219 protein-coding genes, 9 tRNA genes, 6 rRNA genes, 7 pseudogenes and 1 riboswitch (2 of these 242 only partly in view) are annotated in these 230686 nt (G+C 39.5%); of the genes and pseudogenes, 102 read left to right on the plus strand and 139 right to left on the minus strand.

Annotation, left to right across the window (positions count from 1 at the left end; all coding sequences use genetic code 11):
* The 3 genes from CSB87_RS06270 to typA form a co-directional block, all read right to left on the minus strand.
* Window positions 1-233: the 5' portion of a gamma-glutamylcyclotransferase family protein gene (locus tag CSB87_RS06270; RefSeq protein ID WP_016804648.1), read on the minus strand. It extends 121 nt beyond the left edge of the window; only the first 233 of its 354 coding nucleotides appear in the window; its start codon is at window positions 231-233; its stop codon lies beyond the left edge, outside the window.
* Window positions 234-370: 137 nt separating this feature from the next.
* The gene (gene mscL / locus CSB87_RS06275; RefSeq protein WP_004885352.1) at window positions 371-802 is read right to left on the minus strand and encodes a large conductance mechanosensitive channel protein MscL; all 432 of its coding nucleotides are present in this window, start codon (window positions 800-802) and stop codon (window positions 371-373) included.
* A 256-nt stretch (window positions 803-1058) separates the two neighbouring features.
* A complete protein-coding gene (gene typA, locus CSB87_RS06280; RefSeq protein ID WP_004712053.1) occupies window positions 1059-2894 on the minus strand; it encodes a translational GTPase TypA in 1836 nt (611 codons plus the stop codon).
* A gap of 178 nt (window positions 2895-3072) precedes the next feature.
* Here typA and CSB87_RS06285 point away from each other — a divergent pair, with 178 nt between their 5' ends.
* The 5 genes from CSB87_RS06285 to CSB87_RS19870 all read left to right on the plus strand — a co-directional run bounded on the left by CSB87_RS06285 (window position 3073) and on the right by CSB87_RS19870 (window position 8637).
* Complete coding sequence (locus CSB87_RS06285; RefSeq protein ID WP_004712050.1) at window positions 3073-4431, plus strand: uracil-xanthine permease family protein; 1359 nt, start codon at window positions 3073-3075, stop codon at window positions 4429-4431.
* A 66-nt stretch (window positions 4432-4497) separates the two neighbouring features.
* The gene (locus CSB87_RS06290) at window positions 4498-5511 is read left to right on the plus strand and encodes a class I SAM-dependent methyltransferase (protein WP_031953299.1); all 1014 of its coding nucleotides are present in this window, start codon (window positions 4498-4500) and stop codon (window positions 5509-5511) included.
* Between the two features lie 21 nt (window positions 5512-5532).
* The gene (locus CSB87_RS06295; protein ID WP_002051328.1) at window positions 5533-6993 is read left to right on the plus strand and encodes an amino acid permease; all 1461 of its coding nucleotides are present in this window, start codon (window positions 5533-5535) and stop codon (window positions 6991-6993) included.
* Window positions 6994-7269: 276 nt separating this feature from the next.
* Window positions 7270-8475 (plus strand): RtcB family protein, encoded by a 1206-nt coding sequence (locus CSB87_RS06300; protein WP_031959234.1) that lies wholly within the window; start codon window positions 7270-7272, stop codon window positions 8473-8475.
* Window positions 8476-8478: 3 nt separating this feature from the next.
* Complete coding sequence (locus CSB87_RS19870; RefSeq protein WP_004712046.1) at window positions 8479-8637, plus strand: hypothetical protein; 159 nt, start codon at window positions 8479-8481, stop codon at window positions 8635-8637.
* A 124-nt stretch (window positions 8638-8761) separates the two neighbouring features.
* On the opposite strand, the gene omp38 is transcribed toward CSB87_RS19870, so the two are convergent.
* Entirely contained in the window at window positions 8762-9811 is a 1050-nt protein-coding gene (omp38, locus tag CSB87_RS06305; RefSeq protein WP_017394124.1) for an outer membrane protein Omp38, read from the minus strand.
* A gap of 379 nt (window positions 9812-10190) precedes the next feature.
* On the opposite strand from omp38, the gene CSB87_RS06310 reads away from it, so the two are divergent.
* From CSB87_RS06310 to CSB87_RS06320, 3 genes are all read left to right on the plus strand, one after another.
* Window positions 10191-10706, plus strand: a complete 516-nt coding sequence (locus tag CSB87_RS06310) for a GspH/FimT family pseudopilin (RefSeq protein ID WP_031959236.1) — start codon at window positions 10191-10193, stop codon at window positions 10704-10706.
* 108 nt (window positions 10707-10814) lie between these two features.
* The gene (locus tag CSB87_RS06315; protein ID WP_004712038.1) at window positions 10815-11990 is read left to right on the plus strand and encodes a thiolase family protein; all 1176 of its coding nucleotides are present in this window, start codon (window positions 10815-10817) and stop codon (window positions 11988-11990) included.
* A gap of 125 nt (window positions 11991-12115) precedes the next feature.
* A complete protein-coding gene (locus tag CSB87_RS06320; RefSeq protein ID WP_002051396.1) occupies window positions 12116-12559 on the plus strand; it encodes a VOC family protein in 444 nt (147 codons plus the stop codon).
* A gap of 52 nt (window positions 12560-12611) precedes the next feature.
* Here CSB87_RS06320 and CSB87_RS06325 read toward each other — a convergent pair whose 3' ends face one another.
* The 6 genes from CSB87_RS06325 to CSB87_RS06350 all read right to left on the minus strand — a co-directional run bounded on the left by CSB87_RS06325 (window position 12612) and on the right by CSB87_RS06350 (window position 20418).
* Complete coding sequence (locus CSB87_RS06325; protein WP_002051463.1) at window positions 12612-12965, minus strand: DMT family transporter; 354 nt, start codon at window positions 12963-12965, stop codon at window positions 12612-12614.
* A 78-nt stretch (window positions 12966-13043) separates the two neighbouring features.
* Complete coding sequence (locus tag CSB87_RS06330; protein WP_002051429.1) at window positions 13044-13529, minus strand: DUF934 domain-containing protein; 486 nt, start codon at window positions 13527-13529, stop codon at window positions 13044-13046.
* Window positions 13522-15165 carry a nitrite/sulfite reductase gene (locus tag CSB87_RS06335; RefSeq protein ID WP_031953304.1) on the minus strand — a complete coding sequence of 548 codons (1644 nt, stop codon included), beginning with the start codon at window positions 15163-15165 and terminating at the stop codon, window positions 13522-13524. The genes CSB87_RS06330 and CSB87_RS06335 overlap by 8 nt, the downstream gene beginning before the upstream one ends.
* A gap of 166 nt (window positions 15166-15331) precedes the next feature.
* The gene (locus tag CSB87_RS06340; RefSeq protein WP_002051504.1) at window positions 15332-17737 is read right to left on the minus strand and encodes a glucose/quinate/shikimate family membrane-bound PQQ-dependent dehydrogenase; all 2406 of its coding nucleotides are present in this window, start codon (window positions 17735-17737) and stop codon (window positions 15332-15334) included.
* A 174-nt stretch (window positions 17738-17911) separates the two neighbouring features.
* Window positions 17912-19144 carry a carbohydrate porin gene (locus CSB87_RS06345; protein ID WP_079377139.1) on the minus strand — a complete coding sequence of 411 codons (1233 nt, stop codon included), beginning with the start codon at window positions 19142-19144 and terminating at the stop codon, window positions 17912-17914.
* A gap of 155 nt (window positions 19145-19299) precedes the next feature.
* The gene (locus tag CSB87_RS06350; protein WP_031953305.1) at window positions 19300-20418 is read right to left on the minus strand and encodes a CaiB/BaiF CoA transferase family protein; all 1119 of its coding nucleotides are present in this window, start codon (window positions 20416-20418) and stop codon (window positions 19300-19302) included.
* A gap of 210 nt (window positions 20419-20628) precedes the next feature.
* Between CSB87_RS06350 and CSB87_RS06355 the strand changes: the two genes are divergently transcribed.
* From CSB87_RS06355 to CSB87_RS06375, 5 genes are all read left to right on the plus strand, one after another.
* Window positions 20629-21639, plus strand: coding sequence for an AraC family transcriptional regulator (locus CSB87_RS06355; RefSeq protein WP_002051267.1), 1011 nt, complete (start codon window positions 20629-20631; stop codon window positions 21637-21639).
* A gap of 170 nt (window positions 21640-21809) precedes the next feature.
* Complete coding sequence (locus CSB87_RS06360; RefSeq protein WP_031953308.1) at window positions 21810-23015, plus strand: acetyl-CoA C-acetyltransferase; 1206 nt, start codon at window positions 21810-21812, stop codon at window positions 23013-23015.
* A gap of 20 nt (window positions 23016-23035) precedes the next feature.
* The gene (locus CSB87_RS06365) at window positions 23036-25171 is read left to right on the plus strand and encodes a 3-hydroxyacyl-CoA dehydrogenase NAD-binding domain-containing protein (RefSeq protein ID WP_031953309.1); all 2136 of its coding nucleotides are present in this window, start codon (window positions 23036-23038) and stop codon (window positions 25169-25171) included.
* A gap of 164 nt (window positions 25172-25335) precedes the next feature.
* On the plus strand, window positions 25336-25590 hold the full coding sequence (locus CSB87_RS06370; protein ID WP_002051419.1) for a hypothetical protein: 255 nt from the start codon (window positions 25336-25338) through the stop codon (window positions 25588-25590).
* A gap of 15 nt (window positions 25591-25605) precedes the next feature.
* A complete protein-coding gene (locus CSB87_RS06375) occupies window positions 25606-26466 on the plus strand; it encodes a patatin-like phospholipase family protein (protein ID WP_031959238.1) in 861 nt (286 codons plus the stop codon).
* A 29-nt stretch (window positions 26467-26495) separates the two neighbouring features.
* On the opposite strand, the gene CSB87_RS06380 is transcribed toward CSB87_RS06375, so the two are convergent.
* Window positions 26496-26915 carry a GNAT family N-acetyltransferase gene (locus CSB87_RS06380; protein WP_017394133.1) on the minus strand — a complete coding sequence of 140 codons (420 nt, stop codon included), beginning with the start codon at window positions 26913-26915 and terminating at the stop codon, window positions 26496-26498.
* 12 nt (window positions 26916-26927) lie between these two features.
* Window positions 26928-28139 (minus strand): class I SAM-dependent methyltransferase, encoded by a 1212-nt coding sequence (locus CSB87_RS06385; protein WP_031953311.1) that lies wholly within the window; start codon window positions 28137-28139, stop codon window positions 26928-26930.
* A gap of 127 nt (window positions 28140-28266) precedes the next feature.
* On the opposite strand from CSB87_RS06385, the gene trhA reads away from it, so the two are divergent.
* Together trhA and CSB87_RS06395 are read left to right on the plus strand one after the other, a co-directional pair.
* Window positions 28267-28908, plus strand: a complete 642-nt coding sequence (trhA, locus tag CSB87_RS06390; protein WP_006580327.1) for a PAQR family membrane homeostasis protein TrhA — start codon at window positions 28267-28269, stop codon at window positions 28906-28908.
* Between the two features lie 134 nt (window positions 28909-29042).
* The gene (locus CSB87_RS06395; protein ID WP_004712018.1) at window positions 29043-30353 is read left to right on the plus strand and encodes an MFS transporter; all 1311 of its coding nucleotides are present in this window, start codon (window positions 29043-29045) and stop codon (window positions 30351-30353) included.
* Between the two features lie 67 nt (window positions 30354-30420).
* Here the strand turns inward: CSB87_RS06395 and CSB87_RS06400 are convergent, their stop codons facing one another.
* Both CSB87_RS06400 and secA read right to left on the minus strand, forming a co-directional pair.
* Window positions 30421-30864, minus strand: coding sequence for a hypothetical protein (locus tag CSB87_RS06400; protein WP_002051244.1), 444 nt, complete (start codon window positions 30862-30864; stop codon window positions 30421-30423).
* 130 nt (window positions 30865-30994) lie between these two features.
* Complete coding sequence (gene secA / locus CSB87_RS06405) at window positions 30995-33718, minus strand: preprotein translocase subunit SecA (RefSeq protein WP_031953312.1); 2724 nt, start codon at window positions 33716-33718, stop codon at window positions 30995-30997.
* A gap of 406 nt (window positions 33719-34124) precedes the next feature.
* On the opposite strand from secA, the gene CSB87_RS06410 reads away from it, so the two are divergent.
* From CSB87_RS06410 to CSB87_RS06420, 3 genes are all read left to right on the plus strand, one after another.
* Window positions 34125-34775 carry a peroxiredoxin gene (locus tag CSB87_RS06410; protein ID WP_031953313.1) on the plus strand — a complete coding sequence of 217 codons (651 nt, stop codon included), beginning with the start codon at window positions 34125-34127 and terminating at the stop codon, window positions 34773-34775.
* Between the two features lie 286 nt (window positions 34776-35061).
* On the plus strand, window positions 35062-35874 hold the full coding sequence (locus CSB87_RS06415) for an MBL fold metallo-hydrolase (protein WP_212752008.1): 813 nt from the start codon (window positions 35062-35064) through the stop codon (window positions 35872-35874).
* The gene (locus CSB87_RS06420) at window positions 35871-36449 is read left to right on the plus strand and encodes a dual specificity protein phosphatase family protein (protein ID WP_004885318.1); all 579 of its coding nucleotides are present in this window, start codon (window positions 35871-35873) and stop codon (window positions 36447-36449) included. The genes CSB87_RS06415 and CSB87_RS06420 overlap by 4 nt, the downstream gene beginning before the upstream one ends.
* Before the next feature lie 28 nt (window positions 36450-36477).
* Here the strand turns inward: CSB87_RS06420 and CSB87_RS06425 are convergent, their stop codons facing one another.
* The 5 genes from CSB87_RS06425 to CSB87_RS06445 all read right to left on the minus strand — a co-directional run bounded on the left by CSB87_RS06425 (window position 36478) and on the right by CSB87_RS06445 (window position 41803).
* Complete coding sequence (locus tag CSB87_RS06425; RefSeq protein WP_004712006.1) at window positions 36478-37539, minus strand: SPOR domain-containing protein; 1062 nt, start codon at window positions 37537-37539, stop codon at window positions 36478-36480.
* Window positions 37530-38816 (minus strand): bifunctional tetrahydrofolate synthase/dihydrofolate synthase, encoded by a 1287-nt coding sequence (gene folC, locus CSB87_RS06430; RefSeq protein WP_006580321.1) that lies wholly within the window; start codon window positions 38814-38816, stop codon window positions 37530-37532. Before folC ends, CSB87_RS06425 begins: the two co-directional genes overlap by 10 nt.
* Window positions 38813-39709: an acetyl-CoA carboxylase, carboxyltransferase subunit beta gene (gene accD, locus CSB87_RS06435; protein WP_002051365.1), complete on the minus strand. Its 897-nt coding sequence runs from the start codon at window positions 39707-39709 to the stop codon at window positions 38813-38815. The genes folC and accD overlap by 4 nt, the downstream gene beginning before the upstream one ends.
* The gene (gene trpA / locus CSB87_RS06440; protein WP_002051145.1) at window positions 39706-40509 is read right to left on the minus strand and encodes a tryptophan synthase subunit alpha; all 804 of its coding nucleotides are present in this window, start codon (window positions 40507-40509) and stop codon (window positions 39706-39708) included. Before trpA ends, accD begins: the two co-directional genes overlap by 4 nt.
* A 244-nt stretch (window positions 40510-40753) precedes the next feature.
* Complete coding sequence (locus CSB87_RS06445; RefSeq protein WP_031953316.1) at window positions 40754-41803, minus strand: AraC family transcriptional regulator; 1050 nt, start codon at window positions 41801-41803, stop codon at window positions 40754-40756.
* Between the two features lie 121 nt (window positions 41804-41924).
* Between CSB87_RS06445 and CSB87_RS06450 the strand changes: the two genes are divergently transcribed.
* Window positions 41925-42800, plus strand: coding sequence for a metal-dependent hydrolase (locus CSB87_RS06450; RefSeq protein ID WP_106105144.1), 876 nt, complete (start codon window positions 41925-41927; stop codon window positions 42798-42800).
* 8 nt (window positions 42801-42808) lie between these two features.
* Here the strand turns inward: CSB87_RS06450 and CSB87_RS06455 are convergent, their stop codons facing one another.
* The 5 genes from CSB87_RS06455 to CSB87_RS06475 form a co-directional block, all read right to left on the minus strand.
* Window positions 42809-43804 (minus strand): DUF2804 domain-containing protein, encoded by a 996-nt coding sequence (locus CSB87_RS06455; protein WP_031953318.1) that lies wholly within the window; start codon window positions 43802-43804, stop codon window positions 42809-42811.
* Between the two features lie 267 nt (window positions 43805-44071).
* Window positions 44072-44284: a hypothetical protein gene (locus tag CSB87_RS06460; RefSeq protein WP_002051387.1), complete on the minus strand. Its 213-nt coding sequence runs from the start codon at window positions 44282-44284 to the stop codon at window positions 44072-44074.
* Between the two features lie 152 nt (window positions 44285-44436).
* A complete protein-coding gene (locus tag CSB87_RS06465) occupies window positions 44437-44946 on the minus strand; it encodes a DUF1543 domain-containing protein (protein WP_002051570.1) in 510 nt (169 codons plus the stop codon).
* A gap of 9 nt (window positions 44947-44955) precedes the next feature.
* Window positions 44956-46185: a tryptophan synthase subunit beta gene (gene trpB, locus CSB87_RS06470; RefSeq protein WP_004711992.1), complete on the minus strand. Its 1230-nt coding sequence runs from the start codon at window positions 46183-46185 to the stop codon at window positions 44956-44958.
* Complete coding sequence (locus tag CSB87_RS06475; RefSeq protein ID WP_031953320.1) at window positions 46169-46828, minus strand: phosphoribosylanthranilate isomerase; 660 nt, start codon at window positions 46826-46828, stop codon at window positions 46169-46171. The genes trpB and CSB87_RS06475 overlap by 17 nt, the downstream gene beginning before the upstream one ends.
* Before the next feature lie 126 nt (window positions 46829-46954).
* Window positions 46955-47162, plus strand: a riboswitch (cobalamin riboswitch).
* Window positions 47163-47185: 23 nt separating this feature from the next.
* On the opposite strand from CSB87_RS06475, the gene CSB87_RS06480 reads away from it, so the two are divergent.
* From CSB87_RS06480 to CSB87_RS06490, 3 genes are all read left to right on the plus strand, one after another.
* Window positions 47186-49036 (plus strand): TonB-dependent receptor plug domain-containing protein, encoded by a 1851-nt coding sequence (locus tag CSB87_RS06480; RefSeq protein ID WP_017394145.1) that lies wholly within the window; start codon window positions 47186-47188, stop codon window positions 49034-49036.
* Between the two features lie 96 nt (window positions 49037-49132).
* Entirely contained in the window at window positions 49133-49711 is a 579-nt protein-coding gene (locus tag CSB87_RS06485) for a cob(I)yrinic acid a,c-diamide adenosyltransferase (RefSeq protein ID WP_004885306.1), read from the plus strand.
* Window positions 49712-49784: 73 nt separating this feature from the next.
* Window positions 49785-50498: a glycerophosphodiester phosphodiesterase gene (locus CSB87_RS06490; protein ID WP_017394147.1), complete on the plus strand. Its 714-nt coding sequence runs from the start codon at window positions 49785-49787 to the stop codon at window positions 50496-50498.
* 27 nt (window positions 50499-50525) lie between these two features.
* On the opposite strand, the gene CSB87_RS06495 is transcribed toward CSB87_RS06490, so the two are convergent.
* Window positions 50526-51056: an META domain-containing protein gene (locus tag CSB87_RS06495; protein WP_002051369.1), complete on the minus strand. Its 531-nt coding sequence runs from the start codon at window positions 51054-51056 to the stop codon at window positions 50526-50528.
* 208 nt (window positions 51057-51264) lie between these two features.
* Here CSB87_RS06495 and CSB87_RS06500 point away from each other — a divergent pair, with 208 nt between their 5' ends.
* Together CSB87_RS06500 and CSB87_RS06505 are read left to right on the plus strand one after the other, a co-directional pair.
* Window positions 51265-52437, plus strand: coding sequence for an acyl-CoA desaturase (locus CSB87_RS06500; protein WP_002051241.1), 1173 nt, complete (start codon window positions 51265-51267; stop codon window positions 52435-52437).
* Window positions 52438-52550: 113 nt separating this feature from the next.
* Entirely contained in the window at window positions 52551-53993 is a 1443-nt protein-coding gene (locus CSB87_RS06505; RefSeq protein ID WP_031953321.1) for a protein adenylyltransferase SelO, read from the plus strand.
* Between the two features lie 63 nt (window positions 53994-54056).
* Here the strand turns inward: CSB87_RS06505 and CSB87_RS06510 are convergent, their stop codons facing one another.
* Window positions 54057-54743, minus strand: coding sequence for a response regulator (locus CSB87_RS06510; RefSeq protein WP_002051374.1), 687 nt, complete (start codon window positions 54741-54743; stop codon window positions 54057-54059).
* Between the two features lie 19 nt (window positions 54744-54762).
* Complete coding sequence (gene baeS, locus CSB87_RS06515) at window positions 54763-56424, minus strand: sensor histidine kinase efflux regulator BaeS (protein ID WP_213065515.1); 1662 nt, start codon at window positions 56422-56424, stop codon at window positions 54763-54765.
* A 131-nt stretch (window positions 56425-56555) separates the two neighbouring features.
* Between baeS and CSB87_RS06520 the strand changes: the two genes are divergently transcribed.
* The 4 genes from CSB87_RS06520 (at window position 56556) to CSB87_RS06535 (ending at window position 61577) form a co-directional block, all read left to right on the plus strand.
* The gene (locus tag CSB87_RS06520; RefSeq protein WP_004711976.1) at window positions 56556-56933 is read left to right on the plus strand and encodes a hypothetical protein; all 378 of its coding nucleotides are present in this window, start codon (window positions 56556-56558) and stop codon (window positions 56931-56933) included.
* 291 nt (window positions 56934-57224) lie between these two features.
* Entirely contained in the window at window positions 57225-59027 is a 1803-nt protein-coding gene (locus CSB87_RS06525; RefSeq protein WP_004711974.1) for an acyl-CoA dehydrogenase C-terminal domain-containing protein, read from the plus strand.
* 167 nt (window positions 59028-59194) lie between these two features.
* Complete coding sequence (locus tag CSB87_RS06530) at window positions 59195-60976, plus strand: acyl-CoA dehydrogenase C-terminal domain-containing protein (protein WP_031953322.1); 1782 nt, start codon at window positions 59195-59197, stop codon at window positions 60974-60976.
* Window positions 60977-61094: 118 nt separating this feature from the next.
* Window positions 61095-61577, plus strand: a complete 483-nt coding sequence (locus tag CSB87_RS06535) for a phosphate-starvation-inducible protein PsiE (RefSeq protein WP_004885289.1) — start codon at window positions 61095-61097, stop codon at window positions 61575-61577.
* A 44-nt stretch (window positions 61578-61621) separates the two neighbouring features.
* On the opposite strand, the gene CSB87_RS06540 is transcribed toward CSB87_RS06535, so the two are convergent.
* Window positions 61622-61996 (minus strand): RcnB family protein, encoded by a 375-nt coding sequence (locus CSB87_RS06540; protein WP_002051261.1) that lies wholly within the window; start codon window positions 61994-61996, stop codon window positions 61622-61624.
* 163 nt (window positions 61997-62159) lie between these two features.
* Between CSB87_RS06540 and CSB87_RS06545 the strand changes: the two genes are divergently transcribed.
* Window positions 62160-62606 (plus strand): hypothetical protein, encoded by a 447-nt coding sequence (locus tag CSB87_RS06545; RefSeq protein ID WP_002051512.1) that lies wholly within the window; start codon window positions 62160-62162, stop codon window positions 62604-62606.
* Window positions 62607-62920: 314 nt separating this feature from the next.
* Here CSB87_RS06545 and CSB87_RS06550 read toward each other — a convergent pair whose 3' ends face one another.
* A complete protein-coding gene (locus tag CSB87_RS06550; protein WP_031953323.1) occupies window positions 62921-64384 on the minus strand; it encodes a phospholipase D family protein in 1464 nt (487 codons plus the stop codon).
* Window positions 64385-64458: 74 nt separating this feature from the next.
* On the minus strand, window positions 64459-66471 hold the full coding sequence (gene znuD / locus CSB87_RS06555; RefSeq protein WP_004885285.1) for a zinc piracy TonB-dependent receptor ZnuD: 2013 nt from the start codon (window positions 66469-66471) through the stop codon (window positions 64459-64461).
* Window positions 66472-66596: 125 nt separating this feature from the next.
* Here znuD and CSB87_RS06560 point away from each other — a divergent pair, with 125 nt between their 5' ends.
* Window positions 66597-67361: a DUF4184 family protein gene (locus tag CSB87_RS06560; protein ID WP_022575668.1), complete on the plus strand. Its 765-nt coding sequence runs from the start codon at window positions 66597-66599 to the stop codon at window positions 67359-67361.
* A gap of 169 nt (window positions 67362-67530) precedes the next feature.
* Window positions 67531-69315, plus strand: coding sequence for an aspartate--tRNA ligase (gene aspS / locus CSB87_RS06565; RefSeq protein ID WP_004711960.1), 1785 nt, complete (start codon window positions 67531-67533; stop codon window positions 69313-69315).
* A gap of 58 nt (window positions 69316-69373) precedes the next feature.
* On the opposite strand, the gene CSB87_RS06570 is transcribed toward aspS, so the two are convergent.
* The gene (locus CSB87_RS06570; protein WP_004711958.1) at window positions 69374-70402 is read right to left on the minus strand and encodes a stealth conserved region 3 domain-containing protein; all 1029 of its coding nucleotides are present in this window, start codon (window positions 70400-70402) and stop codon (window positions 69374-69376) included.
* A 203-nt stretch (window positions 70403-70605) separates the two neighbouring features.
* Between CSB87_RS06570 and CSB87_RS06575 the strand changes: the two genes are divergently transcribed.
* Together CSB87_RS06575 and CSB87_RS06580 are read left to right on the plus strand one after the other, a co-directional pair.
* On the plus strand, window positions 70606-70821 hold the full coding sequence (locus CSB87_RS06575) for a hypothetical protein (protein ID WP_006580305.1): 216 nt from the start codon (window positions 70606-70608) through the stop codon (window positions 70819-70821).
* Window positions 70822-70859: 38 nt separating this feature from the next.
* Window positions 70860-71606 (plus strand): hypothetical protein, encoded by a 747-nt coding sequence (locus CSB87_RS06580; protein ID WP_227555493.1) that lies wholly within the window; start codon window positions 70860-70862, stop codon window positions 71604-71606.
* Window positions 71607-71658: 52 nt separating this feature from the next.
* On the opposite strand, the gene CSB87_RS06585 is transcribed toward CSB87_RS06580, so the two are convergent.
* Together CSB87_RS06585 and CSB87_RS06590 are read right to left on the minus strand one after the other, a co-directional pair.
* Window positions 71659-72501, minus strand: a complete 843-nt coding sequence (locus tag CSB87_RS06585; RefSeq protein ID WP_031953326.1) for a glycosyltransferase family 2 protein — start codon at window positions 72499-72501, stop codon at window positions 71659-71661.
* Between the two features lie 82 nt (window positions 72502-72583).
* Entirely contained in the window at window positions 72584-73348 is a 765-nt protein-coding gene (locus tag CSB87_RS06590) for a glycosyltransferase family 25 protein (protein ID WP_022575665.1), read from the minus strand.
* A gap of 84 nt (window positions 73349-73432) precedes the next feature.
* Between CSB87_RS06590 and CSB87_RS06595 the strand changes: the two genes are divergently transcribed.
* Window positions 73433-74320: a hypothetical protein gene (locus tag CSB87_RS06595; protein WP_023188191.1), complete on the plus strand. Its 888-nt coding sequence runs from the start codon at window positions 73433-73435 to the stop codon at window positions 74318-74320.
* Here the strand turns inward: CSB87_RS06595 and CSB87_RS06600 are convergent.
* From CSB87_RS06600 to CSB87_RS06615, 4 genes are read right to left on the minus strand one after another with little or no spacing between them, the layout of a single operon-like run.
* A complete protein-coding gene (locus tag CSB87_RS06600; RefSeq protein ID WP_031953328.1) occupies window positions 74317-75330 on the minus strand; it encodes a glycosyltransferase in 1014 nt (337 codons plus the stop codon). The genes CSB87_RS06595 and CSB87_RS06600 overlap by 4 nt on opposite strands.
* 11 nt (window positions 75331-75341) lie before the next feature.
* On the minus strand, window positions 75342-76106 hold the full coding sequence (locus CSB87_RS06605) for a glycosyltransferase family 2 protein (RefSeq protein ID WP_004885272.1): 765 nt from the start codon (window positions 76104-76106) through the stop codon (window positions 75342-75344).
* Window positions 76103-76858 carry a polysaccharide deacetylase family protein gene (locus CSB87_RS06610; RefSeq protein ID WP_031953330.1) on the minus strand — a complete coding sequence of 252 codons (756 nt, stop codon included), beginning with the start codon at window positions 76856-76858 and terminating at the stop codon, window positions 76103-76105. Before CSB87_RS06610 ends, CSB87_RS06605 begins: the two co-directional genes overlap by 4 nt.
* Complete coding sequence (locus tag CSB87_RS06615; RefSeq protein WP_031953332.1) at window positions 76855-77883, minus strand: glycosyltransferase; 1029 nt, start codon at window positions 77881-77883, stop codon at window positions 76855-76857. Before CSB87_RS06615 ends, CSB87_RS06610 begins: the two co-directional genes overlap by 4 nt.
* 125 nt (window positions 77884-78008) lie before the next feature.
* Here CSB87_RS06615 and CSB87_RS06620 point away from each other — a divergent pair, with 125 nt between their 5' ends.
* Window positions 78009-79583, plus strand: coding sequence for a phosphoethanolamine transferase (locus tag CSB87_RS06620; RefSeq protein ID WP_228133838.1), 1575 nt, complete (start codon window positions 78009-78011; stop codon window positions 79581-79583).
* Here CSB87_RS06620 and CSB87_RS06625 read toward each other — a convergent pair.
* From CSB87_RS06625 to CSB87_RS06645, 5 genes are all read right to left on the minus strand, one after another.
* On the minus strand, window positions 79568-80452 hold the full coding sequence (locus CSB87_RS06625) for a mitochondrial fission ELM1 family protein (protein WP_031953335.1): 885 nt from the start codon (window positions 80450-80452) through the stop codon (window positions 79568-79570). The two genes, CSB87_RS06620 and CSB87_RS06625, sit on opposite strands and share 16 nt — an antisense overlap.
* A gap of 67 nt (window positions 80453-80519) precedes the next feature.
* Window positions 80520-81446: a branched-chain amino acid transaminase gene (locus CSB87_RS06630; protein ID WP_002051336.1), complete on the minus strand. Its 927-nt coding sequence runs from the start codon at window positions 81444-81446 to the stop codon at window positions 80520-80522.
* 24 nt (window positions 81447-81470) lie between these two features.
* Window positions 81471-84221 (minus strand): bifunctional [glutamate--ammonia ligase]-adenylyl-L-tyrosine phosphorylase/[glutamate--ammonia-ligase] adenylyltransferase, encoded by a 2751-nt coding sequence (gene glnE, locus CSB87_RS06635; RefSeq protein ID WP_031953338.1) that lies wholly within the window; start codon window positions 84219-84221, stop codon window positions 81471-81473.
* A 68-nt stretch (window positions 84222-84289) separates the two neighbouring features.
* The gene (locus CSB87_RS06640; protein WP_031953339.1) at window positions 84290-85558 is read right to left on the minus strand and encodes a sensor histidine kinase; all 1269 of its coding nucleotides are present in this window, start codon (window positions 85556-85558) and stop codon (window positions 84290-84292) included.
* Window positions 85559-86067: 509 nt separating this feature from the next.
* A tRNA-Leu gene (locus CSB87_RS06645) sits at window positions 86068-86154 on the minus strand.
* Between the two features lie 182 nt (window positions 86155-86336).
* Between CSB87_RS06645 and queA the strand changes: the two genes are divergently transcribed.
* From queA to secF, 7 genes are all read left to right on the plus strand, one after another.
* On the plus strand, window positions 86337-87374 hold the full coding sequence (gene queA, locus CSB87_RS06650; RefSeq protein WP_002051097.1) for a tRNA preQ1(34) S-adenosylmethionine ribosyltransferase-isomerase QueA: 1038 nt from the start codon (window positions 86337-86339) through the stop codon (window positions 87372-87374).
* A gap of 153 nt (window positions 87375-87527) precedes the next feature.
* The gene (locus CSB87_RS06655) at window positions 87528-88556 is read left to right on the plus strand and encodes a hypothetical protein (protein WP_031953340.1); all 1029 of its coding nucleotides are present in this window, start codon (window positions 87528-87530) and stop codon (window positions 88554-88556) included.
* Between the two features lie 84 nt (window positions 88557-88640).
* On the plus strand, window positions 88641-89210 hold the full coding sequence (locus CSB87_RS06660; RefSeq protein ID WP_031953341.1) for a LemA family protein: 570 nt from the start codon (window positions 88641-88643) through the stop codon (window positions 89208-89210).
* Between the two features lie 243 nt (window positions 89211-89453).
* Complete coding sequence (gene tgt, locus CSB87_RS06665; protein ID WP_031953342.1) at window positions 89454-90587, plus strand: tRNA guanosine(34) transglycosylase Tgt; 1134 nt, start codon at window positions 89454-89456, stop codon at window positions 90585-90587.
* Between the two features lie 98 nt (window positions 90588-90685).
* On the plus strand, window positions 90686-91015 hold the full coding sequence (gene yajC / locus CSB87_RS06670) for a preprotein translocase subunit YajC (protein WP_000051669.1): 330 nt from the start codon (window positions 90686-90688) through the stop codon (window positions 91013-91015).
* Between the two features lie 51 nt (window positions 91016-91066).
* On the plus strand, window positions 91067-92968 hold the full coding sequence (gene secD / locus CSB87_RS06675; protein WP_031953343.1) for a protein translocase subunit SecD: 1902 nt from the start codon (window positions 91067-91069) through the stop codon (window positions 92966-92968).
* 8 nt (window positions 92969-92976) lie between these two features.
* Entirely contained in the window at window positions 92977-93942 is a 966-nt protein-coding gene (gene secF / locus CSB87_RS06680; RefSeq protein WP_019457463.1) for a protein translocase subunit SecF, read from the plus strand.
* A 63-nt stretch (window positions 93943-94005) separates the two neighbouring features.
* Here secF and coaBC read toward each other — a convergent pair whose 3' ends face one another.
* A complete protein-coding gene (gene coaBC / locus CSB87_RS06685; protein ID WP_004711924.1) occupies window positions 94006-95259 on the minus strand; it encodes a bifunctional phosphopantothenoylcysteine decarboxylase/phosphopantothenate--cysteine ligase CoaBC in 1254 nt (417 codons plus the stop codon).
* Window positions 95260-95359: 100 nt separating this feature from the next.
* Here coaBC and radC point away from each other — a divergent pair, with 100 nt between their 5' ends.
* Both radC and CSB87_RS06695 read left to right on the plus strand, forming a co-directional pair.
* Window positions 95360-96079, plus strand: a complete 720-nt coding sequence (gene radC, locus CSB87_RS06690) for a RadC family protein (protein WP_079377806.1) — start codon at window positions 95360-95362, stop codon at window positions 96077-96079.
* Window positions 96080-96141: 62 nt separating this feature from the next.
* Entirely contained in the window at window positions 96142-97053 is a 912-nt protein-coding gene (locus tag CSB87_RS06695) for a bestrophin family protein (protein WP_004711921.1), read from the plus strand.
* A 7-nt stretch (window positions 97054-97060) separates the two neighbouring features.
* Here CSB87_RS06695 and CSB87_RS06700 read toward each other — a convergent pair whose 3' ends face one another.
* Window positions 97061-97912, minus strand: coding sequence for a PHP domain-containing protein (locus tag CSB87_RS06700; protein WP_031953346.1), 852 nt, complete (start codon window positions 97910-97912; stop codon window positions 97061-97063).
* Window positions 97913-97956: 44 nt separating this feature from the next.
* On the opposite strand from CSB87_RS06700, the gene CSB87_RS06705 reads away from it, so the two are divergent.
* From CSB87_RS06705 to mnmC, 4 genes are read left to right on the plus strand one after another with little or no spacing between them, the layout of a single operon-like run.
* Window positions 97957-98571 carry a septation protein IspZ gene (locus CSB87_RS06705; RefSeq protein WP_002051143.1) on the plus strand — a complete coding sequence of 205 codons (615 nt, stop codon included), beginning with the start codon at window positions 97957-97959 and terminating at the stop codon, window positions 98569-98571.
* 34 nt (window positions 98572-98605) lie between these two features.
* Complete coding sequence (locus CSB87_RS06710) at window positions 98606-98908, plus strand: YciI family protein (RefSeq protein WP_002051453.1); 303 nt, start codon at window positions 98606-98608, stop codon at window positions 98906-98908.
* Window positions 98909-98912: 4 nt separating this feature from the next.
* Complete coding sequence (locus CSB87_RS06715) at window positions 98913-99392, plus strand: hypothetical protein (protein WP_031953347.1); 480 nt, start codon at window positions 98913-98915, stop codon at window positions 99390-99392.
* Between the two features lie 23 nt (window positions 99393-99415).
* Window positions 99416-101287, plus strand: coding sequence for an FAD-dependent 5-carboxymethylaminomethyl-2-thiouridine(34) oxidoreductase MnmC (mnmC, locus tag CSB87_RS06720; RefSeq protein WP_031953348.1), 1872 nt, complete (start codon window positions 99416-99418; stop codon window positions 101285-101287).
* A gap of 51 nt (window positions 101288-101338) precedes the next feature.
* Here the strand turns inward: mnmC and CSB87_RS06725 are convergent, their stop codons facing one another.
* Window positions 101339-101653, minus strand: a complete 315-nt coding sequence (locus CSB87_RS06725; RefSeq protein ID WP_002051246.1) for a rhodanese-like domain-containing protein — start codon at window positions 101651-101653, stop codon at window positions 101339-101341.
* Window positions 101654-101744: 91 nt separating this feature from the next.
* Here CSB87_RS06725 and CSB87_RS06730 point away from each other — a divergent pair, with 91 nt between their 5' ends.
* From CSB87_RS06730 to CSB87_RS06740, 3 genes are all read left to right on the plus strand, one after another.
* A complete protein-coding gene (locus tag CSB87_RS06730; RefSeq protein ID WP_002051423.1) occupies window positions 101745-102233 on the plus strand; it encodes a YajQ family cyclic di-GMP-binding protein in 489 nt (162 codons plus the stop codon).
* Window positions 102234-102268: 35 nt separating this feature from the next.
* Window positions 102269-102763, plus strand: coding sequence for a DUF4442 domain-containing protein (locus CSB87_RS06735; RefSeq protein ID WP_002051154.1), 495 nt, complete (start codon window positions 102269-102271; stop codon window positions 102761-102763).
* A gap of 75 nt (window positions 102764-102838) precedes the next feature.
* Window positions 102839-103345 carry an ester cyclase gene (locus CSB87_RS06740; protein ID WP_002051498.1) on the plus strand — a complete coding sequence of 169 codons (507 nt, stop codon included), beginning with the start codon at window positions 102839-102841 and terminating at the stop codon, window positions 103343-103345.
* A gap of 66 nt (window positions 103346-103411) precedes the next feature.
* Here CSB87_RS06740 and CSB87_RS06745 read toward each other — a convergent pair whose 3' ends face one another.
* From CSB87_RS06745 to CSB87_RS06755, 3 genes are read right to left on the minus strand one after another with little or no spacing between them, the layout of a single operon-like run.
* Complete coding sequence (locus CSB87_RS06745) at window positions 103412-103828, minus strand: acyl-CoA thioesterase (RefSeq protein ID WP_002051216.1); 417 nt, start codon at window positions 103826-103828, stop codon at window positions 103412-103414.
* 1 nt (window position 103829) lies between these two features.
* Window positions 103830-104267: a thioredoxin TrxC gene (trxC, locus tag CSB87_RS06750; RefSeq protein ID WP_002051446.1), complete on the minus strand. Its 438-nt coding sequence runs from the start codon at window positions 104265-104267 to the stop codon at window positions 103830-103832.
* A complete protein-coding gene (locus tag CSB87_RS06755) occupies window positions 104268-105164 on the minus strand; it encodes an alpha/beta hydrolase (protein ID WP_004711915.1) in 897 nt (298 codons plus the stop codon).
* A gap of 192 nt (window positions 105165-105356) precedes the next feature.
* On the opposite strand from CSB87_RS06755, the gene CSB87_RS06760 reads away from it, so the two are divergent.
* A complete protein-coding gene (locus CSB87_RS06760) occupies window positions 105357-105692 on the plus strand; it encodes a TIGR01244 family sulfur transferase (RefSeq protein ID WP_002051574.1) in 336 nt (111 codons plus the stop codon).
* A gap of 289 nt (window positions 105693-105981) precedes the next feature.
* Here the strand turns inward: CSB87_RS06760 and CSB87_RS06765 are convergent, their stop codons facing one another.
* On the minus strand, window positions 105982-107463 hold the full coding sequence (locus CSB87_RS06765; protein WP_031953350.1) for an Ig-like domain-containing protein: 1482 nt from the start codon (window positions 107461-107463) through the stop codon (window positions 105982-105984).
* Between the two features lie 147 nt (window positions 107464-107610).
* Here CSB87_RS06765 and CSB87_RS06770 point away from each other — a divergent pair, with 147 nt between their 5' ends.
* Complete coding sequence (locus tag CSB87_RS06770) at window positions 107611-108984, plus strand: dihydrolipoyl dehydrogenase (protein WP_106105055.1); 1374 nt, start codon at window positions 107611-107613, stop codon at window positions 108982-108984.
* A 152-nt stretch (window positions 108985-109136) separates the two neighbouring features.
* Here the strand turns inward: CSB87_RS06770 and rrf (CSB87_RS06775) are convergent.
* The 5 genes from rrf (CSB87_RS06775) to CSB87_RS06795 form a co-directional block, all read right to left on the minus strand.
* Window positions 109137-109251 (minus strand): 5S ribosomal RNA (rrf, locus tag CSB87_RS06775).
* 179 nt (window positions 109252-109430) lie between these two features.
* Window positions 109431-112321 (minus strand): 23S ribosomal RNA (locus CSB87_RS06780).
* A gap of 348 nt (window positions 112322-112669) precedes the next feature.
* Window positions 112670-112745 (minus strand) — tRNA-Ala (locus CSB87_RS06785).
* Window positions 112746-112800: 55 nt separating this feature from the next.
* Window positions 112801-112877, minus strand: a tRNA-Ile gene (locus tag CSB87_RS06790).
* A gap of 59 nt (window positions 112878-112936) precedes the next feature.
* Window positions 112937-114474 (minus strand): 16S ribosomal RNA (locus CSB87_RS06795).
* The 16S, 23S and 5S rRNA genes sit together here with 2 tRNA genes alongside, the layout of an rRNA operon.
* 542 nt (window positions 114475-115016) lie before the next feature.
* Here CSB87_RS06795 and CSB87_RS06800 point away from each other — a divergent pair.
* Window positions 115017-115520: a YfiR family protein gene (locus CSB87_RS06800; RefSeq protein WP_004711910.1), complete on the plus strand. Its 504-nt coding sequence runs from the start codon at window positions 115017-115019 to the stop codon at window positions 115518-115520.
* A gap of 5 nt (window positions 115521-115525) precedes the next feature.
* A pseudogene (locus tag CSB87_RS06805) lies at window positions 115526-116170 on the plus strand (CHASE sensor domain-containing protein); the annotation flags it as partial.
* Window positions 116171-116232: 62 nt separating this feature from the next.
* Here the strand turns inward: CSB87_RS06805 and CSB87_RS06810 are convergent.
* Window positions 116233-117365 (minus strand): IS3 family transposase gene (locus tag CSB87_RS06810; RefSeq protein ID WP_223235881.1). Its coding sequence is split into 2 segments (ribosomal slippage): window positions 116233-117113 and window positions 117113-117365, totalling 1134 coding nucleotides; the frame shifts between segments, so codons are not numbered across the junction.
* A gap of 90 nt (window positions 117366-117455) precedes the next feature.
* On the opposite strand from CSB87_RS06810, the pseudogene CSB87_RS06815 reads away from it, so the two are divergent.
* Window positions 117456-118034 (plus strand): annotated as a pseudogene (locus CSB87_RS06815) (diguanylate cyclase domain-containing protein); the annotation flags it as partial.
* Window positions 118035-118048: 14 nt separating this feature from the next.
* Window positions 118049-118528, plus strand: coding sequence for an OmpA family protein (locus CSB87_RS06820; protein ID WP_031953731.1), 480 nt, complete (start codon window positions 118049-118051; stop codon window positions 118526-118528).
* 47 nt (window positions 118529-118575) lie between these two features.
* On the opposite strand, the gene CSB87_RS06825 is transcribed toward CSB87_RS06820, so the two are convergent.
* Window positions 118576-119586, minus strand: coding sequence for a metallophosphoesterase (locus CSB87_RS06825; protein WP_031953730.1), 1011 nt, complete (start codon window positions 119584-119586; stop codon window positions 118576-118578).
* Window positions 119587-119692: 106 nt separating this feature from the next.
* Between CSB87_RS06825 and CSB87_RS06830 the strand changes: the two genes are divergently transcribed.
* On the plus strand, window positions 119693-121318 hold the full coding sequence (locus CSB87_RS06830; RefSeq protein ID WP_016805434.1) for a phospholipase D family protein: 1626 nt from the start codon (window positions 119693-119695) through the stop codon (window positions 121316-121318).
* Here the strand turns inward: CSB87_RS06830 and CSB87_RS06835 are convergent, their stop codons facing one another.
* Complete coding sequence (locus CSB87_RS06835) at window positions 121319-122128, minus strand: lysophospholipid acyltransferase family protein (protein ID WP_002048714.1); 810 nt, start codon at window positions 122126-122128, stop codon at window positions 121319-121321.
* Between the two features lie 203 nt (window positions 122129-122331).
* Here CSB87_RS06835 and hflX point away from each other — a divergent pair, with 203 nt between their 5' ends.
* The 4 genes from hflX (at window position 122332) to CSB87_RS06855 (ending at window position 125291) form a co-directional block, all read left to right on the plus strand.
* Window positions 122332-123666 (plus strand): ribosome rescue GTPase HflX, encoded by a 1335-nt coding sequence (gene hflX / locus CSB87_RS06840; protein WP_002048698.1) that lies wholly within the window; start codon window positions 122332-122334, stop codon window positions 123664-123666.
* A 42-nt stretch (window positions 123667-123708) separates the two neighbouring features.
* On the plus strand, window positions 123709-124080 hold the full coding sequence (locus CSB87_RS06845) for a hypothetical protein (RefSeq protein ID WP_002048719.1): 372 nt from the start codon (window positions 123709-123711) through the stop codon (window positions 124078-124080).
* 10 nt (window positions 124081-124090) lie between these two features.
* Window positions 124091-124765, plus strand: coding sequence for an LrgB family protein (locus CSB87_RS06850; protein WP_002048722.1), 675 nt, complete (start codon window positions 124091-124093; stop codon window positions 124763-124765).
* 82 nt (window positions 124766-124847) lie between these two features.
* On the plus strand, window positions 124848-125291 hold the full coding sequence (locus CSB87_RS06855; RefSeq protein WP_002048729.1) for a DUF2147 domain-containing protein: 444 nt from the start codon (window positions 124848-124850) through the stop codon (window positions 125289-125291).
* 38 nt (window positions 125292-125329) lie between these two features.
* On the opposite strand, the gene CSB87_RS06860 is transcribed toward CSB87_RS06855, so the two are convergent.
* The 3 genes from CSB87_RS06860 to pdxA are packed head-to-tail and all read right to left on the minus strand — an operon-like array spanning window position 125330 to window position 127989.
* A complete protein-coding gene (locus CSB87_RS06860) occupies window positions 125330-126169 on the minus strand; it encodes a symmetrical bis(5'-nucleosyl)-tetraphosphatase (RefSeq protein WP_031953729.1) in 840 nt (279 codons plus the stop codon).
* Window positions 126170-126982, minus strand: coding sequence for a 16S rRNA (adenine(1518)-N(6)/adenine(1519)-N(6))-dimethyltransferase RsmA (gene rsmA, locus CSB87_RS06865; RefSeq protein WP_002048699.1), 813 nt, complete (start codon window positions 126980-126982; stop codon window positions 126170-126172).
* A 23-nt stretch (window positions 126983-127005) separates the two neighbouring features.
* On the minus strand, window positions 127006-127989 hold the full coding sequence (pdxA, locus tag CSB87_RS06870) for a 4-hydroxythreonine-4-phosphate dehydrogenase PdxA (protein ID WP_004711896.1): 984 nt from the start codon (window positions 127987-127989) through the stop codon (window positions 127006-127008).
* 173 nt (window positions 127990-128162) lie between these two features.
* On the opposite strand from pdxA, the gene rplM reads away from it, so the two are divergent.
* The 9 genes from rplM to CSB87_RS06915 all read left to right on the plus strand — a co-directional run bounded on the left by rplM (window position 128163) and on the right by CSB87_RS06915 (window position 133656).
* Entirely contained in the window at window positions 128163-128591 is a 429-nt protein-coding gene (gene rplM, locus CSB87_RS06875; protein ID WP_002048731.1) for a 50S ribosomal protein L13, read from the plus strand.
* 12 nt (window positions 128592-128603) lie between these two features.
* On the plus strand, window positions 128604-128990 hold the full coding sequence (rpsI, locus tag CSB87_RS06880; protein ID WP_002048725.1) for a 30S ribosomal protein S9: 387 nt from the start codon (window positions 128604-128606) through the stop codon (window positions 128988-128990).
* A 170-nt stretch (window positions 128991-129160) separates the two neighbouring features.
* Window positions 129161-129814, plus strand: a complete 654-nt coding sequence (locus CSB87_RS06885; RefSeq protein ID WP_002048702.1) for a glutathione S-transferase N-terminal domain-containing protein — start codon at window positions 129161-129163, stop codon at window positions 129812-129814.
* Between the two features lie 6 nt (window positions 129815-129820).
* Entirely contained in the window at window positions 129821-130249 is a 429-nt protein-coding gene (locus tag CSB87_RS06890; protein ID WP_004711892.1) for a ClpXP protease specificity-enhancing factor, read from the plus strand.
* Between the two features lie 17 nt (window positions 130250-130266).
* The gene (locus CSB87_RS06895) at window positions 130267-130923 is read left to right on the plus strand and encodes a hypothetical protein (RefSeq protein ID WP_031953728.1); all 657 of its coding nucleotides are present in this window, start codon (window positions 130267-130269) and stop codon (window positions 130921-130923) included.
* A gap of 341 nt (window positions 130924-131264) precedes the next feature.
* Window positions 131265-131624 carry a hypothetical protein gene (locus tag CSB87_RS06900; RefSeq protein ID WP_001096608.1) on the plus strand — a complete coding sequence of 120 codons (360 nt, stop codon included), beginning with the start codon at window positions 131265-131267 and terminating at the stop codon, window positions 131622-131624.
* A gap of 85 nt (window positions 131625-131709) precedes the next feature.
* Window positions 131710-132675, plus strand: coding sequence for a hypothetical protein (locus CSB87_RS06905; protein WP_000377059.1), 966 nt, complete (start codon window positions 131710-131712; stop codon window positions 132673-132675).
* A gap of 8 nt (window positions 132676-132683) precedes the next feature.
* On the plus strand, window positions 132684-133244 hold the full coding sequence (locus tag CSB87_RS06910) for a GTP-binding protein (RefSeq protein WP_006581620.1): 561 nt from the start codon (window positions 132684-132686) through the stop codon (window positions 133242-133244).
* Window positions 133237-133656, plus strand: coding sequence for a roadblock/LC7 domain-containing protein (locus CSB87_RS06915; RefSeq protein WP_000949092.1), 420 nt, complete (start codon window positions 133237-133239; stop codon window positions 133654-133656). Before CSB87_RS06910 ends, CSB87_RS06915 begins: the two co-directional genes overlap by 8 nt.
* A 49-nt stretch (window positions 133657-133705) precedes the next feature.
* Here CSB87_RS06915 and CSB87_RS06920 read toward each other — a convergent pair whose 3' ends face one another.
* From CSB87_RS06920 to CSB87_RS06945, 6 genes are read right to left on the minus strand one after another with little or no spacing between them, the layout of a single operon-like run.
* Window positions 133706-135646 (minus strand): acetyl/propionyl/methylcrotonyl-CoA carboxylase subunit alpha, encoded by a 1941-nt coding sequence (locus tag CSB87_RS06920; RefSeq protein ID WP_031953727.1) that lies wholly within the window; start codon window positions 135644-135646, stop codon window positions 133706-133708.
* Window positions 135647-135664: 18 nt separating this feature from the next.
* On the minus strand, window positions 135665-136501 hold the full coding sequence (locus CSB87_RS06925) for an enoyl-CoA hydratase/isomerase family protein (protein WP_031953726.1): 837 nt from the start codon (window positions 136499-136501) through the stop codon (window positions 135665-135667).
* Window positions 136502-136516: 15 nt separating this feature from the next.
* Window positions 136517-137674, minus strand: a complete 1158-nt coding sequence (locus CSB87_RS06930) for an acyl-CoA dehydrogenase family protein (RefSeq protein WP_031953725.1) — start codon at window positions 137672-137674, stop codon at window positions 136517-136519.
* 42 nt (window positions 137675-137716) lie between these two features.
* Entirely contained in the window at window positions 137717-139330 is a 1614-nt protein-coding gene (locus CSB87_RS06935) for an acyl-CoA carboxylase subunit beta (protein WP_031953722.1), read from the minus strand.
* 11 nt (window positions 139331-139341) lie between these two features.
* Window positions 139342-140253 (minus strand): SDR family oxidoreductase, encoded by a 912-nt coding sequence (locus tag CSB87_RS06940; RefSeq protein WP_002048713.1) that lies wholly within the window; start codon window positions 140251-140253, stop codon window positions 139342-139344.
* A 20-nt stretch (window positions 140254-140273) separates the two neighbouring features.
* Complete coding sequence (locus tag CSB87_RS06945; RefSeq protein ID WP_031953719.1) at window positions 140274-142079, minus strand: acyclic terpene utilization AtuA family protein; 1806 nt, start codon at window positions 142077-142079, stop codon at window positions 140274-140276.
* Window positions 142080-142264: 185 nt separating this feature from the next.
* Here CSB87_RS06945 and CSB87_RS06950 point away from each other — a divergent pair, with 185 nt between their 5' ends.
* Both CSB87_RS06950 and CSB87_RS06955 read left to right on the plus strand, forming a co-directional pair.
* The gene (locus tag CSB87_RS06950; RefSeq protein WP_031953718.1) at window positions 142265-142864 is read left to right on the plus strand and encodes a TetR/AcrR family transcriptional regulator; all 600 of its coding nucleotides are present in this window, start codon (window positions 142265-142267) and stop codon (window positions 142862-142864) included.
* Complete coding sequence (locus tag CSB87_RS06955; protein ID WP_031953716.1) at window positions 142861-143361, plus strand: GNAT family N-acetyltransferase; 501 nt, start codon at window positions 142861-142863, stop codon at window positions 143359-143361. The genes CSB87_RS06950 and CSB87_RS06955 overlap by 4 nt, the downstream gene beginning before the upstream one ends.
* Window positions 143362-143404: 43 nt before the next feature.
* Here CSB87_RS06955 and CSB87_RS06960 read toward each other — a convergent pair whose 3' ends face one another.
* The 11 genes and pseudogenes from CSB87_RS06960 to CSB87_RS07010 form a co-directional block, all read right to left on the minus strand.
* Window positions 143405-144568, minus strand: a complete 1164-nt coding sequence (locus CSB87_RS06960) for an acyl-CoA dehydrogenase family protein (RefSeq protein WP_004882876.1) — start codon at window positions 144566-144568, stop codon at window positions 143405-143407.
* Between the two features lie 136 nt (window positions 144569-144704).
* Window positions 144705-145268, minus strand: coding sequence for a DUF4256 domain-containing protein (locus CSB87_RS06965; protein ID WP_031953714.1), 564 nt, complete (start codon window positions 145266-145268; stop codon window positions 144705-144707).
* A 21-nt stretch (window positions 145269-145289) separates the two neighbouring features.
* Window positions 145290-145640, minus strand: a complete 351-nt coding sequence (locus CSB87_RS06970; protein WP_016805145.1) for a GFA family protein — start codon at window positions 145638-145640, stop codon at window positions 145290-145292.
* A gap of 223 nt (window positions 145641-145863) precedes the next feature.
* A 5S ribosomal RNA gene (rrf, locus tag CSB87_RS06975) occupies window positions 145864-145978 on the minus strand.
* Window positions 145979-146157: 179 nt separating this feature from the next.
* Window positions 146158-149048, minus strand: a 23S ribosomal RNA gene (locus CSB87_RS06980).
* A 348-nt stretch (window positions 149049-149396) separates the two neighbouring features.
* Window positions 149397-149472, minus strand: a tRNA-Ala gene (locus tag CSB87_RS06985).
* Between the two features lie 55 nt (window positions 149473-149527).
* Window positions 149528-149604 (minus strand) — tRNA-Ile (locus tag CSB87_RS06990).
* 59 nt (window positions 149605-149663) lie between these two features.
* A 16S ribosomal RNA gene (locus CSB87_RS06995) occupies window positions 149664-151201 on the minus strand.
* A 443-nt stretch (window positions 151202-151644) separates the two neighbouring features.
* Window positions 151645-152731: pseudogene (locus CSB87_RS07000) on the minus strand (DUF6670 family protein).
* A 17-nt stretch (window positions 152732-152748) separates the two neighbouring features.
* Entirely contained in the window at window positions 152749-153582 is an 834-nt protein-coding gene (pssA, locus tag CSB87_RS07005) for a CDP-diacylglycerol--serine O-phosphatidyltransferase (protein ID WP_002050746.1), read from the minus strand.
* Window positions 153583-153623: 41 nt separating this feature from the next.
* Window positions 153624-154481 (minus strand): 23S rRNA (adenine(2030)-N(6))-methyltransferase RlmJ, encoded by an 858-nt coding sequence (locus CSB87_RS07010; protein WP_004711861.1) that lies wholly within the window; start codon window positions 154479-154481, stop codon window positions 153624-153626.
* 117 nt (window positions 154482-154598) lie between these two features.
* Between CSB87_RS07010 and CSB87_RS07015 the strand changes: the two genes are divergently transcribed.
* Both CSB87_RS07015 and CSB87_RS07020 read left to right on the plus strand, forming a co-directional pair.
* Entirely contained in the window at window positions 154599-155204 is a 606-nt protein-coding gene (locus CSB87_RS07015) for a 2OG-Fe(II) oxygenase (RefSeq protein WP_031953353.1), read from the plus strand.
* Between the two features lie 68 nt (window positions 155205-155272).
* The gene (locus CSB87_RS07020; protein WP_031953356.1) at window positions 155273-155800 is read left to right on the plus strand and encodes a hypothetical protein; all 528 of its coding nucleotides are present in this window, start codon (window positions 155273-155275) and stop codon (window positions 155798-155800) included.
* 50 nt (window positions 155801-155850) lie between these two features.
* Here CSB87_RS07020 and CSB87_RS07025 read toward each other — a convergent pair whose 3' ends face one another.
* The 3 genes and pseudogenes from CSB87_RS07025 to CSB87_RS07035 form a co-directional block, all read right to left on the minus strand.
* Window positions 155851-156096, minus strand: coding sequence for a DUF2789 family protein (locus CSB87_RS07025; RefSeq protein WP_002050753.1), 246 nt, complete (start codon window positions 156094-156096; stop codon window positions 155851-155853).
* A 163-nt stretch (window positions 156097-156259) separates the two neighbouring features.
* Window positions 156260-157246, minus strand: coding sequence for a malate dehydrogenase (locus tag CSB87_RS07030; protein ID WP_002050778.1), 987 nt, complete (start codon window positions 157244-157246; stop codon window positions 156260-156262).
* 211 nt (window positions 157247-157457) lie between these two features.
* Window positions 157458-157730 (minus strand): annotated as a pseudogene (locus CSB87_RS07035) (ribonuclease I); the annotation flags it as partial.
* Between the two features lie 42 nt (window positions 157731-157772).
* Here CSB87_RS07035 and CSB87_RS07040 point away from each other — a divergent pair.
* A protein-coding gene (locus CSB87_RS07040) for an IS5-like element ISAba27 family transposase (RefSeq protein ID WP_076611894.1) occupies window positions 157773-158595 on the plus strand; the annotation gives its coding sequence in 2 pieces (ribosomal slippage) (window positions 157773-158153 and window positions 158155-158595; 822 coding nt in all).
* A gap of 18 nt (window positions 158596-158613) precedes the next feature.
* On the opposite strand, the pseudogene CSB87_RS07045 reads toward CSB87_RS07040, so the two are convergent.
* Both CSB87_RS07045 and CSB87_RS07050 read right to left on the minus strand, forming a co-directional pair.
* Window positions 158614-159006: pseudogene (locus CSB87_RS07045) on the minus strand (ribonuclease I); the annotation flags it as partial.
* Between the two features lie 57 nt (window positions 159007-159063).
* Window positions 159064-161007, minus strand: coding sequence for a lytic transglycosylase domain-containing protein (locus CSB87_RS07050; protein ID WP_031953357.1), 1944 nt, complete (start codon window positions 161005-161007; stop codon window positions 159064-159066).
* 287 nt (window positions 161008-161294) lie between these two features.
* On the opposite strand from CSB87_RS07050, the gene miaB reads away from it, so the two are divergent.
* Genes miaB through ybeY form a run of 3 tightly spaced genes read left to right on the plus strand, consistent with a single transcriptional unit; the run spans window position 161295 to window position 164358 of the window.
* A complete protein-coding gene (gene miaB / locus CSB87_RS07055) occupies window positions 161295-162746 on the plus strand; it encodes a tRNA (N6-isopentenyl adenosine(37)-C2)-methylthiotransferase MiaB (RefSeq protein WP_002050781.1) in 1452 nt (483 codons plus the stop codon).
* Window positions 162747-162783: 37 nt separating this feature from the next.
* Entirely contained in the window at window positions 162784-163872 is a 1089-nt protein-coding gene (locus tag CSB87_RS07060; protein WP_002050786.1) for a PhoH family protein, read from the plus strand.
* Window positions 163873-163881: 9 nt separating this feature from the next.
* Window positions 163882-164358 (plus strand): rRNA maturation RNase YbeY, encoded by a 477-nt coding sequence (ybeY, locus tag CSB87_RS07065; RefSeq protein WP_031953358.1) that lies wholly within the window; start codon window positions 163882-163884, stop codon window positions 164356-164358.
* 88 nt (window positions 164359-164446) lie between these two features.
* On the opposite strand, the gene CSB87_RS07070 is transcribed toward ybeY, so the two are convergent.
* Window positions 164447-165331: an energy transducer TonB gene (locus tag CSB87_RS07070; protein ID WP_031953360.1), complete on the minus strand. Its 885-nt coding sequence runs from the start codon at window positions 165329-165331 to the stop codon at window positions 164447-164449.
* A 233-nt stretch (window positions 165332-165564) separates the two neighbouring features.
* Between CSB87_RS07070 and CSB87_RS07075 the strand changes: the two genes are divergently transcribed.
* The 3 genes from CSB87_RS07075 to CSB87_RS07085 all read left to right on the plus strand — a co-directional run bounded on the left by CSB87_RS07075 (window position 165565) and on the right by CSB87_RS07085 (window position 167754).
* Window positions 165565-166236 (plus strand): hypothetical protein, encoded by a 672-nt coding sequence (locus CSB87_RS07075; RefSeq protein WP_022576134.1) that lies wholly within the window; start codon window positions 165565-165567, stop codon window positions 166234-166236.
* Window positions 166237-166393: 157 nt separating this feature from the next.
* A complete protein-coding gene (locus tag CSB87_RS07080; protein ID WP_002050776.1) occupies window positions 166394-167107 on the plus strand; it encodes a DUF3108 domain-containing protein in 714 nt (237 codons plus the stop codon).
* A 71-nt stretch (window positions 167108-167178) separates the two neighbouring features.
* Window positions 167179-167754, plus strand: a complete 576-nt coding sequence (locus CSB87_RS07085) for a xanthine phosphoribosyltransferase (protein WP_002050789.1) — start codon at window positions 167179-167181, stop codon at window positions 167752-167754.
* Window positions 167755-167807: 53 nt separating this feature from the next.
* Here the strand turns inward: CSB87_RS07085 and wrbA are convergent, their stop codons facing one another.
* The gene (gene wrbA / locus CSB87_RS07090; protein WP_209833828.1) at window positions 167808-168410 is read right to left on the minus strand and encodes an NAD(P)H:quinone oxidoreductase; all 603 of its coding nucleotides are present in this window, start codon (window positions 168408-168410) and stop codon (window positions 167808-167810) included.
* 280 nt (window positions 168411-168690) lie between these two features.
* Between wrbA and CSB87_RS07095 the strand changes: the two genes are divergently transcribed.
* Entirely contained in the window at window positions 168691-169938 is a 1248-nt protein-coding gene (locus CSB87_RS07095; protein WP_002050751.1) for a YihY family inner membrane protein, read from the plus strand.
* A gap of 20 nt (window positions 169939-169958) precedes the next feature.
* On the opposite strand, the gene CSB87_RS07100 is transcribed toward CSB87_RS07095, so the two are convergent.
* Window positions 169959-170873, minus strand: coding sequence for a DMT family transporter (locus CSB87_RS07100; RefSeq protein ID WP_006582613.1), 915 nt, complete (start codon window positions 170871-170873; stop codon window positions 169959-169961).
* A 105-nt stretch (window positions 170874-170978) separates the two neighbouring features.
* Here CSB87_RS07100 and CSB87_RS07105 point away from each other — a divergent pair, with 105 nt between their 5' ends.
* Complete coding sequence (locus tag CSB87_RS07105; protein WP_031953362.1) at window positions 170979-171773, plus strand: AraC family transcriptional regulator; 795 nt, start codon at window positions 170979-170981, stop codon at window positions 171771-171773.
* 75 nt (window positions 171774-171848) lie between these two features.
* Here CSB87_RS07105 and CSB87_RS07110 read toward each other — a convergent pair whose 3' ends face one another.
* Window positions 171849-172517, minus strand: a complete 669-nt coding sequence (locus CSB87_RS07110; protein WP_228131598.1) for a fumarylacetoacetate hydrolase family protein — start codon at window positions 172515-172517, stop codon at window positions 171849-171851.
* A gap of 12 nt (window positions 172518-172529) precedes the next feature.
* The gene (locus CSB87_RS07115) at window positions 172530-173027 is read right to left on the minus strand and encodes a YcxB family protein (protein WP_004711841.1); all 498 of its coding nucleotides are present in this window, start codon (window positions 173025-173027) and stop codon (window positions 172530-172532) included.
* Between the two features lie 223 nt (window positions 173028-173250).
* On the opposite strand from CSB87_RS07115, the gene CSB87_RS07120 reads away from it, so the two are divergent.
* On the plus strand, window positions 173251-173943 hold the full coding sequence (locus tag CSB87_RS07120) for a nitroreductase family protein (RefSeq protein WP_004711840.1): 693 nt from the start codon (window positions 173251-173253) through the stop codon (window positions 173941-173943).
* Between the two features lie 116 nt (window positions 173944-174059).
* Here the strand turns inward: CSB87_RS07120 and CSB87_RS07125 are convergent.
* Window positions 174060-174136: transfer RNA gene (locus tag CSB87_RS07125), tRNA-Arg, on the minus strand.
* Between the two features lie 592 nt (window positions 174137-174728).
* Between CSB87_RS07125 and CSB87_RS07130 the strand changes: the two genes are divergently transcribed.
* The gene (locus CSB87_RS07130; RefSeq protein WP_106105056.1) at window positions 174729-177338 is read left to right on the plus strand and encodes a beta strand repeat-containing protein; all 2610 of its coding nucleotides are present in this window, start codon (window positions 174729-174731) and stop codon (window positions 177336-177338) included.
* A gap of 69 nt (window positions 177339-177407) precedes the next feature.
* On the opposite strand, the gene CSB87_RS07135 is transcribed toward CSB87_RS07130, so the two are convergent.
* The 4 genes from CSB87_RS07135 to CSB87_RS07150 form a co-directional block, all read right to left on the minus strand.
* Window positions 177408-178001 (minus strand): HAD family hydrolase, encoded by a 594-nt coding sequence (locus CSB87_RS07135; RefSeq protein WP_031953369.1) that lies wholly within the window; start codon window positions 177999-178001, stop codon window positions 177408-177410.
* A 107-nt stretch (window positions 178002-178108) separates the two neighbouring features.
* Window positions 178109-178185 (minus strand) — tRNA-Arg (locus CSB87_RS07140).
* Between the two features lie 39 nt (window positions 178186-178224).
* Window positions 178225-178301 (minus strand) — tRNA-Arg (locus tag CSB87_RS07145).
* 10 nt (window positions 178302-178311) lie between these two features.
* Window positions 178312-178402, minus strand: a tRNA-Ser gene (locus CSB87_RS07150).
* Window positions 178403-178663: 261 nt separating this feature from the next.
* Here CSB87_RS07150 and rnr point away from each other — a divergent pair.
* From rnr to CSB87_RS07170, 4 genes are all read left to right on the plus strand, one after another.
* Window positions 178664-181084, plus strand: coding sequence for a ribonuclease R (gene rnr / locus CSB87_RS07155; RefSeq protein WP_002049749.1), 2421 nt, complete (start codon window positions 178664-178666; stop codon window positions 181082-181084).
* 133 nt (window positions 181085-181217) lie between these two features.
* Window positions 181218-183272, plus strand: a complete 2055-nt coding sequence (locus CSB87_RS07160; protein ID WP_031953371.1) for a M3 family metallopeptidase — start codon at window positions 181218-181220, stop codon at window positions 183270-183272.
* A gap of 40 nt (window positions 183273-183312) precedes the next feature.
* Entirely contained in the window at window positions 183313-183531 is a 219-nt protein-coding gene (locus CSB87_RS07165) for a YheV family putative zinc ribbon protein (protein WP_031953372.1), read from the plus strand.
* A gap of 2 nt (window positions 183532-183533) precedes the next feature.
* Window positions 183534-183965: a hypothetical protein gene (locus tag CSB87_RS07170; RefSeq protein WP_031953373.1), complete on the plus strand. Its 432-nt coding sequence runs from the start codon at window positions 183534-183536 to the stop codon at window positions 183963-183965.
* A gap of 148 nt (window positions 183966-184113) precedes the next feature.
* On the opposite strand, the gene CSB87_RS07175 is transcribed toward CSB87_RS07170, so the two are convergent.
* From CSB87_RS07175 to CSB87_RS07195, 5 genes are all read right to left on the minus strand, one after another.
* The gene (locus CSB87_RS07175; RefSeq protein WP_006580689.1) at window positions 184114-186309 is read right to left on the minus strand and encodes a TRAP transporter large permease subunit; all 2196 of its coding nucleotides are present in this window, start codon (window positions 186307-186309) and stop codon (window positions 184114-184116) included.
* A gap of 187 nt (window positions 186310-186496) precedes the next feature.
* Window positions 186497-187063 carry a rhombosortase gene (rrtA, locus tag CSB87_RS07180; protein ID WP_004711824.1) on the minus strand — a complete coding sequence of 189 codons (567 nt, stop codon included), beginning with the start codon at window positions 187061-187063 and terminating at the stop codon, window positions 186497-186499.
* Between the two features lie 83 nt (window positions 187064-187146).
* Entirely contained in the window at window positions 187147-188232 is a 1086-nt protein-coding gene (locus tag CSB87_RS07185; RefSeq protein WP_002049690.1) for a hypothetical protein, read from the minus strand.
* A gap of 767 nt (window positions 188233-188999) precedes the next feature.
* The gene (locus CSB87_RS07190) at window positions 189000-189389 is read right to left on the minus strand and encodes a hypothetical protein (protein ID WP_031953374.1); all 390 of its coding nucleotides are present in this window, start codon (window positions 189387-189389) and stop codon (window positions 189000-189002) included.
* A gap of 6 nt (window positions 189390-189395) precedes the next feature.
* The gene (locus CSB87_RS07195) at window positions 189396-189653 is read right to left on the minus strand and encodes a succinate dehydrogenase assembly factor 2 (RefSeq protein WP_002049719.1); all 258 of its coding nucleotides are present in this window, start codon (window positions 189651-189653) and stop codon (window positions 189396-189398) included.
* A gap of 189 nt (window positions 189654-189842) precedes the next feature.
* On the opposite strand from CSB87_RS07195, the gene CSB87_RS07200 reads away from it, so the two are divergent.
* Window positions 189843-191015, plus strand: coding sequence for an acyl-CoA dehydrogenase family protein (locus tag CSB87_RS07200; protein WP_031953375.1), 1173 nt, complete (start codon window positions 189843-189845; stop codon window positions 191013-191015).
* A 48-nt stretch (window positions 191016-191063) separates the two neighbouring features.
* Here CSB87_RS07200 and CSB87_RS07205 read toward each other — a convergent pair whose 3' ends face one another.
* The 30 genes and pseudogenes from CSB87_RS07205 to CSB87_RS07350 form a co-directional block, all read right to left on the minus strand.
* Entirely contained in the window at window positions 191064-192554 is a 1491-nt protein-coding gene (locus CSB87_RS07205) for a flavin-containing monooxygenase (protein WP_006580692.1), read from the minus strand.
* Between the two features lie 180 nt (window positions 192555-192734).
* Window positions 192735-193112 (minus strand): 50S ribosomal protein L17, encoded by a 378-nt coding sequence (gene rplQ, locus CSB87_RS07210; RefSeq protein WP_002049717.1) that lies wholly within the window; start codon window positions 193110-193112, stop codon window positions 192735-192737.
* 18 nt (window positions 193113-193130) lie between these two features.
* A complete protein-coding gene (locus CSB87_RS07215) occupies window positions 193131-194138 on the minus strand; it encodes a DNA-directed RNA polymerase subunit alpha (protein ID WP_002049752.1) in 1008 nt (335 codons plus the stop codon).
* Between the two features lie 17 nt (window positions 194139-194155).
* Complete coding sequence (rpsD, locus tag CSB87_RS07220; protein WP_002049716.1) at window positions 194156-194782, minus strand: 30S ribosomal protein S4; 627 nt, start codon at window positions 194780-194782, stop codon at window positions 194156-194158.
* 12 nt (window positions 194783-194794) lie between these two features.
* Window positions 194795-195181, minus strand: coding sequence for a 30S ribosomal protein S11 (rpsK, locus tag CSB87_RS07225; RefSeq protein WP_001040166.1), 387 nt, complete (start codon window positions 195179-195181; stop codon window positions 194795-194797).
* 19 nt (window positions 195182-195200) lie between these two features.
* Window positions 195201-195557 (minus strand): 30S ribosomal protein S13, encoded by a 357-nt coding sequence (rpsM, locus tag CSB87_RS07230; protein ID WP_000090816.1) that lies wholly within the window; start codon window positions 195555-195557, stop codon window positions 195201-195203.
* A gap of 107 nt (window positions 195558-195664) precedes the next feature.
* Entirely contained in the window at window positions 195665-195781 is a 117-nt protein-coding gene (gene rpmJ / locus CSB87_RS07235; protein ID WP_000867907.1) for a 50S ribosomal protein L36, read from the minus strand.
* A 20-nt stretch (window positions 195782-195801) separates the two neighbouring features.
* The gene (secY, locus tag CSB87_RS07240) at window positions 195802-197121 is read right to left on the minus strand and encodes a preprotein translocase subunit SecY (RefSeq protein WP_170318186.1); all 1320 of its coding nucleotides are present in this window, start codon (window positions 197119-197121) and stop codon (window positions 195802-195804) included.
* 45 nt (window positions 197122-197166) lie between these two features.
* Window positions 197167-197607, minus strand: a complete 441-nt coding sequence (gene rplO, locus CSB87_RS07245; RefSeq protein WP_002049750.1) for a 50S ribosomal protein L15 — start codon at window positions 197605-197607, stop codon at window positions 197167-197169.
* Between the two features lie 3 nt (window positions 197608-197610).
* Window positions 197611-197787, minus strand: coding sequence for a 50S ribosomal protein L30 (gene rpmD, locus CSB87_RS07250; protein ID WP_000849088.1), 177 nt, complete (start codon window positions 197785-197787; stop codon window positions 197611-197613).
* 6 nt (window positions 197788-197793) lie between these two features.
* On the minus strand, window positions 197794-198291 hold the full coding sequence (gene rpsE, locus CSB87_RS07255; RefSeq protein WP_001141025.1) for a 30S ribosomal protein S5: 498 nt from the start codon (window positions 198289-198291) through the stop codon (window positions 197794-197796).
* Between the two features lie 2 nt (window positions 198292-198293).
* Entirely contained in the window at window positions 198294-198644 is a 351-nt protein-coding gene (gene rplR / locus CSB87_RS07260; RefSeq protein ID WP_002049741.1) for a 50S ribosomal protein L18, read from the minus strand.
* A gap of 14 nt (window positions 198645-198658) precedes the next feature.
* Window positions 198659-199192 carry a 50S ribosomal protein L6 gene (rplF, locus tag CSB87_RS07265; RefSeq protein ID WP_002049709.1) on the minus strand — a complete coding sequence of 178 codons (534 nt, stop codon included), beginning with the start codon at window positions 199190-199192 and terminating at the stop codon, window positions 198659-198661.
* A gap of 13 nt (window positions 199193-199205) precedes the next feature.
* Window positions 199206-199601 (minus strand): 30S ribosomal protein S8, encoded by a 396-nt coding sequence (gene rpsH / locus CSB87_RS07270; RefSeq protein ID WP_002049732.1) that lies wholly within the window; start codon window positions 199599-199601, stop codon window positions 199206-199208.
* An 11-nt stretch (window positions 199602-199612) separates the two neighbouring features.
* Window positions 199613-199918 carry a 30S ribosomal protein S14 gene (gene rpsN, locus CSB87_RS07275; protein ID WP_002049689.1) on the minus strand — a complete coding sequence of 102 codons (306 nt, stop codon included), beginning with the start codon at window positions 199916-199918 and terminating at the stop codon, window positions 199613-199615.
* Between the two features lie 9 nt (window positions 199919-199927).
* Window positions 199928-200464 (minus strand): 50S ribosomal protein L5, encoded by a 537-nt coding sequence (rplE, locus tag CSB87_RS07280; RefSeq protein ID WP_002049698.1) that lies wholly within the window; start codon window positions 200462-200464, stop codon window positions 199928-199930.
* A gap of 15 nt (window positions 200465-200479) precedes the next feature.
* Entirely contained in the window at window positions 200480-200797 is a 318-nt protein-coding gene (gene rplX, locus CSB87_RS07285) for a 50S ribosomal protein L24 (RefSeq protein ID WP_002049703.1), read from the minus strand.
* Between the two features lie 9 nt (window positions 200798-200806).
* Window positions 200807-201175, minus strand: coding sequence for a 50S ribosomal protein L14 (gene rplN, locus CSB87_RS07290; RefSeq protein WP_001982634.1), 369 nt, complete (start codon window positions 201173-201175; stop codon window positions 200807-200809).
* Window positions 201176-201267: 92 nt separating this feature from the next.
* A complete protein-coding gene (gene rpsQ / locus CSB87_RS07295) occupies window positions 201268-201525 on the minus strand; it encodes a 30S ribosomal protein S17 (RefSeq protein ID WP_001291845.1) in 258 nt (85 codons plus the stop codon).
* The gene (gene rpmC / locus CSB87_RS07300; RefSeq protein ID WP_000849928.1) at window positions 201522-201719 is read right to left on the minus strand and encodes a 50S ribosomal protein L29; all 198 of its coding nucleotides are present in this window, start codon (window positions 201717-201719) and stop codon (window positions 201522-201524) included. The genes rpsQ and rpmC overlap by 4 nt, the downstream gene beginning before the upstream one ends.
* The gene (rplP, locus tag CSB87_RS07305; protein ID WP_002049688.1) at window positions 201719-202132 is read right to left on the minus strand and encodes a 50S ribosomal protein L16; all 414 of its coding nucleotides are present in this window, start codon (window positions 202130-202132) and stop codon (window positions 201719-201721) included. Before rplP ends, rpmC begins: the two co-directional genes overlap by 1 nt.
* Window positions 202072-202888, minus strand: a pseudogene (gene rpsC, locus CSB87_RS07310) (30S ribosomal protein S3). Before rpsC ends, rplP begins: the two are co-directional and overlap by 61 nt.
* Window position 202889: 1 nt before the next feature.
* A complete protein-coding gene (rplV, locus tag CSB87_RS07315; RefSeq protein WP_001982638.1) occupies window positions 202890-203219 on the minus strand; it encodes a 50S ribosomal protein L22 in 330 nt (109 codons plus the stop codon).
* 11 nt (window positions 203220-203230) lie between these two features.
* Window positions 203231-203506 carry a 30S ribosomal protein S19 gene (gene rpsS / locus CSB87_RS07320; RefSeq protein ID WP_001138119.1) on the minus strand — a complete coding sequence of 92 codons (276 nt, stop codon included), beginning with the start codon at window positions 203504-203506 and terminating at the stop codon, window positions 203231-203233.
* Window positions 203507-203519: 13 nt separating this feature from the next.
* Window positions 203520-204344, minus strand: coding sequence for a 50S ribosomal protein L2 (gene rplB, locus CSB87_RS07325; RefSeq protein WP_002049686.1), 825 nt, complete (start codon window positions 204342-204344; stop codon window positions 203520-203522).
* An 11-nt stretch (window positions 204345-204355) separates the two neighbouring features.
* Entirely contained in the window at window positions 204356-204676 is a 321-nt protein-coding gene (gene rplW / locus CSB87_RS07330) for a 50S ribosomal protein L23 (RefSeq protein WP_002049693.1), read from the minus strand.
* Entirely contained in the window at window positions 204673-205275 is a 603-nt protein-coding gene (rplD, locus tag CSB87_RS07335) for a 50S ribosomal protein L4 (protein WP_002049755.1), read from the minus strand. The genes rplW and rplD overlap by 4 nt, the downstream gene beginning before the upstream one ends.
* 11 nt (window positions 205276-205286) lie before the next feature.
* Window positions 205287-205925 (minus strand): 50S ribosomal protein L3, encoded by a 639-nt coding sequence (rplC, locus tag CSB87_RS07340; protein WP_002049740.1) that lies wholly within the window; start codon window positions 205923-205925, stop codon window positions 205287-205289.
* Window positions 205926-205982: 57 nt separating this feature from the next.
* Window positions 205983-206294 (minus strand): 30S ribosomal protein S10, encoded by a 312-nt coding sequence (gene rpsJ, locus CSB87_RS07345; RefSeq protein WP_000070912.1) that lies wholly within the window; start codon window positions 206292-206294, stop codon window positions 205983-205985.
* A gap of 252 nt (window positions 206295-206546) precedes the next feature.
* Complete coding sequence (locus tag CSB87_RS07350; protein WP_004711809.1) at window positions 206547-207275, minus strand: type 1 glutamine amidotransferase; 729 nt, start codon at window positions 207273-207275, stop codon at window positions 206547-206549.
* Between the two features lie 168 nt (window positions 207276-207443).
* Here CSB87_RS07350 and CSB87_RS07355 point away from each other — a divergent pair, with 168 nt between their 5' ends.
* The 7 genes and pseudogenes from CSB87_RS07355 to CSB87_RS07380 all read left to right on the plus strand — a co-directional run bounded on the left by CSB87_RS07355 (window position 207444) and on the right by CSB87_RS07380 (window position 213603).
* Entirely contained in the window at window positions 207444-208634 is a 1191-nt protein-coding gene (locus tag CSB87_RS07355; RefSeq protein WP_031953379.1) for a PLP-dependent transferase, read from the plus strand.
* A gap of 43 nt (window positions 208635-208677) precedes the next feature.
* Entirely contained in the window at window positions 208678-210213 is a 1536-nt protein-coding gene (locus CSB87_RS07360) for a helicase HerA-like domain-containing protein (protein WP_004711804.1), read from the plus strand.
* A 19-nt stretch (window positions 210214-210232) separates the two neighbouring features.
* Window positions 210233-210354: pseudogene (locus CSB87_RS20250) on the plus strand (hypothetical protein).
* A gap of 2 nt (window positions 210355-210356) precedes the next feature.
* The gene (locus CSB87_RS07365) at window positions 210357-211121 is read left to right on the plus strand and encodes a globin domain-containing protein (RefSeq protein ID WP_004711803.1); all 765 of its coding nucleotides are present in this window, start codon (window positions 210357-210359) and stop codon (window positions 211119-211121) included.
* A gap of 85 nt (window positions 211122-211206) precedes the next feature.
* A complete protein-coding gene (locus CSB87_RS07370) occupies window positions 211207-211644 on the plus strand; it encodes an RrF2 family transcriptional regulator (RefSeq protein WP_004884584.1) in 438 nt (145 codons plus the stop codon).
* Between the two features lie 108 nt (window positions 211645-211752).
* Window positions 211753-212529 carry a ribosome biogenesis GTP-binding protein YihA/YsxC gene (gene yihA / locus CSB87_RS07375; protein WP_004884586.1) on the plus strand — a complete coding sequence of 259 codons (777 nt, stop codon included), beginning with the start codon at window positions 211753-211755 and terminating at the stop codon, window positions 212527-212529.
* A gap of 123 nt (window positions 212530-212652) precedes the next feature.
* Window positions 212653-213603 (plus strand): metal-dependent hydrolase, encoded by a 951-nt coding sequence (locus CSB87_RS07380; RefSeq protein WP_079377808.1) that lies wholly within the window; start codon window positions 212653-212655, stop codon window positions 213601-213603.
* A gap of 43 nt (window positions 213604-213646) precedes the next feature.
* On the opposite strand, the gene CSB87_RS07385 is transcribed toward CSB87_RS07380, so the two are convergent.
* Window positions 213647-214912, minus strand: a complete 1266-nt coding sequence (locus tag CSB87_RS07385; RefSeq protein WP_031944200.1) for a dicarboxylate/amino acid:cation symporter — start codon at window positions 214910-214912, stop codon at window positions 213647-213649.
* Window positions 214913-215020: 108 nt separating this feature from the next.
* Window positions 215021-215893, minus strand: coding sequence for an acyl-CoA thioesterase (locus CSB87_RS07390; RefSeq protein WP_002049736.1), 873 nt, complete (start codon window positions 215891-215893; stop codon window positions 215021-215023).
* 275 nt (window positions 215894-216168) lie between these two features.
* On the opposite strand from CSB87_RS07390, the gene plsB reads away from it, so the two are divergent.
* Entirely contained in the window at window positions 216169-218742 is a 2574-nt protein-coding gene (gene plsB, locus CSB87_RS07395; protein ID WP_031953382.1) for a glycerol-3-phosphate 1-O-acyltransferase PlsB, read from the plus strand.
* A 43-nt stretch (window positions 218743-218785) separates the two neighbouring features.
* Here the strand turns inward: plsB and adeT2 are convergent, their stop codons facing one another.
* Both adeT2 and CSB87_RS07405 read right to left on the minus strand, forming a co-directional pair.
* Window positions 218786-219772 carry a putative multidrug efflux protein AdeT2 gene (adeT2, locus tag CSB87_RS07400; protein WP_004711792.1) on the minus strand — a complete coding sequence of 329 codons (987 nt, stop codon included), beginning with the start codon at window positions 219770-219772 and terminating at the stop codon, window positions 218786-218788.
* 79 nt (window positions 219773-219851) lie between these two features.
* Window positions 219852-220667, minus strand: coding sequence for an NAD(P)H-binding protein (locus CSB87_RS07405; protein ID WP_006580703.1), 816 nt, complete (start codon window positions 220665-220667; stop codon window positions 219852-219854).
* Between the two features lie 20 nt (window positions 220668-220687).
* Between CSB87_RS07405 and recG the strand changes: the two genes are divergently transcribed.
* Both recG and CSB87_RS07415 read left to right on the plus strand, forming a co-directional pair.
* A complete protein-coding gene (gene recG, locus CSB87_RS07410; protein ID WP_016804172.1) occupies window positions 220688-222733 on the plus strand; it encodes an ATP-dependent DNA helicase RecG in 2046 nt (681 codons plus the stop codon).
* Window positions 222726-223361 (plus strand): ComF family protein, encoded by a 636-nt coding sequence (locus CSB87_RS07415; RefSeq protein ID WP_031953383.1) that lies wholly within the window; start codon window positions 222726-222728, stop codon window positions 223359-223361. Before recG ends, CSB87_RS07415 begins: the two co-directional genes overlap by 8 nt.
* Before the next feature lie 2 nt (window positions 223362-223363).
* On the opposite strand, the gene CSB87_RS07420 is transcribed toward CSB87_RS07415, so the two are convergent.
* Together CSB87_RS07420 and CSB87_RS07425 are read right to left on the minus strand one after the other, a co-directional pair.
* The gene (locus tag CSB87_RS07420; RefSeq protein WP_017392641.1) at window positions 223364-223765 is read right to left on the minus strand and encodes an NUDIX hydrolase; all 402 of its coding nucleotides are present in this window, start codon (window positions 223763-223765) and stop codon (window positions 223364-223366) included.
* A gap of 14 nt (window positions 223766-223779) precedes the next feature.
* The gene (locus CSB87_RS07425) at window positions 223780-224361 is read right to left on the minus strand and encodes a TIGR00730 family Rossman fold protein (protein ID WP_002049746.1); all 582 of its coding nucleotides are present in this window, start codon (window positions 224359-224361) and stop codon (window positions 223780-223782) included.
* 157 nt (window positions 224362-224518) lie between these two features.
* On the opposite strand from CSB87_RS07425, the gene CSB87_RS07430 reads away from it, so the two are divergent.
* Window positions 224519-225532, plus strand: a complete 1014-nt coding sequence (locus CSB87_RS07430) for a CorA family divalent cation transporter (protein ID WP_002049699.1) — start codon at window positions 224519-224521, stop codon at window positions 225530-225532.
* A gap of 74 nt (window positions 225533-225606) precedes the next feature.
* Here the strand turns inward: CSB87_RS07430 and CSB87_RS07435 are convergent, their stop codons facing one another.
* From CSB87_RS07435 to CSB87_RS07460, 6 genes are all read right to left on the minus strand, one after another.
* A complete protein-coding gene (locus tag CSB87_RS07435; protein ID WP_031953384.1) occupies window positions 225607-225894 on the minus strand; it encodes an STAS domain-containing protein in 288 nt (95 codons plus the stop codon).
* Window positions 225895-225905: 11 nt separating this feature from the next.
* Entirely contained in the window at window positions 225906-226547 is a 642-nt protein-coding gene (locus CSB87_RS07440) for an MlaC/ttg2D family ABC transporter substrate-binding protein (RefSeq protein ID WP_002049753.1), read from the minus strand.
* Between the two features lie 26 nt (window positions 226548-226573).
* Window positions 226574-227257 carry an outer membrane lipid asymmetry maintenance protein MlaD gene (locus CSB87_RS07445; protein WP_002049738.1) on the minus strand — a complete coding sequence of 228 codons (684 nt, stop codon included), beginning with the start codon at window positions 227255-227257 and terminating at the stop codon, window positions 226574-226576.
* Entirely contained in the window at window positions 227257-228033 is a 777-nt protein-coding gene (gene mlaE, locus CSB87_RS07450; protein WP_001091949.1) for a lipid asymmetry maintenance ABC transporter permease subunit MlaE, read from the minus strand. The genes CSB87_RS07445 and mlaE overlap by 1 nt, the downstream gene beginning before the upstream one ends.
* The gene (locus CSB87_RS07455; RefSeq protein WP_004711782.1) at window positions 228030-228848 is read right to left on the minus strand and encodes an ABC transporter ATP-binding protein; all 819 of its coding nucleotides are present in this window, start codon (window positions 228846-228848) and stop codon (window positions 228030-228032) included. The genes mlaE and CSB87_RS07455 overlap by 4 nt, the downstream gene beginning before the upstream one ends.
* 403 nt (window positions 228849-229251) lie before the next feature.
* Window positions 229252-230686, minus strand: partial view of a DEAD/DEAH box helicase gene (locus CSB87_RS07460; RefSeq protein ID WP_016804170.1) — the 3' portion only. Its footprint extends 419 nt past the window's final position; 1435 of the gene's 1854 nt are visible here — the last part of the coding sequence; the start codon falls outside the window, past its right edge — the gene reads right to left on this strand; the stop codon is at window positions 229252-229254.

The following is a 230686-nucleotide window of genomic DNA, read 5'->3' on the forward strand; positions in this document are numbered from 1 at the left end:
TCATCTAACATTTGCCAGTTTTCTGCTAATTTTTCTGTGCTAAACACATAACCTTCTATCCAATCTGCTTGCGAATCTAACTCTAACGCTTTTAAACCTTTGTCTGGGCCCCAATCTAAAATATGAATTACCCCTCGTACACTAGCTTTCATCCAGCTTCCACCAATCTGCTCCAAAATATGAGCATTTGCTTTATTAGGACATAAGGTTCCATATACAAAAAGCTGATTCATTAATTTATGTTCCTTGTTCAATATGCTTAGCTAAACTTAACTGTGACCTTGCAATTTTATCAATATCTCTAATCCAGTATAAAATGCGATGTAATAAAAAACGGTACTCTAAGTACCGTTTTTTATTTGAAATCTGCTTAAGCTTTCTTTTTCAACTCATCACGAATTTCGCGCAATAATTGTACGTCTTCAGGAGTTGCAGCTGGAGCTTCTGGCTCATTCTTATCACGGCGAAGTCTGTTTAATAATTTAACCATTAAGAACACAACCCAAGCCAAAATCAGGAAGTTAATTAAAATGGTCAGGAAGTTACCGTAAGTTAATACATTGATACCTGCTTTTTGTAAGGCATCTAGAGATTGTAAGTTATTAGGGTTTGCACCTAATACGATAAATTTCTGCGAGAAATCAACACCACCACCTGTAATTACAGTGATAAGCGGCATGATGATATCTTTTACTAACGAGTCTACGATTTTGCCAAAAGCACCACCAATAATTACACCAATGGCTAAATCCATCATATTGCCTTTAATGGCAAATTCTTTAAATTCTTGAATAATACTCATCTAAACATCTCCAGATGTAGGGGGGAGGAACACATCATATTTTTCTTTTTTCACTGGCCTCTTATCCGTCTAGATAGTACTCGCCATGATATTGATAATTTAATATTTTTTTCAAAAAAAGAAAGCTATTTCACACTTTAACAACATATTTGCTTACAAGAAAAATATGATTTTAAGTTTACTTTCAGCTTTACCAGTAAGCAATAAAAAACCGCTAAACGAATTTAGCGGTTTGTCTTTTTTCATTTAAGAAAAATTATTTATCACGATTACGTTTACGTTCGTTTTCAGTCAAGTAACGCTTACGGATACGGATTGATTTTGGAGTAACTTCTACTAACTCGTCATCTTCAATGAATTCAAGCGCTTGTTCAAGCGTAAATTCAATTGCTGGTACTAAAGTTAAAGCATCATCTGTACCAGATGCACGAACGTTAGTTAATTGTTTCGCTTTAGTTGGGTTTACAACCATATCGTCTGAACGAGAGTTAATACCCACGATCATACCTTCGTAAACTTCTAACTGTGGTTTAGCGAACAAACGACCACGGTCTTGCAAGCTGAACAATGCATAGCCCAAGCAAGTACCTTGAACCATAGAAATCAACACACCGTTTTGACGTTTCGCAACAGTACCTTGTTTAACAGGGCCATAATGCGAGAAGCTTGAAGTCATGATCCCTGTACCAGAAGTCATAGTCAAGAATTCAGAACGGAAACCGATAAGACCACGTGAAGGAACAGTCGCTTCAATACGGATACGGCCTTTACCGTCAACTTCCATATTAGTCATTTCGCCTTTACGGTGACCCATTTGTTCCATTACAGCACCTTGATGCTGTTCTTCAACGTCAAACGTTACGTTTTCGTAAGGTTCTTGTCTTTCACCATCAATTTCTTTGATGATTACTTGTGGACGTGATACGCCCATTTCAAAACCTTCACGACGCATGTTTTCAATTAAAACTGAAAGGTGAAGTTCACCACGGCCAGATACTTTGAAACGGTCTGGACTGTCAGTATCTTCAACACGTAAAGCTACGTTGTGAATTAATTCGCGATCAAGACGTTCACGGATATTACGTGAAGTTACGAATTTACCTTCTTTACCAGCAAACGGAGAGTTGTTTACTTGGAAAGTCATAGATACTGTAGGTTCATCTACAGATAAAGCTGGTAATGCTTCAACATTTTTCGGATCACAAATCGTGTCAGAAATGTTAAGTGCATCAATACCAGTAATACATACGATGTCACCAGCAGATGCTGAGTCAACATCAATACGCTCTAAACCATGGTAACCCATGATTTTTAAAATACGACCGTTACGTGTATTGCCATCTTTGTCAATTACAGTAACAGGAGTGTTTAATTTTACTGAACCGCGTTGAATACGACCAACACCGATAACGCCTACGAAGCTGTTATAGTCAAGTGATGAAATCTGCATTTGGAATGGACCATCAACGTCAACCGCTGGTGGCTCAACGATGTCTACAATCGTTTCGAACAACGGAGTCATATCTTCTGCAAGTTCTTCAGGAGCAGGACCCGCTACACCACGTAAACCTGATGCATAAACGATTGGGAAATCAAGTTGCTCATCGGTTGCACCAAGGTTATCAAACAAATCAAACACTTGATCGATTACCCAGTCTGGACGCGCACTTGGTTTATCAACTTTGTTGATAATAACGATTGGTTTTAAACCACGAGCAAAGGCTTTTTGTGTCACAAAACGAGTTTGTGGCATTGGGCCTTCTTGAGAGTCAACAAGAAGTAATACGCAGTCAACCATCGACATAACACGTTCTACTTCACCACCGAAGTCGGCGTGTCCCGGGGTGTCCACGATGTTGATACGGTAAGTTGTATCAGTACGCTTATCCAACCAAGTAATAGAAGTGTTTTTCGCTAAGATGGTAATACCACGTTCACTTTCAAGCGCATTCGAGTCCATGACACGCTCAATCTCGCCTGCTCGGTCACCGAGAGCACCTGATTGCTGAAGTAGTTTATCGACAAGTGTGGTTTTCCCGTGGTCGACGTGCGCAATAATTGCGATATTACGGAGATTTTTGATATCTGACATGAAAATTAGAAACGCCTGAAATTTGAGGGCAAATTATACAGAAAAACACTACTCTTGAGTAGTGACAGTTTATTGACATTGACAAAAAAATTTCCCAATAGCTTGTATTTCGTTTTGTAAAGATAGGTATCTCGATTAGAATAGCGCCAATTTGCGAAATTGCGGCGTACTTACCCCCATGTCCAATCAACCATCACAAGACCATCTTGACCTCGTTTATGGACTAGATGACCGACCAAAACCCTTCGTGGCTTTTCTAGCAGCTTTTCAACATTTGCTTGCAATTATTGTCCCGATTGTTACACCTGGACTTCTCATTTGTTTAGCTTTGGGCGTTTCACGTACCGAAACTAACATGATTTTATCCATGTCTTTGGTCATTTCAGGAATTGCAACTTTCTTACAATGCAAAAAAGTTGGTCCTTTCGGTGCAGGTCTGCTCATTGTTCAAGGAACAAGCTTTAACTTTATTGGACCAATTATTGGTATCGGTAGTGCAATGGTTGCTGCAGGTACGCCAGTAAATCAAGTTATGGCTGCTATTTTTGGTGTGGTGATTGCTGGTTCATTTATTGAAATGGGTGTTTCACAAATTCTGCCATGGGTAAAAAGACTGATTACTCCGCTTGTGACAGGTATTGTTGTACTTCTGATTGGCTTGACACTTATTAAGGAAGGCTTGATTAGTATGGGTGGTGGTTATCAAGCCATGCAAGATCATACTTTTGCAAGTTCCGATAACCTTATAATGTCTTGTACAGTTCTTGCCATCATTATTATCTTAAACCGCATACGCATAGTGTGGATTAAAAGCTCAGCTATTTTGATTGCTTTAGTTATTGGCTACATTCTTGCCGGCTTCATGGGTTATTTAGATTTCTCTGGTCTAAAAGACGCCCCAGTCATTCAAATTCCAACACCAATGCACTTTGGCTTAAGCTTCTCATGGGGCTTATTTATTCCAATGGCATTCATTTATTTGGTGACTTCATTAGAAGCAATTGGTGATGTCACAGCAACCAGCAAACTTTCAAACCAACCTGTAGATGGCCCTCAGTGGATGCAACGCATTAAAGGTGGCGTGTTAGTAAATGGCGCAAACTCTTTACTTGCAGGATTATTTAATACTTTCCCTAGTTCTGTTTTTGCCCAAAATAATGGTGTTATTCAACTCACGGGTGTGGCTAGTCGTTACGTAGGGATCTGGATTGCAGCTTTACTCATTATATTAGGTCTATTCCCTGCTGTAGCGGGTGTAATACAAGCTGTACCACAGGCAGTATTAGGCGGAGCAGTTATGGTAATGTTTGGTGCAGTTGCTGCCTCAGGCATTAACATTCTTTCATCTATCCATCTCGATCGTCGCGCACTTTTAATTATTGCAATATCACTTGCACTCGGTTTAGGTGTTGCCCAAGTTCCACAAATTTTGGAGCACTTGCCAGAGTTATTTAAAAATATTTTTAGTTCTGGTGTAGCAACAGGTGGTATTGCAGCACTAATTTTAAATATTGTTCTACCTGAAACCCACAAATAACCTATTTTTTAATTTTTTGATTACTGCCCAGTTTCCACTGGGCATTCTTCTTCATGAGAGATGTACATGGATCCTAGAAGTGAAGTGGTTTTAAGACAGCAAGACTATTTAAAAGGTAGACTCTTGTTGATTAATGCACCCAATGATGCCTTAGTCAGTCAATTACCTACTACGGTTGATGCCTCAGTCTGGACATGGAATTATGCTGACTACCAAGGTTTCATTAATACAGGTACCCCAGCACATTTCTCAGTTGAGTTTCCATCACAAGAATTTGATCAGGCTTTAATTTTTGTGCCTAAATCAAAAGAGCTTTTAAACTATATATTGCATGTAGTGATGAGCCATTTAAAAGCTGATCAATCAGTTTTTCTAGTAGGCGAGAAAAAAGGCGGTGTTGAAAGAGCAGCTAAACAATTACAAAGTTTTGGCCAGATACTTAAACTCGATAGTGCACGCCATTGTCAATTATGGCATTTAAAAATTGAAAAAACTGAAAAAATCAAGCCTCTTGAAAGCTGGTTAAAAACCTATACTGTTCAAGCAAATGAACAAGAACTTACCATTTGCGCGCTACCTGGCGTTTTTAGTCAAAATCATCTAGATGTCGGAACTGCTGTTTTACTCCCTTATCTAAATCAGGTGAAATCAGGTAGAATTGCCGACTTCGGGTGTGGTGCGGGAATTATCAGTTGCTATTTGGCAAAAGTAAATTCAAGTAATATTATTCATGCCCTAGATATTGATGCCTTCGCTTTACGGTCAACGGAAATGACTTTTAGTCGAAATGGAATAGGTTCAGACCAGTTGAGATTGCAGCCCGTTACAGGAATTGCAGACGCCCCAACAGAACTTGATGCCATTGTCAGTAATCCCCCCTTTCATCAAGGTATTCATACCAACTACGATGCAAGTGAAGGACTCTGCCAGAACGCTAAAAAACATTTAAAGGCATCAGGTGAGCTATGGATTGTAGCAAACCGTTTTTTAAACTATCCAATCTTAATCGAGAAGCACTTTGGTCAGTGTGAGATTAAAACTGATCTACAAGGCTTTAAGGTGTTATATGCCTGTGCATAACAAACTATGTAAGGAATCTCCATGAGCGAAACACATGCTCCTGAAAAACTCCAGCGAAAGCTTGGGGCTCGTCATCTGAATATGATCGCCATTGGTGGTTCCATTGGTACAGGTCTCTTCCTTGCTTCTGGGTCAACCATTGCAAATGCAGGTCCAGGTGGGGCGTTACTCGCCTATTCCCTCATTGGTATTATGATTTATTTCTTAATGACCAGCTTGGGCGAACTTGCAACTCATACACCGACATCTGGCGCATTCTTCACCTATGGCAGTCGCTATGTGGAAGAAGGCTTTGGTTTCGCACTAGGTTGGAACTACTGGTATAACTGGGCAATCACGGTTGCGTTTGAACTCGTTGCAGTACAGTTTATTATGAAGTTCTGGTTTCCAGATATTCCCGGGTTCTATTGGAGTGCGCTCTTCCTCGTCATTATTTTTATGATTAATGCGATGAGTGTAAAAGGATTTGGCGAAAGCGAATTCTGGTTTTCAATGGTTAAAGTTATCGCTATTGTTGCCTTCATTATCATTGGTATTGCCATGATTATTAAGGTGATGTTGACACCAGGTGTGGCCACTTTTGGTAATTGGACTTACAAAGATGCGCCTTTTGTAGGTGGTTTACAAGCCATGATTGGTGTTGCCATGATTGCAGGGTTCTCATTTCAGGGAACCGAAATGGTGGGTGTGGCTGCGGGTGAATCGAAAGATCCAAAGAAAACGATACCACTTGCGATTAAACAGATTTTCTGGCGAATTTTATTATTCTATGTGTTGTGTATTTTCATTATCGGTACACTCATTGCCTATGATGATCCAAACCTATTACAAGCTGCGACAACAGAAAATGTTGCACTTTCTCCTTTTACCTTGCTTTATGAAAAAGTAGGCTTTGCTTTCGCTGCGAGCTTAATGAATGCGGTTATTTTGACAGCTATTTTGTCGGCAGGTAACTCAGGTATGTATTCGTCTACCCGTATGTTATTTGATATGGCTCAACAAGGCCGCGCACCAAAATGGTTTGCAAAACTCGACAATCGTGGTGTTCCAATGAATGCCTTATATGCGACTACATTTATTGCTGCATTCTGCTTCTTAACGACTTTTATTGGGGAAAAACAAGTCTTTAACTGGCTTCTCAATATGTCTGGGATGTGTGGTTTCATTGTTTGGCTAGGTATTGCAATTTCACATTATCGTTTCCGTAAAGGTTATATTGCTCAAGGTTATAAGCTCGAAGATCTTGCCTACCGTGCTAAGTTTTTCCCATTTGCTCCATGGTTTGCCTTTATTCTTTGTTCTGTCATTATTTTAGGACAAAACTATCAAGCTGTTTTAGGTGGGAAAATTGACTGGATGGGCTTACTTTCTACCTATATTAGCTTGCCTTTATTCTTAGTAATTTGGCTCGGATATAAATGGAAAAATAAGACTAAATTAATACCTTACGATCAAATGGATGTAAAACCAGAGCAAGATTAATAGTAAGCTTAAAGAGCTAATCAAAAATATCTAAATGTCAAAAACTTGATCTTTAGTTAAAAACAGGTAAAATGCCGTTCAGATTTTCAACGGCACTTTTAAAAAAGGAGGACATCATGCCAACACTACAAGGTAAAACACAGTAACGATTTGGCACGATGTCAGCTCACGGACAAGTGTACAAATTTAATTCACTTGTCCGAATGCTCGAATTTAAGACCTAGCATTCGCTAGGTTTTTTTATGCCTATTCGGACAGAAAAATAAGAGAAAAATTATGGGCATACAAAAAATATTAAACGAAGAGGCACTCTATGGTGTGCCAGTTAAAATTTTCACTCAAGATATAGATAGTGAAAGTATCGAACAACTAAAGAAAATGGCACAACTGCAATTCATATACTCACATATTGCTGTTATGCCAGATGTTCACGTAGGAAAAGGCGCGACTGTAGGTAGTGTTATTCCGACTAAACATGCAATTATTCCAGCTGCAGTCGGTGTAGATATTGGTTGTGGAATGAATGCAATTCGTTTGAGTCTAAAAGCATCACAACTTCCAGATAACTTAAGCCGTTTACGTGATGCAATCGAACGTAAAGTACCCGTCGGTTTTGCTTTACATAAACAGGTCAAAGCTAAGGCGTCGAGTATTATTCCACTCGAAAAGCGTTTACAACCGATTATAAAGAAACATCCAGGTCTAGTTCGTATGCTTCGGCAGTTTGATGCAACTTGGCAAAAACAATTAGGGACATTAGGAGGTGGTAATCATTTTATAGAGTTATGTATTGATGAAAATCAAGATGTATGGATCATGCTCCATTCAGGTAGTCGCGGTCTTGGTAATGTCATTGGTACTTATTTTATTGAACTTGCCAAGAAAGAAGCACAACATCGCTTCGGGCATGTACCTGATAAAGACCTAAGTTATTTTGCTGAAGGTTCAAACAGTTTTAATGATTATGTAGAAGCTGTGGAATGGGCACAAGAATATGCTTTCGAAAATCGCAAAGAAATGATGCGATTAATCTTAGAAGCAATTCGACCTCTTCTACCCTCTTTTCAAATGACAAAAGAAGCAATTAATTGCCATCATAATTATGTAAGTCGAGAAACCCATTTTGGTGAAAATCTTTTAGTTACCAGAAAAGGAGCGATTAGAGCGGGTTTAAATGAGTTAGGAATTATTCCAGGTTCTATGGGAGCACGTTCTTATATTGTTAGAGGAAAAGCTAATCCTGAGTCTTTTTGTTCTTGCTCTCACGGAGCTGGCCGCAAAATGAGCCGAAGCAAGGCAAAAATACTTTTTAATCAACAAGACTTAATTGAACAAACGCAAGGAATTGAATGTCGTAAAGACAGTGGTGTTGTCGATGAGATTCCAAGCGCTTATAAGGACATTGATGAAGTTATGGCGAACCAGTCAGATCTTATTGAAGTGGTCCATACACTTAAACAAGTTTTATGTATTAAAGGTTAAAACATGAAAATTAAAGAAATGCCAAAAATTAAGGCTCGCAACCACGTAGCCCTTTCACCTTTACTTCAAAAAGGTGGCATGCATGAGACAGAAAAACCTCGTGCACAGCATCGTCGAGATAGACAAGATACTAAACAGCAATTAAAAAAAGGTGTTTGGTAATACTGATCTAAATGAATAACTGAGTACATATTATCAAGGAGATAGAAAAATGAAAAATATTTTAAAAATCACAATAAAAAAAGCGACTCTAACGAGTCGCTTTTTTACTGTTCAGAAACTCAAATTATTGAGCTTGTTGACCAGGTTGAACTACTACAGTACGGCTACCAGTAATTGTCGCGAATACACGACGGTTCATAGCACGACCTTCTTTAGTTTTGTTGTCAGCAATCGGTTGATCCCAAGCGAAACCTTGAGTAGACAAACGAGAAGCGTCAACATTGTATTCGTTTACAAGAGCTGATTTAACAGAGTTAGCACGAGCTAAAGATAAACGTTCGTTCAACTTACGTGGACCAGTGTTATCTGTGTGACCTTCGATACGTGCAGTAGCGTTAGGGTATTCAGATAATTTTTCAGCAACTTTAGCGATTTCTGGCTTGTATTGGTCTTTGATGTTTGATTTGTTAGTATCAAAGAACACACGAAGTTCCATGTTAAGGTCTTCAGTTAACTCTTGTGGTTGTGGAGCAACTGGAGTTGGTTCAACTGGAGCAACTTCTACTACAGGAGCAGCAGGCTTCAAGTGACCACCAAGAACTACGTTTAAACCAGCAAGAGCTGTATAGTTCCAGAATTGTTCATCAAAGTTATAAGTACCACGAGCTTCTGTACGAAGAGATAAAGCATCGTTGATGCGATAGAATGCACCGATACCAGCATTACCTAAAGTACCTTCTTCACTTGTGTGGTAACCAAGATCAGGAATCTCGTATTTGTAGTGACCAGCACCTAACAATACGTATGGCTTGAATTTGCTGTCATAGTTTTTAGTAATTAAATCAGAAGTAACATAGAAGTTACCATTGATTTGTTTTTGTTTGTATTCAGCATTTGGAGCACCCGGAATACCGTTTACATCACCTTTAACTTGGTTATATTCAGCTTCAAAACCTAACCATGGTGTTAACTCAATACCTAAAGCTGCACCAACGAATAAATCGTCTTGTAACTCAGGGCTATTTGTTAAACTACCTTTGTCACCACCGTTATTGTGTTGGCTGTCTTGCCAAGTGTAACCAAGCAATAATGGAGTAACTGTTACGCCAGCATTAGCAGCAGCTAATGGAGCAGCAACAAGCATAGTAGCAAGTGCAATACGACTCAATTTCATGGATATCCTCCAGAGATAACAATTGTTGTTCAAGCTCAGCCTAAATTTATTGGCCCCTGAGATATTTTTACCCCAGTATTATTTTTAAGCTATTCACATTTGAATCATACAAACACTTGATAAACTTTCCAAGTGCTTGATAATTTTAATCAAGTAAATTATTGACAAAATTACTTACAATTTCCGTTGTAATTCGGTAATTTTTTACTCAACTAGCAAAAATGAATAACTTCTTTGTTTCGCTTGCGGTGATTTTACCAGTATTCTAGCCAACTGATAACCCTTATTTAATTTTGTGTTTCCTTATTATAAAAAATAATATAAATCATTGTCAGAAAACATAAAATTGCTCTATTTATACATATATTAAGGTTTCTTAATGTTTAGATCTCCTGGTTTTACTATAGTTGAGCTCTCTATAACCCTCGTAATTCTTGTGATTATGTCAGTTATAGCCATTCCTTTATACCATCAATTTATGGCATCTGTAGAATTAAAAAATACTTCGCGTGTACTCACAATTCATATACAAAAAGCCAAATCGGACGCAATTATTCAGCATAAGAACATTGTTCTGTGTCCGAGTTCAGATCAGGTAATCTGTAATACAGATTGGAATAAACACTTAATCAGCTTCGTAGATAGTAACCGCAATCTACAGCATGATTTAAATGAAGAATTATTAATCTCTATAGATCTTAATCATACTTATGGTTCTATGAAATTACAACGTTTTGGTAAAAAACAAAATAGTATTGTATTTCAAGGAAGCTCGGGACTTCCAATCGAGTCTAATGGTAGTTTTATTTACTGTTCTTATGATCAGCTTAAAAATTTTAAATTAGTTCTTAGCAAAATGGGGCATGTGCGTGTCGAAGAATTGAAAAATTGTTAGAACTCTACAGTCTAATGCCGAGGCCAATACATCCCTCATTTTGCAATATACTGCTTAAGTTTTAATGTTTTCTTAATTTGAGATAAAGAACAATCGGAGATTACAGCAATGACTGACATCGTAATTGTTAATGGTGCTCGTACTGCTATGGGTGGTTTTCAAGGATCACTATCTGGTCTAACTGCTCCTGAACTAGGTGCAGTAACAATTAAAGAAGCAATCGCACGAGCAGGCTTGCAACCTACTGATGTCGAAGAAGTCATTATGGGTTGTGTACTACCTGCGGGTTTAAAACAAGGCCCTGCTCGTCAAGCGATGCGTAAAGCTGGTTTACCTGACTCTACAGGTGCAGTGACGATTAATAAGCTTTGTGGGTCAGGCATGAAAGCCGTGATGCAAGCAGCAGACATGATCAAAGCAGGCAGTGCTGAAATTGTGGTTGCAGGTGGCATGGAGTCAATGACTAATGCTCCTTATGTATTGCCCAAAGCACGTGCTGGTTACCGTATGGGTCATGGCGAAATTAAAGACCATATGTTCTTCGACGGTTTAGAAGATGCTGAAACGGGTCGTTTAATGGGTTCATTTGCTCAAGATATGGCAAATACACGTGGCTATACACGTGAGCAAATGGATGACTTTGCCATTCGTTCTTTAAAACGTGCTCAAACTGCAATTACTGAAGGCTATTTCAAAGATGAAATCGTCCCTGTTACTGTCTCTACACGTAAAGGCGATGTGATTGTTGACCAAGATGAACAACCTTTAAATGCGAAGATTGATAAAATTCCTTCACTTAAACCAGCTTTTGCAAAAGACGGTACAATTACCGCAGCAAATGCGAGTTCTATTTCTGATGGTGCTTCTGCATTGGTGTTAACATCAAGTGAAGTTGCAGCACAACGTGGCTTACAACCGCTTGCTAAAATTATTGCGACAGCTTCAAATTCTCAGCATCCTTCAGAATTTACCATCGCTCCTGTGGGTGCTATCGAGAAAGTTCTTAAAAAAGCTGGATGGAATGCTCAGGACGTTGACCTTTGGGAAATTAATGAAGCATTTGCTATGGTTACCATGTGTCCAATTGATGATTTCAAACTTGATGCAGAGAAAGTAAATATCAATGGGGGGGCTTGTGCCCTAGGTCATCCGGTAGGTTCTACAGGTTCTCGTATTATTCTTACACTTATTCATGCGCTTAAACGTACTGGCGGTAAAAAAGGTATTGCCGCACTTTGTATTGGTGGTGGTGAGGCAACAGCTGTTGCCATTGAAATTCTTTAATTAAAACCTGTTTAAAATCCCACTTCGGTGGGATTTTTTATGAAAAATTTACAAAAAAAGACCCACAAAATCACTTTTAAGTTTTAACTTATTCCTTTAAACGAAAACAACAATGGACAATAACAATGCAACTCAATCACTATCTCAATTTCCAAGGTCAGGCAGAACAAGCCTTTAATTTTTATAAATCGGTCTTTGGTGGTGAATTTGCTATGCTGAGCCGTTATAGCGACATGCCACCTAATGAGGGTGTAACATTATCGGAAGCCGAAAAAAATTTAGTGCTTCACGTTTCTCTACCGATTAATGAATACACAGTACTCATGGCATCAGACACTATCGATCAATTCTGTACCCCGAATAGTGTATTTACTAAAGGTAATAATCATTACATCGCAATCAACCTTGAAAAAGATGAGCAAGAAAAAGCAAAACAGCTGTTCGATGCTCTATCTGTAAATGGACAAGTTGAAATGCCATTAGAAAAAACTTTCTGGGGTGCATTATACGGTGCATTTACCGATCAGTTTGGCATAAAGTGGATGGTTAACTGTCAGCTTGATACATAATATTTTTTAAGATCAGCCCCTTATAGAGACACTTACTATTTCTATAAGGGTCTTAAACATTAATATTAGAATACTGCGCAATAATCATTAAACCAACGGTAATAAAACCTATACCTACCCATCCAGCTACATCAATATTCTGCCCAAGAAAAATCTTTGCAAGAAAAGCAGTTGCTAATACACCTATTCCAGACCAAAGCACATATAAAATTCCCGCCTGCATATATTTCAAAGCAATAGCTGCACATGCAAAAGACCCAATATATAAAACTAGAGCAATTCCTTGAGCAGTTTTATTAACTAATCCATTGCCTTTAGCCGAATAAAATGTTGAGAGCACATCTGTCGCAATAGCAAATATTAACCACCAAGCACCGGGATTTATTTTTGAAATTAAGCCTAACATTCTTATTCTTCATTCATTTATTAAAAAGTAATTATAAAAAAAGCTGAACCTAAGTTCAGCTTCTTCATTTAAAATTATTTAAGCACCAGTTTGATAACTTGCTTGCGGTACGGCTGTTGAAGCTTGGTACGGGTTGGTAAAGTCTTGCAAACCAGCTGCCGCCTCTTGCACATCTTTACCTTCCTTAATTACAAAACTATCAAAACCTGAGCGCTTTAAGTAGTTTAAGACATCCTTAAACACATCGCCAGTTGCACGCAGTTCACCTTGGAAACCTTGACGACGTAATAACGCTGCAAATGAATATCCACGACCATCACCAAAGCCAGCAAACTCAATAAAGATCGCATCGAGTTCGCTAAGTGGGAATGTATGATCTTCTGGTGAATCGCTCACAGTCACATACAAAGCTTTTTTGCCTTGAACATTAGTTAATTGATCGAGTTGAGCTGTTGTTACAACAACATCACCTTGAGGAACCACACCATCTTCTGCAATGATTTGATAAGTATTGTCTGCAATCGTGCCGTCTTTATAAAGCACTGGTAGAGCTGTATTAAGCATATGCACGCTCCTTAAATGGTTGAATTCCTACACGGCGATATGTATCGACGAAACGCTCACCTTCAGTACGTAAATCAAGATAAGTATTTAATACTTCTTCAATAACGTCTGGAACAGCATCTGCTGCAAATGATGGGCCTAAGATGTCACCGATAGAGGCATCATGGTCTGAATTACCACCTAATGTAATTTGGTAGAACTCAGCGCCTTTTTTATCTACACCTAAAATACCGATGTTACCCACGTGGTGGTGACCACAAGCATTCATACAACCAGAAATATTTAGGTCTAAATGACCAAGATCATAAACTTTGTCTAAGTCTTCAAAACGACGTGTAATCGCTTCAGCAATTGGAATTGATTTCGCATTTGCAAGTGAACAGAAATCCCCACCCGGGCAGCTAATAATATCGGTAATAAAGCCGATATGTGCACGTGCCATATTGTGTTGTTCAAGTGCTTGCCATACATCGAACAAGTCTTTTTGAGGCACATCTGCCAAAGCAATATTTTGTTCGTGAGTGGTACGAAGCTCACCGAACGTATATTTATCAGCAAGATCTGCAATAAAATTCATTTCTTCGGTGGTCATATCACCCGGTGCGATGCCTGCACGTTTTAGAGAAATCGTAACAATACGATAGCCTTTCACTTTATGTGCATGCGTGTTGATATTGAACCATTGTTTGAACTTTGGATGCTCAGCAAATAAAGCGGTAAAGTCTTCATCTGCTAAATCTTGATAATCAAACGGGGTGAATTCTTCATCCAGTTTTTTCAAGATTTCTGGCTGAATTTTCAATGCTTCGCGTGTATGTTCGAATTCAGCTTCAACTTTCTGTGCAAACACTTCAGGCGTTAATGCTTTAACCAAGATTTTGATACGCGCCTTATATTTGTTATCACGACGGCCATGCAAGTTATAAACACGTAGAACTGCTTCTAAGTAAGCAATTAAATCTTCACGTGGTAAAAACTCACGAATAACGCTACCAATAATTGGGGTACGGCCTAAACCACCACCAGCCATAATTTTATAGCCAATTTCACCCGCTTCATTACGCACGATGTAAACACCAATATCGTGGAATGCCGTTGCTGCACGATCTTTTTCTTCAAGTGCAGAAACAGCAATTTTGAACTTACGTGGCAAGAATGCAAATTCAGGGTGGAATGTACTCCACTGACGAATCAATTCACATGTTGGACGTGGGTCTGCAATTTCACCAGCAACCACACCAGCATATTGGTCAGTTGTTGTGTTACGAATACAGTTACCACTCGTTTGAATGGCATGCATTTGTACAGTTGCAAGTTCAGCCAAAATATCTGGCACGTCTTCAAGTGCAGGCCAGTTTAACTGAATGTTTTGACGCGTAGATACATGCGCATAGCCACGGTCATAAGCAGTTGAAACTTCAGCAACTTTACGTAATTGTTTAGAATTCATTAAGCCATACGGCACAGCAATACGCAGCATAGGCGCATAACGTTGCACATATAAACCATTTTGCAAACGTAATGGACGATATTCATCTTCAGAAAGTTTGCCAGCTAAATAGCGTTCAGTCTGATCACGGAACTGAGCAACTCGTTCATTAACCAGCTGCTGGTCGAAATCGGTATATAAATACATGGCGTATGGCTAGTAGATTCATTATTAAGGCGGATAGCATAGCGAGCTTTTATTCATCAATAAAATGCTTTTTTTGCATATTTAATAACGGTTTTATTGATAAGCTTTAATATAAATCAATATAAAAAAAGCCCAGATCAATCTGGGCTTTTTTTATAGCAAAGGTTTATTTGTTATCTGGCAATGCATAAGCCACTAAATAGTCGCCCATTTTTGTACCAAATGAACCATGACCACCGGCCATGATCACAACATATTGCTTACCATTAATTTCGTAAGTCATTGGTGTTGCTTGTCCACCGGCTGGTAAACGCGCTTCCCAAAGTTTCTTACCATTCGTAACGTTAAAGGCACGGATGTAGTTATCTTGAGTTGCACCAACGAACATGACATTACCTGCGGTAGAAATTGAACCACCTAAACCAGGAACACCAATTTTAACAGCTGGTAATTGGAACAGTTTTGGTAAGCTATCACGGATAGTACCAATACGTTTTTTCCAAACGACTTCATGAGTTTTCAAATCTACGCCAGCCACATATCCCCAAGCTGGTTGTTTACAAGGTAAACCAAGCGGAGATAGGAATGCGCTGATTTCTACACCATACGGTACGCCATACATTGGCTGAACGCCTTGCTCAGTACCTGCACCTTTTGCAGTTTGCGCACGGTTTGGATCAGCAGGAATTAGACGACTTACAAATGGCAAGCCAATCGGATTCATGACAGCAACCTGACGATCAGGGTTAACTGACATACCGCCCCATTCAAACACACCTAAGTTACCAGGGAAAACTAAAGTACCGTTTTCAGATGGTGGTGTATAAATACCATCGTAATTGAGACGTTTGAATGACACACGACACATGAGCTGATCAAGCATTGTGGCACCCCACATATCTTTATCAGTCAATTTATCTTGTGGTGCCAAGTTCAAGTCAGAGAATGGCTGAGTTTTTGAATAATGCTCGCCTTTAGTCTGTGGTCCGCGTTTAACTGTTTGTGGAACTGGTTTCTCAGTTACAGGAACAATTGGCTGACCATTACGGCGATCAAGAACAAAGGCATTACCTGTTTTAGTCAATACATAAATTGCTGGAACGGTTTTACCAGATTTGTCTTTAATATCTGCCAAAGATGGTTGTGACGGTACGTCCATATCCCATAAGTCGTGATGGGTTGTCTGGAAGTTCCAAATCAATTTACCAGTTGAAGCATTAATCGCTAACATAGAGTTCGCATAACGCTCTTTCAACTCGGTACGGTCACCACCCCAAATATCTGGAGTACCTACACCTGTTGGAACATAAACGATATCAAGTTTGGCATCGTATGCTAAAGGTGCCCAAGCATTTGGAGAGTTATGAACAAAAGTTGTGCCTTCACCTGGCATAGCATTTGGATCTGCTGCGCCAGTATCAAATACCCAAAGAAGCTTACCAGTGTTCACGTCATATCCACGAATCACACCAGATGGCTCTTTATTTGAATAGTTGTCTGTCACAGAACCAGCAATAACTACCGTTGAACCTGTCACAACACCAGGAGATGTTGGGTTATAACCACCTGGATAAGCATATGGCATGAACTCTTGTAAATTCACTTCGCCATTTTGACCAAAGTCAGTACATGCTTTACCTGTGTCAGCATTCACAGCCACTAAACGCCCGTCATTAACTGGAACAAAGACTTTACGTGGACATTGTGTAGAGCTAGATTTCTTGCTTTGGAGACTCGTTGCAAACTCAGTAGTATTGTTTGCATCGTAGTACATTACACCACGACAAGTTAAATGCTGGAACGATTTATCCGTTTTAAGTTTAGGATCAAAACGCCATTTTTCTTTACCAGTAGCTGGATCAATCGCAATTAATTGTTGGTGAGCCGTACAGATAAACATGTTATTACCAATTTTAATTGGCGTAACCTGATTGGTTGTTTCACCAGAATCATTATCTGTTTTGAAATCACCAGTACGTAGTGTCCATGCTACTTTCAAATCTTTGACATTTTGGTCATTAATTTGTTTGAGCGGAGAATAACGCTCACCAGCTTGAGTACGGCCATAAGCTGGCCAATCACTCTCTGCTACACCTGGAACGGCTTGAGCAGTTTCTGGTTGAGGAGTTTTGATCTCACCATTAATTTCTTGTGGATCGTTGAAGATAGAATAAACCATCAACACGATTGCAATCGCTAAAGTTGAAGATAAGGCAACTTTACTTGATCCAAGGTTGTTGATTCCACGAGTCACTGCCGGAACCAATAACCATAAACCAAGAATACCTAAAATATCTAAACGAGGTGCAAGCGCCCAAAAGTCTGTTCCAACTTCCCAGACACTCCAGATAATAGTACCTAGCATTAATGCAGCATAAACCCACAAAGCAGTTGAAGCGCGCTTGTAGAGTTGCCATGTAACAATGAGAAGTAAGACTCCAGCTACAATGTAGTAAATTGAACCGCCTAGTGTAGCGAGCCAAATACCTCCAATTAACAGGAATAACGCCAATAACCCAATAATGATTACGGTAAACGTCGTTAATCCTGATCTTGAAGAAGGTTGATTCATAAACCACCTCTTATCAATCATCATTTTTATCGGAAAGATGTGCCAAAAACCTTATAGGAAAATGGCATCACCAATACATATAAAACAAAATTCAGGCATAAAGAAAAAAACGGAAGGTCTGGATACTTCAATCAATGATTTAGCCCTCGACAATCCGTTTTTCGGAATAATTACTTAGAATACGGTTGAGAATTTAATACCGCCTACCCAAGTGTTATCACCATTTTTTAATGCACCAACATGACGAACATATTGCACATTTGGACGAATAGTTAGCCAGTTAGTGGCATGAATACCATAGTAAAGCTCGGTATTGTATTCAGTGTCATATTCTTTGGCTTGAATATCGCTCCAGTCATCATTGATATGAATACGAGCAACGCCAAGTGCCAACTCATCTTGTGGACGTTGATTGAGCAAACCTTTGTAGACTAAGCCTACATTTTGCATGTTATCAACTTTATTAGTATCTGAGTCGTGGAAAGTAAGGTTCACAAAACCTGTTAAACCGCGATCAGTTTGATCAGCTGGCTGGAATAATTTTTGTTTCGCAGTTACCCAAACACCTTGCTTATGAGATGTTTTGGTTGGATTAGTAATTTCCTCTGCATCAGCAGTGCTGTAGTAATAACCTAAACGGTATTCACCAGGCATGCTTTGCACGCCTAATTTAGGTGACCAAACGACCTCTGCCGGAATAATTGCACCGTGAGAACCATCTGTGCTTAGGTTGAAACCTTTGCCACGCTCCAAGTTCTCTGGGTTATATTCGTATACACCAATTTGCGTATATAAATCGGGTTGCACATTATATTTAACACGCATTGCCCATTGGCTAACTGGCCAGTTATACCATTGGTCACCAACCCAGTTACCCACTTGTGAACCACAGAGGGCCAAGTTCTGGAAGTCACAGTCAAAGCTATTAAAGTCTTCACCTTCACCAAAACGACCAACTTTCACATCTAACTTCTGATCAAGGAATTTTTTCTTAATCCACAAGTCTGTTAAACGCCAAGTTTGCTCACGCCCCCACACTTCTTGTGCAGAACTAATGTGTCCAGCTAAAGCTGGAGAATGTTCAGAAAGCGATTGCCCATCACGATAAGTTAAAGTGATTTGAGCTTCAGTATCTTGCCACCCTAAAATTTTACCTAGGTCCAAATGCGAACCTAAAGCAAGTTGCCCTGTATAAGCGCTACCGTGTGTAGAAGTATTCTTTGAATCTAAAATACCGGCGTATTCACCGGTATATCCAAAAGAAAAATCATAACCTTGTGCTTGTAACGCTGTACGTTGCCCGTTCCAATCACCCAACATCCAAGAACTATTTGGGTCAAATGCAGCAGCAGCTTGTGCATGCTGAACAAAAAGAGTAATTGATAAAACGGATAAACAGGAAACCATCAAAGATTTATGCGTTTTCATGTTTACGAACCTTTTATGTCTTTGTTTATAAAGGTTACGCTAATTTTATGTAAAGAAATTATTCAAAATGTTAATCAATTGATTAATCAGATAATAATCTTAGTACTTACTGTATAAGAAATAGCCCTCTAACCTTACCACTGCCCCTCGCCAAGCTTTTGACCTACAAAGGAATATCGCATTTGGGAACGTGAGAACTTAATTGGGCATGCAATTTGAGGTTCTGTATCTGTCGTATTATTTTGCAAAGGTACATTCACAATCCATCCACGTTGTTGTGCTAACGGTGAATTTAAAGCCTCACTTAAACTCAATACTGGCTCTACACACACATCAAGATTTGCAAAAATTTCATGCCACTCTTTAAATGTTTTGGTTTTAATTTTTTCCTGAATGGCTTGTTTAACTTCCTGTCGATCTTCGGCATCTAATGATGCGCCTTTTTGCAATAACACAGGTAAATCTAATGCAGCAGATAAGCCAGCCATAAACTGCGGTTCAAGACTTCCAATCGAAAGATAACGACCATCTTGAGTCATATAATAGTCATAGAAAATACCTCCATTAAGCATTCCCTGTTCTGGCGCCTGTTCAACTTGTCCTGCAAGCGTAGCTGACGCAGCCATACTATTTAGACTCGCCACACAATCCGTCATGGAAATATCAATATATTGGCCTATACCACTACGGCTGCGCTCAACGACCGCAGCCAAAATAGCAATAACTGCATGTAATGATCCACCTGCAATATCGGCAACCTGAATGCCAAGTGGTGGTGGACCACTATCTTGTCGGCCACTATATCCAGCAATACCTGCTAAAGCTAAGTAATTAATGTCGTGTCCAGCTCGATCTTTGTAGTTTCCTGTTTGTCCATAACCTGTAATTGAGCAATAAATTAAACGCGGGTTAATTTCTGCAAGCGTTGCATAGTCCAATCCTAAACGGCGCATGACATCTGGTCGAAATTGTTCTATGACAATATCAAACTCGGAAATCTTGGCTTTTATCAGATCAATACTGGCAGCATCTTTTAAATCGAGAACAATCGACTGTTTATTTCGGTTTAGATAACTATGTGCAGTCGCCTGTCCATTGGCATATGGCGGCATTATCCGAATGAGATCTGGACGTGATGGAGATTCGATATGGATGACTTCTGCCCCCATATCGGCCAAATACATTGTGGCAAAAGGTCCAGGTAAGAGCGTCGAGAAATCGAGAACTTTAAGTCCATTTAATGCTGTCGTCATCGTATTTTTAACCACTATTATTCGAATTTTCTTTTATATTAGTTAAGCAAATATTCTAAAACAATGTCATGTTCAGCCATTTACCTTGATCATTTCGGCAATTTAACATGTAAAAAGTGCTTTTACACTGTTGTAAATCGCCAATTTATTTTTTTAGACGGTCATTTAGGTCAATTTAAAGTGAACATCAAAGAGACTGAAGGATTCAATATGAGTCGCGATACGATTAGCATCCACTTCGTGAATGCGGCTTTGACAGGCGTAAAACGCCTTGGCATGGATGTCGAGACGTTACTTTCACATGTGGGTATCGAAGCGGAACTATTACGTCAACCTAAAGCTCGAATCTCACCAGAACAATATACCCGTTTTATAAAAATGTTATGGATGGTCACACAAGATGAACACGTCGGCTTTGATGTACAGCCGCGTCGTTTGGGCACTTTTGCCATTATGTGTCAGTTGATTATTCATGCAAAAACCTTGGGCCAAGCCCTTGAACTCTCATCTCAGTTTTATAAATTATTTGGTGATGAATGGTCGGTAACGCTAGAGCGTGACAAACACGAAGCACGTTTAGTACCTCTCATTCCAAAAACATTAGATCCAGATCATTTCATTACTGAAAGTATGCTCATGATTTGGCATGGTTTGGCATCTTGGCTGATTGAACGCCGCTTACCATTAGAACGTGTTCATTTTAGCTATCCGCGCCCTGCACATGCAGATGAATATGATGCTTTATTCTTTGCGCCAGTTATGCAGTTTGATGCACCACGTACTGAAATAACCTTTGCAGCTGATTATCTTGATTTACCAATCCGTCAAGATGAAAAAACGCTAGAAGAGTTCTTGAAAGCAGCCCCTGCTCAGCTTTTAGTAAAATTCAAGAACACCAACTCGCTGACTTCTCGTATTCGTGACGTACTCAAGAGTCAAATTGGTGAAGAAATGCCAACGCTTAACGACGTTGCATCAATGCTGTATTTATCTCCGCAAACTTTACGCCGCCGCTTAGCTGCTGAAGGTAAAAGCTATCAAGGCGTAAAAGACGCTCTACGTCGAGATGCTGCGATTCACTTATTGCTCAACCCTGAATTAACACTTGAAGATGTTGCTCAACAGGTAGGCTTTAGTGAAACCAGTACATTCCACCGTGCATTTAAAAAGTGGACTGGTGTAACTCCTGGCTTATATCGCCAACTACATGGTTACCACTAATTCTTAAATCTCTTTATATTCACATCTAGCCCAAGTTCAACTTGGGCTTTTTTATATCTCTATTGGCAAAAATCATCACCTGACTGGTGCGCTTATCGTCATTGCGCTCGCTATTAAAACCAGTACACTCAAAGCACAAATAAATTTTAAGCAATAAAAAAGGAACTGTTATGAGCGAGGCTTATATTATTGATGCCATTCGCACACCACGCGGAAAAGGAAAAAAAGACGGCTCTCTTTATGAAGTAAAACCAATATCATTACTCACCACCCTATTAAACGAATTGCAACAGCGCCATCAGCTTGATACATCTAAAGTGGACGATATTGTTCTGGGCTGCGTAACACCAATTGGCGATCAAGGTGGGGACATTGCCAAAACCGCAGCAATTGCCGCAGGCTGGAATGATGATGTTGCTGGCGTACAAATTAACCGCTTTTGTGCTTCAGGTTTAGAAGCCGTCAACATGGCAGCAATGAAAGTCCGCTCTGGTTGGGAAGATTTAGTGGTTGCTGGTGGTGTTGAATCAATGTCGCGTATTCCAATGGGTTCTGATGGCGGACCATGGGCGTTAGATCCAGAAACCAACCTTAAATCATCTTTTGTTCCACAAGGTATCGGAGCTGATCTTATCGCAACCTTAGACGGCTATAGCCGTGAAGATGTTGATAATTTTGCGGTAAAGTCGCAACAAAAAGCAGCGGCAGCTCAAGCAAATGGTTATTTCAATCAATCAGTTGTGCCAGTCAAAGATCATTCAGGTGTGATAATTTTAGAGAAAGATGAATTTATTAAAGGCCATACCACACTAGAAGGTCTTGCAAAGCTCAACCCAAGTTTTGAAATGATGGGGCAAATGGGCTTTGATGCAGTCGCTTTACAAAAATATCCAGAAGCACAAAAAATCAATCATGTTCATCACGCAGGTAACTCATCAGGTATTGTCGATGGAGCAGCTGTAGTTTTATTAGCTTCAGAAAAAGCAGTCAAAGAACAAAATTTAAAACCACGCGCTAAAGTTTTGGCGACTGCATTAGTTGGTACTGACCCAACCATTATGCTGACTGGCCCTGCGCCAGCCGCACGTAAAGCCTTGGAAAAAGCTGGTTTAACAATTGATGATATTGACCTATTTGAAGTCAACGAAGCATTTGCAGCTGTCGTGATGCGTTTTATTAATGAGCTCAATGTCCCTGCTGAGAAAGTCAATGTAAATGGCGGTGCAATTGCTTTAGGACATCCTTTAGGCGCAACTGGTGCCATGATTTTAGGCACCCTACTTGATGAGCTTGAACGACAAGATAAAAAGCGCGGTTTAGCGACGCTCTGTGTTGGCGGTGGTATGGGTATTGCGACCATTATTGAACGTATATAAAAATTTAGGGATAGATAAAGATGAGTGCAATTCAATACGAAAAAAATGCCGACAATATTGTCATTTTAACGCTTGATTCAACTGGACAATCTGCAAACACCATGAATGCTGAGTTTCGTGACTCGCTTGATGAGGTCACTCAGAAACTTAAAGCAGAAACAGAACTTTCAGGCATTATTTTCCGTTCGGCTAAAAAAACGTTCTTTGCAGGCGGCGACCTAGATGAGCTAATTCAAGTTCAACCTGAGCATGCAACTGACTTTTTCAATATGGTTGAGAAGTTAAAAGGTCATTTACGTACAATTGAAACGCTTGGTATTCCAGTTGTTGCAGCATTGAATGGAACGGCACTGGGCGGTGGATGGGAAATAGCTTTAAGTTGCCATCACCGTATTGCAATCAATGATCCGAAAAGCAAATTTGGCCTACCAGAAGTTACTTTAGGTTTACTTCCGGGTGGCGGTGGGATTGTACGTATGGTACGTCTGCTTGGCCTTCAAAATGCATTTCCATTTTTAATGGAAGGTAAGCAGTTCGGTGTCGATAAAGCAAAATCTTTAGGCTTAATTCATGACACAGCTGAAAGTGAGCAAGAGCTTTTAGATAAAGCAATTACATGGGTTAAGGCAAATCCGAAATCTCAACAGCCTTTTGATGTGAAGGGTTATAAAATTCCGGGTGGCGATCCAAAAACTCCGGCAGTTGCACAAGTTCTTGCCATTGCACCAGCCATGTTAAAAGACAAAACCAAGGGCTGCTACCCTGCTCCTGAAGCGATTATGGCTGCCGCAGTGGAAGGCGCTCAAGTTGATGTTGATACGGCGTTGCGCATCGAGTCTCGCTATTTTACCCAACTAGCAACAGGCCAAATTTCTAAAAATATGATTGGCACGTTCTGGCATGGCCTAAATGCAATTAAGTCTGGTGCAAGCCGCCCTGCCGATGTTGCCAAATGGCAAGCGACTAAAGTTGGTGTGTTAGGTGCGGGCATGATGGGTGCCGGTATTGCCTACGCCACTGCAATTAAAGGCATTCCGGTTGTACTTAAAGATGTATCTGTTGAAAATGCAGAGAAAGGCAAAGCATATTCTCAGAAATTGCTAGATAAACGTGTTTCACAAGGCCGCATGACGGCAGAAAAACGTGACCAGATTTTATCGCTCATTACAGCTACAGCTTCTGCTGAAGACTTACAAGGTTGTGATTTAATTATTGAAGCGGTATTTGAAAATCAAGAACTCAAAGCGAAAGTCACTCAAGAAGCCGAACAATATTTGGTGCCTAACGGCGTAATGGCATCAAATACATCGACCCTGCCAATTACAGGTTTAGCTCAAGCAAGCAAGGATGATAAAGCGTTTATTGGTCTGCATTTCTTTAGTCCTGTCGACAAAATGCAGTTGGTTGAGATTATTAAAGGTAAAAACACCTCGGCAGAGGCACTTGCGAAAGCCTATGACTTTGTACAGCAAATTGGAAAAATACCAATTGTTGTCAATGATAGCCGCGGCTTCTTTACCAGTCGTGTGTTTGGTACTTTTATTCAAGAAGGTATGCGCTTGCTTGCAGAAGGTGTCCACCCAGCACGTATTGAAATGGCAGCACTGAAAGCAGGCATGCCTGTGGGGCCACTTGCGATTCAAGATGAAGTGTCTTTAACTTTGACCGAGCATGTTGCCAGTGAAGCACGTAAAGCACTGCAAGCCGAAGGCAAAGAGTTACCAAAAACACCGGTAGATGAAGTAATTCATACCATGATTCATGAGTTAAACCGTAAAGGTAAAGCTGCTGGCGCAGGTTTTTATGATTATCCTGAAAATGGTAAAAAGCACCTATGGGAAGGCTTAAACCGCTGGCAGAAAGATCACGATATTTCTGAGCAGGATATGATAGATCGCATTTTGTTTGTACAAGCCTTAGATACCTTACGTTGTTACGAAGAAGGTGTGTTGAAGTCGGTTATTGATGCCAATGTCGGTTCTATTTTTGGAATTGGTTATGCCCCTTGGACTGGCGGAGCGATTCAATTCCTAAATCAGTATGGTATTGATAAAGCAGAGAAACGTGCTGAAGAGTTGGCTGCCAAATATGGTGAGCGCTTCACGCCCCCAGCGTTACTCAAAACCAAAGCTGAGCAGAAACAAAATATTCAATAATTTAAATCTATTAAATATTTAAAAACTGCATAAACCTTACCCATATAAATATATTTTATTTATATGGGTTTTTCTTTATGACCTTTAAGATTTCAGCCTACTGCCTAAATATGCTATAAATAGATTTCATTTTTGTGCTTCTACAGCACATTCGAGAAATCCTTATGTCCGATAAAAATTCTTCCGAGTCAGCAGTTTTAGGCTGGAAATTTGTTCTGATCGTTGGTGTTTTAAGTGCGATTTTCCTTGGCTTTTTCTATTTAGCAATGAGTAATGAACCTGACTATATGCCAGGTGCTCAGCGCAAAGCTCAACAGCACGAAATGCAACAAAAAGTTGAAAAATCGACAGATCAACAAAGTCAGCATGACAACATGCCTGAAATGGACATGCAAGAACATCAGCATTCACATCAGTAATCAGATATTTTTCAAATGACAGATTTTTCCCGCAACGCACTGGTTGTAGAAGGTGGAGGCATGCGTGGTGCCTTTACCAGTGGTGTACTTGATGCTTTTCTACAACAACAGTTCAATCCTTTTGACTTATACGTTGGTGTATCTTCTGGTTCGACCAATGTGGCTAACTACTTAGCAGGCCAACAGGGCCGCACCTTAACCTTCTATATTGATCATTCACTACGTCCCGAATTTATCGATTATAAGCGCTTCTTTAAAGGTGGCGATTTACTTGATTTAAAATGGATGTGGGAAATTGGTGAAAAAGAACATCCACTTGATCAACAGAGCCTTTTTGCCAAAAATCCAGATTTTTATATGGTGTTGACGCATGCTAAAACAGGTCATGCCGAATATCTTCGTGCTGGTAAAGATAATCTGTTAAATGCACTGCGTGCTTCTAGCTCAATTCCGGTTTTAACTCGTCATCCCGTCAATATTATGGGTGAACCCTACTTTGATGGCGGCGTTGCAGATGCTCTACCTGTTCGCTGGACGGCTCAGCAAAGTGGTGTCAAAAAGCTATTAGTTTTACGAACTCGCCCGAAGAACTACTTTAAAGCAAGTAGTCGAGGCGACCAATTCCTTGCGAAATATGCTTTTAAACACCATTACGGTTTTGCAAATAGCTTGCGTAACCGCTGTGCCCGTTATAATGCTTCAGTTGAATTTGTTCGTAGCAGTAACCCTGAACAGCAAATTTTAGAGGTATGTCCACCGCCTCTTAAAAATATGGCAGGTCGTTTAACGACAAATCCGAAAAAGCTTCGTTACAGTTATGAAGTTGGTTTGGAAACAGGCTTACAAGCCATCGAAAGTTGGAATGCGATGAAGTAATTCAAAGTTGAGATTTCTAAAAAGGAATCTCAACTTAACGCTAAAGTCATATCAATATGTGGAATACCACAATCTTGGTAAACCTCACCCTGCACTTTAAAACCTAGGGCTTCATAAAAAGCTGTCACATAAGTTTGCGCGGAAAGCTTTAAATAAGGCAATTTTTGATTACGCGCATAGTCAATAATATGCTGCATTAAAATTTTACCTATACCCTGCTTTCGATAAGGCATTAAAACAGCAACACGTCCTACACTATGCTGCGGTAACAAGCGTGCTGTAGCGATAGGCTGCTCTTTGTCATACACCATAAAGTGCACAGCAGTGGCATCAAAATCATCCCACTCGTCTTCGGGTGCAATACCTTGCTCTTGAATAAAAACTTGTTCACGGATGTATTTGGCGTCCTTCTCAAGCTGTTTCCAATCACCCGCTATAATTTTATACATCCACTCACCTTCCTAGCATTTGCAACCAATATTTTCGATTGGTAACTGATCTTGTAACAACAATTCCAAGGTCTGTTTTTTAATCCCGTACATTTCTTTCAATGCTTGAATTTGAGCCATAATCTTTGCATCAGGTTGAGAAACGTTTTTGCGTTTTGTTGCCAAAATCATTTTATTTTTGCTGGTATGTTCAAGCGATACAAACTCAAAAACTTTAGTTTCATAGCCATAAGCTTTTAAAAGTAAAGCACGTAATGTATCAGTCAACATCTCGGCTTGTTGCCCCGCATGAATACCAAACTGTAGCATGGGTTGTAAAACTTCAGGGCTATGTAGTTGTGGACGTAATTCTTTGTGACAGCACGGTGCGCACATAATCATTGAAGCATTCAAACGAATTCCAGTATGAATGGCAAAATCAGTCGCGATATCACACGCATGTAAAGCAATCATAACGTCCAGCTTTTCCGGCTGATAACTACGAACGTCACCTTCGAAAAAGTCTAAGTGGTTAAAATCTACTTTTTCGGCTACATTCTGGCAAAACTCCACCAAGTTACGGCGCAGCTCTACACCAGTAATCAGCGGTATCTTTTGTTGTTCTTGTAAATAATCATATAAGGCAAAAGTTAAATAACCTTTTCCTGAACCAAAATCGACGATGCTTATCTCTTTTTGCTCAGCATCAATCTGCTCATATGCGCTCGCAAAAATTTCGATAAATTTATTAATCTGCTTCCATTTACGAGCCATACTTGGAATGATTTGAGCTTTTTCATCGGTAATGCCAAGCTCTTTTAAAAATGCACTACCTTGCTGTACATAACGGTGTTTTTCACGATCATGCGCTTGTACAGTTGGAGCGGTAGTCACTCTTTGCTTTTTACCCATATTAAGCATGGCTTTTTTCTTATTTTTTTTAAGCTGAATTTCTTGCAGAGTTGAAAATAAATTGGCTTGTTTGCATTGAACAATCAGTGTTGCGATCTGTTCTAAACCCTCTTCAAAGGTATAGTTTTTAGTCACATCTTGAGTAGCATAATGATATAAAGCTGAAAGCTGTTTTTTCCCATTTAACTCCACAATACGGAAAGTAATTTTTTCTAGCTGTACCACCTCTCCTTTATATTGGCTCAAAATCAAACGCTCAAAACTTTGCTCATCAAGCATTTGTTTGATTTCATGAAAGAATTGCTGTTCTTGCTCAAAGGAGAAAACCGACACTGATATACCTAAAGAATGGTGACTCATATAAAGTGAAAGTTTAAAGGGTATAGGATTAAAAATAAAATAACTTTACGACTGTTTTGTATTTCTATACATTTGTATTTTTAATCAAAAAAATAAACTTATGAGCAAATCGGTGTTAGAAACTTACGATCCTAAAGAAGAACTTTTTAATGCCTATAGCCATGGTGCTGGCGTTGTTATGGCCGTGATTGCATCTATCCTTTTAATTATAAAAGGTTCTTATCTTTCCACCGCACAGTGGGTAGGTTTGTGGGTATATTCATTTAGCCTCATTCTCGTTTTTACCAGTTCGACTCTCTATCATTTTGCCCAGACCCAAAACTTACGTTACTGGTATAAGAAACTCGACCACACTGCTATTTATTATTTAATTGCTGGGACATATACCCCGTTCTTGAGTATTGCGATACCTACACAAAAAGCTCATATTCTGCTTATTGCACTCTGGAGCATTGCTGCAATTGGTACACTTTTCAAGTTAGTTTTTATTCATCGTTTTCAGAAAATCTCTTTGCTCGCTTATGTTCTTATGGGGTGGCTTGCCGTTTTTGTAATGGATGATATGCGTACCTATTTAAGTAAAGACGCTTTGATGTTATTGATTACTGGAGGTTTAGCTTACACCGTTGGAGCATTGTTTTACGCGTTAAAAAAGGTAAGATATACCCATGCGATATGGCATATTTTTGTACTTTTAGGTGCAGGTGCACACTTTCTTGCAATCTATTGGTACGTTGTTTAATCCATTTTTCACTCATATTCAGTGATCCTGAAAGAGTCATGGAAGATGTTCTTTCACACTATTCTTTGAAGAAAAATATGCCTTTAAAGAGAATAGTAAACTAAAAATAAATTTTAACTGATATAAGGACTTATATGGAGTCAACCTCTGCGACAGCTGCTCCTGTAGTAGCCACCAATTCAAAAACACGGGTTTTGTTTGCAAGCTTAGTCGGTACAACCATTGAGTTCTTCGACTTTTATATCTATGCAACTGCTGCCGTGATTATCTTTCCACATCTGTTTTTCCCTGCTAGCAGTGGCAGTGCCGCAGTATTACAGTCTCTAGCAACCTTTGCGATTGCCTTTATTGCCCGCCCTATTGGTGCAGCGCTATTTGGCCATTTAGGAGATCGTATTGGACGTAAAGCAACCCTAGTGGCAGCATTACTCACTATGGGTATATCAACGGTATGTATTGGCTTACTTCCGACTTATGCTCAAATCGGGATTGTGGCTCCATTACTATTAGCAGTTTGCCGTCTAGGACAAGGTTTAGGTCTAGGAGGCGAATGGAGTGGTGCTGTACTACTTGCAACTGAAAATGCTCCAGAAGGTAAGCGTGCATGGTATGGCATGTTCCCACAGCTTGGCGCACCTATTGGTTTTATTTTAGCAACGGGTTCATTCTTACTTTTAAGTGCAGCTATTCCTGAACAAGCATTCATGCAATGGGGCTGGCGTATTCCATTTATTGCCAGTGCAATTTTGGTTATTGTTGGTTTATATATCCGTTTAAAACTCCATGAAACTCCAGCTTTCCAGAAAGTTTTAGATAAGCAAAAAGAAGTTAATATTCCATTTAAAGAAGTTGTCACGAAACACACTGGAAAGCTTATTCTCGGCACAATTGCCGCAATTTGTACTTTCGTAGTGTTTTATTTGACCACAGTGTTTGCACTTAACTGGGGAACAACAAAACTGGGATATGCACGTGGTGAGTTTTTAGAACTTCAACTTTTTGCGACACTTTGTTTTGCAGCCTTCATACCTTTATCTGCTATTTTTGCAGAAAAATTTGGACGTAAAGCAACTTCAGTTGGTGTATGTATCGCTGCAGCGATCTTCGGATTATTCTTCTCTAGCATGTTAGAGTCTGGAAATACTCTTATCGTTTTTCTTTTCTTATGCACTGGCCTATCAATTATGGGTTTGACCTATGGCCCGATTGGTACGGTTCTTTCTGAGATTTTCCCAACTTCAGTTCGTTATACAGGTTCAGCATTAACCTTTAACTTAGCTGGTATTTTTGGTGCATCGTTTGCGCCATTAATTGCCACAAAACTTGCTGAAACTTATGGTTTGTATGCTGTAGGTTATTATCTTACAGCGGCCTCACTTTTATCATTAGTTGCCTTTTTACTTATTCGTGAAACCAAGAATGAAGATGTGAATAATCAGATTTAAGTATTTTCAAACACCCTAATATAAAAAAGCCGGTTCAAAATTGACCGGCTTTTTTTGTATATGAAAATTAATTCATTGATGCAGGGTTTGCTGGTGCAACACTGTTTGTCGCTGCAGGAGCAGTTACATTACTTGCTGCTACAGCTGCTGCACCCGCAACTGCTGCTTCACCAATTAAAGCAATTTTTGCTTTTTCTTGGCTTTTTGCAGATAGAGCTGGGTTAGTTGCCACAATACGATTAATGTTTGCAGAGTTTGCTGGAGCAATCGCAGCAGTTTGTAAAATGATTGGGCGATTACCTGTGTTACCCAATGTATAACGAATACCTGTACGAGGACTAATTACCGTCGTATTTTCTTGTTTCACTACAGCTTGAGCCGAAGTTGGGCCTTTTGCCGCAAGAACCTTATCAACCGTTGTGGTTTGAGGTGCTGAAGCTGTTTCTGCTGCGAAAACAAAACTTGGTACAGCAAGAACAGTTAAAAATAAAGGTTGTAATACTTTTTTCATTGTCTTTCCAACATACACTCTGGATGAGAAGTAAATAGCATTTAATACTTAAAACTGCAAACATTATTCACAGGCTTACTACAAATGAAAAAAAAGCAGAACGATTGTTCTGCTTTTTTTATCACGAAAATTAAATTTTACCGTGACACTGTTTATATTTTAAACCAGAACCACATGGACATGGTGCATTACGACTTTCTGGTACTGGGAACATTTGTTGTTCACCAGCCAGCTCATTGAGTGCTTCTTGAGAGGCAGTCACTTCACCTGTTAAGCCATCTACATCGTCATGTTCAAAAGAAAGCTTCATCGACTCAGCTTGTTGCTGCTGTTGAGCTTCCATTTCTGCAAGTTCTTCTGGTGTTGGAATATGTACACGAGACAAATCAGTCACAACATCAGTTTTAATGACGCCTAACATGTTCACAAACAGGTTAAACGCTTCTTTTTTGTATTCCTGCTCCGGGTTCTTTTGCGCGTAGCCACGTAAGTGAATACCTTGGCGCAAATAATCCATTGCAGCTAAATGATCTTTCCAGTGGCGATCAAGAGAGTTTAGAACAAAGTGACGCTCAAGCATTGCTGCTGACTCATCACCCATTTGCGCACGGCGTTGACGATAACGTTCGAGCACTTCGTCACTAATACGCTCAACCAGACCCTCTTCATCAAGACGGCGGTCTTGTTCTAACCATTCCTGAACCGGAAGTTCAATACCTAAATCAATACGTAAAGCATTTTCTAAACCTTCAATATCCCATTGGTCATGAATTGACTCAGGTGGAATAAAGTTGGCAATCATGGCTTGCATGACTTCACGATGCATCTCTTCAACGTAATCTTGTAAAGTATTTTCAGCTAACACTTCATCACGTTGTGAATAAATGATCTTACGTTGTTCATTATTCACATCATCGTATTTCAATAAGTTCTTACGAATATCGAAGTTACGTGCTTCAACTTTACGCTGAGCATTTTCGATAGAGCGACTTACCATTTTGTGTTCAATCGCTTCATTTTCTTGTAAGCCCATTGCACGCATCATGGCAACAACACGGTCACCTGCGAAAATACGCATGAGGTCATCTTCAAGAGATAAATAGAAGCGAGAAACACCAGGGTCACCTTGACGACCCGCACGACCACGCAGCTGATTGTCAATACGACGTGATTCATGGCGTTCAGAACCAATAATGTGCAAACCACCTGCTTGCAATACATCTTCGTGGTCCTGCTCCCACTGTGCTTTCAGACGTGCTTCATCTTCTGCTGTTGGGTTTTCAAGCTTGGCAAGCTTCGCTTTCCAATTACCACCCAAGATAATATCTGTACCACGACCAGCCATGTTGGTTGCAATTGTTACTGCATTCGGGCTACCCGCCTGAGCAATAATGTCTGCTTCACGTTCGTGCTGTTTAGCATTCAACACTTCATGGTGAATACCAGCTTGCATCAATTTAGAAGATAGAATTTCACTGGCTTCAATAGTTGCCGTACCAATTAGAATCGGTGCAACACCTTGCTCACGAATATTCATAATTTCTTGAATAATCGCATTATATTTGCCGTTACGGTTTAAATAGATTAAATCGTTTTGGTCATTACGAATCATTGGACGATGTGTCGGAATAATAACAACATCAAGACCATAAATTTCCTTCATTTCCGCAGCTTCAGTATCAGCAGTACCTGTCATACCTGAAAGCTTTTTATAAAGACGGAAATAGTTCTGGAATGTAGTTGTCGCTAAAGTCTGGTTTTCAGGCTGAATTTCCAAACCTTCTTTTGCTTCAACTGCTTGGTGCAGCCCCTCTGACCAACGACGACCTGGCATTGTACGGCCAGTATGCTCATCAACAATGATGACTTCACCATCATGAATAATATAATGAACGTCACGTTGGAATAAGAAATGCGCACGAATAGCTGCAGATACATGGTGAACAAGATTTAGGTTTGTTGCCGAATATAAGCTTTCGCCTTCAGCCAACAAGCCCATTTGAATAAGTTCTTGCTCTACAGTTTCATAACCGATTTCAGTCATTTCAACTGAACGTTGCTTTTCATCAATCCAGAAATGTCCACCATCCGCAACTTTTTCTTCTTTTTGCGGGCGGAGTTTTGGTGGAATTGTATTGATTGCCGTATAGAGATGTGAAGAGTCTTCACTTTGACCAGAAATAATTAATGGGGTACGTGCTTCATCAATTAAGATTGAGTCAACTTCATCGATAATGGCATAGTGCAAACCACGTTGTTTCTTTTCTGCTAAAGAAAACACCATGTTGTCACGTAAGTAGTCAAAACCAAATTCGTTATTGGTACCATAAGTAATGTCAGCAAGATAAGCCGCTGCTTTTTCTGACGGTTCTTGCATTGAATAAATTGTACCAATGCTTAAACCTAAAAACTCAAATAATGGACGGTTTAACTCAGCGTCACGCTGTGCCAAGTAATCGTTCACGGTAATCACATGAACGCCTTCGCCACTTAATGCGTTTAGGTAACACGCCAAAGTACCCATAAGGGTTTTACCTTCACCGGTACGCATTTCGGCAATTTTGCCTTCGTGGAGAGTAATACCACCAATCAATTGTACATCGTAGTGACGCATGCCCATCACACGTTTTGCTGCCTCACGACAAACTGCAAACGCTTCAGGGAGTAACTTATCTAAACTTTCGCCATTGTTATAACGTTGTTTGAATTCTGGAGTTTTTGCAGATAAGTCTGCATCGCTTAAAGCTGATATCGTCGGCTCGAGCGCATTGATTTGCTCAACAATTTTGCGCATGCGTTTGAGTTCACGCTCATTTTTTGTACCGAAGATACCTCCGATCAGACTTGCCAACATGGATAAACTCTCTAAATCTTGCTTGGTCAAATGAATAAATTTTTTCTCAGTCGTTTATTATGGTGTCAGAAATTTGAAGTACAAGGGGTTTGCACAAAACCCATAAAAAAAATCTGATAGTTAGATAAACGGTTTTACCCTTTATCTAAGCCCCTTTAATGCATCTGGCACCTAAAACTCAACATTAACGCTTATCTATTGAACACAACTTCCGAGAAATCTAATTTAGCAAATTTATCTTAAAGTTACATTGATTCAGGCCATAAATTAACGAGTTTTAGTCATATATATTTACACTTATATAAAAAGTTCATAATAAAATACAAAAACAATAATTTTAATAATAAATAAATTGCGGCATAGTCATTTCAACATATAACAAATTTTAAGCAACTGAGGAAAGATCATGACATTGCGATTAGGAGACACTGCCCCTGATTTTCAACAAGAATCAAGCGAAGGCACAATTAATTTTTATGATTTTTTAGGTAATAGTTGGGGTATTTTATTTTCACACCCTGCCGACTATACGCCAGTATGTACAACTGAATTGGGTTATACAGCAAAACTAAAAGATGAATTTGAAAAACGTAATGTTAAAGCGATTGCCCTATCTGTAGATGACGTTGAGTCGCATAAAGGCTGGATTAATGACATTAATGAAACTCAAAATACTACAGTTAATTTTCCAATTATTGCCGACAAAGATCGCAAAGTATCTGAGCTCTATGGTTTTATTCATCCAAATGCTAGCGAAACGCTTACAGTTCGCTCTTTAGTCATTATTGATCCGAACAAAAAAGTTCGTTTAATTATTACTTACCCTGCTTCGACTGGTCGTAACTTTAACGAAGTCTTACGTGTAGTAGATTCATTACAATTAACTGACAAGCATAAAGTAGCTACTCCAGCGAACTGGCAACAAGGCGAGGATGTTGTGATTGTTCCTTCTTTGAAAGATGAAGAAGAAATTAAACAACGTTTCCCTAAAGGCTATACTGCGGTGAAACCTTATTTGCGCCTCACACCACAGCCTGAAAGTGATAAAGCCGAATAAAGGCTTTATCACTTGCAAGACAAACGCAGTGCGTAGGCAAGCATCTGAAAGGTTCCCTGCAAAACAAGCGCGTAGACAGGCATTTGAAAAGTAGCCTAAAAAAAACAATAAAGCACGTAATCAATAATGAGAAAAAGCAAAGAAAACTAACTAAAGCTCATAAACGAATGTTTCCATCTCCAAGCCATCTCATCCGATGGCTTTTTTTTGCATTATTGAATACACATGGTTTTTACTGTCAAGATCAGTTATAACTCCCAAGGAGTTTGTGCAAAAAACAAAAATCATGATCCATAAAATTCATCATTTGAAATGCGGCAGTATGTGTCCTGTCTGCGCACCTTTATTTGGGCAGAAAGGCTGGAAAGCTGAGGTTGTATGCCATTGTCTTTTGGTCGAAACTGATCGAGGCCTTGTGCTCATTGATACCGGATTTGGTCTGCAAGACTATTTACACATGCAACAGCGCCTTGGCTCTTTAGTCAAACGTTTAGGGAAAATTGAGCCGAATCTTGAATTCAGTGCGATCCAGCAAATACAAAAATTAGGATTTCATCCTAACGATGTACAACACATCTTTGTGACTCACCTCGACTTTGACCATGCAGGTGGCATTTCGGATTTTCCTCATGCCACAGTTCATGTATTAGCCGCTGAATATAATGCTGCACAATTGCCTAATTTTAAAGGTAAGCTTCGTTATAGAACCAATCAATATAATCATCATCGATACTGGAATTTTGTTGAATATCAGCAGGGTGAAAAATGGTTTAATCTTGAAAAAGTCAAAGGTTTCCCGTTATTCCAAGACGAAATTTTAATGGTGCCATTATTAGGCCATTCCGCAGGACATTGTGGTATTGCCATCAAACAGCAAAATCAGTGGTTATTGTTCTGCGGAGATGCTTACTACTCACACCTAGAGTTAAATCCTAAAAATAAATTAAGATCGCTGACCCTTCTGGAAAAAACATTTGCAGAAGACAATGAAAAGCGTCTTGTTAACCTGAAAAAAATACAGCATTTGGCTCAACATGAGCCAACGATTGAAATTATTTGTGCCCATGATCCTCATGAGCTTCGACGGTATCAAACATGAAAAAACTCTCCCTCATTGCTTTTGTTCTGTGTTTAAACCTACAAGGATGTATGCAACATGAAAGCATTGCACATGAGCATAGACCCAAAGATTGGGGAACTTTAGTTTCTCAAACCCATAATTTCTATCAAGTGAGTAATGATGTTTTTCGTAGCGAACAACCAAATGCAGCAATGATTCCCGAGTTAAAGCACCATCAAATTGGAACTATTATTAATTTAAGAGCTAAAGACTCAGATGAATTAGTATTTAAAAATGAAAATTTTAATCTTGTTCATATTCCTATCGACACATGGGCTATTAACAGACAAGATCTATTAGAAGTCATGCAGCAAATTAAAATTGCCAAACAAAATCACCAACGTGTTTTATTACACTGTTACCATGGTTCAGACCGTACCGGTGCCAGCGTTGCAATGTACCGAATTATTTTTGAAGATTGGACAATTGATGATGCTGTTAAAGAAATGAAACAAGGTGGATATGGTTACCATATTATTTGGAAAAATATTGACCGTTTATTCACCCCTGAAAATGTAAAATGGATTCAACAACAATTGTCGAATCCATCTTAACTAGATCTTGAATAAACTTATGATCAGATTAGCGCTGATCTAATGGCACCCAATCAATCACCCAAGCTGACTTCATGTTTAAACTGGAGTCAGAGGTAATTTTCTTACGAGCTGCATCTGCAGTATCACGGTCTTTTGCTGGTCCAACCATAATACGAATACCTTTACTGGTTGGGCTTGTCGTGACCTTATAACCTTTAGCGCGTAGTTTAGAAACAACAGCATCTGCATTTGCCTGATTAGCAGCCAATGCAACCTGTACCATCCATTTCTTATCGCCATTTTCAAGCAATTCACGCGCTTTCTCAGCTTCAGCTTTTTTCTCTGCTTCAGCTTTATGTTTAGCTTCTGCTGTTTTCTTTTCTGCTTCAGCATGTTTCTTAGCTTCAGCTTTCTTTTCCGCCTCAGCTTGATGTTTAGCTTCTTCAGCCTTTTTCTCAGCTTCAGCCTTATGCTTTTTAGCCTCAGCAGCTTTCTTTTCTGCCTCGGCTTGTTTCTTAGCTTCTGCTGCTTTTTTATCAGCTTCGGCCTGACGCTTTGCCTCAGCGGCTTTTTTGTCGGCTTCTGCTTGTTTCTTCGCTTCAGCAGCTTTTTTATCTGCATCTGCTTTAGCTGTATCTACTGGCTTTTTTGTATCAGTCTGCTGTCCTTTTGTCTTACCTTCACCACCTGCAACTTCAGGAGGGATATTATCTGAACTTTCCTGCGCAGCAGCACGGCGTGCATTAATCGCAGCATATTCTGCAGCGGCTTTACGCGCTGCATCTGCTTCTGCTTGTTGTTGCATTGCCAAGAACTGAGCAGCACGAGCTTCTTGTTCCGCGACAGCTTTTTCACGGGAACGGCGTTGTTCTTCCAGAAGACGTTTCTCTGTTTCCACATCTACTGCAAGCGGCTGTAGCTGTACCATCTGCCCTTCTTGTGCGGATGGCTTTGGCTTAGCTTGTGGCTTCGGTGATGTAGAGGTTTGTGGTTCAGCGCCCACATGTTTTATTTCTTCATTTCCTTTTAGAAGTAATGCTGCCAATAAAACACCACCACCTAATAAAACAACGCCACCCATCCAGCGTTGTTTGTTATTCATTGACATTCTTCCAAATACTCCCAAATCGCTTCTAAAGTATGAAACGAACCACAGGCTAAAATCAGCTGATTGTTATTTGTCTGCTCAAGCGCTGATTTAAAAGCCTCTTTGATATTGCCAAATTGTTGTATTGTCTGGCCTTGTAGGGCGTCATTCAATTGCTGAATCGGTGCAGCACGCGGCACATTCAACTCAGCAATTTTCCAATGTAAAACAGTAGGTTTCAATAAATCGACTACTGATTTTATATCTTTATCTGCCAGCATTGAAAATACTGCGACAACTTCTGTGTACTGTTTATTGTATTCTAAGAAATTTCGCAATTGCTTTAACAAAAATTCAACACCATGTGGATTGTGTCCAGCATCGAAAATTATGGTTTTTCCATTGACTTGACGCACTTCAAAGCGTCCTGCCAAGCGAGCATTTTCAATGCCCTTCTCTAGCGCCGATTGTGAGATTTCAAGTCCGCTATTTAATACAGCAGCAACTGCTCCTGCAATATTTTCAATTGCAAGTGACCCTAGTGGCAGTTTTAAAGTAGTTCCTTCACTTGCAAAATACCAGTGTTTCCCATCATTTGCGAGTTTATAGAAATAGTCTCTGTTAATCGCATATAGTGTCGCTTTTGAACTATTGGCTTTATCTTGAATGGCTTGAGGTAAAACTTGCTCACCTGCAAAAATGACTGGAATATCAGGACGAATGATACCTGCTTTTTCAAAAGCAATTTTCTCGATGGTATCGCCTAACCAGTCAGTGTGGTCAAGACCAATATTGGTGATCACAGCAATATTAGGGTCAATGACATTGACGACATCCAGACGTCCGCCTAAACCGACTTCAAGCACCCATACATCGCATTGTTGCTGTTTAAAAATGACAAAAGCAGCCAAAGTGGTTGCTTCAAAAAACGACAAGCTTAAATCGCAATCGCGACGAGCCTGATCAACTTGTACAAAAGCATCAATCAGGCTTTGATCATCAACCTCGACTCCACCTAATTTGACTCGTTCGTTAAAACGATAGATATGCGGCGATTGATACAACCCAACTTTATAACCTTGTGCTTTTAATATAGACGCAAGTGTTGTTGTAGTTGAACCTTTCCCGTTTGTTCCGGCAACAGTGAAAACTTTAGCAGTGGGTTTTGTCACTCCTAATTTTTCTGCTACGGGAATAACACGTTCCAGACCAAGATCGATCCCTGTAACGTGAACATGGCTCCAATAATTGAGCCATGTATCTAAAGAGTCTGTTGAAAGTGGAGCTTGTTGTTTCAAGGTAAGTTCATCAATTTCGATACAAGTCGAGATACAGTATCACGTAAAGCATGACGATGAACAATCTGATCGATTACACCATGATCAAGCAAATATTCAGCACGTTGGAACGGTTCTTCCAATGTTTCACGTACAGTTTGCTCAATTACACGTTTACCAGCAAAGCCGATCATTGCTTTAGGTTCTGCAATATGGATATCGCCCAACATTGCTAAAGAAGCAGTTACACCACCATAAACTGGGTGTGTTAACACTACGATATAAGGTAAACCTGCATCTTTTAATTTTTGAATTGCAGCAGAAGTACGCGCCATTTGCATAAGTGACAACATACCTTCTTGCATGCGTGCACCACCAGAAGCTGCAAAGCAGATTAAAGGTTGGCGTTTTTCAATTGCAAGCTCAGCCGCCTTAACAAAACGGTCACCTACTACAGTACCCATTGAGCCACCCATAAAGTCGAACTCAAAAGCACATGCAATCATGTCTACGCCATTTAAGTTTCCTTGCATAGCAATGAGGGCTTCCGTTTCACCAGTTTTAGTTTGCGCTTCACGCATACGTTCTGGATACGGTTTGCTATCGACAAACTTTAAAGGATCTTTCGCGCTAAATTCTTGACCTAATTCAGCTACAACATTGTCGAAGAACCAGTTTAAGCGATCACGAGCTTTCATTTTTAAGTGTTCGTCACACTGTGGACATACATACGCATTGAAAGATATAGCTGTACGTGTCACTAAAGCATGACATTCAGGGCACTCAATAGTCGGCTCAGTAAATGTTGCTTTGAGAGTCTGTTGCTCATCTGCAACTTCAATACCTGGAACTGGACGCTGTGTCCATGGCGTCGAAGGGCTAAGAACTTTCCCTGATTTCACTTCTTGATTCATACTAACTCATCGAGCGCTGCTCGAAGCTCCTTGACTTTATTCACCGTCTGTTCAACAGCTTCATCAGCTGTTAACGTTGCAAAAGATTTAACGAAAGCACTACCTACAATCACGGCATCTGCAACGCTACCCATCGCTTTCGCTGATGCAGCATCACTAATTCCGAAACCAACGCCAACAGGAACGTTAGTTATACTTTTGATTTTTTCAATACGCGCAGCCGCTTCAGAAGTATCTAAAGTCGCTGCACCTGTTACACCCTTAAGTGAAACATAGTAGATAAAACCGCTTGCCTGATTTGCTACGTGTTGAATACGTTGATCAGTTGAAGTTGGTGCAAGTAAGAAGATTTGGTCCATATCATGCTGTTTTAAGATCGCACCAAATTCTTTTGACTCTTCTGGTGGTAAATCCACAAGTAATAAGCCATCTACACCACATTGTTTCGCATAAGAAACAAACTTCTCATAACCAATCACTTCAACAGGATTGAGATAACCCATCAAAACAACAGGTGTTTCCTGATCCTGTTCACGAAACTCTTTTACCATGTTCAATGCATCCAAGGTGTTCGTCCCTGCCGCAAGCGCGCGTTCCGCAGCAAGCGCAATAACCGGACCATCAGCCATCGGGTCTGAAAATGGTAAACCAAGCTCAAGAACGTCTACTCCTGCCGCAACCATTTTATGAAGTAACGGAACTGTTACTTGTGGCTGTGGATCACCCGCCATGACATAAGATACAAGCGCTTTACGTTGTTGGGACTGCAGCTTTTCAAAACGGGTGGCAAGACGTGACATAGGGTTGTGCTTTCCTTGAATTATTTAAAATTGAGGAGTTGTTTGTAGAAATACAAGAACACCGCATTTTAACGCTATTTTTTGCTCATTGAACAGGCCTAACGTTATGGCGATATTCGATTGTATGATTCATACAACCCATGGCGTACATTTATCAATATTTTGAAACTTTTCTCAATGATCAAAGCTTCCTATTTTTGAGCCATTATTCGTTTGCAATGTGAATAAAAAATCATCAAAAAATCTATTTCTCTGTATTTTTATGGGTGAGTTGCAATTGCTTTTTACGAGTTAATAATGTTTGCCCTGTTAAATTTTTATGTGCCCTCGCAAGTGCAGACTGATCGGAATAACCCAACTGGTCAGCAATCGCAGTAAGACTTTCATTTTGACTTAACAATATCTCGCAGCGCTTCATACGCTCAGTATCTAAAATTAATTTAAATGAAGTGTTTAATGCCTGTAGTTGACGCTGCAAGCTTCGTACTGAAACATTAAGTTCGATGGCAATATCTTCTATTTTTGGAGCCTGCTGCTTATGCTTTAAATATTCTTGTATGATCCAATGTATTTGCTGAACTAAATCGGTATGTATTTTCCGTTGAACCAAAGCTTCTTCAGCTTGTTTTACTAAAAGCTGCACTAAAGTCGGGTCTGCATGCTGGGGGCGAACATTTAAACTTTCACTTGCAAAAGTTAATGCATAGTACGGTCGGTCAAATGACAATTTGCACTGAAAGAAGCGTTGATAAAGAACCAATGGCCCCCGAGGTCGGTGTACAAATTCGACATGTTGTAAAAGAAAATCATGTAAGGGAGCAATCTCTTTAGCAAGCTGTACCATTGCGGCTAAGGTTAACTCACTAAGCACAATATTACTGTCATCAACCAAAGGCCAATACAAGCGAATTTTGGAAGCATCTTGCTCGATTTGTATGGGTACAACTTGCTCCCCATCTATTACTAGGCGATGAAATTTAGCAATATATTTAACCACTTGACCTAAGGTATCACTTCTGGAGGCCATATAACCCAGCACGCCAAAATTGGCAGGTGTAATACAGGCTGCCATTTCTAAAGCCAAATTGGTCACTTGTAATCGAGATTCGGTTAGTTCTAAAAGCTCAGTAAAAAGATGTAAGGAGGACTGAGCATCAATAGAGGCAGATAAAATATTTTGTATTTGCCGAGTTTGAGTGTCATTTAAATTGAGTGACTGCCATGCTATTCCCTTTTCTTTTAAATACGTATTCCAAAGATAAAAGTATCCATTTGAGATCGTAAACTCTTGCATGGCGTTTCCTTTTTTTACTGCCATCTTGTCGCAAACTGTATAAAAATTGGCGATAACTGTCAAAACAAAGCCGACCATTCACGGCATACTAATGAAAAGCTTAGTTGCGAGAAATACAAAGATGAACGCACATGTTTCTTATCAGGTCGAGCCAGTGGTTCGCAAAGATCTAGATTTTCATTTAAACGAAGCACCACGCTTTTGGTTTAATAACGATCCTTTTTTGACTCGCATGTTTGATGCACTCAGCTTAACCTTTCCCGACGGAGAGCGTTACTTCATTGAATGTGTGCGAATGTTCCGTGACAAAATTGATGATCCGGAACTACAAAAGCGAGTTGCAGATTTTATTAAACAAGAAGCTCAACATGGTATTGCCCATGACAAAATGAATCAGCTCAAGAAAGAACAAGGTATGCCTGTGGATGAGTTCACAAGCACACTTAAAAAAATTTTCCGTTTTGAGCTCACCAAACGTTCACCACAATACAATATTGCAATGACGGCCGCGGCTGAACATTTAACAGCATTAATGGCAGAAACCTTTTATAGCAATAAAAAAACCTTGGAAAATGCTCATCCTTACGTTCGCGCATTATTTGCATGGCATGCTATCGAAGAAATGGAGCATCGTGATGTGGCATTTGATGTCATGAGACAGGTGGGTGAAGTTCCAGAGTCAACCCGTCGCTTTGTACTTGTTTTAACAACTGTACTCATGTTTGGTTTTACCCTCTATAGAACCAACATCATGTTGAAATGTGATGGGTTTAGCCCTAAAGAAAGGTTATCGATGACACTCAAAGGTTTACCTTGGTTCTTTGGCAGAAATGGCACATTAACGGCTATGAAAAAGCAATATCTGGACTGGTTTAAAAAAGATTTTCACCCAAGCCAACATCCAGTTATTCGTCAGTACCCTGTTTGGATTGAGACTTTAGAAAAAACAAATGACCCTATCGCAGCGGGTGAGGCATTTTGGCAAGCAGGTTTATAACCTGCTTGTTACCATTTTGCATAATGTTGTTCTAATAGACCGTATTGCTCATTACAAGTAATCGTATCAATTGCCTCGTGTTCAATAGTGCCAGTAATTTTAGCTTGCCACTGGTTGAATTGGCTGCCAATCATTCTTAAATTTATATTTTCGTATCGGCACCAACCAATATGCACTTCTAGATTAAGTTTTTGATCTAAAGAGCTAATTTTCCATTTTTCATCATTTATTTTTTCGAACAAAACATCAGTGAGTGGAAATAAAACCCCATTTACCCATAAACAGTTTTCATTACCAAAACTTTCATTGACCCCAGAAGCCAAATTCAACCCAATACGTCGCCCCTGTTCATCCCAAAAATTACATGAAAGCCAGAACCACGCTGTCTCGGGACGTAAAAATCCACAAGTATCATCAAGCGATGCAAATGTCTTTTCATCAAATTGTATAAGTTGATTCTGTTTATTCATGAACATTCCCTCTACAGCTAAAGTGGTCTGCTTTTGGGTATATGTCCAACCATTGATACCTGTTGGGGTACACAAACTTAAAATATCTGTTCCAGCACAAAAAATACGGGCACTCAGGCAAACTTCCCCATATTTAGTTACCCGAATATATCGCACACCATTAGCATGTTGAATATCTAGTTGATAAGGCGATTTAGAAAAATAACTTTGATTAAATAATGGCTGTTCATCAAGATGAGTTTTATGACCTAAAGGTTGAATGGCGTTCCACTCAATGACTTGTCCTGTTTCATGATCAAAAATATAGAAAAAACCATGTCCAACCCAACCAATATCTGCAATGGCTAGACCAATACTGTAGTGTTTATGCTGAATGCCACAGAATTTAAATTTTTTATACTTTAATTGCTTACGCCAGCCCTTTAAAACCTTACCATAAGGCGTTTTATAGATATAACGTTGTACATGAATAGTCGACGGTACAGATTCAAAACGCCCATAACGAGGCTGTCCATTTTCTTGAATTAAATCCATTATTTATTATCCGTTGATTTCCTGTTCATCTATTGACTAATAATAGACTGATCACTGACCAGTTGGCTACTTATCTGTTTTGATCTTCAAATGACTTTTATTTAGCCATAAAAAAAGAGCATATTGATATGCTCTTTTTTCTGATATTCACTTAAATCTATATACGATAACTTAAACTCTTTGAGGGTCTATTTCAGTAGCTATGACCCACTCCATCAACAAAATCAAATTCAACTCTCGATTTAAGTGTAATTCAATTTCTAAAAGTTAAGCATCATCGTCACTTGCCTGTTCTGGCTCTGATTCTTGCTCGTTACTGTCCTGATTTTCCAATTTTTTCTCAGCGATTTTTGCTGCTTCATAGCCAGCAAAAGCACCAGCTGCTTTTTCTAGAAAACCTGCATCTGGATCTAATTTATCGACGCCTTGTTCCGCGATAATTGCACCAGCAATTTTACCTACTTCATCTAGAAGACCCATTTTGATTACTCCAAAGAGCTTATGTTGAGCTTCTAGTCTAAGCAGATGAATTGTAAATAGTGGTACAAAAAAGTTGCGATTTGAGCGAGCTATACATGAGATCAGCAACTTTTTATATTTTATTTTTGCCTTTAAGCTTTTTTTAAGAACAGTTAAAGAAGTAAATAAGTATTTTCCCAACGTGTTGGATTGAACTCACCTTGCACTAACTGTATATAACGACCCGCAATATGGTCAATAGGAATACAATCATCAATATCCACTACACGGTCAGTGTGTGGTTTATGCCACTCTTGATCTATAAACTGTTTACCTAATTGTTTTGCACTTACCGCATCAGGTGCAACAACCAAATGATAACTATGCAACTCACCAAAAGCTTGGGGTGTATATCCACCCAGATTAATCAAATATAACTTTAGATCTGAAGCTGATGGAGCTGCATCGGTAAACTGGATTTGATAGTTCTGCCCTTGAGAGCTAACCCCTGAAAGCTTGGCCCAAGCATCGATATGCAACCCTTGAGCCTCACCAAACCAAGCCTGTTTAAGTTGAGGGTAAACTTCTTCTAAAGTATCCCCTACAGCCATAACGATGTCATGGACTTCTGTATTGGCACGCGCATGACGGCCACCCAACATTACCATAAACAAACTTGGCATTTTTTCCTCTTACATCTCAACCATTTCTACGCCATCAATGCGTGCAACTGTCATTAAATCTTTATCGCCACGGCCTGAAACAGTCGCAATAATAATCTGATCTTTAGACATGGTTGGTGCAAGCTTAGATACATATGCCATAGCATGTGAGCTTTCAAGCGCAGGAATAATCCCTTCAATTTTGGTTAAGTCACGGAAACCTTGCAGCGCCTCAGTATCATTAATTGGCACGTATTCAACGCGCTTCATATCTTTTAAGAAGCTATGTTCAGGACCCACACCCGGATAGTCCAAACCTGCCGAGATACTATGTGTCTCGATAATTTGGCCTTGTGCATCACTCATGAGGTAAGTACGGTTACCATGCAATACGCCCACATGACCTGCATTTAAAGGCGCGGAGTGTTTACCAGTTTCAATACCGAAGCCAGCAGCCTCAACACCATACATTTTCACATTGGCATCGTTTAAGAACGGATAGAACAAGCCCATTGCATTTGAACCACCACCTACACATGCAACTAATGCATCTGGTAAGCGACCTGCTTGCTCCAAAATCTGTTTACGTGCTTCACGGCCAATAATCGACTGGAAATCACGAACGAGTTGAGGATAAGGATGCGGACCTGCAACTGTACCAATGACATAGTAAGTCGTATCAACGTTAGTTACCCAGTCACGCATTGCTTCGTTCATGGCATCTTTAAGCGTTTTAGAGCCACTTTGTACAGGTACAACTGTTGCACCCAACAAACGCATACGATAAACGTTCATGGCTTGACGTTTAACGTCTTCAGCACCCATATACACAACACACTCAAGACCTAAACGTGCCGCAATTGTTGCTGTTGCAACGCCATGCTGGCCTGCACCTGTCTCGGCAATAATACGTTTTTTTCCAGAAAGCTTTGCAAGTAGTGCTTGACCAATCGTGTTGTTGACCTTATGTGAGCCTGTATGGTTCAAGTCTTCACGTTTAAGGTAAATCTGCGCACCACCTAACTCTTTTGACCATCGCTCAGCATAATAAAGTGGACTAGGACGACCTACATAGTAGGCGAGGTCACGGTCGAATTCTGCCAGAAACTGTTCATCATTTTTCATGCGGGAATAGAGATTTTCTAAATCTTCTAATGCCGCCATTAAAGTTTCTGACACAAAACGTCCGCCATGGATACCGAAATGCCCATTTGCATCTGGGAATTGGGTATAGTCAATCACATTATTTTGCTGATCCACGTTGGACTCCTTGCATAAATCTTTCAATGAGTTGTTGGTCTTTTATACCTTTTGCGGACTCTACGCCTCCGCTCACATCTACTGCAAAAGCACCGGTAGTATGAATAGCGTCAATGACATTGTCAGGGGTTAAACCACCTGCCAAAATTAATGGAATATCAAGTTTCGGGAATTTAGACCAGTCAAACTGATGTCCTGTGCCCCCTTTAAGCTCAGGATGCCATGCATCGAGCAATACAGCACTGGCACCAGCTGCCTGATATTTTTGAATTTCAGCAACTACATCCAGATCAGGTTTAACCTGAATTGCTTTATACCAACGACGTTTACAATGGAGGGCGATGTCTTGGCATTGTTCTGGAGTTTCATCGCCATGTAGTTGTAATACATCTAGGGGAACACAATCAAGTACATCCTGAATTTCAGTGGCACTTGCATTAACAAACAAACCAACCATTTGTACATAAGGTGGAATAAGTTTTGCCAATTCTTCTGCCTGTTCAACTGTTACGTTTCTTGGACTTGGCGGAAAAAAAACAAAACCTATCGCATCTGCTCCAGCTGTGACCACTGCCTGAACATCTTGCTTACGAGTAATTCCACAAATTTTTGCTCGAGTACGCTTTTGGTTTGATGGGCTCATGATCTGCCTAAACTACAACCATTTTTTAAAATAAGCGTCATTGTAATGCAATTTTAGTCCCTTGCGTAAAAGTTCTCCGGGAATTGCTCGAAATGACATTGTAGGAAGCAATTCAGCACTTTATACTGCGTTCAAATGGAAGCAAGTGTAAGCAATTGATGCTTTAGGGAAGCTGGTGAAAGTCCGGCACTGCCCCCGCAACGGTAACAATGTAAAGCATATTTTTTAAGTCGAGATCGACTTACACCACTGCAGTGATGTGGGAAGGTGAATATGTCCATAAATGAATTATGGCGCTGAAGTCCGGAGACCTGCTTGTTTCATCTATCTACCCGATCATTCACGTGGGGTGAATGTATGGAGCATGTTATGTCTAAGTCTTTTCAACCTACTCGTCTGGTAGGTGCTATCGCTATTGCGATGGGGTGTTCGCCTATTATTTTTGCTGAAGATACAACAAACGCAACTCAGCTTGATCCAATTGTGGTAACTGCTTCTAAAAGTGCTGAAAAAGCAAGTGAAGTTCCGGCTCGTATTTCCGTGATTGATGAAAAAACCATTGAGCAGAATCCATTATTAAACGTTTCAGATATTATTCAACGAGACCCATCCATCTATGTAAAACAAAGCGGTGGTCTAGGTCAGATTTCTGAAATTTCGCTTCGTGGTACTAAATCAGTTCATACATTGGTTCTTAAAGATGGCGCTCGTTTAAATAGTCAAAATGAACTTGGTCCTTTATACCCAGCATTTTTAGATACAACAGATGTTCAACAAATTGAAATATTAAAAGGTCCAGCATCAGTTCAGTATGGAAGTGATGCTATTGGCGGTGTAGTTCAGTTAATTTCTAAAAAACCTGAGAAAACAGGCGCTGAGCTAACGGGTATTTATGGTGAAAATAATACCTATAAGACTATTGTTAATGCCAATCTTGTAAGTGATCAAGGTTTCTATGCACAACTAGGGGGACAGCGCTTAGAAAGTGATGGAACACGTATTTTTGAAAGCCAACCAGAAAATGAAAAGGCTGGATATGATCAAAAAGGTTATCACGCTAAAGTAGGCTTCTATCAAGAAAACTTAATAGATGCTTCTGCTTCAATTAGTGAAAATAAAGGCACTAATATTTTCAGTAATGATTACATAACCAACACAGCACAGCGTCTATTCGAAAATCGAGTTATCAACACAAAAGTTGCTTATAATATTTTGCCTGATCTCATCATCAATGCACACTATGCAAATGTTCAGGATAAACAAAATGTTCCCGCTTACGACTCATATTACAATACTGAAAACAATGAAAGCGATCTAAACCTGAAATGGAAATTTACTCCACACCAGAATATTTTAGTTGGTGCAACATATAACGATGCAAATTATAAAAGTAATACCATTCTTAACTCAGATAAAAGTGTGAATAGCACAGGGTACTATTTACAGCATCAACTCAAAAATGATCTTTTTGACACCCAAGTTGGGGTTCGTTTAGAAGACAACCAGCGCTTTGGTACTCATACTGTTGGACAAGGTGCTATCCGTTATCACTTCTTACCTAATGCTAGTGTATATGCAAATATCGGTAGTGCTTTCAGGGCTCCGACCTTGAATGAACTATATTCACAATGGGGTGGTAATGAAAACTTAGCGCCAGAAAAAAGTACTTCTTATGAAATGGGTGTGAACTATGATCTTACTTCCAATGTGAGTACTAATTTTTCTGTTTATCATACAAAAATTAAAGATCTTATTGCCTACAATGCAGGCACTAATACAAATATAGCTAAGGCGAACTTTACTGGTGGCGAAGCTGGAGTAAAGTGGCATCAAGATGATCTGTTCTTATCTACTGAATATGCTTACGTAAAAACAGAAAATGAAAAAGACAATACAGAAATTGCTTATCGACCTCGCCAGACTCTCACTGTAAGCACTGGTCTAGAAAATGCAGTGTATGGAATTAGTGCTTCGTTAATCGCTAGAGCTAAATCTTATGCAGATTCTGCAAACTCTATGCGAGTACCAGGTTATGCAACAGTAGACTTAAATGCTTATTGGAACGTTATTCCTAACGTAAAATTATTTACCAATATTCAAAACGTAGGTGATGTTCAATATCGTGAAGTATTAAATACATATCCTTCAAATGACTGGTATGTTAATACAGGCCGCCAAGCTTCTGTTGGCGTAACTTTCCGCTATTAATTTTTCACCCTCATTATAAAAATATTTTCTTAACTCCAGTTTCGGGGTAATGTTCTGACCGACATTACCCCCTTTTTTATGTTCAGGATATCCATCATGGGACACCGTTTAAGCAAAATCTATACACGCACAGGCGATTCAGGTACCACAGGTTTAGGCGATGGCTCTCGTGTTGCCAAAGATGATTTACGAATTGCGGCACTTGGTGATGTCGATGAACTCAATGCCATTATTGGTGTACTGCGTGCACAAATCACAGCCAGCCAAGTGACTAATAAAGCAGATTGGGACAAAAGCCTGAGCTTGATCCAACATTGGCTTTTCGATTTAGGCGGCGAAGTTTGTATTCCCAATTACAATTTGCTTCAGCCCATTTGTATTGAATTTCTGGAAAAAGAAATTGATCGTATGAATGAAGATTTGCCTATGCTGAAAGAGTTTATTCTGCCATCTGGCTCTTTATCTTGCAGTTACGCTCATCAAGCGCGTGCTGTTTGCCGTCGTGCAGAACGATCACTTATGTCGGTACAGACTCGTGATCAAAATATTCAAGCCACAGCACTCCAACTTTTAAACCGCCTATCTGACTGGTTATTTGTCGCATCTCGTGCTTTACAACGTGCAGAAGGTGGACAAGAAGTCCTTTGGCAAAAAAATATTAATGAGATTATTTAAAAATAGACTAATTTAAGTATGGTCTCTGCTTTTGAAGAGACCATAACCAACAATAACTGAATAGAAGAAAATTATGCGCATTATTGGTCATCGTGGTGCACGCCGAGAAGCCCCTGAAAATACATTAGGCGGTTTTCAGCACATAAAAAATTTAGGTATTCGTAGTGTCGAATTTGATATTCGCCAGCTTCAGGACCAAGAACTGGTCGTTATTCATGATGATAATTTTTTACGTACAGCTGGAGTCGACCAAATTGTTGAGCAATCTACTTTGGCTCAAGCTTTATCATTTGATCATCGACAAAACTGGCCCAATTGGCCAAATTCAGAGCCAACCCCTACTCTTACAGGCGTTTTAAATTTACTTGATAACTTTGATCATATTGAAGTTGAGGTTAAAGCTGTCAGAGATATGGCATTTGCAGAAAAGTTAGTTCAAAAGCTTGAGTCTGAATTACAGGGGTATGAAAAAGTCGTGACTATTACAAGTTTCGATCTTCAAATTCTAACTGCCTTACGTGATATCAACTCTCAATTTAAACGCGGTTTGTTAGTTGAACTTCCGGTTGGAGCTACAGCGATTGAACTCGCTCATCAATTTGGTTGCTGTCATATTGGTTGGTATGACCAGCTTGCTACAGATGAAATGATTCAATTGTCTCACCAAGCAGGTTTAAACATTAGTGTCTGGACAGTAAATGATGTAGAAAGAGCGAAGAAGCTCCGTGATTTAGATATTCAGGGCTTAATTACAGATATTCCTACAACAATGCTCGAAACACTTTAAATGAAAAAAGGTGGTATTAACCACCTTTTATTTTTTCTCGGCCTGAATCAGGCGTTGTCCATTCTGATCAAGTAAATATAGGGTATTACCTACCAACTGGAAGCGTTGAATACGTTGTAAGGAATCAACTAGTTCTGCTTCTTGAGCCAAAGCACCATCACAACTTGAATGTCCCGCATTAACTTCCATATCAAGTTTCTTTTGGTTGAAATCAAATGTGTATCGTCCAAAAATACGGTTACATCCGGTATGGCCAGTTACAGTTTTGACTGCTGAGTTCAGTGAAAGAGTCGGCCATTGGTTAAAGAATTTTGCCTTATGACCATTAATCTGAGTGATTTGCCAATCAATATCTTGAACACCTTCCGGGCTCACTTTCTTTTTAACTACCGGAGTTTGTGCATGGTGTATGGGTTTTACATGGCCTTTTTGAACATTTTGTTGCGGCGCGCTTTGACATGCTGCCAATACAAGGCTGATTGCGATGAAAAGACATTTCAATGGCAATTTTCCTGCAATATCAATGCTATTCTTTTTTCTCAATCGCTGTATTTTCATTACACAACTTCTCCTATCTGAAATGTTGCCAAGCATGGTTTAATTCTGTTACGGTTCTTTCGATACATCTGTACAATAATGTTAGTGATTCTCACTATGCACGTGCTAATATGGTGTGCAAAATAGCAATAAATCTTGATGATTGGTTTTGCTATGTCGTTTTGTCTTTTTACCTTGTATGACAAGGTTTCTAGGAGCGCTGCCGGATATGACTTCCGCCCCACTCAAGGCCCCAATTAACTGGACCGCTAGCATTACCTTAATTGGTTTACCAATTCTTGCTGCAATCATAATCCCGATTTACGCGTATTATTATGATTTTAGTGTAAGCGCATGGGTAAGCTTATTTTTTCTTTTAGCTTTAAGTAGCATGGGGATTACTGCTGGTTATCACCGTCTTTGGGCACATCGTGCTTATGAAGCGTCGTTACCTCTTAAAATTCTTTTAATGATTGGCGGCACATTTGCTGTACAAAACAGTATTCTGTTTTGGGCATCTGGTCACCGTACCCACCATCGCCATGTTGACGATGTAGATGAAGATCCATATTCAATTGAACGTGGATTCTGGTATGCCCATATGGGTTGGATGATTCGCGATCATTCTCCATCTGAGCCAGACTTTAAAAATGCGCCTGATTTACTCAATGACAAACTGGTGATGTTCCAGCATAAATACTATGCTTTACTTGTCGTAGCAGTTCACGTTGGTATTTTAGGTTTAGTCGGCTGGGCAACTGGCGATTTATGGGGAGTTGTTCTTCTCGGTGGTTTAGTACGTTTAATCATTAGCCATCAAGTAACTTTCTTCATTAACTCTCTTTGCCATATGTTTGGTAAACGTCCTTATACCGATGAAAACTCAGCACGCGATAACTTCTGGTTAGCGATTGCAACATGGGGCGAGGGTTATCACAACTATCACCATATTTTCCAATACGATTATCGTAATGGTGTGAAATGGTGGCAATATGACCCAACTAAATGGCTAATTTGGACATGTTCTAAGATTGGTTTAGCAAAAAACCTACGTCGTATTCCAAGCTTTAATATTAAAAAAGCAGAATTGGCAATGAAGTTTAAATATGCTGAACAAGATCTTGCGATTTATGGTCACGATGTAAATGCCGACATTAGTCAAATGAAGCAACGTATTGCTCAAGAATATGAAGCATTTACGCATACTTTAAATGACTGGGCGAAACTCAAAGAACAAGAGTTACAAGCAAAGAAAGCAGCAATGGCTGAAAAGATTCATAAAATGGATCATAAGTTAAAAGTTGATTTCCAATTGCTTGAACATCGTTTGAGTCATCATCGTGAGTGTCTAGAAACTTTAATGCGTAACATTAAAAAGAACACAAACGTCGTACCAGACTAATACGACTCTAGTTCGAAATAGCGCCTGTAAAGCCATGCTTTGCAGGCGCTATTTTTTTGGCTCGTTTTTAACTATGGTATAGTGAAGTTCACCTCAATTATTTAGTCCAGCCTATGCAATTTAATCCGCTTTATTCATCACTCAATTCTAAGCTTTTTCATATACAGCAGCCTTCCCCTCTTCGAGGTGCAAAGGCTGGACACTTTAATCTAGCTTTAGCCGAAGAATTACAATGGACAGATGAAGAAAAAAAAGCATGGGTTGAGATCTGTAGTGGCCAGCGGACTTTCCCAGAGTTTCCATCTTTGGCAATGGTTTATGCAGGCCATCAATTTGGACAATGGGCAGGTCAGCTAGGCGACGGTCGCGGTTTACTCATTGGACAAATTCTGAATAAAAAAGGTCAAACCATCGATTTGCATTTGAAGGGTGCAGGCCCTACCCCTTATTCACGCATGGGAGATGGCCGAGCAGTTTTACGTTCAGTTATTCGCGAATATTTAGCAGGTCATGCCTTAAATGCTCTAGGAGTCGCCTCGAGTCATGCAGTAGGTTTTACAAGCTCTACCCAAGGTGTACAACGTGAAAAACTAGAACCGGGTGCAATGCTGCTCAGGACATCTGAATGTCATATTCGTTTAGGGCATTTTGAATGGATCAATCAATATGCGCCTGAGTTATTGGCTGAGTTCACTCAAAAATGCATTGAATGGCACTATCCAGAATGCCAACAAGAAGAACAGCCTATTTTAGCTTTTGCTAAAGCTGTGATTAGAAATACAGCCATTATGATTGCTAAATGGCAGCTGGTCGGTTTTGCTCACGGTGTGATGAATACCGATAACTTGAATATTACGGGCTCTACACTCGATTTTGGCCCATACGGTTTTATGGAACGTTTCCGTCCAAACTGGATTAACAACCATTCTGATTACCAAGGACGTTATACCTATCAAAACCAGCCGAGTATTGCGCACTGGAATTTATGGACTTGGTTAAATAATCTCATTCCACTTGCTGAGCCTGAGCAAAAGGAGCAATTCAAAGAAGCGTTGGCCGCTTGTCTAGAAGAATTTGAACCCACTTTTATTGAGCATTACACCACTGGGTTATGCAAAAAAATGGGGCTTCCTCATTTTCATAAAGACAGTACTGAATGCGGCTTAAGCTTTTTACGTATTTTGCAAACAGAGCAGCTTGATTACACTCAAAGCTTTATTCGCCTTCAAAATAAAGAATATAAGGTTTTACGTGATGATTGCCTTGATATTCGACAATTTGATGCTTTCCTTACGCAATACGAAAATATTCGTGAACATCAAGATACCGATGAACTTGATGCGAACATGCAAGAAGCAAATCCGATTTATATTTTACGTAATCATATGGCACAGCGAGCGATTGAAGCAGCGGAGCGAGATGATTTTAGTGAAGTAGACCGTTTGTTTAAGTTACTTAATCATCCTTATACAAGACAACCAGATTTGGAAAAACCTGAAGACTTAGGGCCATTACCAAGCGATGTACCTGATGTAGCAGTGAGCTGTTCGTCTTAATTTTTTATCCACATTTTCTGTGGATAACATTGTGGTTATCCACAGAATAACTTTTCTAAGCAATTATTCTTCAGGATATTCGAAGCGATACCCTACACCGTAAACAGCTTGAATCCACTCATGACGGTTACCAGTTTCCGCCACTTCCGTGATTTTTCGACGCAAGTTTTTAATATGGCTATCAATAACTCGGTCAGCAACATCAAAGCTATCCGGATTAATATGGTCTAATAATTGTGCACGTGAATAAACTTGCCCCACATGTTCTAAAAATAGCTCAAGTAGGCGAAATTCTGTCGGCGTTAAACTTAAAGATTTTTGTTGATACCAAATTCTTTGTTGGGCTTTATCGATGCGGAACGAATCATTTTGTTCTGGCTCAGCCTTACGTTCCAAACGGCGTAAAACTGCTTGTACACGGGCAACTAACTCTTTTGGACTAAAAGGTTTGCACACATAATCGTCTGCTCCCATATTTAGCCCTAAAACACGGTCAATTTCTTCAGTACGTGCAGTTACCATAATAATTGGTAAGTCTGACTGTTCACGTACCTTACGGCAAATCGTTAAACCATCCATTCTTGGAACCATTAAGTCCAGAATCATTAAATTAGGTTTACGTTGTTGAAAGCTCGTATAAGCATCTTGACCATCATGAAACATGCTTACTTCGAAACCAGCAGCCTCAAGATAATCACGCACCAGATGCGCTAACTCGACTTCATCTTCAACCAACATTACATGTTTCATGGGCCATTTTTCCTTTTATTTAACTCTGCTTTTTAAAGGTAAGTACACAACGTAAACCACCTAATGGTGAGTGTTCAAAACTTAGTGTACCACCAAGCGCTTGCGCAATTTTACAAGATAAAGCTAAGCCTAGTCCTGTTCCACCTGTACTACGCGTGCGCGAATCATCTACACGATAAAAACGTTCACCTAAACGTGATAATTGTTCATCACTTAAACCAAACGGACTGTCATCGACATATAAAGTCCACTCCTGAGACGTTTGACTTGTATGAATATGAATCTTTCCACCTGTTTCGGTATAACGAATACTATTACTAATTAAATTAACAATAATTTGTTTAAAGCGATCACGGTCTAATAATAATGGAACACCCTCACCTTCCACCTCAATTTCCAGCCCTGCCTGTTCGAGTTTAGGTCTGAAATTTTCAACTTCTTGCAGTACAACATCCCAAGGGTTGACCGAACTTAAATAGCATTTAAGTTGCTGGGCATCGGCCTGTGCCAAGTCTGCAAGATCTTGAGTGAGTTTCTTTAAGCTTGAAACTTGTCGCATCATGGCATCGAGATGTTCAGGAGTCGCCTTTCGAATACCATCTTGCATTGCCTCGATTTGCGCTTGCAATACAGCTAATGGTGTTTTTAACTCATGAGATGTATCTGCAACCCATTGTCGTCGTGATTCTTCATGTTGATGTAAAATCTCGGCTAAATGATTTAGTTGAGTTGATAAGTCACCTAGTTCATCATTTCGTTTAATCACAACTTGATGCTGATAATTACCTTTAGTTAATTCATTTGTTGCATTTAATAAACGCTGAATTGGCTTTTTAAAATAAGTTGCCATTAAAAGTGCTGCAACTAAACTCGACAGCAATGTTAAGGCATAAATTAAAAGTAAATAACGCTTTTGATTACTAAAGAAATTAATACTTAAAGCATCTTCTTTATCTAGGACTGGTTTTAGTCCTAAATACCCTACCACCTCATTGTTGACGATGATAGGACGGTACGACATTTGATCTGAAGATGGCGGTTCACCCACTACAAACTGATGTTTGGCATCATATAAGGATAAACGAGAACTTAAGCCTAAACGGTCTGGTAAAGCAATAAAGCGCTTCTTACCATTTTGTGTCTCAATATCTTTGAGACTTCCTCTTTTTGACTTGTTTTTATTGTCATCACGTGGACGAAACTGGTTAGTACTTAACGGGAATTTTAAACCTTCAAATGGTTGATATTCAGAAGGTAAGTTTTTTTCTAGTGTGCGTAACTCTTCATCGCTAAAAATAGAATTTTTATTTGGAGATGCACCATCTGGAGAAACATTAATGAGAGTGTGTTCATCGAAAGAATGCTGCTGAATGGCAATGTCATATTGGCGTCTTAACCACCACTGTGAAAGACGATCGTAATCATCTGGAGCGGCTGTTCCTTCAATTTGTAAGATTTGGGCTTGAATCGCGTTTCCCCAATCATGATAAACGTTATAAACATTTCCAAGATTGGTCATGAGCCGATCTAGCTTTTGCATTTCAACATCAGCCACATATTTGGCAAAGTTCTTTTGCATGGTCCAGTGCAGAACACTCAAACTTGCGGTTGCAATTAACAGCGTGGTAAGCAAGACCGTTAAAAATAGCCGCAATGCAATGGGAACACGTAGAACGTTCAAAAGCATTCTCTCATTTTTATCCTATATTTTGCATTGTAACCAACAACGAAAAGAAAAACTCTCCATTATTTCTTCATCTTTATTATCTAATCTTTAAGTCATCTTAAAACAAACATTAAAGGGCTTTAAACATGAAAATGACGGCTAAAATCGCATTATTCAGTGCAGCAATTGTAACTATGGGCAGTTTGGCAGCTTGTCAATCAAACCCTCAAACGCCTAATTCAGACCATCATATGATGAAAGATGGTCCACGTGATGGTCATCACCGCATGAAACATCGTGAATTTACACCTGAGCAAAAAGCAGCGTGGGAACAGCACCGCGCAGAACGTCAAGCTCGTTTTGAACAGATTCAAAAAGCATGTGAAGGCAAGGCAAATGGTCAAGCTGTAAATGTCCAAGTTGGAGATAGAACACTTGAAGGGACTTGTAATCTTCGTTTCGAACCAAAGCGTCCTCAACCACCAATGAATGCTCCAGCTCCAGTAGCACCACAAGCAAAATAATTTTAAAAATACTGCAATAAAAGGCGCCTATCGGCGCCTTTTTTGTGTACATAACTACTTACGATTTTGACTATTTGTCTCATCTAAACTTCACCAAAAGTGTTTACACTCAAAGCACTTACATAGTTCAAGTATTTTTTTCTTGACTTTGCAGTCACAAAGTAAAGGCCCTGAGGTGCTTGTACAGTTATGCAAGTTGTTGCACGATGTAATGGTTCAAGGTGCCTCTTATGGCACATTATCGTAGATTAGGATTATAACTCTGGTTTCACCAGTATTGAGGAACCCGATATGCCACAATACAAAGCGCCCTTACGTGATATGCAATTTGTTTTGCATGAATTATTAAATGCTGAAGAACACTATGCAAAATTACCTGACTTTCAAGGTAACGTAAGCCGTGAATTGGTTGATCAATATTTAGAAGCTGCGGCAGACTTCTGTGAAAATGAACTTTCTCCTTTAAACCAAGTTGGCGACCGTGAAGGTTGTACTTGGAATGATGGTGTTGTTACTACACCAACAGGCTTTAAAGAAGCTTATCAAAAATACATCGAACTTGGCTTCCCGTCTTTATCAGCAGAAGAACAATACGGCGGTCAAGGTTTACCTAACTCTTTAGGTATCGCAATTTCAGAAATGGTAGGTAGCTCTAACTGGGCATGGGGTATGTACCCTGGCTTGTCTCACGGAGCAGTACGTACATTAGAACATCATGGTTCTGATGAACAAAAAAATACTTACTTACCAAACCTTGTTTCAGGTGTTTGGACAGGTACGATGTGTTTAACTGAATCTCATGCAGGTTCAGACTTAGGTATTATCCGTACTAAAGCAGAACCAAATGCAGATGGTAGCTATGCAATCTCTGGCGAGAAAATCTTTATCTCTGCTGGTGAACATGATATGGCTGAAAACATTATCCATATCGTTCTTGCTCGCCTTCCAGGTGCACCAAAAGGGACTAAAGGTATTTCGTTATTTATCGTTCCTAAGTTCAATGTCAATGCAGACGGAACGATTGGTGAGCGTAATGCAGTACGCTGTGGTTCTATTGAACACAAGATGGGTATCCATGGTAACGCAACTTGTGTCATTAACTTTGACCAAGCTAAAGGTTACTTGATCGGACCTGAAAACCGTGGTTTGAACTGTATGTTCACCTTCATGAACACAGCACGTATTGGTACTGCGGTTCAAGGTTTATCTGCATCTGAGTCATCTTTCCAAGGTGCTTTAGCTTACGCGAAAGAGCGTTTAGCAATGCGTTCACTTTCTGGTCCTAAAGCTCCAGAAAAAGAAGCAGATCCAATTATTGTTCACCCTGCTGTTCGCAACATGCTTTTAACTCAAAAAGCATTTGCTGAAGGCGGTCGTGCACTTGTTTACTTACTTGCTCAATATGCAGATATCGTTGAAAAAGGCGAAACTGAAGAAGAGCGTAAGTTTGCTGACAACATCTTGTCTTTATTGACTCCAATTGCAAAAGCATTCTTAACTGAAACAGGTTCTGAGTCTGCTAAGCACGGTGTTCAAGTCTTCGGTGGTCATGGCTTTATTTCTGAGCATGGCATGGAACAAATCGTACGTGATACACGTATTGCCTGCTTGTATGAAGGTACAACTGAAATTCAAGCACTAGACTTATTAGGCCGTAAAGTTTTACAAACTCAAGGTGCAATGCTTCGTGATTTCACTAAGATTGTTCACAAGTTTGTAGAAGCAAATAAAGACAATGCTGCCATGAAAGAATTTGTTGAGCCACTTGCTGCGCTTAACAAAGAATGGGGCGACCTCACTATGCAAATCGGTATGCGTGCAATGCAAAATCCGGATGAAGTGGGCGCTGCTGCTGTAGATTACCTCTACTTCGCTGGTTACGTTACTTTAGCTTATCTATGGGCTCGTATGGCGCTTGTAGCACAAGAGAAATTAGCAGAAGGTACAACTGACGTTGATTTCTATAACGCGAAAGTTACGACTGCTCGCTTCTACTTCAAGAAAATCTTGCCACGCGTACGTTCTCACGTAGACGTTATTGCTGGTGGTTTAGACCCATTGATGTCATTAGATGCTGAACATTTCGCTTTCTAACCATAGTTAGTTGCGATATGCAATGTTAAAAATTAAAAAAGGACTGCTCAGTTTTGACGGTCCTTTTTTTATAAGATCAGTGATAAATTTAGACTTTAAATTCAATATCCATTTCGTTTTACAGGATATCTAGCACAAGTTGATGTGCATAAAAAAGGTGAACGATTATGCCAATTTACAATGCTCCTTTAGCTGATATGAAATTCATCTTAAATGATGTATTTAAAGCAGAACAATTTTGGCAGTCTAATGAGAAACTCGCTCATGTAGATGCTGCAACAGCTGAAGCAATTTTAGAAGAAATGGCTAAATTTGCTCAGAACGTGACTCATCCATTAAACCGTACTGGTGATGAAGAAGGCGCTCGCTATGAAAACGGCGAAGTCTTTACTCCTGCTGGCTTTAAAGATGCATTTCGTCAATATGCAGAAGGTGGTTGGATTGGCTTAGGCGCAGATGAAGAATGGGGCGGTCAAGGCATGCCAAAAATGCTGACCGTTCTTGCTGATGAAATGTTATTTGCGACAAACCCATCTTTCATGCTCTACCCGCTTCTTTCAGTAGGTGCTGGCATGGCCTTAAGTAGCTATGCTTCTCAAGAGCAAAAAGAAACTTATTTACCTAAGATTTATTCAGGTGAATGGTCAGGTACCATGTGTTTGACTGAACCACATGCAGGTACTGACTTAGGTATTATTAAAACTAAAGCCGAGCGCAATGAAGACGGTACTTATAACATTACAGGTACTAAAATCTTCATCACTGGCGGTGACAACGATTTAGCAGAAAACATCATTCACTTGGTACTTGCTAAAACTCCAGATGCTCCTGCTGGTTCACGTGGTATCTCGCTATTTATCGTACCGAAATACCTTGTAAAAGAAGATGGTTCTTTAGGTGACCGCAACCATGTTGGCCCAGGTTCTATTGAACATAAAATGGGGATCAAAGCATCTGCTACTTGTGTAATGAACTTTGATGGCGCAAAAGGTTACCTCGTTGGTAAAGAAAACGAAGGTCTCGCTGCGATGTTCGTTATGATGAACTACGAACGTTTATCAATGGGTATTCAAGGTTTAGGTGCTTCTGAATTTGCTTATCAAAATGCTGCTCAATATGCGACTGACCGTTTACAAGGCCGTAGTGCAGCTGGTGTCCAATCACCAAACAAACCTGCTGATAGCATTTTAGTACATGGTGATGTACGCCGTATGCTACTTAACGTCCGTGCAAACAACGAAGCTTCTCGTGCATTTGCAGTCTATGTAGGTCAACAGCTCGATATCACTAAGTTCTCAACTGATGCAGAAGCTGTGAAAAAAGCGAATGACCGCGTTGCGCTTTTAACACCAATCGCAAAAGCTTACCTTACAGATACCGCATTCCAAGCAACTTTGGATGCTCAGATGGTATTTGGTGGTCACGGATATATTCGTGAATGGGGTATGGAACAATGTATCCGTGATCTTCGTATTGCGCAAATCTACGAAGGTACCAACGGCGTTCAGTCTCAAGATTTAATTGGTCGTAAAACTATTAAATGTGGCGGTGCATTCATTGCTGAATACATTACAGAAATCCGTGACTTTGCAAATGATTTAGACACCGATTTGAACTTCATTAAAGATGCAACTTTAGATGCTGCAACTGAAATTGAAGCAATCACTCAGTTTATTATTGAACAAGCTGCTGAAAATGTAGATTTCACAAATGCTGCTGCTGTTGATTACTTACATGCAGTGGGCTTACTCAGCTTCTCTTATATGTTTGCAAAAATTGCTGCTGCTGCTAAAGATAAATCTGGTGATTTCTACCAAAACAAACTTGCTTTAGCTCAATACTTTGTTGAACGTATCTTGCCAGATATTGATGCACGTATTGCTAAAATCAAAGCTGGTTCAGACTTAATTATGGGCTTTAGTGAAGACTACTTTACAAACCAAGCATAATTAAGATTTTTATAAAAAACGCCTGAGTAATCAGGCGTTTTTTATTTTGTATTTGCTATTTCTATTGGCATAAAATTTGTTTATTTTCTAGGCATACTCATATTAAAAAGATTTTACTATGCCTGATCCGAAAAAGTTTGAAAGAACGCTCGACCGGTTTGGTCACTATGCCGTTGAAGCTTTTCATTATTTGGCTTTATTCATTATCGGTTGTATGGTGGCATGGTCAGCAGCACATACAGTTTATGAAATTTTAACTGTCAAAAAGTATGCATCAATCGATGACATCTTATTGTTATTTATTTATCTGGAACTCGGCGCAATGGTCGGTATTTATTTTAAAACCAATCACATGCCTGTACGTTTTCTTATTTATGTGGCAATTACAGCCTTAACGCGTTTACTGATTTCAGATATTCAACATGACCATAAAGCAGATATCGATCAAGTGATTATTACCGGTTCAATTTTAATTTTAGCGATTTCAATTTTAGTGGTTCGTTTTGCTTCTTGGCACTACCCATCTGTAATGAAAGAAAAACATTCAAAAACACCCAACTCTTTAAAAACTCCTCAACCACAAGATGATGAATTAGCATAAAAAAGGCCTCAATATTGAGGCCTTTTCATTTTTATATTTTAGTTTTAACGCACACGATAAACTTGGTGATGTGAATCAACTAATAAATATTGATTCGGTGTTTTCACCCAATGATATCCACGTGGTGGTTCATATAAACGATGGGCACGCCAGTCCGAAACAAAATAACGGTTATCACGGTATTCTACAGGAATACGCTCCCCTCGCTTGAACACAACATATTCATGGCCACGGTTTGCATTTGACCAAACCGGTGGTCTATGGTCATCGCGTCGATCATAACGATGATCGTAGCGTTGTTCATAATGTCGATAGTCTTTACCGTGATAGTTATCCCAGCGATTATTTGAATCCGCCATCGCAGTAGCAGACATACCCAACATTAAAGTTGAAAGTACAAGAACGATTGGCTTTTTCATGGTGCATCCCTTTTGTCTTGATATAGAGCTAGATTAAAAGAGAGTCAAGGAGAAACCATGAATAAAACCGGCTTGATTGATATTGTTTGTAATGACTATAAAGAAAATATGAAGAATCTGTATCTGTGCTACCATTAGCATTTTCTAAGCTAGGTCAATTGCTGTGTCTGAAATCAGTTTTGAACGTCTTCATCAATTTTTCTGCAAAGTTCCAAGTGTACAAGAAGCCCGTATTATGGCGCATGGAGCAGATGGCGAACACGCTTGGTGGTTTAAGTTCAGTATTGATGTAGAACACCCACTTGCATGGCAAACCGTGCAAGAACTCGGCCATGTTTTAAACTATCTATCGACGAATGAACGTCTGCCTACGTTATTTTTTCCAGTGTCACCACCGCCTTATATGAATGGCGAAGCAAAAGACTTTTTGTCATGGATTATTCAATGTAATCATCCTGAGTTTAACCCTGATGCCGTATGTGATTGGCTTGAAGCACGTTTACCTAATCCGGTAGATGATGAATCGCAGTGGAAGATTAAGACTGATTTGAGTGAAATAGAAAAGTTAGATGATAAGGCTTTGGATCAATTGATTCCGCCAGCACCTTAAAATATTCCAAGTTTTATTCTCTATTTTTAATTAGCACGACGGGGCCTTACCGCTTTAAGTTTTACTTGTAGTAGCTAATTCGTTACTTTGGTTTCGCCCAAAGTAACCAAAAGCATTTGTCATCCACAAAACCTGAGGTGCGAATAGCAAAGATTAATAATCTTTGCCGTACCGCAAGGCGAAAGCTATGCTTGAGTTTGAACTACGCACTTTGTTTGTCTTGCGCTCGAAGCAAACGATGTTTGCTTTCCCTCGCTCAGGTTGTGGATGACTCTAGGCACAAGCCATTTTTTGGAAAACTCCAAAGGTAGTGATTAAAAAGTCGATAACCCTGACCATTCCATAAAGCGATAAATCCAATACTTCACTTTAGACTCGTCTGCATACTTCGCATAATCGACGCTCATCTGTCTACCTTGTAGATTTGACCAAGAAGTATTGAAGTAATCCTGAGCATCTTTAAAAACTTGATCTTGAACTTTGCCTATAACCAACATATCCGTTTCAAGGTTGTAATTTTTTAAATTACGAGCAGTGAAATTGGCAGAACCTACAATCAACTCAGCTTGCTGGTCGTTATATTTCACAATCATTTTGCTATGGTTCTGTTCACCATGCGTGTCACACCAGCGAATTGGTATACCAGCAGTATGTAGTTCTGAAGCAACCTGACGGTTTGGAATACCATTTTTTTGTCTTCCAAACGCATCTTTATTTGGGTCAAGTAAAACACGAACAATCACACCTCGCGCTTGAGCATTTTTTAGAGCTTGAATAATCTTGCGTTCAGATAAATAGAACATACTTAGATCGAGATGTTCTTTGGGCTTAGCCGAATTAATTAGTTTCAATACAGATTCATAGATTGCGCCTTCAGTTAACACTTGAACCTGAGGCTTGGTTATATCTTTTTCAAAGTCACCTAAAATGAGTGATGGTGAGCTACTTCCAGACATCTGCGCAACAGCAGCTTCTGTTTGAAGAATATCAGTAGCTGTGGCTCCTGTTACAACTAACGCAACATTAGAGTGTCTCGAACTACCATCGTGTGGATTTGCTGAAGTGATCAATGATTTCCAACCAGCGTCAGTATCAACAACCAAGGTCTTACGGTGATTCGCTTTAAAATTAAATAGGTTCAGATAACTGCGTAATGTAATTTTTTCATTACCAAAAGGATTGGGTAACCAACCTTTGTCTGGATTATTTCCGATATTTTGGCAACAGATATACCAAAAACCAGACCAAAGTGGATTTGAAGCACGTAAAGGTGCCAGATTCGTTTCGATAACATCAACACCGGCTTGTCGTAACTGCCGATAATGCTCTGGACTTAAACCGCCATAAACTGAGTTAATCGGGTCAGTAATTAATACAATCTGGATTTGACGGTTTTGTCTTTTTTTACTAATCAACGCATTAGTTAGTTCCTGCATCAATGGTCTTTGCTTTATTTTTGAATCACCCACCTCTGAATTAAATAAAAACATATCGACCACAATAGTAGTCTTTGCCTCATCAATCATTTTTAAAATTTCATCAAAAATATGTTGATCAAGCTTCTGTTGACCATTGGCATCCAGATAAGTTTTATCTGCTAAAAATTTGACATCGGCATGTCTAAGCTTGCCACTAAAGTTAATGCCCTGTGGTAATGGTTTTACTGTGTGGTAAATTGCCGATGCAATATATGCAATAGCAACAACGCAAAGTAATACCGCCATATAACGACGCCCTGACCAATTTATTTTTTGATGAATTCGCTGAAAAATACGCATAAAAAAGACCTAACTTGATCATTCCAAATTAGGTCTTTTAGCTTGATTTTTCAAGTTTAGTTTCGTGTTAGGCCTTAGAAACTAAAGTTTACACCGACAGTAAAATTACGTCCGACTTGTGGAACATTTGCAAGGAAAGACTCATGTTGATAAATTCGGCTATCAAGCAAGTTGTTGGCATTCAAGAACACTCGGTAATCACCAATGTTGCTATATTTGCCGTTATAACCAACGCCTAAATTCAGCATGTTATAGCTCTGACCTTTGGTTTCATAATTAGCAATATCATCTTGTTTAAACACATGATAGTACTCGGCAGAACCATCCCATCCATCACCAAAATCTGCTTTAACTTTAGTACCTAAACGCCCACCCGGAATACGTGGTGCATTTTCATTATCAATTTTGCCGCGAACATAATCACCAAATAGCCCTAAATTATATACAGGTGAAATTTGGTAGCTTAGGTCAGCATCGACACCATAGAACTTAGCTGCATCTTGACTATATTGAATAAGACGGAAGCCTTGGAAATCATCCAATGTATTAGCATAAATGAAATTATCAAAACGGTTATGGAACACGCTTACGTTGTATTTCAAAAGGTCATTATTAAAGTGCAAACCTAACTCAACATTATTTGAGCGCTCTTTCTTCAGGTCATCATTACCCAACTCATAAGTATTGGTCGCCATATGCACACCGTCCGAATACAACTCTTGAGCAAATGGCAAACGCTCTTGGTGTGATGTTGTGAGGGACAATTTGTATTGAGGAATGAATTCCCAGCTTGCTGTACCAGCAACCGAATATCCAGTACCCGTGTAATTCTTTTGATCTGACTCAATGTCGATAGTTTGATGGTCAATACGCGAAGAAACTGCAAGATTGACGTTATTGATTTGTTTTTGTTGCAAACCAAATACGCTATAACGTTGGGTTTTGCTTGGATCCATAATCGACTCATCACCAACAATATTCAGTTTTTGTTGGGTATATTGCGCGCCAATTTGTCCTGTCCAACCCGCCCAAGCATTATTTTCTAATGTAACTCGGCTATCAATCCCTTTGCTTTTAAAAGTTGTTCCGACATCAGTATTATGCATTTCTTCATGTTGATAGTCGGTATAGCTTGCTTGCGCTGCAACTTTAGCAAAACCTGCAAACGGGTCTCTTAACTCACCTTTTAAGTCATAACGCTTTTCTTTGAGATTAATCCATGAGGCATCATGTTCGTGCTCATGCTCATGTTCGGTTGATGGGTCATCAGTTCCACACACGAGGTGCAAGCCATCACGTTCACATGAACCAAAAAGCTCATTATCGGCAGGAATACCATATTGATCATGACGCTGGCTAAATGAAGCACCGATAAAACCACGATCCCCAATCCAAGATAATCCAGCATTATAATTTTTAGAGTCGGCAAAAGTGCTATCCTGACGACGCTCGTCTGTTTGTAAATCTCTAGGCAAGATATAGTCATTCGCATCGCGCTTTAAACCACCGACACGTAGCGCAACATGGTCCCCTAAACCGACTGTCGCTTGCCCTGAATATAGTAGCTCATCACTACCTGAGTTGTAGCGTACACCGGCTTTTCCTTGATAGCCCTTGTCTGGCATGCTGGTTGGAATTTTTTCATCAACAACATTTACCAGTCCCCCCACAGAGCCTGCACCATATAATAATGCTTCAGCACCATTTAATATCTGAATATCTTGGGCAGAGTTTGGATCAACCGTAACGGCATGGTCTGGCGATACAGATGAAACATCCATTACATCTCCACCGTTTTGTACGATCTTGACACGTGTACCGTCTTGACCACGAATGACAGGACGGCTCGCCCCTCCTGTATATTGAGCTGAATAAACCCCTGCCTGACCATTTAAGGCATTACCAATACTCGTTGCACCTTCTGCTAAAGACGTATTATTGGCTGGTGCTGTGGGTTCTGCTTTAACCGTAATTGTTGCCAATTCGGCAGGTTTCTCTTCCTTAGTATTTGTGTCATCCGCTGCCATCACTTGCTGAATAGAAAGTGATAATAATGAGAGAACAAAAAGCTGTGTTTTGAGCTGCATAGTCAATGCCCCATATTTTTTACGTTATATTATAACATTCCAAATGTTTTGCAATAAAAAACATTAACCAAAAGCATGTTTCGTTAGACTCGTTGTTTTGATGATGTGAGAAGCTTCGTTTTCCAATGCCTTTTACAATCTCTCATGCTGTTCTTGCTCCACCGATTGCTAAACTAAGTCGAAACACACTGCCTGTTGCCGCCCTAGCTATTGGCAGCATGACACCTGACCTTTACCGCTTATTTACAGTTCAGTCAGGAATGCTGACTCATCAATGGAAGGGCTTGCTTTACCCAAACCTTGCATTAGGTTTATTGTTTTGCGTCATTTGGTATTTACTTTATCGACCTGTGGTTTACCGTTTTTTTGGTATTCAGCATGATTTGAAATTAGACTCTTTTAAACGTTTTATCTACTTTTTAATTGGAATTATATTTGCACTCATTATCGGTATTGCCACTCATCTCATTTGGGATGGTCTTACTCATTCTGACTTTCGAACTTTTATCTTCCAAGATTTTTTATCCCAAACGGTTCATTTCTTTGGTCGTCCCTATCCTTTGCACCGTCTACTTCAACTCGGTTCTTCTGCTCTAGCATTACCTTTTTTAGGCTGGATGAGTATTCATTATTATCAAAAATATAAACAGCACTGGAAAATAAGTCATAAAATTAAAATTTTTGCATGGTCTCTGTTTATTTTATCTACACTTTTAGGCTTATTTTCACTTTGGGATTATGCCCGTTACATTCCTCATGAGGTTTGGCATACCGACACCTATTACTTTACAGGCCGATCTATTAATGAGTTTATGCAAGGTTGGTTAAGTACTTTTAGTTTAGGGTGCTTATTATTCTTGTTTTTAGATCGACAACAAAGAATGGGCTAATCGGTAAACTTGCTGCCAAATTGCTCATTTTTAGCTAAATTATAGCTGTTTTTTGATCTAGTTCTTGTGGCATGCCATTCAACAGGGCATAATCGAAAACTTACTTTTTTGACGGTGCGCGGTTTACGCATCCGTCCTTTCAGCCAATATAGTTTGGATAATCTTCATCATGATGCGAACTCATTACTGTGGCTCTTTAACTGAAGCCCAAATCGACCAAACCGTTACATTATGCGGTTGGGTACATCGTCGCCGTGACCATGGCGGTGTTATTTTCCTTGATATGCGTGACCGTGATGGTCTCGTTCAAGTGGTTATTGACCCAGATACTCCAGAAGCATTTGCAACTGCAGATAAAGCACGTTCTGAATATGTATTAAAAATTACAGGTCGTGTTCGTCGCCGTTATGAAGGTACTGAAAACCCAAATATGGTGAGTGGTCAAATCGAAGTTTTAGGCAAAGAAATCGAAGTTCTTGCTGCTTCTGAAACTCCTCCATTCCCATTAAATGATGACACGATTAACGTGTCAGAAGAACACCGTTTAAAATATCGTTTCTTGGACATTCGCCGTCCTGAAATGTTAGAGCGTTTACGTTTCCGTTCTAAAGTAACTAACTTGATCCGTAACTATTTAGATGATCACGGTTTCTTAGACGTTGAAACTCCGATTTTAACTCGTGCAACACCTGAAGGTGCACGTGACTATTTAGTACCAAGTCGCGTACAAAATGGTAGCTTCTACGCACTTCCACAATCACCTCAATTGTTTAAACAATTATTGATGGTTGGTGGTATCGATCGTTACTACCAAATCGCGAAATGTTTCCGTGATGAAGACTTACGTGCTGACCGTCAGCCAGAATTCACTCAAATCGACATTGAAACATCGTTCTTAAATGACGATGAAATCATGGATTTGATGGAAGGCATGACTGTTAAACTATTTAATGACTTGCTTGGCGTAAAGTTTGAAAAATTCCGCCGCATGCCATACAGCGAAGCGATGCGTGACTATGCATCTGATAAACCAGATTTGCGTATTCCATTGAAACTCGTTGACGTTGCAGATTTAATGCAAGAAGTTGAGTTCAAAGTATTTGCTGGTCCTGCAAAAGACCCTAAAGGCCGTATTGCAGCACTTCGCGTACCAGGTGCAGGTTCATTAACTCGTAGCCAAATTGATGAATACACTAAATTTGTTGGCATCTACGGTGCGAAAGGTTTGGCGTATATCAAAGTCAATGAAATCGAAAAAGGAATTGAAGGTCTTCAATCTCCTATCGTTAAATTCATTGAACCAATCGTAATGAAGTTACTTGAGCGTGTTGGTGCAGAGAATGGCGATATCGTATTCTTCGGTGCTGATAAAGCCAAAGTTGTAAACGATGCTATGGGTGCACTTCGTGTCAAGATCGGTCATGACTTGAACCTTGCAACTTGTGAGTGGGCTCCACTTTGGGTTGTTGACTTCCCAATGTTTGAAGAAACTGACGATGGCAAATGGACTTCTGTTCACCACCCATTCACACTACCTAAATCTAGCGTAGAAGACGTGAAGAGCAATCCAGGCGAAGCACTTTCTGTTGCTTATGACATGGTATTGAATGGTACTGAAGTTGGTGGCGGTTCTCTTCGTATTTACACATTAGAAATGCAAAAAGCGATTTTTGAAGCGCTTGGTATTTCTGATGAAGAAGCAGAAGAGAAATTCAGCTTCTTGCTTAACGCACTTCGTTATGGCGCCCCTCCTCACGGTGGTTTGGCATTTGGTCTTGACCGTTTAGTAATGCTTATGACTGGCGCGACTTCAATTCGTGACGTTATTGCATTCCCTAAAACGAAAACTGCTGAATGTCCACTTACTCAAGCACCTGCTCCTGTTGAAGCAAACCAACTTCGTGACTTGGGCATCCGCTTACGTGAAAAGCCAAAAGCTGAAGAATCTAAATAATTATTAGATTGTGAAATTAAAAAACCCTGCTTATGCAGGGTTTTTTAATAAATAATTTTTAATGAGATATTTCTTTTTCAAAACTCGAAACTGTATTAAATTTTTGTTCAAAAATCTGAATAATTTCTTTTTTTAGTTTTTCAAAATCAACCACTTGCTCATCATCATTTAAACAAATCTGTGGAAGGTGCTCATTTTTAATAACATGATTAATTTCAGGAAGATTTTGGATTCTTAAATTAAAATTTTGACCACGCTCAAATATATTTACGGGGCAAAAACGAGCAGAACATAACTGCCACAATCTGAACAAGTACTGATTAACATCTAAAGGCTGTCTAAATCGATGACTTGATACTTCCTTTAAGTAGTTTTCTTCTTTTTCCCAAACCTCTTCAAATATCGATTTCAAAAACGGTTGAGGTAAATGATTACTATAAAAGCTTGAGAATTTTCGATTATATAAACTTAAAAAGTTACCCCAATTATTACTGATTGAATAACGATGATTAAAAAGTGCGTAAGGATTTTTTCGAAATAATTTTCTCTTATCAAAATATTTATTAATAATCGCAACATCGGTCAAAGCAACAGCACCTAAAAAGTTCTCTTCTCCCACTACCATTAAAGGCTGTAGCCTAACTCCATCGCAAGGTAGACCATTTCTAAAGAAAAACTCAGGTTCTAGGGGGCTATTAATAAAAGTATCATCATTAAAATAGACAAAGTGCTCTGCAAGACCTTCTATTTTATGAATATTAATTTCGATAGCATGAGAGTTAAAAGTAGGTAAATAGTCTGGATTTATAATTTGATCATGGGTCACCAAGTTTAATTTTGGATGATTTTGTACTAAAAATTCTGGAAAATGACCACAAGTTACTAGATGAATTTTTCGTACCCAAGGACAGAATTTTTCAACAGATCTAAACCAATATTGAAGATTATCCCAATCACGATAACGGCACTCATCAATGACCTCAGTCACCTGTGTATTTGCTTCTTTAGATTTATAATATTTATAATCTTGCTGCCATTTAGTATCAGTTGAGTCGACCCAAATCATTACAAAATCAATAGGCTGCATTATTCTCCCCTAAGCTAAATTCAACAAGATAATGAAAGTTTTAGCAAATAAGAGGGATATTACTATTTATTAATGTTAATTAAAGTTCACAATTCCTTCATATTTTTATTATTTCTAAACAATTTCGTTAATTCATAGTCTATTGAGGTGACAGTGGGCAAATGGCATAATAGCTGCTCTCTTCTCCCGCATGGTAATTGATTATGGCAATGCGTCCTGACGTTCGTCGACATGCTTTAGTCGTGATTGTATTCTCTCTTGCGCAATGGTTTTTCATGCGCTATATCCTTTCACATGAACTATTTAATTTAACGACCAACCAACGCATTCTTTATTTCTGTGTAAGCAGCCTCGCAGGTGCATTACTTATTTTTGTAGCACTCATTTATATGGTGCTTAAAGGAAATGCGGATAAATAGTAATTTCTTTTATTTAATGGATCTCTGATTTTAATATCATGAACATGAACCATAATTTACTTAAACAAACTGAGTTCCATTCATTTCATTGGGATAACTTTAGCTCTGAAATTTTAGCAGCTCATCAAAGAGTTATGTCGCATTTAGGTTTAAATGTTCGATATACTCAAAAGAACATTCCACATGGTCAATGGCTTGATGAAATCATGGCAACAGCTCAAGCTGAAGTTATTGCGATTATTGAGCCCGATCTTATCCCATTGAACATCGATATTGTTTTGAATGCAATTGAATATGTTATTAAAAATGATACGTTTTTAGGATGTGCTCAAGTCTCAAATCATATAGGCAATGCAACACATATTTTTGCATCTCCTGCTTTTTTCTTTATTACTAAAACATGTTATGAAAAACTTGGGCGTCCCTCTTTTATGCCTAATAAACATGGAGATGTTGCAGAAGCTCTTGCATTTGCTGCCGAAGAAAAAAGAATTCCCTATCATACTTTGTTTCCAACACGCTATGAAAAAGCACCAAGTGAAGGTTGTTGGGCCCTAGCAAGTTATGGTTATTATGGCATAGGTACAGTATTTGCAGATCAGGTTTACCATTTATTCCAAAGCCGCACTGCTGAAAATATAGAACTTTTCGTGAAACGTTGTGATGAGCTCATTAATAATACACTTGATATTTCAGGTTTTAATAACTGTATGAGTCTAGAAATGCCATCTTATATTTATGAACCAAAGAAAAAGCGTAAATGGTATACGAAAATCTTTTCATAAAAATTTGTTTAAGAGCTTACCAATCATAATTATTGTAAGCTCTTAAATACATTTAACATCGTGGATGTTTTCCTTTTATAAATGTTTGAATAACAAGTTTTAAATCACGAAATTCAAAATGGCTTAACTTACGATACATCAAACGTAAAAATTTCAATTTAGCCATAAAAGTACTTCCACTATAATATTTTACTTTAAGTGTATTTTCATAAATAAACTCTTTTTTTCTCCAATCAGTTAATTCTTCTTCGGTTAGTGACAAACCATGTTTTAAATATGTTCTAGATGAAAAGCTAAACTTTTCACCTTGTTTTAATAAATTATTTAAACGAATGAAAAAGGTTGAATCAACACCATAAAAAGCAAAATGTGGGTCAAAGACAGAGCCGAATTTTTCAATAAAAATATTTTTTATATTTTTTGATAAAATTAAACCTGAACCAACTGAAAAAATAGATACCACTTTTTCAAGCTCATCACTATTTGTCAATAATTTATTATTTACCATAGGAAAATGTTGAATATGTTCCACTCTTGCATATATTTTAGGAAATTCAATATCAATATCATTTAGTGTTTCAAATAAATGCTTTTCATATTCTGCATTTATTATTGTGTCATCATCGAACAGCACATAATAATCAGCGTCATCTCCTTCTATAAGATCATTATAAATCCAACTTAAAGGTTTGTTTTGCAAATGATTTTCTAAAGTAACTTTTAAATGTTTATCTCTTAACTTTTCAAAGAAATCATCTACAATTATGTTTTTTGGTCCATTATTTACAATAACTAAATGATCTAAGGGATGAGTAAAGGAAAGTAAACTCTGTAAAGTTGAAGATTCTTTTAACGTTTTATTATACAACACAACAACCATTACAACTTTTGGCATAACACCCCCCAATAAACTACTAAGTAGAAAAATATAAAATTAAGCTTTAATTCAATAAAAAAATCTTCGCAGATTCATTTTATTACTTATTTGAATAAAGTTGACTAAACAGTTTAGCTAGATTACGTCGAATGCCTGTTCCATACTTACTTTTCTTTAAACTAGTTGCATCGACTCGTTCAGCTTCGATGGCACTTAACTCTTGATTTTTTTCTCCCTTTTGAATGACTGGATGATCAACAATATATGTCATTAAAAGATGCACTTGGCTATCAAAATCAAATAAGTAACTCCAATCATCAGCCCGACGTAAAGGCTGATGATAAGCCAAAAGTACTTTTGCCATATCCCGATCAACAATATAAGCCATCGCATAGTTCACACGATGAAAATAGTCAGGAATAACTTCAAGAATCTTTTTATTCAGAAAAGTCTCCTCTTTAAAATTTCCTCGTACTTTGCGTGATTCTTTCATTTGTATCCCACCTAAACTTAATAATGTTTTAGATGGTAAATGAGCACTTTCTATTTGTTTTTCTAATATCTCATAAGTAAGATCACTTGGGAAAATAGCATCATCTTCCAAAATTAAAGCATACTGATCATCAGTATCTAAAAAAAATTGAAGTGCTTTTAGATGAGATAAAGTACAGCCTAGTTCACCTGGAGTTAAAGGAGTTTCACGGCCCTTTACAGCTCTTTCAAAATATTCTTTTGCTGAAAGGTCTCCTCCTTTAATGCCTACTCTCGTTATAGGTAAGTTTCCTTGCTCAAAAAAATTTTGACTGAGGAATTTACTTAAGCGAGGTGAATTTTCCTCTTCGATACTGATAACATAAATCTTCATTAAGTAACTCCCCACTTTTAAACAGCAAATATGATATCTAATGTAAAATAGACTTAATATATCTTTTTTATTTCTTGTATTGTCATGATTCGTTCAATCCAAAAAAAATGGTACAAATACCAACAAGCAAAAAAAGCAAAATCTTTTGACTCTCATTGGTATATGCGTTTTGGTTGGTTAGAACAACCTTTTACATCACTTGAACAACTAGACTCTCTATTTGAAATTCACTCTCCTAGAAAATTTACATTTGCAGATAGCTTTTATGCTTATGAAAATGATCGTCATTTTATTTTTTTTGAAGAAGTTGATGATGAACATCCTGTAGGCTTTCTTTCTGTTTTAGAAGTCTTTAAAGATGGTACATACACATCACCTGAAGCTATTTTAAAGCTCGACTATCACCTATCTTATCCTTGTGTATTTAAAATAGATAATACTTGGTACATGGTACCAGAGACTTTTAGCAACAAAACAATCGAACTTTGGAAATGTACTGATTTTCCACTAAAATGGGAAAAGCATTCTAATCTTTTAGAGAATATTGAAGCAGTTGACACCACACCCTTTTATCATGAAGGTTTATGGTATCTTTTTACTTCTACACGTCGTGACTGTAAGAAATTTGGTGATCGTTTAGATTTATTCTTTACCGAGGATATTTTAAATCCTAACTGGCAAGAACACCCAATGAACCCAGTGTGTAAAGGAAAAATTCAATTTAGGATGGCTGGTAAACCTTTTTTCTATCAGAATAAACTGGTTCGCCCAAGTCAAGACTCTTTAAAACGTTATGGTGGACATATTGAACTTAAGGAAATCATAAAATTAAGTCCAAAGGAATATGAAGAAAAACTGTACGAAACAATATATCCTGAATGGAGCAAAGATGATGATGGATGTCACACTATTGATGTACATTCAAACTTCATTGTTATGGATGCGATCCGTTTGACAGAAAAAGATAATTAGCGTTGTTGTCTCAACGCTAATTTATAAATATCTAGTGTTTTATTAACCATTGCATTTAAAGACAATTCAGCCTCAGCTTTATCAAATGCAGGCTTAAAGTCATGATGAATATGCTCAAAGTTTTTAATCGCAACTTTAATTAAATTATTAATTTCTAATACGGTATTATCTTTTGCTATATATTTTTCTGGAATAAATTCTCTTACCATACCAACATCAGTGGCAATTACAGGTTTATGTACCAATAATGCTTCTGCAACAATTAAAGGCCCTCCTTCTCTCAAGGAAGATACCACCACTAAATCACTTACTGCCAAGTAGGGATAAATATCTTGCTGATAACCAACTAATTTAATTTTATCCTGTAAATGCAGCTCTTGAATTAATTGACTTAAATGTTCCTGCTCTGGCCCCTCTCCTAATATTTCTAGCTGAATCTCCAAACCTTGCCATGCTTCTATAAGTCGATCAAAGCCTTTTACTGGATCTAATCGGCCAATTGCGATAACTTTTTTTAGAGTTGTTCTAGGTATATCAGCAGTCAATCTTTTTTCCTGAGCCACACCATTATAAACAACATGAACCGGTCGATACTCACTCACTTTATCAGCAACCGCCTGACTTACAGTTATTACCTCATTAAAATGCCGATAGCTACGCATATTATTTTTCATACCATGAATGGTTGCCACACTTGGTACTTTTAAAAACGGTAGAAGAAAACTCAAAATTTTTGAAGCTTTTCCACCTTGAGCATGGACAACATCAGGAGCAATTTTTCTAATTTCTTTAAAAAGAGAATAGAGAAGACCGATATTCATTCTTCCTTTGGAAAAATCAAAATAATGACAATGAAGATGCTCTATTTTAGGTAGTGTATTTTGATAGTTTAAGTCTAAAAATAAATGGACTTCTTGCTTTTGTGATAATTCTGCACAGAGTTGGAAAGTATGCTTTTCTAACCCACCAATTTTCCCACCATCTGTCGCCATAATCTGAACAATTTTCATAGCTTGCCTACTTATTTTTTATCTTTATTCATCGTCTGTTCAAACAGTTTGGCTTCTTTTAGAAATGCATAAAACGCGTTAATCATACTATTTACGAAACCACGCCAACCATTTAAGAAACTACGGCGAATAAAATAAGACTTCATAAAAGTCACTGGCATCACCAAAACCAATTTTGCAATGCTTGGAGACTTTCCTTTTTGGAATTTCTCTAATGCTTTTAAGTTGGAATATTGGTTATTTTTTTCGACTTTAACGAAAATACTCGACTCACCATAATGATAAATATCGTGTTGAGCGCGCTGAGATTCACCATCTACAATTACATTTTCATGGACTTTATTGGCAAGATCATAATGCCCTTTAGACTTACGGAAAAAACGCACTTTCGCATGTTTCTTAGTATGTTTACTGTTCGGAACACCTAAAAATACATCATTAATTGGAGTGATTAATGCATCAAGCTTGTTCTGCTGAATAGTCTCAACAATCTCTTGTTTTAATTCATTAGATAAGACTTCGTCGCCATCTAAATTGAGTACCCAATCATTTCGGCATTTTGCTAAGGCCAAACTTTTTTGCCCAGCATAACCCTGCCAGTCTTGATGAGAAATTTGGGTATTTTCAAAGCGCTTTGCAATTTCATAAGTATTATCAGTACTACCTGAGTCTAAAATAATAACTTCATCAAACTCACTGACACTTTGCAAAGTTCGCTCTAACCAAGCACCACAGTTTAAAGTGACAATATAAACACTACATGGAATTTTATTCATAACTTATAACGTCCTTTAGCAAGGGCGATACGCATCTGTAAAGCATTCATGGCACCATGTGTGCTGACACGTGGAATATTAAATTGGTTATCTGCTTCATACGCTTCGATTTTTTTACGAGTCGATACTGCATTTTTAAAGCCAATATCTTGGGCCATTTTCTGATGCTTTTCATTAAAACGACCAAATGGATAAGCAAAGCTAGGGCATTTTCCAACTAATGCTTCAACATCACGCTTAGACTGAAGCATCTCATTGTAAGCCGTTTGGTCATCAAGCTTAAGCAAGTTCACATGGTGTTGAGTATGCGCACCAAACTCAATCAAACCAGAGTTGGCCATTTCATGGATTTGATGGTGAGTGAGCTTTTCAATACCTTCAATTTGCGTTGCCAAATAAATGGTTGCCTTTGCATTATATTTTTTAAGTAATGGATAGGCATAAAGATAATTATCCATAAAGCCATCGTCAAAACTTAAAGCAACCACATTCTTTTGATTCCGATATTGTTCAAGCTCAGAAACAAAGCAGAAGATAGCCCCTTTACGCGTCAACAACTGTAAGAGTTGTTCAAACTTTTCAGGGGGCATGTTCATACCAGAAGCAGCATCCTTAGGGGTAACCTGATGCAACATCACTATGCGTGGTAGTTTGTTCGAACGGAACGGAAGCCAGAATGTATAATTACCCAGCACATATAACAGTGCAGCAAGTATTAATAGGCCTACCGCAACGTACAAAAACCACATCATGCATAAACCTCATGTGACCATTCATAATTTTCTGAAAGGGGCTGCTTAAATGTCACCTCAACCATAAATTGAGTGATACGTTTAGCATTGAAAGATTTACGCGTTTTCTCCCAGCCCTCTTTCGCTATTTTTTCAGCCTGCTCTGGATTTTGATCAAAGAATTGGATCTTCTTAGCCAAATCAAACTGATCATCAAAGTAAACCACTTCCTGCTCAGTGTAGAGTTTCTCAAAACCTGGAATTCTTGGACTAAAGGTGAGTAAACCATTACCAGTCAACTGTACAATACGGTCAGAACTATACAAGGTTACATCATTACGACGTGAGTAATTAAGTCCCATTTTTGTTTCAGAAAGAACCTTATAATAAGCTTTACCGTAAACACCTGGTTGCTCAAAACAACCATAATATTGATAGTTTACATGACCTTGTTGCAGGGCATCTGCCAAATCTTTTAAGAATTTTTCACGTTCAGGTTCTTTATAGACCACACCGCAGAAAATAAATGTCTTATCAGTCTTAGAGTTTGAAAATTGCTGTAGTGTTTCAACGTTACGATGACCCACATTAGGCAGATAGGCTACGCTTAAATGAGGCTGCTTTAACTTCTGTAAATACTCACCACCCGTTGTACAAAAGATAGCATCCAAATACGGGGAGAATACTTTTACAAAGCCAAGTTTGCTTTCTAAATAAAGCGGATCAACATACCAAAATGCGATTTTAGTATTTGGATAAGATTCTTTAATTTGTCTTAGAACATCTGGACTCATCAAGTCACTATGTCCAATGAGCACCAAATCGGGTTCAATGTTATTGACGACTTTTAATACTTCTTTGTTGGCCCAATTAGCACCCAATTTTTTTGTTTTAAAAATCGTCCCCATTCGTGCCATATCACGAAAACTAAAATCATAAACGAAATGGCCATTTTCAATTAATCCGGCAGAAATTTTACGGTCTGTACAGTAAAAATGCGCGCCTTGTTTATTAAAGCCAAAATTTGCGATATGCAATATTTTCATTCTAAACTCTATAATTCCATCAATTCTGGAGATGAACTAAAATATTATATCATGCCTTAATTTATGTAGACCGTGTTATCAAAATATAGGATGATATCGCGCTTTTACACTTGGAACAGCTTGGCGTGATTTTTCGATTCAAAACAGGAAAGTTATGGTTCTTTATTTATTGCTTTATGCTGCTTGTTCCATCATGCATTATTTCCAGTGATGGTTTTTTCAAAGCTTTATATCCGCTTATTTTTTTCGTTTTTTTAATTTATCATTACCGCCGTTTTTTCTGGCTTAGTTTACCTATTTATCTTTTAAGCCCTTTTGCACTGTACTATGAAATTACCTATAACGCCCCAACTGAAATTTCAGTGTGGCTCACAATTTTAGGTAGCTCTGCAACTGAAGGCCAAGTTTATTTATCGACATTAGATCTTCCTTTAGCAATTGGTTTGATTATTGCTTACATCATTCCTTTGATTTTCTTTTATTATTTCATTCCAAATCAACGACTAAGCACTCCAATATGGCTACGTATTTTAGCGTTATGTCTTATTTTTTCGCCAATTCAACGCTACCTTAAAGCACCTGATCATCAGCAAGGGTTTCTAAATGTATATCGCCATTTTAAACAATCTTACCCCTTAAATTTACTTCTCGGTTTACCAGCAGCGAGTCTTGAAGTAAATCGAGTAAAAGATTTCATAGCCACACAAAACGAAATTGAATGTACACAAGTTAAGGAAACTCGCCCTACCATTACAGTACTAGTTATTGGGGAAAGTGCTCGACGCGACCGTTTAAGTTTGTTTGGCTATACCAAAAATAATACAACGCCTTATCTAGAAAAATATAAGAAAGATTTATGGTTATTTAATAATACGATTTCAGGCTCTTATATGACCAGTAAGTCTGTACCGACCTTATTAACAGGAAAGTTAAACGGAACTGATAATTTAAGCCCTTCTATTGTGAATGCTTTCAATGCAGCAGGTTACAAAACTTACTGGTTTAGCGCACAATCCCAATATGGAGAATATGATTCTCTTGTTTCAGCGTATGCCTCTTCTGCTCAAGAAACCCAATTTTTGACGCAACATTCATATTCAGCCTCACTAGAAACTCATTATGATGAGGAGCTACTCAAATCATTTGATCGAGCATTGGCAGAAAAAACACATCATAAATTCATCGTGTTACACCTTTATGGCTCACATGCTGATTTTACAAAACGCTATCCACCGCAATTTAATAAGTTTAAAGATACGTATGACAATACAGTACTTTATACAGACTATCTGCTCAATGAAGTTATTCAAAAATTAAAAGCAACCAATGTGGACGCCAACTTAATTTACACATCTGACCATGGACTGAACCTTGGAGAATGTAAAGAAAATAGTTCACTGCATTTAGATATGAAAAATAATTTTGATGTCCCTTTAATTATGTGGAGTTCAAGCTCATGGAAGCAACATCATCCAGAGATGGCGAGTACTCTTTCTAAAGAACAAAGCAGTGCAATCAGCTCAATTAATATATTACCTACACTCTTAGATATGAGAGGTATTCACTGTAAAAACATTTCTCAAGAGAGATCGTTATTTAATTCGAAATACAAAACATATCCAAGAGAAATTTTAGCAACATCAGAAACAGTCAACTATGATAAAGGTCACGATGACAGCCAATGTCATTTAGTGAGCTGATAAACGACCCGATCCGCTTCCTGCAGGACCTGCCCTTCAGGAAGCAAATTTATATCAAACACATTTGCTATTAACTTTTTCTCTAGCAGTATATCAACCGAATTGGTAATACGATCTTGTTTGAGTCTGTCCATTGCAATCACACCGACTCGGCAACCTGCAGTAAGTGCCTCATAAATCATAGAAACACTATCTTCGGTTACCCACACAGCTTCTGCCTTTTGCATTTCCTCAAAAATCCAGCCTTGAGGAGTTTGCTCAACCGGACATATCTGCAAACACTTAGCAAAGCTTTGTTGTTTTAAAATATCAATGAAACTTACAGGAGTACGACGTGAGGTGGTCAGGATAATCTCAGAATTTGAATTACACTCAACAATTTTTTGGACACTTAATAATACTTTTTCATGGTTCCACTGATGTCGTTTAGATGAACCACCCAATGCAATTAAAATTCTGCCTGCCTGATGTCGGTTTTCATTACGAATTGGATTCAATGCTCCACGCGTAACAATAACGCGCTCATTTGAAAGAATACCGTCATGCTCTGGAATCACAGCATAGTCAAACCAAGCAATAGGTAAATTTGGCTTCATTAAAATAACAGTCTTCGCCTTTTTAAAAATTTTACCCAGCAACCAGACACGAAAGTGCGTATGGCTCCCGACACCAAATATGAAATCGGGTGCTTGCTGAAGTAGAGAATTTTTTGAAGAGAAAAGCGCTTTAATTAAGGAAATAATAGGCAAGTCATTAATAGAAACTTCTTCAAAAGTTGCATTTGCCTGCTGTCTTTGCATTGCCTGAAACAAGCCTAAAGCCTGTGAACGATGCCCTGCTTTACCATCAGAGACATAGACAATATGCATAAAAGCTCCCTAACTAAAAAATAAAAAGGCGAAACCAATGTTCGCCTTTTCATGTTAACGGATTAACTTATTTTACGTAAGTTAACCAGTGTTCATATTTTGGATTTTTACCTTGAACTGCATCAAAGAAAGTCTTTTGGATTTCAGTGGTAATTGGACCACGGCAACCCGCACCGATTTGACGGTCATCGTATTCACGGATTGGTGTAACTTCAGCAGCAGTACCTGTGAAGAATGCTTCATCGGCAATATAGAATTCGTCACGTGTAATACGGCGCTCAACAACTTGGTAACCAAGATCTCTAGCAATCGTCATCACAGTTTGACGTGTAATACCGTCAAGTGCACCACCAGCGATATCTGGAGTATGTAAAACACCATCTTTAATCAAGAATACGTTTTCACCAGAACCTTGGCACACATAACCTTGTGGGTCCATAAGCATTGCTTCATCGTAACCAGAGTGCGCAACTTCTTGGTGAGCAAGAATTGATAATGTGTAGTTACCAGATGCTTTTGCTTTACACATGGTCACGTTTGGATGGTGGTGAGTAAATGATGAAGTTTTAACGCGAATACCTTTAGCCATTGCTTCATCACCAAGATATGCGCCCCACGCCCATGCTGCTACTGCGGCATGAATAGTGTTATTTGTTGCAGCAATGCCTAGTTTTTCTGAACCGATCCAAATAAGCGGACGTAAATAGCAAGAAGCTAATTTATTTTCACGAACAACATCGATTTGTGCTTGCTCAAGCGCTGCTTGGTCAAACGGTACTTTCATTTGATAAATTTTTGCTGAATTTAACAAACGTTTTGTGTGGTCTTGAAGACGGAAAATTGCAGTACCCTTAGGAGTTTCATAAGCACGAACACCCTCAAATACGCCCATACTGTAATGTAGTGTATGGGTTAAAACGTGAATCTTTGCATCACGCCAATCAATTAATTGTCCATCTTGCCAAATAAAACCATCACGATCAGCCAAATTCATGGAACACTCCAAATTGTTATAAAATCATTCACTATCCAACTCAACCGAGGCGGTTGGGTCTATTAATCTTTGCCATAAATTGCAAACGACCGCACGGGTACTACGCCAGTCCGCTGCGCTGACTTGCATGGATTGATTCGCAAGGGCTAAGCGGTGGCTTTCGGCACGTTCACTAAGATAGGCTCGAATTAATGCTGTGGCATCTTCACTGGATAAGCAGTCTGCTTTAGCAGCATCTTCTAATATTCTTACATTATCAGAATAATGGGCGAGATCGGGTTTCGTCCCGCTCCATGCAAGTACAGCATACTGTGCCATAAATTCGATATCTACGATACCACCTGCGTCCTGTTTTAAATGAAAAATACCATGTTTTTTTTGTTCAGAAGACGAACCTAGGTGGTCTTTCATTTTCTGACGCATTTTCAACACTTCTTCACGAACATAAGCCTCATCTCTAGATTGAGTCAATATCTCGCGGCGAAATATTTCAAATTTTTGGCAAAGCGTTTCATCACCAGCAATAGAGCGGGCACGAACTAATGCCTGATGCTCCCAAAGCCATGCACTTTTCAACTGATAGTGTTCATAGGCTTTTAGACTGGTCACTAATAAACCGGCCTCACCAGAAGGTCTCAAGCGTGTATCAATTTCATAGACACGACCATCAAGCGTTTGAGTGGTCATCAGTGACATGAACTTTTGAGCGACACGCATGGCAAACTCAAACCCACTAATAGCCTTAGTTCCATCGGTGTCAGCTTGTTCATCTAGATAATGAATAAAGACAAGGTCCAAGTCAGAACCATAGCCCAGCTCAATGCCTCCTACTTTGCCATAACCAATGACAGCAAAGGCTTTATAGTCAAGAGAACAACGTTTTCCCTCGACATCTTTTGGATAACCATGACGTTTTGCTACGGTCTGATAAGCTAAATGAAGAGTTGCATTGACACTAACTTCAGCAATATCTGTTAATGCATCAGATACTTTCATAAGAGGGCTTTCAGCTAAGACGTCACTTGCAGCGACCGTGAGCACATTGCTCTTTTTAAACAAGCGAAGTACCCGCATTTGATCTTCAACCTGATCAATTTCAATACGAAGCAATTGCTGACGTAAAGAATCTTCCAAGTCCTTACGTTTTGGTAACTCAAAGTCCATCGATAAGAACTCATCCAACAGTACTGGATACTGAGTCAGCTCTTCACAAATCCACGGGCTTACTGTCGCCATTTTCACTAGGCGCTGTAATGCGCCCTTACTTTCAATCAACATGACCAAATACACTGTTCGACGCATGACTGACTCAATCAGCGGCATTAAACGTAACAGTGCAGTTTGTGGTTGTTCGGACTGCAAAATCGCTTCAATCAAATGAGGCCAGAAGGTTTTTAAACGCTGCACGGCATTTGAAGGAAGTTTTTTAAGTGCATGACCATGCCAAAACTCATGAATCAGATTTTTCGCATTATCATCTAACACTTCATCTAACTGCTGCTCTAACTGTCCAAAGTTCTCAGTTGCAGCATTAGAGCTGGTATCTTCAATCAGCTGTTTAAATTGAACTTTTACTTTTTGGCGTTTCTCGTTAAGAACATCAATAAATTCATTCCAACTCGTAAAACCCAAGGTATCTATAATGCGTTGTCGTAAATCTGCTTCTTCGGGTAATAATTGCGTTTGCTGATCGTTAAGAGCCTGAATTGCATGTTCAACACGGCGTAAGAACAGGTAAGCATCTTCAAGCTCTAATACGGCCTGTTTTTCCAACAAGCCTGCCTCACCAATATGCTCTAGACTGACCAAACACTGGCGGTCTTGTAACTCACGTTTAGACCCGCCGTAAATCAGCTGAAATACCTGAACAATAAACTCAATTTCGCGTATACCGCCTGCTCCGAGTTTAATATCATCCTCAATATGGCGACGTAAAACTTCGCGTTCAATCATCGCTTTCATATCACGCATGGCCGCAAAAGCGGTGTAATCGACATAACGGCGGAATACAAAAGGACGTGTCATTTCTAATAAGTCTTGCCCTTCTTTCCCCCCCGTGACAATGCGTGCCTTAATCCATGCATAACGTTCCCATTCACGACCATGCTGACTTAAATATTTTTCTAAAGCTGCATGACTAATCGCTAATGCCGAGCCATCCCCCCAAGGCCGTAAGCGCATGTCTACTCGAAACACAAAACCATCTGCGGTGATATGTTCGAGTAAATAAATAAGTTTTTGTCCCCATAAAATACAGAACTGCTGTACATCAATACATTTACGACCATTGGTTTCGCCTTGCTCATCAAAAGCAAAAATCAGGTCAATATCACTTGATAGATTTAATTCCTGTGCCCCAAGCTTACCCATGGCAACCACAATCAAATCTTGAACTTTGCCTGAATAACTTAATGGTTCGCCGTGTTTAGCAACCAATGCAACACGAGCAAAAGCTTTTGCTGCACAAATACTTGCATCGGCAAAGTCAGAAAGTTCACGAGTAAGTGTAACGACATCCGTCAGTTGATTGGCATCTTGCCAGATCCAGCGAAACATTAAACGACTGCGCAGTATACGAAGCGCACGCATCCAAGTTATTTCATCGGCAATGCCTTCAAGCGTGGTGTCTACAAGCTGATAAATTTGTTCTGTTGAGAGCGGTGCAGCAAATTGGTCTATTTGATAATCTTGTTCTAAAACAGCCTGATGTAACCCTAAAACTTGTTCAGCATATTGGCTGGCACGCAATGTTTTTTGTAACTGCTCCGCATTCATATAAAAAAGCTCTTTTCCTCAGACTCTCTTTTTAGTTATAGCAGTTCACGTAGTAATAGGAAAAGGGATTAAACCAATTTTGCTTCAGATGAATCATGATGCTCAATAAGCGTCTCATGACTTTCTTGAGCTGAAGGTAATAAAACTTTAAATGTTGTTCCTACACCTTCTTTGGAACTCACACTAATTTGCCCCTGATTAATCTCAATAAAACGCTTACAGAGACTCAATCCTAAACCCGCACCTTTTTCCCCTGCGGTACCTTTAAAGCTGGCTGTAATGCGTGGGTGAAATAAATTTGCCATTTGCTGTTCAGTCATGCCAAGCCCTGTATCACGTACTGTTATTTCAACACTTGTACCCACCTGCTTCGCTTCAATGAACACTTTTCCAGAGCCGTCAACATCAGTAAATTTCAATGCATTTGAGACCAAGTTTTGGATCACCGAAGTCATCATATTGATATCGGCATAGATTTTTAAATCTTCGGAAACCGCATTTACCAATTCAATATTTTTCTTTAAAGCCAACGTATGCAGCACATCACAGACAATATTGCTCACTTGTCTAAGTTTAAAATTAATAGGGTGATAAACAAAACGCCCACCCTCTGCCATCGCCCATGTCAGCAAACTTTCCAGTAAGTTATAGGTCGATTGAGAAGTGTCATATAAATAGTCGGCAATATTTTGAATACTCGATTCATCCAGTGTTTCACGCTCTTTAGCCAACACTTCGGAGAAACCTAACAAGCCATGAAATGGTGCCCGCAAATCATGTGAAATAATAGAAAAGAACTTTGTTTTACTCGAATTAAGGGCGACTTGTTGCTCATAGAGTTCATTTAATTCTTCATAATTAAATTTCAACTCGATTTGTTGCATAAAACTAGAACAGTAATCGAGCAACAACTGAATTTGATCATTTTCAAAAGTGGTTTCACCGTCATCAAAGAAAACGGCAAACCCCATAGAAGTCTGGTCAGGCTGCACCAAATGGACAGCTAAGGCACGACCACACTCAATATTTAGCTCTTTTAAATAGTTGATTAAATTTTGATAAGAAGGATGATCGTGATGAATCACCTGTTGTTTAGCAAAACATTGTTTTAAGTGTCTTGAAGGTTTAAATGAAATAGCAGTCATGCCTTCAGGACAATGATGCCAGAAGTAAGGTTCCTGATTAAAAGTGAGCAAAGCTTTTTGACACTTCAACAGGCGAACACTAAACCGGAAAAATTGCTCAATGTAGTTCTGCTCGGCATTTAATCCAAGTAATAGTGAAATTCTACAAGCACTTAATTGCTCGACCTGATGTAGTTCTAATCGCTGTGTCATGCCCGCCTCACAGATTTTGTCGTTGTTAGTCGGAACCGCTCTTTGAGAAATGTACTTATAATCATTATGATCTAATACAAACTTTAACACAGTACATTAAAAGAGCAACTTTCTTTTCGAAATAGAAATGTGAAGTTTCAATTAAAGGTTTTCAGATACATAAAGTGGGTATGCTTTAGAAAAATACAACAATTATTTGAAGGTGAGGAGTTGTAAGTAATAAGAAATAGAGATTCAAAAAGGTAAAAATTATCTTAAATCTTCTTTAAGTATTAAAGCTTAGCTTCGACTTAAATTTTAGCTTTAATAAATGCATTTCATATTTAAAATAAAGTCTTCTTAAATTAAAAAAATCTTTAAGTTCTAAATGTATAAAAGATTCAAACCCAACCGTCAGAACTAAAGCAAGTAGTTCACAATTTCTTGAAGTCTATGAACTTTTTTATCCAACAAAAAACCCCTAAGCCGTTAGCTTAGGGGTTTTCGTAGAATCATAAGATTCTGAATCTTGGTCCCGAGGGTCGGACTCGAACCGACACGTCATCTCTGACAGCGGATTTTGAGTCCGCCGCGTCTACCAATTTCACCACCTCGGGAGAGGAAGTATGTTTGTGTTGCGTATATTAGCGCGTTTGTAAAACTTGTCAAACCCTAAGTGAATATTATCGTTCACTTTTAGATCATTTAAACATTTTTCATGATTTAGGTCAGAAGCACAGCCATAAAAAAGCGAAAAAGTTTATACTAGGCCCAATTTTTGCGGTGTTTTTTCCTAAATATGCAACTGTCTGACTTTTCCTTTGAATTACCCGATGAACTTATTGCCCGTTACCCTCTCGAATCACGTAGTGCTTCACGTTTATTGCATTTAGACGCAAAGGGTCAATATCACGATCACATGTTCACAGATATTATCGATCTGTTTGAAGAAGGTGATTTGTTGGTACTCAACGATACCAAAGTAATGAAAGCTCGTCTTAAAGGAAAACGTGCCACAGGTGGTGCTATTGAAATTTTGGTTGAGCGTATGCTGAACCACACCACAGCGTATTGCCATATTAAAGCGAGTAACTCGCCTAAAGCAGGAGCTGAGCTTTTTGTCGGTGCAGACAATATTCCTGTAATTGTGCGAGGCCGTCACGAAAACTTATTTGTCGTTGAGTTTTCACAGCCAATTTTACCTGTACTTGAGCAATATGGTCAGTTACCTATTCCGCCTTACTTTAACCGTGAAGCAGAAGAAATTGACACTGAACGCTATCAAACGGTTTTCCATAACCCAGAAAAAATTGCCAGTGTGGCTGCACCAACGGCAAGCTTGCACTTTGATGAAGAGTTGTTAGCAAAGTTAGATCAAAAAGGGGTTAAGAAAACGTTTGTGACTCTTCACGTCGGTGCAGGTACTTTTATGCCTGTACGCACTGATGACATTACCAACCATGTCATGCACAGTGAATGGTGTGATGTTCCTCAAGAAACCATTGATTTAATTTTAGCGACTAAAGCACGTGGCAATAAAGTAATTGCTGTTGGTACAACCGCAACGCGTGCTTTAGAAAGTGCAGCCCAAGCACACGGCGGAAAAATCGCAGCATGGACTGGTGATACGCAAATCTTTATTTATCCGGGTTATGAGTTCTGTATCGTAGACCGTTTAATTACCAACTTCCATTTACCTGAGTCTACCCTGCTCATGTTAGTTTCAGCATTGTCAAATAGAGACAATATTTTGGCTGCTTACGAACATGCAGTCAAAGACCGCTATCGCTTCTTTAGTTACGGCGATGCGATGCTGATTGATAAATTAGAAGTTTAAAAATTAAAGCTGGGTTAAATCTTATTAGTTAATTTGAGGTTTAACCCAGCATCTATAATTAAAATAAAAATAGTCTTGGTATTTCTATTTATCTCTTTCAATTTAAAGGATAATCTAGGTTTAGCACTTTATGATAATCATCTCATTACCTTCATGCCAATTGATACCGTACAACAAGCACTTCATATAAGACGTAAAAAAAATACACAGGTCTTTCGTAATATTGCTCGACTTTGGGACGCGGGACAAAAGTCACAAACAGATCAAGAGCTCTTAAATGCGTTACATCCATGGCGTGAAGATCATAACCTTCGTTTTGTTAATGTATTGCCGTATTTGTTAGGTATTTGCAGTATTACGACGCTATTATTTGGATATTTTTTTCATCCTCATATTCAATATATTTGGAGTCTGTTATGGGCATTTTTAACGGGTTTTCTGGCCTATTTGCTCTATGAACCGCAAAAGCCTCTAACCGAAGTTATTCACTATTTAGAACAGCGTATGACTGCTTTACGTTATGGCCTGCAGTTTCAGCAGTTACCAGCTTATCTTCCAATTCAAGCCCAACCCATTTTAGTCTTAAGCAGACTAAAGCAATATTTCCCATTGTTTAATCGAGGCAATGAATCGAATGAAATTACAGAGTTTGCTTCAGTGACATGGAATGATGGCATTACAGATCATCAAGTCCTGCTATTTAAATATCACTATGTAAATAACTTACCTATTCTTCAAGATCAAAACAGCGATAAAAAAATAGTAAAAGAGATTCATAAAGATTTATGGGGCGCTTTTATTTTTCAAATACCAGCCTTAGGTATTGCTGTAAGTAATCAACGTTCTCGCTTTTTTGAACCATACTTATGCGAATGGCAAAGTACTGACATTCTGATTAACCAAGAGCTCAATATCTTCGGTACTGACCAGCACCAGTTAGCTAAAGAAATTAGTCCAAGTTTAACTTTAAAACTTCATGATTTTTTTCAACATTTTACCGGTGATTTAATTTATCATCATGAAGAGCAAATATTATGTTATCTCGGTGAGCAAGATCTTTTTCAAACCACCAGCAAACGTAGTGAAATTCATGATATTCCAGCATTACGTGGACATTTACGTACCATGACCATGCCGCAATATGAAAAATTTCAACAATTAATGCTTAATTTAATTAAATAAATCTCTCGTAGTGCCGAACTGGCTACTTATTAAAAATAAGAAGTTAAAAGGTTCAATGAGAGAATAAAAATAAGAGGAGTGAAAATGAAAGGTTTATTCATTTTCTTGGGGATATTCGTTGTACTGATTGCCTGGGGCATCCACATTCGTAACAACATTGTGCGGTATTTTAACGCGACCAAACGCGCTTGGGCTGAGGTTGCAAATTTCGAACGCCAAAAAGTAAAAACACTTGAAGCATTAGAAACTACTCTCAATCAATATACTCAGTTCGAGAAGTCGACTCTAGAAAAAGTGACTGCCTTACGTCAGCAAATTCTCAGTTTAAATGTCGATCATACTGATATTGCTCAATTACAGCAGATTGAAAAAATGAGCAAAGAGCTGATCCGCAGCCTAAATGTTATAGTTGAAAACTATCCTGAATTAAAAGCAGATACGCTCTATAGTAAAATGATGGATGATATTCAGGAACAAAACGAAAATGTTGGCGCTGCAATCAGCATTTTTAACCGCAATGTCGAAGTATTTAACAACCAGATTGAAGTATTTCCAAATAATCTGATTAATACAATGACTTTATCTAAAAAAGCAATTCGTCCTTTTCGCGATAATTTGGCTACAGACAATTTTGACTATAAACCGAACTTTTAGTCTTAATAAAAAAGTGGCCATTCAATCGGGAAATTGACCTATTTTATAGCCAGCTACATTTAGTAGTAGAACTACGTCGCAGAATCAAGGAAAATAGCCCTCTTATTTTTAGGGCTATTTGTGTTTTTAAATTGGTCTTCCTGTTTAAAAACTCCTCATATTACAGCCCCTATTTAGCAGCGAACTGTTTTTTCGCCCTTGCACTGCCCTGCGGCATTGCTTGCTATTGTTCAGGATTTTTAGATGAAGTTTGAAAAATTAGGTCAGTCGGGTCGTGCCCGTCGTGGTCGTTTAACTTTAGAACATGGTGTGGTTGAAACACCTGTTTTTATGCCAGTGGGGACTTACGGTACAGTCAAAGGCATGTTGCCACGTGATATCGAAGATATTCAGGCACAAATTATTTTAGGTAATACTTTCCATTTATATTTGCGTCCGGGCCTTGAAGTAATCAAGCAACACGGCGGATTACATGACTTTATTAAATGGAATAAGCCAATTTTAACTGACTCTGGCGGCTTCCAAGTATTTAGTCTTGGCGCTATGCGTAAAATTAAGGAAGAAGGTGTTACTTTCCGTTCCCCGATCGATGGTTCAAAAGTGTTTTTATCGCCTGAAATTTCAATGGAAATTCAGCATGTATTGAACTCTGACATCGTCATGATTTTTGATGAATGTACACCGTACCCTGCAACACATGAAGAAGCACAAAAATCATTACAGCTTTCTTTGCGCTGGGCAAAACGTTGTAAAACGCATCACCACGATGAGCTTAAAAATAAAAATGCCTTATTCGGCATTATTCAGGGCGGTATGTATGAAGACTTACGTGATGAGTCTTTAAATGGCCTTCTTGAAGTTGGTTTCGATGGTTATGCAATTGGCGGTTTATCTGTAGGTGAACCAAAAGAAGAGATGATCAAAGTTTTAGATTATCTTCCAAACAAAATGCCACATGACAAACCACGCTACTTAATGGGCGTAGGTAAACCAGAAGATATCGTTGAAGCGGTGCGCCGTGGTGTCGATATGTTTGACTGCGTAATGCCAACACGTAATGCACGTAATGGTCATTATTTTGTCACTGATGGTCTGGTACGTATTCGTAATAGTAAATATCGCAATGACCAAGGACCACTTGACCCACACTGTGATTGCTACACATGTAAGAACTTTACCCGTGCTTATCTGTTCCACCTTGAAAAATGTGGAGAGATGTTGGCGTCTATGCTCGGTACTATTCATAACTTACGTTATTACCAACGTTTAACTGAAGGTATGCGTGACGCATTAGATAATGGCACTTTTGATGAATTTGTTCAGGACTTTTATACCCGCCGTGGATTAGAAGTTCCACCTTGCCCTATCGATGAATAAGCGAGATTTGCGCTCAACCTCAAGACAAGGTAAATTGCAAAACGAATTAGGATTATGTCAGGTATCTGACTCATATTTTTTAACTTTAGGAAATTAAAATGAGCTTGTTCATTTCTACTGCACATGCAGCTCCAGCAGCAGCCCAAAGCCCTGGTCTTTTGCCAAACATTTTGATGATTGTTGTATTCGTTGCAATCTTCTATTTCTTAATCTGGCGCCCTCAAGCAAAACGCGCAAAAGAACACCGTTCTTTAATCGAAAGCTTAGGTGTAGGTAGCGAAGTTGTTTTTGCTGGCGGTTTAATGGGCAAAGTAACCAAACTTGAAGGTGACTATGCGGTTGTTGAACTTAACCGTGGTGTAGAAGTAAAAATTCAGCGTGCCAGCGTAATTTCTGTATTACCTGAAGGCACTCTAAATAACCTTTAATCATAAAACAGTCGTGCTTTAGCACGGCTTTTTCATTTAAGAAGAAAGCGAATGCGTTACCCTGCATGGAAATATTTACTGATTCTGGTTGTTCTGGTAGTCAGTACATTATACGCACTGCCTAGTCTATATCCGGATGAGCCCGCAGTTCAAATTTCCGGTGCCAAAGCTGGTACCCAAATTGATCAAAGTGTGGTGCAAAAAGCAGAGCAAATTTTAAAAACAGCAAATATTGCAAGCCACGATAATACTTTTACAAATAATGCTGCTCTCTTGCGTGTCAGCTCTTCTGAAGCGCAGTTAAAAGCAAAAGAAGTATTACGCCGTGACTTAGGTGATCAATACGTTGTTGCCCTAAACCTTGCACCAACTACACCAGAATGGTTGCAAAAAATTGGGGCTAAACCAATGAAACTTGGTTTGGACTTACGTGGTGGTGTTCACTTCTTGCTAGAAGTAGATATGGACAAAGCCATTTCCCAACGTATGGAAACCTCTGCAACTGATTTGCGTCGTCAGTTCCGTGAAAACAAAATTAAATTTAACAACCTTGCGTTAAATAATAATGTGATCACTGTTCAATTTGCTGACAACGCTGATCGTGATGCAGCAATGGATTTTTTACGCCGTAATGGTAATGAATATACCCAACAGGCATTAGCGAGCGCGACAGGTTCTACCTTAAAACTCACTTATACTGATGTACGTCGTCAAGAAATTCAGGCATATGCAGTCAATCAGAACTTAACAACACTACGTAACCGTATTAACGAACTTGGTGTTGCAGAAGCATTAGTACAAAGTCAGGGTAGCAACCGTATTGTCGTTGAATTACCGGGTGTTCAAGATACAGCAGAAGCTAAACGTGTTTTAGGACGTACTGCTAACCTCGAATTCCGTTTGGTATCTGACTTAAATGATCAATATATTGACCCATATACGGGTAAATATAACGGTCAACCTTTACCTCCGGGTACAGAAGTTTTCGCTTATCAATCTTTAGATAGCGGTCGTCAACTTCTGTTGCAACGTAACCGTATCTTGACTGGTGAACGTGTTCAAAATGCAAGTTCTGGCTTTAGCCAAGACTCTGGCGGTGCCGAAGTAAATATTACGCTCGACAGTGCTGGTGGTAAGCTCATGTCAGATGCAACCCGTAATGCTGTTGGTAAACGCATGGCGGTATTGTTCATCGAAAACAAGCAAAAGATTAGCTATGTTACAGATCCAAAAACTGGTGCTCAAACAGAAGTTCGTACACCATATACCGAATCTGTCGTCATTAATGCTGCAACAGTTCAAGCTGTTTTAGGTTCAACTTTCCGTATTACCGGTTTAAGTTCACCTCAAGAAGCATCTGAACTTGCATTGATGCTACGTGCTGGTGCTTTAGCTGCGCCAATGTACTTCGTTGAAGAACGTGTGGTTGGTCCAAGCCTTGGTCAAGAAAACATTGATAAAGGTGTACTCTCAACTCAAATCGGTTTCTTACTTGTTGCAATCTGGATGGTCGTTTTCTTCCGCGTATTCGGCTTGATTGCGAACTTTGCACTTGTATTTAACTTGGCAATGATTTTAACCGTTATGTCTTGGATAGGGGCTTCACTCACCTTACCAGGTATTGCCGGTATCGTTATTACCATTGGTATGGCGGTCGATGCCAACGTACTGATATGTGAGCGTATTCGAGAAGAAATGCTCTGGGGTGCCTCACCCAAACAGGCCATTGTGGCGGGTTATGATCGAGCCTATAACACCATCTTTGACTCGAACTTAACCACGTTCCTCGTTGCATTCATTCTATTTGCAATTGGTACAGGCCCGATCAAAGGTTTCGCCGTAACATTAATGATTGGTATCGTATGTTCGATGTTTACTGCAATTACAGTAACACGTGCAATCGTACAGCTCATTTATGGTAAACGCCGTAATTTGAAAAAGTTGAGCATTTAAGGAGATCTATGATGACTAAAGTGACTCAACAGCCTTCAAAACAATATGGTCGTCCGGATGATGCAAAAATCATCCCGTTCATGAAGATTGCTAAACCAGCAGCAATCTTCTCGATCCTTATTACTTTAGCAAGTATTTTCTTTATTGCGACTAAAGGTCTTAACTTAGGTTTGGACTTTACAGGTGGTGTTTCTGCCGAACTTAACTATGCACAACCAGCAAATCAGTCTGACGTTATTCAGGCACTCGACAAAGCTGGTTTTAAAGATGCAGTAGTACAAACGCTAGGTAGTAATAAAGACTTACTCGTGCGTATGCCAGTACAAGAAGTTAAGGTTGAAGATCTTAATAACGCGATTACCAAAGCTGTGCAATTACCAAATAATGCTGCCGAAGTTCATAAAGTGGACTCTGTAGGCGGTCAGGTGGGTAATGAGCTTTATGTTCGTTCGGCTGGAGCGGTTGCTCTTGCGCTGATCTTAATGTTGATCTACGTGACCATTCGCTTTGAGTTTAAACTCGCGATGGGTGCCGTAATGTCTTTATTCCATGACATCATCATTATTATTGGTGCATTTGCATTATTCCAATGGCCATTTGACCTAACAGTTTTAGCTGCGGTACTCGCGGTGATTGGCTTCTCGCTTAACGATAACATCGTGGTTTCAGACCGTATCCGTGAAAACTTCCGTAAGATTCGCGGCGCAACTCCACGTGAAATCGTGGATATTGCTTTAACTGAGACTTTACGTCGTACTATTCATACCTCAATGACATTATTGCTTGTTGTACTTGCAATGATGTTCTTGGGTGGTGATGGCTTACACTGGTTCTCTGTAGCAATGTTTGTAGGTGTCTTTGTCGGTACTTACTCTTCGATTTATATCGGTACAGCATTTGCGTTGTGGCGTGGTCTTAACCGTCAAGACTTTATCGTTCAGGTTAAACCTGAATTTGAAGATGAAATTCCTTGATTGTCTAAATAAGACTATAAAAAAACCGCGATTTATTCGCGGTTTTTTTATTAAGCTCAAAATTTATTTACGGCGTAATGCATCCGAAATTGCTTCAACCAATTGTTGAGAAATTTCTTGCTTCGATGCTTTTTCTAACTCACGCTTTTTCATATGGTAGCTTTGGGCAAAGAAGACAGTCATCGCATTTTCATCCGAAGCAAAACCAATATCGGCACGAGAAACATCGTTACACGCAATCATATCTAGTTTTTTAGCAACCAGTTTACCTGCTGCATATTCTTCAACATTTTGCGTTTCGGCAGCAAAACCCACCATAAATGGACGTTTTTCCTGAGCGGCAATAGTTGCCACAATATCCGGATTTTTTACAAGGGAAACATTCAGCTCATCCCCTGCTTTCTTAATCTTGTGCTCAGCCACTTCAGCGACGCGATAATCGGCTACTGCCGCTGTAGCAATGAAAATGTCACATCCGGTCTCAAGTGAACTCATGCTGACATCTAACATTTGTCGTGCAGATGCAACATTTACACGTTGAACACCATTTGGCGTATCTAAACTTACAGGACCAGCAATTAAAGTCACTTTTGCGCCCGCCGCATAACATGCAGCCGCTAAAGCAAAACCCATTTTTCCAGTACTATGATTTGAGATATAACGAACAGGATCAATCGCTTCACGTGTTGGTCCAGCAGTAATCACAACTCGCTTACCTGCCAACAAACCAAATTTTTCAGCAATCGCACGTTGGGCTTGATGGAAATAACCCGCCACTTGCCTTGCAATTTCTTCCGGTTCCGGCATACGGCCTAAACCAACATCACCACAAGCCTGCTCACCTGAATCCGGCATAATCACATGCACACCATCTTCAACCAGAGTTTGCAAATTACGCTGGGTTGCTTTTGCAGCCCACATTTGCTGGTTCATTGCTGGTGCAACCCACACAGGTGCTTTAGTTGCTAAAAATAAAGTACTCAGTAAGTCATCTGCCAAACCATTAGCAAACTTAGCTAGGGTGTCACAGCTTGCTGGAGCAACCAGTAACAAATCAGCCCAACGAGCCAATTCAATATGGCCCATTCCAGCTTCAGCCTCTGGGTCTAAAAGCTCGGTATGTACAGGATTTCCAGAAAGAGCCTGAAACGTTAGAGGGGTAATAAATGCTTGAGCTCCGTGTGTCATCACAACCCGAACGTCAAAACCATAATCTTTAAGACGACGGACCAAAATGGCACTCTTATAGGCAGCAATCCCACCTGTAACAGCTAAAACAATGTTTTTATGAGGAATAACACTTAAATCAAAGCTCACGAACAGGATACCTTTCTGTTGCAGTGGCGCTCACAATAGCATTAAATACGCGCAGACCCAAGATTGATTGGGCAAACAAAATAAATTTTTAAGCAGAATATTGCTGGGGAATATGAATACTTCTATTAAAAATTGGCCAGAACAAGAACGGCCAAGAGAACGGTTATTACAACAAGGCCCTCAAAGTCTCTCTGACTCTGAATTACTCGCGATCTTTCTTCGCTCAGGTTCACGTCAACATTCGGCTGTTGAACTCGCCCGCTTACTGATTCAACAATTCGGAAGCCTCAATGCTGTTTTCGATGCTTCTTTCAATGAATTAGCTCAATTTAATGGTATTGGAGCTACGAAGTATTCCCAATTATTGGCCGTAAAAGAACTTGGACGGCGTTATCTCGACTATCATTTTAGTCAAACTGAACTAAGCCTTCATTCATCTCATTTAGTTCTAGATTATCTGCGTTATGAGTTAAAAGGTGAAAAACAGGAAGTCTTTGCGGTACTTTGCTTAGATGCCGAACTACGAAAATTGCATTTTAAAAAGTTATTTTTTGGTTCAGTTCAACACTGCGCCGTTTCAGTGAATCAAACCTTACGATATGCCTTACAACAGCACGCTTGCCAATTGGTAATAGCTCATAACCACCCATTTGGTTCCGCACAGCCCTCTCTCGAAGATATTAAACTCACAGAGCAACTTGAACAGGCCTGTCAGCTTTTAGAAATTCGTCTACTGGACCATTTTATTATCTCGCCAGAAGGTAGCTTTTCATTTGCTGAACAACAACTGCTCAACCCTACTTTAATAGCCGTTCAATGATATTGACAAAGCATCACTAAGCTTAGAATATCAAAAACAAAAATAGCGACGTTTAAAATAAAATGATTGTTCGTGAACAGCCCAGTATTTTTAAAGTTTTATTCTCTTGGCGAGGGACGATATTACCAAAAATTTTGCCCTCTTTAGGGGTGGTAATGCTGATTTCGGCAATCATTGGTGGGGTTGAATATATTAATCTCTACCGTTTTCCAGAAATTCCTTTAGTTGGCTTCACCTTAATTGGCGTTGTACTTTCTATTTTTTTAGGCTTTAAAAATACGGCGTGTTATGACCGCTGGTGGGAGGCACGGAAACTATGGGGTGTACTCATTGCGACTTCACGTCACTTTGACCGCGACTGTCGTATTTTAACTCAAGCCCGTCGTGAACGAGTCATTCATCACGTTATTGTGTTTGCAAATGTGTTACGTGACCGTTTACGCCGCCAAACGGCCAACCCAACCGAGTTAATACAAACCAGTGGTATGAGTCAACAAGCATTGACTCAGCTATACCAACAAAATAATGCGCCGCAATATACGCTCAGTCTTATTCAATGGGAGTTATTACAAGCGCTTAAAGAAGGTGAAATCTCAGATATTATTTATGCTCAAATGAATAAAAATGTTGCAGATTTAAGTGTTGTACAGACTGGCTGTGACCGTATTGCAAATACTCCTATTCCTTTTGCTTATTCAGTCTTGCTCAACCGCACTGTTTACTTTTTCTGTTTTATGTTGCCATTTAGCTTAGGTTCTTTGCTTGGCTTAGCAACACCTTTACTGGTTGGAATTTTAGCATATACCTTCTTAGGTCTAGATGCCCTAAGCTCTGAAATTGAAGAACCTTTTGGTACTCAAAGTAATGATTTACCATTAGATGCAATGGTCCGGAGTATCGAAATTGAACTTTTAGGAACGCTGGGTAAACCAACACCTCCTCCAATTCAAGCTCAAGATAACAACTTACTCTAGGACATTATTAGAGAAAACGTTCCCAAATACCCAACTGATCACTCTTTGGCTTAGGCGTATTACCTAATTTAACCCATGGCATATTTTCACCATGAAAATCACTGCCAATTGAAACCGCCAGATGATGCTGATCAATCATACGATCAATCATTTGGCGAGTAGATAAAGGATCTACAGGTGGCGGCAACTCTACGGCGTCACCACCACAACTCGCAAATAACTCAATCAAATAGCGTGTATTAGTTGCAGATAAATCATAACGAGTTGGATGAGCTAAAACTGCCAAGCCTTTACTATTATGAATAACCTCTATCGTTTCTTTTAAGCCCAAGCCTTCAAACTTTACAAAGGCACGCTTACCTTCTTTTAAAAAACGGTCAAAAGCTTGTTGAGGACGACTTACTACATTCTTTTCAACTAAGGTTTTGGCAATGTGTGTTCTGGTAATACGGTCTGGTTGATTTTCAACTTTATCAAGCACATCTTGATAAATATCAAAGCCAATACACTTTTTTAATAGTTCACAAATAACTTCTGCTCTTTGTGCTCTAATTCTTTTTTGTTGTTCTAATGCTTCCAAAATTGGTGCTTCATCTTGCATGTTTAAAGCCACAATATGCACGCCATAGCTTTTTTTTGTGCTTAGTCTAGACCATTGGCTTGAGATCTCAACACCAGAAATGATTTTTAAATCATGGGCTTGCGCTGCTTTCTTTGCACGCTGTAAGCCATCCATTGTATCGTGATCAGTAAGCGCCAAGGTATGCAGGTTCACATTCACAGCAGCTTGCACCAGCAATTCCGGAGACAAAGTTCCATCAGAAATATTGCTATGTGTATGTAAATCTATGCCTTGCATCTTTTATACTATGCCATTCACCAAACCTGATCAGATACTCTAACATGAAAGCACTTCTGGACTTTGTTCCATTAATTATTTTCTTCTATTTATATAAAACTGTTGATCCTGCGAATGCTCATCACCCGTTGCTAAAATTGATCGGTTCCGCTGGCGGTGTAAATAACAATAATATTCTGGTCGCTACAACAGGCTTAATTATTTCAATGCTTATCGTGTATGGTGCTTTGTTCATCATTCAAAAATTCCGCCTAGATAAACAGCAGTGGATTGTACTGTTTATGACTGTTATTTTTGGTGGCATTACACTCATGTTAAGCGATGATTTTTATATTCGTTTAAAAGCTGCAATTTTGAACTTAGTATTTGCTGGTGCTTTCTTAGTTTCACCTTGGTTTGGTAAGGAACGTAAACCTCTCATTAAACGTTTATTTGATCCAATTTTAGAGCTAAGTGAAAAAGGTTGGAAAAATTTAAATTTCGCTTGGGCAGCTATGTTTGTCGTCATGTCCGGTTTACATATTTTCTTCGCGTTTTTATTTCATGGCGGAAAATATTGGGGTGAATTTACGGCATTTGGTGACATGATCGTCATGTTTTCATTTATCATTATTCAGTTCATTATTTTACGCAAACATTTTAAGTCAACAGATGCTTAATGTGATTTCGGTTTGATTATAGAGATACGATGACATGCCTTTTTTTGTTCTAAGCTGCACCGATAACGAAGGAACTCTAGAGAAACGTTTAGCAGTACGCCCTCAACATATCGAACGTTTACAAAAACTTGATGATGAAGGTCGTCTTGTTGCCGCTGGAGCTATGCCAAAAGATCCGAATGATCCACAGGCTGGTTTTTACGGTAGTACTATGATTGTAGAGTTTGATAGCCGTGAAGCTTTAGATGAATGGTTAAAAGAAGAACCATTTTTGAAAGAAGGCATTTATAGCCATATTGATGTCAAACCGTTTAATAAAGCATTTCCAAAAGGGTAAACGCATGCAGTTTGCAACCAAAAGCTTTCTTGGCTTGTGTTTGATATGTTCAACTGCCGGAGCAGTTGAACCTGCTGCGACGCCAGCAACACCATCTACTGTGCCTTCAACTCAGGCGCCTAAACCAGCGCCTACTTCTGCAACTGTAGCCAAACCGACCACTACAACGGCGGCAACTACAGCACAGCCGCTTACCGCAGAACAAATCGCAAAAAATAAGCAACAGCAAGATGCAAAAATCAAAGCTTTAGTTCAAGATCAGGCATCTCGTCTTAAACAGCTAGAACATGCAAATCTTGAAGCACTTGCACAAAACCAAGAGTTACAGCTAAAGAACGATAACTTGTCTGTTCAGGTACAAGTTTTACAAAGTGAACGTAGTGCTCAAATGTTCTTATATGGCGCAGTAACACTAGCAGGCGGCGTACTACTTGGTTTCTTTATCGCTAGTTATGTTTACACCAAACGTCGTCGTCAGTGGTAATTCTGAGCGACTTATTAAACCGAATGAACAAATCAAACCGTATACAAACTGCTGAGCTGGATTGGGAATCTATTGATGGTATTGAGGTTCCCATTTCCAAACAATTTGGTGATGTCTATTTTTCCAAAGATAATGGTCTGCTCGAAACAAGACATGTATTTTTAAATGGCAATGACCTATCAGAACAATTAGCTAATTTACAAGACTTTGAATATTTTAGTGTAGGAGAAACCGGGTTTGGTACCGGTTTAAATATTCTTGCACTCTGGCAGCTTTGGCAGCAGGTCCGTCCTAATAACCACAGCCATTTACATGCAATTAGCGTAGAAAAATTTCCTTTAAGTAAAGCAGATCTCATCCGTGCACTCGATGTATGGGATGAACTTAAGCCACTTGCGAAACAACTTATTGAACAATATCCCTTGCCTATTGCAGGTTGCCATCGTTTAAATTTTCCAGAAGAACGTTTTAGCATCGATCTATGGCTAGGAGATGCGCAAGATATTTTTCCAAGTATGGTAAAAACGAAAGCAGTAAATGCTTGGTTCCTAGATGGATTTGCACCTTCGTGTAATCCAGATATGTGGGAACAAAACGTTTTAAACAATATTGTACGTCTTTCTGACTATGGCACTACCTTTGCCTCGTTTAGTGTAGCTGGTATTCTCAAACGTGGACTAAAAGCTCATGGCATTGATATTTCACGTCCTCGCGGTTTCGGTCATAAACGTGAAATGCTTAAAGCAGTTTGGGAAGCACCTTTAAGTGAAGACACTGCACTAGAACCAGATAACCATATTCTCAATTTTACACAGCAGCATATCGCCGTGATTGGCGCAGGGATTGCTGGTTTAAGCACAGCTTGGGCATTTGCCGAACGTGGGCATCAAGTTACCCTATTCGAGCGTACAGCGCTTTTAGCAGGGGCTTCTGGCAACCCTTTAGCACTGCTCAATCCTAAATTATGCCCAATTGAACAAAGTCATGAACATCTAATGACTTTAAGCTGGCAACATGCGTTGAATTTCTATAAAAACTTTCAAGCATTTCGCCCAATTCAAATACAGCAAATGGCATTAAAAAATGCCCAAGATCTTCTCGATCTTGCTGATCAATATCCTGCTGATATTGTTACACATCAAACAAGCTCACTTGAATCGGACTATCCACACATTGTATTAAGTGAGGCCGGAGCAGTTTCTCCACACCAGTTACGTGATGAAATTTTGCAGCATTCAGGTATTGAGTTAAAAATTGCCAATATCACAGCACTTGTTTCTTTTGAAAATAAAGTTCAATTAAAAACGAATGACGAAATCATTGCAGAAGCAGATCATGTTGTGGTGTGCTGTGCCCGAGAAAGTGCCGCTTTATTTGAGAACTATCCCCCTTTAAAGCCAATACGTGGACAAGTGAGCTGGGTTGATAATTCTTTTGGACCTCTACCTTTGCATGAAGCGTATAGCTATGGTGGCTACTGCATGCAGCTTAACTCTTCTCAACTCATTTTAGGGGCATCTTTCTATCCGAACCGAGAAGATCAAGAAGTACAGCTTGACGATCATGTGCATAACTTTGAATTAATCCACAGTGTCTTCCCTACTTATGCAAAACAATTACCACCTGTAGAACAATGGCAAGGTCGGGCAGCTGTGCGTGCTCAAAGTCCAGATTATTTCCCACTTGTAGGCAAAATGCAGAGTGAAAGCCGTATTTCTACCTTTGCAGGTCTAGGTTCAAAAGGTTTTTTATTTGCGCCGCTTTGTAGTGAAGTTTTAGTGGCCCAAATTTTAGGTGAAGCTTGTCCTGTTCCAAAAAGCCTATTAAAGAAATTAAGTGCCGAGCGCTTTCAAAAGAAAGTTAAACCTAAGAAACCTTATTTCCAATCTCAATAGTGCACTTGAGAAAATTTTGTTCCAATAAAAAAGCACCCGAAGGTGCTTTTTTTATGCGCCCTGCTCTAGAGGTAAACCTGCATCACGAGCTGCACGCGTCCCCCCCATCAGCACGACATATTCACGCGAGGCATCTAAGTCTTCTAGTTTCTCAGCTGCACGAGGAGCTTTGCTACCACCACCACATAAAATATAAATCGGCTGATCCGCAGCGACCTGGTTCAAAATATCAGCATTTAAATCATTAATCGGGCGACTTACCGCACCTTTAACATGCCCTTCTGCATAAGCACTTGAATCACGGACATCCCAGATAACAGCGTTTTCTGGGAACTCAAATGTTGTAATTTCTTGTTTACGGATCATTGTGCACTCCTTTGATGTAAACAACACTTGGCAAATGAAGAAAACCCTCTTAGCATCTCAAATATTCTTTCACTTTGTAAAGGTCTAAACTATGCCTTCTTTCGATATTGTTTCTGAATTAGAGTTATTTGAAGTTAATCATGCAGTTCAAAACACACAAAAAGAGATTGCAACACGCTTTGACTTCCGTGGTCACGATGTTTCTATCGAATTAAATGAAAAAAATAAAGAGATTAAAATCAGCACAGAAAGTGATTTCCAGTGTGAACAAGTTTATAACATGTTAGAAAATCATTTTTATAAACGTAAAATTGATGTGCAGGCACTTGATCCACAAAAAGCTGCTGCGTCAGGTAAAAATTTTGTACAAGTCATTAAGCTTAAAGATGGTCTTGACTCTGATACAGCAAAAAAAATTAATAAAGCCATTAAAGAAAGCGGCGTTAAAGTCCAATCTTCTATTCAAGGCGACAAAATCCGTGTGACCGATAAAAAACGTGACACTTTGCAACAAGTCATGACTTTTTTACGTGAACAACAATTCGGTGTGCCATTACAATTTAATAACTTTAAAGATTAATATCTTTTAGCGACATTCAAAGTTAAGGTAATCCCATGTCTCAATCCAATCGACTATTAAAACTGGTAAAAGCAACTTCAAAATTTCCTAAAGGTGTTCGAAGTACGCTTTGGAGCAAGGCATTTGGCCGTATTGTGCCAATGGTGGGTACAGCAAATATTCGCTATCTAGAAGTAGATGTAAACCATGTAACTGTTCGCTTAGAGAACCAGAAAAACATGCAGAATCATATTAAAGGTGTACATGCGGCAGCAATGGCACTTTTAGCAGAGACTGCAACAGGTTTTTTAACGGGTTTACATATTCCTGATAACCGCATTTTATTAATCAAATCATTACATGTTGATTATTTAAAAGTTGTTGAAGGTGGTTTGACAGCAACAGCGACTCTCTCTGCAGAACAGCAAAAATATATTGCTGATCATGAGAAAGGTGAACTTGTTATTCCGGTTACCGTTATTGATGATGCGGGTAATGAACCGATTCAATGTCAAATGCTGTGGGCATGGTTACCTAAACGTAAGAAATGATAACTAATCTAAAATATTTTTAGATTGATATTTACCTCAAGATATAAAACTATAACTTTATATCTTGAGGTCATAATGAAAAAAATACTGATCCTATCCTCGTTATTTACCAGTTTTATATTTACAGCTGTGACGACTCACGCTGCCGAACCCACAAATAAAACCAATAAAATTGTTCAAACAAAAACTGAGTCAATCGATAAAATAAGTGCCCAAAATAAAAAAATAGTAGTCGACTTTTATGAAGGTGTCTTTTTAAAACATCAAGTTAAAGAATATGCCGACCGTTATATTGGTCATCAATATATCCAACACAATCCCAACGTTCCTGATGGGAAGGCTCCTTTCGTGAATTTCTTTACTGAGAAATTCCAAAAAAATCCACAAGCAAAAAATGAAATTAAGCGCGCAATCGCTGAAGGTAATCTGGTGGTTTTACACGTCCACTCTACGGAAAATGACAAAGATAGAGGCAGAGCAATTGTTGATATTTTCCGTGTAGAAAATGGAAAAATTGTAGAGCACTGGGATGTTATACAAAACATTCCCGAACAAAGTAAAAACTCTAATACAATGTTTTAGTTTTAAAAATTAAACTATTTAAAGAAAAATTAAAGCCTGAATACTGATATTCAGGCTTTAAATGTTTTATTGAGTTTCTAAAAACTTCTGCTTCGCTTCTTCAGGAATTTGACGCTTATTACCTTTTACATCAACAGCAACAAAGGTGAACACCCCTTCGGTGATACGAATTGGAGCACGAGAATCATCATGACTGTCCCAAACTTCAATTTGCATTTGAATAGAGGTATTACCTACTTTTAAGATTTTGGTATAGCAGCTAATCACAAAGCCTACTTTTACCGGAACCAAAAAGGTCATCTGATTAATGGAAATCGTGGCACAACGTCCACGACTAAAACGCTCAGCGTGAATTGCTCCAGCCAAGTCCATTTGTGACACGATCCACCCACCAAATACATCACCGCTCCAGTTTGTATCTGCTGGCATGGCAATCGTTTGTAAGGATAAAATTCCTTCTGGTTTGGTATAAGCTTCTGACACCTTAGCTCCCGAAATTCGTTTGAAGTTGTTGATCTAGCCACTGCTGCAATTCAGGAGCACGTAATGCGCCGCTCATTCGAGCAACTTCTGTGGTTTTATTCATTAATACAAGGGTAGGAATACTTCTCACATTAAATGCTTGGCTTAAGCGAGGAGATTCTTCAGTATTAATCTTGGCAAAAATAACACGTGGATTCTGTTTTGCTACTTGCGCAAAATGTGGCGCCATCATTTTACAAGGTCCGCACCATTCTGCCCATAAATCTATCAAAATAGGCAGATCACTATTCGTGATATAGTTACTAAAGTTTTGTTCATTTAACTCAATCGGTGCAAGCGGAAGTAATGGCTGATGGCATTGGCCACAACTCGGTTGCGCACTAAGTTTTTCCTCTGGAACTCTATTTTTTGCACCACACGATGCACATACAATAATCATTTACATCACTCCTATATGTTGATGTAAAAATTCTAATTGGGTCGTCACTGCTTTTTCAAACCATGCGCCGTGATAGATATCAAAATGTTTCATATCCCACTCATGATAACTCACAAAAGGAGCAATATTGGTCGCAGCTTCACGACTAGACTCAATTGGAATTAAAGAATCATGCTGAGCAGCAATAAATAAAACTGGGATATTAATCTGACGGACGAGTTGAATTGGACGGTAACGCATCAAATTAAAAAAAACACGCGCAGGGACTTCGCCACTCCAATAATAATCTGGATTCACAATCGACAAATATCCATAGTAACTATCTGCTGTTGGCATAAAACATAATTTAAATTGGTCAACAACAGGTAATCTCTTGGGATTAAGGCCCATCTTAGAGCCCATATAATCTTGGCTCGACAATTTTAAAGCTTGGGGATAACGCTGTAATGGATATAGTTTTGCTGTTTCAGCACCGTCTACATATGGAATTTGTACCATAATGGCCTGAATATTTTTTAATTCAGAAGCTAAACTTAGAGCATATCCACCACTTAAAGATGTTCCCCACAATACAATCCGTCTATTATCGATAAGCTTACAGGTGGAGGCGTATTGAATTATGGTCTTCCAATCCTCTAATTGAGAATTGATAGAAATCATTTCTCGGGGCTTACCTGTACTCCCACCCCAATATCGATAATCAAATAAAATCACAGCATAGCCTGCCTGTGCAAAACGCTGTGCATATTGGATAAGCTTGAATTGACGCAATCCAGCAAAACCATGTGCCATGATAATTACCGCAGATTTATTATTTGTTTTTGGAATATAAAAGTCAGCTGCGATCATTTCCTGATCACATGGAACATATAAAGGCTCAACCGTATAAGCGTGCATATGTGCTCCGTGGCATTATGGTCGAAGTAATGAATTTACAAAAAACATCCTGATCGCCTTTTAAAAATCTATAGTTGTTCTTTTACATAACTTTTATCTATGTAGGAACAACGTTTTAGTGTCTTGTATCTCAGGTTAAGCTTAATGCTATGATACAGCATAAGAGGTTTTATTAAATTTTGGAGTGACGAAATGTCAGATAATGTTGGTTTCGCAGGTCAAATTGGTCCAGAACATGTAGATCAAGTTGTAGAAAAAGGTTTTAAATCTATTATTAATAACCGTCCGGATATGGAAGGCGGTCCAGAACAACCAACAAGCGCTCAAATTGAAGAAGCAGCACGTCAGGCAGGACTAGATTACGTTTACCAACCTGTAGTTGCAGGTCAAATTACTGAGCTTGATGTCCGTACTTTTGCAAATCACTATAATGAACTTCCAAAACCTGTTCTCATGTTTTGCCGAACAGGAAATCGTTCAAACAATCTTTATCAATTAGCAAAACAAATGGATTTGTTAGACGATTAATTCTTTGAATACAATTACTAAAAGCTTTATTTTTATTTAAAGATAGAGCTTTTTTAATAAAAAAATATATACAACTGCATCAATTCAACAGATATAAAAACGGTCTTCAGCTAAAGTATTCAAATCACATTAAATTTCTCAGTTCTCTTATGAATAAACTTATATTTTTATTGGTCAGTTGTCTTATTCTTAGTGCATGCTCATCTATGCAGGTCCGACCTACCGTAGGTGTTAGTATGGGAACACAACTCTAAAAAAAGAAGCAGCATTTAAGCTGCTTCTTTTTATATTAATTACCATTTGAACAGTTTGGATCTATTCCATATGGACTTAATATATTCGGAGCAATAAGATCACTTACAGTAACATCTTTAGTTAAATAACCTAAAGTCAAAGATGTAGATCCTTTAATTAAACTTCCCGAAACTGTAGATTTAGCCGTTAACTGAACAGTTAACCAAGATGCATAAATTTTAGGGTATTGAATCTTAAGATCAAAACGACCATTTCCATCTGTTGTATATTTATTATTAGTTGCAGCAGTACCTGAACTATTAATATACGATACTACCTGAACTGTAGAATTTTCTTTCAGCGGCTTTAATTGATTAACAACCTCGCCATTAATATTTACGGCTTGAACTGGTGAAGTACATGCAGCTCTAGCAATAGGTAAATATTCATCTGGCTTACCATCTGCAGGAGTAGACGTGTCAACAAAAGCAAATTGCCCCTTATAATAAGCAAGCGCATTAACGCCCATTGTTACGTCTTGATTTGGTATTGGCTTACCGTCAACATCAGTCACTTGTACTGAGATATTTTTATAGTAGTAAACCCCATCACTAGAGTCTTCCATTGTGGTCGGATTATATGCTACAGAAATAGCGCCTACTGCTACTGGTACATCAGAATTAACAACATCGAGTTTATACGTATAAACTTTTGTTGATTGACCAAAATTAGCTTCTAAAACAAGATCATCTGTCACAAATTGTGCAGCACTATATGATGAAGATCTTTGATTTTCACTAAAAGATAAAGTATAGCTGATCTGACCATTTGCATCAGTTTGTGTCGCATTAGGAGTAAATTTGACACCATTTAAAACAGAATTTCTAACTTTAAGTGTAATCGCTTGATTTGCTAAAGTTGCACCATTTGCATCTACAGCTGTTAATGTAACAGTTGTCTGATCACCTCTAACATTTAATGAGGTCTTTGTAGCATCAAACAATACAATACTCGTAGTATCAGCTTCTGTAGTGCTATTACTACCTGTTACTGTTACAGTCTGTTCTTGCGTAAGAGTATCATTATTCGTGTAGGCTATTAATTTAAAACCATTTTTCACCAAATCATTTATTGAACTCGATGTTTTTGGTGTCTTTATAATATATACAGCATTACCTGCTGCATCTGTAGTTTGAATTGATGCTCCTTCTATAGTTACGTTATTTGTTGGATCTTCTAATTTCAATCTAACTTTAGCGCCAGCAACGCCACCTTTATTTATATCTAAAGCTCTAACAGTAACCGTTAAAGTGTCATTCGTTGCAGCAACTGATAATTTATCTAGTTCTATCTTTAAAGCTGTAGCAGTCGTTTGTTCAGAACCGCTAGTATTGCTTCCAGATGAGGAATTATTACTATTTGATGAACCATTCTGATAATAACCATCACCACCTCCACCGCCACAACTTGCCAACATAATTGACACAGCAATAGCCGACAACTTTAAGGTAAGTTGCTTTTTATACATACTTTTCATTTCCCCAATCTTTCCTAAAGGTATAAGATTTTTTAATTATTTATATTATTAGTGTAATCATATTCACCATATTCTGTAAACATAAATTACATTGTGTTTTATTATGTAACTTATTAAATGAAAAATTTATAGATATTAGGATTTATAATGTTCGATATAATTATCATTGGCGCAGGTACTGCTGGTATTAGCGCATATAAAGAGGCTGTTAAACATACCAATAATATTTTAATTATCAATGATGGGCCATGGGATACAACTTGCGCACGTGTAGGGTGTATGCCAAGTAAAGTCCTCATCTCTACAGCAAATCGTATGCATGACCTCCAAAATGCTCAAGAAGTTGGGTTAAATGCTTCTGTAGACATTAATACTGATCAGGTTATGAAACATGTAAGAAACTTACGTGACCGTTTTACAAAGGCGACTCTCAAAGATGTAGACCAATGGCCAACTGAACATAAAATTTCAGGTAAAGCCCATTTTATTGATTCAGAAACTATTGAAGTAAATGGGAAACAATATCAATCAAAAAGCTTTATTCTGGCAGTTGGTTCTACTCCTAATTATGATCAAACATGGAAACAAGAATTAGGTGATCGCCTTATTACCACAGACCAAATATTTGAATTAGATACTCTACCTAAGTCTCTTGCCGTTATTGGAAGTGGAGTAATTGCTCTTGAGATCGCACAAGCTATGCATCGATTAGGCGTGGAAACAACTATATTTGCTCGTAGTAAAAGAATTGGAATATTTACTAGCTCTAAATTACAGCAACTTGCTCAAGAAGAGCTAAGCAAAGAATTAAACTTTTTATTTGAGACATTACCAGCCGAAGTTAAGTCTACTTCTGGTGGCGTTATATTAAATTATAGAATCAATGGAGAAGAAAAGTCTCTTCAAGCTGAGTATGTGCTATCCGCGACAGGCCGTTCAAGCTTATTAGATAACTTAAAACTAGAGAATATTGATAAATCATTTCAGGATATTAAGTTATTGCCTATAAATGCGAAAACAAAACAGCTAGATAACTATCCAATTTTTATTGCTGGGGACGCTTATACTTCAACGCCATTACAGCATGAAGCTGCACATGAAGGTAAAAAAGTTGTTTATAACTGTTTGAATTATCCACAGATTAATTCAGTTAAGACTCTTACTCCATTAAGCATAGTATTTAGTCATCCAGAAATGGCAATTGTGGGACAAAGTTATAAACAACTAAAAGACAATGGAATAGATTTTGTCACAGGTGAAGCATCTTACGAAAGACAAGGAAGAGCTATTGTTCTTGGAAAGAATAAAGGAGCTATTGAAGTTTATATAGAGCGAAAAAGCCATAAACTACTTGGTGCCGAGTTATTTACTGAGGCGACAGAACATATGGCTTATCTCTTAAGTTGGATCATTGGTGAAGAATTAACTTTAAATGATATTTTAGAGAAACCTTTTTATCATCCCACTCTTGAAGAAGGTCTACGCACTGCCCTTAAACATGCACGTAGGCAATTAAAATAATTATTCTTTGAAGGTTTTTCTTAATTAAAGTTAACTCTCTATAACTCTGAAATAGAGTAACTGTATAAATCTGATTTTTAGTTATGTGTTTTCACTTTATTTCGCGCAATAAAAAACACCCCCAATTTTAGTTGGGGGTGTTTAGAATAATGAGCTGGCGATGACTTACTCTCACATGGGTAACCCCACACTACCATCAGCGCTAAGAGGTTTCACTTCTGAGTTCGGGAAGGGATCAGGTGGTTCACTCTTGCTATGGTCGCCAGCACAACTGTTTATGGATACTTGCTTTGGTCTTATTGTTTGCCGAAGCGTTTTCCAAATCTTTACAGACTGGGCTGATTGAATCTGACTATGTTCATTTTATCTAGTGGAATAACTAAATCAAGTTTGTTTGTAGATTTATGAATCGATTGATGCTTTGTATACAACTGCTTGGGTGTTGTATAGTCAAGCCTCACGAGCAATTAGTATTGGTCAGCTTCACATATCACTATGCTTCCACATCCAACCTATCAACGTCCTAGTCTCGAACGGCTCTTTAGAGGAATAAATTCCTAGGGAAATCTTATCTTGAGGTAGGCTTCCCGCTTAGATGCTTTCAGCGGTTATCCCTTCCGAACATAGCTACCCGGCGATGCGACTGGCGTCACAACCGGTACACCAGAGGTTCGTCCACTCTGGTCCTCTCGTACTAGGAGCAGATCCTCTCAAATTTCCAGCGCCCACGGTAGATAGGGACCGAACTGTCTCACGACGTTCTAAACCCAGCTCGCGTACCTCTTTAAATGGCGAACAGCCATACCCTTGGGACCTGCTTCAGCCCCAGGATGAGATGAGCCGACATCGAGGTGCCAAACACCGCCGTCGATATGAACTCTTGGGCGGTATCAGCCTGTTATCCCCAGAGTACCTTTTATCCGTTGAGCGATGGCCCTTCCATACAGAACCACCGGATCACTAAGACCTACTTTCGTACCTGCTCGACTTGTGGGTCTCGCAGTTAAGCGCGCTTTTGCCTTTATACTCTACGCGTGATTTCCGACCACGCTGAGCGCACCTTCGTACTCCTCCGTTACTCTTTAGGAGGAGACCGCCCCAGTCAAACTACCCACCAGACACGGTCCTCGTCCCGGATAACGGGACAGAGTTAGAACCTCAACATTACCAGGGTGGTATTTCAAGGACGGCTCCATTGGAACTAGCGTTCCAACTTCAAAGCCTCCCACCTATCCTACACAAGTAAGGTCAAAGTTCAGTGTCAAGCTGCAGTAAAGGTTCACGGGGTCTTTCCGTCTAGCCGCGGGTACACTGCATCTTCACAGCGATTTCGATTTCACTGAGCCTCTGCTGGAGACAGCGCCGCCATCATTATGCCATTCGTGCAGGTCGGAACTTACCCGACAAGGAATTTCGCTACCTTAGGACCGTTATAGTTACGGCCGCCGTTTACTGGGGCTTCGATCAAGAGCTTCGCTTACGCTAACCCCATCAATTAACCTTCCAGCACCGGGCAGGCATCACACCCTATACGTCCACTTTCGTGTTTGCAGAGTGCTATGTTTTTAATAAACAGTTGCAGCGGCCTGGTTTCTGCGGCTGTCATCAGCTCAGGAAGCAAGTTCCATCACCAACAACAGCGTACCTTCTCCCGAAGTTACGGTACCATTTTGCCTAGTTCCTTCAGCAGAGTTCTCTCAAGCGCCTTGGTCTACTCGACCTGACCACCTGTGTCGGTTTCGGGTACGATTCCTGTGTAACTGAAGCTTAGAGACTTTTCCTGGAAGCATGGTATCAGCCACTTCGCTGTACAAGTACAGCTTGCTATCGGATCTCAGTATAGAGTACCCCGGATTTGCCTAAGATACATACCTACATCCTTCCACCTGGACAACCAACGCCAGGCTGACTTAACCTTCTCCGTCCTCTCATCGCATTACACAGAAGTATTGGAATATTAACCAATTTCCCATCGACTACGCCTTTCGGCCTCGCCTTAGGGGTCGACTCACCCAGCCCCGATTAACGTTGGACTGGAACCCTTGGTCTTTCGGCGAACGGGTTTTTCACCCGTTTTGTCGTTACTCACGTCAGCATTCGCACTTCTGATACCTCCAGCATACTTCTCAATACACCTTCATCGGCTTACAGAACGCTCCCCTACCACTTGACTAATGTCAAATCCGCAGCTTCGGCACATAGTTTTAGCCCCGTTACATCTTCCGCGCAGGCCGACTCGACTAGTGAGCTATTACGCTTTCTTTAAAGGGTGGCTGCTTCTAAGCCAACCTCCTAGCTGTCTATGCCTTCCCACATCGTTTCCCACTTAACTATGATTTTGGGGCCTTAGCTGGCGGTCTGGATTGTTTTCCTCTTGACTACGGACGTTAGCACCCGCAGTCTGTCTCCCGGATAGTACTCATAGGTATTCGGAGTTTGCATCGGTTTGGTAAGTCGGGATGACCCCCTAGCCGAAACAGTGCTCTACCCCCTATGGTATTCGTCCGAGGCGCTACCTAAATAGCTTTCGGGGAGAACCAGCTATCACCAGGCTTGATTAGCCTTTCACCCCTATCCACAAGTCATCCCCTGGCTTTTCAACGACAGTGGGTTCGGTCCTCCAGTTAGTGTTACCCAACCTTCAACCTGCTCATGGATAGATCGCCTGGTTTCGGGTCTATACCCAGCAACTAAACGCCCTATTAAGACTCGATTTCTCTACGGCTCCCCTATACGGTTAACCTCGCTACTGAATATAAGTCGCTGACCCATTATACAAAAGGTACGCAGTCACACCACGAAGGTGCTCCCACTGCTTGTATGCATGCGGTTTCAGGATCTATTTCACTCCCCTCACAGGGGTTCTTTTCGCCTTTCCCTCACGGTACTGGTTCACTATCGGTCAGTCAGGAGTATTTAGCCTTGGAGGATGGTCCCCCCATATTCAGACAAGGTTTCACGTGCCTCGCCCTACTCGTCATCATTATGTGTGCCCTTTCGTGTACGGGAATATCACCCTCTACGTTCGCACTTCCCAGAGCGTTCCACTAAAACACACATAACTTAATGGGCTGATCCCCGTTCGCTCGCCGCTACTGAGGGAATCTCAATTGATTTCTTTTCCTAAGGGTACTGAGATGTTTCACTTCCCCTCGTTCGCCTTGCAACACTATGTATTCATGTTGCAATACCTACCTTAAAGTAGGTGGGTTCCCCCATTCAGACATCTCCGGATCAAAGGATATTTGCCGCCTCCCCGGAGCTTTTCGCAGGCTATCACGTCTTTCATCGCCTCTGACTGCCAAGGCATCCACCACATGCACTTAATTACTTGACTATACAACCCCAAACAGTCGACGTTACCTACAAGTTAGTAACTTCAACATTTCAGTTTAGAGCACTGTGTATTTAAACACTGTACAGCTTCAATCTAAATTCATATACCAAAACGCTTGATTCAGTTAATTTGCTAGTTCTCAATTAACTCCAAGATCAGAATTACTTCATCTCTCTTTGTTATTGAGTGAACAATTTATTTCAGACTCAATTTTGCCAATCTGTTAATGAATAAACATGCCTTCGTCAGGTCATGCTTAATACCGTGATACTTAAATCACAGAAGTTAATAAACCAAGACCGAAATCTCTATTTACTAATTTCTGTAATCCGAACTTATCTTAAGTTCTGGTGGAGACTAGGAGAGTCGAACTCCTGACCTCCTGCGTGCAAAGCAGGCGCTCTACCAACTAAGCTAAGTCCCCAGCTTACATCATCAGTCATGTATCTTTTATCTATAACTTTAACCAGTCAAAGTCATGGTGGGTCTGACAAGACTTGAACTTGTGACCCCACGCTTATCAAGCGTGTGCTCTAACCAACTGAGCTACAGACCCTCAGATACATCTATGAAGAACAACTTGTTGTGGATTCTTACCAATCGTCAATCTTTCGTTAAGGAGGTGATCCAGCCGCAGGTTCCCCTACGGCTACCTTGTTACGACTTCACCCCAGTCATCGGCCACACCGTGGTAACCGCCCTCTTTGCAGTTAGGCTAGCTACTTCTGGTGCAACAAACTCCCATGGTGTGACGGGCGGTGTGTACAAGGCCCGGGAACGTATTCACCGCGGCATTCTGATCCGCGATTACTAGCGATTCCGACTTCATGGAGTCGAGTTGCAGACTCCAATCCGGACTACGATCGGCTTTTTGAGATTAGCATCACATCGCTGTGTAGCAACCCTTTGTACCGACCATTGTAGCACGTGTGTAGCCCTGGCCGTAAGGGCCATGATGACTTGACGTCGTCCCCGCCTTCCTCCAGTTTGTCACTGGCAGTATCCTTAAAGTTCCCGACATTACTCGCTGGCAAATAAGGAAAAGGGTTGCGCTCGTTGCGGGACTTAACCCAACATCTCACGACACGAGCTGACGACAGCCATGCAGCACCTGTATGTAAGTTCCCGAAGGCACCAATCCATCTCTGGAAAGTTCTTACTATGTCAAGGCCAGGTAAGGTTCTTCGCGTTGCATCGAATTAAACCACATGCTCCACCGCTTGTGCGGGCCCCCGTCAATTCATTTGAGTTTTAGTCTTGCGACCGTACTCCCCAGGCGGTCTACTTATCGCGTTAGCTGCGCCACTAAAGCCTCAAAGGCCCCAACGGCTAGTAGACATCGTTTACGGCATGGACTACCAGGGTATCTAATCCTGTTTGCTCCCCATGCTTTCGCACCTCAGCGTCAGTGTTAGGCCAGATGGCTGCCTTCGCCATCGGTATTCCTCCAGATCTCTACGCATTTCACCGCTACACCTGGAATTCTACCATCCTCTCCCACACTCTAGCTAACCAGTATCGAATGCAATTCCCAAGTTAAGCTCGGGGATTTCACATTTGACTTAATTAGCCGCCTACGCGCGCTTTACGCCCAGTAAATCCGATTAACGCTTGCACCCTCTGTATTACCGCGGCTGCTGGCACAGAGTTAGCCGGTGCTTATTCTGCGAGTAACGTCCACTATCTCTAGGTATTATCTAAAGTAGCCTCCTCCTCGCTTAAAGTGCTTTACAACCATAAGGCCTTCTTCACACACGCGGCATGGCTGGATCAGGCTTGCGCCCATTGTCCAATATTCCCCACTGCTGCCTCCCGTAGGAGTCTGGGCCGTGTCTCAGTCCCAGTGTGGCGGATCATCCTCTCAGACCCGCTACAGATCGTCGCCTTGGTAGGCCTTTACCCCACCAACTAGCTAATCCGACTTAGGCTCATCTATTAGCGCAAGGTCCGAAGATCCCCTGCTTTCTCCCGTAGGACGTATGCGGTATTAGCATCCCTTTCGAGATGTTGTCCCCCACTAATAGGCAGATTCCTAAGCATTACTCACCCGTCCGCCGCTAGGTCCAGTAGCAAGCTACCTTCCCCCGCTCGACTTGCATGTGTTAAGCCTGCCGCCAGCGTTCAATCTGAGCCATGATCAAACTCTTCAGTTAAAATCATTTTGCACCTTATTTATAGACAAGGTGCCAATTCTGGCTCATCAATTACTGACTTAAATTTCGCTTAAATAAACTTCGAGTAATTTAAACCAATCAATCAATGAAAATTATTTCGATTAATCAATCAGTAAAAATCCACACAAGTTGTTCTTCAATTCTCTTAATGATCTTCTTCCTGGTTCGTCACCAGCAAGCTAGGTCGGCTATATTACTCTTAATCTCTTAAAAGTCAACAGGTAATTTCGATATTTTTAAAACTTATTTCTCAAACCAACTTAACATTAAATTCATCACTTAAAGCAATCAACTTAATCTCAAGTAACTGTTTTTCAACAAGTTTCTATCTGCATCACCGCCGATGGATGTGCATTATAGACCATTAACTTACCTTTGCAATACCTTTTTAACATCCTACGCATCAACCGATCATTTTTTAGGCTTTTTAGTCAAAATTAGATGAGATATTAAACTTTTTTTAGTTAATCAACTTCATGTAGAATAGATTATTCGTGCAATTGATTTGGCATTAACTCACCATGTGGCACTCCGCTAAGAAAGTATTATTCTGCATACTTGTAGTGTTTGCTACGAGTGGGCCTGCGTATGCCAATTCAAAACATAATTTCTATGTGCTGACTTTATCTATTTTAAGTTATAGCAAATGGGAGAATGTAAGCACTCCTACTCTTTGTGTAATTGATAATGCTTCAATTACTTCTACTTTTCAGTCTTATATTCAGCAATTATCTTATAACTATCGTGTACAAACGGTTAATGCTAAAGATTTTCCTAAGTCGCATTGCCAAGCTGTTTATTTCTCTACAACCTCTCCTCAGCAGCAACAAAATTTAATTCAAAATTATCCATATCGTTCTTTGCTTTCTTTAAGTATTAATAATCCAGAATGTGAAGTTGGTAGTATCTTTTGCTTATATGACCAAAATAATTACACCACTTTTAAAGTTAACTTAGATGCATTAAGCCACTCCAAGGTCCATATTGATCCAAGGGTATTACTCTTGGCTAAGAATGCGGAGTAAGGGCTATGATATCCAAGTTGTATCAGTCCACTTCTCTACATGCTCTTTTTAGAAAGTCTCAATTTACGATTTTTGCTATTACTTTTTTTATTTGTTCTTTTACCTTTGTATCTATTTCCGTTTTTACTATGGAAACTTATGCAAAGCAGAATTTGCAGTTACTCAGCCATACGCTTCTAGAGCGTATTCAGCCAGCTGTCGTATTTAATGACAAGATCACGATAGAACAGATTTTAAATGAATATACAAATGATCATTCTATTCGAGCAATTCATATTTATGATTCTGAACATCATTTAATTGCACAAAGCTTTAAATTGTCGAGTCAAACTTCAGTTTTAGAAGGATGGTTTGATCACTGGTTTTTAAATGAGCCGGTACATTTAACAATTTATCATCACCAGCAGAATGTAGGTGAACTCACACTTTTTGGTAGCTCTGAAAAAATATTGCAATTTTTAAAGATGATTATGGTCGGTCTTGCGATTGCAATGCTATTTATTGTTTGTGCTTTATGGTGGTCAGTGAATTTGACTTATCGTCAAATTATGCAAGCGATTTATCCACTCACAAATATTGCTCAAATCGTAAGTGAACAAAAAGCTTATAACCTTCGTTTTCCTTATAACCGAATTAAAGAGTTTCAAGATCAGAGGTGGTCCCACATGTTTGAACAACTAAAAGCTTATTTATAAGTGATACTCTGCTCTAGTTAAGCTACCTTATTTTGTTGTGGTAGCTGGTCATAGTAAAACTCATCTGGAGTCATTTTGTCCAGACTCGAATGAGGTCGTTTCAAATTATAAAATTCAAAATATGCGTTTAATTGCTTCTTCGCATCCAAAACATTGCTGTAGGCTTTGAGATACACCTCTTCATATTTAACGCTCCGCCATAATCGTTCAACCATCACATTATCAACCCATCGACCTTTACCATCCATACTGATTTGAATGCCATTTGATTTCAATACATCAATAAATGCATCACTGGTAAACTGACTGCCTTGGTCTGTATTAAATATTTCAGGTCGACCATATTTTTCAATAGCTTCATTTAATGTTTCTATGCAAAATGTAACCTCCATACTAATCGATACTCTATGCGCAAGTACCTTGCGGCTATGCCAATCAATCACAGCACATAAATAAACAAAGCCTTTTGCCATAGGGATATACGTTATATCCGTAGACCACACTTGATTACTGCGCTGAATAGCCAATCCTTTGAGCAGATATGGATATTTGCGGTGAGCTTGATTAGCCTGGCTTAAATTTGGTTTGCAATATAACGCATTAATGCCCATTTTCTTCATTAAAGTACGTGTATGACGTCGTCCTATATGATGTCCTTGACGATTCAACAAATCACGCATCATACGGCTACCTGCAAAAGGGTATTGCATATGTAACTCATCCATACAGCGCATCAGCTTCAGATCTGATGCACTCACAGGTTTTGGGCGATAGTAATAACAACCACGGGAGACTTTCAGCAGCTGAGCTTGCTTAGATACTGAAATCTGAAGTGAGTCATCGATTAACTTTTGTGGTTGAAGCGGCCCAGTTTCTTCAACACACCTTCTAAAAAATCAATTTCTAATGCCTGCTCACCGATTTTTGCATGTAGTTTTTTTAGATCGATGGGTGGTTCTGTTGGAGCTTTTGATTGATCGAAAGCTTGCGAGGAAGCTGAAATCAGTTGATTTTTCCAGTCGATAATTTGGTTTTGATGAACATCAAATTCAGCACTCAATTCAGCAAGTGTTTTTTCTGCTTTAATCGCAGCAAGTGCTACCTTAGCTTTAAAATCATTTGAATGATTTCTTCTTGGTCTACGTGCCATAAAATACTCCATATATTGATGTTTATAACATCATTTGGGGAGCAAAATATCACTTATAAGTGTTGTTCAAATTTCCTGATCCACCTCTATCTAAATACCGTATTTAATGAGTTACTTGAAGAAATTCAGATTTGGGATAATCAACTGCAAAAGGAAAATCGTAAATTATCTTTTCAAGCCCATCATGACCAGCTTACTTTATTACCGAATAGACATTATTTTTATCAAATATTGTTAGATATGTTTGAAGATAAGGATTTTGACAACAAGTCGGCCTTATTGTTCATAGATAACAACAACTTTAAATCAATTAATGATCAGTTCGGACACTTAGCTGGTGATGAAGTTTTGAAAGAGATGGCGAAAAGGTTACAAACGCGCTTACGTCATCAAGACTTTATTGCCCGTTTAGGCGGAGATGAATTTGCGGTTATTTTGCATTCCATTACGCATGCTGATCATTTAATATCTATTGCTGAAAATTTACTCGAAAGCTGTAAAGAACCTTTGCATCTAAATGATCAAACGATTTATTTCAGTTTTAGTGTAGGGATTGCTTTATCCCAATTTGCGTCTAGTCCAGAAGATTTTATTATGCAAGCAGATCAAGCGATGTATAAGGCTAAGACTTCTGAGCAACATTGGTTTATTTATAAACCAGAGAATTAAATTTAGGCTAATTTATGAATACAAGATCTTTGAAACTCTCCTTTATTGCATTGCTGTGCATTGTGCTTGCAGGCTGCTTGAGTTTTGGTCCTTTGAAATATCGTCAAGTAAAAATGCTAAAAAAAGAGGGTTTTGTACTTACTAATGAAGGTTGGACTCTAGGTTTACCAGAACGCTTATTATTTGATTTTAATGACGCAACATTAAAACAAAGTCATGAGGCAGAGCTCACACGTTTAGCAAATCAATTGAATAAATATGATTTGAATAAATTAAAAATTGTTGGTCACACTGACGATGTAGGTAATCCTGAATACAACCAAAAGTTATCTGAAGAACGCGCGCAAAGTGTTGCGAACCTTTTCTTGACTCACGGTTTTAAAAAGGAAAATATTTACGTTATTGGGCGTGGTTCAACTCAACCCTATGTACCGAATACAACCAATGAAAATCGGGCAATTAACCGTCGTGTTGCAATCGTTATTATTCCTTAGGTTTCTAATTATAAAAAAGCCAATCCTTTGTGATTGGCTTTTTTATTTTATACAAGCTCAATAATATCAATAGTAGGCGGCACCCGAAATCTTAATGGTATTCCAACCATACCCGTTCCTACGGTGACGAAAACATCAGCATGTTCATGTGAATAAAAGCCACGTTTATGACCTAAGATTGATACTTTTTTCATAATATAGTTGGTTACCCAAGGAAGTTCGACCTGTCCCCCATGAGTATGTCCAGATAACATTAAGGGGCGATTAGGTAATTTGGGAACCATATCTACAGTATCGGGGTTATGGGACAAAATTAACCAAGGCTTATCTTGAGGTAAGTCTGGCATTGAACGCATATCGGTTTTCCCAGCCCAAAGATCACCAATACCAATTAAACGAAATTCATCAAATTCAACAATTTTCCCTTCAATATCCATAACTTCATTGTAGTGAAGCGCATCTTTTAATAGTTGTTGAATAGGAGGCCCTGGATATTGTTCATCATGATTTCCAGGAACAGAATACACAGGGGCCTGAATATCTTTGAGTACACTCAATTCTTGCACCAACTTATCTTCTGGCTCATAAGTCCAGTCTCCTGCCACAACCACTAAGTCTGGCTGTTGCTCATTGAGTTTTTTCACAATGATTTTGAGTTGTCGCTCATGGCCAGAAAATAAACCTATATGTAAATCGGCAATTAAAGCAACTTTTACAGGCTTATTAAAACGGCGGTCTGGATTCAAACGATACTGATGAACATCGACTCGTACCATATGTGGTTCTATAAAACGCGCATAAATGAGAATACCGCTTAATAAAAATATAAAAATAGTCTGATGAATTGAGTAATACCCCATCCAACCTGCATATAAATTAAAGAACCAAAGTGGAATAAGAAGATAAGATAGATAAAAAGCAAGTAAGTGAACAAAAGCTTTAAATGGATGAATCGTCTCGGTACGCGATTGATGAACCCAAGCTTCGACAATTCCCCATAAGGCAAGTATTGAAAAAATAAAGTAAAAACAAAAGATGATTGAATTTGGGTTCCACATTACGATTCTCGACTTATCTTATATTGATTGCTAGTAATCAAATTCAATATTTATCTTTCAATATGCACGAATTATACTCTAGCTCACCTTATCGTATGTATTGATTATGGCACAATCCTTTCATTCCAAACAGCTTCAAACTCATCAACAGGCTAAAGGCTTTTTGATCAAAGCTTCTTTAATTGTCTGTTCAAGTTTTGCTGTAACTTTGACAGGTTGTAGCACGCTACCTAAACATCGGGTTGAACCAGTTCAATACGCGCGTGATATCGATACATCTCAAACTTCACTTGCAAAAATTATTACACCTTTACGTGAGCAAAATCCAAATTTAACGGGTTACCACATTTTAAATGATCCGTTAGAAGCTCTCGCAGCTCGTTTAAGGTTGATTGATAAAGCCGAGAAGACTTTAGACTTACAGTACTATATTTGGGATAACGATAAGGTCGGTGCTTTAGCTTTACATGCCATTATTCGTGCTGCCGATCGTGGCGTTAAAGTGCGTTTATTGATTGATGATAATAATGCTAAAAAGATGGAAGGTGTTTTACTGGCCCTTTCTCAGCATAAAAATATTGAAGTTAAATTATTTAACCCATACCGTTTTCGTAAATACCGTGCGATGGATATGCTATTAGACTTAAAGCGTATCAATCATCGTATGCATAATAAGAGTTTTATTGCCGATAATCAGGTTGCGCTTATTGGTGGGCGTAATATGACAAATCAGTATTATAACGTTAGTGATAGTTATCAATTCTCTGATGTCGATGTCATGTTAGTCGGTGCTGCTGTTGATGATATCGTAAATTCTTTTGATGACTACTGGAATCATGAATATGCATACTCAGTCCAGAGTATTGTCAGTGCTCAACAACACCGTTTACGATATGAAAGTTTGAAAGAACAACTAGATGCTCACTATCAACAAGCCACTGTTCAAAACTTTCTCAATTTAACGTCTAGATCGCATGCTTTTGATAAATGGTTAGACCATAACATTCAGTTTGACTGGGTGAAGGCAGAGGTTGTAAAAGACTCCCCTGATAAAATTAAGTCAAAAGCAAAAAAAGAAGAGCATTTGAATTTCCAATTGATTAATCATTTGGAAAAACCAGAAAGCAATGTTGATTTGATTTCTGCTTATTTTATTCCTGAAAAGCAAGGCGCTAAAATTTTAAGTACCCTCGCCAAAGAAGGGGTAGAAGTTCGTGTTTTAACAAATTCATTTAAAGCCAATGATGTTGCTGTGGTTCATGCATTTTATGGTCGATACCGAAAAGAGCTTTTGAAAAACGGCGTACAACTTTATGAGTTTTTACCAACTCCAGATAAACGTAATTTAAATAAAAATACGGATGAGTTGGCAACCAAAGCAAAAGTAAACATGAAAGGTTTAAGTCGCTCAAGTTTACATACTAAACTCATGGCATTAGATGAACAGGTTTTTATTGGATCATTTAATTTTGACCCACGTTCAGCCTATTTAAATACTGAAATTGGTGTAATTTTAGATAGCCCATCACTGGCTAAAACAATTCACCATACGATGGATGAAAATTTAAATAAGTATGCTTATAAATTAAAACTAGATCCGAATAATAATATTTATTGGCAACAAGAAACCTCAAAAGGCCCTGTCATTTATAAAAAAGAGCCAGAAATGAAATGGTGGCAAAAGGCAGGCATGAAGTTTCTTTCATGGCTGCCTCTCGAAGGTTTTATGTAATTAACTTTTTGGCTTAAGTACTTTTTGATGTAATTGAGCCAAACCTTCTACCATTTTTTGTTGGACTTCTTGAGTTAAACTTTTTACATCATGTCCTTCTACCGAGATAGGAGGCAATGTTAATAAATGAGCCGTTACTTTCGGCATTTCTAGCACACGCTGAATATGCTCAACAAAAGACATCTCCCCAATAAATGGTGCAACGGTATCTAATTCGCCATGACGATTTACATAACAGATTAAACATACCTGTACCGGACGCTCTGCTTCAATAGCAGCTCCAAGTAAACGACCATGAACTTTTTTAACAGAATGACCATCTGTAGTAGTCGCTTCTGGGAAGAATAAAACTGGAATATTTTGTTTTAAGAATCCAGCAATTTGCTCTCTAATTCTAATAGAGTCACCAGACCCACGCTTAATAAATAAAGTGCCACCGCCTTTTGCTAAGTTGCCAAGAATAGGCCAATTTTCTATTTCGGCCTTCGCTAAAAAGAATACACGCGCACCTGAACCTAAAACAGCAATATCAAGCCAAGATATATGATTACTTACCCATAAAGCCGGTTCTCTCGGAATGGTGCCATGCACTTGAACATCGAGGTTAAAGACTTTACATAAACGGCGGCAAAAATATTGGACGTATCGTGTGTTAACAGGGTTATTTGGATCTTTATAAAGTCCATGACGATAAACTAAGTAAAAACCTTCACTGATTGCCGCTGTCGCTGAAGTAACTTTTTTTCCGTACAAACCTATTTTTGAAAATTTCTTTAATGTTGAATTCACTATACTTTGCGTTTGAGCCATAAAATTTCACTAACGATCAATCATTGTTATACCCATCTCGAGCCATTCTATACGTTTCGGAATAAACTTGCATCGCTATGCGATAGAAGCAAATAAAAAATAAAATGTATGTAAATAATCTAAAGGATAAGAGCAAACCCTTTCCCCTTTTACTCAAGTTTCCACTAGAATAAAGTTTTAGCCTTTTCAGGATTTATAACCACGTGGAATATGTTGATCGGCATCAAGGCGGTGAACGCACAATATTAGTGAGTGTGTCTGTACAATTATTAGATGATCTGGATGCCGAAGAGTTTGCTCTACTTGCACAGTCTGCTGGTGCAGATATTCTTGAACACATTAAAGTGCAACGTAATAAGCCAAATCCTAAGTTTTTTATTGGTTCCGGTAAAGTCGATGAAATTGCAGAACAAGTTCGTGATTTAGAAGCAGGACTGGTTATTTTTGATCATGCTTTAACACCTGCTCAAGAACGAAATTTAGAAAGAATATTAAAATGCCGAGTCATTGACCGTACTGGTTTAATTCTAGATATTTTTGCGCTGCGTGCCCGCACCCATGAGGGTAAATTACAAGTCGAGCTTGCTCAGCTTAAACATTTATCAACTCGCCTGATTCGTGGTTGGTCTGCTGACTTTGAACAACAAAAAGGTGGTATTGGCTTACGTGGTCCCGGTGAAACCCAACTCGAAACAGACCGTCGCCTCATTCGTGTGCGTATTACACAATTAAAAGATAAGTTAGATAAAGTTCATCAAACTCGTATACAAGGGCGGGCGGCAAGACAAAAAGCTTCAATCCCAACCGTATCCTTGGTAGGTTACACCAATGCGGGTAAATCCACATTATTTAATATTTTAGCAAAAAGCGATGTGTATGCAGCCGACCAACTGTTTGCAACTCTTGATCCAACCTTACGTCGTTTAGAATGGGATGGTATTGGTACTGTTGTTCTTGCAGATACTGTAGGTTTTGTGCGAAACCTACAACATGATCTAGTTGAATCTTTTAAAGCAACTTTAGAAGAAACGCTTGAAGCCACCCTACTTTTACATGTCATTGACAGTAGTAGCCATGACATGCTTGATCAGATTGAAGCTGTTGAAGGGGTTTTAAAAGAAATTGGAGCAGATTCACCTGTCCTTCGTGTATACAACAAAATCGATTTAAGTGGTGAAGAGGCTAAAATTATTTATTCACAGCCTCATGTTCCTGATCGTGTGTATGTTTCAGCACATTCAGGTTTAGGGCTAGATTTACTACGTCAAGCAGTCCAAGAATGTTTAATGGGGCAACTTCAACAATTCTCATTAAAACTTAAACCTGCTTATGGCAAATTGCGTACCCAGCTTTATGCTTTAAATGTGATCGAATCTGAACATTATGATGATGAAGGAATTTTACATATTGATATACGAATTGCACCTCATAAGCTTGAGCAGTTAATTCGTCAAGCCAAACTCCCTATCGACGAGATATTAGGTGAACGGGCGAGTCAGTTTAAAAGACCATTGGAAGAGTTTGAAATCAAGCACTAGATCAGTTAAAACTTGATAAGTACACTTTTAGAGATAAAAAATATGGATAAGATCAAAAGTATAGATTGGGCAGCATGGGTAGGAACTTTTCTACTTATTATCGGTTTCCGTGAAGGCTCAGTCGTCGTTATGCGTGCTTTTGGTCATCCAGAATTAGGTAACTTAGTTGGTTTAATTAGTTTACTCATCATCTTACTCATTTGGCGCAAGTTTAAGAAAATCCCCTTAAGACTAGTCGACACCAATAATAAAATTATGAAAGAAAGTGGTTTTGCTTTTTTACCCATTTGTGCAGGTTCATTAATTATGTTGGTGCATATGGGTAAAGAAATTCCTTTGTTTCTCTTTGTATTAGTGGTGAGCACCCTTATACCCTTGTGGGTCTATGCAAAAATGGCCAAACATTGGTTATAAGGAGAATAAAATGTTTATGATTTTATATGGATTTTTGATTACGCTAGTTGGCTATCTTTGTGCAAAACCTTTAAACCGTCGTTTCCCTCAAGTGCCTCTTTTAGTTTTTGGTATGTTCATTGTGATTGGTTTATTATCAATCTTGAAAGTTCCTTATGAAGAATACCGTATTTACGTAAATGATTTATTTAGCCATTTATTAGGATATGTCACAGTTGCTTTAGCTATACCATTAGCTGCGATGCGTTATGACGACTTACCTCTTAAATCGGTTATTGGCATTTTATGCTTTGCAAGTATTAGTGCTGTTGCTTTACCAATGGGACTCGCTTATTTATTGCATATGTCTGAGCCTACTATTTTGGCTTTTGCTACACGCGCTGTAACTACACCTATTGCTTTAAATATCGCGACTTTATTACATGCTCCAGAAACTTTAGTCACTCTGATCGTGATTTTATCTGGCGTTATTGGTGCAGCATTTTCACCATTTTTACTTAAGCATATTCATGATGAAAGAGCATCAGGTTTAGCTCTAGGCTTAGCTGCCCATGCAATTGGAACTGCTCAAGCTTGGCAGCGTGGCCCTGTTGCGGGTCGTTATGCTGCATTTGGTATGGCCTTAAATGGGGTATTTACTGCAATCTGGCTACCCACCTTCATGTTATCTTTTGGAATACATTGATTAAAAAGTAGTTTAAATAAACATTGAACCCGTTATTAATTAGAAATAAGATGGACTTTCAAATCTAAAAGGATTTTTGATTATGGGGAAATTTTTTGTTGGAGCTTTGCTCCTATTGGGAATGAATACTGCTACTTTTGCAGCCGATATTACCGGTCTTTGGCAAACAATTGACGATAAAACTGGCACACCTAAGGCTCACGTAGAAATACGTAAAGAGGCGAATGGTACGTATGCAGGAAAAGTTGTAAAAATCACACCGCGTCCGGGTTATACACCAAAAGAAATTTGTGATAACTGTCCAGCGCCTTATACCAATAAACATATTGTAGGTTTGGATATTGCGACTGGCTTAAAACAAGTTGATAGTACAACCTATACCGGAGGAAAAATTCTAGATCCAAATACTGGTAAAGTTTACGGATTAAAAGCCAAACTCAGTGCAAATGGTAACCGTCTACATATGCGCGGCTATCTTGGAGTTTCTGCTTTAGGCCGCAATCAAATCTGGATTCGACTAGAATAATTTTCGAAAATAAAAAAGCCGCTTATGCGGCTTTTTTATTACATCACAGGGTTAACTACTGAAAATATTTGCTGATCTTCAAGACGGTAAGCAATTAAGTTCTTACCCCACACACAACCACCATCAACATTTTGAATATGATCACTAATAGTTCTGCCTTCTAAAGCCGCCCAATGTCCAAAAAATATTTGATGTGTTTGTGCAGCTTTACTTGGAAATTCAAACCAAGGTAAATAACCTTCCGGCATTGGTGCATCTAAAGTATCTTTAAAACTAAATTCCAAAGTACCTTCTGCATTGGTCAAACGCATACGTGTTAAATAATTGGTAATGCAGCGTAGACGGTCATTACCAGTTAAGTCATCTGTCCAAAGATCCGGTTTCGAACCATACATTTCAGCCAAAAAAGCATCTAGCACAGACAGATCATCATCTGATAATACCGCTTCAACTTCTTTCGCTACCGCAGCCGTTTTTGATGCACTCCAAATACAAGGTATACCTGCATGCGTTAGCACAGTTTGTTCATTTGGAAATAAACATAATGGTTGTTTACGCAGCCAGTCGATGAGTTCATCACCATCCACAGCATCAATAACGTCCTGCGTACGATCTTTTTCTTTAATTTCTTTAAGACCACGAGCACAAGCAATGAGTGTTAAGTCATGATTACCCAATACTGTAGCGGCAGCCCCTCGATCGGCTAGTTTCTTAATGAAACGCAGTGCACCTACCGAGTTCTCCCCACGTGCAACCAAATCACCAGCAAACCAAATAAAATCCTGATCAGGATCAAAACGCATTTCTTTTAGTAATGCTTTAAGTGCTTCAAAACAACCTTGCACATCTCCAATTACATAGTTATAACGCTTGGTCATTTATGCCACCATTTGATCTGCCAAAGCTACGAACTCAGCAAGTGTCAAAGTTTCTGGACGAGCCATTGGATCGACTCCTGCTTTTTCGAAGCCATCTTCAGCTAACATACCTTTAAGACTGTTTCTTAGAGTTTTACGACGTTGAGTAAATACGTGTGCAACCAAACGAGCTAAAGCTTTCTCATCTTTCGCAACAATCGGTTTTTGTTCGTAAGGAACTAAACGGAATACAGCACTGGTCACTTTTGGTGGCGGATTAAATGCGCCGGCAGGTACTTCAAATAAAAAGGTAGGCTGACAATAATATTGAATCATTACCGATAAACGACCATATTCTTTTGTATTTGGTTCAGCAGTAATACGTTCTACCACTTCTTTTTGCAACATGAAATGCATGTCTTTAACTTGACTACCAAATTCCAAGAGATGAAAAAGTAATGGTGTAGAAATGTTATAAGGCAAATTACCAACAACGCGTAATGGGCGGCCATCTTTTACAAGTTGGCTAAAATCATATTTTAATGCATCAGCTTCTACGATAGTTAAACGTTCTGGATGTGGTACACGTTCTGGTAAGCCTGCTGCTAAGTCACGGTCTAGCTCGACTACAGTTAAAGCCTCACACTCTCCAATTAAAGGAGAGGTTAAAGCAGCCAAACCTGGACCAATTTCAACAATATTGTCCCCTGGACGCGGATTAACAGAGCGTACAATTTTGGCAATGACTCGCTGATCATGTAAGAAGTTTTGACCAAAACGTTTACGAGCTTTATGCCCTTCATCTTTCGGGTTTAGGGCATTAATTTGATACATAGAACATTTCCAACATGAAAAATTTAACTCGCTGCCAACGATAAAGCTAAATCGACAGCGACATTTAAACTTGAGCTTTTTGCCAAACCTGTCCCAGCTAAAGACAGAGCAGTACCATGATCGACTGAAGTTCGAATAAACGGTAAGCCCAATGTGATATTAATTGCTTCACCAAAACCTTGTGATTTTAGCACAGGTAAACCTTGATCATGGTACATGGCAAGAACAGCATCGGTATTTTTAAGGTGATCAGGAGTGAATAAAGTATCTGCTGGCATACTTAAACTGATTTTAATGCCTTGAGAGCGGTAAGTTTCAAGAACCGGATTAATCGTATCAATCTCTTCATGCCCCAAGTATCCATCTTCACCTGCATGAGGGTTTAATCCACACACTAATACTCTTGGATCATTAATTTTAAACTTGGTTTTTAAGTCATGAAGTAAAATGTCTATCACTTGATGTAAGCGTTGTTTGGTAATTGCATCGGCTACCTCTCTTAAAGGCAAATGTGTAGTCGCTAAAGCTACCCGCAAGGTTTTTGTTGCGAGCATCATGACCACACGCTCTACACCAGCGAACTCTTGATAATATTCAGTGTGGCCACTAAATAAAATACCTGCATCATTAATGACCGATTTTTGTACCGGCGCAGTCGCCACACCTACACTTTTACCTGACATTGCATAATCAGCTGAGCGACGTAATTGTTCTAATACATAAGCTGCATTAGCTGGGTTTAATTGGCCATCGATGACTTCTGTTTTTAACGCGACGTGCTCTATATAAAGTTCGCCTTGCAAACATGATTCAGCTTGCCCTGTATACTCTAAAAACTTAATGTCCATGCCTAGCTTTTGAGCACGTTGTTGCAATAAATTTCGGTCAGCCAAAACAACAATCGGACGCTCATCAATGCGTTCCGCCAGACTTAAGCAAATATCTGGACCAATACCAGCAGGCTCACCGGAAGTGATATATAAAGGCAGCACAATCACCCCAGACATATAACAAGAATTTGTTTCATTTTAACATATCTGCCATTCATCAGTTTATGTATTAAATTATCTAACTTAAACTGGATTTTTCTTGTGACTTTGAACAAACTCGTTTAGAATGCTCGCTCCTTTTGTTTGGACAGATTCCATAGTCCAAACCAACTATAATAGGTAGTGGTTTAATGAAAACTCTCAGCGCTAAGCCAGCTGAAGTTCAACATGACTGGTATGTTGTTGATGCTTCTGGCAAAACTTTAGGTCGCCTTGCGACTGAAATCGCTCGTCGTTTACGCGGTAAGCATAAAACTTCTTATACTCCTCACGTTGACACTGGCGATTACATCGTTGTGATTAATGCTGAACAAATTCAAGTGACTGGTAACAAATCACTTGATAAGAAATATTATCGCCATACTGGTTTCCCTGGTGGTATCCGTGAGACTAACTTCGAGAAGTTAATTGCTCACAAACCTGAAGCTGTTCTTGAAAAAGCGGTTAAAGGCATGTTACCAAAAGGTCCTCTTGGTTATGCAATGATCAAAAAAATGAAAGTGTACGCTGGTACTGAGCATCCTCATGCTGCTCAACAGCCACAAGTTTTGGACATCTAAGGGATACAGCACATGGCTACTAATTATGGTACAGGTCGCCGTAAGACCGCAACTGCACGTGTTTTCTTGTCAGCTGGTACAGGTAAACTCGTTATTAACAACCGTACTTTAGAGCAATATTTCGGTCGTGAAACTGCTCGTATGGTTGTTCGTCAACCTTTAGAACTTTTAGAAGTTACTGAAAAGTTTGACCTTTACATCACTGTTAAAGGTGGTGGTATCGGTGGTCAAGCTGGCGCGATCCGTCACGGTATTACTCGTGCGCTTATCGCTGCTGACGAAACTTTAAAACCTGTTCTACGTCAAGCTGGTTTCGTTACTCGTGATGCTCGTGAAGTTGAGCGTAAGAAACTTGGTTTACGTAAAGCTCGTAAACGTCCTCAATTCTCTAAACGTTAATTCGTTTACCGAATCGGACAAAAAGCCTTGGTTATCCCAAGGCTTTTTTATTGCTTATTCATTTTAAGCATGAGCGAAACAGATAAATATATGAAACTCTATCTATGGCACCGTGATTTCCACTCATATTTTTAGTATTCTAACCGATTCACACAACCATACCTTGTGATATGTCGGTCGAAAACACTTCAATTCAGGGAATTACCCTTTACAGCCATGCTGATGATTTCCGTTCTCACTGGATCCGTTTTTTATTGGCAGAAAAGCAAATTAAATATCAATTGATCGTAACTGATCATGAAGATGAGGATTTAGCGAGTCTAAACCCTTATAACCAATTACCAATGCTACTTGAGCAAAACCTCAAATTATTTTCCGCTCCAATTATTGCTGAATATCTCGATGACCGATATCGTCAGAGCAAGCTTTACGCTGATGCTCCTATGGCACGTGCAGAACAACGGCAATACATTTGGCGCCTTGAAAATGATTGGTTTAAATTGGCCGATCATATGCTCAAACATGCAGATACTTTAAATGTAGAACAAAAGCAAAAAGCGCAAAAAGAATTACGTGATACCTTAATTTCTCTTACTCCCCTATTTCAGCATTTCCCTTATTTTATGTCCGAAAATTTTTCAATTTTGGATTGTATGCTCGCCCCAATTTTTGTGCGGCTTAATAGCATGGGAATTGATTTACCAAAGCAGCAGTGTCGGCCTATATTTTTGTACTGTAAACGTATCTTTAGCCGCCCTTCTTTTGTTAAATCAATGACGCCCCAAGAGAAAACCCGTTACAATGAACAATTAAATATGGAATAGTGTGATATGTCTGAGCAAACTATTGAATTAACCCCTACACGTCCTTATCTTGCTCGCGCAATCTATGAATGGATTTGCGACAATCAACTCACCCCTTATTTACTCGTTGATGCAACACAACCACATACGGATGTACCACAACAATTTGTGAAAGATGGCCAAATTGTTTTAAATATTGTGCCCCATGCTGTACATCAACTGCTTATTAGCAATGATGCCGTAACCTTTTCAGCACGTTTTGGCGGTGTTTCTAAAGATATTTATGTCCCTATCCAAGCTGTTTTGGGTATATATGCACGCGAAAATGGACAAGGTTTATTCTTTGATCCAGAAGAATATGCCAATGTAGCGCCTGTAGAAAATACGCTAGACTCTGAAGCACAAGAAACAAGTGAACCAACCAAGAAAAAGCCAACATTAAGAATTTTAGATTAATTTTAGAGGAATAAAGTATGGCATTTGATTTAGTCCAATACTTTGCTGAGCAAATAAAAATTCAAAAGCCTCAGCTTTTAAATCAATATCCAACCAATGAGAAAAATAAGCTGATTGATGAAGTGAATGTGCTCACTCTTGGAAAGTTAATTAGCTTATGGCGTCAAGACGACAATAAAATTTATAATGAAATCAAAACAGCCGATCCATTATATATTCAAGAAATAGCGCGTCATTTAACAACTTCTAAGCACAATCAGTCGATTTTAAAAAATGCCGAACTTGAGCAAAGTATTTCAGAAATTTTGACCTTACAGCTAACTGAGCTTAATCAACTTGATGAAACTGGAGGTTTCGGACAGAACGGTTTAAAAGAGCTCATTTTAGGGCAAGTTGAACATTTATCAGGACAGGCTGAGGATTGGGTTTGGTCAACAAACCACCTAACAGAGCTGATTGGTTCTAAACCTGTTGAACAAGAAGAGCTATCATTGGATGCAACAATGAAGGAGTTCAACCAAATGGTTCACCAAGCCCAACCGCATCATGAAGAATTACACATCGAAGAGCAACCTATCGAAATTTTTATTCCGGCATGGTCAAAAGTTATCGCACCTCTTGTTGCTTTAGCTATTTTAGGTTACCTATATTGTATTTATACACATCTTATTTAATTTTATTATAATTATTTAAAAGAGGAACTTATAGTTCCTCTTTTTCTATTTAAATAAACATAATTTATCAATAAATATTCTTTTAACATTCTATTACAATTATTAAAATTAATAATAGAAATTATATAATGCAAACATGAGCACAGTATTAAATATTTAATGTAAAAACAATCTTATAATATTTTTTATAAGATGACATTTTTGGTCACTTATTTACTAAAACAACAATTTTGAAATTTATTTGATTTATTGACTTCAACTTGAGTAAAAATATAATGATTTTTAACTACTTTTAAGGAAAAAGTAGTAATTATAACTTTATAATCCTGAGAGATAAAAAAATGGCTAAACTTTCTTTAGATAGCTTAACTGAAATTGATGGTTTTATTGCATCTGCACTTGTTGATTCAGAAAGTGGTTTATCACTTGCTACACAAGGCGGTGGGGATATTGATTTAGAGCTGGCAGCTGCTGGAAACACAGAAGTCATTCGCGCAAAACGAAATGTAGCTAACGCATTAAAATTAAATGACAATATTGAAGATATTTTAATTACATTAGGGAAGGCTTATCACTTAATTCGTCCTTTAGAAAGTAATAATAATTTATTCCTTTATTTAGTACTTGATCGCGCCAAGTCGAATTTAGCCATGGCTCGTCATGAGTTAAAGTCCTTTGAAAAAGAGCTCGATTTTAGTTAATTAATTTAAGCTGTGCTCTTTATACTTAATATAAAGAGCACATATAACATTACAATATTACTTAATAAAAATTTAAAATGATACTATGGATAGCCATTGCATAAATATTGCAGTTTCTGGTTTAAGCTTAAAAGTTTCAGACGAATTAAAAATCTTAATCCGTGATTTGATATCTAATCAATATGGAATTAACTGGGTTAACATTTCTAGTAATCAGATTGATTTATTAATTATTAATGAAAACTTTTTTGATGCAGACAATATTCAAAATATTCTTAATAAGAAAAAATTTCCTTATTTAAAAATTACAAAAACACCTTTAGAAAATGGAGGCACTATACACGAACATACCTTACACTACCCTTTAGAAAAAACAGAACATCTCCGTTCATGGTTACAAGCAAATGTATTATCTCTTTTAAAACATACTGATGTTCGTTCCAACTCAACTTTATTAAATGAAATATCTATCATAGATGAGCAATTTATAAAAAATTTGCATAGCTCTGAAAATATTAAATTACATTTATTTGATGACAAGGGTACCTTGGCAATTATTGATAATAGAACTCAAATTGCTTGGTTAGAACCTTCTCGTCAAAAAACACAGACCAATATGAGTTTTAACTTTACCTTTGCAAAAACATCAGACTTTACTAAGGTTTCTCGTAAAAAGGATTATTACTTACAGGATTGGTTGTGGAATTTAATTTGGTGTTCAAAAGAATTTGAGAATTTAGCGTCAGCTGATGGTTACTTTAAAATTAATCATTGGCCACAACCCTATCAAAAAGAATATAGAAAAGTAAGCCTACAGCTCTCTGCCTGTTTTATTCAGGGAGCAAAAGTCACTGAAGTAGCTAAACAACTCAACCAACCTATCGATGTTGTTCTACGTTTTATTACAGCATGTTTAATGGCAAATAATGGGCAATATGTTTCCGCGAATAAGTGTTTTTACACGCCACAGACTCATTCAGAAAACTTAAATACAGAAAGTCATTTTTTAAAAAATTTTATAGGGAAAATTCGACGCCGTTTTGGCTTTTAAGGAACACTATGATTATTCAACAATATAAAATTGTCTTCGCAGGCAGTATGGGGGCTGGTAAAACAGAAGCGATCAAATCGCTATCTGAAATTCCAATTTTAGAAACAGAAGCATTTAATACTGATGTACAAAGTCACCAAAAATCACAAACAACTGTTGGGATTGATTACGGCGAAATTACTTTAGATGATGGTATTAAAATCGGGCTATATGGAACCCCTGGACAAAGCCGTTTTGATTTTATCTGGTCAGTTATTTGTAAAGGTGCGATTGGTATTATTCTTCTGTTAGATCACAATAGCTCTACTCCAATTGCTGAACTAGAAAGTTACTTGGAATCCTTTAAAAATTATAATGATAATATTGCGATTGGTATTACGCATATTGATGAAAATAAAGAATCTTCACTCCAACAGTATCGAAACTGGTTAGCAGAAAACGAACTTCAATATCCATTATTTTTTATTGATGCAAGAGAACAAGAGCAAATTTTAATGATGGTTGAATCATTAATTGCATCACTTGAAGTTAAGGTAGGCGCAACATCTCAAGGGAAAGATCATGCTTAGTATTCCAGTTCAAAAACGAACCGCTCCAACACAATTGCTACAACTTGCAAAAAGTGAAGCCCAAAAAATTCTTATGAATACACGTGGTGTAGACTTTGTCATGATTTGTTCTTCAGATGGGTTTGAATTGGCAACAGTGAGCCACAAGAACTACCCTAATACCACCAAATTAGCAGCGGTGAGTAGCTCGATTTTGGCCATGGTCAGTGCATTTTTAAAAGAGATTCAACTGACTGGCTGTAATAACATCACATTAGATGCAGACAATGGCAAAGCCATTTTAACAGCTATTCCTGCTCTCCATCATCCGATGGTTATGGTTACCCTAAGTAATAGAGATGTACTTTTAGGGCAGCTGCTTTATAGCCTAAAAAAAGCAAGCCAAGTGATTGCAGAGGCAGATGGAGAATAACTTAAACTGCTATAAAAAAATACCGCCCAATAAGAGCGGTATTTTTCAATTAAGTTTGAATAGTAAATAGCATTTGCCGTTTTTTTACTTGTTGACCCTGTTGCCCTAATACATCTTCAACTACACCATCTACATCAGCTTTAATCTGCTGCTGGATTTTCATAGCTTCAAGCACAAGTAGGGTCTGACCTTTCACCACTTGATCGCCTTTATTCACCAGAATATTAACCACAGCACCATCCATTGGTGCACGAATTTTGCCATCTCCCGCTACATCGGTAGCTTCTGGCGCAGTATAGGTCACATTGCGTATCACAATATTGCCGTTATCTCGGTCTAGATAAAGTTGATCACTATCTAATACATACTGCACACGGCGACGAACACCATCAATTAAATAAACTAGTTGCTCTGACGTTCTCTCAAGCACATCAATACAAACTGATTGATCACAGAACTGTACCGTAAATGTATTATTGACAGATGAAACCTGCAATTGAATTTGCTGATCGGCAATTTGTAATTTTAACGGTAATGGCACACCAAGCCCGGTTTGCCACACCGCAGTAACTTTATTTTGGCTAAATAATGCCGCAGCAATCGCTAAAGTTTCTAAAGATAAAACTTGATGATGTAAGCTCGGATCATTTTGGAAATGCTGTTGGATGAATGCAGTATTGGTATCCCCTGTAACAACAACTGGATGGCGTAGTAAATTGACCAAGAACTGTTTATTACTGTTCACTCCCAGTAAAACACTATCATCGACTGCACGAGCCAGTAAGCGAATCGCATCCTCACGGGTTTTACCGTATGCAATCACCTTTGCTACCATCGGATCGTAAAATGGACTGACTTCATCAGTTGCCAACATGCCATGATCGATTCGCACATTTGGCAAAGTTGCAGGCTTCCAGCGTAAAACCTTTCCTGTTTGTGGTAAGAAATCCTGACGTGGGTCTTCTGCATACAAGCGCACTTCGATCGCATGTCCATTTAAGGTCAATTCCTGTTGCTTTAAAGGTAAATGCTCACCATTCGCCACACGTAACTGCCATTCAACCAAGTCCAATCCTGTAATAAGCTCAGTGACCGGATGTTCTACCTGCAAACGGGTATTCATCTCCAAAAAGTAAAATGCACCCGATGCATCTAGCAAAAACTCAACTGTACCTGCCCCGACATAAGCACATGCTTTTGCCGCTGCTACGGCTGCCTCACCCATTTGCTGACGTAGTTCAGGCATCATCACCGGACATGGAGCTTCTTCAACAACCTTCTGATGGCGACGTTGGATCGAACAATCACGCTCAAACAAATACACATAATTGCCGTGAGTATCACCAAAAACTTGAATTTCGACATGACGCGGAGCAATAACTGCTTTTTCTAAAATAAGCTCCCCCGAACCAAAAGCATTTTCAGCTTCTGAACGCGCAGTTTGCAATGCTTCAACCAATTCAGATGCTTGTTGTACCAAACGCATGCCACGACCTCCGCCACCCGCAGAAGCTTTGACCATAATTGGAAAGCCAATCTGCTCAGCTTGAGTTGCTAAATATTCGAGATCTTGTCGGTCACCTTCATACCCCGGCACACAAGGGACGCCCGCCTCAATCATGGCGATTTTTGAAAGGCGTTTACTGCCCATTAACTCTATTGCAGAAGCGGTAGGCCCAATAAATGTAATCTGGTTGTCGATACATGCCTGAGCAAAATCAGTATTTTCTGACAAAAAACCATAGCCAGGGTGAACCGCATCTGCCCCAGTTTTTTTACATGCATCTATTATCTTGGTAATAGAAAGATAAGACTCAGATACTTTTGAAGGACCAATATAAACAGCTTCATCTGCTTCTTGCACATGACGGGCATTACGGTCTGCATCGGAATAAACTGCGACGGTTTGGTAACCCATTGCTTTGGCTGTTTGCATCACCCGAACTGCAATTTCACCACGATTGGCAACCAGTATTTTTGAAAATTTCATTATTTTTATCCTTATCTTTTATGACTCATCGGCCCAATTTGGTAACCTTTTCTGGATAAAAGCCATCGTTCCTTCTTGACCTTCATCTCCACCAACCGCTTGGGCAAACTGCTGAGCTGCATCATTGAGCAATTCATTTAAAGGCTCATTGAGTGTTCGATGTAACAATGCTTTAGTCACACGCGAAGCTTGAGGAGCTGCTCGTTTAATGTGTTGAATGGTTTCCTCTAAAGCTTGTTCAAGTTCAATTTCATTATGTGCAATTTGATGAATCACACCGACACTCAGTGCTGTATGCCCTTCAAAACGCATGCCGAGTAAAGCCAGTCGGCGTGCCTGAGTCAGGCCAATACGTTTCACCACAAAAGGAGCAATTTGAGCAGGAATCACACCAAGCCCAGTTTCAGGTAAACCGAACTGCGCATTATCACGACTGATGGCAACATCAGAAACACATGCCAGCCCAAAACCACCACCTAACACTGCACCTTCTAAAATGACCACAACAGTCTGTGGTGCAGCTTCAACTTGCTCAAGCATGGCACCAAAACGGCGGTTAAAGTCAGCATAAGGTTGCAGACTACCAACCTTAGTTGCTTCAACGCGTAAAGCAGCCATGTCTTTAATGTCACCACCTGCACAAAAAGTCCCACCTTCACCACGAATGATGACTGCACGAATTGAAAGGTCATTGCGAATGGCATTAAAGACTTGTTGAATTGCATTGACCATATTCAAGTTCATAGCATTACGACTCTCCGGTCGGTTTAACCAAAGATATAAAATACTGCCGTCTTGTTCTAATTGAATGCTGTCATCAATATCTATAGCTTGTAGAGATGCTGAAAGCGTCATGGCTTTCCCCTTATTTTATTTCTGTTTTTTTGGCAAGATATCCATCAACTTACAGATAATCCCCAGCATAATCTCATCTGCACCACCGCCAATAGAGCCTAAACGACCATCACGATACAACTGTGATGCAGGGTTATCCCACATAAAACCGTTACCACCCCAGTATTGCAGACAGCTATCAGCAACTTCACGAGTTAAACGTCCAGCTTTGAGTTTTGCCATAGATGCCAGCTTGGTCACATCTTCACCCGCAATATGCTGTTCACACGCTTGGTAAGTTAAGGCTTTAAGTGCTTCTATTTCAGTCATGAGTTCAGCAAAGCGGAAGTGAATATATTGGTTATTAATAAGTGGCTGACCAAACGTCGTACGCTCTTTGGTATAGGCGATAGTCTTTTGGATTAAATTTTCCAAACCACCAATAGCATTAGCACAAGCCCATAAACGCTCTTCCTGAAATTGCATCATTTGCATCATGAAACCCATACCTTCAACGCCAACCAGGTTACGTTGAGGTACACGGACATTGTCTAAATAAACTTGCGCTGTGGTGGTTGAACGCATCCCTAATTTATTAAGTGGCTCGGAAAAACTAATCCCTTTAGTTTTTGCCGGTACAATAATCATCGACTTGTTGACGTGTGGTTTATCATCAGATGTGTTAGCCAATAGGCAGAAGAAATCAGCCTGCAGTGAGTTTGTAATCCACATTTTGCTGCCGTTAATGACATAGTCATCGCCATCTTTTTTAGCAGTCGTTTTAATAGCAGCAACATCCGAACCAGCATGCACTTCCGATACTGCAATTGAGGCAACATATTCCCCAGCAATGGCTGGTGTTAAAAACTCATCGCGTAATTCTTTACTACCAAAACGCGCCAAAGCAGGTGTCGCCATATCGGTTTGTACACCAATGGCCAAAGGCACCCCGCCGCAAGCCGCAAATCCAATTTCTTCTGCAACCACAAGGTTATAGGAATAATCTAACGCTAAACCGCCATTTTCCTCAGGCTTACAAATCCCTAATAAACCAAGATCACCCATTTTTTTAAATACGTCGTGCATCGGAAAACACCCTGCTTCTTCCCATTCGGGAATATGTGGATTCAGCTCATTTTGAACAAATTGACGCGCTGTACGACGTAATGCTTCATGTTCGGCAGTAAATTTCATGGTGTTCTTCCTATTAATTTTTTTAATTACGGTAAAGGTTGATTAAAAACGGGACACACCAAAACGGGTCGGATTCAACTCACGTTGCTGTGCTTCATAAATGGTTTGTAAAAGGAAAATTAATAATTTTCGGGTATCTCGCGGGTCAATAATGCCATCGTCATGAAGCATAGCTGTATTGAAAAGCGCGGTAGATTGCTGCTCTAATTTCATGGCCGTACTTTGCTCAAGAAAATCGAGCATTTGCGGATTAGGTTCCTGACCAGAGGCTTTTTGTTTTCCTTCAGCAACAATACGCAGTACCTTTCCAGCCTGTGCAGCCCCCATTACAGCAACATGCGAATTTGGCCATGCAAAAATAAAATCTGGCGATAAACTCCGACCACACATTGCGTAGTTACCCGCACCATATGACCCTGCCACAACGATTGAAATTTTAGGTACAGTACAATTGGCAACTGCTTGAATCAGTTTTGAGCCATGCTTAATAATACCATTTTGCTCGGCATCGGTTCCCACCATAAAGCCAGTAGTGTTATGTAAGAACAATAAGGAGCGGTTAGTCTGTTCACATAAGTGAATAAACTGAGCTGCTTTTGCTGCCCCTTGAGGGGTAATCGGACCATTATTGGTAATAATACCGATATGCAAGCCTCCAATTTTTGCCCAGCCACATACCGTTAAATCATCATATTCCTGCTTAAATTCTAGAAAATCTGAATCGTCAATAATGCGGGCAACCACTTCTTTCATATCAAATGGTTGTTTAGGATCACTTGGGATAACACCCAATAGTTCCTCGGTATCGTAACGAGGCTCTTTATAGGTCACATCAACTGGTTTGATTTGCTCTTTCCAGTTCAGGTGTTCAAAAATTTCACGCGCAAGTCGAATCCCATCGGCATCATTTTCTGCTAAGTATTCTGCTGTTCCGGCAACCTGCGCATGCATTTCTGCCCCGCCCAACTCTTCAGCTGTTGCCACTTCGCCAGTGGCAGCCAAGAGTAAAGGGGGACCTGCAAGAAGCATCTCGGTTTGTTTGCGTACTACAATGACATAATCTGAAAGACCTGGTTGATAAGCACCACCTGCCGTTGCATTACCATGCACCACTGCAAGTTGGGGAATACCTGCTGCAGACAAACGTGCCTGATTGGCAAAGGTCATACCACCATAGGTAAATACTTCAGCAGCATAATTTAAGTTAGCGCCCCCACTTTCGGTCAGCGTAATCAGCGGGAGTTTTTGTTCTAAGGCAATTTTTTGTAAACGCAAAGTTTTTTGTACGCCCATAGGAGACATGGTCCCGCCCTTAATTGCACTATTACTTGCAGAAACTAGACAACGCACACCACTAACAAAACCAATGCCGGCAATTACTCCACCACCAGCTTCAGAACCATCCTTGTCATCATGCATGTTGTAGCCAACCAAACCACAAAGCTCAACAAAAGGAGAATCAGCATCGAGTAATAACCGCACACGCTCATGCGGCAGAATCTTGCCCTTTTTATCGAATTTCGGTTTAGCAGTATATGATTTATCAATGCTTTTTTGCTGAATTGCACGGACTTCACTCAGCTGAGCAAGTAGTGCCTCTTTATTTTGTTGATACTGTTCACTACCAACAGCAATTTCGGATTGGAGAATGGTCATTTTTTTATTCCTCACTCCAAACCTAAACTATTGTTTTGTTCGGCTTTCTCAGTCTTATCTTTTTTAAAAATTTCAGGAATAAACGCACGATGGAAACCATTATAAGACTGACTATTTGTCGCTTCGGCTAGTGGATACATGCGTGTCCCTTGTGATGCTGCACCATCAATACGCAAAGTTACACCTGACACAAAAGCCGCAGCATCTGACAGTAAATAACAAATCGCCGATGAAACTTCTGATTCAGTTCCCATGCGTTTTAGCGGTACATTGCCAGCAAGACTTGGAATAATCACTTTGGCAAAATCACCGCTATAATTATCCATACCGGATGACACAATCCACCCCGGTGCAACCGCATTTACACGAACGCCAGATTTCCCCCACTCAACCGATGCTGTTTTAGTTAAGTTATCAACCCCCGAACGCGCAGCACCAGAATGTCCCATTCCCGGCATGCCACCCCACATATCAGCAGTCATATTGACAATACTGCCACCATGTTTAGCCATCCATTGGTTATAAGCTTCACGCATTAAATAGAACGTTGCGTGTAAATTATTACGCACGACTGCATCGAAACCATTCGCCGAAATATTCTCTAAAGCTGAGGGGAACTGGCCGCCTGCATTATTTACCAAACCATCGAGTTTGCCGAATTTCTCTATCACTTCGGCAATCATATTTTTCACTTGTTCTTCTTCACGGTTATCACAAACAATAAAATGAACCCGACCACCATCTTCTATAATTTCTTGGCTTACTTTCTCTAATTTCTCAATTTTTCGTCCTGTAATCACCACTTGAGCGCCGAGAGCCGCAAGCTCATGTGCAGTACAGCGTCCAATTCCTGAGCCCCCACCTGTCACAATAATGACTTTATTAGCAAAAGCATCTGGTCTAAAAATTGATTGATAACTCATCTTTGTTTCATCCATTCATTTTATTTTTCTAAAAGATGTGCCGGAACTTTAACAGGCATATCCAATAACTGTTGGGCAAAGGCTTTGCCTTGCGGGTCAATACGCAAGCTTGCAACACCACCACCACCTAAGGCATTCTCCAACATAAAATTCAGTGCATTTAAACCCGGTAACTCATAACGAATTACTCGCCCTTTCTCAGCATCCAAGACATGTTGCATATAGCTTGCAACAGTCTGTTCAGTTAGTGCTGCACGAATCCATGGTAAATAATCTGCTTTACGTGCAATCACACCAATATTGCTATGATTACCCTTATCACCACTGCGGGCATGCGCAATTTCAATCAAAGGAACTTCAATTTCATCTCCTTGATAAATTGCATTTTCACCTGCCTTTAAAGTAGGCAATTGCTCTGTAAAAACTCCTTGTGGAATCTCAACTGGGTAGCGTTTTCCTTCAAAATCGATTTCGACACTTACCTGATTTTTATCTATTAAAAATGAAAATAACTTAATCACTGGAGATGCTTTTGGTCGGCCTCCAACAATTCCTGCCAAGGCTGGAGCCATACCTGTTGAAGCTTGTGCAATTTCAGATGCAAAGAACATACATGCTTCTTTAAACATGTGTTTTACAGCTATTTTGACCACTACTTCACGACTATTTAATGTTTGGGCATGTTCGCCATAAGTACTTTCAATACCTAAAATTTCAACAGACTTTTCACTAAATGGCGGCACTGAGCGCATTGCTAAAATACGTTCGCACTTAGTCAAAATCGCATCAGCAATAACTTGTGCTTTTTGTGGTGCCTCACGGCCTGCAATTAAGAAACTCACTAAAACCCGATAACCATCAGGATAGGTCGCGCTGACTTTATATTGCGCCGTCGGAGCTTGTCCTTTTGCACCCGTTACACGAACCCGATGCTCTCCGACTTGCTCTAAATGCACGTGGCTGAAATCAGCAATTACATCAGGTAGTAAATATGCTTGAGGATTACCTATTTCATAAACAATTTGCTCTGCAACTGTAGCAGTAGAAACCAGACCACCTGTACCTTGAGGCTTAGTTACAACGAATGAACCATCTTCACTCACTTCAACCACTGGGAAACCCATGTTGTCAAAGCCCTGCACCAATTGCCAATCGGTAAAATTACCACCCGTACATTGAGCACCACATTCAATGACATGACCTGCTAACGAACCTTGCGCCAATTTGTCATAATCATCGAGCGACCACTGATATTCATGAAGTAAGGGTGCAAGTACCACAGCAGAGTCAACTACACGACCCGTAATCACAATATCTGCACCTAAGTCTAAGGCGTCACGAATAGCAACCGCGCCTAAATAAGCATTACTGCTCGCTACCTGTTCAGGCAAAGCTTCTCCGCTAAACATTTCTTGAATATTCTGTGATTTTAACTGCTCATGTTTTGGCAAAAGATCATCACCTAACACCACAGCCACTTTCAGATCTAGACCATACTCTTTAATAATTTTTTGTAAGGCATCCCGACAAGCTAATGGATTAACACCACCGGCATTACTAATCACTTTAATCTTTTTTTCAGCAATTTTTTTCAGCAAAGGTGCCATGACTCGGCTGACAAAGTCTAAAGCGTAACCATGTTTCGGTTCTACCATCTTCGCTTTTGCCATAATCGACATGGTAATCTCAGACAAATAATCAAAAACCAAATAATTAATATCGGTTAGATGTACCAGTTGGAAAGCGGCAGTATTGGTGTCTCCCCAAAAACCTGAGGCACAACCTATTTTTACGACACGCTCATCACCCTGTTGATTACTTGCCATCTTATTTCTCATTATTTTGTTTAAAAATTAAACTCAACATTACCAAGCAAGCGCTTGGTTTGTAAAGAGCAAAATGTTATTGTGAAATTGACCAAAACTGCCAAACTCGACAGCTGAGCTAAAACATGATGAGATTTGGCAAACTTTCCTGTTAAGTATTTTTATATAAAGGATCCGGCTTTCGCATGATTGCTACTTCAATTGAACAGATTCCAAATATCTCTTGTTTTGACGATAGCCCACGTGGTCGTTTATTACGGGGGGCTGCCTATCTATTTCACAAACAAGGCTATGATAAAACCACCGTACGCGAACTTGCTCAATTTATTGGAATCCAGTCGGGAAGCTTATTCCACCACTTTAAAAGTAAAGATGACATCCTCGCTCACGTGATGGAGGAAACCATTATTTACAATCTTGCTCGTTTACAAGATGCGGCAGCTCAATCTACCGATCCAGAACAACAACTCCGTGCTCTTATTAAATCTGAACTCATTTCAATTACTGGAGATACAGGTGCAGCCATGGCTGTTTTGGTTTATGAGTGGTTTGCCCTATCAAAAGAAAAACAAGATTATCTTCTAAAAATGCGTAATGAATATGAGCAAATCTGGTTAGATATTATTGAAAAATTACGTACTCAAGGCAAAGTAAAGCATGATGCCTTTATTTGGCGAAGATTAGTTGGTGGTGCAATTTCGTGGACCGTCACTTGGTATAAAGCTGAGGGTAAAGTCAAAATTGATGAGTTAACCGAAATGGTCTGGGAGATGGCATTAAAATGAGTGTAGTCTATTTACGTAAACCCAAGAAAAATGACCTTGCAGAAATTAAAGAAGCTTATGCACGTAGTGTTCAATTACATCAACCGTGGGCATATCCACCAGCTGACTTTCAAACATATTTAGAACAAGAGCATCGCTATTTTGTCTGCTTAACCGATAGCCATGCGATTGCCGGAACATTTAATATTTCAAATATTATACGCGGTCACTTCCATTCAGCCTATTTAGGTTATGAAGCATTTCATCCCTATCAAGGTCATGGCTATATGACGCAAGGCCTCAAATTATTACTCAATGAAGCATTCAAAAATTTAAATTTACATAGGTTAGAAGCGAATATACAACCTGACAATATTGCCTCTATTCAATTAGTGGCCCACGCTGGTTTCATTAAAGAAGGTTTTTCTCGGCAATATCTTCGAATTGGAGGAAAAACATGGAAAGATCATGAACGTTGGGCAATTTTAAATGAGAAATGGATAGAACCATCTCAGTAAACTCTGAATGAGATGGTTTATACAAGCAAAACCTACTCTAAAATTAATAACCTAACTGTTTACTAATCAAATCTTTCATAATTTCTTCAGCACCACCACCAATCATATTGACCTTAACCTCACGGTAAATACGTTCCGACTTAGTTCCACGCATAAAGCCCATACCTCCCAATGTTTGTACAGCCGCATCAGCACAAAATTGCATAGTGCGAGTCGCAACATTTTTAAGCATTGAAATTTGTGCCACCAATTCCGGCCCCTGTAAATTCGGCTGAGTCATTTTCCATGCAGTTTCTTCAAGCAATGCCCGTGTTGAGGTCAATTGTGTTGCCATATCTACCAATTTATGGCGAACCACTTGATGGTCTATTAATCTCTTACCAAAAGTTTTCCGTTGCTGTGCCCAGTCTAAAGCTTCTTCATAACAGACTAATGCATACCCATAAGCGACTACTCCCAAGAAGAACCGCTCCATATTAAAGTTATTCATAATAACTTTAAAACCGGCATTTTCTTTGCCGAGCAGATTTGATATAGGTACTCGTACTTGATCAAAATACAAATGCGCCGTATCAGAAGCCCACCATCCCATTTTCTTTAAAGGTGTTTTAGTAATTCCTTCACTGTGCGCATCAACGAGCAACATTGAAATGCCTTCAGCTCCAGTTTTTGTGGGGTCTGTACGTACTGCAACAGTGTAGTAATCTGCACGAATTCCTGAGGTGATGAAAGTCTTCTCACCTGAGACAATATAATAATCCCCTTCCCGAACAGCTTTAGTTTGTAACGCTGCCACATCAGACCCACCACCTGGTTCTGTAATTGCTAATGCAGAAATTTTTTCACCGGAAATAATCTCTGGGAGGACTCTAGCCTTTAACTCCTCACTTCCAAAATGTTGAATTGGAGGGGCACCAATTGTGTGCACCATGAGTGAAGTATGTACTCCGCCAGAACCCGCCTTTGCCATTTCAATACCAGCGAGTAATGAATAGAATGGATCTGCATCAGGAATACCACCATATTCTTCAGAAAAACCTAGACCCAATAGGCCAATTTCAGCAGCCTTTTTATAAAGTTCTCTAGGAAATGTCTCTGCTTCATCCCACTCATTAACAAAAGGTGCCATTTCTTTTTGCACAAATCGACGAACATTGTCAGCAAAAGCGATGTGTTGTTCATTATAGTAAATTGGGTTGAGTTGCATATTTAGAAATTTCCTGATGTTTTTATTTAATTCCTGAACATATCTTGTCATGTTTACTGTTAATCAAAATTTGCAAGAATCTTCAATTTCTTGGCATAAAACATCAAATAGAATTATTTTTATTTAAGTACAACATCTATATTCTTAAACAACAACGAAAACCACGTACAGCATAATAAGACTGTGCTCCATTATGATAAATGAAAACTCGGCCATAACGACGATCAGCAAAAAGTGCTCCACCCAATTTACGAATCTCGACTGGGGTGGCGATCCAACTCGAAGTTTTAAGATCAAACTCTTCAATTTGTTGTAACTGACGATATTGCTCTTCTGTTAAAAGCTCAACTCCCATTTCATTAGCAAGATCTATTGCACTGTTTTTAGGAGGATGATCTTTTCTAGATTCTAAAGCCTCACGATCATAGCAAAGGCTTCTACGGCCTTTTGGGGTTTCAGGAGAACAATCTACAAATAAATACTGATCTTTCTGCTGGTCAAAAACAATAACATCTGGCTCTCCTCCAGTATTTTCCATTTCTTGCAATGCCCATAGTTTGTCTGGAGATTTTATTAATTTATCCCGTATATTCGACCAATCGATTTCTTTATGACGATGTGTGTTCTTTTCAAATCTCGCCTTTAATAATTCAAGCAGTAAATCTAATTGTGTTGAAGTTAACTGTTTTTTAGTGTTCATTGGATAACCCCCCAATAGCGATTAAACTGAACGCCCATCAAAATAATTTATTTTTATCTTATCTAAGTCAATACCATCTATACATCGTACATTAATCGCAAAGATTGAATTACCTTGATTATCTATACCTTGGGCATATGGATGAATACCACAATTTTTACAGAAATGATGGTTAATTACATGTTTATTAAAAGTATAATTCGCCAAAGTATCAGGAGTGCCTAAAGTAACTTTAACTTGATTAGTCGGTAGAAACCAAAGTAAAGATCCTTTCTTCTGGCAAATGGAACAATTGCAAGATAAAACTTCTGTTAGCTCACCTTCTACGACAAACTTCACCTGTCCACAATGACAACTTCCTTTATATTCCATTTCATTTTCCCTATTTATAATTTTTTATAGTTTTATAATATTCTGCCGTTTAGTTCAATTTTTAATCTAATAGAATCGAGTAAGCGTCCAAAAATGATTTGTAGTTCTATATTTTAATAATACTATTCTGATTAATTTACCGTAAATAAAAAAACACCCCGACCTCATTTCTTCGCCCATAAAAAAACACCCCCAATTTTAGTTGGGGGTGTTTAGAATAATGAGCTGGCGATGACTTACTCTCACATGGGTAACCCCACACTACCATCAGCGCTAAGAGGTTTCACTTCTGAGTTCGGGAAGGGATCAGGTGGTTCACTCTTGCTATGGTCGCCAGCACAACTGTTTATGGATACTTGCTTTGGTCTTATTGTTTGCCGAAGCGTTTTCCAAATCTTTACAGACTGGGCTGATTGAATCTGACTATGTTCATTTTATCTAGTGGAATAACTAAATCAAGTTTGTTTGTAGATTTATGAATCGATTGATGCTTTGTATACAACTGCTTGGGTGTTGTATAGTCAAGCCTCACGAGCAATTAGTATTGGTCAGCTTCACATATCACTATGCTTCCACATCCAACCTATCAACGTCCTAGTCTCGAACGGCTCTTTAGAGGAATAAATTCCTAGGGAAATCTTATCTTGAGGTAGGCTTCCCGCTTAGATGCTTTCAGCGGTTATCCCTTCCGAACATAGCTACCCGGCGATGCGACTGGCGTCACAACCGGTACACCAGAGGTTCGTCCACTCTGGTCCTCTCGTACTAGGAGCAGATCCTCTCAAATTTCCAGCGCCCACGGTAGATAGGGACCGAACTGTCTCACGACGTTCTAAACCCAGCTCGCGTACCTCTTTAAATGGCGAACAGCCATACCCTTGGGACCTGCTTCAGCCCCAGGATGAGATGAGCCGACATCGAGGTGCCAAACACCGCCGTCGATATGAACTCTTGGGCGGTATCAGCCTGTTATCCCCAGAGTACCTTTTATCCGTTGAGCGATGGCCCTTCCATACAGAACCACCGGATCACTAAGACCTACTTTCGTACCTGCTCGACTTGTGGGTCTCGCAGTTAAGCGCGCTTTTGCCTTTATACTCTACGCGTGATTTCCGACCACGCTGAGCGCACCTTCGTACTCCTCCGTTACTCTTTAGGAGGAGACCGCCCCAGTCAAACTACCCACCAGACACGGTCCTCGTCCCGGATAACGGGACAGAGTTAGAACCTCAACATTACCAGGGTGGTATTTCAAGGACGGCTCCATTGGAACTAGCGTTCCAACTTCAAAGCCTCCCACCTATCCTACACAAGTAAGGTCAAAGTTCAGTGTCAAGCTGCAGTAAAGGTTCACGGGGTCTTTCCGTCTAGCCGCGGGTACACTGCATCTTCACAGCGATTTCGATTTCACTGAGCCTCTGCTGGAGACAGCGCCGCCATCATTATGCCATTCGTGCAGGTCGGAACTTACCCGACAAGGAATTTCGCTACCTTAGGACCGTTATAGTTACGGCCGCCGTTTACTGGGGCTTCGATCAAGAGCTTCGCTTACGCTAACCCCATCAATTAACCTTCCAGCACCGGGCAGGCATCACACCCTATACGTCCACTTTCGTGTTTGCAGAGTGCTATGTTTTTAATAAACAGTTGCAGCGGCCTGGTTTCTGCGGCTGTCATCAGCTCAGGAAGCAAGTTCCATCACCAACAACAGCGTACCTTCTCCCGAAGTTACGGTACCATTTTGCCTAGTTCCTTCAGCAGAGTTCTCTCAAGCGCCTTGGTCTACTCGACCTGACCACCTGTGTCGGTTTCGGGTACGATTCCTGTGTAACTGAAGCTTAGAGACTTTTCCTGGAAGCATGGTATCAGCCACTTCGCTGTACAAGTACAGCTTGCTATCGGATCTCAGTATAGAGTACCCCGGATTTGCCTAAGATACATACCTACATCCTTCCACCTGGACAACCAACGCCAGGCTGACTTAACCTTCTCCGTCCTCTCATCGCATTACACAGAAGTATTGGAATATTAACCAATTTCCCATCGACTACGCCTTTCGGCCTCGCCTTAGGGGTCGACTCACCCAGCCCCGATTAACGTTGGACTGGAACCCTTGGTCTTTCGGCGAACGGGTTTTTCACCCGTTTTGTCGTTACTCACGTCAGCATTCGCACTTCTGATACCTCCAGCATACTTCTCAATACACCTTCATCGGCTTACAGAACGCTCCCCTACCACTTGACTAATGTCAAATCCGCAGCTTCGGCACATAGTTTTAGCCCCGTTACATCTTCCGCGCAGGCCGACTCGACTAGTGAGCTATTACGCTTTCTTTAAAGGGTGGCTGCTTCTAAGCCAACCTCCTAGCTGTCTATGCCTTCCCACATCGTTTCCCACTTAACTATGATTTTGGGGCCTTAGCTGGCGGTCTGGATTGTTTTCCTCTTGACTACGGACGTTAGCACCCGCAGTCTGTCTCCCGGATAGTACTCATAGGTATTCGGAGTTTGCATCGGTTTGGTAAGTCGGGATGACCCCCTAGCCGAAACAGTGCTCTACCCCCTATGGTATTCGTCCGAGGCGCTACCTAAATAGCTTTCGGGGAGAACCAGCTATCACCAGGCTTGATTAGCCTTTCACCCCTATCCACAAGTCATCCCCTGGCTTTTCAACGACAGTGGGTTCGGTCCTCCAGTTAGTGTTACCCAACCTTCAACCTGCTCATGGATAGATCGCCTGGTTTCGGGTCTATACCCAGCAACTAAACGCCCTATTAAGACTCGATTTCTCTACGGCTCCCCTATACGGTTAACCTCGCTACTGAATATAAGTCGCTGACCCATTATACAAAAGGTACGCAGTCACACCACGAAGGTGCTCCCACTGCTTGTATGCATGCGGTTTCAGGATCTATTTCACTCCCCTCACAGGGGTTCTTTTCGCCTTTCCCTCACGGTACTGGTTCACTATCGGTCAGTCAGGAGTATTTAGCCTTGGAGGATGGTCCCCCCATATTCAGACAAGGTTTCACGTGCCTCGCCCTACTCGTCATCATTATGTGTGCCCTTTCGTGTACGGGAATATCACCCTCTACGTTCGCACTTCCCAGAGCGTTCCACTAAAACACACATAACTTAATGGGCTGATCCCCGTTCGCTCGCCGCTACTGAGGGAATCTCAATTGATTTCTTTTCCTAAGGGTACTGAGATGTTTCACTTCCCCTCGTTCGCCTTGCAACACTATGTATTCATGTTGCAATACCTACCTTAAAGTAGGTGGGTTCCCCCATTCAGACATCTCCGGATCAAAGGATATTTGCCGCCTCCCCGGAGCTTTTCGCAGGCTATCACGTCTTTCATCGCCTCTGACTGCCAAGGCATCCACCACATGCACTTAATTACTTGACTATACAACCCCAAACAGTCGACGTTACCTACAAGTTAGTAACTTCAACATTTCAGTTTAGAGCACTGTGTATTTAAACACTGTACAGCTTCAATCTAAATTCATATACCAAAACGCTTGATTCAGTTAATTTGCTAGTTCTCAATTAACTCCAAGATCAGAATTACTTCATCTCTCTTTGTTATTGAGTGAACAATTTATTTCAGACTCAATTTTGCCAATCTGTTAATGAATAAACATGCCTTCGTCAGGTCATGCTTAATACCGTGATACTTAAATCACAGAAGTTAATAAACCAAGACCGAAATCTCTATTTACTAATTTCTGTAATCCGAACTTATCTTAAGTTCTGGTGGAGACTAGGAGAGTCGAACTCCTGACCTCCTGCGTGCAAAGCAGGCGCTCTACCAACTAAGCTAAGTCCCCAGCTTACATCATCAGTCATGTATCTTTTATCTATAACTTTAACCAGTCAAAGTCATGGTGGGTCTGACAAGACTTGAACTTGTGACCCCACGCTTATCAAGCGTGTGCTCTAACCAACTGAGCTACAGACCCTCAGATACATCTATGAAGAACAACTTGTTGTGGATTCTTACCAATCGTCAATCTTTCGTTAAGGAGGTGATCCAGCCGCAGGTTCCCCTACGGCTACCTTGTTACGACTTCACCCCAGTCATCGGCCACACCGTGGTAACCGCCCTCTTTGCAGTTAGGCTAGCTACTTCTGGTGCAACAAACTCCCATGGTGTGACGGGCGGTGTGTACAAGGCCCGGGAACGTATTCACCGCGGCATTCTGATCCGCGATTACTAGCGATTCCGACTTCATGGAGTCGAGTTGCAGACTCCAATCCGGACTACGATCGGCTTTTTGAGATTAGCATCACATCGCTGTGTAGCAACCCTTTGTACCGACCATTGTAGCACGTGTGTAGCCCTGGCCGTAAGGGCCATGATGACTTGACGTCGTCCCCGCCTTCCTCCAGTTTGTCACTGGCAGTATCCTTAAAGTTCCCGACATTACTCGCTGGCAAATAAGGAAAAGGGTTGCGCTCGTTGCGGGACTTAACCCAACATCTCACGACACGAGCTGACGACAGCCATGCAGCACCTGTATGTAAGTTCCCGAAGGCACCAATCCATCTCTGGAAAGTTCTTACTATGTCAAGGCCAGGTAAGGTTCTTCGCGTTGCATCGAATTAAACCACATGCTCCACCGCTTGTGCGGGCCCCCGTCAATTCATTTGAGTTTTAGTCTTGCGACCGTACTCCCCAGGCGGTCTACTTATCGCGTTAGCTGCGCCACTAAAGCCTCAAAGGCCCCAACGGCTAGTAGACATCGTTTACGGCATGGACTACCAGGGTATCTAATCCTGTTTGCTCCCCATGCTTTCGCACCTCAGCGTCAGTGTTAGGCCAGATGGCTGCCTTCGCCATCGGTATTCCTCCAGATCTCTACGCATTTCACCGCTACACCTGGAATTCTACCATCCTCTCCCACACTCTAGCTAACCAGTATCGAATGCAATTCCCAAGTTAAGCTCGGGGATTTCACATTTGACTTAATTAGCCGCCTACGCGCGCTTTACGCCCAGTAAATCCGATTAACGCTTGCACCCTCTGTATTACCGCGGCTGCTGGCACAGAGTTAGCCGGTGCTTATTCTGCGAGTAACGTCCACTATCTCTAGGTATTATCTAAAGTAGCCTCCTCCTCGCTTAAAGTGCTTTACAACCATAAGGCCTTCTTCACACACGCGGCATGGCTGGATCAGGCTTGCGCCCATTGTCCAATATTCCCCACTGCTGCCTCCCGTAGGAGTCTGGGCCGTGTCTCAGTCCCAGTGTGGCGGATCATCCTCTCAGACCCGCTACAGATCGTCGCCTTGGTAGGCCTTTACCCCACCAACTAGCTAATCCGACTTAGGCTCATCTATTAGCGCAAGGTCCGAAGATCCCCTGCTTTCTCCCGTAGGACGTATGCGGTATTAGCATCCCTTTCGAGATGTTGTCCCCCACTAATAGGCAGATTCCTAAGCATTACTCACCCGTCCGCCGCTAGGTCCAGTAGCAAGCTACCTTCCCCCGCTCGACTTGCATGTGTTAAGCCTGCCGCCAGCGTTCAATCTGAGCCATGATCAAACTCTTCAGTTAAAATCATTTTGCACCTTATTTATAGACAAGGTGCCAATTCTGGCTCATCAATTACTGACTTAAATTTCGCTCAAATAAACTTCGAGTAATTTAAACCAATCAATCAATGAAAATTATTTCGATTAATCAATCAGTAAAAATCCACACAAGTTGTTCTTCAATTCTCTTAATGATCTTCTTCCTGGTTCGTCACCAGCAAGCTAGGTCGGCTATATTACTCTTAATCTCTTAAAAGTCAACAGGTAATTTCGATATTTTTAAAACTTATTTCTCAAACCAACTTAACATTAAATTCATCACTTAAAGCAATCAACTTAATCTCAAGTAACTGTTTTTCAACAAGTTTCTATCTGCATCACCGCCGATGGATGTGCATTATAGACCATCCAAATCCCTTTGCAATACCTTTTTTAATATTAGTGCAACGACAGTTCGCTTTTTGATCAAAAATGATAAAAATATTCATTTTTTATATAAACACGGTTGTAAAAGCATCAATTTATCTAGGATTTTCTCATCTTGATTCTTCTCTTGCCATCTTAATGGACGGCAATCGATATATTCACAGTATCCACCTTCTCCTTGAAGGCATTGATCATTCCAACTTAGCTGATAACGGAAACTTCCAATATATCCAGCAGCGAATCCAAATTTGTAATCACCACGACTTTCTGCATAGAGTTCGAAAATTACTTTTCCATTTTTTTTACACTGCCAAGAAAACTCTCGAGGTAAATACATTTCACGTCCATGTGGTGTTTCAACCTTTGGATAAACCCGATGGATATGGAAATTAACATCTTCCGTAAATGTGACAGCAGGCTTTCCTAGCTCTTGAATATCTAAACGTGAAAACAGAATAATATTCCATTGATTTCTTATTTGAGAAAGTGTGATTTGTGTTGTTTCATTTAAATTAATAATCTGGCAGGTATAAAAACATAAAGATAAGAAAGGTAAATGCAAGGCCCGAGCATGTTTAAAACGTCCTAATCCATTGACTTCATATTTCTGCCCTTTATATAAAATCTCTCCTTCACAATGACATAAAACAGACCAGTAGTCAGATATTCCCCACTGTAGTGCTGAAGAATTGGAAATATCAGAAGGTGTTTGGACAACTAAGTCACAACTCATTTCAGAATCTGTTCGTCTAAGCTGAACTCTTGGAATTTGCCATTCAATAAGATCTGTTTTATCAAATTGGTAACTATTAGGAGTAAGTTGACATTGTCTTCGGATAGAATAGGTTTTTAAGTGACTTACACTGTGTAGGCTGTTACTCACCAGTACTGTTGCTGTATCAATTGCTGAAGTCACAATACTGTTTGCGTTATAGCAAAGTGGAATTCTAGGCTGCCCGATTAGACTAATATAATTAAAATAACGAAGTGGGGCCGGTAAATTTGGAAGGATTAAGCCTTGATAGACAACTTTAAAGAAGCCTCTAGCGGGTTGATAAACAACACCCTCATTTGAGTTGAGGCTCAGTTGCTGTAATTGATTTATTGGACTCATCAACTTAGGCATACTGAACCTCATCTAATTTATGTTTTGATAGTCTCGTTATTTTTTTTAGCTAAAAGTGTGGTAACAAAACCTGATAGAGCATAGATGATTGAAACAATCAGAATACCCATTGGGATATTATAAGTGATTGCTGCAAAAATCAGTACTACCGGCAACATAACTACAAAAGGAACACGTTTGCGGTCCATTTGCTTAAATGAATAATATTTAATATTGGAAATCATAAGTAAACCAACAACAACCATGATTACCGCATTAATGACCTGAATCGCAATATCACGTAAATCGAAAATAAACGGATAATCACGAGCCACCCATACAAGCGAAATAATGATAATTGCAGCTAATGGACTTGCAATACCAATAAAATAGCGTTTATCAACTACTCCAATTTGAACATTAAAACGCGCCAAACGGAATGCTGCACAAGCCGTATAAACAAAACAGCATGCTAAGCCGATGCGACCTAAATCATGGAGACTCCAGCTATACATCAGCATTGCTGGCGCCACACCAAATGCTAACAAATCAGATAAAGAATCATATTGCTCACCAAAAGCACTTTGAGCACCAATAGCTCGGGCAACACGTCCATCTAATCCATCGAACAAAGCAGCAAGAAAAATGGCATAGATCGCTTGTGTAAATTCGCCATTCATACTTGCAATAATGGAATAGAAACCAGACAACAAAGCGGCTGTCGTGATTAAGTTAGGCCAAAGATAAATACCTCGGCGCTTCACTTTTTGTCCTTCCGGATTATCTTCTTCTTCAACCACTTCGAACGTAATCCCATCAAAAGAATGTTCATTATGAGTTAAATCTTGCTCTGGTTTAGGCGCATTTGTCATTATTTTCTATTCCAAACATGTGCATTGATTTAGATTAATTATTACTCACCCACTAACCAGCGAACAGCAGCGTGACCACCTGTTTCTTGCATACGTAAGTGAGGAAATAACCATTGTAGGGCTTGGTCTGCTTGCTCAGAGAACTGCCAAGGTGGGTTAATTACCAATAAACCACAACCATTCAGACCTACAGGTGTGTCATCTGGCCATACACAAATTTCACAAATTAATTGACGGCGAATTCCAGTTTTGAACATTTTCTTTTCAAAACGTTCAATCATTGCGCGGTCTTTGATTGGATACCAAACTGCAAAGACACCTGTTGGCCATTTCTTATAAGCGCTTTGCAAGAGCTCAACCAATTGTGGAAAGTCTTTACGTTCTAATTCGTAAGGCGGGTCAATCATAACCAGACCGCGCTTTTCTTTCGGTGGAATTACACCGAGCAGACCTTCATATGCATCACGCTCATGTAAACCTGCACGTTTATCGCGAATGTTATGACGTAATTGCTGAAAAACATCGCGCTGCATTTCAAATATAGTCGCTTTGTCGATTTCACGCATACCTTGCAAAGCAAACCAAGGAGAACCCGGATAGCTACCTTTACCTTCTTCAGTACGTAATTCTTCTACGAGTTTTAAGTATTGCTGGATTGCTTCAGGAGCTTGACGCTTTTCCATTTCAGAAAGCTGTACAAGACGATGAATACCCGTTAGGAATTCTCCTGACTTTTGTGCAGGTGCTTGAGATAGATCATATTTTCCTGCCCCTCCATGCGTATCGATATAACGATAAGGTTTATCTTTAGCATTTAAACGGTTGAGAAGCTGTAGCAAAAGCACATGCTTCATAACATCTGCAAAGTTGCCCGCATGGAAATGGTGACGGTAATTCATGTTGACTTTAATTCCTCAATTCAACGAATAGTTTAACATGAAAAAAATATTCTTTCGTAAGGTTGTGATCATCTAAAATAAGGCTGCTTGATTTTCTTACGATCGATATGAGGTTATATGCGCTCTCGACCACTTCCTGACAGTTGGCATCTGAACCAGATTTTAGATGACTTAAATGCACATGGTTTTGCAATTGTAAACCATGCCTATTCTACTGAGTATCTTGCTCAAGTTGCCACAGAGTGTAGTCATCACTTTGATGAATTCCGTGAAGCAGGGATTCAAAATGGTGTAGTGAGTACTATTCGAAGCGATCATATTTTATGGATTAATGAGTCACTTCCTATTGCCGAACAACATGTCGAAACCCTAACTTCATTTTGCCAACATCTAAATCAAGCTTTCTTTTTAGGAATTAAAGAGGTTGAAGCGCATTTTGCCTGTTATAACGCAGGTGAATTTTATGCATTACATCGAGATAATCCTCAACAAAAAAATGATCGTATTATTTCTACTGTTTATTATTTACATGCTGAATGGCAGGATGATTGGGGAGGACAATTACGCTTGCAGGACAAAAATGATATTTGGCACATTATTACGCCAGAACCTAATCGCCTAGTTATTTTCCAAAGTAATTTGCTTCATGAAGTTTTAGTTTCTAAACAGCAGCGTTTATCAATTACAGCTTGGCTTCGTAGTGGAAACTCGATTTGGGGTTAGATAAGTGCTCTTTAAATTTCTTAAATAAACCCGATATAAGAGCTATTGATTAAAAAGGGCGAAGGCGTATGTCTATTGAAACAAAAATGATTGTGAGCAGAATTGGTGAAACAGACCAACTCTATTTAACTGAGAATACGCCCGAACTTGCTTTGGAACGTGCAGATTTACGTATGCAGCTCGTTGTATTAAGCCGTGTTCGTCAAGAGCAAATTCATTTTTTGCAAGAAGCTATTGTTTTGCTTGAGCAAGCTCGTATGGAATACGATGAAATGCCGATGCGTTTGTATTTGAATTTATCTCTTCATTTAGCTAAAGCGTATATGATTTATTTTGAGCTAAATAAAGAAAAACGCTTTGCGCTCATTGCACAGCAAATTTTAAAGCCCTTAGCTCACCATCACCATAGTGATATATACTTTTTCTTGGCTTATGCTTCGGCAGCGCAGGAAAAACCAGCTCTTACCCGACATTGGCTTACAAAATATTTATCAACTGCTCAATGTGATCTTGAGTTGGTTCATGAACATCCGGTATTTCATCCAATACGCCATGAGCCATGGTATAAAGATTTATTAAAATTCAAAACCCACTAAAGTGTGAATTTTAAAAGGCCTGTTATTTATAAACAGGCCTTTTTATTTGGTTATTTTTTTACACTATCTTCGTGTAGCTGCTCATTAAGTTCATCAATGACGACAATCCACTCATCATCTTTTTCCCAATGGCTTTTTAGGAAATCACTTTGACCTTGGGACCAAAAAGATGCTTCATGTAACTTCTGCTCAGCGGGTAACTGATGCGTTTTTATAAAATTTTCAATACTCACGTCATCAGCATCTAAACCCAATTGCTCGAATAAAAGTTGTAATGTCGGTTGCTGTTCAAACATTGTTATTCTCCCATGGCTTCTTTTCAATAATCTAGCAACAATAGATGTTAGTTGTATATCTAGGTCTATATTTTCTTGTTGTTTTTTGTGTGTTCTTATTAAATTTCAAATATAAAAAAGCACCCTACAAGAGAGTGCTTTTCCAATTCATTTAACTAATGAATTATTTTAGCATATCAGCAATTGCTGCACGTTCTTCTTCAAGCTCGTTTAGAGTGAAGTTGATACGCTCACGGCTGAATTCATCGATTTCTAAACCTTGAACGATTTTGTATTCACCGTTTTCAGTTGTTACAGGGAAACCGAACATAACGCCTTCAGGAATACCATAAGAACCATCAGATGGAATACCCATAGTTACCCATTTGCCGTTTGTACCAAGTGCCCAATCACGCATATGGTCGATTGCAGCGTTAGCAGCAGAAGCAGCAGAAGACAAACCACGTGCTTCGATAATCGCAGCACCACGCTTACCAACAGTTGGAAGGAATACGTCTTTGTTCCAAGCTGGATCGTTGATCTTGTCTTTTAAGCTTTCACCATTTGCAGTAGCAAAACGGTAGTCAGCATACATTGTTGGAGAGTGGTTACCCCAAACTGTTAATTTTTCGATGTCAGCAACTGCAACACCAGCTTTTTGAGCAACTTGAGTCAATGCACGGTTGTGGTCAAGACGTAACATTGCTGTGAAGTTTTTCGCTGGAAGATCTGGAGCAGATTTCATTGCGATGTAAGCGTTTGTATTTGCAGGGTTACCTACAACTAATACTTTAACGTCACGGCTAGCAACTTCGTTTAATGCTTGACCTTGGCCAATGAAGATTTCACCGTTAACTTTTAACAAGTCAGCACGTTCCATACCAGGACCACGTGGGCGAGAACCAACTAATAATGCATAGTCAGCATCTTTAAATGCAACTTTAGGATCATCAGTCCCGATCATGCCAGCCAATAAAGGGAAAGCACAGTCATCAAGTTCCATCATTACGCCTTTAAGCGCTTGTTGTGCTTTTTCAACTGGAACTTCAAGCAATTGTAAAATAACAGGTTGATCTTTACCTAACATTTCACCGCTTGCGATACGGAATAATAAGCTGTAACCAATTTGACCTGCAGCGCCAGTCACGGCAACACGAACGGGTTGCTTCATGTAATTGTCTCCAATGAGTGTCCTTAATCGGGCTAAATAGCGATTCTACTTAACCAAATCATCATAAACGGCAAAGATTGTACTCTAAAGAAGTTGCAGATGCATGTAAAAGCGACTCATTTTCACCAAAAGTCTGATAGAAAATACAAATTAACCTTTACAAATAGATTCAATGTATGGTGAGCATTTTTCTGTGAAATGGTAGCTACTCTTAATAGCTACCTTTAATTGTAATTTCACTTGGGCAATTAGAGACTACATGATTTGAACATTGCTTATATTGGCCATTTACTGTGTAGCAAACTTTAACTTCAGTAAGTACAACATCGGAACGTGAAAGTTGGCACGAAAAACGAATGCCATTTTGTGGCAAACTCGGGTTAAGCTTTGTAAATTGTTGACGTAATGTAGATTGTTGCATTTCTACATTACTAGAACTGGTTAAATTGGCAGGTATTTTTAATCGTTCAGCGAAGTTAATAATTAGACCTCTTGCGAAAGTAAAAACCACCTCAATCTAAATTTCATGAGATATCAGAAATTAAATCGTTTTTCAGATTCTGAATTCCAGCGCTTGGTTGGTGTACCTCGACCAGTTTTTAGTGAAATGATCGAAGTTTTAAAAGAAGTAGAATCACTTAAAAAGAAATCTGGGCGTCCTCATACTTTAGCTATAGAGGATCAATTATTATTAACACTCAATTACTTACGGAATTACAGCACTCAATTGGAGTTGGCTGCAAATTACCATATCGCTGAAAGTAATGTGAATCGAACCATTAAAAAGGTTGAAGATGCATTGATGAAATCAAGACGGTTTACTCTGCCAAAACGAAGCATTACCACAGCAGACGAACAGTTTAACTGGGTCATTATTGATGCGACAGAATGTTCAATAGAACGTCCGAAAAAAAAATCAGAGTAAGTTCTACAGTGGTAAAAAGAAGAAACATACGCTAAAAGCACAAGTGATCTATCATCCGAACAGCAAACAAATCATAGGGCTAGATATATCGAATGGCAGTCAGCATGACATTAAATTGGCAAGAAGAACGGTTAAAAAATTCAAACATTGTAAATATGTTATGACCGATTTAGGGTACTACGGATTAGAGCAAGATGGCTTTAAATTATTGATGCCAATAAAGAAAAAGAAGAATTTACCCTTATTTGATGTTGAGAAAAAGTACAATAAAATGATTGGAAAAATACGAGTTGTGATCGAACATATTAATAGTCAATTGAAAACATTTAGAATATTAAGTGAACGCTATCGAAATAGACGGAAAAGATTCGGTTTACGCATTAACTTAATCGCTGCACTGGTAAATCGGATGAACTTGCAATAACGACTTTCGCAAGAGGTCTATTGTACGGAAATACTGACTGGCGTTCATAGGTACACAGCCACCAACACTCTTCCAAAGTTGCACACGAGCGTTGTTGTCTGGCATCACTCGAGCAACAACTTTAGCTTGCAAGGGCGAAAGGGTGGCAGAACTTTCAGTTGAACAGTCCGTTCTAGTTGTTTCAGGCATTAAACCCGTAATTGTGAGTGAGTACCCTTCAAGACATTTACGCTGCTTCTGTTTAGAAGGATCTAACGAACAGACAGCAGGCGTCATCTGAACATGCATGACATAACCTTGCACGTTTACAGGTTCCGCATGTAAAACAGAACTCATCAATCCAATGCTTGCACAGATGAGCCACCATGCAAGTTGCGATATTGGATGAAGTCCTAGATATCTATATTTCATTTAATTAAAACTTGGTTATGCCAATTAAAAGAATGTTCCATCATTCATCATCTAAAATTAAGGTGATGATCGCATTGGAATGACTTTCATACGCTGTATTAGCGACTGAGCGCCTTGCCCCAACACCACTCCATAATGGGTCGCATTTGTCATGACATGCTTGACATAATCTCTAGTCTCAAGCAATGGAATGGTTTCTGTATATTGATCAGCTTCAATCGGTTGGTAATCGGGTTGCCAACGTCTTGCACGATTTGGGCCAGCATTATAGCCTGCTGTCGCTAAAACAGGGTTATTGCTTAACTGCCCTTGAATCATTGATAAATAAAATGTTCCATAACGAATATTGGTATTCATTTCACTTAACGCCGCCGGATTATATGTCTCCCCCATCTGACGAGCAATCAACTTTGCTGTATCAGGCATAATTTGCATAAGGCCACCAGCTCCTACATGAGAACGTGCCGAGGTAACAAACCGACTTTCTTGACGCATTAAACCATAAGCCCACGCAGGATCAATTCCAGCATTGTAACTATGACCTACGACATTAGTCTTATGCGGAGTCACATAACGATACGTATCATTATGTTTATTCGTTGTACGATCTGCTGCGTAAATTGCACGATCATACCATCCCATATCGTGAGCACGTTTTGCCGCAGCCAATAATAATCCATCGTCATGCTGAAGATATGCCTGACGGACTGCCCAGTTCCATTCACGGTTGGTATACGTTGGATTTGCGTTAATACGTCTTAAAGTAAATGCACGATTAAAGTGAATATTTTGATCTAGACGGCGTAAATCGCTTGCAGTCGGCTCGTCGTTATATGGCTGATGGTTATAACGTACACCTAAACGGTCTTTTGCAAGAAGATTGTGATAATCATCTCCACTTTCAGCTAATTTTTTATAAATACGCTGTGCCGTGTTTTTAGAGTTACTATCGCCACGTTGTTCTGTCGCACGGGCTAACCAATATTGCCAGCGATCTTCTTGTTTCTGGGAAACTGACATGCTATCAATCGCACGAATTAAGCTTTCCCATGCGCTAAAGCGAATAGCTTGTCGTGCATAAATTTCAGCTTCTTCAGGACTTAGCGGATAACCATAGCTGGCATCAAAATATTGAAGTACTTCACGGTTAAAGTTATTTTTCATCACCGTCGTGCCACCGATATAAGCCACGGTTCGATAAAGATACTTTTGCACGCTCTCTGGAGTACCTTGCGCTACACGCTGTACATTTGCAAAAGCGTTACCTAAATCATTATTCGCTAAACGGCCTAATGCGAAAATCAAATAGGCATAATCTACATCGTTGGTCTTTGGAGCGGTCCATAAATAATTAAGAGGATTCGCCTGAATCTGGTTGAGCTGAGCCAAAGAAAGATTCATTCCAAGACTTTGAGCAGTTGCAAGAGCTTGTCCTGATAAGCCTGAACGTAGCTGTACCCACAGACGCTGTTGCTTATCTTGGGTACTCATTAATGGACTGGTAAGCATCATACGGCCTAGCCCAACACAAGAGTCTGGTTGTGACTCAGTGGCTAACCAAACATCTTTATATTCTGCAAATACCAATGCATCACCACTTTTAGCTCGTACCTGAGCCAAAGCACAATTTTCGGCTGGGTCAGGGTTAGAGACATAAGGTAACAATGGCTGTGCAGATACAAAATCAGCTTGTTTAACTTTTTCTTCAACATAATCCGCTGCAAGCTTCTCTGCCATAGCAGATTGTGGATAGCGCTGGGCAAAACTTACAATTGATGTTGGAGATTGAAATCCTAAATTACTGTTTAACTTCCAGTATTCAGGATAATAGCCCAACACATCATTTTGCATTGCAGCCTGATATTGATCTAATAAAGCAGTATTACCACTATTGGCGGCATTTAATGCATCGTTAAATTGTTCTTCTGCGGCATAAGACAATGAACAACCAAGTAAACACACAGCTCCTAACCAGCTACGATGTGCATATTTATTTTTCATCACACGACTCTTGTTTGATGAGCTCTTTTTACCTGGTCTCATAAATGTGCTAAACCCTGACTATCCACCTTTAGACATAGTTTAATTATTCTTCGTACATTCTTTTGTTGTGTTATGTAACTATCTGATTCGACATCATTAAAATTTATGTCATTTGTCTTCATAAATCATGTGCAGCTTATGGCAGTTTATTGTTATCTGTCTGGCTCAAATACTGCTATAATGATCGGTTTGACCCGTTTTGGGTCATTTTATTATTTATTTAGATCGATCTGTTAGGAGCCTACATGACGGTTCAAACCTTCATTCCCAATGGTGCCAAAGCTGCCTCAGAAAACACTGTTACCCAGCCAACGCACACCACTGATGTTTCAATAAAGAAATTATATATTGAAACTCAAGGGTGTCAGATGAATGAGTATGACAGTCACCGTATGGCAGACCTTTTAGGGGATTCTCACGGTTACGTTTTAACAACTAACCCTAATGAAGCAGATATTCTGCTCATGAATACATGTTCTATCCGTGAAAAAGCACAAGAGAAAGTATTTAGTGAATTAGGCCGCTGGCGCAAACTAAAAGAGCAAAATCCTGACCTTGTGATTGGTGTAGGTGGTTGTGTTGCATCTCAAGAAGGTGACAACATTCAAAAGCGTGCGCCGTATGTCGATATGATTTTTGGCCCACAAACCTTACACCGTTTACCACAAATGCTTGACCAACATCATGCACAAGTGGAAAAGCCGAAAAAAGAAAAAATTAAGCTCGTTGATATTTCATTCCCTGATATTGAAAAGTTCGACTTTTTACCTGAACCACGCGTAGAAGGTTTCAAAGCATTCGTTTCTATTATGGAAGGTTGCTCTAAATACTGCTCTTTCTGTGTGGTTCCATATACTCGTGGTGAAGAGGTTTCTCGTCCACTTGATGATGTGCTTGCAGAAATCGCGGGTCTTGCTGAAAAAGGCGTTCGTGAAATTAGCTTACTTGGTCAAAATGTAAACGGATATCGTGGTGAAACATTCGAAGGTGGTATTTGTACCTTCCCTGAATTGTTACGACTCGTTGCAGAAATTCCTGGAATTGGCCGTTTACGTTATACAACTTCACACCCGCTTGAGTTCTCTGATGAACTTATCCAGTGTTATGAAGATTTACCTCAAATGGTTTCACACTTACATTTGCCTGTACAAAGTGGATCTAACGATGTACTTAAAGCAATGAAGCGAAATCACACCATTGATGTATACATCGACAAGATTGCCAAGTTACGTAAAATACGCCCGGATATGCATTTATCGAGCGATTTTATTATTGGTTTCCCAGGAGAAACTGACGAAAACTTTGCAGAAACATTGCAATTTATCAAAGATTTAGACTTCGATCACTCTTATAGCTTTGTTTACTCAAAACGCCCTGGCACACCAGCATCTGACTTACCAGATACAACTCCTGAACATGTTAAAAAAGAACGTTTAGCACAAGTTCAACAAGTCATTAAGCAATCTAGTATTGAAAAAACTGATGCAATGCTTGGCAAAATTGAACGTGTACTTATCGAGAAAGTGTCTGATCAAGATCCTAATATTTTAGTAGGTACAGCAGACAATACTCGCTTAGTAACTTTTGTAGGTGATGCTTCTTGGGTTGGCCGTTTTGCCGAGATCGAGATTACTGAAATTAAAACTTTAAATTTAGTTTACGGTGAACTCTTGAATCTTGAGCCTGACGTGGCGTAATGTAGAGGTATTCTAAAGTCTACTGAAAGGTTTTCTCTTGACTGCAGCGATTCGACGTACCGTAACATTTCCTGAAATTTCAATGGAACGTTTAAAGAGCATCTTGGGTGCCTATAATGGGCACCTTAAGCAAATCGAACAGCGTTTAGATGTCAAAATTACTCATCGTGGAGATGTTTTTCACATAGATGGTGAGATAGATGCTGTTGGGAGAGCCGAAGCATTATTGCAACGACTCTACGAAGAAACTGAAGAGTCTCAGCAAATCAGTGCTGATCTATTACATCTCTTGATTCAATCTTCACAAACTGAACGTAATTTCGAGTTAGTTGGTGAAGAGATGGAAGAGCATGATGCGCCAATGGATGTCTATTTCCAGACTCGAAAAGGTCGCATTAATCCACGTGGTGCCAATCAAAAACGCTATGTACAACGTATTTTACAAAGCGATATTTCTTTTGGTGTAGGCCCTGCTGGTACAGGTAAGACTTATTTAGCAGTTGCCGCCGCAGTCGACATGTTAGAGCGTAATGAAATCCAGCGGATTTTACTTGTTCGCCCTGCGGTAGAAGCAGGAGAAAAGCTCGGTTTCTTACCTGGTGATCTCACCCAGAAAATTGATCCATACCTACGTCCTCTTTACGATGCCCTTTACGAAATGCTTGGCTTTGAAAAAGTTGCCAAGTTAATCGAGCGTCAAGTGATTGAAGTGGCGCCTCTTGCTTATATGCGTGGCCGTACACTTAACCATTCATTTGTAATTTTGGATGAAGCGCAAAACACTACGCCTGAACAAATGAAAATGTTCTTGACCCGTTTAGGTTTTGGCTCTCGTGCAGTGATTACAGGTGACATTACTCAAGTAGATTTACCTCGAGGCCAACAATCCGGTTTGGCACACGCCCTTCGTGTACTTGAGAACATTAAAGAAATTCATATTACCCGTTTCCATTCTCGCGACGTTGTACGTCATCAACTTGTTCAAAAAATTGTTGAAGCGTATGAAGGTTGGGATGGTGAACAACAGCGTCTTAATGCTGAAGCACGCGCTGAACGTAAAGCACGCCAAGAAGCATTAGTCGCTGAAAACGATACAGCAGCAGACCTGCAACATCAGGATGCCTAAGGATTCACTTTGAAAATCAGTTTAAGTTTACAACAAGACTTTCAATCCCATGAGTTAGAGCTCAAACGAGCTCAACTCAAAAAAATTATTGAGACAACTTTACGCCACGTTGGCTACAAAGAAGACTGTGAAATTGGTGTTGCCTGTGTTGATCTGGAAGAAAGTCATCAACTTAACTTGCAATATCGTGAGAAAGATAAACCCACCAATGTTCTCTCGTTTCCAAGCGACATTCCCGAAGAAGTCCTACCAATGCTTGATGCATTACCACTAGGTGATTTGGTGATTTGTATTCCAGTGGTATTACAAGAAGCTCTGGAACAAAAGAAAACTGCCCAAAATCATTTTGCACATCTTTTAGTACATGGTGTTCTGCACTTACTCGGCTATGACCATGAAATAAGTGATGAAGATGCAGAAGAAATGGAAGGTTTAGAGATCGAAATTTTAGCTAAACTCAATATTGCTAATCCTTATCAGGAATAACCAATTTCTCTCAAACCATTAAGAACGCAAATAGCTTCTTAATTGATTTTAAAATGTGGATATCCTAAAAGTTATCCACATTTTTTCATTAATGAACTTCAAACTCGGCTTCAGCTGGATCAAAACGCCAAGTACGTACAATACGTAACTCGGAAATATCCTTCATATTTGCATCAAAACGACCAAACGGTGCTCCACGGCGTACTGATGCCTTTGCTGCCTCATCTAAAACTGGATGCCCTGAACTTTCAAGTAAACAAATTGCACGAATTCCCCCTTGAGCATTTAAAATCACCATAAGGCGGACTTCACCTTTTAGCTGTTGCTGCTTGGCTTCTTCTGGATAATAGCGGTTACCGTAAAGCTCTACTTTTTCACGGAATTTATCTAGATAAGCTGCTGAGGCATCTTTCTTGGCTTGAATACCATCTACTGTTTTTATTTTTTGTTGGCGACTGAAATCTTGCTGACGTTGCAAATATTGAGCTTCAAGGCTCGCGACCATTGCGGCTTTTGCCTGAAATTGGCTCTGTAACTGTTCAAGTGCTTTTTTCCTTTGGCTCTCCTCTTCTTGTTTCTGCCAACTCAACACAGTCATTAATACTTTTTCTTCAAATTTAAGTTCTCTTTGTTGCTGCACTTTTTCCAAAGTGTCTAACTGAGCTTCGCCAGTTGAAGCATCAGTCGGCATAGGCGTCGGAGAATTACTGGACATTCGATGAGCCGTTCGAAAAGTTCCCGAACCCTGCTGGTCTGCTTGAGCTAAAAAGTCTGCATGCTTAACGATCTCTTCTGTAGGACGAACCGATATCGCAATTTCTTTAGTCGATTGTTCTGATGGTGCAGGCATCGCAAAATGGATGAGCAGTATAAAAGTATGCAATAAGATTGCGAGTATTATCGCGACAATAAAGACTCGGTCTTGCCACCAATAATGAAAAGGCTCTATAGAAAGACTTCTTTTTTTCAACATAATCTTAAAAGCATATAAATGCCTTTTCCCCAGAGTATTAATAACCGAACAAAATACAAACTGATATTCAAATATGGATAAAAGTGTGATTCACTTCAAATATGGGTTTTTATCCATTTTCATTTTGTGAAAATGTATCAATTAAATTTGTTACACTGCAATATCAAAACCTGTTTTTAACATAATAAAGAGTGTGTTGTTTCTTTAATAATTCATCTTCTGGAAGTTCTTTTATGCAAACGCTATTTTCCTCATTAGTCAAACGTCTTCATAAAGTCTACCGAAAAGCTGAAGCCTTCATTGAGGAAGAAAGAGATTTTACATTGTCGCAAACTTTTTTAAATGCGACCTTAGAACGTTACGTGACTAATAATGTCGAGTTTTTAGATGATCTACATGCAGACCTTTATCATGACTGGTTAAGGCTATATGCCACAATGCATGTTAAAGGTTTAGAGACAACTTTATCTGTCGACTTAAAATTGATACAGATGGAATTCAACAAAGAACAGCAACTTATTGTATTTGAACAAATTAGTAATACACAAATTGTAGAAGCTAAATATAAAAATTTCTGGCAAAAAATTGCTGTAAAAGCTGCTATTTTTTACTATCACAAAATTCTAAAAAAAGATCCATTGGGCATGATTTTAGAGCGTTTTAACGTAGCCCAAGAAAAAGACGACCTTATCTTTCTAGACCTAAATCGTTGGTTCGGTAAAAAAGCCAGCATTATTGAAACCTTAGGAAAGGTGCATATCAACTATGCTCGAGTACGTGAAGCAGAATTAGTCGTCTTTGGTAACGTCAATCTTGCCGCGTTACTTTTCCGAGACCAAGAAGATGACTTTGAAGATGATCTTGAAGACACTGAAATTACGCCAATACAGCAAAAAGATGCATAACAACTGTATGAACCAAAGTAATTCACTGTTAAAAAACACAAAGAGATTACATATTTAGCATAAATCCTGATTTTTTCTCCATGATCAACAGGCATAATATGCAAAAGTCATAGATGCATCAGCACTGACCTTTCAGTCTGTACAAGGATATTTACTTATGGCAACAAAATTTCTGAAATCATTTAGCATCGCAACTGGTATTTCGACAACTTTGCTTATTGCAAGTTTCTCTAGCCATGCACTTGCCATGAGCCCATTTCAGGCAAATTATCAGTTTACCTATAATAATAAAGGCATGGGTTCAGCAACACGCGCACTTAGTCAACAAGGCAATAACTGGACTTATCTATTCACTGCAAAAGCAGGCGGAATTGCTTCTGCGAGCGAAACAAGTAAATTTAGTTTTGCAAATGGCAAAATCGGATCACAAAGCTTTAGCCGTACCAGTAAAATTTTAATTCATAACAATACTATGAATATTAATTTTAACCCTGGCAATAAGACAATTAGCACCAAGAAAGATGATAAAGCACGAACATTTGCTTGGCAGCCTGGCGTACTTGACGAGCTAAATGCTGAATTGCAAGTGCGTGAAGATTTAAAAAATGGTTCACTTAAGTCTTCGTACCCTCTTGCCGATGCAAAAGAAGTTGAAAACCGCCGTTTTGTAAAACAAGGCAGCGAAAAAATTAAAACTTCTTATGGCACTTTTGATACTGTAAAAGTTGTCTTAGAACATGGCCGACCAGATCGTAGTACGATTTTCTGGCTAGCGCCTAAATTAGACTATTTACCGGTTAAGGTAAGTCATATTGATGGCAAAACATCTTATGGTTTGTTATTAACAAGTTATAGCGGTAAAACGAATTAAAGCTTGCATTTTTTCGGATGCTTTTTAAAATACGCATTTGCTTTAAAAGCATCCGTCTAGAGGATTCTCCCGTGCACGCACTAGAACAGAAAATCTTAACAGAAGGTATCGTTCTATCTGATCAAGTGTTGAAAGTCGACGCTTTCTTAAATCACCAAATTGACCCTGTCCTCATGCAGCAGATTGGTAAAGAATTTGCCGCTCGCTTCAAAGATGCAGGGATTACCAAGATTATTACCATTGAAGCTTCAGGTATTGCGCCAGCAATCATGGCAGGTTTAGAACTTGGTGTACCTGTGATTTTTGCTCGTAAATATCAATCGCTGACTTTGAAAGACGATTTATATCGCGCCAAAGTGTTTAGTTTTACTAAACAAACAGAAAGTACTATTGCTATTTCAAATAAACACATCAACTCAAGCGATAAAGCTTTAGTAATTGATGACTTTTTGGCAAATGGTCAAGCTGCACTTGGTTTGATTGACTTAATTCACCAAGCAAACGCAGAGGTTGTAGGTGTTGGTATTGTGATTGAGAAATCATTCCAACCTGGCCGCGATTTATTGCTTGAGAAAGGTTACCGCGTTGAGTCATTAGCACGTGTTAAATCACTTACTGATGGCACAGTAACTTTTGTTAAAGAATAAAATTGTTTCAATAAAAAAAGAGCGGACTTCCGCTCTTTTTTTATTTTTATAAACTATAGGCAAAGTTTTTTTACCACTTCACCTAAACGTCTACCTTGTGCTTCACATAAAAGCTTTTCATCTTGGCTTAAATTTTGGTCATGTCTAGGACCACTCACATGGCTTGCACCATAAGGAGTTCCGCCAGTTTTCGTATTCGACAACGCAGGAATAGAATTTGGCAAACCTAAAATCATCATGCCGTGATGAAATAATGGAGGCAACATCGTCAACAAAGTACTTTCTTGTCCACCATGCATTGAACCAGAAGAAGTAAAAACACATGCCGGTTTATCATGCAAAGCACCATTCAACCAAAGACTTGTGGTCTGATCCCAAAAATACTTCATTTCGCTCGCCATATTACCAAAGCGGGTTGGAGACCCTAGAGCCAAGCCTGCACAATTGGCTAAATCCTCTAAAGTACAATAAATATCGCCTTCTTCGGGAATGCTCGGTTCAGCCTCAGTTACAACTGTTGCAATATTGGGTACTGTTCGTATTTTTACGCTGATACCTGCAGATTCAACACCATTCGCAATAAGATGCGCCATTTCTTTAGTAGAACCATATTTACTGTAATAAAGCACAAGAATGTAAGGTTGCATCGGTTTCATGAATTTTGTTAAAAAGAACACTATACGGTATTTTTTATTTTTTTGGCTTAGCCAATTTTATGAAATTTTAAAGGTGATTGATTTTTAAAGGCAACCGTAACAAATATTTGTAAAAGCTTTTTACTACCTTTTGTTACCATGATACATAGGGAACTTTCAGAATACTTTTTTATTCTTTAGGTTAAAGTTTTCCTCACACCAACCATAGTGTTCTCAACCGAATACACCGGTGAATATCAATCACCCACATCATGATTAAAAAAATCGGGATAGATGACGCATGTTAGAACGTTTTTTGAAGAGACTTCCTTTTTATAACAAGACCTGGTTTCAATTTATTTTATTCGTAATTAAGCGTTTCGAAGCTGATCGCTGCCGGGAACAAGCTGGCTCTCTCACCTACACAACTCTTTTTGCCGTTGTGCCGATGCTAACGGTATTTTTAGTTATTATTTCTTCAATTAAAGCGTTAGAACCAGCCAGACAACAGTTACAGCACTTAATTTATAGTAATTTTTTACCTAAAAGCACAATTGCATTTGATAAAGCACTTAATGCTTTTACTGAAAAATCTAGCAATTTAACTGTGATTGGCGTGTTATTTCTATTTGTCACCACAGTTTTAATGCTGACAACAATTGAAACTGTTTTTAATCGTATATGGCGAGTAAAAGAAACCCGTAGCGGCATTGTTGGCTTTATGCGTTATTGGACCATTATCTCACTTGGTCCGATTATTTTAGGCAGTGCATTTGTTATTTCATCAACTGTTGCATCTATGAACTTATTGAGTAATAACTTCACGGGCTATCAACTTGATGGTGCATTCTTGCTCTGGCTTATTTCTTTTGTTCTTACTGTTCTAGGTTTTTTCATTTTATATTGGACTATTCCCAACCGCACAGTCCCTCTATTTTCAGCAGCAATTGCCGCATGTTTGAGTGCTGTATTGTTTGAAATACTCAAAAATTTATTTAGCTTTGTGATGTCAAACTTTACCAGTTATGAAATCATATATGGTGCATTTGCAGCAGTGCCTATTTTCCTATTATGGGTCTTCTTATCTTGGAATATTGTGTTGCTCGGTGTCGAGGTGAGTTTTGCGCTTACTGCTTTTCACTCGGGTAAAGAACAAAAAAGACATCCCGTACTCATGCTACTTGATATTTTAGAATTATTTTATAAAAAGCAAAAACTCGGTGAAAGTGTAAGTGATAAAGAAGCATTGGCAATTTTAGGCCGTGGTGAGATTGGCCGTTGGCCCGCTTATGTTGTTTTGCTTGAAGAGCAAAATTTAGTGAAACGTACAGATAAAGATGAATATGTTTTAGTGCGTAATTTATCTCAAGTCGATTTTTGGAGCTTCTTTACTGCATTGCCTTATCCACTTCCTTTACGTCCGGATGTATTAAATGTACATGATGATGATGAATGGATGGAAAGAATTGGCCCTGCTTTAGTAGAATCAAATGACTATTTAGCTGCGAAACTCTCAATTCCACTTTCAACAATTTTTGAAGAGAAATAATATTCAACTCATAACAGGGCTTAACCTTTGTTTGGTTGGCCCTGCTTTAGACTCATCACAACTATTCCAGATAGCACTAAAATACTTCCAAAAATAAATTTAATTTCTAATTTTTCATTTAACAACAAAACACTAAACAGCACACCAAATAGTGGCGTCAGAAAAGAGAAAACTCCTAATCGTGAAGCTAAATAATTTCTGAGTAGCCAAAACCATAATAGTAAACTTGCAAAAGATACAATTAAAGTTTGAAAGCTTAAGCTTAGAATTGTTAAAGCTGTTAAGTGAATAGTTGTTTGACCTGTCAAAAAAGCGATTGAGATTAATAAAATAAAACAACCCGTTAATTGATAAAATAAAGTTTGAGTTGCTGGTGCTTGGGCTAAAGAAGATAAACGAACGATAATGGTACTCAGTGCCCATGCAAGTCCAGCCATAAGTGCATATAAATCACCTAATAAAACTTGCGCTATAGCTGGTGCATTTATAGCTGTGGTTGTAGGGTAAAATGTAATAATAATTCCCATAAAAGCTAGAGCAATACCTCCCCATTGTGCTCTGTTCAAGCGTTCAGTAGGAAATCTCCAATGTAATCCTAAGGCGACAAAAATTGGAGCGGTATAGAGTAAAACTACAGTGTGAGAAGTCGAAGTAAACTTTAAAGCTTCGGTAACGAAATAAAACTCTAATGAAAAAAATAAAGCGACAAGAGCACCAGCTTTACATTGCTGATAAGAAAACAGATGAATCGAATGATCACGCCACAATAAAGGTAGAACTAGAACTGCAGATAAACCAGAGCGTAAAGCAATTTGCATAATCGGTGAAATATCTGGTGCTGCTATTTTCAGAACCACCTGTTGCAGCCCTAAGACCATACATAAAAGCACCATTAAAGCCGAGGCTCTGGCATCCAGATTTTTGCGCTCTTCCATATAGCACCTTTCTTTATAGCGAAAAATCTGACTATAGAACTGTCTTATTTACATGATATAGTGAAAAACAGACAACACATAAGCAATTTCAGGCAATTTTCAAAGATGAAAAAATCAGCTCAACGTGTGCAAGATTTTCAGGAAATTCCTGCTCATAACGCCATCCCTGATTTGCTTTGGTTTCGTGTCCGCAATGCACCCGCAGAAACGATTTATCCTCAACATGCGCATGCATGGGGTGAGTTTATTTATGCGTTTAGTGGTGTACTCGAAGTTAATATTGATCAAATTAATTATTTAACTCCGCCTCCTTATGGGATTTGGTTACCGCCTTATACCAAACATAGCGGAATTAACCGCAATCAAGTGACTCATGCAACTTTATATGTTCATGAAAGTCTGTGCCAAAAGTTACCGCAAAAGGCAGGTATATTATTAACCTCCCCGCTTGTGCCTGCTTTACTTGATCACTTAAGGCAAAATCCCCAAGATGAAACCCGGGTCGAATATATACACCTACTCCAAGTTTTATTAGATCAACTCATAAAAGCTGATTTGGTCGGTAGTTATTTACCTACAACAAATCATCCAGCCTTAGCCAAAATACTAAATGATTTACATCAATGTCCTGCAGACAATAGTACTTTGCAAGAACTTGCTGAACGGAACAATATGACCGAAAGAACGTTAGCTCGTTACAGTCAAAAAGAGTTAGGAATGTCTTTACATGAGTGGAGACAAAGACTAAAAGTCATGAAAGCGATGACTATGCTCAATCAAGGTAAAACCATAGAAAATATTGCTTTTGATTTAGGCTACGCCAGTGCATCAGCATTTATATATATGTTTAAACGTTGGATGGGCTTTACACCAGACCAGTTCCGAAAGCTCTATCAATAAATTAATGTTGGGTATAATAAAAAACCCTATTATTGGTTCAATAATAGGGTTCAAAACTTAGTGAGGTAAATCAAATTATGCTTTCACAAAGGTTTCCCAAATAAAATCCTGAGTCGCACCATTCAAAGTCATTTTTAGCTGATCACCAGCATGTAATGGTCCTACACCCGCTGGCGTGCCAGTCATAATGACATCGCCCGGTTCAAGTGAGAACACCTGATTAATATCTGTTAATAGATAAGCTATATTAAACATGAGTAAGGCGGTATTACCATCTTGACGCAGTTCATCATTAATATGGAAAGTAAATTTAGTTTCTTCCCAATTCTTAATTTCACTTACATCTACCCAGTCCGCAAGTACGCATGAGCCATCAAATGCTTTTGCTCTTTCCCAAGGTTGACCTTTATCTTTTAATTCATTTTGTAAGTCACGTAATGTTAAATCCAATCCTAAAGTCACTGCACCAATGGCCTGCAATACTTTTTGCTGATCGGTTTCTCCTTTTAGTGGCTGATCAATACGTAAAACAAACTCACATTCGAAATGACAGCTACCCCAAGCAGGATTCCATGAAATACCTTCATCTAAACCAATCAAACTACTTGGAGGCTTGATAAACAATACTGGTCGTCCCGGCATTGCATTGTTCAGCTCTTTTACATGATCAGCATAACTTCTGCCCACACAAACGATTTTTGAAGGACGTGTTTTCATGAGGCTTCCTTTATTGTTGCGGCTAATAATTCCAATAACTTACTTCTTGAATGTATTTTCAAATATAGTTTGATCTGAAGCTTGAGCAAAGGCACGTTTCGGTACAATAATGACCGTTTTATTTTTTAACTCAAGCATATAAGTTAGTTTACCTTTGGCAAAAGTCTGTACATCACCATACTGTACAACTTGTTTACGGCCAGCGGCATAAAGCTCAAAGTAATCTTGGTATAAATCGATCCCCTGCTCGCTCTTACCAAATTGATAACGAACAAATTGACGTTTAAACATCATAGGTAAAAGCCAATAGCGCATTAAACCTTGCATAATCAGGAAAAAAATACCCAAAGCAACATAGTAGCGACCAACGCCTGATAAGCCTAAATAAAAACCCCAAATAACAATTGCAATACTAATAACAGGGGTTAAAAAACGTGTGAATTGTTTCTTTCCGAATGTCACCAAGCCAAACCCGTCTTGAGACTCTTCTAAATTTAAATAATAACGTAAAGATAAAGCGCTTTTTTGCTCGGTCATCACTATGTATCAATATTGAATAAATCGAAACTATTAGAGCATATTCATCTACGCTTTAAAATGAATCAAAAGTGATTTTTTATTTTTGCTCGAACTATAAAGCCTTCACTCATACAAGCTGCTTACTCGTTTCATATATAGAACGTAGATTCATATTTTTAAGGCTTATTCCATATCTTTAAATTTATAAAATACTTCTATTGTCTCTTTAGTGGAATACGTCATGTCTTTCTTTGCAAAACTATTTGGCTTAAATCAAAAAACGACAGCTCAAGAAGATGTGGCTTTAAAAGCCGCTCAAGAGCTAGAATCTTCAAATGAAACTTCTTTTATAGAACTCATTAAAAATCGCCGCTCTATTTATGCAATTGGAAATAACTTAAGCCAATCAAATGATGAAATTGAAAAGTTAATTCAAGAAGCAATCAGACACAGCCCTTCTGCTTTTAACTCTCAATCATCTCGCGCTGTCATTTTATTTGGACAATCACATCATAAATTCTGGGATACAGTTCTTGAAGTTTTAAAAAGTATTGTTCCAGCTGAAGCTGTATCTGGAACAGAACAAAAAATTCAAAGTTTTGCTGCTGGTGCAGGCACAGTTTTGTTTTATGAAGATCAGAACGTGGTTAAAGGTTTACAAGAACAGTTTGCAGCTTATGCTGATAATTTCCCGATCTGGTCAGAGCATTCAACAGCAATCGCACAATTTGCGGTCTGGAACATTTTAACCGAACAAGGTATTGGCGCTTCATTGCAACACTACAACCCAATTATTGATGAAAAAATTAATGTTTTATTTAATATTCCATCTGAATGGAAGCTAAGAGCTCAGTTAGTTTTTGGTTCTATTGAAGCTAAAGCTGGTGAAAAAACCTTTATTGATGATGAAAGTCGTTTTAAAACATTCGGATAATAGTTTTTTTGAATTTAGAACTTTTTAAAGCTGGTCGCCATGTGCACCAGCTTTTTTATTAGAATCCATATAAAATAGGCACAAAAAAACCGCTATATAGCGGTTAATTCTTCAAGTGGTGCGCTCAGAGAGATTCGAACTCCCGACCCCTTAGTTCGTAGCCAAGTGCTCTATCCAGCTGAGCTATGAGCGCGTACTTGATGGAGGGCATTATACGCAGTTTTTTCATTTTAGAAAGACCTTTTTCATCTTTTTGTCATCAAGCGTCTAGTTCTTAGCCATAATAAAATACCTCAGCAACATAGCTGTCCAAAAAAGGATTATTTGCCCATAAAATGTATTTGAAATATTTTTTTGCAATTAAAGTTTTCTGTCTTCATCTATCCAATTTGGGCATTTTGGCCAAATTGACAGAAATAAAAGCCTAGCTTTTTAGTCAGGATTATATAAATAATATATTTCTACTTATGCAAAAGTATTTTTATAAATAAAATTATTTAGCATTAATAATTATAAAAAATAATAATAAAATGAGAGAAACATACATTCATCTTCAAACTATATATTATAAAAAAAATTATTATTTTTATGTCTAAATCAGAATGAATAACTAATTGTCAAAATATTATAAGTATCAAATTATTTGAGTAGAAATATGCATTGACACTTTTTGAGATCTACCCAATACTAAATTTTAATTATTGAGAAACATATCTCAATAATTGCCTAACGCAATAAATAAATACTTACTTAAAAATACATAAATATACAGGAAATAGACCATCATGTTCTTACTGAAAAATCTCGTATCTTCGATAACAAAAGTTACTCAGGACCTGGGTAATGTTGTATCGGTGAATCCTGTTGTAAACACAGGTTCTCCTGTTAATGTAAACGTTTCTGACATAAATATTGCTAATGGAAATGTTTCAACATCAGGCTTACTCTCTAATGTACTTTCAACTGTAACCAATACAGTCTCGCATGCTACAACAGGATTAGTTTCTGATGTAGTGGGTACCGTAACTGGTACTGCAGGCTCAACAAATCCATTAGGAACCATAACCAATGTGGTAGGTGGTTTAACTGGTGGCGTGACTGGCGGTAGCCCTGTTGGTGGATTAACCAACGTTATTGGTGGTGTAACTGGCGCTATTGGCGGTGTAACTGGTGGTGCTACTGGTAGCAATCCTGTTGGTACCGTGACCGATATTATTGGCGGTGTCACTGGTGGTGTAGTCGGAGGCGGAACTTCTCCACTGGCACCAGTTGTTAACGTCGTACAAAGCGGTATTGACGTGCTACAAGGTGTCGAAAGTCTAAAAACCAACATTATTAATACAGGCATTAATACTGTTGCGGACACTGTAGTTGGCGTACTTCCTCAAACTGAACATCCTGTTACTGATATTGCTCACCTCGGTACATTAACTTTTGAAACTTCTCGCGATACTGTAAATGGTGCTTTAGAAACAGTTTCTCATTTAGTAGGTGGTGACATCCAAGGAGCTACCCAATCTGCAACAGGTATTCTGGGAACACTTGTTCATAACGGTTCAACTGCAACTGGTATTTTAACTGACATTCTTGGTGGGGTAACTGGTGCTATCGGCGGTGTAACTGGTGGCACTACTGGTGGTAACCCGCTTGGTACTGTGACTGATATCATCGGTGGTGTGACAGGTGCTATTGGCGGTGTAACTGGTGGCGCTACTGGTGGCAACCCGCTTGGTACTGTAACTGACATTATTGGTGGGGTAACTGGCGCTATCGGTGGGGTAACTGGTGGCGCTACTGGTGGCAACCCGCTTGGTACTGTAACTGACATTATTGGTGGTGTAACGGGCGGGATTATTGGTGGTGGTACATCTCCTATTTCCCCGGTTGTTGATGCCGTTCAAAGTGGTATTGATGTTCTTCAAGGTGTGGAAAGTTTAAAAACTAGCATTATTAATACAGGCATTAATACTGTTGCGGACACTGTAGTTGGCGTACTTCCTCAAACTGAACACCCTGTTACTGATATTGCTCACCTCGGTACATTAACTTTTGAAACTTCTCGCGATACTGTAAATGGTGCGCTTGAAGTTGTATCTGATTTAGTGGGCGGCAATATCCAAGGTGCAACTGATCATGCGACTGGTATTGTCAACACTCTCGTTTCAAATGGCACAACTGCGACTGGCATTTTAACCGACATTCTTGGTGGTGTAACTGGTGCTATTGGTGGTGTTACTGGTGGTACCACTGGCGGTAACCCGCTTGGTACTGTGACTGATATCATCGGTGGTTTAACTGGTGGCGCTACTGGCGGTAACCCGCTTGGTAGTGTGACTGATATCATCGGTGGTTTAACTGGTGGTGTTACTGGTGGTAACCCTCTTGGCACTGTGACTGACATTATCGGTGGTTTAACTGGTGGCGCTACTGGCGGTAACCCGCTTGGTACTGTGACTGATATCATCGGTGGTTTAACTGGTGGTGTTACTGGTGGTAACCCTCTTGGCACTGTGACTGACATTATCGGTGGTGTGACGGGCGGTGTTACTGGCGGTAATCCTCTTGGTACTGTGACTGATATCATCGGTGGTTTAACTGGTGGTGTTACTGGCGGCAACCCGCTTGGTACTGTGACTGACATCATCGGTGGTGTAACGGGCGGGATTATTGGTGGTGGTACATCTCCTATTTCCCCGGTTATTGATGCCGTTCAAAGTGGTATTGATGTTCTTCAAGGTGTAGAAAGTTTAAAAACTAGCATTATTAATACAGGCATTAATACTGTTGCGGACACTGTAGTTGGCGTACTTCCTCAAACTGAACACCCTGTTACTGATATTGCTCACCTCGGTACATTAACTTTTGAAACTTCTCGCGATACTGTAAATGGTGCGCTTGAAGTTGTATCTGATTTAGTTGGCGGCAATATCCAAGGTGCAACTGATCATGCGACTGGTATTGTCAACACTCTCGTTTCAAATGGCACAACTGCGGCTGGCATTTTAACCGACATTCTTGGTGGTGCGACTGGTGCTATTGGCGGTGTTACTGGTGGTGTAGGCGGTGATAGTCCACTTGGCACTGTAACTGACATTATTGGTGGTTTAACTGGTGGTGCTACTGGAAGTAACCCACTTGGCACAGTTACCGATATTATTGGTGGTGTGACTGGGGGCACAGCTGGCAGCAACCCTATCGGTGTCGTAACAGATATCGTAGGTAGCTTAACTGGTACAGGTGGCACAGATGTTATTTCTAACTTATTAGGTGGAGTAACTGGTAACTTAGGCGGAGTAACTTCTACAGTATCTAACGTAACAGACACGGTTCATACTTTAGTACCTCAGTCACTACTTACTGACCACTTCTTAAATATCTCTGTACATACTGTTTAATAATCTTCAAGAAAGCCACTGATAAAGTGGCTTTCTTTTTTAAATATATTTTTAAATATTAATTAATAATTAATTCATCTCTTGCCATCTATAATATTTCTTATGTGCTAGCTCCAACATTGTATAATCATTAGGAGTATCTCCATAAGCATAAATTGTAGAATATTGGGTTAGGTCATATTTATTTTTTATTCTATTTACTTTTTCTAAATAACCACAATCACCATTAATAAAATTACCCGTTAAAATACCATTATCTATTTCAAGTTGATTACAGATAACATCCAAACCTAAAGACTGACACCAACTTTCTAAATAAACACCCAATGAAGCGGATACCACAACAACCTGATCTCCTTGCTGTTTATGCCAGTGAATACGTTCTAAAGCATTTTCACGAATACAGGTAGGAATTACCGTTTTAGCAAACTCTTGTCCTATATATTTTAGAGAGTTTGCATCATAGCCTATATATCCCACCTGACAGAGCTTAGTTCGTATGGTTTTATCCGTTACCCATCCGAACTTATATCCTGCAATATAAGGCGCAAGCCGAAGACCACCTAATATTTGAGTTTTTCCACTCAAAGAGAATTTAAGAAATAAACTAAAAGTATCGTTATGAGTGATCGTGCCATCAAAGTCAAATAAAGCCAGATTCATTTATCATTATCTCTAATATAATTAAAAAGTTATAAATTTAGATTTTTAAAATTTTACTAAATAGCAGGCACAAAAAAACCGCTATAAAAGCGGTTAATTCTTCAAGTTGGTGCGCTCAGAGAGATTCGAACTCCCGACCCCTTAGTTCGTAGCCAAGTGCTCTATCCAGCTGAGCTATGAGCGCGTAACTTGTGTGCTTTTCAGCGATTCGTTCTGTTTTACTTGGTGCGCTCAGAGAGATTCGAACTCCCGACCCCTTAGTTCGTAGCCAAGTGCTCTATCCAGCTGAGCTATGAGCGCATTAAGTAAATGGCGGTGAGAGAGGGATTCGAACCCTCGATACCAGTAATAGGTATGCTTCCTTAGCAGGGAAGTGATTTCAGCCACTCATCCACCTCACCGGAACGAGCCGCCATAATACAAACTAAAACCTTATTGTTCAAGTCATCATACTGAAATTTTCTTATTTTTTCGTTCAATGAATTATTTTTTAAGCAATTTCCTTATTATTTTCGTCTTTTTCGATCAAACGCTTGTTAAGATAGATATTATTTCTTCATTAAAATACAGTAGCGCATAACACATTATTGCAAACCTAAACGTGCAGTTCGGGTCTGCATGACTTATGCTAAACTTATCTGCCAAGCGTGAAACCAAAAGACATGACAAAAAACTGGGCTGATCCCGAAGCGAAAGCTGAAGCTGAACGTTATGACAATCCTATTCCAAGCCGTACTCTAATATTAGATACGTTGGAACAATTGCAAACGCCGCAATCTCATGCAGAACTTGTTGACCATTTTCATATTCAAGACCAAAAAAGTATCGAAGCTTTAAGCCATCGCTTAAGTGCAATGGTTCGTGATGGCCAAATCATGAAAGAAGGGTTCAAGTTTCAGTTAGTGGCAGACCAACCAACCTATGAAGCCACTGTCTATATTAATAGTAAAGGTTTAGGCACTGCACATATTGATGGCCAAGATGATCTTTTGCTTCCTGAGCGCGAGTTACGTTTAGTCTTTAACGGCGATCGCGTCCGAGTTCGGCAGACCTCAGTAGACCGAAAAGGTAAACCGTGGGGTTTCATTACCGAGGTTCTCCAACACCGTGTAAAACAGTTAATTGGTAAATTGTCGATACACGAGGGTGAATACTTTATTCAACCCAATAATCCAAATCAGCATCAACCTATCCCATTAGAAAAAGAATTAGTTGCACATGCCAAAGCAAATGTTGGCGATATGCTTCGTGTTGCTATCGATACCTATCCAACCCGCGAAGAGTTTGCTACGGCGCATATTATTCAATCTATGGCCGATAAAGCGGATACAGAAATTATTATCCCACAAACCATTCTTGAGTTTGGCTTGCCTTATGAATTCCCAGATGAAGTTATAAAAGAAGCAGAAAGTTTTAAGGAACCTTCTGCACAAGACCGGGAAGGTCGAGTTGATTTAAGAGATTTAGCACTCGTCACAATCGATGGTGAAGATGCTCGAGATTTCGATGATGCTGTGTATGCAGAAAAACGTCCTGGGGGCGGTTATCGCGTTGTTGTAGCAATTGCTGATGTAAGCCACTATGTACGCCTAGGCTCGGCACTAAATGAAGAAGCAGAAGAACGTGGTACTTCAGTTTACTTCCCTCATTTTGTTTTACCAATGCTACCAGAAGCATTATCAAATGGATTGTGCTCACTTAACCCACACGTAGATCGTTTATGTATGGTCTGTGACTTGAAGCTCTCACGTACGGGCCGCGTAACTGGTTATGAGTTTTATCCATCGGTAATGCATTCAAAAGCGCGTTTGACCTATACACAGGTGGCGCAATACTTTGACGGTGCAACTGACGCAATTCCAAAAGATCGTGATATTCACAAATCGCTAAATACGCTTTTCCAGCTTTATCAGATTTTGAAAAATTTACGTGCTGATCGTCATGCAATGGAGTTTGAAACCATTGAAACGTACATGACTTTTGATGAGCTGGGCGGAATTAAAGAAATTTTGCCACGTACACGTAATGAAGCACACAAACTGATTGAAGAATGTATGTTGCTTGCTAACGTTGCTGCGGCTGAATATGCATTAGAACATGATATTCCAATGTTATATCGCGTACACGAAGCGCCTGAGTTCTCACGTATTCAGAAAGTAAAAGACTTTGTAAAACTTCTTGGCTTACCGTTCCCCGACCAACCAACTCAAGCAGATTATCAAAAAGTTATTGAGGCAACTAAAGACCGCATTGATGCGCCAAGCATTCATGCAGTGTTATTACGCTCAATGATGCAAGCTTACTATGGTGCAAAAAATGCTGGTCACTATGGTTTAGCTTATGAAGCTTATACACACTTCACTTCACCAATTCGCCGCTACCCAGATTTATTGTTACATCGTGCCATTAAAGCGCATCTTAAACAAAAGCCTTATCCGCTTTCTGGTGCGGCTTTAGATGATGCTGGTGAACATTTCTCTCAAACCGAGCGTCGTGCTGATGAAGCATCTCGTAGTGTAACGACTTGGTTAAAGTGCCACTATATGCAACAGCACTTAGGTGATGAGTTCATTGGTATTGTAAGTGCTGTCACTGAATTTGGTCTATTCGTTACTCTTAAAGATCTCTATGTTGATGGCATGATTCATATTAGCCAACTCGGCGATGATTTCTTTATTTATGATCAAGCGAGTCAAAACCTTATTGGACAAAATCGTGGTCAGGTTTTCGGTTTAGGCGATGAAGTTAAAATTCAGGTTGCTGGTGTAAATCTAGAAGAACGTAAGATCGATTTCCAACTTATTCAGCAAGTGACACATGCTGGACGAGTAGTTCGCAGTCGTGCCCCACGCACAACCAGAACAGCGGCACAAGCAACTGAAGAAGTTTTTGGCAAACCATCTACTCCTTCGAATGATGGTGAAAAACCTGTCCGTAAAAAGAAGGAAAAAGGTAAACCTAGTTCATATAGTAAAAAGTCTGGCAAAAAAACCTCTACGAAAACAGAAGCCAAGCCAGAAAAAGTAAAGAAAAAAGCGAAACCCAAAAAGAAAAAGTCGAATGCCAAGTCTAAGGCTGACTAATTCATAGATGTTTCTATTCCCTTTTATTAAGCTCCCAAGCATGGGGGCTTAATACTTTTAAAACGTTTATTTTCAAATTAAGCTTGATTTCCTGCCTAACAATACCTACATCTAATACTATGTTTAAAAAATAATGTGGCTATTAGCAATGACTTTACAGCAAGCGACTCTACCTACTCCCCGCTTTGACCAAATTACATTAGATAATTTAAAACAAGATATTCAACAAGCGATTCAAGCAGGACAAGAGTTCTTAAATACCCTTACGGCTGCACCATCCGAGACAGATCAGCAACTTGCCGTGCTTGAACAAATTGATGCACTTGAAAATAACCTCAGTGAATCATGGGGAGTGTTGTCACATTTAAATGCTGTGATGAGTAATGCTGAAACTAGAGAGGTCTACCAGTCGCTCTTACCTGCTTTAAGTGAATATTACACTCAGCTTGGCCAACATACGGCGCTGTACCAGACTTATCAACACATTCATGATGGTCAGAGCTATTCAACGTTAAGCCCCACAAAACAAAGTGCGATCCGCCTTGCATTACGTGACTTTAAACTTTCTGGCGTTGCTTTAGAAGGTGAAGAGAAAAAACGCTATGCAGAAATTTCTGCACGTCTTTCACAGCTTTCTTCGGACTTCTCAAACCATGTACTTGATGCGACACAGGCTTATTTTAAACCACTGACAGAAGATCAGCTAAAAGGTCTTCCAGAAAGTAATGTTGAGTTATTAAAACAGTACGGCAAACAGCGTGAGCTTGATCAAGCAGTAGCAACTTTAGATTTCCCAGCTTATTTTGCCATTATGACCTATGCCGATGACCGTGCTTTGCGAGAAGAGCTTTATAAAGCTTATGTCACTCGTGCATCAGATCAATCTGAACAAACAGAATTTGATAACAGCAAGATTATGGAAGAAATCTTGAGCCTTCGCCAAGAGATGGCAAAACTACTTGGTTTCAATAACTACGCTGAATATTCTCTTGCTAGCAAAATGGCTCCAGATGTTAAAACTGTTCATGACTTTTTAGCCGACTTAGCTGAGCATGCACGTACCCCTGCTCTCCAAGAAGTTGCTGAGCTACAAGCCATTGCCAAACAAGATGGGATTGATGAGCTCAAACCTTGGGATACCACTTACTATTCTGAAAAGCTTAAACAACAACAGTTCAATTTGTCACAAGAAGCATTAAAGCCTTATTTCCCTGCTCCGAAAGTCATTCAGGGTTTATTCCAGATTGTGCAGCGCCTATACGGTATTAATATTGTTGAACGTGAAGCTCCAGTTTGGCATCCAGATGCACGTTATTTTGAGTTAGAAGACCAAGGCCAAGTGATTGGTGGGTTCTACTTTGATTTATATGCACGTACTGGTAAACGCGGCGGTGCATGGATGAGTGGCTTCCGCTCACGTATGCAAACTGTTCATGGTTTACAAAAACCAATTTGCTATATGGTGTGTAACTTCACACCACCTGTAGGTAACCAGCCTGCCTTATTAACTCATGATGAAGTCATCACCTTATTCCACGAATTTGGCCATGGCTTACACCATATGCTCACTGAAGTAGATAATATCTCGGTTGCAGGTACTCACGGCGTTGCTTGGGATGCAGTCGAGTTACCAAGTCAGTTTATGGAGTTTTGGTCATGGGATAAAGAAAGTCTGGATGTTTTAAGTGAGCATATTGAGAGCAAGCAGACCTTACCTCAAGAGTTACTTGATGCTTTATTAAATGCACGTTTCTTCCAGTCTGGTATGCAAACTTTACGTCAGCTTGAATTTGCATTGTTTGATTTAACCATTCATACCAAAACACCAGCATTAAATAGTGAGCAAATTCAACAGACTTTAGATGAAATTCGTAAACAATATGCAGTGGTACCAACTGTTGAATACAATCGTTTCCAACATAGCTTTAGTCATATTTTTGCAGGCGGCTACGCAGCGGGTTACTACTCTTACAAATGGGCGGAAGTTTTAGCAAGTGACGCATTTGACCGTTTCGAAAATGAAGGTATTTTCAATACTCAAACAGGTAAAGAATTCCGCCAAGCAATTTTAGCTGTAGGTGGAAAAGACACTGCTCTTGAAGCATTTGTGAATTTCCGCGGTCGTGAGCCAAAAATTGATGCGTTGTTACGTCATCAAGGTTGGACGAATGACAATAAAACCGCTTAAACTATGGACCTAAATTGATCGTGTGGTTAGGGTGATAAAGATGAAAAAACGTTTCATTGCTGGAGCTAAATGTCCAAAATGTGAAGCCATAGATCGGATTGTCATGCTAACCACCGCTGAAGACGAATGGATTGAATGTATCGAATGCGGATATAGCGAAAATCGACCGACTCATGTTGATGAGCCCGAAACGTCTGCTATACCTGATGAAGTTGGAGTAATACAGTTCAAGCCTCGTCGTTCTGACCAAAGGTCTTAGACATGCCACTACAAAGAAAACAAAACTCAAAATTATTGTGGATTTTAATTGGGGGCTTAAGCATTCTCGTAGTGCTTTTTTTCGCAGCACAATGGTTTTTCAAAAAAACTGAATCGTCAGCGCCAATGGTTGATCCTCAACCAGCCTCGACACCTGTACCTCAAAAAACGACACAACCATCTGCAAGTTCGGAGCCTGTAGCTCAAACACACACTGCTAATTCGCAGCAACTTATAAATGAAGATGTGCTCAAACAGCCTGTACCTGCGCAAGAGTCTTTAGCAAAAGAAGAAGTTTCTAAACTTAATGACATTCATCAGCAGCTGCAAGATCAGGAAGCAACACTAAAAGCCCAGCATGCCGATGCAGACCAACTCATTAAGTTAAAAGAAGAGCAAGTAAAACTCCTTGAAGCTCAGGTTAAACAGCAATAGTATTTATTTAAATCTCATTATGATGCAAAAAGCTAGTTCACTCTGAACTAGCTTTTTTATTTATTAAGAATTTTTATATCAAAATAACTACCACATAAAAAAACACCCTCCTTAAAGAGGGTGTTTTTATTGAGCTTACATATTTAGACTATTGGTACCAACCAAATAGTTTGAGAACTAATGGAGCATAAGTGACTAATACCAATGATGAGAACAAAACAATAATTGGTAATAACCAACGTTCATAACGGTAATAGAAACTTGTGTACTTCTCTTTCGCTTCTGCATCGGCAGCATTTACCTCATCATCACCAACGGATAACCGCGTCAATAGATGGTTCAAGGCAACTGGTGGGGTTACATAACCAAACTCGAATGCAACCAATACAATCATCCAGAAGTGAATTGGATGAATACCATTTTCGTAGGCTACAGGTGCAATTGTTGCTGCTACTAAAATTACCGCACCAAATGGATCGGTACACATACCAATAATGGCAAGTAGTAATGCAATAAATGCGAGCGAAATATAAATATTACCCAAATGAGTCGGCAACATTTCAACAATTTCGGTACGCTCGATTAAACCACCCACACTTGCTGACAATGCCATCAAAATAATAAGTGCACCAATATGTCCAACTGTTTCTGATGTTGCAAAACGTAATGCTCCACCAAAACCTAGACGGAACTGTGAACTATGCGGATCGTGTGACTGTAAAAATGGAGATTTTTTCTCATGTTCACGAACAATTGCTTCATGAATATTTAAAGCTGGTGCCTCTTTAGGCATAACCATTTTATCGTACAAGATCATTGCAATCAGCACGAGTGGCAGAATTACTGGTGCAGTAAATTCGTTCATTCCGGTATCTAATGCATATTTATAAAATGCAAGAACAACTACAGTGATCAAGATGTATGGAATAACAGGTACAAAAGCACGCGCCATACCTGGAAGTGCTACTTTCGGCGAGTTCACGCGGAATTTCTCTTCTGCCAAGAAAAGAGAGACACCCAAGAAAATAAATGCAGTTAACCAGAAGACATAAATACCATGTCCAAATAATTCATCAGATGTAACATGACGGCTGTCCAACATGGCGATTAAAACTACCAAAAGACAAGGACGCACCACTACACCTAGTGAACCAGACATTGCAGATACAGCAAGTGCATATTGACGGCGAGCACCAGCATTCCAAACTTCTTTATAAATAATCGCACCGGCTGCGATAACGAAAATTCCAGAAGCGCCCGTATAAGCAGTCGGCACAGCAGCAGCGATTAAAATTAACCAAGTTAAAGTTTCTGGTGCCAGATTCCATGGACGAAGTACGTTTAGGAATAAATCCATAACACGTGTTTGCGTGAGCAACATACCCGCCCAAATAAATAAGGCAAGGTTTAAGAAAATGCCCGAGAATTCTACCAACTGACCTAGGTAAATCCCTTGGCCCATTGGATAATCCATAAAGAACGTAAAAGCTACACCTGTAATCACAGCCATATACGCATACAAAGGTACACATAATAAAGCTAGGCCAATATTGCCACCCTCACGTTTTGGCGCAGGGGAAACAAATAGCTGATAAAGGCTAATTAAGGTCAGAATGACAAACAAGATCATCCATAACCAATAAATAATGATTGTTTCATGAGTTGGAGAAACCCCTGAATTAATCACAGAACGGTACTGGCTAATTACTGAAGAACTGAGCAATGCATTACCAAGCAACATAAAGAAGGCATACACTTTGTAGTCCAGCTTTGTTGCAGGGTTACGTAAACCAATATGGTGAAACTTTAACGATGCAGTAATCGCTGAAATCAAAACCATAAAGACCAGCAAAATTGCGCGATTTTCTGTACCAAATTTAAATATACCAAAGAAACCCGTTTCAATCGTACGATATGTACGTACCCCTGGATGTGCTTCAATATATTTAATGGTTTTATCATAAGCCAAATATTTATCTTCACATTGCTGCTGTGCTGCTAGTAAGGATGCACGGACATCACTTTCTGAAGCTGCACCAAAGAAGCTTGCGAAATCATCAGATGCATTCGCTTTCATTTGCTCTTTTACTTGAGCATCAATATTTGGGTGTCGATCACAAGATGGCTTTTCAGGCTCAGCACGCAAAAACGAATATTGCATGCCTGAAGCAGGGTCACCATAAAGGCGTTCCCCGATACGTAATAATTGTCCGTGGATCATTTCCCCGGTACCAATTATGAGCGTCATTAATAACAAAATGAGGATCACGAATGTTGAGATCCATTCGTTCCATACATAACCCAGCAGACCTAATCCAGATCTTTTTTCTTGATATTCTTGCATAAATATTCCAATTTTGTTCTCTCAAATCCCTCATAACAAAGGCTTTGAGTCATGCAATTTCCTTGGTCAGGGGTATCGTCCATTCCCCTTCTACCAATCCCTTTATTCAACGATCAAATTTGCATCAAACTTTATCAATAAAGAATGACTAAAATCTCTTTTTTAACAGTTTGTATTGTCAATCTTTCTATTTGAATCTTTGTATTAGCCAATAGCATCCTCCAAAGATTGCACCGCCTATCGCCCCATATAAATGAGCTTCGGTTAAAACAGGACTTCCAATCAGCTGTGCTGTGCCTGTTTGACCAAATGTATTTTCCCAAATTAGCTTGGCGATAATTAAACCTAAAACCAGTAATGCAAAATTCCGCTCTTTACGGTATTGCAAATAAACTAAAGCAACAGCCGTATACAGCCCATGGAGCACTCCAGATAGACCGGCATATGCATCGATATAAGGCAAATAAAAATAGAAAACCAAACTAATAAAAGGCGGCAGAAGAAAAAGAAGACTTAAAATATGCCACACTTTGGTATGCGGAAATATGAAGGGCAAACATGCAAATGCCATCATATTTAATAAAAAATGAATCCAGCCGACATGTACCCAGTGTGCTGTCCACAAACGCCAAAATTCACCAAGTAAGCTTTCGCGCCAATAAATAAAATAGTCTGGAAATACCTGTAGACATGCAGAAACAGAAATGCACCCTGCGACCAAAAGCACTTTTTTATTGAGTACATGATCTTTCATAGCACACTCCTTTTAAAACTGAACTCCTTACGATTAATACGAAAATCAGTAGTAACGCAAGGAGTGAGTTTCTTCAGATCTTTTTACTGTGCAGGTGCAGTTGTTGAGTCAGCTGGAACTTCTGATGCAGCCCCACCATCAAATAACTCATCCAGTTCTGCTGAACCTTCGTTTTTCTCATCCCAGAAATGAGACATACCACCATCGCCTGTACGAACACCGGTATGCTCAGTCCAGTAACGGTCAGAAATGCCACGAACGATTAAACCAGCCATACTATCAATTAACTTAAAGTTCGGATTAACTGGTTTATCATCTGCTTGAGATGCTGCATATGTTTTTAATGCATCACGGATTTTTGCATCGTCACCACTCGCCTGAGCAGCTACAGCATAGAGTGCGTGAGACAAACGAACACCTTTTTGTTCACCAATTTGGACTGACTGTTTTAAAGTCTCATACGGATCAGGCTTACCTTCGTTAGCCCCTGGTAATAAAGTCCAGATCACCGCACGTGTTGCATTTGGTGCCCCCCAGAACTTTTGGTTATCAAGGCAGACCATACCACGCTCTACAATAGCAGCGATATCTTTCGGAACATTGACAGAACCACCTGAGTTAATATCATTCGTCACCGCTTGAAGACCGCTGATCATTCCAAGTAGATATACAGTCTGATCAGTATCACTACGCATAGTTGGACATGAGTCACCTAAATGGTACTTATATTTAGATTCCCAACGATCAGCGAATAATTTATAGCCGGTATATTGGCGTTCAGCAGCAATAGCAGCCCAACGCTTCTGCGCAATACGTGCATCTTGAGCTTCTGTTACCTGTCCTGCTTTTGAAGCGCGCAAGTAACGTAGCTCCTGTTCTAATGCTTGGTTTTCCGCGCATACACCTGAAGCAGCATACATTAAGACAGCAACACGAGTAGGATCTGCACCCATACCCTTAGTCGACATGATTGCAGGAGTTAAGGCACTACCAGTATTACAAACCATTTCAGCATCTTGCATTGCTAAAATAGGTGGAACAACGTGCTTTTCCGTAAAACCTAAAGCAACATTTGCTCCACTTTTCACGACGTATGAACAACCTGATAAAACTGAAGCTGCAAGAAAACTCATCGCCAAACCTTGGCTTATTTTTTGGACTTTAGACATCTTCCTGTCCTCGATGTAATTTGTTTTTTCCTTTTCAGATGTACATTAGCAGATGCATATCTTGAATAAAAGAGTAATTACTCTAATTGTAGCGCTTATACTTTGACACACTTCACAGCAGATAAAATTGACAGTTTTTCAGGCAAACAAAAATTTTAGGCAAAAAAAAGTAGCATTGCGACGGTTCAGCACATGCTACTTATTAACTGGGATAAGCTTTTAACGGCTTATATTATTGTTGTTCTATATAATCCTTGAGTAAAGTTCCTGCTCTTCCTACTACTACAGCCATAACAACTGCAATTAACAGAAACATCCACATTGAAATCTCCATGAGAGACCTCCTTACTACATTCGCACCCAGTAAAACTGGACACTTGATGAAATTAATCGATTAACCAATTAAACTATTGACTGACCGACGACCTTTGCATCCTCTGTCTCTTAACTTTGCTATAATTAGCTTTATTAAGATGTTCCCTGAGTAAAGTTCCTGCTCTTCCTATCACCACTGCCAGAATGATGGCAATGACCAAGAACGACCATGTTGGCATCTCCATTTGAGACCTCCGACACACTTTACATTGGTGTTTGTACTTTAACCGATAGAATAATAACCATATTGAGAAATTGTCCGACAATTAGCTTTCTTGCTCTTTTTTCTGTATTTTAACTAGACAATTTAAATTTCCTGAAAAGAAATAAATATTAATTATTTGATTTTTAATGCTTTTAAATAAATATACAAATGTAGAATTGTCTAACAATTAATAAAATTTTTCTAAGGTTTTAAGTTGTTTCCACTGAGATAGAGGCATTTGATCAAACCAAATAACAGAAGTTAATGTCTTATGCCCTTCAAAATAGACCACTATGAAAATCTGATAATCAATTATTTTTAAAATCTCTACCCGAGAAATTGTTTGTTCTGAATGAAAGCTAAGTGACCATAATTTTTGATCTAAATGAGCAATTTGAGCGAGCTGTGGCCGCTTTAAAAAGAAAATAAAACTTATGAATAGTAAACTGACCGTAACCAACCACCATAATATTGGTAGGAGTTGATAAAATAGAATTACCAAACTTAAGCCAATAAAAAACTGAAATATAATCGCAAAACGGCTATATTTCAGTTTGAAATTCAAATGGTTGACCAAAACTAATCAGCCATGAACATAATGCTTTAATTTATGAATAAAATCACGTAATTCTGTACGCGGCGGTTCAGATACTTCCATAAACCAGTCAAGTAAATCAGGATCTTCCTGCTCTACTAATTCAGCAAATAATGCTTTTTCTGCTGGATCTGCCTTTAAATAATAATTTTTCACATACGGGTCAAAATAGACATCAATTTCCTTTAAACCGCGGCGTGCGCGATAAACTACTTTACGTTCTTCCAAGGTCATTTCTTCAGACATTTATTTCCCCATCTGCGTTGATAGTGCGCCTAGTTTACCTGATCACATAAGAAAGTTCGCTAAAAATCTCAAATTGACCAAACTTATCACTTCATAGCTATAAATGAGCATTCATCACATTGTTAGACCTAGTAAGCTTCCCGTATGTTTAGACTTATAACATCAAGCCCAAACCAAGGAAGAAATACAATGCAATCTGGTGCTATTCGTCCCATTCCAAATATGTTACCTCGCCGTCTATTAAATGAAGAACATGAAGCTTTCCGAGAAACTGTACGCAAGTTTTATGAAAAAGAAGTTGTACCAAATACTGAAAAATATGAAAAACAACAACATGTTGACCGAGATCTTTGGAATAAAGCTGGTGCCTTAGGCTTACTGTGCACAACCATGCCTGAACAATACGGTGGCTCAGGTGTTGACCGCCTATACAGTATGATTCTTATTGAAGAACAAGCCTATGCAATGGACTCAAGTACAGGTTTTTCACTGCATTCCGATATTGTCGCGAACTATATCAATAATTTTGGAAACGAAGAACAAAAGCAAAAATGGCTCCCTAAAATGGCGACTGGTGAAACAGTAACCGCGATTGCCATGACCGAGCCAGGAACAGGATCCGATTTACAAGCTGTGAGAACGACTGCTGTTCTTGATGGCGATGAATATGTCATTAATGGTTCAAAAATATTTATTACCAATGGTTATTTGTGCGATATGGCTATCGTTGTTTGTAAAACAGGCAACAGTGATAAAGGCTCTGCCAATTTATCACTTATTATTGTTGAAGCTGATCGTGCAGGTTTTACTAAAGGTAAGCCACTCAACAAAATTGGCATGAAAGGCCAAGATACATGTGAACTTTTCTTCGACAACGTCCGTGTTCCTAAAGAAAATCTTTTAGGCATGGAAGGTATGGGCTTTATTATGCTCATGAAAGAATTAGCATGGGAGCGTATGTTGGTGGCAATTATCTGCCAAGCTGGTGCAGAAGCAGCGTTTGCTCATACTGTTCAATATACAAAAGATCGTAAAGCATTTGGCAAGCCAATTAGTGCTTTCCAGAATACACGTTTCAAACTCGCAGAATTACGTACAGAAATTGATTTCTGCCGTACCTATTTAGATCGTTGTATGGAATTACAACTCGATGAAAAATTGAGTATTGAAGCAGCTGCAGCTGCAAAATATAAAATTTCAGATATGTTCTCAAAAGTTGTAGATGAATGTCTTCAATTACATGGTGGTTATGGCTATATGCTGGAATATCCAATTGCTCGCGCTTACATCGATCACCGAGCAAACCGTATCTATGCAGGTACCAATGAAATTATGAAAGAACTAATCTCTAGAACTCTTTAATCTTCACGATAAAAAGGAGGCTTATAGCCTCCTTTTTATATTTGAATATCAAGATACTAACTTGGGTTTACGTGTAGTAACTTCTGAATGCTTATGAAAGCGTAGAACACCATCATCAAATTTTGCATTTTTTAATGATTTTCGGTCTTCAAGATAATTATTAGTTACCTGCCATGGTGCTTGTTTACCTTGTTTAGGAATCACGTCAGCAGCACGACTAATATAACCAGATGATAAGCTACCCATGACTGTGTCCTCTTCCATCACAGTCTTATCACCAGATGGGATGACTTCATCATAATTATTCTTATCCATATAGTTTAATAAACGACAGATATAATCTGCTGCAATATCAACTTTTAATGTCCACGAAGCATTTACATAGCCAATAATCATCGCCATATTTGGTACATCGCTGAGCATCACGCCGTTATAAAGCATGTGTTCAGATGATTTAACTGGCTCTCCATCAATAGTTGCCTGCACACCGCCCATGATTTGAACCTGTAAACCAGTTGCAGAAACAATGATATCTGCATCAAGATGTTTACCTGATTTTAATTGAATACCGGTCTCAGTAAATTTTTCAATTTGATCAGTTTCAACACTCGCCTTACCTTCACGAAGAATTTTAAATAAATCACCATCAGGTACCACACACAAACGCTGATCCCAAGGGTTATATGAAGGTGTAAAATGTTTCATATCTACTTTACCCTTAAGCTGCATTTCAATTGCTTTTAAGAGTAAACGACGAACTGTCTTCGGATGCTTTTGAGACAATGCATAAATTGCCCGTTGCATACCAATATTACGTGCACGTGTAAATTTATAAGCCGCCTCTTCAGACATAAATCTACGTGTTTTTTCATAGATGAAATCAATAGACGGAACAGAAGCAATATAAGTCGGTGAACGTTGTAGCATCGTCACATGACCTGCGCCACCTTTTGACATAGCTGGTACTAAAGTAATTGCAGTAGCTCCACTACCAATAATTACTACTTTCTTACCCGTGTAGTCTAAATTCTCTGGCCAATGCTGCGGATGAATAAGTTGACCTTTGAAAGCATCTTGATTTGGGAATGTCGGCGCATAGCCTTGATCATAATTATAATAACCTGTACAACCTACAACAAAGTTGGCTACCCAAGTCTGCTGTTTTTTATTACTGTCTTCGACAACAACATTCCACTTCTTAGATGAAGAATCATAATTTGCAGAAAGTACACGATGACCAAAATGAATTTTTTCTTTTAATTTAAATTCATCAATAACTTCGCCTAAATATCCTTTAATAGAAGCTCCATCAGCTAATACATTTGCTTTACGCCATGGTTTAAAGTTAAAACCAAAAGTTGACATATCTGAGTCTGAACGAATACCAGGATAACGAAAGAGGTCCCAAGTCCCACCAAAAGATTCACGACGCTCTAAAATTTCAAACTGACGCTGCGGAGAATTTTTAGATAAATGGGCAGCCACTCCGATTCCTGAAATGCCGGCACCAATGATTAGAATATCAACTTGCTTTTCCATTTTATTTTTATACCCATTGTTGAGAATATGACTTTATTAAAGCACAATTTTGACAATACACAATGTCAAGTTTGACCGTTTATCCGTTTTTTTATGTCACTTGAGGACATTTTTTATTTTTATAGTTCCCAGAAAATAAAAAAGACCGGCATAAAGCCGGCCTTTTCCGAATAATATCAATTATTCAGCTGAAGTGTTCACTTCACGATCTACAAGCTCAACGTAAGCCATCGGTGCTGCATCACCAGCACGGAAGCCCGCTTTAAGAACACGTAGATAACCGCCGTTACGTTCTTTGTAACGAGGGCCGAGTACGGTAAATAATTTACCAACAGTTGCAGCATTACGAGTACGAGCAAATGCTAAACGACGATTTGCTACAGTATCGTTTTTTGCTAGAGTGATTAAAGGCTCAGCAACACGACGTAATTCTTTAGCTTTAGGAACAGTTGTTTTGATCAACTCGTGTTCAAATAAAGAATTAGCCAAGTTTTGGAACATCGCTTTACGATGGCTGCTTGTACGGCCTAATTTCACACCACTATTACGATGACGCATGGTGATAGTCCTACTTAATTAACGGCTACGATAGGCAAAACGGTCGTCCATACGAAGACTAGCTGGTGGCCAGTTTTCAAGACGCATACCGAGTTGTAAGCCTTTCGATGCCAAAACATCTTTGATCTCTGTTAACGATTTTTTACCAAGGTTAGGAGTTTTTAACAACTCAACTTCAGTACGTTGAACGAGATCACCAATGTAGTAAATATTTTCTGCTTTCAAACAGTTAGCAGAACGAACAGTAAGCTCTAGATCATCTACTGGGCGAAGCAAGATTGGGTCAACTTCTTCACGAGGCTCTTGAGCAACTGGAGTTTGGTCTTTCTGAAGATCAACAAAAATTGCAATTTGTTGTTGCAAGATTGTTGCCGCTTTACGGATTGCTTCTTCAGGATCAACCGTTCCATTTGTTTCAAGGTCGATTACCAGCTTATCTAAATCGGTACGTTGTTCAACACGCGCATTTTCAACGGTGTAAGAAACACGTTTAATTGGGCTATAAGAAGCATCTAATTGCAAACGACCTACAGGACGTGTTTCACCTTCAGGGAAACGAGAATCAGAAGTTTCATAACCACGACCTTGAGCAACTTTCAAGCGCATTTTTAATGAACCTGAAGCACTCAAAGTACCGATTAAATGATCTGGGTTAACCACTTCAACATTATGAGGTAAACGAAGGTCGGCAGCAGTAATATCGCCAGGACCTTGTTTTTCTAATGTTAAATAAGCTTCATTTTGATCGAACAGCTTAATAGACAATCCTTTTAGGTTCAGCAAGAGCTCGACGATGTCCTGCTGCAAGCCTTCTAAAGTACTGTACTCGTGCTCGACACCTTCTATCTCTACTTCAACCACAGCAGCGCCAGGTAAAGAAGACAATAGAATGCGACGTAAAGCATTACCTAGAGTATGGCCAAAACCACGCTCTAAAGGTTCTAGAATCACTTTTGCCGAGGTCCCGCTTACCGCTTCGACCTTGATCGCTTGCGGAGTGAGAAACTCGTTTGCAGTACGCGTCATTATTGCTACCTCAAGGATTATTTAGAATACAATTCTACAATCAAGCTTTCGTTGATTTCAGCAGGTAAATCAGAACGATCTGGTGCAGCTTTAAACGTACCTTCAAGTTTAGAATGATCAACATCAATCCAAGCTGGAATACCACGTTGAGCAGCTAATTCAATCGCGTTTTTGATACGCAATTGTTGTTTAGCACCTTCGTGAACCGCAATTACATCACCCGCTTTAACTTGAATAGATGCGATGTTTACACGACGACCATTCAAAGTAATGCTACGGTGACTTACTAACTGACGAGCTTCTGCACGTGTAGAACCAAAACCCATGCGATAAACAACGTTATCAAGACGGCTTTCAAGCAATTTCAACAAGTTCTCACCAGTTGCGCCTTTTACACGAGCTGCTTCTTTATAGTAGTTACTAAATTGACGCTCTAACACACCGTAAATACGACGGACTTTTTGTTTTTCACGTAATTGTAGTGAATACTCAGATTGCTTACCACCGCGAGCCTGACCGTGTTGACCAGGTGCTTTGTTAGCTTTTTTAGTTTTGACGTCAAATGGTTTAACGCCAGATTTAAGTTGCAGGTCTGTCCCTTCGCGGCGAGAGAGTTTGCATTTTGGACCAATATAACGAGCCATGAATGTTTCTCCTTACACGCGACGTTTTTTAGGTGGACGGCAACCGTTGTGAGGAATTGGAGTCACATCGGTAATGCTGTTAATCTTATAACCCACTGCGCCTAATGCACGAACCGCAGACTCACGACCTGGACCAGGACCTTTTACAAGGACGTCAAGGTTTTTCAAACCGTAATCTAAAGCTGCTTTACCAGCAACTTCAGCAGCTACCTGAGCAGCAAACGGAGTTGATTTACGTGAACCACGGAAGCCTTGTCCACCTGAGGTGGCCCAAGCCAATGCATTACCTTGACGATCGGTAATCGTAACAATGGTGTTATTAAAAGACGCGTGAATGTGTGCAACACCTTCAGAGACGGTACGAGTGACCTTCTTGCGTGTGCGAGTATCTTTAGCCATCTTTTAGCTTCCAGAAATCTTACTTTTTAATCGGTTTGCGCGGACCTTTACGGGTACGTGCGTTAGTTTTGGTGCGTTGACCACGGACAGGCAAGCTGCGACGATGACGAAGGCCACGATAGCAACCTAAATCCATTAAACGTTTAATGTTCATGGAAATTTCGCGACGTAAGTCACCTTCGGTAGGAACCTTAGCAACTTCTGCACGAATCGCATCAAGCTGAGCATCGTCCAACTCACGGATCTTAGTAGTCTCAGTAATACCAACTGTAGCTAAGATATTCTTAGCAGTGTGGCGACCGATACCAAAGATGTAAGTGAGGGAGATAACAGCATGCTTGTTATCCGGAATGTTTACACCGGCAATACGAGCCATTCACTTTTCTCCAAAAAGGCAGTAGAGATAATCAACCGCCCCACAAAAATCTTGAGGGGCGGATATTAACCCAATTCGCCTACTGAAATCAACAGGTCTTGATTAGATTAACCTTGACGCTGCTTATGACGAGGTTCTGCGCTACAAATCACGCGAATAACCCCATTACGACGGATAACTTTACAGCTACCACAAATTTTCTTTACAGAAGCTTGTACTTTCATGATGAAACCTCTAAGTGCGCTTATCCCTTAGGATGAGCAGTCGTTTTTCTCATTAATGTTTGATTGTCATATTGATGAGATGTTAAATGCGCTTGTAGCTGAGCCATAAAGTCCATAACAACAACGACTACGATCAGTAATGAGGTACCACCCAAATAGAATGGAATACCAAAAGAACTTTGTAGAATCATTGGCATCAAACAAATGACTGTAATATAAATCGCACCAATAAACGTCAAACGATTAAGAATATGATCTAAGTAACGAGCAGTTTGCTCACCTGGGCGAATACCAGGCACATAAGCTCCGCTGCGTTTTAGATTTTCTGATACTTCCTTAGGGCTAAATACTAAAGCCGTGTAAAAGTAACAGAAAAAGATAATTAACGCACCAAAGAGCACCAAATACAAAGGCTGTCCAGGCGACAATACCAAAGCTAAATCTTGTAAGCTACGTTTAATTAAACCAGCATTCGGATCTGCACTACCCACCCATTGTCCAAGACTTGCTGGGAACAATAGTAAAGAACTTGCAAAAATCGCAGGAATCACACCAGCCATATTAATTTTTAATGGTAGATGTGTTTGCTGAGCTGTAAATATACGACGCCCTTGCTGCTTCTGTGCATAGTTTACTGGAATACGACGCTGTGCTTTTTCAATAAACACAATCGCAGCCAATACACCAAGAGACAAAAGACCAAAGATAACAAGACCAATTAAACTTGTTTGACCATTATCTACAGATGACACTGATTGCATAATTAACTTAGGCAAACCAGCTACAATACCTGCAAAAATAATCATTGAGATACCATTACCGATACCTCTTTCAGTGATTTGTTCACCTAACCACATTAAGAACATAGTTCCAGCGATAAGTGATGTAACTGCAGGTATATAGAATGCAAGTCCTGTAGACAGAGTAATACCCTGACCAATAAGGCCTGCACACATACCTACTGCCTGAACCACTGCAAGTAGTAATGTACCTTGACGCGTATATTGATTAATTTTTCGCTTACCTTGCTCCCCTTCCTTTTTCAAGGCTTCAAGAGAAGGAATCACTGTTGACATTAACTGCACAATAATAGATGCAGAAATATAAGGCATGATCCCTAAAGCAAGAATCGACATTCGCTCTAAAGCACCGCCAGAAAACATATTGAATAGCCCAAGAATAGTTCCTTGGTTTGCATGAAATAAATTTTCTAACGCAGCATTATTAATGCCTGGTACTGGAATATGCGCTCCTAGTCGAAAGACCAGCAATGCACCGATTAGAAAACTCATCCGGCGAATAATTTCACGGTATTTCACATGAAATGGCTGACCTTTCATCATGTTGACATGACCTGAAGAACTAGGAGACATAGACACTCGAGATTACTCCTCGACTTTACCGCCAGCTGCTTCAATTGCAGCTTTAGCGCCTTTAGTCAATGCAACACCTTGAACAGTGAATGCACGAGTGATTTCACCAGAAAGCACGATACGAGCACGAATTTGATCGCGACGAACAACATTCGCAGCTTTTAAAGTTTCAAGGCTAACAATGTCGCCTTCCACTTTAGTTAACTCAGACAAACGTACTTCAGCAGTTTTTAAAGCGATTTGGCTAGTGAAACCGAATTTAGGTAAACGACGATAAATCGCTGTTTGACCGCCTTCGAAACCTGGACGAACGCCACCACTTTTACGTGATTTTTGACCTTTGACACCACGGCCACCAGTCTTACCAACGCCAGAACCGATACCACGGCCTAAACGACGGTGTTCACGTTTTGCACCTTCTGCAGGTGCAAGCTCATTTAAACGCAGAGTCATGGCTTATTCCTCTACACTAACCATATAGTAGACTTTGTTGATCATACCACGGTTAGAAGGCGTATCTTGCACTTCTACAGTATGACCAATACGACGCAGACCTAAACCTTGTAAGCAAAGCTTGTGATTTTTCAAGCGATGTGAAGAAGATTTAGTCTGGGTAACTTTAATCGTTTTCATGATTGATTACCCTTGAATTTCTTCTACTGATTTACCACGTTTCGCAGCGACTTTCTCAGGAGAAGTCATATCACGCAAACCTTTAAAAGTTGCGTTTACTACGTTAGCAGCATTTGTAGAACCATAACATTTAGCAAGTACGTTATGTACACCTGCAGCTTCAAGAACGGCACGCATTGCACCACCAGCGATTACGCCAGTACCTTCTGAAGCAGGTTGCATGTATACACGGCTTGCACCATGACGAGCATTCACAGGGTGTTGTAAAGTAGTACCAGCAAGGTCTACAGTGATCATGTTGCGACGAGCAGCTTCAAGTGCTTTAGAAATAGCAGCAGGAACTTCACGTGCTTTACCACGACCAAAACCAACACGACCATTACCATCACCCACAACAGTTAATGCTGTGAAAGAGAAGATACGACCGCCCTTAACAACTTTGGCTACACGATCAACGGCAACCAGCTTTTCAACAAGACCTTCGTTTTGTTCAACTTTAGCCATGATTAGAACTCCAAGCCGTTTTCACGAGCAGCATCAGCCAAGGCTTTGATACGACCATGATATTTAAAACCAGAACGGTCAAATGCAACTTTAGTTACACCAGCTGCTTTCGCGCGCTCTGCGATTAAAGCACCTACTTTAGTAGCTGCATCTACATTACCTGTAGTACCGCTACGTAAAGATGCATCCAAAGTTGAAGCTTGCGCTAAAACTTTGCCACCATCTGCTGAAATAACTTGAGCATAGATGTGACGCGGAGTGCGGTTTACACACAAACGAGTCGCACCCAATGCACGAATGTGCAAGCGTGTGCTTTTCGCACGACGCAAACGGGATTGTTTCTTTTCGTTCATAAGAACCTCGCGCCTTATTTCTTCTTAGCTTCTTTACGAAGAATGACTTCATCCGAATAACGAACACCTTTACCTTTATATGGTTCAGGAGCACGGTACGCACGGATTTCTGCCGCTACTTGACCTAACAACTGCTTGTTTGCTGATTTCAAAATGATTTCAGTTGCAGTTGGAGTTTCCGCTGTTACACCTTCTGGTAAAGCGTAGTCAATTGGGTGTGAATAACCAAGGTTAAGGTTTACAACAGTACCTTTAACCGCAGCTTTATAACCAACACCAACTAGCTGTAACTTACGTTCGAAGCCTTCGCTAACACCTTTTACAAGGTTGTTCAATACAGCGCGAGCAGTACCAGCTTGCATCCAAGCATCTTTCGATTCTTTAACTGGAGCAAGTTGAAGTTTACCTTCTTCCTGTTTTAGCTCGACCAGCGCATGCAGGTTGAAAGACAATGTACCTTTGCTGCCTTTCACTTCGACCTGCCGGCCGTTCTGAGTAACTGCTACACCATTAGGTACAGTTACTGGGGCTTTAGCCACACGAGACATGAGGAATCACCTATTAAGAAACAAAAGCAATAACTTCACCACCAACGCCTGCAGCACGTGCAGCGCGATCAGTCATGATGCCTTTGCTTGTAGAAACAATTGCAATACCTAAACCTTGCTTAACGCTTGGAAGTTTATCTTTACCACGGTATTGGCGAAGACCTGGACGGCTTACGCGCTTAACCATTTCGATAACTGGTTTGCCTTCGAAATATTTTAAAGTAATTGTCAAAGTAGATTTTGTCTCTTCTTGAGCAACTTCTACATTTGAAATATAACCTTCTTGTTGAAGTACGTTTGCAATTGCAACTTTCAACTTAGAAGAAGGCATAGAAACTGTTTGTTTCTTAGCCATTTGTGCGTTACGAACACGTGTTAGCATGTCGGCAACGGTATCTTGCATACTCATTTAGTCGCTCCTTACCAGCTTGCCTTAACAACGCCTGGTACATCACCCTGCATTACTGTGTCACGTAATTTGTTACGGCTTAAACCGAACTTACGGAAGTAACCATGAGGACGACCAGTTAAACCACAACGGTTACGAAGACGTACCGGAGATGCATTACGTGGCAATGCTTGTAACTTTAACATCGCTTCGAAACGCTCTTCTTCACTTGCGTTTACGTTTGCAATTGTAGCTTTTAATTCAGCACGTTTTGCAGCGTATTTAGCAACTGTTTTTTCGCGTTTCAATTCGCGATTAATCATACCTTTCTTAGCCATATCGACCTCTTATTTGAACGGGAAGCCGAATGCACGCATAAGCGCACGGCCTTCGTCATCGGTGCGAGCAGTCGTAGTAATGGTAATATCCATACCACGAATACGATCAATCTTATCGAAATCGATTTCAGGGAAAACGATTTGCTCTTTCAAACCCATTGAGTAGTTACCACGACCATCAAATGATTTCGAAGAGAAACCACGGAAGTCACGGATACGAGGGATTGCGATAGAGATCAAACGGTCCAAGAATTCGTACATTTGGTCGCCACGTAAAGTAACTTTACAACCAATTGGCCAACCATCACGGATTTTGAAACCTGCGATAGATTTACGAGCAAGTGTAATTACTGGTTTTTGACCAGCAATTAATTGCATGTCGACTACAGCGCCATCTAATAATTTCTTATCAGTTGCAGCTGCGCCTACACCCATGTTTAGGGTAATTTTTGTGATGCGTGGAATTTCCATCACGTTCTTAATGCCAAGTTCTTCTTTTAACTTTGCTTTAAGTTCATCGTTGTAACGTGCTTTAAGTCTGGCCATTGCCTTTTCAACCTATTACTTCGCTACCGCCACTGATTCACCATTTGATTTATAAACGCGAGTTTTCACGCCATCAATCACTTGGTAACCAACACGGTCAGCCTTCTGGGTTGTAGCATTTAAAATTGCCACGTTTGAAATATGAAGCGAAGCTTCTTGAGTAACTACACCGCCTTCAGCGCCAGTTACACGGTTAGGCTTTTGATGCTTCTTCACTAAGTTAAGGCCTTCAACCTTAACGCGGTCTTCAGAAACAGACAACACAGTACCCTGTTTGCCTTTTTCTTTACCTGCGATCACGATAACTTGATCGCCTTTTTTAATCTTAGCCATGATTGCCTCTTATAGAACTTCAGGAGCCAATGAAATGATTTTCATGAACTGTTCAGTACGAAGTTCACGAGTCACTGGTCCGAAGATACGAGTAGCAATCGGAGCTTTGTTGTTGTTCAAAATAACTGCAGCATTATCATCAAAACGGATCACAGAACCATCTGGACGACGAATGCCGAATTTAGTACGAACTACAACCGCATTCATCACGTCACCTTTTTTAACACGTGCGCGTGGGATTGCTTCTTTTACAGTAACTTTAATAATGTCGCCAACAGAAGCATAACGACGATGTGAACCACCAAGTACTTTAATACATTGTACGCGGCGAGCACCACTGTTGTCTGCTACGTCGAGCATAGTTTCGGTTTGAATCATTGCCCTACTCCAAAACCGAGCATCACCGGTCACAATTTCGAAAGGCTCAAAGAATACTCGAAATTGACCGATGATGCAACAAGAACGTCGAATTACTCAGCAGCTGCTTCAACTACTTCCACTAAAGTCCAAGCTTTAGTTTTAGAAATTGGGCGGCTTTCTTTAATGGTTACAACATCACCAATTTTAGCAACGTTGTTCTCATCATGAGCGTGTAACTTAGTTGAACGGCGAATTGACTTGCCATACAACGGGTGTTGAACGCGGCGTTCAATAAGAACAACAATAGATTTATCCATTTTGTCACTTACGACTTTGCCGGTTAACGTGCGGACTGTTTTTTCACTCATTGTCCGTTCCCCTGTTTTTCGGTAAGGAGTGTCTTAATACGAGCAATTGTCTTACGAGCAACTTGCACTTCGTGCGATTTACCCAACTGACCAGTTGCTTTCGCCATACGAAGACGGAATTGGTTAAGCTGCTGCTCATCAAGCAAAGCTTTCAACTCTTCTACCGATTTTTCACGTAGATCTTTAGTTTTCATTACATTACCGTCCGAGTCACGATAGTGGTTTTAAACGGAAGTTTAGCAGCAGCTAAAGCAAATGCTTCACGCGCTAATTCTTCGTTCACACCTTCAATTTCGTACAGGATCTTACCTGGTTGGATCTGGCAAACCCAGTATTCCACGCTACCCTTACCTTTACCCATACGCACTTCAAGAGGCTTTTGAGTAATTGGTTTATCCGGGAATACGCGAATAAAGATTTTACCACCACGCTTAATACGGCGGCTAATAGTACGACGTGCAGCTTCAATCTGACGCGCAGTCATACGACCACGTTCAGTTGCTTTAATTGCAATCGAACCAAATGATACTGTACTACCACGATGCGCTAGACCAGTGTTACGGCCTTTGTGCACTTTACGGAATTTGGTACGTTTAGGTTGCAACATGGATTATTCTCCCTTGTCAGCAGCACGGTCACCGCGACGACCACGACGCTCTTGACCTTCACCACGACCACGACCACGTTTAGCTGGACGATCTTCAGCAGGAGCAGGGTTCATGACTTGTTTCATGCCACCTAAGATCTCGCCACGGAAAATCCAAACTTTAACACCAATCGTACCGTAAGTTGTTTCTGCACGCATAGTTGCATAGTCAATGTCTGCACGTAATGTATGCAAAGGTACACGACCTTCACGATACCATTCTGTACGAGCAATCTCTGCACCACCTAAACGGCCAGACACTTCAACTTTGATACCTTTAGCACCAGCACGCATAGTGTTTTGAACCGCACGCTTCATAGCACGACGGAACATAACACGCTTTTCTAATTGAGAAGCAATTGCTTCAGCAACTAAACGCGCATCTAAGTCTGGGCGATCAATTTCGTTGATACTTACTTGCGCTGGAACACCCATAATGCTGGTAAGTTCGCGCTGTAATTTCTCAATATCTTCGCCTTTTTTACCGATTACGATACCAGGACGAGCTGTGCTAATAGTTACTTTAGCAGCGCCTGATGGACGTTCGATAAGAATATTGCTTACCATCGCATTCTTAAGTTTTTTAGTTAAAAACTCACGAACTTGAAGATCTTTAAGCAAGTATTCAGCGTATTGTTTCGGATTCGCATACCAGTTAGCGTTATGACGTTTCACAACACCTAGGCGGATACCGATTGGATGAACCTTCTGACCCATATCAAACCCCTACCTTAACGGTGATGTGACAAGTACGCTTAGTAATACGATCTGCACGGCCTTTAGCACGTGGCATAATACGTTTAAGGCTCATGCCTTCATCAACGTAAATCGTAGAAACTTTAAGATCGTCAACATCTAAACTGTTATTGTGTTCAGCGTTTGCAATCGCAGATTCCAATGCTTTTTTTACTAAAACAGCAGCTTTTTTATTGCTGAAGTTTAAGATGTTTAAAGCATGCGCAACAGATTTGCCGCGAATAAGATCTGCAACCAAACGTGCTTTTTGTGCCGAGATAGCGGCACCGCGTAATTTAGCAGTTACTTCCATCATGACACCTATTAACGTTTAGATTTCTTGTCAACACCGTGACCACGATAGGTACGAGTTGGCGCGAATTCACCGAGTTTATGACCAACCATATGCTCAGTAACAATTACTGGAACGTGATTACGACCATTATGAACAGAGATTGTTAAACCAACAAAATCTGGAAGGATCATCGAACGACGAGACCAAGTTTTGATCGGCTTGCGAGAGTTACTAGCAACAGCCGCTTCAACCTTAGCGAACAAGTGCGCATCGACGAATGGGCCTTTTTTCAGAGAACGAGGCATTAGTCAGATTCCTTTACTTGACGCGACGGTCGCGAATAATCATCTTAGTCGTACGCTTATTGGTACGTGTCTTGTACCCTTTAGCTTTTTGACCCCATGGGCTTACAGGTTGAATACCTTTGTTACGCCCTTCACCACCACCGTGTGGGTGGTCAATCGGGTTCATCGCCATACCACGTACGGTAGGACGAACACCACGCCAGCGTGAAGCACCAGCTTTACCCAATGAACGAAGGTTGTTTTCTTGGTTAGAAACTTCACCAATTACAGCGCGGCATTCAACATGCACTTTACGCATTTCGCCTGAACGAAGACGAATAATCGCGTAAGAACCATCACGACCCAACAACTGAACAGAAGCACCAGCAGAACGCGCTAATTGTGCACCCTTACCAATTTTAAGTTCAACGTTATGAAGTGTAGAACCGATCGGCATATTACGAAGTGGCAAGCAGTTACCTGGACGAATTGGAGCATCGTTACCAGATTGTACTTTATCGCCAGCACGTAAACCTTTAGGTGCAATGATATAACGACGCTCACCGTCAGCATATTTCAATAAAGCAATATGTGCTGTACGGTTTGGATCGTATTCAATACGCTCTACAACAGCTGGGATGCTGTCTTTGTTACGTTTGAAGTCAACGATACGGTAGTGTTGTTTATGACCACCACCAACGTGACGAGTAGTAATGTGACCGTTGTTATTACGACCACCAGTACGTTTTTTAGCTTCAACCAACGGTGCGTAAGGAGCGCCTTTGTGAAGATGGTCATGAACCACTTTCTCTACAAAGCGACGTCCTGGAGACGTTGGCTTACATTTTTGAATCGGCATAATTTTCGTCCTTATTCCGCTGCGCTTTCAGCGGTATCGCCCAAGTCAGCCATTTCAACATCTTGGCCGGCTTTCAGGGTGACGTATGCTTTTTTAACATCAGAACGACGTCCTAATGTACGACCAAAGCGCTTAGTCTTACCTTTAGTAATAGTTGTGTTAACTTTAACAACTTCTACACCAAAAAGTTTTTCAACTGCTTTTTTGATTTCAAGTTTAGTAGCATTGATGTCTACTTTAAATACTTGAACACCAACAGTATCACCTAAAACTTGTGCCTTTTCTGAGAAGACTGGTCCTTTAAGGACTTGATAGATACGTTCGTTGTTCATCCGAGTTCTACCTCAATTTTCTTAGCAGCAGCTACAGACATCACAACTTTATCAAACGCGATCAAGCTTACAGGATCGATTGCAGTTGCATCTACCACATCTACATGTGGAAGGTTACGTGCTGCAAGATATAAGTTCTCATCTACAGCGTCAGTAACGATTAATGCACGAGCAGCATTTAAGTCGTTAAGTTTTGCAAGCAATTCTTTAGTTTTTGGAGCTGCAACAGCAAACTCTTCAACTAATACAAGGCGATCTTGGCGAACAAGTTCAGCTAAGATACATTGCATTGCACCGCGGTACATCTTACGGTTTACTTTTTGAGACCAATCTTGTGGACGAGCAGCAAAAGTTTTACCGCCACCAACCCAGATAGGGCTACGAATAGAACCCGCACGAGCACGACCAGTACCTTTTTGACGGAATGGTTTTTTACCACCGCCAGAAACGTCTGCACGCGATTTTTGAGCACGAGTACCTTGACGACCACCTGCTAAATAAGCAGTAACAACTTGGTGTACAAGAGCCTCGTTAAATTCACGTCCGAAAGCAACTTCAGACAATTCAACAGCAGAGCCGGAAACAGTTTTCAAATTCACGGTATTTCCCCTCAGGCCTTGATGGTAGGACGTACAATTACGTCACCGCCAGTTGCACCAGGAATTGCACCTTTAACAACTAAAACAGAACGTTCAGCGTCAATAGATACGATTTCAAGACCTTGTACTGTTACGCGTTCATCACCTAAGTGACCAGCCATTTTTTTGCCTTTGAACACGCGTCCAGGAGTTTGGTTTTGACCTGTAGAACCTAATACACGGTGAGAAACTGAGTTACCGTGAGTAGCGTCTTGGGTACGGAAGTTCCAACGTTTAACACCACCTTGGAAACCTTTACCTTTTGATTGACCAGTTACGTCAACAATTTGACCAACTGTGAACAAATCAACGCCAATAGTACCGCCAACTTCACGACCTTCAAGCTCAGCTTCAGTAACACGGAATTCTTTAACCAAGCGACCAGCAGCAACACCAGCTTTCGCGAAGTGACCTTTCTGAGCGTTAGTTACGCGAGATTCGCGACGTTCACCGGTAGTTACTTGAACAGCTTGATAACCATCAGTTTCAAGTGTTTTGATTTGCGTAATGCGGTTTGGATCGACTTCGATGACTGTAACAGGTACAGAAACACCAGCATCTGTAAAGATGCGAGTCATACCACATTTGCGACCGACTAAACCAATAGCCATGTGCATAAACCTCTAAAAAAGCGGCCTAATTAACTAATCGTTAATTAACCGAAAGCCTTAACCCAAAGCGATCTGAACATCAACACCAGCTGCAAGATCTAACTTCATCAATGCATCAACAGTTTTATCTGTAGGTTGAACGATGTCGATCAAACGTTTGTAGGTGCGGATTTCGTACTGGTCACGCGCATCTTTGTTAACGTGCGGTGAAGTAAGAACGTTGAAGCGTTCGATGCGAGTAGGCATCGGAATTGGACCACAAACTTGTGCGCCGGTACGCTTAGCGGTTTCTACGATCTCTTGAGCAGATTGATCAATCAGACGATGATCAAAAGACTTAAGACGGATACGAATTCTCTGGTTAGACATACCAGTAAACTCCAAGCCAAATATATAAAGAATCACCTTTGACGCATCTCACCTATTGGTAAGTGTCAAAGGCAGTGATAATCACCAAGGTCGTGATCGATGCCACGACTGTAATGCACATTTACTACTTTCTTCGCAGTAAATGCCCTCTTCTTGAGGGTCGCTCATTATAACGATTGTTTAAGTCTTATGCAATTCTCTTTTTCTATTTTTTGCTCAAATTCCACTTTAGCTACGTATTAATAATTCATTCTATGCATTTATTACAAACTCAATTGCTTTATTTAAGAGTTGATTACCTTGTTCAAATTTCTGTGCTTCTGAAGATTGCAGTTCATGTGCAGATTGAACATATTCTCCGTCAAAAATAGATAGCTCTTCTTCATTTTCCAGTAAAAGCTGTAAAGCTGCTGGTGTCATTTCCGGATGAAATTGAAAACCTAATACATTTTTCCCAATCTGATACATTTGATTACGGCAAGCAATGCTCTCAGCCAAACGTATAGCTCCTTTAGGTATTTCAAATGTTTCACTATGCCACTGCATCACATTGATTTCTTCAGGTAGCGGAAAACTTTCTTGTGGTAAGTTTGCAACTCTTTGAACTGTCGACCATCCTAGTTCTTGATAACGATTACGGCTTACTGCTGCACCCAATGCATTCGCAATTAGCTGCCCACCCAAGCAAAGACCTATTGCTGGTTTCCCTGCTGCCAAATATCGACGCAACCATCTTTTTTCTATTTTAAGCCATGGATAGTTTGCCTCGTCATTTACACTCATGGTTCCACCCATAATTAGTAGTAAGTCAACTTCTTCAATACGAGGTAAAGCTTCTATTTCAAGTGACCGATCTACGGGAAGTGCAAAGAATTCTGTAGAGCTAATAGTGGCGTGATGCGCTTTTAAAAACGAATAGCAACTTCCAAAACCTTCGCCAGCAATATGTTGAAAATAGTGAACACGTAAATGCGACTTCATGCGCTTAAACCTATTGTTGTTAGAATGTTGGTTTGATCTTTGCAAAAATAAAGCCAAGTTTTTAGTGAATGTTACAGTAGTAACGAAACATCTTAGAATTAACCAAAAATCTGGCGAATAAATCAGTTTTCTCTTAATCTAATCTTATTATTTAAAGCATAGCGCCCCATGAAAAAGCATAACAATTTCCAAACCCGACTCATTCATGCACCACGAAAAGCACCACAATTTATTGAAACTGTGCAACCTCCCTTATTTCGTGCATCGACTATTATTTTTAAATCAACTACGCACCTTTTTGACCGTCACTGGACCGACCCTTATGATTACAGTTATGGAACGCACGGTACGCCAACCACATTTACCTTAGGCGACAATATTGCTCAAATTGAAGGTGGCTTGTACTGTTTACTTGCACCCAGCGGTTTATCTGCAATTAACTTAGTTAACTCTGCTTTTTTAGCAACAGGCGATGAAGTTTGGGTCCCGGACAATATATATGGCCCAAATCTAGAGCATCTAAACCACTTAAAAGATCAATATGGTATTAGTGTCAAAATTTATAATTCAATTGATGTATCAAGTTTTAAGCCGACTGAAAAAACCAAGCTCTTATGGTTAGAAGCAGCAGGTTCAGTGACTCTTGAATTTCCCGATCTTAAAGAACTCGTTAAAAAAGCTAAGTCACATGGAGTTGTAACTGCTTTAGATAATACTTGGGGAGCTGGACTTGTATTTAATGCTTTTGATTTCTCTGATGAGCACTTGTCGGTAGATCTAACCGTACATGCGCTAACAAAATATCCAAGTGGTGGTGGTGATATTTTAATGGGAAGTGTTGTAACACGTGATGAAAAACTGTATCACCGCCTGTTCCGTACACATGCCATTCTAGGTATTGCTATCTCAGGAGATGATGCAGCACAAGTTCAGCGCAGCCTTGCACATATGTCACTACGATATAAACAGCAATCAGATAATGCAAAAACCTTATTGGAATGGTTAAAGCAACAGCCTCAATTTGCACAGGTTCTACATCCAAGCGATAAAGCTTCTCCAGGTCATCAATATTGGCAAGAGATTTGCACTACAGGTAAGAGTGCAGGATTAGTCAGTGTCATATTTAAACCTGACTATGATATTTCAGCAGTACGCCGTTTTTGTGACGCTCTTAAGTTATTTAAACTTGGCTTTAGCTGGGGCGGACCGGTTAGTCTGGTTATGCTTTATGATTTAAAAATGATGAGGAAACTTGAGAATACACATTTACAACAAGGTTTATTGGTTCGTTTGTGTATAGGGCTAGAAGATCCTCAAGATTTAATTCAAGATATCGAAAATGCACTAAAACATTTGTAAAACGACAACATCAATAGTGGCTCGCTCCAAGGGATAAAAATATATGGGTACACCGATTGTTATTGCAAAAAACATTAATGACACATCAAAAGAAATTGTTTTGCTTTCTCAATTTGCCAACCGACATGGCCTGATTGCAGGTGCTACGGGTACAGGTAAAACTGTCACCCTAAAAGTTCTTGCAGAAAGTTTTTCTCGAATCGGTGTTCCCGTCTTTCTTGCTGACGCAAAGGGTGATGTTTCAAGTCTTGCAAAAGCTGGCGAGGCCTCGGATAAATTTAATGAACGCTTAAAGCTTCTACAAATTGATAGTGTTCCATTTGCGGCTAATCCCGTTATTTTTTGGGATCTATTTGGGCAACAAGGCCATCCTATTCGGACCACTATTTCTGAGATTGGACCAATTTTATTAGCACGCATACTTAACCTAAATGATACTCAAGAAGGTGTTTTATCTGCTGTATTCCGCATTGCAGATGATCAAGGATTACTGTTAGTCGACTTTAAAGATCTGAAAGCTATGATCACCTTTGTGAGTGAACATGCGGCAGAATTTAAAGCCGAGTACGGCAATCTATCTCCAGCTAGTTTAGGAGCAATTCAGCGTAATTTGCTCGCTCTTGCCGACCAAGGTGGAGACCAGTTCTTTGGAGAGCCAGCTTTAAATATTCTAGACTTTATACAAACTGATGCTAATGGTCGTGGCTATATCAATATTCTTGCTGCAGACAAGCTCATGAATACACCTAAGCTATACGCCACTTTCTTGTTATGGATGCTTTCTGAATTATTTGAACAACTTCCTGAAGTTGGTGATATGGATAAACCAAAACTCGTGTTTTTCTTTGATGAAGCTCACTTGTTATTCGACAACGCCAGTCAAGCTTTACAACAAAAAATTGAACAAGTTGTACGTTTAATTCGCTCTAAAGGCGTCGGTATTTACTTTATCACTCAAAACCCACTTGATTTACCAGAAAGTGTTTTGGGTCAGCTCGGTAACCGTGTGCAACATGCCCTACGCGCCTTTACCCCCAAAGATCAAAAAGCAGTAAAAACTGCTGCAGATACATTCCGCTCAAATCCTGATTTTAAAGTGGATGAGGCAATTACACAGCTAGCCGTGGGTGAGGCACTTATTAGTTGTCTAGATGAGCAAGGTACTCCACAAATTGTTGAACGTGGCTGGGTTATGCCTCCTTACTCTTCTTTTAGCCCTATCACACCTGAAGAGCGAAAAACTTTAATTGAGCAAAGTATTATTGCTGGCGTCTATGAACAAGTCGTAGACCGTGAGAGTGCATATGAAATGCTCCAAAATAAAGTCGCTGAGCGTGAACAACAAAAACAAGATGCGGAGCTTGCCAAAGAGCAAGAAGCTTTAGCGAAACAGCAAGCTAAAGAACAAGAACGTCTAGCACGTGAACAACAGAAAGAAGAAGAACGTGCGGCAAGAGAACGAGCAAAATTGACTCAAGATATTGTTGGAACTTTTGCAAAAAGTGCCGCTCGAAGTTTAGGCGGCAGTACAGGACAAAAATTAGTACGAGGATTACTCGGCTCATTATTTGGAAAATAAAAAATAATCAAATCAATCAATTAAATTAAGGGATGTAATATCCCTTAATTTTTTTAAGGTTTTTGTAAAAAAGCTATTGCCACAATTTTCTTAAAGATGTATTTTAAATACATCTTATATAGCCAGATAATTAAGGTCTAGCCATGACTCCACAACAAATTGAACTCGTTAAATCTACTGTACCTGTATTGCGCGAACATGGCGTTACGCTGACTACATACTTTTATAAACGTATGTTGAATAACAACCCAGAATTAAAAAATGTTTTTAATCTTGATGATCAAACCAGCCTACGCCAACCTCGTGCTCTTGCAGCAGCAGTACTCGCATATGCTGAAAATATTGAGAATCCTACAGTACTTGCCAAAGCAGTTGAACGCATTACCACGAAGCACGTGAGTTTAGACATTCAGCCAGATCAATATGCAATTGTGGGCGATAACTTGCTTCATTCAATTAGTGAAGTTTTAAATGTTCCTTTTGAATCAGAACTCATTGAAGCGTGGAAACAAGCTTATTTACAGTTGGCAGATATATTAATTGGTGTTGAAAAACAGAAATATGCGCAACTTGAGAGCTTAAAAGGTGGATGGGCTGGTTGGCGTTCATTTGAAATCACACAAATTGATCCACTTGAATCTGGCAAACGTTTCACTTTAAAAGCAACTGACCATGAAGATGTATTAACTGGCCCAGCAAATGCCTTTATTTCTGTAAAAGTTCAAGTTCCCGACCAACAACTTGAACAACCTAAAGCATTTAAGTTCACAGAGGCTCAAGAAAATAATACTTATCATTTTGATGTTCAGCCTGAAGAAAACCATACAGAGTTCTCAGTTTCGAACATTTTGCTTGAACACTATAGAGTTGGTGATCAAGTACAAGTTTCAGCCCCTTTAACGCTGTAATTGAAAAAGCTCTAGCCTGAAAGTTTTATTCTTTAGACTTTCAGGCTAAGATGATCAACCTCTTATCCTTTTGTTTTTGGTGATCATGCAACTTAATAAATTTACCGATTATGCTTTAAGAATATTAATGTATGTCGCTCGCCCAAGTGATGCACCGTACACAATTGCAGAAATCGCTCAAGATTTATATGTTTCACAAAATCATCTCGTGAAGGTTGTCCATTTTATGGGTAAACAAGAGTGGATTATTACCATTCGAGGTAAAGGTGGTGGAATTCGTTTAAATCCAAAAGCTTTAGATTTAAAGCTCGGCGCAATTGTGCGAATTTTACAAGGTGATCATCAAATTGTTGAATGCAATACTCCTCCTTGTGTTTTACGCTCGCATTGTGGTTTAAAAGGAATTCTTGATCAGGCTTTAGAAAGTTTCTATCAAAGTTTAGATCAACATACCTTAGGTGAAGTTTTACAACAGCCTAAAACTGCATCCGACACATCCCCTATTTCTTTTTTGCAAATCTAATGTTTGTAATTCTATTTATCTTTACAACCAAGCTTACTGAAAATTAGCAAGAATAACCAAGCTCCTTTATACTAAGCGCGAGCCCTCTCATTTAAAAAGTTATTTTTTATGCGTCGTAGTGAAAAATCGAAAGACACCAAAGCCAGACTAGCACCCAAGCAAAAGATCAGTTATGAAAAAAAACCAGACCCGGCGATCACGGAATATGCCGTACAATCTTTGAACTGGTTACGCCAAGCTGAGTTTTTAATGAGTGCACCTAAATTGGCACTTTGTGTTGAAGATAGTGGCTACGAGATTGCTTTTGCAGGGCGCTCAAATGCTGGTAAGTCTAGCGCTATTAATGCTTTAACCAACAAAAAACAACTCGCACGTGCCTCAAAAAAACCTGGCCGTACGCAAATGATTAACTTTTTCAGTTTAGGTAATCCCGATCAACGTTTAGTTGACCTTCCAGGCTATGGTTATGCGGCTGTACCAGAGGATATGAAACGTGTTTGGCAAAAAGAATTGGAGAACTACTTAATCCATCGTAAAAGTTTACAAGGATTAGTTTTACTCATGGATATTCGCCATCCTTTACAGCACTTTGACATGATGATGCTAGAGTGGGCTTATTCCCGCCATTTATTTGTTCATATTCTTTTAACCAAAGCAGATAAACTTAACCGTGGTCCAGCAAACAAAGTTTTGCTTGAAGTTAAACAACAATTGAAAAAAATGAAGCTTGATTTCTCAATTCAGCTTTTCTCTTCATTAAATAAACTAGGCTTAGAAGAACTCGCAAGTGTAATGGCTGGACGTCTACACTTTACGCTTGAGCAACAGCCTGAATTTGACGTCGATGCGATCCCTGAAGCAAGCGATGAGGATGCAGAAGAGTAAATCGTCAAAACAGATACAATTTCTTTATTAAATTTATATTCAATTGGCCCCTATTGCTAAACACAAATGTAGGGGCTTTTTTTATACTCGTTATAACTTCATCGAGTTAAAAATCAGGACTAAATGATGAAATTGCTATCTTTTTTGAAGAATAAGGCTTTAGGTTCTTCTATTGATTATAAAATTCTTCCACGCAAGGTAAAATTTGACTGGAAAGATACCCCTGTAGACTGGATTCCAAACCAACCGTTTGCAAGTTATTTTATTAATGAAATTAATAATATCTTGCCTGCTGGAGAGTTCTGGTTCTGTCGACTCTATAATAAGGTTTTACCTCGTATTACCGATGAAAAACTTAAACAGGATGTTCAAGCATTTATTCGCCAAGAAGCAATGCACGCAAATGCACACACTTCTGCCAATAAAGAATATTTAAGCGCACGTAATATTGATATCCAGAGAAATCTGGACATTATGAATTATCTATTTACCACTGCTTTGGCAGATAAACCTTTTGATAAAGAAGTTCCTCAGTTCTTGCAGGAACAATGGGATTTATTTCGTTTAGGTGTTATCGCAACTGTTGAGCATATGACCTGTGTACTCGGTAAATATGCGCTTTATAACAACCGTTGGGAAGAATTAGGCGCAGATCCAGAAATGGTAGATCTGGTTAAATGGCATGGTTCTGAAGAAATTGAACATCGCACCGTAGCCTTTGACTTATATCGTCATCTTGGTGGTGGTTACATCCCACGTTACTACTTAAGCCTTGCTGTTATTACCCTTGTCCTTGGATTATGGGTAGACGGCGCTGCGCATATTATGAAGCAAGATCCTCGGTTTGCCGATGCGGCCAAATCTAAATTTTTTCCATTTTGGGTTGCTGTAGAGTGGTACAAGATTAGCCGTAAAGATAATCAGGTATTACCAAATCCATTTTGGCTTATTGCTCAGCAAATTGACTATCTCATGCCTTGGTACGATCCAGTTAAAGAAGGTAGCACTGAAGATGCGGTAAGTTATTTATCTCAATCTCCAGCAGCAAAAAGAGCCGAGCTACAAGCCGCTTAAAAATAAAAAAGCAGGATATAAATCCTGCTTTTTTATTTAGAGATTAGAAACTGATATCTTTCTCTTTAGTATATCGATCTACAACTACACTAATCATCATATCGCCCTGCACATTTACCACCGTTCTTACTGTATCAAGTAAACGGTCGATTGGAAGTAAAATCGCAATTGCTTCAGCAGGCAAACCCACAGACTGTAATACCATAATCATGGTAACCATACCCGCACTTGGAATTCCTGGTGCACCAAGTGATGCAATCATCGCTGTTAAGCACACAACAATTTGCTGGGTCAGATTTAAGTCTAGTCCCACTAAATTTGCAACAAAGAGCGCAGCGGCAGCCTCATATAAAGCTGTACCATCCATGTTAAGTTGAGAACCTAATGGAATCACAAAACCTGCCGTTTGAGGACGAACACCTAAGTTTTCCTGTGTGCATTTCATGCTCAGCGGCATTGTTGCAGAGCTCGAACTTGTTGCAAACGCAGTAATTAAGGCTGTACGTGTACCTTTGAAAAAAGTCCAAGGACTCATACGACCAACAATCCAGAGCAGTAATGGCAAAACAACAGCACCATGGAAAATAGTGGTTCCAGTTACAACAACAGCAAACTCTGCCAAGCGGCTTAATACTGAAATATCTTCGGTAGCCATTAATTTAGCAAGTAATGCAAAAATTCCTAATGGCGCCAACTTCATGACCCATCCCACTAGCATCATCATCATTTCAAAAAACTGATGACTTAATAATCGGATACTCTTAAAGCGTTCACCACCTTGAACCAATGCAAAACCCACAAATAGTGCAAACACCACAACAGCTAAAACGTTTCCATCACTAAATGCTTTAAAGGGATTAATTAACGTATTTTGAATAAAGTTAGTAAAGAAAGTTGCTGGGTTTAAACTATCTGGTGCTTGATAGTTTTGCATTGATGCCTGAAAAATTGAAATATCTACGCCTCGCCCCACCTCAAATAAATGAGCACAGCCAATACCCAAGATTAAGGCTAATGTGGTGGTCGTGATAAAACATAAAAACGTAATTTTCCAAACAGGACCTAGCTGCCCTCCTGCCTGTAAATTTGAAACTCCCACAACAATAGAGCTGAAAATTAACGGCACCAACAACATTTTAAGCAGCCCAATAAAGACACTACTTAATATGCCTAACCCGTATAAGCTATGCTTTACAAAAGCAGTATCAGGATACATGGTAAGCATGAAGCCAAAGGCTAAACCTAAAATGGCAGCAATCAGAATTTGTGTATTTAAGTTCATATCAGCATTATTTTTTTCAGTAGGCAATCCTTTTGCAAATATGACATGAGCTTGCTTTTCATTCGAGCAATTTTTTGTCACATCCTTTCAATTAAAATAAAAAAGCCATCTTATGAGATGGCTTTATAAATAAGTTTATTGCGTTTCAATTTCCCGCAAACGAATTAAACCCTCTTGTACCGTACTACATACAAGTTGGCCATTTTGCCACATACGACCAAAATTCAAACCACGAGAAGCTGCACTAACTGTTGCTTCCATGTCATAGAGCATCCATTCATCAGCGCGAAGTGGGCGATGGAAATAAATGGCATGATCAATACTGGCACACTGCAAACTTGGAGAAATATAGCTAAGACCATGTGGTCTTAAAGCCGTAGTCATCAAAGTAAAGTCCGAATAAAACGCCACAATTGCTTGATGTAAAGCGATATCATCGAGTTGTTTTGGAATACGGTCATGGGTACGGATATAGTGCGCATTATATGGCGCTTCCGGTTGTGGTTGAAATGGATTGACTGGATCAATCGGTCGTATTTCAACATGACGTTCACGCATGAAACTTGCACGAACATTTTCCGGTACAAAATTAAGAATACCTTCTTTCAGTTCATTTTCCGACTTTAACGTCTCAGGAGCTGGATATTCTGGTTCTGAGTGTTGGTAGTTCAAGCCTTCTTCAGGATTGGCGAAAGATACCATTGCAGAGAAAATAACTCGTCCATGTTGGACTGCCCGAACCTGACGACTGACAAAGCTTTTTCCATCACGCAAGCGATCTACTTCATAAATGATTGGAGCATTAATATCGCCTCCATATAAAAAGTAAGCGTGCATAGAATGCGCAGGACGGTCAGTTGTATAAGAAGCTGCACGTAAAGCCTGCCCTAAAACCTGACCTCCAAAAACACGTTTACCGACCAAATTACGGCTAATTCCACGGTAAATATTTTCTTCAAGCTTTTCTAAAGTGAGCAGCTCAACCAGTTCTTGGGTTAACGCATTCATGAGAGATACCTTCATATTGCAGGCAAAATTGGTATTAAAGGACAGATGTGTAGAATCTATTGTGCCATAAAAAACTATTTGTACATGGAACAATCAGTCAACTTCTGACAAACATTGCCTTTAAAACAGCTAAAAATACGATTTTTAACGATAAAAAATGCCAAAAGAATTATAATTTATCAGAAAATAGCATATTGTTTTTTTTAATAAATACCGCAAAATATTTACCCTCTGCCTTTGGTGCCGGGATTTGTCTTTAAGAAGTAGGAGTTCTTATGTCCAAGAGTGGGTTTGGTCAAATGTATCGTCGGCTTTCAAGTAAGCTACTTGACCTCGTGGTAACACCACATGTTCTTGGGGAAGTTCCTACTGAACCAGTATCAGAAACAACAGAAACGGAAGCGAAGACCGAGCGCCAAAAAGTGGTGTGCTATGTCTTGCAAAATCATTCTCGCAGTAATGCTTTAGTGGTGGATGGAGAAACTCGTCGCTTAAATTTAAAGCCAGCGCTAGATCCATTAGTCATCGGTACTCATCAGGAAAAAGCTTCAGTTTTATTTTTACAACACAATGATGAAAATAACCTGCTTAATCCCCCTCCTCATGCTTTTCCGCCACGTTTAATTAAACTGATCGAAGTTTTACAAGCAAATCCTGAACTCGACATAGAACTGGTTCCAGTAACCGTTTTATGGGGTCGTTCTCCAGATAAAGAAGACTCTTGGTTTAAGTTGTTATTCTCAGATACATGGGCAACACCAAGTACGGTTAAACAACTTGTAAATATTGGTTTGCATGGTCGCCAATCGTATTTGGAATTCCATGAACCACAGTCTTTACGTGACCTCGTTGAATATGCTCAGAAGCATTATCCAAACCTTTCGCCAGCGACTTATATTGTTAGTACTTTAAATGACTACCTTGACCGTCAACGTGAAGTTGTTTTAGGCCCTGACTTATCAGACCGCCGCAATGTCATGCAGTCGGTATTAAAGTCTCGTGATGTTCAAGAAGCAATTCGACGCGAAAGTATTCGCGGTAAAATTAGCATGCTTGAAGCAGAGCGCCGTGCGATTGGTTATGTGAATGAAATCGTATCTGATTATTCTCACTCAGCAGTACGTTTTGCAGATTTAGCATTAACACGTCTATGGACTCAGCTTTATGACGGCGTAGAAGTTCATAACTTCAGTACTGTTCGTGAGCTCGCGAAAGACTATGAAATTGTTTACACACCATGTCACCGTAGCCACATTGACTATTTATTACTGTCTTATGTGATTTATAAACGTGGTTTGATGGTTCCGTATATTGCTGCGGGCGACAACTTAAACTTACCTTTTGTTGGTCAGCTTTTACGTGGTGGCGGTGCCTTCTTTATTCGCCGCTCTTTCCGTGGTAATGGACTTTATACTTCTGTATTTAAAGAATATTTATATAGTATTCTTTCTCGCAACACACCACTTGAATACTTTATTGAAGGCGGACGTTCGCGTACAGGCCGCTTATTACCACCGAAAACCGGTATGCTCGCAATGACGGTCCATAGTCATTTACGTGGCCGTGCCAAGCCAATTGTATTTGTGCCAACTTACATTGGTTATGAGCGCCTTATGGAAGGTTCAACCTATGTAGGTGAAATGCAAGGTAAACCAAAAGAAGCCGAGTCTATTTTTGGTATTTTGAAAACACTCCGAAAAATTGAACGTATTTTCGGTAAAGTACACGTTAACTTCGGTGAACCTGTTTTTCTAGATGACTTGCTTAAACAGCATAATGCTGAGAACGTTTATATTGAAAAGAATGACGACCCAGTACCACCTGCTGTTTCAGAAGCAGTAAACAGTTCTGCAAATGCGATTTTAGAAAATATTAACCGTGCGGTAGTGATTAACCCGGTTTCTTTACTTTCAATTATTTTGCTTGCAACACCAAAGCATACTCTTGATGAAGAAATCTGTATTAAGCAGCTTGAAGCTTACCGCAATTTAGCATCAAATTTCCCTTACGATCAGCGCACAGAAGTAACACCGCTATCTGGTAAGGAAATTATTGCTTATGGCTTAAAGCTTAAACTCATTAAGCGTGTACAGCATGCCCTTGGTGACATTATTGCGATTGAAGATAACCAAGCGGTTCTCCTCACCTATTTCCGCAATAACATTTTGCATGCTTTCGTTTTACCTTCATTGATTGCATCTCTTGTTGAACATAACGGGAAAATTAGCCGTGCTGATTTAAGCAACGTTATCTATACGCTTTATCCATTCTTAAAAGCCGAACTATTCCTTAAATGGAAAAGTAGCGAACTTAAAGAACAGATTGAACAATATGCAGATGCATTGGTTCAATCAAATCTTATTCAACAAGATGACGAAGGTAATTTAATCAGCTCTGCACCAAATACCGAAGAGCATAATCAGCTTGTTGTATTAGCAACACCTGTTAAACAAAGCCTTGAACGTTATTACATGACTTTAGCTTTAATCACTCAGCGTGGTTCAGGCAATATTTCAGCAAAACAAGTTGAAGAATTAAGTCATTTATTAGGACAACGCTTGTCTGTTCTTTACGAGTTTAATTCTCCAGAGTTCTTTGACAAAGCATTGTTCCAAAGCTTTATTAAAGTTTTAACTCAACAAAACTACATTCGAACGAATGACCAAGGCCAAATCGAGTTTGATGATAATTTCCGTCAAATGGCAGCAGGCGCACAATTAGTGCTCGATGAAGTAACATTACAAATGTTGCAACACATCACGACCTTTACTGATGAAGAGTTAAAAGAAGCCCTTGAAGCAATGGCTTCTCAACAAGCTAAACGCCGTTTAAAACGTAAGAAATCTTAAAATTTTAGTCAAAATAAAAGGCAACTCAGGTTGCCTTTTTATTTTATCGACGCATAGAACATTCAAAGTAACGTGGATCATCGATACAACGTAAGCGTTTCATTAGCTCAACAAAGTATGCATCATAATATCCAGAGCGAACATATTGATTCCGTATTTTGGCCACCATAATGTCATAGCTCTGCTTTTCGTAAAAAGAAACATCTACCCAATAATAGGCAGGTAAATGATTTTCCCACTGCATTGCTCTATTCGTTAGTAATTGACTATTTTGCACAAACCAAGCCCGAATTTTTCGTCCAAAATTGGCAGGATAAGCTTGAGGTTTAATAATTAGATTTACCCCGAAATAAGCCAATGGAAAATTAATCACTTGAGTGTCTGGCCCGAAATCTTTCTGTAAGTTATAAGGTAAAAGACCATAAATCGGTGCAGGCATAATATCGATTTTATTTTGCTGGAACTGGGCAATTGCATTGGATAAATCAACATAGACTGGCTGCGCCCCTACACTTCTCACCAAAGCCTGCTGTGGCGGATTATTAGCCAAGACTCCGACTCGCTGGCCTCTAAGCTGTGCAACTTTTGATATTTTTTTGTTTTTCATGACCATGTAAGCTGTTCCTACTGGAATCATACCGACCACTTCATAGTCTTGATTAATGAGTTTTTTCTCAATTGTAGGATGGTTTAAAAGCTGCAATAAATTTCGAGCGGTTCGGTTATTAGGTATAAGACCAATACCCGAACTACTCCCCATAAAATGATTGTACTGATAAGTATTAAAGTTACTGGCTGCTAGACCCGAACATTTCCCTTCATCAAAAGCTTGTATAGCTTGCTGCTCTTTTTGATAACTGACGACCTTGAACTTGACTTGATATTGCTGAGCATATAATCGAATGTCGTTTAAACGACGCGTTATATCCCCTTGGGTACCCATAGGATCATATGTACACCACACCTGATCTTGAGCCCAACTCGCAACTGACATTACGCTCAAAATAAGAGCTAAACAAAATTTCTTCACTTGCAACCTTTTTTTCTTTATCGGCAATTTGATTGCCTCTTCTGGTATTTCTATTGTTATTTAAAGTTTAGTCTAAATTTTAATTTGTACCATGAGCATTTAAACATAATAAATAGTCATTAAAGCAAATCGGATGTTCAAGCTGAAAACCTGTTTCAAATAAATGTTTCGCATATATCTTTTTACCTGAAACATGGGCTGAGTCTAAAGTAAGAAGTGGTAAATCCAACTGACTTTGGAACCACAGTAAAACTTCATGTAAAGGTACAGGAGCATTATTTGCAACAAGATAACTCTTATGCGGTTTTTCAAAATCGGCTAAAAATGCTAAAAATCTTGCTAAATCATCGATATGAATACGATTACTATAGTGAATATTTGGATAGGACTGTGTGTTTTCAGCCATGCGTTTTAATCGGTCAATCGAAGTACCATAAATCCCTGTAGGACGTACAATCACGCACTGAGCTGGAAAGTATTTCTGCCAAAGCAATTCCATATTATGCAGGATATGTCCTTGAGCATCATTCGGGTGAATCTCACTATCATCATTAATAGTTTCACCAGAGTTTTCACCATATACACGTGTAGATGACACAACAATGAGTCTTTTGACCGGATGTGATTTTAATGCTTGACGAATAGGTTCAATACTATCAACGTAAGTATGTTGATAACCTTGAACTGTACTATCGTCTGGAGAAAGTAAAATATACACTACATCTACAGGCGCAATTTCACTTAAATCAAGTGTAAAAATATCCTGTACGAGGTGTTTCCCATAAGGATCTGTTTTTTCGCTACGGCTGATTGTGGTAATTTGATGTCCTGTCTCAAATAGTTGTTTAGCAACACGCTGAGATGTTTTACCATAACCGATAAATAATATATGCATAGAGAACTCGTTGAGGGGACATGACTTCAGTCCATCAGTTACAAGGCGTTGGATCGGCTTCAGCAGCCCTACTCGAAAAACTAAATATTTTTACCACAGATGATTTACTGTTTCATCTGCCCCGTGATTATGAAGATCGCAGTACCATTATTCCTATGAATCAATTGGTGGTTGGTCGTAGTTATTTACTCGAGGGTGAAGTCAAATCTGTTGATTTCCCTCCAGGTAAACGTAAATCTATGGCCGCATTAATACAAGATGAATTTGGTAAGGTGACTTTACGCTTTTATCATATTTATAAAAATTTAACCGACAAAATAAAACCTGGTAACCGTTTACGTATTTTTGGTGAAGTTCGCGTAGGTGCAAGGGGACTTGAGCTTTATCATCCAGAAATTCAGCTCATTAATGAGCATACGCCTCTACCCAAAACGCAGCTCACGGCAATTTACCCAAGTACTGATGGTTTAACGCAACCTAAGTTACGTGAATATGTTAAACAGGCGTTGAAGCATCATAGTGATGCTCTACCCGAGCTGCTTCCTAAACAATATACAAATGGATACGCACTCAAAGAAGCCCTACATTACATTCATGAGCCACCTGTCGATGCCAATATGATTCAATTGGCCCAAGGGTCTCATCCTGCTCAGCAACGCCTTATTTTTGAAGAGTTGGTCGCACATCAAATTAGCCTTCTCACGCGACGTGCTTATATTCGTCAAATTGCCTCACCTGCTTTTCCGAGTAGTAAAGTACTTGCAAAAAAACTGTTAGAAGCTCTTCCCTTTCAAATGACCAACGCACAAAAGCGTGTATCAAAAGAAATTTTAATCGACTTAAAACAACACCAACCGATGTTACGCTTAGTACAAGGTGATGTAGGTGCAGGTAAAACTTTAGTTGCGGCAGTTGCGGCATGTCACGCCTTAGAAGCAGATTGGCAAGTTGCCTTAATGGCACCTACCGAAATTTTAGCAGAGCAGCATTATTTAAATTTTAAACGCTGGTTTGAACCTTTAGGTATTACAGTAGCTTGGCTGTCAGGCAAACAAAAAGGTAAAGCACGAACACAAGCTGAACAACAAATCAAAGAAGGCCATGCAGAGCTTATTGTAGGTACGCATGCTTTGTTTCAAGATAATGTTGAGTTTGCCAAACTAGGACTTGTGATTATTGATGAGCAGCACCGCTTTGGGGTAGATCAACGATTAGCTTTACGTAATAAAGGCGCAGAACAACTCACACCACATCAACTCGTCATGACTGCAACGCCAATTCCTAGAACATTAGCAATGAGTGCTTATGGCGATTTGGATACATCGATTATTGACGAATTGCCGCCAGGCCGAACTCCAATTCAGACCGTCACAATTCCGCTAGATCGTCGTGAAGAAGTGCTAAATCGCATTGCTACAAATTGCCGAGAAGGTAAACAAGCCTACTGGGTATGTACTCTGGTTGAACAGTCCGAAACTTTAGATGCTCAAGCTGCGGAAGCCACTTATCAAGAAATGAAAGAGCGCTTTCCTGAACTTAATATTGGTTTGGTTCATGGCAAAATGAAAGCTGATGAAAAGCAATCTGTCATGCAAGCATTTAAAAACAATGAACTACAACTGCTAATTGCAACAACTGTTATTGAGGTTGGGGTAGATGTACCTAATGCCTCAATTATGGTCATTGAAAATGCTGAACGCTTAGGTCTTTCACAACTACACCAATTACGAGGTCGAGTCGGACGAGGTGCAAAGGCTAGTTTTTGTGTTCTTCTCTATAAACCCCCACTTTCACAAAATGGGCAAGAAAGACTTTCAATTTTAAGAGAAAGTAACGACGGCTTTGTCATTGCTGAAAAAGATCTTGAATTACGAGGTCCGGGTGAATTATTAGGAACAAAACAGACAGGTGATATGGGCTTCCGTGTCGCACGTTTAGAACGAGATGATCATTTACTGAGTCAAGCGCATTACGTTGCACAACAAGTTCTAAAAGATTACCCTGAGCAAGCTGACGCCCTCTTGAAACGTTGGCTGCCTGAGGCACCTCGATACGCTTATGTTTAAGTTGTTCAACCCTCAATATCTTTTTCAGTTATTGTCCCCTTGCCTATTATGTGAAATAGGAACATGGGAAAAATATTCACTTTGTAAAGAATGTTGGGAACAACTACCGTGGCTTAAGCAAACAGTTCAGCGCAATGATCAATCTGTTCTTGTGGCTTGCCACTACGCATATCCAATTAATCGCATAATTCAGCAGTTCAAATATGAACAAAAATTACACTACCAAACCTTACTTGCCGAGGTCTTACAGCAAATAAAATTTCCTAAGGTACAAGCCATAGTACCTATGCCTATTTCTAAACAACGCTTAACTGAACGTGGTTTTAATCAATCCTTATTACTCGCCAAACTTTTAAGTAAACAATTAAAAATACCTGTTTGGCAGCCTGTGCAGCGCCTAAATGAACGCTCTCAAAAAGGATTGTCTCGACTCGAAAGATTTGAAAATATTGAACAGCAATTTGTTGCGATGACTCAAGAAAAACGGCGTTACCGTCGTGTACTGATTATTGATGATGTAATCACAACAGGAAGTTCAATTCACGCTTTAAGTCAGGCGCTAAAACAGCTAGGGTGCACATCTATTTATGCAAGTTGCCTAGCTGCTGCTTCATCTACATCATATTAAAATTATAGAGTTGTAGATAAGTTCTGCTCACACCATGGAATTACAATTTCTTTGGTTAATGGCGCAAGTTTTGTCTCGGAATCATTAAATTTTATCCACTTCATTTCAGCAATCTCGGCTGCAATTTGTGGAGACTGTTTCAAACGAACTAAATATAAATGACTAATCAGCGTATGATCTGGTTCATTGGCTGCTGCTGTCTCAAAACGGCCTATAAACCGCTTTATTACACACGAGCTACCTATTTCTTCCAAGATTTCACGTTGTATAGCAGTTTCCGGAGCCTCATTCGGCTCCAGTTTACCGCCTACTTGCATAAAAGCCTGTGTATTACGCTTTCTAACAAGCAATAATTCATTTTGTTCATTTAAGATCACCGCAGCGGCGACCGTAATTGTTTTCACCTATCTAACCTCATTTATGGTTGAACATCCGCATTTGTCCATTTCGGAGCAGGCGGCTGATATTGTTCAAATTGCTGAAGAATATCCTCAATTTTATCCGAAGCGATCAATTTATCGGCAAACCTTGCTTGGCTAAAACCTTTATCTACAGTTCCTTGAACCATTTTAAGCAAATCTTCATAAAAGCCCGCTACATTTAGAAAAGCACACGGCTTTTGATGAATACCTAATTGTGCCCATGTCCATTGTTCAAAGATTTCTTCCAATGTACCTGCCCCACCTGGTAAAGCAATAAAACCGTCCGATAGATCTGCCATTTTGGTCTTACGCTCATGCATATTCTCGACGACATATAGTCTTGTCAGCCCGGGATGAGCTAACTCGCGATCGACTAAAGCACGAGGAATGACGCCAATGACTTGTCCACCGGCTTGTAAAGCACTATCAGCGACAACGCCCATTAAACCCGAACGACCACCACCGTAGACAAGTGTTTTACCTTGTTTAGCAATAGTTTGACCGGTTAATTGAGCAATTTGTTGAAAGATTGGGTCTGAACCTAAAGATGAACCACAGAAAATACAAATTGAATTCATAGTATAAAAACCGTTTTATTGAACTGTCATGCTGACAAACTAGACTATCGACAGAGTTTTTTTTTGCAAAATAGCGTATTGGCAAGTGTTTTTCGGCAAATCCTTGTCTAAAATACACCCATCAATTTCCATCAGACTGCGTGAGGAAAAAAGACACATGCTTGAAGCCTTTTATGCCACAGAACGCGGAAGTCTGGAAGATGCCACCATCAACGGTGGATTTGATCTACATCCCGAATTAGTATGGCTTGATCTAATTGCACCCTCTCAAGAAGAACAACAATGGGTCTTAGATGCCTACGATCAGAACTTACCTACACTAAAGTCGCTAGAAGACATTTCATCTTCTGCTCGATTCTACCGTGATGATGACGGCATTTTGCATATCAGCACCTATTTTTTAACGAAAAATAAAAATTATCAGGTTGATGGAGATGCGGAAGATTCATCCCATATGCTTGCCATGGTGCAAACCGTAGCATTCATTTTACATAAAGATCGCTTATTTACTTTGCGTGGTGAGAAGCTAGTTGCATTTCGTGCATTTCGTGCGCGAGCTCGTCGTAATGACTATGAAATGGATTACAAAGATCCAACTTGGATTTTATTGGGCTTGCTTGAAGCAAAACTGGATGAGCTTGCGGATATCTTAGAAGATATCCACAAGGATCTAGAAAAATACTCTACTGAGGTGCTCAACAACCATCAACGTGAGAAGATTTTAGACCTTGATGACATGATTACCCGCTTGGCTCAACAAGAAGATATGCTTGGAAAAGCTCAACTGTGTTTAATTGATTTACGAAGAGTCTTAACGTTTTTATCTCGTCCACGTGCCTTAGGCAGTCATATCTACGATGCAGATATCCGAGAGCTCAGTGAAGACGTTCGTTCACTTGTAGAACATGATGCTTTCTTATTCCAAAAAGTACGATTCTTGCTTGATACAACGTCTGGGTTCATTAACACTGAGCAAAACGATACGATTCGTCGATTCTCGATTTTACCAAGTATGTTAGCGCCACCAATGCTGATCGCGAGTATCTATGGTATGAACACTGAAGTATTGCCTTTTGCTCATGGTAAAAGTAGTTTTATCGCAGTCTTATTAATCATTATTGGCTTTTTTATTGGCCCTATCATTTATTTCCGCTGGAAAAAGTGGATTTAAAGCCTGTCCATATTCACTAATCCTTTATATAAAAAAAGCACCTAAATTTAGGTGCTTTTTTTATCTTTGCATAATCAGACCAAATGTAGATCTTCTTGCAAATGGCAAGCTTGAATGATTTTCAGCATCTTCTCTGGAACATTTTTAAAATGTAATCCAGACTTCTGTGGCGTCTGACGTAACCATTGAACTAACACCGCCAATGCTAACGTATTACCATGCTCAAGCTGTTTTAAATCAACAATTAGAGGAAAGCTAGTCTGCTTTTTAATAATTGCCAATCCAGCTTGATATTGTTGTTCAGCATTTTCAAAATCAATTTTGCCTGAAACAACTAACTCTTGGTTAAGATAATGAACCACTCTTCACCTACTTATTTTTGTTTGTTCTGATTAACAGCAGCATCTGCATCAGGTTGGAACGTAGCAATTGCTTTATTTAAATCGCCACCATTACGCTTAACAGTTGCAGCAAACTGGTTGCGGAACTGTAATCCTAAATCAATACCAGAAACATTGATGTTACGGATTTTCCACTGCGAACCTTTGTCAGCCAACTGGAACGACACAGGAATTTTATCGCCATTGTGGTTGAAGTCTAAAGTTACAACAGGATTTTTGCCTGCTGTCGCTTTATAAGGACGCATGGTGTAAGTCTGGTTTGTATACTTAGCAAATGCACTACCGTAATTCTCAATTAATGTATTACGGAAGTTTGTTTCAAACTGAGCACGCTGTGCAGCCGTACTATACTGATTTGTCGCATAAGTACCCATCACAATACGAGTGAACGCTTGTGAGTCAACATACGGATCTAAATTTTGACGTATGATTGATTTAACTAAAGCAGGGTTGTTTTGCAACTTGGCATGATCTGTTTTTAAACGAGCAATCAAACCATCAGCAACACGCTTAATAAAATCAGGTGGTGCTTCTGAAGGTGCAGCAAAAGCTGTACCAGCAATCATAGTAGACAAAACACTTGCTGTCAGGGTTTGTTTAAACAACTTATTCACCTGGAACCACTCCTTCAAATAATCTCTTACTCAACAAATGACGGCTGTGCGCTGCTGTCAGTACTTGCAGGAGCTTTTTCTTCTGCTGAGGATGATGAACCAGCGGCAACTTTACCTGCGCCACCACCAGTAATAAATTTACTAATTAAATCTTCTAAATCCATCGTTCCTTGGGTATTAGAAATTGTATCGCCACGTTTAAGGTAGTTAAGACCACCACCCGGTACGATTTTTAAATATTTCTCACCCAATAAACCATTGGTTGCAACCATTATATAAGCATCTTCATCAATACTGGTGATGGATGACATGTTACTGATCAGTTGCTGTTCCATTGTTTTTTGTTGCGCTGGAGTCGCTTGCGTATAATCAGAACTATAACGTAATTCGTCTAAAGCATTTTTTTGAACTTCTTTTAACTGTTCAGCATTAAAACTTGTCAGTTTTCCATCAAGATCAAAAGTTACTGTAGCTAAACGTGTAACCGGATCAAGCGTGATTGAATCAACACGACCAATTGTTACACCGCTCATCGTTACTTTAGCACGTGGTTTAAGTCCGTTAACATTATCAAACTGAGCTTTCATGGTGTAACCTTCGCTCAAGTTTGTACCTACCAAACCACTTACTTTCATCGCTAAAAAGAATAAAGCAATACCGAAGATAATGACAAAGATACCTACGGCCAGCTCACTAGTACGTGATTTCATTAAATCCCTCCGAACATGACCGCAGTCAACACGAAATCAAAACCTAAAACACATAATGAAGAATATACAACCGTTCGGGTCATTGCCGTTGCAATGCCTTCAGGTGTTGGATCACATGCATACCCTTGGAAAACAGCAATCCATGTACAAAGTAAAGCAAATACAATGCTCTTAATGATGCCATTTACTACGTCATGGCCAAATTGAACATTATTTTGCATACCACTCCAGAAGGAGCCTTCATCAACGCCAAGAAAGTCAACACCAACCAATTTACCGCCAACGATACCAATCGCAGCAAAGATAACAGTTAACATTGGCAAACTGACTATGCCAGCCCAAAGACGTGGTGATACGATTTGCTTTAAAGGGTCAACACCAATCATTTCCATACTGGCAAGCTGTTCACTTTGTTTCATCGAACCAATTTCAGCAGTTAATGCAGAACCTGCTCGTCCAGCAAATAGTAAAGCAGCAACAACTGGTGCAAGCTCACGCAGTAAAGTTAAAGACACCATAGTGCCTAGCATTGATTCACTACCAACATTGACCAATATTGAGTAGCCTTGCAATCCGAGTACCAGACCAATAAATAAACCCGATACCGTGATAATAAGTAAAGACATTACCCCTACACGATGCATTTGATAGACGAAACGTCCAAAACCGCCTGCTGAAGGTAATGAAAAAATAATTTGTAAGAGCATCAGTGCCGCAACACCAATCCCTCGAATCCGCTCAATAACGAGTCTACCTAACCAGGCAATCGTATTCATGGACGAACCTCGTTATCTAAATAAGCTTGGTGGCTAAACTGGTACTCAACCGGACCTTCTGCAGAACCGGTTAAGAATTGTTTTACAAATGGAGAAGCATATTTTTGCAATTCTTCTGGTGTTCCTTCCCCTTGAATTTTTCCTTCTGCCACAACATAAATGTAATCGGCAATAGATAGGGTTTCAGGAACATCATGCGAAACAATAATGGTGGTTAAATCCAAAGCTTCTCGCAATGAGCGTATGAGACGTGTTAAAACACCTTTTACAATCGGGTCCTGCCCTGCAAAAGGTTCGTCATACATAATTAAATCTGGATCAAGCGCAATTGCACGAGCTAAAGCAACTCGTCGATTCATACCACCCGATAGCTCAGTAGGCATAAGCTGTTCTGTTCCACGCAGGCCAACAGACTCAAGCTTTAAAGCGACCAGTTCAGCAATCAGATTTTCAGAAAGCTTTGTATGTGCACGAATTGGAAAAGCGACATTTTCATACACCGACATATCGGTAAATAAAGCACCACTTTGGAATAGCATTCCCATACGTGCACGCGCTGCAAACAATTCCTGACGTGACATTTGAGCAATATCTTTACCATCAAGCAAAACTTCACCATGATCGGGAACAAGCTGCCCACCAATCAGACGTAATAAAGTCGTTTTACCTGTACCAGATGGTCCCATGATGGCCGTAATCTGGCCTCGACGTATATTTAAACTAATATTGTCATAAATGACGCGTTCCCCTCGATTAAAACTCAAATTTTTCACTTCAATGAGTGACTGAGTCGAGAGAGGAGTTTTATTATTCATAATGGCAATCATTCCTGCACTTTTATGCCCGCATACTATAACACTGAATTTTGAGAATCTTGTTGTAATTTTGACAAAAGCGAAACAAGCTCATTCATCAATATGAGCTAGATTTTGAAAAGAAATTTACTGATTGAGAACTTGAAACTGATCTACGAAATGGCCAGTTAATAAAGCATAGGCAAAATAGATTCCATTACACAAAGCGAGTGCAATAAAAAGGTATGGCAAACCATGTTGAAGTAATAATTTACTCAACCATGCCAAAGGAGTCTCTTTTCGCTTACTTTTACGCATTATTACAATAAATGTTGAACTATTTCACACTTTGTTATTTTATAACAAAACTGAAAAATAAAAAAGGCCAGTATGTTAACTGGCCTTTTTTTAAATCTTTTTAAGATTAACGGTCAAATTTACGACGACGTTCACCACGAGATTCTTGATTAAAATGTTCTTCACGAACTGCACGACGTGGACGGTCTTCACCACCAAAACTACGTTTTGGACGATCACCGAAACCACCTTCACGACGTGGACGATCTTCGCCACCAAAACTACGTTGTGGACGGTCACCAAAACCGTTTTCACGACGAGGTTTATAATCTACGCGATTACCACGGTTGTCATCATTTGAATCAAAACGAGGCTTATCGTTAAAACCACCTTCACGACGAGGGCGATCAGAGTTGAACTCACGACGTGGACGATCTTCACCACCAAAGCTACGTTTTGGACGATCTTCAAAACCACCTTCACGACGTGGACGGTCAGAGTTGAACTCACGACGCGGACGATCTTCACCACCGAAGCTACGTTTTGGACGATCTTCAAAACCACCTTCACGACGTGGACGGTCAGAGTTGAACTCGCGACGCGGACGATCTTCACCACCGAATGGGCGATCACCACGTGGTTTATCATCAAAGCTACGACGCGGACGGTCATCACGACCACCTTCACGGCGTTTGAAGTTACTTTCGCCTTCAAAACGACGACCACCGCCGAAACCGCCACCACGACGACCATCACGACCACCGTTGCCGCCACGACCGCGACCACCGCCATCACGACCTGAACGAGCAGGAGGTGGAGATGGCTCTAAACCTTCAATTTCAGAAACACTTAAACGTGCTTCTAAATATTCTTCAAGTGCACGAATCTTACCGCGCTCACGATAAGTCGCTAAAGTAATTGCCTGACCTGTACGACCCGCACGACCTGTACGACCAATACGGTGTACGTAGTCTTCATGCTTCATCGGTAAGCCGAAGTTAATTACGTGTGAAATTGTTGGAACGTCAAGACCACGAGCAGCAACGTCAGTTGCAACTAAGATTTTTGCACGACCTTCACGGATACTACGTAAACGACGGTTACGAACTGTTTGTGGCATTGCACCGTGAAGTGCAACAACTGAATGACCTGCTTCAGCAAGCTCTTCAGCCAACATATCAGTGTCTTCTTGAGTGCTTGCAAAAACTACAGCTTGATCTAAGTTTTCATCACTTAACCAATGTGTAAGTAATTTTTTCTTATGCTCAAAACCATCAGTCCAATGCAATGTTTGCGTAATATCTGTATTGGTTGAATGACCTGTTTCAATTGCAATACGCATTGGATCTTTCATCATGCATGCTGCAAGACGAATAATACGATCAGCAAATGTTGCAGAGAACATTAATGTTTGTTTACGGTTAGCCGCTAATTCGCTGATTGCCTCTAAGTCTTCAGAGAAACCTAGGTCAAGCATACGGTCCGCTTCATCAACGATTAAAGCATCTACTTGATCTAATTTAATTTGACGACGGTTTACCAAGTCAAGTAAACGACCTGGA

The organism is Acinetobacter sp. AR_0276 (assembly GCF_003000705.1).
In the GTDB taxonomy this organism is placed as follows: Bacteria; Pseudomonadota; Gammaproteobacteria; order Pseudomonadales; family Moraxellaceae; genus Acinetobacter; species Acinetobacter nosocomialis.

Coding starts and splice junctions, on each gene's coding strand:
- rpsM (WP_000090816.1), bottom strand. CDS start 195,557: ATGGCTCGTATTGCCGGTGTAAACATTCCGGATAACAAGCATGCTGTT.
- rplX (WP_002049703.1), bottom strand. CDS start 200,797: ATGGCTAAGATTAAAAAAGGCGATCAAGTTATCGTGATCGCAGGTAAA.
- CSB87_RS06735 (WP_002051154.1), top strand. CDS start 102,269: ATGTCTCAATCCAATCGACTATTAAAACTGGTAAAAGCAACTTCAAAA.
- CSB87_RS07175 (WP_006580689.1), bottom strand. CDS start 186,309: ATGCAAGAATATCAAGAAAAAAGATCTGGATTAGGTCTGCTGGGTTAT.
- CSB87_RS06495 (WP_002051369.1), bottom strand. CDS start 51,056: ATGAAAATACAGCGATTGAGAAAAAAGAATAGCATTGATATTGCAGGA.
- CSB87_RS06460 (WP_002051387.1), bottom strand. CDS start 44,284: ATGGGTCTTCTAGATGAAGTAGGTAAAATTGCTGGTGCAATTATCGCG.
- CSB87_RS06595 (WP_023188191.1), top strand. CDS start 73,433: ATGATTCGTTCAATCCAAAAAAAATGGTACAAATACCAACAAGCAAAA.
- CSB87_RS06325 (WP_002051463.1), bottom strand. CDS start 12,965: ATGTTAGGCTTAATTTCAAAAATAAATCCCGGTGCTTGGTGGTTAATA.
- CSB87_RS06530 (WP_031953322.1), top strand. CDS start 59,195: ATGCCAATTTACAATGCTCCTTTAGCTGATATGAAATTCATCTTAAAT.
- CSB87_RS07120 (WP_004711840.1), top strand. CDS start 173,251: ATGTCTTTCTTTGCAAAACTATTTGGCTTAAATCAAAAAACGACAGCT.
- CSB87_RS07020 (WP_031953356.1), top strand. CDS start 155,273: ATGTCTATTGAAACAAAAATGATTGTGAGCAGAATTGGTGAAACAGAC.
- CSB87_RS06490 (WP_017394147.1), top strand. CDS start 49,785: ATGCGCATTATTGGTCATCGTGGTGCACGCCGAGAAGCCCCTGAAAAT.
- CSB87_RS07130 (WP_106105056.1), top strand. CDS start 174,729: ATGTTCTTACTGAAAAATCTCGTATCTTCGATAACAAAAGTTACTCAG.
- CSB87_RS06335 (WP_031953304.1), bottom strand. CDS start 15,165: ATGTATTTATATACCGATTTCGACCAGCAGCTGGTTAATGAACGAGTT.
- CSB87_RS06585 (WP_031953326.1), bottom strand. CDS start 72,501: ATGCCAAAAGTTGTAATGGTTGTTGTGTTGTATAATAAAACGTTAAAA.
- CSB87_RS06410 (WP_031953313.1), top strand. CDS start 34,125: ATGACATTGCGATTAGGAGACACTGCCCCTGATTTTCAACAAGAATCA.
- CSB87_RS06425 (WP_004712006.1), bottom strand. CDS start 37,539: ATGTCAATGAATAACAAACAACGCTGGATGGGTGGCGTTGTTTTATTA.
- rpsN (WP_002049689.1), bottom strand. CDS start 199,918: ATGGCTAAGAAAGGTATGATTAATCGCGAATTGAAACGCGAAAAAACA.
- CSB87_RS07215 (WP_002049752.1), bottom strand. CDS start 194,138: ATGACGCGTACTGCAAACGAGTTTCTCACTCCGCAAGCGATCAAGGTC.
- CSB87_RS06715 (WP_031953347.1), top strand. CDS start 98,913: ATGCAGTTTGCAACCAAAAGCTTTCTTGGCTTGTGTTTGATATGTTCA.
- CSB87_RS07050 (WP_031953357.1), bottom strand. CDS start 161,007: ATGAAAAATAAATATGCACATCGTAGCTGGTTAGGAGCTGTGTGTTTA.
- CSB87_RS06700 (WP_031953346.1), bottom strand. CDS start 97,912: ATGCAAGGCATAGATTTACATACACATAGCAATATTTCTGATGGAACT.
- rplM (WP_002048731.1), top strand. CDS start 128,163: ATGAAAACTCTCAGCGCTAAGCCAGCTGAAGTTCAACATGACTGGTAT.
- CSB87_RS06590 (WP_022575665.1), bottom strand. CDS start 73,348: ATGAAGATTTATGTTATCAGTATCGAAGAGGAAAATTCACCTCGCTTA.
- rpsE (WP_001141025.1), bottom strand. CDS start 198,291: ATGGCTAAAGTTGAACAAAACGAAGGTCTTGTTGAAAAGCTGGTTGCC.
- rplV (WP_001982638.1), bottom strand. CDS start 203,219: ATGGAAGTAACTGCTAAATTACGCGGTGCCGCTATCTCGGCACAAAAA.
- CSB87_RS07195 (WP_002049719.1), bottom strand. CDS start 189,653: ATGTCTGAAGAAATGACCTTGGAAGAACGTAAAGTAGTTTATCGCGCA.
- CSB87_RS07115 (WP_004711841.1), bottom strand. CDS start 173,027: ATGACCGAGCAAAAAAGCGCTTTATCTTTACGTTATTATTTAAATTTA.
- CSB87_RS07390 (WP_002049736.1), bottom strand. CDS start 215,893: ATGAATGCGTTAACCCAAGAACTGGTTGAGCTGCTCACTTTAGAAAAG.
- rplO (WP_002049750.1), bottom strand. CDS start 197,607: ATGACTCTGCGTTTAAATGAGCTTGCACCTGCAGAAGGTGCAAAACGT.
- rnr (WP_002049749.1), top strand. CDS start 178,664: ATGACAAAAAACTGGGCTGATCCCGAAGCGAAAGCTGAAGCTGAACGT.
- trhA (WP_006580327.1), top strand. CDS start 28,267: ATGAGCAAATCGGTGTTAGAAACTTACGATCCTAAAGAAGAACTTTTT.
- CSB87_RS06970 (WP_016805145.1), bottom strand. CDS start 145,640: ATGGAATATAAAGGAAGTTGTCATTGTGGACAGGTGAAGTTTGTCGTA.
- CSB87_RS07105 (WP_031953362.1), top strand. CDS start 170,979: ATGAAAAAATCAGCTCAACGTGTGCAAGATTTTCAGGAAATTCCTGCT.
- CSB87_RS06480 (WP_017394145.1), top strand. CDS start 47,186: ATGGAGCATGTTATGTCTAAGTCTTTTCAACCTACTCGTCTGGTAGGT.
- CSB87_RS06740 (WP_002051498.1), top strand. CDS start 102,839: ATGAAAAAAATACTGATCCTATCCTCGTTATTTACCAGTTTTATATTT.
- CSB87_RS06485 (WP_004885306.1), top strand. CDS start 49,133: ATGGGACACCGTTTAAGCAAAATCTATACACGCACAGGCGATTCAGGT.
- CSB87_RS06370 (WP_002051419.1), top strand. CDS start 25,336: ATGTCCGATAAAAATTCTTCCGAGTCAGCAGTTTTAGGCTGGAAATTT.
- CSB87_RS06925 (WP_031953726.1), bottom strand. CDS start 136,501: ATGACGCTTTCAGCATCTCTACAAGCTATAGATATTGATGACAGCATT.
- accD (WP_002051365.1), bottom strand. CDS start 39,709: ATGAATCAAGAAGTGAAATCAGGGAAAGTTCTTAGCCCTTCGACGCCA.
- queA (WP_002051097.1), top strand. CDS start 86,337: ATGCAACTGTCTGACTTTTCCTTTGAATTACCCGATGAACTTATTGCC.
- CSB87_RS06505 (WP_031953321.1), top strand. CDS start 52,551: ATGCAATTTAATCCGCTTTATTCATCACTCAATTCTAAGCTTTTTCAT.
- CSB87_RS07095 (WP_002050751.1), top strand. CDS start 168,691: ATGTTAGAACGTTTTTTGAAGAGACTTCCTTTTTATAACAAGACCTGG.
- CSB87_RS06320 (WP_002051396.1), top strand. CDS start 12,116: ATGCAACTCAATCACTATCTCAATTTCCAAGGTCAGGCAGAACAAGCC.
- rplB (WP_002049686.1), bottom strand. CDS start 204,344: ATGCCGATTCAAAAATGTAAGCCAACGTCTCCAGGACGTCGCTTTGTA.
- CSB87_RS06360 (WP_031953308.1), top strand. CDS start 21,810: ATGAGCGAGGCTTATATTATTGATGCCATTCGCACACCACGCGGAAAA.
- CSB87_RS07170 (WP_031953373.1), top strand. CDS start 183,534: ATGCCACTACAAAGAAAACAAAACTCAAAATTATTGTGGATTTTAATT.
- CSB87_RS06520 (WP_004711976.1), top strand. CDS start 56,556: ATGAAAATGACGGCTAAAATCGCATTATTCAGTGCAGCAATTGTAACT.
- rpsS (WP_001138119.1), bottom strand. CDS start 203,506: ATGCCTCGTTCTCTGAAAAAAGGCCCATTCGTCGATGCGCACTTGTTC.
- CSB87_RS06625 (WP_031953335.1), bottom strand. CDS start 80,452: ATGCATATTGTCTATGTCTCTGATGGTAAAGCAGGGCATCGTTCACAG.
- CSB87_RS06850 (WP_002048722.1), top strand. CDS start 124,091: ATGTTTATGATTTTATATGGATTTTTGATTACGCTAGTTGGCTATCTT.
- CSB87_RS06660 (WP_031953341.1), top strand. CDS start 88,641: ATGAAAGGTTTATTCATTTTCTTGGGGATATTCGTTGTACTGATTGCC.
- rpsQ (WP_001291845.1), bottom strand. CDS start 201,525: ATGAGTGAAAAAACAGTCCGCACGTTAACCGGCAAAGTCGTAAGTGAC.
- rplN (WP_001982634.1), bottom strand. CDS start 201,175: ATGATTCAAACCGAAACTATGCTCGACGTAGCAGACAACAGTGGTGCT.
- yajC (WP_000051669.1), top strand. CDS start 90,686: ATGAGCTTGTTCATTTCTACTGCACATGCAGCTCCAGCAGCAGCCCAA.
- CSB87_RS06845 (WP_002048719.1), top strand. CDS start 123,709: ATGGATAAGATCAAAAGTATAGATTGGGCAGCATGGGTAGGAACTTTT.
- rpmD (WP_000849088.1), bottom strand. CDS start 197,787: ATGAAAACGATTAAAGTTACCCAGACTAAATCTTCTTCACATCGCTTG.
- secD (WP_031953343.1), top strand. CDS start 91,067: ATGCGTTACCCTGCATGGAAATATTTACTGATTCTGGTTGTTCTGGTA.
- CSB87_RS07430 (WP_002049699.1), top strand. CDS start 224,519: ATGCTTGAAGCCTTTTATGCCACAGAACGCGGAAGTCTGGAAGATGCC.
- CSB87_RS07015 (WP_031953353.1), top strand. CDS start 154,599: ATGCGCTCTCGACCACTTCCTGACAGTTGGCATCTGAACCAGATTTTA.
- rpmC (WP_000849928.1), bottom strand. CDS start 201,719: ATGAAAACTAAAGATCTACGTGAAAAATCGGTAGAAGAGTTGAAAGCT.
- CSB87_RS06830 (WP_016805434.1), top strand. CDS start 119,693: ATGGCACAATCCTTTCATTCCAAACAGCTTCAAACTCATCAACAGGCT.
- CSB87_RS07445 (WP_002049738.1), bottom strand. CDS start 227,257: ATGAAATCACGTACTAGTGAGCTGGCCGTAGGTATCTTTGTCATTATC.
- CSB87_RS06725 (WP_002051246.1), bottom strand. CDS start 101,653: ATGATCCGTAAACAAGAAATTACAACATTTGAGTTCCCAGAAAACGCT.
- CSB87_RS06835 (WP_002048714.1), bottom strand. CDS start 122,128: ATGGCTCAAACGCAAAGTATAGTGAATTCAACATTAAAGAAATTTTCA.
- CSB87_RS07100 (WP_006582613.1), bottom strand. CDS start 170,873: ATGGAAGAGCGCAAAAATCTGGATGCCAGAGCCTCGGCTTTAATGGTG.
- rplE (WP_002049698.1), bottom strand. CDS start 200,464: ATGGCCAGACTTAAAGCACGTTACAACGATGAACTTAAAGCAAAGTTA.
- CSB87_RS06315 (WP_004712038.1), top strand. CDS start 10,815: ATGACTGACATCGTAATTGTTAATGGTGCTCGTACTGCTATGGGTGGT.
- CSB87_RS06760 (WP_002051574.1), top strand. CDS start 105,357: ATGTCAGATAATGTTGGTTTCGCAGGTCAAATTGGTCCAGAACATGTA.
- CSB87_RS06380 (WP_017394133.1), bottom strand. CDS start 26,915: ATGTATAAAATTATAGCGGGTGATTGGAAACAGCTTGAGAAGGACGCC.
- CSB87_RS07080 (WP_002050776.1), top strand. CDS start 166,394: ATGGCAACAAAATTTCTGAAATCATTTAGCATCGCAACTGGTATTTCG.
- CSB87_RS07185 (WP_002049690.1), bottom strand. CDS start 188,232: ATGTCTAAAGTCCAAAAAATAAGCCAAGGTTTGGCGATGAGTTTTCTT.
- CSB87_RS06350 (WP_031953305.1), bottom strand. CDS start 20,418: ATGACGACAGCATTAAATGGACTTAAAGTTCTCGATTTCTCGACGCTC.
- CSB87_RS06755 (WP_004711915.1), bottom strand. CDS start 105,164: ATGCACGCTTATACGGTTGAGCCTTTATATGTTCCATGTGATCAGGAA.
- CSB87_RS07415 (WP_031953383.1), top strand. CDS start 222,726: ATGTTTAAGTTGTTCAACCCTCAATATCTTTTTCAGTTATTGTCCCCT.
- CSB87_RS07135 (WP_031953369.1), bottom strand. CDS start 178,001: ATGAATCTGGCTTTATTTGACTTTGATGGCACGATCACTCATAACGAT.
- CSB87_RS06365 (WP_031953309.1), top strand. CDS start 23,036: ATGAGTGCAATTCAATACGAAAAAAATGCCGACAATATTGTCATTTTA.
- CSB87_RS06705 (WP_002051143.1), top strand. CDS start 97,957: ATGAAAGCACTTCTGGACTTTGTTCCATTAATTATTTTCTTCTATTTA.
- CSB87_RS06455 (WP_031953318.1), bottom strand. CDS start 43,804: ATGGATTTAATTCAAGAAAATGGACAGCCTCGTTATGGGCGTTTTGAA.
- rplF (WP_002049709.1), bottom strand. CDS start 199,192: ATGTCTCGTGTGGCTAAAGCCCCAGTAACTGTACCTAATGGTGTAGCA.
- plsB (WP_031953382.1), top strand. CDS start 216,169: ATGTCCAAGAGTGGGTTTGGTCAAATGTATCGTCGGCTTTCAAGTAAG.
- CSB87_RS06730 (WP_002051423.1), top strand. CDS start 101,745: ATGCCTTCTTTCGATATTGTTTCTGAATTAGAGTTATTTGAAGTTAAT.
- CSB87_RS06930 (WP_031953725.1), bottom strand. CDS start 137,674: ATGAAATTTACTGCCGAACATGAAGCATTACGTCGTACAGCGCGTCAA.
- CSB87_RS06510 (WP_002051374.1), bottom strand. CDS start 54,743: ATGAAACATGTAATGTTGGTTGAAGATGAAGTCGAGTTAGCGCATCTG.
- CSB87_RS06570 (WP_004711958.1), bottom strand. CDS start 70,402: ATGCAGCCTATTGATTTTGTAATGATTTGGGTCGACTCAACTGATACT.
- trxC (WP_002051446.1), bottom strand. CDS start 104,267: ATGATTATTGTATGTGCATCGTGTGGTGCAAAAAATAGAGTTCCAGAG.
- CSB87_RS06825 (WP_031953730.1), bottom strand. CDS start 119,586: ATGTGGAACCCAAATTCAATCATCTTTTGTTTTTACTTTATTTTTTCA.
- CSB87_RS06500 (WP_002051241.1), top strand. CDS start 51,265: ATGACTTCCGCCCCACTCAAGGCCCCAATTAACTGGACCGCTAGCATT.
- tgt (WP_031953342.1), top strand. CDS start 89,454: ATGAAGTTTGAAAAATTAGGTCAGTCGGGTCGTGCCCGTCGTGGTCGT.
- CSB87_RS06800 (WP_004711910.1), top strand. CDS start 115,017: ATGTGGCACTCCGCTAAGAAAGTATTATTCTGCATACTTGTAGTGTTT.
- mscL (WP_004885352.1), bottom strand. CDS start 802: ATGAGTATTATTCAAGAATTTAAAGAATTTGCCATTAAAGGCAATATG.
- pssA (WP_002050746.1), bottom strand. CDS start 153,582: ATGACAAATGCGCCTAAACCAGAGCAAGATTTAACTCATAATGAACAT.
- miaB (WP_002050781.1), top strand. CDS start 161,295: ATGACGGTTCAAACCTTCATTCCCAATGGTGCCAAAGCTGCCTCAGAA.
- rsmA (WP_002048699.1), bottom strand. CDS start 126,982: ATGTATCAAATTAATGCCCTAAACCCGAAAGATGAAGGGCATAAAGCT.
- CSB87_RS06465 (WP_002051570.1), bottom strand. CDS start 44,946: ATGCCAAGTTTGTTTATGGTAATGTTGGGTGGCCGTCATGCGCGTGCC.
- CSB87_RS07025 (WP_002050753.1), bottom strand. CDS start 156,096: ATGTTTGAACAGCAACCGACATTACAACTTTTATTCGAGCAATTGGGT.
- CSB87_RS07360 (WP_004711804.1), top strand. CDS start 208,678: ATGGGTACACCGATTGTTATTGCAAAAAACATTAATGACACATCAAAA.
- CSB87_RS06400 (WP_002051244.1), bottom strand. CDS start 30,864: ATGAAAAAAGTATTACAACCTTTATTTTTAACTGTTCTTGCTGTACCA.
- rpmJ (WP_000867907.1), bottom strand. CDS start 195,781: ATGAAAGTACAAGCTTCTGTAAAGAAAATTTGTGGTAGCTGTAAAGTT.
- CSB87_RS06300 (WP_031959234.1), top strand. CDS start 7,270: ATGGGCATACAAAAAATATTAAACGAAGAGGCACTCTATGGTGTGCCA.
- CSB87_RS06550 (WP_031953323.1), bottom strand. CDS start 64,384: ATGCGTATTTTTCAGCGAATTCATCAAAAAATAAATTGGTCAGGGCGT.
- CSB87_RS06910 (WP_006581620.1), top strand. CDS start 132,684: ATGATTATTCAACAATATAAAATTGTCTTCGCAGGCAGTATGGGGGCT.
- CSB87_RS06855 (WP_002048729.1), top strand. CDS start 124,848: ATGGGGAAATTTTTTGTTGGAGCTTTGCTCCTATTGGGAATGAATACT.
- mnmC (WP_031953348.1), top strand. CDS start 99,416: ATGAACAAATCAAACCGTATACAAACTGCTGAGCTGGATTGGGAATCT.
- CSB87_RS06340 (WP_002051504.1), bottom strand. CDS start 17,737: ATGAATCAACCTTCTTCAAGATCAGGATTAACGACGTTTACCGTAATC.
- CSB87_RS06575 (WP_006580305.1), top strand. CDS start 70,606: ATGGCAATGCGTCCTGACGTTCGTCGACATGCTTTAGTCGTGATTGTA.
- CSB87_RS06580 (WP_227555493.1), top strand. CDS start 70,860: ATGAACATGAACCATAATTTACTTAAACAAACTGAGTTCCATTCATTT.
- CSB87_RS06630 (WP_002051336.1), bottom strand. CDS start 81,446: ATGAATTTGGCTGATCGTGATGGTTTTATTTGGCAAGATGGACAATTA.
- CSB87_RS07010 (WP_004711861.1), bottom strand. CDS start 154,481: ATGAATTACCGTCACCATTTCCATGCGGGCAACTTTGCAGATGTTATG.
- secY (WP_170318186.1), bottom strand. CDS start 197,121: ATGAAAGGTCAGCCATTTCATGTGAAATACCGTGAAATTATTCGCCGG.
- pdxA (WP_004711896.1), bottom strand. CDS start 127,989: ATGTCTGGGGTGATTGTGCTGCCTTTATATATCACTTCCGGTGAGCCT.
- CSB87_RS06890 (WP_004711892.1), top strand. CDS start 129,821: ATGTCTGAGCAAACTATTGAATTAACCCCTACACGTCCTTATCTTGCT.
- CSB87_RS06900 (WP_001096608.1), top strand. CDS start 131,265: ATGGCTAAACTTTCTTTAGATAGCTTAACTGAAATTGATGGTTTTATT.
- CSB87_RS07350 (WP_004711809.1), bottom strand. CDS start 207,275: ATGAAGTCGCATTTACGTGTTCACTATTTTCAACATATTGCTGGCGAA.
- rpsD (WP_002049716.1), bottom strand. CDS start 194,782: ATGGCTCGTTATATTGGTCCAAAATGCAAACTCTCTCGCCGCGAAGGG.
- CSB87_RS06450 (WP_106105144.1), top strand. CDS start 41,925: ATGAACGCACATGTTTCTTATCAGGTCGAGCCAGTGGTTCGCAAAGAT.
- CSB87_RS06640 (WP_031953339.1), bottom strand. CDS start 85,558: ATGACACAGCGATTAGAACTACATCAGGTCGAGCAATTAAGTGCTTGT.
- glnE (WP_031953338.1), bottom strand. CDS start 84,221: ATGAATGCGGAGCAGTTACAAAAAACATTGCGTGCCAGCCAATATGCT.
- CSB87_RS06415 (WP_212752008.1), top strand. CDS start 35,062: ATGATCCATAAAATTCATCATTTGAAATGCGGCAGTATGTGTCCTGTC.
- CSB87_RS06355 (WP_002051267.1), top strand. CDS start 20,629: ATGAGTCGCGATACGATTAGCATCCACTTCGTGAATGCGGCTTTGACA.
- CSB87_RS07165 (WP_031953372.1), top strand. CDS start 183,313: ATGAAAAAACGTTTCATTGCTGGAGCTAAATGTCCAAAATGTGAAGCC.
- CSB87_RS06655 (WP_031953340.1), top strand. CDS start 87,528: ATGCCAATTGATACCGTACAACAAGCACTTCATATAAGACGTAAAAAA.
- CSB87_RS06535 (WP_004885289.1), top strand. CDS start 61,095: ATGCCTGATCCGAAAAAGTTTGAAAGAACGCTCGACCGGTTTGGTCAC.
- CSB87_RS06950 (WP_031953718.1), top strand. CDS start 142,265: ATGATTGCTACTTCAATTGAACAGATTCCAAATATCTCTTGTTTTGAC.
- trpA (WP_002051145.1), bottom strand. CDS start 40,509: ATGTCACGTCTTGCCACCCGTTTTGAAAAGCTGCAGTCCCAACAACGT.
- znuD (WP_004885285.1), bottom strand. CDS start 66,471: ATGCAGCTCAAAACACAGCTTTTTGTTCTCTCATTATTATCACTTTCT.
- CSB87_RS06710 (WP_002051453.1), top strand. CDS start 98,606: ATGCCTTTTTTTGTTCTAAGCTGCACCGATAACGAAGGAACTCTAGAG.
- CSB87_RS06540 (WP_002051261.1), bottom strand. CDS start 61,996: ATGAAAAAGCCAATCGTTCTTGTACTTTCAACTTTAATGTTGGGTATG.
- CSB87_RS07455 (WP_004711782.1), bottom strand. CDS start 228,848: ATGAATAATAAAACTCCTCTCTCGACTCAGTCACTCATTGAAGTGAAA.
- CSB87_RS06615 (WP_031953332.1), bottom strand. CDS start 77,883: ATGAAAATATTGCATATCGCAAATTTTGGCTTTAATAAACAAGGCGCG.
- rpsK (WP_001040166.1), bottom strand. CDS start 195,181: ATGGCTAAAGATACTCGCACACGCAAGAAGGTCACTCGTACCGTCTCT.
- rplW (WP_002049693.1), bottom strand. CDS start 204,676: ATGAACAACGAACGTATCTATCAAGTCCTTAAAGGACCAGTCTTCTCA.
- CSB87_RS19870 (WP_004712046.1), top strand. CDS start 8,479: ATGAAAATTAAAGAAATGCCAAAAATTAAGGCTCGCAACCACGTAGCC.
- rplC (WP_002049740.1), bottom strand. CDS start 205,925: ATGGCTATTGGTTTAGTCGGTCGCAAATGTGGTATGACTCGCATCTTT.
- CSB87_RS06765 (WP_031953350.1), bottom strand. CDS start 107,463: ATGAAAAGTATGTATAAAAAGCAACTTACCTTAAAGTTGTCGGCTATT.
- CSB87_RS06895 (WP_031953728.1), top strand. CDS start 130,267: ATGGCATTTGATTTAGTCCAATACTTTGCTGAGCAAATAAAAATTCAA.
- CSB87_RS06885 (WP_002048702.1), top strand. CDS start 129,161: ATGTCGGTCGAAAACACTTCAATTCAGGGAATTACCCTTTACAGCCAT.
- omp38 (WP_017394124.1), bottom strand. CDS start 9,811: ATGAAATTGAGTCGTATTGCACTTGCTACTATGCTTGTTGCTGCTCCA.
- CSB87_RS06905 (WP_000377059.1), top strand. CDS start 131,710: ATGGATAGCCATTGCATAAATATTGCAGTTTCTGGTTTAAGCTTAAAA.
- aspS (WP_004711960.1), top strand. CDS start 67,531: ATGATGCGAACTCATTACTGTGGCTCTTTAACTGAAGCCCAAATCGAC.
- CSB87_RS07070 (WP_031953360.1), bottom strand. CDS start 165,331: ATGTTGAAAAAAAGAAGTCTTTCTATAGAGCCTTTTCATTATTGGTGG.
- rplQ (WP_002049717.1), bottom strand. CDS start 193,112: ATGCGTCATCGTAATAGTGGTGTGAAATTAGGCCGTACAAGCAGCCAT.
- CSB87_RS07365 (WP_004711803.1), top strand. CDS start 210,357: ATGACTCCACAACAAATTGAACTCGTTAAATCTACTGTACCTGTATTG.
- CSB87_RS07030 (WP_002050778.1), bottom strand. CDS start 157,246: ATGAAGCAACCCGTTCGTGTTGCCGTGACTGGCGCTGCAGGTCAAATT.
- CSB87_RS06605 (WP_004885272.1), bottom strand. CDS start 76,106: ATGAATAAAATTCCATGTAGTGTTTATATTGTCACTTTAAACTGTGGT.
- CSB87_RS07380 (WP_079377808.1), top strand. CDS start 212,653: ATGATGAAATTGCTATCTTTTTTGAAGAATAAGGCTTTAGGTTCTTCT.
- recG (WP_016804172.1), top strand. CDS start 220,688: ATGACTTCAGTCCATCAGTTACAAGGCGTTGGATCGGCTTCAGCAGCC.
- CSB87_RS06960 (WP_004882876.1), bottom strand. CDS start 144,568: ATGCAACTCAACCCAATTTACTATAATGAACAACACATCGCTTTTGCT.
- rpsH (WP_002049732.1), bottom strand. CDS start 199,601: ATGAGTATGCAAGATACCGTTGCCGACATGCTAACACGTGTTCGTAAC.
- CSB87_RS06290 (WP_031953299.1), top strand. CDS start 4,498: ATGGATCCTAGAAGTGAAGTGGTTTTAAGACAGCAAGACTATTTAAAA.
- secA (WP_031953312.1), bottom strand. CDS start 33,718: ATGTTGGCAAGTCTGATCGGAGGTATCTTCGGTACAAAAAATGAGCGT.
- rpsI (WP_002048725.1), top strand. CDS start 128,604: ATGGCTACTAATTATGGTACAGGTCGCCGTAAGACCGCAACTGCACGT.
- CSB87_RS06445 (WP_031953316.1), bottom strand. CDS start 41,803: ATGCAAGAGTTTACGATCTCAAATGGATACTTTTATCTTTGGAATACG.
- CSB87_RS06920 (WP_031953727.1), bottom strand. CDS start 135,646: ATGAAATTTTCAAAAATACTGGTTGCCAATCGTGGTGAAATTGCAGTT.
- CSB87_RS07200 (WP_031953375.1), top strand. CDS start 189,843: ATGCAATCTGGTGCTATTCGTCCCATTCCAAATATGTTACCTCGCCGT.
- CSB87_RS07425 (WP_002049746.1), bottom strand. CDS start 224,361: ATGAATTCAATTTGTATTTTCTGTGGTTCATCTTTAGGTTCAGACCCA.
- CSB87_RS06525 (WP_004711974.1), top strand. CDS start 57,225: ATGCCACAATACAAAGCGCCCTTACGTGATATGCAATTTGTTTTGCAT.
- CSB87_RS06330 (WP_002051429.1), bottom strand. CDS start 13,529: ATGCTTAATACAGCTCTACCAGTGCTTTATAAAGACGGCACGATTGCA.
- CSB87_RS06820 (WP_031953731.1), top strand. CDS start 118,049: ATGAATACAAGATCTTTGAAACTCTCCTTTATTGCATTGCTGTGCATT.
- wrbA (WP_209833828.1), bottom strand. CDS start 168,410: ATGAAACCGATGCAACCTTACATTCTTGTGCTTTATTACAGTAAATAT.
- CSB87_RS06935 (WP_031953722.1), bottom strand. CDS start 139,330: ATGACCATTCTCCAATCCGAAATTGCTGTTGGTAGTGAACAGTATCAA.
- CSB87_RS06610 (WP_031953330.1), bottom strand. CDS start 76,858: ATGATGTGGTTTTTGTACGTTGCGGTAGGCCTATTAATACTTGCTGCA.
- secF (WP_019457463.1), top strand. CDS start 92,977: ATGATGACTAAAGTGACTCAACAGCCTTCAAAACAATATGGTCGTCCG.
- CSB87_RS06285 (WP_004712050.1), top strand. CDS start 3,073: ATGTCCAATCAACCATCACAAGACCATCTTGACCTCGTTTATGGACTA.
- CSB87_RS06310 (WP_031959236.1), top strand. CDS start 10,191: ATGTTTAGATCTCCTGGTTTTACTATAGTTGAGCTCTCTATAACCCTC.
- CSB87_RS06395 (WP_004712018.1), top strand. CDS start 29,043: ATGGAGTCAACCTCTGCGACAGCTGCTCCTGTAGTAGCCACCAATTCA.
- CSB87_RS07355 (WP_031953379.1), top strand. CDS start 207,444: ATGAAAAAGCATAACAATTTCCAAACCCGACTCATTCATGCACCACGA.
- CSB87_RS07405 (WP_006580703.1), bottom strand. CDS start 220,667: ATGCATATATTATTTATCGGTTATGGTAAAACATCTCAGCGTGTTGCT.
- CSB87_RS06375 (WP_031959238.1), top strand. CDS start 25,606: ATGACAGATTTTTCCCGCAACGCACTGGTTGTAGAAGGTGGAGGCATG.
- yihA (WP_004884586.1), top strand. CDS start 211,753: ATGCGTCGTAGTGAAAAATCGAAAGACACCAAAGCCAGACTAGCACCC.
- CSB87_RS06345 (WP_079377139.1), bottom strand. CDS start 19,144: ATGGTTTCCTGTTTATCCGTTTTATCAATTACTCTTTTTGTTCAGCAT.
- CSB87_RS06955 (WP_031953716.1), top strand. CDS start 142,861: ATGAGTGTAGTCTATTTACGTAAACCCAAGAAAAATGACCTTGCAGAA.
- CSB87_RS06860 (WP_031953729.1), bottom strand. CDS start 126,169: ATGACCAAGCGTTATAACTATGTAATTGGAGATGTGCAAGGTTGTTTT.
- CSB87_RS06940 (WP_002048713.1), bottom strand. CDS start 140,253: ATGAGTTATCAATCAATTTTTAGACCAGATGCTTTTGCTAATAAAGTC.
- CSB87_RS06770 (WP_106105055.1), top strand. CDS start 107,611: ATGTTCGATATAATTATCATTGGCGCAGGTACTGCTGGTATTAGCGCA.
- CSB87_RS06965 (WP_031953714.1), bottom strand. CDS start 145,268: ATGAACACTAAAAAACAGTTAACTTCAACACAATTAGATTTACTGCTT.
- CSB87_RS06915 (WP_000949092.1), top strand. CDS start 133,237: ATGCTTAGTATTCCAGTTCAAAAACGAACCGCTCCAACACAATTGCTA.
- CSB87_RS06600 (WP_031953328.1), bottom strand. CDS start 75,330: ATGAAAATTGTTCAGATTATGGCGACAGATGGTGGGAAAATTGGTGGG.
- CSB87_RS06560 (WP_022575668.1), top strand. CDS start 66,597: ATGCCTTTTACAATCTCTCATGCTGTTCTTGCTCCACCGATTGCTAAA.
- CSB87_RS07160 (WP_031953371.1), top strand. CDS start 181,218: ATGTGGCTATTAGCAATGACTTTACAGCAAGCGACTCTACCTACTCCC.
- CSB87_RS06475 (WP_031953320.1), bottom strand. CDS start 46,828: ATGAGCCCATCAAACCAAAAGCGTACTCGAGCAAAAATTTGTGGAATT.
- CSB87_RS06420 (WP_004885318.1), top strand. CDS start 35,871: ATGAAAAAACTCTCCCTCATTGCTTTTGTTCTGTGTTTAAACCTACAA.
- mlaE (WP_001091949.1), bottom strand. CDS start 228,033: ATGAATACGATTGCCTGGTTAGGTAGACTCGTTATTGAGCGGATTCGA.
- rplR (WP_002049741.1), bottom strand. CDS start 198,644: ATGAACGAAAAGAAACAATCCCGTTTGCGTCGTGCGAAAAGCACACGC.
- CSB87_RS06295 (WP_002051328.1), top strand. CDS start 5,533: ATGAGCGAAACACATGCTCCTGAAAAACTCCAGCGAAAGCTTGGGGCT.
- CSB87_RS06945 (WP_031953719.1), bottom strand. CDS start 142,079: ATGGCAAGTAATCAACAGGGTGATGAGCGTGTCGTAAAAATAGGTTGT.
- rplP (WP_002049688.1), bottom strand. CDS start 202,132: ATGTTGCAACCTAAACGTACCAAATTCCGTAAAGTGCACAAAGGCCGT.
- rrtA (WP_004711824.1), bottom strand. CDS start 187,063: ATGAAAGATCATGTACTCAATAAAAAAGTGCTTTTGGTCGCAGGGTGC.
- CSB87_RS06695 (WP_004711921.1), top strand. CDS start 96,142: ATGATTGTTCGTGAACAGCCCAGTATTTTTAAAGTTTTATTCTCTTGG.
- CSB87_RS07205 (WP_006580692.1), bottom strand. CDS start 192,554: ATGGAAAAGCAAGTTGATATTCTAATCATTGGTGCCGGCATTTCAGGA.
- CSB87_RS07370 (WP_004884584.1), top strand. CDS start 211,207: ATGCAACTTAATAAATTTACCGATTATGCTTTAAGAATATTAATGTAT.
- typA (WP_004712053.1), bottom strand. CDS start 2,894: ATGTCAGATATCAAAAATCTCCGTAATATCGCAATTATTGCGCACGTC.
- CSB87_RS07075 (WP_022576134.1), top strand. CDS start 165,565: ATGCAAACGCTATTTTCCTCATTAGTCAAACGTCTTCATAAAGTCTAC.
- rpsJ (WP_000070912.1), bottom strand. CDS start 206,294: ATGTCTAACCAGAGAATTCGTATCCGTCTTAAGTCTTTTGATCATCGT.